Annotated in this window: 181 protein-coding genes and 1 pseudogene (2 of these 182 only partly in view); 124 read left to right on the top strand and 58 right to left on the bottom strand. The window is 66.1% G+C overall.

Translation table 11 applies throughout. The features are described from left to right. Positions 1 to 234, bottom strand: partial view of a homogentisate 1,2-dioxygenase gene (gene hmgA / locus ACEN9H_RS19115; RefSeq protein WP_413671684.1) — the 5' portion only. It extends 1,077 nt beyond the left edge of the window; the window shows 234 of its 1,311 coding nt (coding positions 1–234); the start codon lies at positions 232 to 234; its stop codon lies beyond the left edge, outside the window. A 111-nt stretch (positions 235 to 345) separates the two neighbouring features. Here hmgA and ACEN9H_RS19110 point away from each other — a divergent pair, with 111 nt between their 5' ends. Continuing rightward, the gene (locus ACEN9H_RS19110) at positions 346 to 1,248 is read left to right on the top strand and encodes a LysR family transcriptional regulator (protein ID WP_413671683.1); all 903 of its coding nucleotides are present in this window, start codon (positions 346 to 348) and stop codon (positions 1,246 to 1,248) included. 6 nt (positions 1,249 to 1,254) lie between these two features. Here the strand turns inward: ACEN9H_RS19110 and ACEN9H_RS19105 are convergent, their stop codons facing one another. After that, positions 1,255 to 2,178, bottom strand: coding sequence for a LysR family transcriptional regulator (locus tag ACEN9H_RS19105; protein ID WP_413671682.1), 924 nt, complete (start codon positions 2,176 to 2,178; stop codon positions 1,255 to 1,257). A gap of 95 nt (positions 2,179 to 2,273) precedes the next feature. On the opposite strand from ACEN9H_RS19105, the gene ACEN9H_RS19100 reads away from it, so the two are divergent. From ACEN9H_RS19100 to ACEN9H_RS19090, 3 genes are read left to right on the top strand one after another with little or no spacing between them, the layout of a single operon-like run. Next, the gene (locus tag ACEN9H_RS19100; RefSeq protein WP_413671681.1) at positions 2,274 to 3,236 is read left to right on the top strand and encodes an MBL fold metallo-hydrolase; all 963 of its coding nucleotides are present in this window, start codon (positions 2,274 to 2,276) and stop codon (positions 3,234 to 3,236) included. 14 nt (positions 3,237 to 3,250) lie between these two features. Further along, positions 3,251 to 4,942 carry an FAD-dependent oxidoreductase gene (locus ACEN9H_RS19095; RefSeq protein WP_413671680.1) on the top strand — a complete coding sequence of 564 codons (1,692 nt, stop codon included), beginning with the start codon at positions 3,251 to 3,253 and terminating at the stop codon, positions 4,940 to 4,942. Beyond that, complete coding sequence (locus tag ACEN9H_RS19090) at positions 4,939 to 5,169, top strand: DUF2783 domain-containing protein (protein WP_160408798.1); 231 nt, start codon at positions 4,939 to 4,941, stop codon at positions 5,167 to 5,169. The genes ACEN9H_RS19095 and ACEN9H_RS19090 overlap by 4 nt, the downstream gene beginning before the upstream one ends. 11 nt (positions 5,170 to 5,180) lie before the next feature. Here the strand turns inward: ACEN9H_RS19090 and hpaR are convergent, their stop codons facing one another. Beyond that, positions 5,181 to 5,678 carry a homoprotocatechuate degradation operon regulator HpaR gene (hpaR, locus tag ACEN9H_RS19085; protein WP_160408800.1) on the bottom strand — a complete coding sequence of 166 codons (498 nt, stop codon included), beginning with the start codon at positions 5,676 to 5,678 and terminating at the stop codon, positions 5,181 to 5,183. Positions 5,679 to 5,788: 110 nt separating this feature from the next. Between hpaR and ACEN9H_RS19080 the strand changes: the two genes are divergently transcribed. From ACEN9H_RS19080 to ACEN9H_RS19000, 17 genes are all read left to right on the top strand, one after another. Further along, positions 5,789 to 6,442, top strand: coding sequence for a fumarylacetoacetate hydrolase family protein (locus ACEN9H_RS19080; protein ID WP_413671679.1), 654 nt, complete (start codon positions 5,789 to 5,791; stop codon positions 6,440 to 6,442). After that, positions 6,439 to 7,188 carry a fumarylacetoacetate hydrolase family protein gene (locus ACEN9H_RS19075; protein ID WP_413671678.1) on the top strand — a complete coding sequence of 250 codons (750 nt, stop codon included), beginning with the start codon at positions 6,439 to 6,441 and terminating at the stop codon, positions 7,186 to 7,188. The genes ACEN9H_RS19080 and ACEN9H_RS19075 overlap by 4 nt, the downstream gene beginning before the upstream one ends. 3 nt (positions 7,189 to 7,191) lie before the next feature. Further along, on the top strand, positions 7,192 to 8,655 hold the full coding sequence (hpaE, locus tag ACEN9H_RS19070) for a 5-carboxymethyl-2-hydroxymuconate semialdehyde dehydrogenase (protein ID WP_413671677.1): 1,464 nt from the start codon (positions 7,192 to 7,194) through the stop codon (positions 8,653 to 8,655). 16 nt (positions 8,656 to 8,671) lie between these two features. After that, positions 8,672 to 9,520 carry a 3,4-dihydroxyphenylacetate 2,3-dioxygenase gene (hpaD, locus tag ACEN9H_RS19065; protein ID WP_413671676.1) on the top strand — a complete coding sequence of 283 codons (849 nt, stop codon included), beginning with the start codon at positions 8,672 to 8,674 and terminating at the stop codon, positions 9,518 to 9,520. A 9-nt stretch (positions 9,521 to 9,529) separates the two neighbouring features. Further along, positions 9,530 to 9,925, top strand: a complete 396-nt coding sequence (locus tag ACEN9H_RS19060) for a 5-carboxymethyl-2-hydroxymuconate Delta-isomerase (RefSeq protein ID WP_413671675.1) — start codon at positions 9,530 to 9,532, stop codon at positions 9,923 to 9,925. Between the two features lie 17 nt (positions 9,926 to 9,942). After that, positions 9,943 to 10,746 (top strand): 2-oxo-hept-4-ene-1,7-dioate hydratase, encoded by an 804-nt coding sequence (gene hpaH / locus ACEN9H_RS19055; RefSeq protein WP_413671674.1) that lies wholly within the window; start codon positions 9,943 to 9,945, stop codon positions 10,744 to 10,746. A gap of 9 nt (positions 10,747 to 10,755) precedes the next feature. Continuing rightward, positions 10,756 to 11,550 carry an aldolase/citrate lyase family protein gene (locus tag ACEN9H_RS19050; protein ID WP_413671673.1) on the top strand — a complete coding sequence of 265 codons (795 nt, stop codon included), beginning with the start codon at positions 10,756 to 10,758 and terminating at the stop codon, positions 11,548 to 11,550. Between the two features lie 10 nt (positions 11,551 to 11,560). Further along, complete coding sequence (locus tag ACEN9H_RS19045; protein ID WP_413671672.1) at positions 11,561 to 13,015, top strand: NAD-dependent succinate-semialdehyde dehydrogenase; 1,455 nt, start codon at positions 11,561 to 11,563, stop codon at positions 13,013 to 13,015. 100 nt (positions 13,016 to 13,115) lie between these two features. After that, entirely contained in the window at positions 13,116 to 14,444 is a 1,329-nt protein-coding gene (locus tag ACEN9H_RS19040) for an MFS transporter (RefSeq protein ID WP_413671671.1), read from the top strand. Next, positions 14,441 to 15,439: a porin gene (locus tag ACEN9H_RS19035; protein WP_413671670.1), complete on the top strand. Its 999-nt coding sequence runs from the start codon at positions 14,441 to 14,443 to the stop codon at positions 15,437 to 15,439. The genes ACEN9H_RS19040 and ACEN9H_RS19035 overlap by 4 nt, the downstream gene beginning before the upstream one ends. Before the next feature lie 195 nt (positions 15,440 to 15,634). Continuing rightward, positions 15,635 to 17,260 (top strand): DUF1302 domain-containing protein, encoded by a 1,626-nt coding sequence (locus ACEN9H_RS19030; RefSeq protein ID WP_413671669.1) that lies wholly within the window; start codon positions 15,635 to 15,637, stop codon positions 17,258 to 17,260. A gap of 44 nt (positions 17,261 to 17,304) precedes the next feature. Beyond that, entirely contained in the window at positions 17,305 to 19,662 is a 2,358-nt protein-coding gene (locus ACEN9H_RS19025; protein WP_413675603.1) for an efflux RND transporter permease subunit, read from the top strand. A gap of 13 nt (positions 19,663 to 19,675) precedes the next feature. Continuing rightward, complete coding sequence (locus tag ACEN9H_RS19020; RefSeq protein ID WP_413671668.1) at positions 19,676 to 20,662, top strand: WD40/YVTN/BNR-like repeat-containing protein; 987 nt, start codon at positions 19,676 to 19,678, stop codon at positions 20,660 to 20,662. Next, the gene (locus ACEN9H_RS19015; RefSeq protein WP_413671667.1) at positions 20,659 to 22,083 is read left to right on the top strand and encodes an aldehyde dehydrogenase family protein; all 1,425 of its coding nucleotides are present in this window, start codon (positions 20,659 to 20,661) and stop codon (positions 22,081 to 22,083) included. The genes ACEN9H_RS19020 and ACEN9H_RS19015 overlap by 4 nt, the downstream gene beginning before the upstream one ends. A 205-nt stretch (positions 22,084 to 22,288) precedes the next feature. Further along, complete coding sequence (locus tag ACEN9H_RS19010) at positions 22,289 to 23,308, top strand: helix-turn-helix domain-containing protein (RefSeq protein WP_413671666.1); 1,020 nt, start codon at positions 22,289 to 22,291, stop codon at positions 23,306 to 23,308. Between the two features lie 79 nt (positions 23,309 to 23,387). Next, on the top strand, positions 23,388 to 24,719 hold the full coding sequence (locus ACEN9H_RS19005) for an aspartate aminotransferase family protein (protein ID WP_413671665.1): 1,332 nt from the start codon (positions 23,388 to 23,390) through the stop codon (positions 24,717 to 24,719). Beyond that, positions 24,670 to 25,380 carry a response regulator transcription factor gene (locus ACEN9H_RS19000; RefSeq protein ID WP_413671664.1) on the top strand — a complete coding sequence of 237 codons (711 nt, stop codon included), beginning with the start codon at positions 24,670 to 24,672 and terminating at the stop codon, positions 25,378 to 25,380. Before ACEN9H_RS19005 ends, ACEN9H_RS19000 begins: the two co-directional genes overlap by 50 nt. Here the strand turns inward: ACEN9H_RS19000 and ACEN9H_RS18995 are convergent, their stop codons facing one another. From ACEN9H_RS18995 to ACEN9H_RS18985, 3 genes are read right to left on the bottom strand one after another with little or no spacing between them, the layout of a single operon-like run. Continuing rightward, complete coding sequence (locus ACEN9H_RS18995; protein ID WP_413671663.1) at positions 25,381 to 26,142, bottom strand: SDR family oxidoreductase; 762 nt, start codon at positions 26,140 to 26,142, stop codon at positions 25,381 to 25,383. Continuing rightward, the gene (locus tag ACEN9H_RS18990) at positions 26,139 to 26,951 is read right to left on the bottom strand and encodes an SDR family NAD(P)-dependent oxidoreductase (protein ID WP_413671662.1); all 813 of its coding nucleotides are present in this window, start codon (positions 26,949 to 26,951) and stop codon (positions 26,139 to 26,141) included. The genes ACEN9H_RS18995 and ACEN9H_RS18990 overlap by 4 nt, the downstream gene beginning before the upstream one ends. Positions 26,952 to 26,956: 5 nt before the next feature. Next, a complete protein-coding gene (locus ACEN9H_RS18985) occupies positions 26,957 to 27,754 on the bottom strand; it encodes a MoaF C-terminal domain-containing protein (protein ID WP_413671661.1) in 798 nt (265 codons plus the stop codon). 195 nt (positions 27,755 to 27,949) lie between these two features. Between ACEN9H_RS18985 and ACEN9H_RS18980 the strand changes: the two genes are divergently transcribed. Continuing rightward, entirely contained in the window at positions 27,950 to 29,338 is a 1,389-nt protein-coding gene (locus ACEN9H_RS18980) for a DUF1329 domain-containing protein (protein ID WP_413671660.1), read from the top strand. A gap of 10 nt (positions 29,339 to 29,348) precedes the next feature. After that, positions 29,349 to 30,740 carry an APC family permease gene (locus ACEN9H_RS18975; protein WP_413671659.1) on the top strand — a complete coding sequence of 464 codons (1,392 nt, stop codon included), beginning with the start codon at positions 29,349 to 29,351 and terminating at the stop codon, positions 30,738 to 30,740. A 48-nt stretch (positions 30,741 to 30,788) separates the two neighbouring features. Here ACEN9H_RS18975 and ACEN9H_RS18970 read toward each other — a convergent pair whose 3' ends face one another. From ACEN9H_RS18970 to ACEN9H_RS18945, 6 genes are all read right to left on the bottom strand, one after another. After that, complete coding sequence (locus tag ACEN9H_RS18970) at positions 30,789 to 31,901, bottom strand: class II histone deacetylase (RefSeq protein WP_413671658.1); 1,113 nt, start codon at positions 31,899 to 31,901, stop codon at positions 30,789 to 30,791. Positions 31,902 to 31,923: 22 nt separating this feature from the next. Next, on the bottom strand, positions 31,924 to 33,090 hold the full coding sequence (locus ACEN9H_RS18965; protein ID WP_413671657.1) for an MFS transporter: 1,167 nt from the start codon (positions 33,088 to 33,090) through the stop codon (positions 31,924 to 31,926). A 13-nt stretch (positions 33,091 to 33,103) separates the two neighbouring features. Further along, positions 33,104 to 33,973 carry a transporter gene (locus ACEN9H_RS18960; protein ID WP_413671656.1) on the bottom strand — a complete coding sequence of 290 codons (870 nt, stop codon included), beginning with the start codon at positions 33,971 to 33,973 and terminating at the stop codon, positions 33,104 to 33,106. Between the two features lie 100 nt (positions 33,974 to 34,073). Further along, positions 34,074 to 35,048, bottom strand: coding sequence for a response regulator transcription factor (locus ACEN9H_RS18955; RefSeq protein WP_413671655.1), 975 nt, complete (start codon positions 35,046 to 35,048; stop codon positions 34,074 to 34,076). A 213-nt stretch (positions 35,049 to 35,261) separates the two neighbouring features. After that, positions 35,262 to 35,633 (bottom strand): cupin domain-containing protein, encoded by a 372-nt coding sequence (locus tag ACEN9H_RS18950; RefSeq protein ID WP_413671654.1) that lies wholly within the window; start codon positions 35,631 to 35,633, stop codon positions 35,262 to 35,264. Between the two features lie 18 nt (positions 35,634 to 35,651). Beyond that, the gene (locus tag ACEN9H_RS18945; protein ID WP_413671653.1) at positions 35,652 to 36,950 is read right to left on the bottom strand and encodes an NAD(P)/FAD-dependent oxidoreductase; all 1,299 of its coding nucleotides are present in this window, start codon (positions 36,948 to 36,950) and stop codon (positions 35,652 to 35,654) included. 211 nt (positions 36,951 to 37,161) lie between these two features. On the opposite strand from ACEN9H_RS18945, the gene ACEN9H_RS18940 reads away from it, so the two are divergent. From ACEN9H_RS18940 to ACEN9H_RS18925, 4 genes are all read left to right on the top strand, one after another. Then, on the top strand, positions 37,162 to 39,126 hold the full coding sequence (locus ACEN9H_RS18940; protein ID WP_413671652.1) for a methyl-accepting chemotaxis protein: 1,965 nt from the start codon (positions 37,162 to 37,164) through the stop codon (positions 39,124 to 39,126). Positions 39,127 to 39,240: 114 nt separating this feature from the next. After that, entirely contained in the window at positions 39,241 to 40,590 is a 1,350-nt protein-coding gene (locus tag ACEN9H_RS18935; protein ID WP_413671651.1) for an oligogalacturonate lyase family protein, read from the top strand. Positions 40,591 to 40,792: 202 nt separating this feature from the next. After that, entirely contained in the window at positions 40,793 to 42,079 is a 1,287-nt protein-coding gene (gene dctA, locus ACEN9H_RS18930; RefSeq protein WP_413671650.1) for a C4-dicarboxylate transporter DctA, read from the top strand. Between the two features lie 24 nt (positions 42,080 to 42,103). Then, positions 42,104 to 43,144 carry a porin gene (locus tag ACEN9H_RS18925; RefSeq protein WP_413671649.1) on the top strand — a complete coding sequence of 347 codons (1,041 nt, stop codon included), beginning with the start codon at positions 42,104 to 42,106 and terminating at the stop codon, positions 43,142 to 43,144. Positions 43,145 to 43,156: 12 nt separating this feature from the next. Here the strand turns inward: ACEN9H_RS18925 and ACEN9H_RS18920 are convergent, their stop codons facing one another. Next, complete coding sequence (locus ACEN9H_RS18920; RefSeq protein ID WP_413671648.1) at positions 43,157 to 44,080, bottom strand: LysR substrate-binding domain-containing protein; 924 nt, start codon at positions 44,078 to 44,080, stop codon at positions 43,157 to 43,159. 110 nt (positions 44,081 to 44,190) lie between these two features. Between ACEN9H_RS18920 and ACEN9H_RS18915 the strand changes: the two genes are divergently transcribed. Together ACEN9H_RS18915 and ACEN9H_RS18910 are read left to right on the top strand one after the other, a co-directional pair. Beyond that, positions 44,191 to 45,066, top strand: coding sequence for an amidohydrolase family protein (locus tag ACEN9H_RS18915; protein ID WP_371771152.1), 876 nt, complete (start codon positions 44,191 to 44,193; stop codon positions 45,064 to 45,066). Positions 45,067 to 45,091: 25 nt separating this feature from the next. Then, positions 45,092 to 45,658, top strand: coding sequence for a LysR family transcriptional regulator (locus ACEN9H_RS18910; RefSeq protein ID WP_413671647.1), 567 nt, complete (start codon positions 45,092 to 45,094; stop codon positions 45,656 to 45,658). Positions 45,659 to 45,665: 7 nt separating this feature from the next. On the opposite strand, the gene ACEN9H_RS18905 is transcribed toward ACEN9H_RS18910, so the two are convergent. Then, positions 45,666 to 46,658 (bottom strand): XdhC family protein, encoded by a 993-nt coding sequence (locus ACEN9H_RS18905; RefSeq protein WP_413671646.1) that lies wholly within the window; start codon positions 46,656 to 46,658, stop codon positions 45,666 to 45,668. Positions 46,659 to 46,803: 145 nt separating this feature from the next. Here ACEN9H_RS18905 and ACEN9H_RS18900 point away from each other — a divergent pair, with 145 nt between their 5' ends. From ACEN9H_RS18900 to ACEN9H_RS18875, 6 genes are read left to right on the top strand one after another with little or no spacing between them, the layout of a single operon-like run. Then, positions 46,804 to 47,646, top strand: a complete 843-nt coding sequence (locus ACEN9H_RS18900) for an alpha/beta fold hydrolase (RefSeq protein WP_413671645.1) — start codon at positions 46,804 to 46,806, stop codon at positions 47,644 to 47,646. 3 nt (positions 47,647 to 47,649) lie between these two features. Then, the gene (locus ACEN9H_RS18895; RefSeq protein ID WP_413671644.1) at positions 47,650 to 48,531 is read left to right on the top strand and encodes an FAD binding domain-containing protein; all 882 of its coding nucleotides are present in this window, start codon (positions 47,650 to 47,652) and stop codon (positions 48,529 to 48,531) included. After that, positions 48,528 to 50,837 carry a xanthine dehydrogenase family protein molybdopterin-binding subunit gene (locus tag ACEN9H_RS18890; protein ID WP_413671643.1) on the top strand — a complete coding sequence of 770 codons (2,310 nt, stop codon included), beginning with the start codon at positions 48,528 to 48,530 and terminating at the stop codon, positions 50,835 to 50,837. Before ACEN9H_RS18895 ends, ACEN9H_RS18890 begins: the two co-directional genes overlap by 4 nt. Before the next feature lie 10 nt (positions 50,838 to 50,847). Beyond that, positions 50,848 to 51,336 carry a (2Fe-2S)-binding protein gene (locus ACEN9H_RS18885; protein WP_160408873.1) on the top strand — a complete coding sequence of 163 codons (489 nt, stop codon included), beginning with the start codon at positions 50,848 to 50,850 and terminating at the stop codon, positions 51,334 to 51,336. A 37-nt stretch (positions 51,337 to 51,373) separates the two neighbouring features. Next, the gene (locus ACEN9H_RS18880) at positions 51,374 to 52,726 is read left to right on the top strand and encodes an MFS transporter (RefSeq protein WP_160408875.1); all 1,353 of its coding nucleotides are present in this window, start codon (positions 51,374 to 51,376) and stop codon (positions 52,724 to 52,726) included. Between the two features lie 5 nt (positions 52,727 to 52,731). Then, entirely contained in the window at positions 52,732 to 53,115 is a 384-nt protein-coding gene (locus tag ACEN9H_RS18875) for a RidA family protein (protein WP_413671642.1), read from the top strand. Here ACEN9H_RS18875 and ACEN9H_RS18870 read toward each other — a convergent pair. Further along, positions 53,094 to 54,665: a class I adenylate-forming enzyme family protein gene (locus tag ACEN9H_RS18870; RefSeq protein WP_413671641.1), complete on the bottom strand. Its 1,572-nt coding sequence runs from the start codon at positions 54,663 to 54,665 to the stop codon at positions 53,094 to 53,096. The two genes, ACEN9H_RS18875 and ACEN9H_RS18870, sit on opposite strands and share 22 nt — an antisense overlap. Next, positions 54,641 to 55,582, bottom strand: coding sequence for a transcriptional regulator GcvA (gene gcvA, locus ACEN9H_RS18865; RefSeq protein WP_413671640.1), 942 nt, complete (start codon positions 55,580 to 55,582; stop codon positions 54,641 to 54,643). Before gcvA ends, ACEN9H_RS18870 begins: the two co-directional genes overlap by 25 nt. 204 nt (positions 55,583 to 55,786) lie before the next feature. On the opposite strand from gcvA, the gene ACEN9H_RS18860 reads away from it, so the two are divergent. From ACEN9H_RS18860 to ACEN9H_RS18830, 7 genes are all read left to right on the top strand, one after another. Beyond that, positions 55,787 to 56,992, top strand: coding sequence for an NADP-dependent isocitrate dehydrogenase (locus ACEN9H_RS18860; RefSeq protein ID WP_413671639.1), 1,206 nt, complete (start codon positions 55,787 to 55,789; stop codon positions 56,990 to 56,992). Further along, complete coding sequence (locus ACEN9H_RS18855) at positions 56,989 to 57,411, top strand: PaaI family thioesterase (RefSeq protein WP_413671638.1); 423 nt, start codon at positions 56,989 to 56,991, stop codon at positions 57,409 to 57,411. Before ACEN9H_RS18860 ends, ACEN9H_RS18855 begins: the two co-directional genes overlap by 4 nt. An 89-nt stretch (positions 57,412 to 57,500) precedes the next feature. After that, complete coding sequence (locus ACEN9H_RS18850; protein WP_413671637.1) at positions 57,501 to 58,958, top strand: UbiD family decarboxylase; 1,458 nt, start codon at positions 57,501 to 57,503, stop codon at positions 58,956 to 58,958. 7 nt (positions 58,959 to 58,965) lie between these two features. Continuing rightward, a complete protein-coding gene (locus ACEN9H_RS18845; protein ID WP_413671636.1) occupies positions 58,966 to 59,418 on the top strand; it encodes a CoxG family protein in 453 nt (150 codons plus the stop codon). Further along, positions 59,418 to 60,023 (top strand): UbiX family flavin prenyltransferase, encoded by a 606-nt coding sequence (locus ACEN9H_RS18840; RefSeq protein WP_413675602.1) that lies wholly within the window; start codon positions 59,418 to 59,420, stop codon positions 60,021 to 60,023. The genes ACEN9H_RS18845 and ACEN9H_RS18840 overlap by 1 nt, the downstream gene beginning before the upstream one ends. Positions 60,024 to 60,096: 73 nt before the next feature. Then, entirely contained in the window at positions 60,097 to 61,473 is a 1,377-nt protein-coding gene (locus ACEN9H_RS18835) for an MFS transporter (protein WP_160408889.1), read from the top strand. Between the two features lie 66 nt (positions 61,474 to 61,539). Then, positions 61,540 to 62,574: a porin gene (locus ACEN9H_RS18830; RefSeq protein ID WP_413671635.1), complete on the top strand. Its 1,035-nt coding sequence runs from the start codon at positions 61,540 to 61,542 to the stop codon at positions 62,572 to 62,574. Here ACEN9H_RS18830 and ACEN9H_RS18825 read toward each other — a convergent pair. After that, on the bottom strand, positions 62,571 to 64,175 hold the full coding sequence (locus ACEN9H_RS18825; RefSeq protein ID WP_413671634.1) for a methyl-accepting chemotaxis protein: 1,605 nt from the start codon (positions 64,173 to 64,175) through the stop codon (positions 62,571 to 62,573). The two genes, ACEN9H_RS18830 and ACEN9H_RS18825, sit on opposite strands and share 4 nt — an antisense overlap. A 263-nt stretch (positions 64,176 to 64,438) precedes the next feature. Between ACEN9H_RS18825 and ACEN9H_RS18820 the strand changes: the two are divergent. Beyond that, positions 64,439 to 64,699, top strand: a pseudogene (locus tag ACEN9H_RS18820) (LysR family transcriptional regulator); the annotation flags it as partial. 160 nt (positions 64,700 to 64,859) lie between these two features. Here ACEN9H_RS18820 and ACEN9H_RS18815 read toward each other — a convergent pair. The 3 genes from ACEN9H_RS18815 to ACEN9H_RS18805 are packed head-to-tail and all read right to left on the bottom strand — an operon-like array spanning position 64,860 to position 67,983. Beyond that, positions 64,860 to 66,245, bottom strand: a complete 1,386-nt coding sequence (locus ACEN9H_RS18815; protein WP_413671633.1) for an ATP-binding protein — start codon at positions 66,243 to 66,245, stop codon at positions 64,860 to 64,862. After that, positions 66,221 to 66,883 (bottom strand): response regulator transcription factor, encoded by a 663-nt coding sequence (locus tag ACEN9H_RS18810; protein WP_160408899.1) that lies wholly within the window; start codon positions 66,881 to 66,883, stop codon positions 66,221 to 66,223. The genes ACEN9H_RS18815 and ACEN9H_RS18810 overlap by 25 nt, the downstream gene beginning before the upstream one ends. After that, on the bottom strand, positions 66,880 to 67,983 hold the full coding sequence (locus ACEN9H_RS18805; protein ID WP_413671632.1) for a glutamate-cysteine ligase family protein: 1,104 nt from the start codon (positions 67,981 to 67,983) through the stop codon (positions 66,880 to 66,882). The genes ACEN9H_RS18810 and ACEN9H_RS18805 overlap by 4 nt, the downstream gene beginning before the upstream one ends. 193 nt (positions 67,984 to 68,176) lie before the next feature. On the opposite strand from ACEN9H_RS18805, the gene ACEN9H_RS18800 reads away from it, so the two are divergent. From ACEN9H_RS18800 to ACEN9H_RS18790, 3 genes are all read left to right on the top strand, one after another. Further along, a complete protein-coding gene (locus ACEN9H_RS18800) occupies positions 68,177 to 69,310 on the top strand; it encodes a cyanophycinase (protein ID WP_413671631.1) in 1,134 nt (377 codons plus the stop codon). A gap of 74 nt (positions 69,311 to 69,384) precedes the next feature. Further along, positions 69,385 to 70,236 (top strand): D-alanyl-D-alanine endopeptidase, encoded by an 852-nt coding sequence (gene pbpG / locus ACEN9H_RS18795; RefSeq protein ID WP_413671630.1) that lies wholly within the window; start codon positions 69,385 to 69,387, stop codon positions 70,234 to 70,236. Between the two features lie 132 nt (positions 70,237 to 70,368). After that, a complete protein-coding gene (locus tag ACEN9H_RS18790; RefSeq protein ID WP_413671629.1) occupies positions 70,369 to 71,778 on the top strand; it encodes a DUF389 domain-containing protein in 1,410 nt (469 codons plus the stop codon). Between the two features lie 109 nt (positions 71,779 to 71,887). Here the strand turns inward: ACEN9H_RS18790 and ACEN9H_RS18785 are convergent, their stop codons facing one another. After that, positions 71,888 to 73,117, bottom strand: a complete 1,230-nt coding sequence (locus tag ACEN9H_RS18785; protein ID WP_413671628.1) for a glycoside hydrolase family 27 protein — start codon at positions 73,115 to 73,117, stop codon at positions 71,888 to 71,890. Positions 73,118 to 73,724: 607 nt separating this feature from the next. Here ACEN9H_RS18785 and ACEN9H_RS18780 point away from each other — a divergent pair. Together ACEN9H_RS18780 and ACEN9H_RS18775 are read left to right on the top strand one after the other, a co-directional pair. Then, positions 73,725 to 74,855 carry a substrate-binding domain-containing protein gene (locus ACEN9H_RS18780; RefSeq protein WP_413671627.1) on the top strand — a complete coding sequence of 377 codons (1,131 nt, stop codon included), beginning with the start codon at positions 73,725 to 73,727 and terminating at the stop codon, positions 74,853 to 74,855. Between the two features lie 119 nt (positions 74,856 to 74,974). Beyond that, positions 74,975 to 77,311: a dockerin gene (locus tag ACEN9H_RS18775; RefSeq protein WP_413671626.1), complete on the top strand. Its 2,337-nt coding sequence runs from the start codon at positions 74,975 to 74,977 to the stop codon at positions 77,309 to 77,311. 177 nt (positions 77,312 to 77,488) lie between these two features. Here the strand turns inward: ACEN9H_RS18775 and ACEN9H_RS18770 are convergent, their stop codons facing one another. Next, positions 77,489 to 77,683, bottom strand: a complete 195-nt coding sequence (locus ACEN9H_RS18770) for a hypothetical protein (RefSeq protein ID WP_413671625.1) — start codon at positions 77,681 to 77,683, stop codon at positions 77,489 to 77,491. A gap of 707 nt (positions 77,684 to 78,390) precedes the next feature. On the opposite strand from ACEN9H_RS18770, the gene ACEN9H_RS18765 reads away from it, so the two are divergent. From ACEN9H_RS18765 to ACEN9H_RS18755, 3 genes are all read left to right on the top strand, one after another. Beyond that, positions 78,391 to 79,647, top strand: a complete 1,257-nt coding sequence (locus ACEN9H_RS18765) for a hypothetical protein (RefSeq protein WP_413671624.1) — start codon at positions 78,391 to 78,393, stop codon at positions 79,645 to 79,647. 42 nt (positions 79,648 to 79,689) lie between these two features. Beyond that, positions 79,690 to 82,839, top strand: a complete 3,150-nt coding sequence (locus tag ACEN9H_RS18760) for a TonB-dependent receptor (RefSeq protein ID WP_413671623.1) — start codon at positions 79,690 to 79,692, stop codon at positions 82,837 to 82,839. A gap of 144 nt (positions 82,840 to 82,983) precedes the next feature. After that, complete coding sequence (locus ACEN9H_RS18755; protein ID WP_413671622.1) at positions 82,984 to 84,144, top strand: helix-turn-helix domain-containing protein; 1,161 nt, start codon at positions 82,984 to 82,986, stop codon at positions 84,142 to 84,144. 19 nt (positions 84,145 to 84,163) lie between these two features. Here the strand turns inward: ACEN9H_RS18755 and ACEN9H_RS18750 are convergent, their stop codons facing one another. The 3 genes from ACEN9H_RS18750 to ACEN9H_RS18740 all read right to left on the bottom strand — a co-directional run bounded on the left by ACEN9H_RS18750 (position 84,164) and on the right by ACEN9H_RS18740 (position 89,919). Then, positions 84,164 to 87,253: a family 43 glycosylhydrolase gene (locus ACEN9H_RS18750; protein WP_413671621.1), complete on the bottom strand. Its 3,090-nt coding sequence runs from the start codon at positions 87,251 to 87,253 to the stop codon at positions 84,164 to 84,166. A gap of 40 nt (positions 87,254 to 87,293) precedes the next feature. Then, on the bottom strand, positions 87,294 to 87,839 hold the full coding sequence (locus ACEN9H_RS18745) for a PA14 domain-containing protein (protein WP_413671620.1): 546 nt from the start codon (positions 87,837 to 87,839) through the stop codon (positions 87,294 to 87,296). 544 nt (positions 87,840 to 88,383) lie between these two features. Then, complete coding sequence (locus tag ACEN9H_RS18740) at positions 88,384 to 89,919, bottom strand: alpha-N-arabinofuranosidase (RefSeq protein ID WP_413671619.1); 1,536 nt, start codon at positions 89,917 to 89,919, stop codon at positions 88,384 to 88,386. Positions 89,920 to 90,399: 480 nt separating this feature from the next. Between ACEN9H_RS18740 and ACEN9H_RS18735 the strand changes: the two genes are divergently transcribed. The 8 genes from ACEN9H_RS18735 to ACEN9H_RS18700 all read left to right on the top strand — a co-directional run bounded on the left by ACEN9H_RS18735 (position 90,400) and on the right by ACEN9H_RS18700 (position 100,723). Then, positions 90,400 to 91,686, top strand: coding sequence for a glycoside hydrolase family 5 protein (locus tag ACEN9H_RS18735; RefSeq protein WP_413671618.1), 1,287 nt, complete (start codon positions 90,400 to 90,402; stop codon positions 91,684 to 91,686). 189 nt (positions 91,687 to 91,875) lie between these two features. Further along, a complete protein-coding gene (locus tag ACEN9H_RS18730; RefSeq protein ID WP_413671617.1) occupies positions 91,876 to 93,294 on the top strand; it encodes a nucleoside hydrolase-like domain-containing protein in 1,419 nt (472 codons plus the stop codon). Between the two features lie 216 nt (positions 93,295 to 93,510). Beyond that, positions 93,511 to 94,716, top strand: a complete 1,206-nt coding sequence (locus tag ACEN9H_RS18725) for a helix-turn-helix domain-containing protein (RefSeq protein ID WP_413671616.1) — start codon at positions 93,511 to 93,513, stop codon at positions 94,714 to 94,716. Between the two features lie 529 nt (positions 94,717 to 95,245). Then, positions 95,246 to 96,049 (top strand): DUF1080 domain-containing protein, encoded by an 804-nt coding sequence (locus ACEN9H_RS18720; RefSeq protein WP_413671615.1) that lies wholly within the window; start codon positions 95,246 to 95,248, stop codon positions 96,047 to 96,049. 32 nt (positions 96,050 to 96,081) lie between these two features. Beyond that, positions 96,082 to 96,897 carry an FAD:protein FMN transferase gene (locus ACEN9H_RS18715; protein WP_413671614.1) on the top strand — a complete coding sequence of 272 codons (816 nt, stop codon included), beginning with the start codon at positions 96,082 to 96,084 and terminating at the stop codon, positions 96,895 to 96,897. Continuing rightward, a complete protein-coding gene (locus ACEN9H_RS18710) occupies positions 96,887 to 98,173 on the top strand; it encodes a Gfo/Idh/MocA family protein (RefSeq protein WP_413671613.1) in 1,287 nt (428 codons plus the stop codon). The genes ACEN9H_RS18715 and ACEN9H_RS18710 overlap by 11 nt, the downstream gene beginning before the upstream one ends. 28 nt (positions 98,174 to 98,201) lie before the next feature. Next, entirely contained in the window at positions 98,202 to 99,590 is a 1,389-nt protein-coding gene (locus tag ACEN9H_RS18705; RefSeq protein ID WP_413671612.1) for a Gfo/Idh/MocA family protein, read from the top strand. 188 nt (positions 99,591 to 99,778) lie between these two features. Then, positions 99,779 to 100,723: an IS1595 family transposase gene (locus ACEN9H_RS18700; protein ID WP_413675601.1), complete on the top strand. Its 945-nt coding sequence runs from the start codon at positions 99,779 to 99,781 to the stop codon at positions 100,721 to 100,723. Positions 100,724 to 100,740: 17 nt separating this feature from the next. Here the strand turns inward: ACEN9H_RS18700 and ACEN9H_RS18695 are convergent, their stop codons facing one another. From ACEN9H_RS18695 to ACEN9H_RS18675, 5 genes are all read right to left on the bottom strand, one after another. Further along, entirely contained in the window at positions 100,741 to 102,135 is a 1,395-nt protein-coding gene (locus ACEN9H_RS18695; RefSeq protein WP_413671611.1) for a glycoside hydrolase family 43 protein, read from the bottom strand. Positions 102,136 to 102,166: 31 nt separating this feature from the next. After that, on the bottom strand, positions 102,167 to 105,130 hold the full coding sequence (locus ACEN9H_RS18690; protein ID WP_413671610.1) for a glycosyl hydrolase 115 family protein: 2,964 nt from the start codon (positions 105,128 to 105,130) through the stop codon (positions 102,167 to 102,169). A gap of 151 nt (positions 105,131 to 105,281) precedes the next feature. Continuing rightward, a complete protein-coding gene (locus tag ACEN9H_RS18685) occupies positions 105,282 to 108,218 on the bottom strand; it encodes a TonB-dependent receptor (protein WP_413671609.1) in 2,937 nt (978 codons plus the stop codon). A gap of 127 nt (positions 108,219 to 108,345) precedes the next feature. After that, positions 108,346 to 109,686, bottom strand: a complete 1,341-nt coding sequence (locus tag ACEN9H_RS18680; protein ID WP_413671608.1) for an enolase C-terminal domain-like protein — start codon at positions 109,684 to 109,686, stop codon at positions 108,346 to 108,348. Positions 109,687 to 109,803: 117 nt separating this feature from the next. Next, positions 109,804 to 110,691, bottom strand: a complete 888-nt coding sequence (locus ACEN9H_RS18675; RefSeq protein ID WP_413671607.1) for a LysR family transcriptional regulator — start codon at positions 110,689 to 110,691, stop codon at positions 109,804 to 109,806. Positions 110,692 to 111,106: 415 nt separating this feature from the next. Between ACEN9H_RS18675 and ACEN9H_RS18670 the strand changes: the two genes are divergently transcribed. Continuing rightward, the gene (locus ACEN9H_RS18670) at positions 111,107 to 112,246 is read left to right on the top strand and encodes a LacI family DNA-binding transcriptional regulator (protein WP_413671606.1); all 1,140 of its coding nucleotides are present in this window, start codon (positions 111,107 to 111,109) and stop codon (positions 112,244 to 112,246) included. Here ACEN9H_RS18670 and ACEN9H_RS18665 read toward each other — a convergent pair. From ACEN9H_RS18665 to ACEN9H_RS18655, 3 genes are all read right to left on the bottom strand, one after another. After that, positions 112,243 to 115,383, bottom strand: a complete 3,141-nt coding sequence (locus ACEN9H_RS18665; protein WP_413671605.1) for a TonB-dependent receptor — start codon at positions 115,381 to 115,383, stop codon at positions 112,243 to 112,245. The two genes, ACEN9H_RS18670 and ACEN9H_RS18665, sit on opposite strands and share 4 nt — an antisense overlap. A 450-nt stretch (positions 115,384 to 115,833) precedes the next feature. Further along, the gene (locus ACEN9H_RS18660; protein WP_413671604.1) at positions 115,834 to 116,928 is read right to left on the bottom strand and encodes a porin; all 1,095 of its coding nucleotides are present in this window, start codon (positions 116,926 to 116,928) and stop codon (positions 115,834 to 115,836) included. A gap of 174 nt (positions 116,929 to 117,102) precedes the next feature. Further along, positions 117,103 to 117,915, bottom strand: a complete 813-nt coding sequence (locus ACEN9H_RS18655; protein ID WP_413671603.1) for an EAL domain-containing protein — start codon at positions 117,913 to 117,915, stop codon at positions 117,103 to 117,105. 220 nt (positions 117,916 to 118,135) lie between these two features. Between ACEN9H_RS18655 and ACEN9H_RS18650 the strand changes: the two genes are divergently transcribed. The 10 genes from ACEN9H_RS18650 (at position 118,136) to ACEN9H_RS18605 (ending at position 130,584) form a co-directional block, all read left to right on the top strand. After that, a complete protein-coding gene (locus ACEN9H_RS18650) occupies positions 118,136 to 120,067 on the top strand; it encodes a helix-turn-helix domain-containing protein (RefSeq protein WP_413671602.1) in 1,932 nt (643 codons plus the stop codon). 165 nt (positions 120,068 to 120,232) lie between these two features. Then, positions 120,233 to 121,315 (top strand): SMP-30/gluconolactonase/LRE family protein, encoded by a 1,083-nt coding sequence (locus ACEN9H_RS18645; protein WP_413671601.1) that lies wholly within the window; start codon positions 120,233 to 120,235, stop codon positions 121,313 to 121,315. 57 nt (positions 121,316 to 121,372) lie between these two features. Continuing rightward, on the top strand, positions 121,373 to 121,741 hold the full coding sequence (pcaC, locus tag ACEN9H_RS18640; protein WP_413671600.1) for a 4-carboxymuconolactone decarboxylase: 369 nt from the start codon (positions 121,373 to 121,375) through the stop codon (positions 121,739 to 121,741). A gap of 114 nt (positions 121,742 to 121,855) precedes the next feature. Continuing rightward, positions 121,856 to 123,472: a methyl-accepting chemotaxis protein gene (locus tag ACEN9H_RS18635; protein ID WP_413671599.1), complete on the top strand. Its 1,617-nt coding sequence runs from the start codon at positions 121,856 to 121,858 to the stop codon at positions 123,470 to 123,472. A gap of 277 nt (positions 123,473 to 123,749) precedes the next feature. After that, complete coding sequence (locus ACEN9H_RS18630; RefSeq protein ID WP_413671598.1) at positions 123,750 to 123,965, top strand: hypothetical protein; 216 nt, start codon at positions 123,750 to 123,752, stop codon at positions 123,963 to 123,965. Positions 123,966 to 124,341: 376 nt separating this feature from the next. Continuing rightward, the gene (locus ACEN9H_RS18625; RefSeq protein ID WP_413671597.1) at positions 124,342 to 125,280 is read left to right on the top strand and encodes a 3-keto-5-aminohexanoate cleavage protein; all 939 of its coding nucleotides are present in this window, start codon (positions 124,342 to 124,344) and stop codon (positions 125,278 to 125,280) included. Positions 125,281 to 125,328: 48 nt separating this feature from the next. Continuing rightward, entirely contained in the window at positions 125,329 to 126,657 is a 1,329-nt protein-coding gene (locus tag ACEN9H_RS18620; protein ID WP_413671596.1) for an MFS transporter, read from the top strand. A 63-nt stretch (positions 126,658 to 126,720) separates the two neighbouring features. Next, positions 126,721 to 127,461 carry a 3-oxoacyl-ACP reductase FabG gene (fabG, locus tag ACEN9H_RS18615; RefSeq protein ID WP_413671595.1) on the top strand — a complete coding sequence of 247 codons (741 nt, stop codon included), beginning with the start codon at positions 126,721 to 126,723 and terminating at the stop codon, positions 127,459 to 127,461. Between the two features lie 51 nt (positions 127,462 to 127,512). Beyond that, entirely contained in the window at positions 127,513 to 128,304 is a 792-nt protein-coding gene (locus tag ACEN9H_RS18610) for an SDR family oxidoreductase (protein ID WP_413671594.1), read from the top strand. Between the two features lie 588 nt (positions 128,305 to 128,892). After that, positions 128,893 to 130,584 carry a glycoside hydrolase family 43 protein gene (locus ACEN9H_RS18605; RefSeq protein ID WP_413671593.1) on the top strand — a complete coding sequence of 564 codons (1,692 nt, stop codon included), beginning with the start codon at positions 128,893 to 128,895 and terminating at the stop codon, positions 130,582 to 130,584. A 2-nt stretch (positions 130,585 to 130,586) separates the two neighbouring features. Here ACEN9H_RS18605 and ACEN9H_RS18600 read toward each other — a convergent pair whose 3' ends face one another. Beyond that, positions 130,587 to 132,083, bottom strand: a complete 1,497-nt coding sequence (locus ACEN9H_RS18600; RefSeq protein ID WP_413671592.1) for an MFS transporter — start codon at positions 132,081 to 132,083, stop codon at positions 130,587 to 130,589. Between the two features lie 115 nt (positions 132,084 to 132,198). Here ACEN9H_RS18600 and ACEN9H_RS18595 point away from each other — a divergent pair, with 115 nt between their 5' ends. Beyond that, positions 132,199 to 133,074, top strand: coding sequence for a LysR substrate-binding domain-containing protein (locus ACEN9H_RS18595; RefSeq protein ID WP_413671591.1), 876 nt, complete (start codon positions 132,199 to 132,201; stop codon positions 133,072 to 133,074). An 8-nt stretch (positions 133,075 to 133,082) separates the two neighbouring features. Here ACEN9H_RS18595 and ACEN9H_RS18590 read toward each other — a convergent pair whose 3' ends face one another. After that, positions 133,083 to 134,009 (bottom strand): hypothetical protein, encoded by a 927-nt coding sequence (locus tag ACEN9H_RS18590; RefSeq protein ID WP_413671590.1) that lies wholly within the window; start codon positions 134,007 to 134,009, stop codon positions 133,083 to 133,085. A gap of 183 nt (positions 134,010 to 134,192) precedes the next feature. On the opposite strand from ACEN9H_RS18590, the gene ACEN9H_RS18585 reads away from it, so the two are divergent. Continuing rightward, positions 134,193 to 134,951 carry a sulfite exporter TauE/SafE family protein gene (locus ACEN9H_RS18585; RefSeq protein ID WP_413671589.1) on the top strand — a complete coding sequence of 253 codons (759 nt, stop codon included), beginning with the start codon at positions 134,193 to 134,195 and terminating at the stop codon, positions 134,949 to 134,951. 15 nt (positions 134,952 to 134,966) lie between these two features. Here ACEN9H_RS18585 and ACEN9H_RS18580 read toward each other — a convergent pair whose 3' ends face one another. Further along, a complete protein-coding gene (locus ACEN9H_RS18580; protein ID WP_413671588.1) occupies positions 134,967 to 135,350 on the bottom strand; it encodes a VOC family protein in 384 nt (127 codons plus the stop codon). A gap of 81 nt (positions 135,351 to 135,431) precedes the next feature. Continuing rightward, on the bottom strand, positions 135,432 to 136,610 hold the full coding sequence (locus tag ACEN9H_RS18575) for an MFS transporter (RefSeq protein WP_413671587.1): 1,179 nt from the start codon (positions 136,608 to 136,610) through the stop codon (positions 135,432 to 135,434). A 75-nt stretch (positions 136,611 to 136,685) separates the two neighbouring features. Here ACEN9H_RS18575 and ACEN9H_RS18570 point away from each other — a divergent pair, with 75 nt between their 5' ends. After that, positions 136,686 to 137,579, top strand: a complete 894-nt coding sequence (locus ACEN9H_RS18570; RefSeq protein ID WP_413671586.1) for a LysR substrate-binding domain-containing protein — start codon at positions 136,686 to 136,688, stop codon at positions 137,577 to 137,579. A gap of 18 nt (positions 137,580 to 137,597) precedes the next feature. Here the strand turns inward: ACEN9H_RS18570 and ACEN9H_RS18565 are convergent, their stop codons facing one another. Both ACEN9H_RS18565 and ACEN9H_RS18560 read right to left on the bottom strand, forming a co-directional pair. Continuing rightward, entirely contained in the window at positions 137,598 to 139,004 is a 1,407-nt protein-coding gene (locus ACEN9H_RS18565; RefSeq protein WP_413675600.1) for a diguanylate cyclase, read from the bottom strand. 44 nt (positions 139,005 to 139,048) lie between these two features. After that, positions 139,049 to 140,431, bottom strand: a complete 1,383-nt coding sequence (locus ACEN9H_RS18560) for a hypothetical protein (protein WP_413671585.1) — start codon at positions 140,429 to 140,431, stop codon at positions 139,049 to 139,051. A gap of 177 nt (positions 140,432 to 140,608) precedes the next feature. Between ACEN9H_RS18560 and ACEN9H_RS18555 the strand changes: the two genes are divergently transcribed. The 11 genes from ACEN9H_RS18555 to ACEN9H_RS18505 all read left to right on the top strand — a co-directional run bounded on the left by ACEN9H_RS18555 (position 140,609) and on the right by ACEN9H_RS18505 (position 150,672). Continuing rightward, positions 140,609 to 140,947: a UxaA family hydrolase gene (locus ACEN9H_RS18555; protein WP_413671584.1), complete on the top strand. Its 339-nt coding sequence runs from the start codon at positions 140,609 to 140,611 to the stop codon at positions 140,945 to 140,947. Continuing rightward, positions 140,944 to 142,173: a UxaA family hydrolase gene (locus ACEN9H_RS18550; protein WP_413671583.1), complete on the top strand. Its 1,230-nt coding sequence runs from the start codon at positions 140,944 to 140,946 to the stop codon at positions 142,171 to 142,173. Before ACEN9H_RS18555 ends, ACEN9H_RS18550 begins: the two co-directional genes overlap by 4 nt. A 16-nt stretch (positions 142,174 to 142,189) precedes the next feature. Further along, a complete protein-coding gene (locus ACEN9H_RS18545) occupies positions 142,190 to 143,161 on the top strand; it encodes an aldo/keto reductase (RefSeq protein WP_229412106.1) in 972 nt (323 codons plus the stop codon). Between the two features lie 31 nt (positions 143,162 to 143,192). Then, entirely contained in the window at positions 143,193 to 144,059 is an 867-nt protein-coding gene (locus tag ACEN9H_RS18540) for a fumarylacetoacetate hydrolase family protein (RefSeq protein ID WP_371762732.1), read from the top strand. Positions 144,060 to 144,146: 87 nt separating this feature from the next. After that, positions 144,147 to 145,445, top strand: a complete 1,299-nt coding sequence (gene fucP, locus ACEN9H_RS18535; RefSeq protein WP_413671582.1) for an L-fucose:H+ symporter permease — start codon at positions 144,147 to 144,149, stop codon at positions 145,443 to 145,445. Further along, complete coding sequence (locus tag ACEN9H_RS18530) at positions 145,438 to 146,202, top strand: SDR family NAD(P)-dependent oxidoreductase (protein ID WP_056125746.1); 765 nt, start codon at positions 145,438 to 145,440, stop codon at positions 146,200 to 146,202. The genes fucP and ACEN9H_RS18530 overlap by 8 nt, the downstream gene beginning before the upstream one ends. 9 nt (positions 146,203 to 146,211) lie before the next feature. Further along, positions 146,212 to 147,342: an FMN-dependent L-lactate dehydrogenase LldD gene (gene lldD, locus ACEN9H_RS18525; protein WP_056125748.1), complete on the top strand. Its 1,131-nt coding sequence runs from the start codon at positions 146,212 to 146,214 to the stop codon at positions 147,340 to 147,342. Between the two features lie 129 nt (positions 147,343 to 147,471). Next, complete coding sequence (locus tag ACEN9H_RS18520; protein WP_413675599.1) at positions 147,472 to 148,482, top strand: zinc-binding alcohol dehydrogenase family protein; 1,011 nt, start codon at positions 147,472 to 147,474, stop codon at positions 148,480 to 148,482. 79 nt (positions 148,483 to 148,561) lie between these two features. Next, positions 148,562 to 149,476: a GntR family transcriptional regulator gene (locus ACEN9H_RS18515; RefSeq protein ID WP_413671581.1), complete on the top strand. Its 915-nt coding sequence runs from the start codon at positions 148,562 to 148,564 to the stop codon at positions 149,474 to 149,476. 25 nt (positions 149,477 to 149,501) lie between these two features. Further along, on the top strand, positions 149,502 to 150,332 hold the full coding sequence (locus ACEN9H_RS18510) for an amidohydrolase family protein (protein WP_413671580.1): 831 nt from the start codon (positions 149,502 to 149,504) through the stop codon (positions 150,330 to 150,332). A 10-nt stretch (positions 150,333 to 150,342) separates the two neighbouring features. Then, positions 150,343 to 150,672 (top strand): L-rhamnose mutarotase, encoded by a 330-nt coding sequence (locus ACEN9H_RS18505; protein ID WP_413671579.1) that lies wholly within the window; start codon positions 150,343 to 150,345, stop codon positions 150,670 to 150,672. A 200-nt stretch (positions 150,673 to 150,872) separates the two neighbouring features. On the opposite strand, the gene ACEN9H_RS18500 is transcribed toward ACEN9H_RS18505, so the two are convergent. The 5 genes from ACEN9H_RS18500 to ACEN9H_RS18480 all read right to left on the bottom strand — a co-directional run bounded on the left by ACEN9H_RS18500 (position 150,873) and on the right by ACEN9H_RS18480 (position 157,374). Continuing rightward, entirely contained in the window at positions 150,873 to 152,108 is a 1,236-nt protein-coding gene (locus ACEN9H_RS18500; RefSeq protein ID WP_413671578.1) for an ABC transporter permease, read from the bottom strand. Beyond that, positions 152,105 to 153,310 carry an efflux RND transporter periplasmic adaptor subunit gene (locus ACEN9H_RS18495; RefSeq protein WP_413671577.1) on the bottom strand — a complete coding sequence of 402 codons (1,206 nt, stop codon included), beginning with the start codon at positions 153,308 to 153,310 and terminating at the stop codon, positions 152,105 to 152,107. Before ACEN9H_RS18495 ends, ACEN9H_RS18500 begins: the two co-directional genes overlap by 4 nt. 8 nt (positions 153,311 to 153,318) lie before the next feature. Beyond that, positions 153,319 to 155,223, bottom strand: a complete 1,905-nt coding sequence (locus ACEN9H_RS18490; RefSeq protein WP_413671576.1) for an HlyD family secretion protein — start codon at positions 155,221 to 155,223, stop codon at positions 153,319 to 153,321. Beyond that, the gene (locus ACEN9H_RS18485; RefSeq protein ID WP_056125761.1) at positions 155,220 to 155,888 is read right to left on the bottom strand and encodes an ABC transporter ATP-binding protein; all 669 of its coding nucleotides are present in this window, start codon (positions 155,886 to 155,888) and stop codon (positions 155,220 to 155,222) included. Before ACEN9H_RS18485 ends, ACEN9H_RS18490 begins: the two co-directional genes overlap by 4 nt. 61 nt (positions 155,889 to 155,949) lie before the next feature. Then, on the bottom strand, positions 155,950 to 157,374 hold the full coding sequence (locus tag ACEN9H_RS18480) for a PLP-dependent aminotransferase family protein (protein ID WP_413671575.1): 1,425 nt from the start codon (positions 157,372 to 157,374) through the stop codon (positions 155,950 to 155,952). Between the two features lie 96 nt (positions 157,375 to 157,470). Between ACEN9H_RS18480 and ACEN9H_RS18475 the strand changes: the two genes are divergently transcribed. From ACEN9H_RS18475 to ACEN9H_RS18465, 3 genes are read left to right on the top strand one after another with little or no spacing between them, the layout of a single operon-like run. Beyond that, positions 157,471 to 157,929 (top strand): carboxymuconolactone decarboxylase family protein, encoded by a 459-nt coding sequence (locus ACEN9H_RS18475; RefSeq protein WP_413671574.1) that lies wholly within the window; start codon positions 157,471 to 157,473, stop codon positions 157,927 to 157,929. Positions 157,930 to 157,939: 10 nt separating this feature from the next. Then, complete coding sequence (locus ACEN9H_RS18470) at positions 157,940 to 158,332, top strand: cupin domain-containing protein (protein ID WP_056125767.1); 393 nt, start codon at positions 157,940 to 157,942, stop codon at positions 158,330 to 158,332. Further along, positions 158,329 to 158,946 carry an HD domain-containing protein gene (locus ACEN9H_RS18465; RefSeq protein WP_413671573.1) on the top strand — a complete coding sequence of 206 codons (618 nt, stop codon included), beginning with the start codon at positions 158,329 to 158,331 and terminating at the stop codon, positions 158,944 to 158,946. Before ACEN9H_RS18470 ends, ACEN9H_RS18465 begins: the two co-directional genes overlap by 4 nt. On the opposite strand, the gene ACEN9H_RS18460 is transcribed toward ACEN9H_RS18465, so the two are convergent. The 3 genes from ACEN9H_RS18460 to ACEN9H_RS18450 form a co-directional block, all read right to left on the bottom strand. Then, complete coding sequence (locus ACEN9H_RS18460) at positions 158,885 to 160,057, bottom strand: FAD binding domain-containing protein (protein WP_413671572.1); 1,173 nt, start codon at positions 160,055 to 160,057, stop codon at positions 158,885 to 158,887. The two genes, ACEN9H_RS18465 and ACEN9H_RS18460, sit on opposite strands and share 62 nt — an antisense overlap. Then, positions 160,054 to 161,274, bottom strand: coding sequence for an MFS transporter (locus ACEN9H_RS18455; protein WP_413671571.1), 1,221 nt, complete (start codon positions 161,272 to 161,274; stop codon positions 160,054 to 160,056). The genes ACEN9H_RS18460 and ACEN9H_RS18455 overlap by 4 nt, the downstream gene beginning before the upstream one ends. Positions 161,275 to 161,337: 63 nt before the next feature. After that, positions 161,338 to 162,435: an alkene reductase gene (locus tag ACEN9H_RS18450; RefSeq protein WP_413671570.1), complete on the bottom strand. Its 1,098-nt coding sequence runs from the start codon at positions 162,433 to 162,435 to the stop codon at positions 161,338 to 161,340. A gap of 190 nt (positions 162,436 to 162,625) precedes the next feature. Between ACEN9H_RS18450 and ACEN9H_RS18445 the strand changes: the two genes are divergently transcribed. Then, positions 162,626 to 163,984, top strand: a complete 1,359-nt coding sequence (locus ACEN9H_RS18445; protein WP_413671569.1) for an MFS transporter — start codon at positions 162,626 to 162,628, stop codon at positions 163,982 to 163,984. Position 163,985: 1 nt separating this feature from the next. Here ACEN9H_RS18445 and ACEN9H_RS18440 read toward each other — a convergent pair whose 3' ends face one another. The 5 genes from ACEN9H_RS18440 to ACEN9H_RS18420 are packed head-to-tail and all read right to left on the bottom strand — an operon-like array spanning position 163,986 to position 168,527. Next, positions 163,986 to 164,690: an ABC transporter ATP-binding protein gene (locus ACEN9H_RS18440; protein ID WP_413671568.1), complete on the bottom strand. Its 705-nt coding sequence runs from the start codon at positions 164,688 to 164,690 to the stop codon at positions 163,986 to 163,988. Positions 164,691 to 164,697: 7 nt separating this feature from the next. Then, positions 164,698 to 165,441: an ABC transporter ATP-binding protein gene (locus ACEN9H_RS18435; protein ID WP_056125785.1), complete on the bottom strand. Its 744-nt coding sequence runs from the start codon at positions 165,439 to 165,441 to the stop codon at positions 164,698 to 164,700. Then, on the bottom strand, positions 165,431 to 166,414 hold the full coding sequence (locus ACEN9H_RS18430) for a branched-chain amino acid ABC transporter permease (RefSeq protein ID WP_413671567.1): 984 nt from the start codon (positions 166,412 to 166,414) through the stop codon (positions 165,431 to 165,433). Before ACEN9H_RS18430 ends, ACEN9H_RS18435 begins: the two co-directional genes overlap by 11 nt. Before the next feature lie 10 nt (positions 166,415 to 166,424). Next, complete coding sequence (locus ACEN9H_RS18425) at positions 166,425 to 167,309, bottom strand: branched-chain amino acid ABC transporter permease (RefSeq protein ID WP_413671566.1); 885 nt, start codon at positions 167,307 to 167,309, stop codon at positions 166,425 to 166,427. 15 nt (positions 167,310 to 167,324) lie between these two features. Continuing rightward, on the bottom strand, positions 167,325 to 168,527 hold the full coding sequence (locus tag ACEN9H_RS18420; RefSeq protein WP_056125789.1) for an ABC transporter substrate-binding protein: 1,203 nt from the start codon (positions 168,525 to 168,527) through the stop codon (positions 167,325 to 167,327). Positions 168,528 to 168,667: 140 nt separating this feature from the next. Between ACEN9H_RS18420 and ACEN9H_RS18415 the strand changes: the two genes are divergently transcribed. From ACEN9H_RS18415 to ACEN9H_RS18405, 3 genes are read left to right on the top strand one after another with little or no spacing between them, the layout of a single operon-like run. Next, complete coding sequence (locus ACEN9H_RS18415; RefSeq protein ID WP_413671565.1) at positions 168,668 to 169,117, top strand: VOC family protein; 450 nt, start codon at positions 168,668 to 168,670, stop codon at positions 169,115 to 169,117. Between the two features lie 37 nt (positions 169,118 to 169,154). Further along, positions 169,155 to 170,387 carry an FAD binding domain-containing protein gene (locus ACEN9H_RS18410; protein WP_413671564.1) on the top strand — a complete coding sequence of 411 codons (1,233 nt, stop codon included), beginning with the start codon at positions 169,155 to 169,157 and terminating at the stop codon, positions 170,385 to 170,387. A gap of 54 nt (positions 170,388 to 170,441) precedes the next feature. Further along, complete coding sequence (locus tag ACEN9H_RS18405) at positions 170,442 to 171,134, top strand: TetR/AcrR family transcriptional regulator (RefSeq protein ID WP_056125793.1); 693 nt, start codon at positions 170,442 to 170,444, stop codon at positions 171,132 to 171,134. 37 nt (positions 171,135 to 171,171) lie between these two features. On the opposite strand, the gene ACEN9H_RS18400 is transcribed toward ACEN9H_RS18405, so the two are convergent. Further along, a complete protein-coding gene (locus ACEN9H_RS18400) occupies positions 171,172 to 172,263 on the bottom strand; it encodes an amidohydrolase family protein (protein WP_413671563.1) in 1,092 nt (363 codons plus the stop codon). A 168-nt stretch (positions 172,264 to 172,431) separates the two neighbouring features. Here ACEN9H_RS18400 and ACEN9H_RS18395 point away from each other — a divergent pair, with 168 nt between their 5' ends. From ACEN9H_RS18395 to ACEN9H_RS18375, 5 genes are all read left to right on the top strand, one after another. After that, positions 172,432 to 173,448, top strand: a complete 1,017-nt coding sequence (locus ACEN9H_RS18395) for a porin (protein ID WP_413671562.1) — start codon at positions 172,432 to 172,434, stop codon at positions 173,446 to 173,448. 87 nt (positions 173,449 to 173,535) lie between these two features. Beyond that, complete coding sequence (locus ACEN9H_RS18390) at positions 173,536 to 174,552, top strand: LacI family DNA-binding transcriptional regulator (protein ID WP_413671561.1); 1,017 nt, start codon at positions 173,536 to 173,538, stop codon at positions 174,550 to 174,552. A gap of 123 nt (positions 174,553 to 174,675) precedes the next feature. Next, positions 174,676 to 176,661, top strand: a complete 1,986-nt coding sequence (locus ACEN9H_RS18385) for a heparinase II/III family protein (protein ID WP_413671560.1) — start codon at positions 174,676 to 174,678, stop codon at positions 176,659 to 176,661. Between the two features lie 16 nt (positions 176,662 to 176,677). Beyond that, complete coding sequence (locus tag ACEN9H_RS18380; RefSeq protein ID WP_413671559.1) at positions 176,678 to 177,847, top strand: glycoside hydrolase family 88 protein; 1,170 nt, start codon at positions 176,678 to 176,680, stop codon at positions 177,845 to 177,847. A gap of 357 nt (positions 177,848 to 178,204) precedes the next feature. Beyond that, entirely contained in the window at positions 178,205 to 179,545 is a 1,341-nt protein-coding gene (locus tag ACEN9H_RS18375; RefSeq protein ID WP_413671558.1) for an MFS transporter, read from the top strand. Here ACEN9H_RS18375 and ACEN9H_RS18370 read toward each other — a convergent pair. Then, on the bottom strand, positions 179,484 to 180,563 hold the full coding sequence (locus ACEN9H_RS18370) for a LacI family DNA-binding transcriptional regulator (protein WP_056125803.1): 1,080 nt from the start codon (positions 180,561 to 180,563) through the stop codon (positions 179,484 to 179,486). The two genes, ACEN9H_RS18375 and ACEN9H_RS18370, sit on opposite strands and share 62 nt — an antisense overlap. Before the next feature lie 283 nt (positions 180,564 to 180,846). Here ACEN9H_RS18370 and ACEN9H_RS18365 point away from each other — a divergent pair, with 283 nt between their 5' ends. From ACEN9H_RS18365 to ACEN9H_RS18350, 4 genes are all read left to right on the top strand, one after another. Beyond that, the gene (locus ACEN9H_RS18365; RefSeq protein ID WP_413671557.1) at positions 180,847 to 183,726 is read left to right on the top strand and encodes a TonB-dependent receptor; all 2,880 of its coding nucleotides are present in this window, start codon (positions 180,847 to 180,849) and stop codon (positions 183,724 to 183,726) included. A gap of 20 nt (positions 183,727 to 183,746) precedes the next feature. Further along, a complete protein-coding gene (locus tag ACEN9H_RS18360) occupies positions 183,747 to 186,101 on the top strand; it encodes a beta-galactosidase (protein ID WP_413671556.1) in 2,355 nt (784 codons plus the stop codon). A 16-nt stretch (positions 186,102 to 186,117) separates the two neighbouring features. Continuing rightward, positions 186,118 to 187,371, top strand: coding sequence for a DUF2264 domain-containing protein (locus tag ACEN9H_RS18355; RefSeq protein WP_413671555.1), 1,254 nt, complete (start codon positions 186,118 to 186,120; stop codon positions 187,369 to 187,371). 203 nt (positions 187,372 to 187,574) lie between these two features. Then, on the top strand, positions 187,575 to 190,343 hold the full coding sequence (locus tag ACEN9H_RS18350) for a TonB-dependent receptor (protein ID WP_413671554.1): 2,769 nt from the start codon (positions 187,575 to 187,577) through the stop codon (positions 190,341 to 190,343). Positions 190,344 to 190,409: 66 nt separating this feature from the next. Here the strand turns inward: ACEN9H_RS18350 and ACEN9H_RS18345 are convergent, their stop codons facing one another. Beyond that, complete coding sequence (locus ACEN9H_RS18345) at positions 190,410 to 191,303, bottom strand: alpha/beta hydrolase (RefSeq protein WP_413671553.1); 894 nt, start codon at positions 191,301 to 191,303, stop codon at positions 190,410 to 190,412. 154 nt (positions 191,304 to 191,457) lie between these two features. Here ACEN9H_RS18345 and ACEN9H_RS18340 point away from each other — a divergent pair, with 154 nt between their 5' ends. From ACEN9H_RS18340 to ACEN9H_RS18300, 9 genes are all read left to right on the top strand, one after another. Beyond that, a complete protein-coding gene (locus ACEN9H_RS18340; RefSeq protein WP_413671552.1) occupies positions 191,458 to 193,704 on the top strand; it encodes a glycoside hydrolase family 3 C-terminal domain-containing protein in 2,247 nt (748 codons plus the stop codon). Positions 193,705 to 193,835: 131 nt separating this feature from the next. Beyond that, entirely contained in the window at positions 193,836 to 195,038 is a 1,203-nt protein-coding gene (locus ACEN9H_RS18335) for a helix-turn-helix domain-containing protein (protein ID WP_413671551.1), read from the top strand. 176 nt (positions 195,039 to 195,214) lie between these two features. Continuing rightward, positions 195,215 to 198,265: a TonB-dependent receptor gene (locus ACEN9H_RS18330; protein WP_413671550.1), complete on the top strand. Its 3,051-nt coding sequence runs from the start codon at positions 195,215 to 195,217 to the stop codon at positions 198,263 to 198,265. A gap of 170 nt (positions 198,266 to 198,435) precedes the next feature. Continuing rightward, complete coding sequence (locus ACEN9H_RS18325) at positions 198,436 to 199,953, top strand: tryptophan halogenase family protein (protein WP_413671549.1); 1,518 nt, start codon at positions 198,436 to 198,438, stop codon at positions 199,951 to 199,953. 111 nt (positions 199,954 to 200,064) lie between these two features. After that, positions 200,065 to 201,696 (top strand): alpha-L-fucosidase, encoded by a 1,632-nt coding sequence (locus ACEN9H_RS18320; RefSeq protein WP_413671548.1) that lies wholly within the window; start codon positions 200,065 to 200,067, stop codon positions 201,694 to 201,696. A gap of 2 nt (positions 201,697 to 201,698) precedes the next feature. Beyond that, positions 201,699 to 203,693 (top strand): glycoside hydrolase family 97 protein, encoded by a 1,995-nt coding sequence (locus ACEN9H_RS18315; RefSeq protein WP_413671547.1) that lies wholly within the window; start codon positions 201,699 to 201,701, stop codon positions 203,691 to 203,693. Next, positions 203,690 to 204,469: a hypothetical protein gene (locus ACEN9H_RS18310; protein WP_413671546.1), complete on the top strand. Its 780-nt coding sequence runs from the start codon at positions 203,690 to 203,692 to the stop codon at positions 204,467 to 204,469. Before ACEN9H_RS18315 ends, ACEN9H_RS18310 begins: the two co-directional genes overlap by 4 nt. Continuing rightward, positions 204,439 to 204,585, top strand: a complete 147-nt coding sequence (locus ACEN9H_RS18305) for a DUF5110 domain-containing protein (RefSeq protein ID WP_413671545.1) — start codon at positions 204,439 to 204,441, stop codon at positions 204,583 to 204,585. Before ACEN9H_RS18310 ends, ACEN9H_RS18305 begins: the two co-directional genes overlap by 31 nt. Positions 204,586 to 204,618: 33 nt before the next feature. Continuing rightward, complete coding sequence (locus ACEN9H_RS18300; protein ID WP_413671544.1) at positions 204,619 to 205,542, top strand: alpha/beta hydrolase; 924 nt, start codon at positions 204,619 to 204,621, stop codon at positions 205,540 to 205,542. Between the two features lie 196 nt (positions 205,543 to 205,738). On the opposite strand, the gene ACEN9H_RS18295 is transcribed toward ACEN9H_RS18300, so the two are convergent. Next, a complete protein-coding gene (locus ACEN9H_RS18295) occupies positions 205,739 to 207,853 on the bottom strand; it encodes a beta-galactosidase (RefSeq protein ID WP_413671543.1) in 2,115 nt (704 codons plus the stop codon). Positions 207,854 to 208,168: 315 nt separating this feature from the next. On the opposite strand from ACEN9H_RS18295, the gene ACEN9H_RS18290 reads away from it, so the two are divergent. The 3 genes from ACEN9H_RS18290 to ACEN9H_RS18280 all read left to right on the top strand — a co-directional run bounded on the left by ACEN9H_RS18290 (position 208,169) and on the right by ACEN9H_RS18280 (position 211,919). Continuing rightward, positions 208,169 to 209,371 carry a helix-turn-helix domain-containing protein gene (locus ACEN9H_RS18290; RefSeq protein ID WP_413671542.1) on the top strand — a complete coding sequence of 401 codons (1,203 nt, stop codon included), beginning with the start codon at positions 208,169 to 208,171 and terminating at the stop codon, positions 209,369 to 209,371. 387 nt (positions 209,372 to 209,758) lie between these two features. Further along, complete coding sequence (locus tag ACEN9H_RS18285) at positions 209,759 to 210,949, top strand: XylR family transcriptional regulator (RefSeq protein WP_413671541.1); 1,191 nt, start codon at positions 209,759 to 209,761, stop codon at positions 210,947 to 210,949. 103 nt (positions 210,950 to 211,052) lie between these two features. Beyond that, positions 211,053 to 211,919: a galactose-1-epimerase gene (locus tag ACEN9H_RS18280; protein WP_413671540.1), complete on the top strand. Its 867-nt coding sequence runs from the start codon at positions 211,053 to 211,055 to the stop codon at positions 211,917 to 211,919. A gap of 36 nt (positions 211,920 to 211,955) precedes the next feature. On the opposite strand, the gene icmH is transcribed toward ACEN9H_RS18280, so the two are convergent. Then, positions 211,956 to 212,720 carry a type IVB secretion system protein IcmH/DotU gene (icmH, locus tag ACEN9H_RS18275; RefSeq protein WP_413671539.1) on the bottom strand — a complete coding sequence of 255 codons (765 nt, stop codon included), beginning with the start codon at positions 212,718 to 212,720 and terminating at the stop codon, positions 211,956 to 211,958. A gap of 16 nt (positions 212,721 to 212,736) precedes the next feature. Continuing rightward, positions 212,737 to 214,086: a type VI secretion system baseplate subunit TssK gene (gene tssK, locus ACEN9H_RS18270; RefSeq protein ID WP_371762772.1), complete on the bottom strand. Its 1,350-nt coding sequence runs from the start codon at positions 214,084 to 214,086 to the stop codon at positions 212,737 to 212,739. Between the two features lie 321 nt (positions 214,087 to 214,407). On the opposite strand from tssK, the gene ACEN9H_RS18265 reads away from it, so the two are divergent. The 12 genes from ACEN9H_RS18265 to ACEN9H_RS18210 all read left to right on the top strand — a co-directional run. Beyond that, positions 214,408 to 215,016, top strand: a complete 609-nt coding sequence (locus ACEN9H_RS18265; protein WP_413671538.1) for a hypothetical protein — start codon at positions 214,408 to 214,410, stop codon at positions 215,014 to 215,016. 27 nt (positions 215,017 to 215,043) lie between these two features. Next, the gene (gene tssB / locus ACEN9H_RS18260; RefSeq protein ID WP_056125843.1) at positions 215,044 to 215,547 is read left to right on the top strand and encodes a type VI secretion system contractile sheath small subunit; all 504 of its coding nucleotides are present in this window, start codon (positions 215,044 to 215,046) and stop codon (positions 215,545 to 215,547) included. 2 nt (positions 215,548 to 215,549) lie between these two features. Beyond that, positions 215,550 to 217,037 carry a type VI secretion system contractile sheath large subunit gene (gene tssC / locus ACEN9H_RS18255; protein WP_371762774.1) on the top strand — a complete coding sequence of 496 codons (1,488 nt, stop codon included), beginning with the start codon at positions 215,550 to 215,552 and terminating at the stop codon, positions 217,035 to 217,037. Between the two features lie 50 nt (positions 217,038 to 217,087). Then, positions 217,088 to 217,582, top strand: coding sequence for an Hcp family type VI secretion system effector (locus tag ACEN9H_RS18250; RefSeq protein WP_056125847.1), 495 nt, complete (start codon positions 217,088 to 217,090; stop codon positions 217,580 to 217,582). A 15-nt stretch (positions 217,583 to 217,597) separates the two neighbouring features. Continuing rightward, positions 217,598 to 218,092 (top strand): type VI secretion system baseplate subunit TssE, encoded by a 495-nt coding sequence (gene tssE, locus ACEN9H_RS18245; protein ID WP_413671537.1) that lies wholly within the window; start codon positions 217,598 to 217,600, stop codon positions 218,090 to 218,092. Position 218,093: 1 nt separating this feature from the next. Continuing rightward, a complete protein-coding gene (tssF, locus tag ACEN9H_RS18240; RefSeq protein ID WP_413671536.1) occupies positions 218,094 to 219,935 on the top strand; it encodes a type VI secretion system baseplate subunit TssF in 1,842 nt (613 codons plus the stop codon). Further along, positions 219,899 to 220,981 carry a type VI secretion system baseplate subunit TssG gene (gene tssG / locus ACEN9H_RS18235; RefSeq protein ID WP_413671535.1) on the top strand — a complete coding sequence of 361 codons (1,083 nt, stop codon included), beginning with the start codon at positions 219,899 to 219,901 and terminating at the stop codon, positions 220,979 to 220,981. The genes tssF and tssG overlap by 37 nt, the downstream gene beginning before the upstream one ends. Positions 220,982 to 221,008: 27 nt before the next feature. Then, the gene (tssH, locus tag ACEN9H_RS18230; protein WP_413671534.1) at positions 221,009 to 223,648 is read left to right on the top strand and encodes a type VI secretion system ATPase TssH; all 2,640 of its coding nucleotides are present in this window, start codon (positions 221,009 to 221,011) and stop codon (positions 223,646 to 223,648) included. Positions 223,649 to 223,989: 341 nt separating this feature from the next. Further along, positions 223,990 to 226,938: a TonB-dependent receptor gene (locus tag ACEN9H_RS18225; RefSeq protein ID WP_413671533.1), complete on the top strand. Its 2,949-nt coding sequence runs from the start codon at positions 223,990 to 223,992 to the stop codon at positions 226,936 to 226,938. Between the two features lie 75 nt (positions 226,939 to 227,013). Beyond that, entirely contained in the window at positions 227,014 to 229,353 is a 2,340-nt protein-coding gene (locus ACEN9H_RS18220; RefSeq protein ID WP_413671532.1) for a beta-galactosidase, read from the top strand. Between the two features lie 14 nt (positions 229,354 to 229,367). Further along, complete coding sequence (locus tag ACEN9H_RS18215; RefSeq protein WP_413671531.1) at positions 229,368 to 230,474, top strand: glycoside hydrolase family 43 protein; 1,107 nt, start codon at positions 229,368 to 229,370, stop codon at positions 230,472 to 230,474. Then, on the top strand, positions 230,471 to 230,686 hold the 5' end (the start) of the coding sequence (locus tag ACEN9H_RS18210) for a LacI family DNA-binding transcriptional regulator (RefSeq protein WP_413671530.1). It continues 822 nt past the right edge of the window; only the first 216 of its 1,038 coding nucleotides appear in the window; it begins with the start codon at positions 230,471 to 230,473; its stop codon lies beyond the right edge, outside the window. The genes ACEN9H_RS18215 and ACEN9H_RS18210 overlap by 4 nt, the downstream gene beginning before the upstream one ends.

Raw genomic sequence — 230,686 nt, 5'->3', positions numbered from 1 at the left:
GATCTGTTTGAACGGCTGGTGCATGGCAGCCGGGCGGATGCGGTACAGCCAGCTGCGCTTGTTGGTGGCGCGCGGCGCGGTGAATGCCGTGCCGGACAGCTGCTCGGCATACAGGCCGTACGGTGCGCGTTGCGGGGAATTCTGGTGGGCGGGCAGGGCGCCGGGCAGTGCTTCGGTGGCGAATTCGTTGCCGAAGCCGGACAGATAGCCGGCATGGTCAAGGGTCGAGCTCACGTTGTCTCCTGGGTTGGACGTTGCGTACAGGGACAATGTAGTGCAGCGCTGCGAATTTTACGATATAAATAGAAAAATTATGACTATTTCTAACGTAAATGGGGTGCCCGGATGGAGTTGCGCGAACTGGACCTGAACTTGCTGGTGGTCTTCCATGAAGTGTTCCGCGAGCGCCAGATCTCGGGCGCGGCGCGCAGGCTGAAAGTGACGCAGTCGGCCGTCAGCAATGCGCTGGCACGGCTGCGCCGCAGCGTCGGCGACGAGCTGTTCGTGCGTACGACGGAAGGCATGCAGCCGACGCCGTACGCCGAGCGCATGTCGGAACAGGTGGCGGCCGCGCTGGGCCTGATGGAGCAGGCACTCCGTCCGGAGCAGGCATTCGATCCGGCCACGAGCCGGCGCCGCTTCACGGTGGCGATGACGGACGTGGGCGAGATGTATTTCATGCCGCGCCTGATCGAGGCCTGCGCGCGGGAGGCGCCGCAGGTCGACATCGCGTCGGTCCGCGCCGGTCTCGTCGACCTGCGGACGGACATGGAAGCGGGCCGCGTCGACCTCGCCATCGGCGCGTTCGACGACGCCCCGGCCGTGCTGTACCAGCGCCGCCTGTTCCGCCAGCCCTGCGTGCACCTGTTCCGGCACGGGCATCCGCTGGCGGGGGAGCCCCTCACCATGGAGCGCCTGGGCGGCGTGCGCCACCTTGTCGTGACGTCGATGGAGCGCCCGTACGACGCGATCAACGACGCGCTGGCGCAGGCCGGCATCGACCTGGCGGCCAGCTTCAGCGTGCCGCATTTCGCGGCCGTGCCGTATATCGTGAGCACGACGGATCTCGTCGCGACCGTGCCGCAGAAGCTGGCCGAACGCGCGGCGGGGCCATTCCGGCTGGAGGCGGTGCGATCGCCGCTCGACCTGCCGGCGCTGCAGACGAACATGTTCTGGCACCGGCGCTACAACCAGGACGAGGGCAACCGCTGGCTGCGCACGCTGGTCGCGGCGCATTTCGCCGAGTGACCGCCGTCACTCGGGATGCGTGTCGAACGTCTCCTTGACCAGCCGCCGCAGCCAGGTATTCGCCGCATCGTGCTGGAAGCGCGGATGCCAGTGCTGGCGGATCGCGAACGGCGGCACGGCGACGGGCGTGTCGACCATGCGGATGCTGTTGTAGCCGGCGAACTTGGTCGCCAGTTCGCGCGGTACCGTGGCGATGAGTTGCGGGTTCTGCTCGATGATCATCGGCACCGTGAGGAAGTGCGGCGTCGTGAGGTAGATGCGGCGCGGGCCGGCCAGCTCGTCGACGACGGCGTCGTAGGCGTCCTGGATGCGGCCCGACATCGACACGACGATGTGCTCCATCTCGAAGAACTGTTCGCGCGACAGCACGTCGCCGATCGCGCGGTTGCGCCGGTTCACGATGGTGACGAAGGAACGCGTGAACAGCTGCTGCTGGTACAGCCCTTCCGGCATCGCATGCAGCGACCCGAGTGCAAGGTCCGCTTCGCCGCTTTCGAGGGCCGGCGGCACCTGGTCCATCGGCAGCTGCAGGGTGCGCAAGGTGCAGCCCGGCGCCGCCTCGCGCAGGCGGGAGATCAGCCGGGGCAGGAAGATCAGCTCGCCCATGTCGGTCAGGCACAAGGTGAACGTCCTGCGGGCGACGGCCGCGTCGAAGCCCTCGCGGACGAGCAGCTCGCCCCGCACCGTCCCCATCACGTTCAGGATCGGCTGGCGCAGCTCCAGCGCGCGCGGCGTCGGCTGCATGCCGGTGCCCGTCTTGAGGAACAGCGGATCGCCGAAAAATGCGCGCAGGCGCTTCAACGCATGGCTGACGGCGCTCTGCGACATGTTCAGTTCTTCGGCGGCGCGGCTGACGTTGCCGATGCGGATCAGCGCGTCGAAGACCGGCAGCAAATTGAGGTCCAGGTCCGCGTTATGTATAGAATTCATAGTTGTGATCGATGTAACCCGATTTACAGATAATACGGCAACTCCTACAGTCTGGATACCGACAACAAGCTCGGCATCATCGAGGAGATTGCATCATGGCAGAAAAAAAATTCGCTTCGCAGGCGGACCTGGAAGAGAAGAAGACCAGCTTCATCAAGCTGTCGGACAACGCATATGCCTATACCGCCGAAGGCGATCCGAATTCGGGCGTGATCATCGGCGACGACGGCGTGATGGTGATCGACACCACCGCCACGCCGGTGATGGCCCAGGCCCTCATCAAGCACATCCGCAGCGTCACCGACCTGCCGATCAAGTACGTCGTGCTGACCCACTACCACGCCGTGCGCGTGCTGGGCGCGTCGGCTTATTTCCAGGAAGGCGGCGAGCAGATCATCGCATCGCGCGGTACCTATGAATTGATCGTCGAGCGCGGCGAGCAGGACATGAAATCGGAAATCGAACGCTTCCCGCGCCTGTTCGCGGGTGTCGAGTCCGTGCCGGGCCTGTCGTGGCCGACGATGGTCTTCGAAAAAGAGATGACGATCTTCATGGGCAAGCTGGAAGTGAAGCTCGCGCACATCGGCATGGGCCACACGAAGGGCGACACGATCGCCTGGATCCCGTCGCAGAAGATCTGCTTCTCGGGCGACCTGGTCGAATTCGACGCCGCCGCCTACACGGGCGACGCCCAGCTGGAAGAATGGCCGGCGACGCTGGAAGCGCTGCGCGCGCTGGGCGCCGAGAAGCTGGTGCCGGGCCGCGGCCCCGCGCTGGTCACGCCGCAGGAAGTCAACGCGGGCATCGACTACACCAAGGACTTCGTCACGACCTTGCTGGGCGCCGCCAGGGAAGCCGTGGCCGCGAAGATGACCCTGAAGGAAGCGATGGCGCACACGCGCAGCAGGATGGACCCGAAGTTCGGCCACGTGTTCATCTACGAGCACTGCCTGCCGTTCGACGTGACCCGCGCCTACGACGAGGCCAGCGGCATCAAGCATCCGCGCATCTGGACCGCGGAGCGCGACAAGGACATGTGGCACTCGCTGCAGGCCTGAATCGGGAGCCGGACATGGATATCGATTACCAACGGTGCGTGTTCGACTACGCACCGGCCACCGGCGACGCCGCGCGTCACCCGGTGATCGTCGTCGGCGCCGGCCCGGTCGGGCTGGCCACGGCGATCGACCTCGCGCAGCAGGGCGTCCCCGTCGTGCTGCTGGACGACGACAACAAGCTCTCCGCCGGTTCGCGCGCGATCTGCTTCGCCAAGCGCACCCTCGAGATCTTCGATCGCCTGCAGTGCGGCCAGCGCATGGTCGACAAGGGCGTCAGCTGGAACGTCGGCCGCGTGTTCATGCGCGACGAAGAGGTCTATGAGTTCAACCTGCTGCCGGAGCAGGGCCACCAGCGCCCGGCGTTCATCAACCTGCAGCAGTATTACGTGGAAGGCTACCTGCACGAGCGTGCGCAGGAACTGCCCACCTTGGACCTGCGCTGGCGCAGCAAGGTCGCAGGCCTCGTGCAGCACCCGGACCACGTCGCCCTGACGGTGGAAACGCCGGATGGCGAGTATGTGCTGGAAGGGCAGTACGTGGTCGCGGCCGATGGCGGCAAGAGCGCCGTGCGCCGCCTGCTCGGCCTGGAAAGCCACGGCCGCGTATTCCGCGACCGCTTCCTGATCGCAGACGTCAAGATGACGGCCGACTTCCCGACCGAGCGCTGGTTCTGGTTCGATCCGCCGTTCCATCCGGGCCAGTCGGTGCTGCTGCACCGCCAGCCGGACAACGTCTGGCGCATCGACTTCCAGCTCGGCTGGGACGCCGATCCCGTTGCCGAGACGCAGCCGGAGCGTGTGATCCCTCGCATCCAGGCGCTGCTCGGCAAGGACACGCAGTTCGACCTGGAATGGGTCAGCATCTACACGTTCTGCTGCCTGCGCATGGACGACTTCCGCCACGGCCGCGTGCTGTTCGCGGGCGACTCGGCGCACGGCGTCTCGCCGTTCGGCGCCCGCGGCGCGAACAGCGGCATCCAGGATGCGGACAACCTGGCATGGAAGCTGCGCCTCGTCATCGAAGGCAAGGCGCCGGATGCGCTGCTCGACACGTATGCCCGCGAACGCGAGTACGCAGCCGACGAGAACATCCTGAACTCGACGCGCGCCACCGACTTCATCACGCCCAAGAGCGCGGTGAGCCGGTTGTTCCGCGACGCCGTGCTGCAGCTGTCGAAGGACTATCCGTTCGCCCGCAAGCTGGTCAACAGCGGGCGCCTGTCGATGCCGTCCGTGTATGGCGACACGGCGCTCAACACGCCGGACGGCGATGTGTTCGGGGCAGCGCTGCGTCCCGGTGCGCCCGCGCTCGACGCGCCGGTGCGCGTGCAGGGCGAGGCCGACTGGCTGCTGTGGCAGACGGGGAACGAGTTCACGGGCCTGTATTTCGCCGGCGCCGAGAACGATGCCGAGAAGCTGCGCGAGCTGGAGATGCTGACCGGCGACCGCGTTCCCGTGCAGACGCTCGTGGTGGCGCCGGCCGGCCAGGCGCAGCCCGGCATGCTGGAAGACGTCGAGGGCCTGCTTGCCGCGCGCTACGACGCCCGTCCCGGTACGCTGTACCTGCTGCGTCCCGACCAGCACGTGTGCGCCCGCTGGCGCTATGTCGACGCGGCCGCGGTGCGTGACGCCGTGGCGCGCGCCACAGGCAATGCTGCGGCCCCGCACGCCATTCCAGAAACCGAACGCCAGGTGGAACACGCATGAACGCCCGAACCCGAACGGCCCTGAACGTCGCGCCGAACATCGCCGACCACGACGCTTTCTACGAGATGCTGGTCGATACGCACCAGGACCTGGACGACGAGCAGAGCAAGATGCTCAATGCCCAGCTGATCCTGCTGCTGGCGAACCACGTCGGCGACCTGCAGGTGCTGCGCGAGGCATTCGCGATCGCGCGGCGCAACGTGGCGGCGTCACCTCCGCGGCAATAAGCCGCGCGTCGTCACTTCATCAGCCGCGCGACGTCCTTGTCGACGGCACGCCGGTCCGGCAGTTCCACCTGCCGGACCGCTTTCCGGTCCGCGTCGACGAACCGGTCCAGCACCGAAAACACTTCCGCGATCAATTCCGGCCCGAACGCCTGCTCCAGGTTGCGGTACTGCTGCGTGATCAGCGGGCTCGCCGTGTCGACGATCTTCTCGCCCAGCTTCGTCATGCGCACGGTGACGCGGCGCTGGTCTTCCTCCATGCGCGTGCGCACGATCAGGTCCATGTCCTCCATGCGCGACAGCACGCCGGTCAGGCTCGGACCCAGGATCACGCACGTTTCCGAAATCTCCCGCTGTTCCAGTTCGCCCGCGTCGGCCAGCACGCGCAGGATGCGCCATTGCTGCTCGGTGAGACCGAAGTGCGTGATGATGGGACGGAACTGGCCCAGCAGGACTTCCCTGGCTTTCAGGAACATGTTGGGCAGGTTGCGGTACTCGATTTTCTTGACCATGGCCGTATTGTAGTCGATCGTCCGCGCAACACGTTGTGCGAAAAACCGGTTGACTCGTTAATATCTTAATGATTAACATCTTAATGAATTTTCGCGAAGGAGACAATCTCATGCAATTCATCCGGGACAGCGTCGCGCCCACGGCCACCGTGTATGGCGTGGTGCTGAACGACAGTGCGTCGGTGCGGGCGCTTGGCGACCTCGAGGCCGCGCCTTACAAGGGAGCGCCCAGGGCGCCGGTGTTGTACATCAAGCCGAGGGGCACGCGGGTGGGCGACGGCGCCACCGTACGCCTGCCGTCGGGCGCGACGGAAGTGGAGGTCGGCGCCACGATCGGCCTCGTCATGGGTCGTGCCGCGGCGCGGCTGGCGCCGGCCGACGCGCTGGATCACGTAGCCGGCATCGTGCTGGCGGCCGACCTGAGCCTGCCGCATGCGAGCTACTACCGTCCGGCCATCCGCGAGAAGTGCTTCGACGGCGCACTGCCGGTCGCCGACGTGCTGCCGATGTGCGATCTCGCCGGACTCGAACTGGGCGTCGAGATCGACGGCGCCGTCGTCGACGGCTGGTCGCTGTCGACGCTGCTGCGCGATCCGGCCCGGCTGCTGGCCGACGTGACCGCATTCATGACCCTGCGCGCCGGCGACGTGCTGCTGGTCGGCGTGCGCTACGACGCGCCGCGCGCCGGCATCGGCAGCCGGGTGCGCGTGTCCGCCTCCGGCCTGGGCTCGCTGGCCTTCACGATCGAAGGAGACGCACGATGAAGCACGGACGCATCGCTTTTCAAGGCGCCATCCATGCAGTGACCGAGGCGGAGGGCGGGCGCGTGCGCCTTGCGGATGGCCGCCTGCTCGGCGAGAACGAGGTCGAATGGCTGGCGCCCATCGAGGCCGGCACCGTTTTCGCGCTGGGCCTGAACTATGCCGACCATGCGAAGGAACTGGCGTTCAAGGCCCCGGAGGCGCCGCTCGTGTTCCTGAAGGGGGCGAACGGCATCGTCGGGCATCGCGCGTTCACGCCCAGGCCGCAGGACGCGACCTACATGCACTACGAGTGCGAACTGGCCGTCGTGATCGGCAAGCAGGGCTACCGCGTGCCGAAGGAGCGCGCGTACGACATCGTGCGCGGCTATACGGTCGCCAACGACTACGCGATCCGCGACTACCTGGAGAACTGGTATCGCCCGAACCTGCGCGTGAAGAACCGCGACGCCTGCACGCCGCTGGGACCATGGCTGGTCGACCGCGCCGACGTGCCCGACCCCATGAATTTGACACTGACGACACGCGTCAACGGCGCGATCACGCAGCAGGGAACGACGGCCGACATGATCTTCGATATCCCGACGCTGATCGCCTATCTCTCGTCCTTCATGACCCTGTACCCGGGCGACGTGATCCTCACCGGCACGCCGGAGGGCCTGGCCGACGTCAAGGCCGGCGACGTCGTCGAGACCGGGATCGAAGGCATCGGCACGCTCGTCAACACCATCGTTCAAGCAAAGGAGTAACCCATGACCACCCACGTGCAACACCTGATCGGCGGCCGCCTGGTCGACAGCCGGGATGCGTTCGAGACCATCAATCCCGCGACGGGCGAGGTGCTGGCCACCGTCGCCAGCGCCGGGCAGGCCGAAGTCGATGCGGCCGTCGCCGCCGCGAAAGCCGCCTTTCCCGGCTGGGCCGCGACGCCCGCGAAAGAACGCGGCCGTCTGCTGCGCAGGCTGGGCGACCTGATCGCGGCCGACGTGCCGGCGCTGGCCGAGCTGGAAACACGCGACTGCGGCCAGGTGATCGGCCAGACGAAGAAGGCGCTGATCCCGCGCGCCGCCGACAATTTTCACTATTTCGCGGAACTGGCCCAGCACCAGCATGGCGAGACGTACGACTCGGACACGGGCCACCTGAACTACACGCTGTGGCAACCGGTGGGCGTGTGCGCACTGGTCTCGCCGTGGAACGTACCGTTCATGACCGCCACCTGGAAGACCGCGCCGTGCCTCGCACTGGGCAATACGGCCGTCATGAAAATGTCGGAACTGTCGCCGCTGACCGCGAGCCGCCTCGGCGAACTGGTGCTGGAAGCAGGCATTCCGCCGGGCGTGTTCAACGTCGTGCATGGCTACGGTCACACGGCGGGCGAGCCCCTGATCGCGCATCCGGAAGTGCGCGCGATTTCGTTCACGGGGTCCACGGCGACCGGCAACCGCATCGTCAAGGCGGCCGGCCTGAAGAAATTCTCGATGGAGCTGGGCGGCAAGTCGCCGTTCATCATCTTCGACGACGCCGACTACGAGCGCGCGCTCGACGCGGCGATCTTCATGATCTTCTCGAACAACGGCCAGCGCTGCACGGCGGGTTCGCGCATCCTCGTGCACGACAGGATCTACGACAGGTTCGTCGCCGACTTCGCCGGCCGCGCGGCGCGCCTGAAGGTGGGCGACCCGCTCGACCCGGACACCATCATCGGCCCCTTGATCAGCCGCGCGCACTGGGACAAGGTCACGGGCTACATCGAACTGGGCCGGCGCGAAGGGGCGAACCTCGTCTACGGGGGCGGCACGCCGGACGTGGCGGCCCACCTGAAGGGCGGCAACTGGGTGCAGCCGACCGTGTTCGCGGACGTCGACAACCGGATGCAGATCGCCCAGGACGAGATTTTCGGGCCGGTCCCCTGCATCATCCGCTTCAAGACGGAGGAGGAGGCAGTGCGTATCGCCAACGACACCGTGTACGGCCTGTCGTCCTACCTGTGGACCGAGAACACGGGCCGCGTCATGCGCATGGCCAAGGCCATCGAGGCCGGCATGACGTTCGTGAACAGCCAGAACGTGCGCGACCTGCGCCAGCCGTTCGGTGGCGTCAAGGCGTCCGGTACGGGCCGCGAGGGCAACCACTACAGCTACGAGGTGTTCTGCGAGGCGAAGAACGTCGCGGTCTCGTACGGCAACCACCCGATCCCGCGCTGGGGCGTTTGAATACAAGGAGGAGACTATGGGCAAACTCGCACTCGCGGCCAAGATCACGCACGTGCCGTCGATGTACCTGTCCGAGCAGGACGGCCCGCACAAGGGCTGCCGCCAGGCCGCCATCGACGGGCACCGGGAGATCGCGCGCCGCTGCCGCGCGCTGGGCGTCGACACGATCGTCGTGTTCGACACGCACTGGCTCGTCAACAGCGGCTACCACATCAACTGCGCGCCGCGCTGGGAGGGCATCTACACCAGCAACGAACTGCCGCACTTCATCAAGAACCTGCCGTATGCGTACGACGGCAATCCGCAACTCGGCAAGATGATCGCCGACGCCGCGACGAACGCCGGCGTGCACACCCGCGCGCACGACGACACGAGCCTGGGCCTGGAATATGGCGCGCTGGTGCCGATGCGCTACATGAACGAGGACAAGCGCTTCAGGATCGTGTCGGTATCGGCGCTGTGCATGGCGCACAACCTGCCCGACAGCGTGGCATTCGGGCGTGCCGTGCGGCGCGCGATCGAGGACGTCTACGACGGCACCGTCGCGATCTTCGCCAGCGGTTCGTTGTCGCACCGCTTCGCCCAGAACGGCGTGTCCGAGCAATTCCTGCACAAGGTGTGGGACCCGTTCCTCGAAACGACCGACCGCCACGTCGTCGAGCTGTGGAAGAACGGCGACTGGAAAGCCTTCTGCGGCATGCTGCCCGAGTACGCAACCAAGTGCCATGGCGAAGGCTTCATGCACGACACCGCGATGCTGCTGGGTGCGCTCGGGTGGGACGAGTACGAGGGCAGGGCGGAAATCGTCACGCCTTATTTCGGCTCGTCCGGCACGGGCCAGCTGAACGCCATCCTGCCCGTGTGAGGAGACGCCATGCCACACCTCACGTTCGAGTGCACGGACAACATCTACGACGCCGCCGCGCTGCCCGCGCTGCTGAGGCGGGCCAACGAGGTCCTCATCGCCCAGCACGGCGTTTATCCGACGGGCGGCATCCGCTCGCGTGCGATCCGCCTGACCGACTATTGCGTGGCCGACGGCAGCGCGGACGACGCGTTCGTCCACGCGACGCTGAAGATCGGCAGCGGCCGGTCGCCTGACGCGAAACAGCGGACAGGCGACGCGTTGTTCCGCCTCATGACGGACCACTTCGCCGACTTGTACGCCCTGCGCGGCCTCGCGCTGTCGCTGGAAATCGCCGAGTTCAGCGAAGCCGGGACCTGGAAACAGAACAACATCCACGCGCGCTACAAGACAGCCGGCGCGTGACACAGAAAGAGACCCATATGCTCGACCAAACCACGATCAGGGACGCCGCCTCGCGGCTGCACGAAGCGGAAAAGAGCCGCATCCAGGTGCGCCAGCTCTCGCTTGACCATCCGGCCATCACGATCCCCGACGCCTACGCGATCCAGCGCGAGTGGATCCGGCTGAAACTCGCCGAGGGCCGCCGTGTCGTCGGCCACAAGATCGGCCTCACGTCGCGCGCCATGCAGATGTCGTCGCAGATCGACGAGCCGGACTACGGCACGCTGCTGGACGACATGGTCTTCAAGGATGGCAGCGACATCCCGTGCGAGCGCTTCATCGACCCGATGCTCGAAGTGGAGCTCGCGTTCATCCTCAAGGACCGCCTGGCCGGCGAGCACGTGAGCATGCTGGACGTGCTGTCCGCCACCGATTACGTGATCCCGGCCGTCGAGATCATCGACGCACGCTGCCATCGCATCGATCCCGAGACGAAGCGTCCGCGCAAGGTGATGGACACCATTTCCGACAACGCCGCCAACGTGGGCATCATCATGGGTGGCCGCCCGATCAAGCCGATGGATGTCGACCTGCGCTGGGTCGCGGCGCTGTTGTACCGCAACGGCGTGATCGAGGAAAGTGGCGTCGCGGCGGGCGTGCTGAATCATCCGGCCAACGGCATCGCGTGGCTGGCGAAGAAGTTCGCGCCGTTCGACGTGGCGCTCGAACCTGGGCAGATCATCCTGGCGGGTTCGTTCACCCGTCCCGTCAAGGTGCGCCCGGGCGACACCTTCCACATCGACTACGGCACGCTGGGCGCGATCAGCGCGCGCTTCGTATAAGGAGGCCGCATGGAGATGCCACGCAACGACTTCAAGCGCGCGCTCGCCGCGCGCGAGCCGCAGATCGGCCTGTTCCTCGGGATGGCCGAACCGTATGTCGCCGACCTGGTGGCCGGTACCGGCTTCGACTGGCTGCTGATCGACGGCGAGCACGGTCCCAACGACCTGCGCACGATCGTCGCCCAGCTGCAGGTGCTGGCCGCGTATCCGGTGCGTCCCGTCGTGCGCACCTGCGACCACGATCCGGCCGCCATCAAGCAGCTGCTCGACGCCGGCGCGCAGACGCTGATGGTGCCGATGGTGGAGACGGCCGACCAGGCACGGGCCCTCGTCCGTGCGATGCGCTACCCGCCGCGCGGCATCCGCGGCGTCGGCACGGCGATGGCGCGCGCGGCGCGCTGGAACGGCGTCGCCGATTATGTCGCGCATGCCGACGACGAACAATGCCTGATCGTGCAGATCGAGTCGCGGGCGGCGCTGGACGGCCTGGGCGGCATCCTCGAGGTCGACGGCGTCGATGCCGTGTTCGTGGGGCCGTCGGACCTCGCGGCCTCGCTGGGGCACCTCGGCAATCCCGGTCATCCGGACGTCAAGGCTGCCGTGTCGGGCGCCATCGGCCGGATTGCCGCGGCCGGCAAGGCCGCCGGCGTGTTCTCGGCCGATCCGGCGCTGGCCGCCAGCTACCGCGAGATCGGCGCCAGCTTCATGCTCGTCGGCGTCGACGCGCTGTTGCTGCGCAATGCCGCCGTCGCGCTGGCGGCACGATTCAAAGGCGACGGCGCCAACGCCGGCGCCGCATACTGAAAGGAATTCCATGCTCGAACTGAACGATACGGCGCTGCTGCGCGCGCACTGCCTCATCGGCGGTCAGTGGGTCGACGCCGACGACAGCGCGACCACGGCCGTCACCAACCCGGCCGATGGCGCGACCATCGCCCACGTGCCATGCTGCGGCGCTGCCGAGACCGGGCGCGCGATCGCCGCGGCCGACACCGCGTTCCAGACGTGGCGCGATACCACGGCCGCCGAACGCGCGCACATCCTGCGTCGCTGGCACGACCTCGTGCTGGCCAGCCAGGACGACCTGGCCGCCATCATGACGGCGGAGCAGGGCAAGCCGCTCGCCGAGGCGAAGGGCGAGATCGTCTATGCCGCCGCTTACATCGAATGGTTCGCCGAGGAAGCGCGGCGCGCGTACGGCGAAGTGATCCCGTCGCCGGCGCGCGACCGCCAGCTGGTGGTGACGCGCGAACCGGTCGGCGTGTGCGCCGCCATCACGCCGTGGAACTTCCCGGCCGCGATGGTCACGCGCAAGGTGGCGCCGGCGCTCGCCGCGGGGTGCACGATCGTCCTGAAGCCCGCGCAGCAGACGCCGTTGTCGGCGCTGGCGCTGGCTGACCTGGCCGCGCGCGCGGGTGTGCCGCCCGGCGTGTTCAGCGTCGTGACCGGCAAGGCAAGCGCCATCGGCCGCGTGATGTCGGCGAGCCCGGTCGTGCGCAAGCTGAGTTTCACGGGGTCGACGCCGGTCGGTATTCACCTGATGCGCGAATGCGCCGACACGGTCAAGAAGCTGTCGCTGGAACTGGGCGGCAATGCGCCGTTCATCGTGTTCGACGATGCCGACATCGATGCGGCCGTCGCAGGCGCCATTGCGTCCAAGTACCGCAATGCCGGCCAGACGTGCGTGTGCAGCAACCGTTTTCTCGTCCAGGATGGCATCTACGACCGGTTTGCCGCGAAGCTGGCTGCCGCCGTCGGCTTGCTCAAGGTCGGCCATGGGCGCGACGAGGACGTGACCGTGGGGCCGCTGATCGACGACGGGGCCGTGGCCAAGGTCGAGGAGCTGGTGGGTGACGCGCTCGGCAAGGGCGCGCGCGTGCTGGCCGGCGGCCGCCGTCATACGCTGGGCCGCAACTGGTACGAACCGACCGTGCTGGCCGACGTCACGCAGGCGATGGCGGTGGCGCGGGAGGAGATCTTCGGGCCCGTGGCGCCGCTGTTCCGCTTCAAGGACGAAGCCGAGGCGGTCGCGCTGGCCAACGACACCGAATACGGTCTGGCAGCGTATTTCTACACGACCGACCACGCTCGTGTCTGGCGTGTGTCGCGCCGCCTGGAATACGGCATGGTCGGCGTGAACACGGGGCTGATCTCGACGGAGGTGGCGCCGTTCGGCGGCATGAAATCGTCCGGCATCGGTCGCGAGGGATCGCGCCATGGCCTGGAGGACTACATGGAGCTCAAGTACATCGCGATGGGCGGGCTTTGACGCGCCACTCATGTCGTTCATAACCGGTATGAGCGCCATGAGATTGTCACATATCTCGTGCGCTCCTACGATGCATCCCATAACAATATTGGAGACACGCATGGACAACGCTATCACCCGAGCGAACGGGGTGCCGTCCGCCACCGCGGACGGCACCGACGGCGCCCTCTACCGCAAGATATCCCGCCGCATCATCCCCTTCCTCTTCATCTGCTACGTCGTATCCTTCCTCGACCGCATCAACATCGGCTTCGCCCAGCTCCAGCTGAAGCAGGACCTCGGCTTCACCGACGCCATGTATGGCCTGGGCGCCGGCATCTTCTACATCGGCTACGTGCTGTTCGAAGTGCCCAGCAACCTGCTGCTGGCGAAATACGGCGCGCGCAGGTCGTTCGTGCGCATCATGCTGCTGTGGGGCGCCGCATCCGTCGCCATGATGTTCGTCGCGACCCCGACGCAGTTCTACGTGCTGCGCTTCCTGTTGGGCGTGTTCGAAGCCGGCTTCTTCCCCGGCATCGTGCTGTACCTGACGTACTGGTTCCCACCGCGCCGGCGCGCCTCCGTCATGTCGATCTTCTTCGCCGGCGTGATGGTGGCGGGCGTGCTGGGCGGCCTGCTGTCCGGCTGGATCATGCGCGACATGGCCGGCATCCTCGGCTTGAAAGGATGGCAGTGGATGTTCGTCATCGAAGGTGCGCCGGCGCTGGTGCTGGCCGTCGTCGGCCATTTCTGGCTGCAGGACTATCCGCGCGACGTGCCCTGGCTCAGCACCGCCGAGAAGGCGCGGCTGGCGGCGGACCTGGGCGAGGGCAGTACCGCCGCGGCCGGCGGCCACGCGTCGGCGGCAGGCCTGCGCAGCCCGCGCGTCTATGTGTTCGCCCTCGTCTATTTCGCGATGACGGCCGCGACGCTCACGCTGAATTTCTGGATGCCGCTGATGATCCGCGACTTCGGCGTCAGCGACGTCGTGCAGGTCAGCCTGTACACGGTGATCCCGAACGCGATCGGCGCGGTGGGCCTGCTGTTCATCGCGCGCCGGGCCGACCGCCGGGCGAGTCATCCGCGCTATTTCGCCCTGTGCGCGACGGGCGGCGCCGTCGCGCTGGCGGCCCTGACCACGCACCCGGCCAGCCTCGTGGCTGCGCTGGCCCTGCTGTCGGCGGCGACGGTGTTGCTGTTCGCCGCGCTGCCGATCTTCTGGGCGATCCCGACGACGTATCTGTCGGCCGAGGCGCGCGCCAGCGGCATTGCCGTCATCAGCAGCGTCGGTATCACGAGCGGCATCGTGAGCCCTTGGGCCATCGGCCGCATCAAGACGGCGACCGGCAGCATGGACAATGCGCTCTACATCCTCAGTGCCTTGATCGTGCTGAGCGTGTTCGTATTGCTCGCCGCGGTGCGCAAGCGCGCGCAGGAGACGGCGGCATGAAGCGTTGGTTGGCAAGCTTGCTGGCACCGTTGTGCGTCATGGCCCATGCCCAGGACAACGTCACCGTGTTCGGCGTGCTCGACACCTACCTCGAACACGTGGAGGGGACGACCCGCCTGCAGAGCGGCGGCGTCTCCGGTTCGCGCCTGGGGTTTCGCGGCAGCGAGGACCTGGGCGGCGGCAACCGCGCCATCTTCATGCTGGAATCGGGCATCAACGTCGACGATGGCACGTCGGGGCAGGGCGGCCTGTTGTTCGGGCGCCAGGCCTGGGTGGGCCTCGCGACACGCGCGGGCGACGTCACGCTCGGCCGCCATTATTCGCCCCTGTTCTTCACGCTCGTCACGTATGGCCTCGGCGGCGGCATGGGTTGGGGCAATGCGTCGAACTACTTCACCGACAATTCGGTGCTGCGGGTGAACAACGCGGTCAGCTACGCGTCGCCGTCGTATGCCGGTTTCAAGTTCCGGGCGCTCGCCGGCCTGGGCGAGAACGCGACGCAGCCCGGCGCGAACATCGGCAACATCCACAGCGCGTCGCTGCAGTACGACAGCGGCCCGTTTTCCGCCAATGCGGCCGTCGAGACGCGCAAGACGACGGCCGCGAACACGGACCGCTTTTACGCACTCGGCGCGAGTTATGTCGTCGGCACCGTGAAAGCGAGCGTGCTGGCCCAGGCGCGCCGCGACGATATCGATGCAGCGCGCAACGACGCGCTCGAACTCGGGCTGTCGATCCCGGCCGGGCCGGGGACGTTGCTGCTGGATGCGGGCCGTTTCCGCAACCGCAGCGTGGCCAATGCCGCTGCGACTGCTCTCAGCATCCGTTACGACTACAACCTGTCGAAGCGGTCGATGCTGTATGCCGGCGCGGCGACCATCCGGAACAGCGCACGGTCGCGCTTCGGCATCAACGGCAATACGGGCGCCGCCCTGGCGGTGGCCGCGGGCGACGATCCGCGCTCACTGGTGCTGGGTGTGCGCCACACATTTTGACGACGATTTCCATCGTTCTGTCGACCGGCCGCCCGCGCGGCCGGTTTCGCTTTTGCAGGCGTGCGTCGCAGCCGCTGTGATTTGCCAGTTTTCGATACCGGCCCTCGAAACACCACGTTTAGGATGCATCGTACCCCCGGCGCCCCCGCCGGCATCGACAGCGATTCATCAATTCATAAAAAGACGGGACACAGGATGACAACCACACACACGCGCGCGGCGCTTGCCGTATTCCTTGCCTGGGCCGGCGCGGCCCAGGCGGCAACCTTCCAGTCGGGATCGATTTCCGGTTCCTTCGATTCGACGGTCACGGCCGGCATCGGCATCCGCGCCCAGAAGCAGGCGTGCACCCTGGTCACGGCCGGCGCGTCCGGCGACGGCGCACCGGCCGGCTGCCTCGCGCCGACCAGCGGCCTGGGCGACCAGGGGGACCTGAACTACGACCGCGGCGACGCATTCACCACGTACCTGAAGGGCACGCACGAACTGTTGCTCAAGCTGCCCGACGACTGGAAATTCCTCGGCCGCGTGAGCTGGGTCCGCGACTTCGCGTCGACCCGTACGAACGACACCGTCAGCGCGACGAATCCGCCGGGTGTCGGTCCGCTGACGGATCCGGCGGCGCAAGACCTGCGCTTCAAGGCGCGCCTGCTCGACTTCTGGGTCAGCAAGGAATTCTCGCTCGGCGAGGAACGTGCCCGCGTCCGCGTCGGCAACCAGGTGATCAGCTGGGGCGAAAGCCTGTTCCTGCCGGGCGGGATCAACCAGACGAACGCGCAGGACATCATGCGCCTGTCGCAGCCGGGCACGCAGCTGAAGGAAGTGTTCCTGCCGGCCCCGATTGCCAGCTTCGCCACGGGGCTCGGCCACGGCCTGAACTTCGAGGGCTACGTCCAGACCAACTGGAACGACAATTATTTCCCGCCGACGGGCAGCTACTGGTCGACGGTGAACGGGCTGGGTAAAGGCTACGCGGAGTACGGTTTCGCGCGCCACGAGCCGAAGAACGGCGGCCAGTACGGCGCGTCGCTGCGCTGGCAGCCGGAGGGCACGTCGCTGAACGTCGGTTTCTACGCGATGCGCTACCACGACAAGGCGCCGCAGCTCAGCGTCGGCGACGGGCTTGCATGGGTGTTTCCCGAAGGCCGCACGCTGTACGGCATCAGCGCCAACTTCCCGGTCGGCGACTGGTCGATTGGCACCGAGCTGTCGTACCGTCCGAAGGATGCGGTGGCAATCAATCCGGCGACGAGCGGCTGCAGCTACAACGGCGGCAACTGCTACGTCGACGAGAAGAAGTTCCAGTGGCACGTGACGGGCATGCTGAGCCTGACCCCGAGCGAATACGGCGGCGTCCTCAAGGCGCTGGGCGGGGCCGACACGGCAACGCTCATGGCCGAAGCCGTCGTCGTGCGCTACCCGCACCTGAAATCGATGTACGGCGCGGATCCCGTGGCCGCCGGCCTGTGGGGCTGGGGCCAGGAATTCAACGCCGCGGGTACGCCGGAACCGGTGGGCACGAAGACGTCGTGGGGCTACAACCTCGACTTCAGCTGGGTGTATGACGGCAGCGTCGTGCCGGGCTGGCAGGTGATCCCCGAGATCTACTACTTCCAGGCCGTGAACGGCCGCACGCCGAACACCGCGGGCCTGTTCATGAATGGCGCCAAGTCGGCGAACCTGACGGTGACATTCATGCGCAATCCCGCCACCTGGCAGTTCGCCGTGAACTACGGCCGCTTCTGGGGCGGCGAGCGCGTGTTCGACCAGCCGCTGCGCGACCGCGGCTTCGTCGGCGCCTACGTTTCGCGTAACTTCTGAAGGGGAACGTCATCGTGTCCACGTCACCCAGCGCGGCGGGCCGCCTGCCGCGCCTCCTGAAATCCCTGGAAAACGCCTGCTTCCGCTGGCGCACGCCGTTCCTCGTCTGGCTCGCGCTGTTCACCGCGGCGATGGCGTATTTTGCCGTGCAGCTGCGCATGGAGGCCGGCTTCGAGAAGCAGCTGCCGATCGGCCATGAGTACATCACGACGTTCCAGAAGTACCGCAACGACGTGCTGGGCGCGAACCGCCTGAACGTCGTCGTGAAGTCGCGCCACGGCACGATCTGGACCGCTCCGGGCCTGAAGCGGCTGTTCGACGTGACCCAGGCCGTGACATACCTGCCGGGCATCGACCGGCTGGGCGTGCAGTCGCTGTGGACGCCGAACAGCTTCGTCAACGAGATCACGGAGGAAGGCTTCCGGGCCGACCCCGTGATCGCCGGGACGATCACGCCCGAGCAGCTGACGCCCGAACTGATCGCGGACATCCAGCGTTCCACCAACCAGGGCGGCTTCGTGGGCACGCTGGTCTCGCGCGACCAGACGAGCGCGATGATCATCGCCGAGCTGTCCGAGGTCGACAAGGACGGCAACAAGATCGACTACGTCCAGTACAACCACCTGCTCGAACAGCAGCTGCGCAAGAAGTTCGAGGACAAGGACTTCGAGATCCAGATCATCGGCTTCGCCAAGCAGATCGGCGACATCGCCGACGGCGCCCAGTCCGTGCTGCAGTTCTGCGTCGTCGCGCTGCTGCTGACGGCGCTGGCCGTGTACTGGTACTGCCGCTCCGTGCGCTTCACGCTGCTGCCGATCGTCTGCTCGCTGACGTCCCTCGTCTGGCAGTTCGGCGCCCTGAAGCTGCTGGGCTTCGGCCTCGATCCGCTCGGGGTGCTGGTGCCGTTCCTCGTGTTCGCCATCGGCGTGTCGCACGGGGTCCAGCAGATCAACTTCATCATGCGCGAACTCTCGCACGGCAAGACGACGGAGCAGGCCGCGCGCGCCAGTTTTACCGGCCTCCTGATTCCGGGCGTGCTGGCGCTGGTGACGGCGTTCGTCTCGTTCATCACGCTGATCCTGATCCCGATCCCGATGGTGCGCGAGCTGGCGATCACGGCGTCGCTGGGTGTGTTCTTCAAGATCACGACCAACCTGGCCATGCTGCCGATCGCCGCGTCCTACTTCACGTTCACGAAGGAATACGCGCAGAAGGCCATGCAGCAGCGCGAGAAGCGCTCGAACTGGCTGCGCGCGCTGGCGCGCGTGGCCGAGCCGCGCAACGCGCTGGTCGTGATCCTGGTCACGGCCGGCGTGTTCGGCCTGGCCGCATGGGAGAGCCGCGACCGCGTGATCGGCACCTTGCAGCCGGGCGCGCCCGAGCTGCGTCCGGAAGCGCGGTTCAACCAGGATGCCGTCGCCATCTCGACCGGCTACGACACGGGCCTCGACTGGCTGACCGTGATCTTCGAGGCGCCGCCGGGCTCCTGCGAGAACGTCGCCATCGGCACCTACCAGGACAAGTTCGTGTGGGCGTTGCAGCACACGCCGGGCGTGCTGTCGGTCAGCTCGTACGCGGGCCAGCTGCGCGGCTACAACGAAGGCTATAACGAGGGCAACCCGAAGATGGCCGTCGTGCCCATCGACCCGGCCAACTATGCATCGCTGTCGACCGAGATCGGCCGGGTGCGCGGTTTCATGACGAAGGATTGCAGCATGACGGCCGTGCACCTGTTCCTGGCCGACCACAAGGCGACGACGATCAACCGCGTGATCGCGGCGGTGAAGCAGTTCCGCCAGGCGAACGTGCTGCCGGGCGTGACGATCCGCCTCGCGTCCGGCAATGCCGGCGCACTGGCCGCCGTCAACGAGGAAGTCGAGCACAGCGAACTGCCGATGATGCTGTACGTGTATGCCGCCATCGTGATCCTGGTCGCGGTCGTGTACCGCGACTTCCGCGCCGTGCTGGCGTGCTGCCTGCCGCTGACGGTCGGCACCTTCATCGGCTACTGGTTCATGAAAGTGGAGGGCATCGGCCTGACGGTGGCAACGCTGCCCGTGATGGTGCTGGCGGTCGGCATCGGCGTCGACTACGCGTTCTACATCTACAACCGCCTGCAGCTGCACCTGTCACAGGGGCTGGACATCGTCAAGGCCATCGAGCACTCGATCCTGGAGGTCGGCACGGCGACGATCTTCACGGCGATCACGCTGGCCATCGGCGTCGCCACCTGGGCGTTCTCCGACCTGAAGTTCCAGGCCGATATGGGCAAGCTGCTCGCCTTCATGTTCATGATCAACATGGTGATGGCGATGACGGCGCTGCCCGCATTCGCGGTCTGGCTGGAACGCCTGTTCCCGCGCCGCAAACCGGTGCAGGCGCCCGGTATTCTCGCCCACTGATCCAGGAGCCGACATGAAACGTATGACATTTTCCATCGCGCTCGCGCTGCTGTTCGCGGCCGGGGCGGCCCGCGCGGAAGGCGCGACTGCCCCGGCGCTCAGGCAGCAGCCGGCCGCGGCCAGCGCGTATGCCGGCGAAGCGACCATCCTGGGCGCGACGCATGCCGGCGCCCGCATCGTCGGCGTCGGTGACCATGGCGTCGTGCTCCTGTCCGACGACCACGGCAAGACGTTCCGCCAGGCGCGCACGGTGCCCGTGTCGTCGACGCTCACCGGCGTGTCGTTCGCCGACGCGCAGAACGGCTGGGCGGTCGGCCACTGGGGCGTGATCCTGCACACGGCCGACGGCGGCGAGACCTGGACCGTGCAGCGCAGCGACACGAACGAGGACCGCCCGCTGTTCGCCGTCCACTTCTTCGACGACAAGGAAGGCATCGCCGTGGGCCTGTGGTCGCTGGTGCTGGCGACGCACGACGGCGGCGCTCACTGGGAACCCGTGACCCTGCCGGCGCCGCCGGGCGGCGGCCGCGCCGACCGCAACCTGCTGGCCGCGTTCGCCGATGCGCACGGCACGCTGTTCGTCGCGGCGGAGCGCGGCATGGTGCTGCGCACGAAGGACCGCGGCAAGACCTGGGATTACCTGGACACCGGCTACAAGGGCTCGTTCTGGACGGGCACCGCGCTGCGCGACGGCACGCTGCTCGTCGGCGGCCTGCGCGGCAGCATGTACCGCAGCCTCGACGCGGGCGCGCACTGGCAGGCGGTGGACAGCGGCGCGAAAAGCTCGCTCACGGGCATCGTCCAGACGCGCGACGGCACCGTGGAAGCGGTGGGCCTGGACGGCACGATGCTCGGCAGCGGCGACGCCGGCGCGACGTTCAAGGCGCGCCAGCGGGGCGACCGCCTTTCCCTGACGAGCGTCGTCGCGGACGCCGGACACGTGATCCGGTTTTCCAAGCGGGGCGTAGCGACACAACCGACAACTGGAGACGTGAAATGAAAACCTATTCGATGATCATCGGCGGCAAGGCCGTCGACGCCGGCAAGACGTTCGCCGTCGTCAACCCCGCGTCGGGCGAACCGTTCGCCCACGTGCAGGACGCGGGCCCTGAACACGTGGACGCCGCGGTGGCGGCCGCCCGCGCCGCCTTCCCGGCGTGGAGCGCGCTGCCGGATACGGAACGCAAGGCGCGCCTGCACGCGTTGGGCGGGGCGCTGGAAGCGAACATGCCGGAGCTGATGGAGCTCGTCACGCGCGAAAGCGGCAAGCCGCTGCAAGGCCTGAACAACGTGGGCGCGGGCATGGAGCTGGGCGGCGCCATCGCCTGGACCCACGTCACGGCCGACATCGACCTCGAACCGGAAGTCATCCAGGACAACGAACAGGCGCGCGTGGAAGTGCATCGCAAGGCGCTGGGCGTCGTCGCGTCGATCACGCCGTGGAACTGGCCGCTGATGATCGCGATCTGGCACGTCATCCCCGCGCTGCGGGCGGGGAACACGGTCGTGCTGAAGCCCTCGGAATACACGCCGGTCGCCACCGCGCGCTTCGTCGAGCTGGCGAATGACATCCTGCCGCCGGGCGTCCTGAACGTGGTGACGGGCGGCGGTGCCGCCGGCGCCGCGCTCACCGGCCACCCGGACGTCAACAAGATCGTGTTCACGGGCTCCACGCGCACGGGCAAGCGCATCATGGAGAACGCGGCCGCCACGCTCAAGCGGCTCACGCTGGAACTGGGCGGGAACGATGCCGGCATCGTGCTGCCCGACGTCGACGTCAAGACCGTGGCGCCGAAGCTGTTCGGCGTGGCGTTCCACAACAATGGCCAGACCTGCGCGTGCCTGAAGCGCCTGTACGTGCACGAGAGCCAGTACGACGACATGTGCGCCGAACTGGCGCGGCTGGCGGGCGAGGTGAAGGTGGGCGACGGCCTGGAACCGGGCACGGAGCTCGGGCCCGTGCAGAACCGCGCCCAGCTCGACATCGTGCGCGCGCTGGCCGAGGACGCGCGCGAACATGGCGGCAAGGTGCTCGCCGGCGGCAAGGTGCGGGAAGGGAAGGGCTATTTCTTCGAACCGGCCATCGTCGCGGGCCTGACGAACGGCGCACGCCTCGTCGACGAGGAACAGTTCGGGCCGATCCTGCCGGTCATCAAGTACACCGATGTCGACGAGGCCGTACGCCTGGCGAACGACAATCCGAACGGCCTCGGCGGCTCGGTCTGGTCGAGCGATCCGGCGCGCGCGGTGGACATCGGCAAGCGCCTCGAATGCGGCAGCGTGTGGATCAACGAGCATGGCGCCGTGCAACCGGACGCCCCGTTCGGCGGCGTGAAGCAGTCGGGCATCGGCGTCGAATTCGGCAAGCACGGCCTTGCCGAATTCACCACGATCCAGACCGTCAAGATCATGAAATCCTGAACAGCTGCTGTTCAACATCCCGCCCGCCGGCACGCTTGCGCCGGCGGGCGTTTTGCTTGAGCGTTGCGCGCAAGCGTCATTCCCGGCGCGCGTTTCGTTAAACATTACCATCGAGCGATTCCTGCTGACATGCCTTGCCGGGTTTGATAACATCTTAATGAAATCGGCCACAGAGTCGGTTCATTCACGCTTTCGGAGGAAGACCATGAGCTTCGCGGAACAGCAATTCGGCACGGCGTCGTCCGTGCCCCAGGTCGGCAATGCGGTCAACGCGTGCCGCAAGACCGTCCACACCTCCAATCTCTGGCAGCACGAGCGCGTGCTGACCGGTTGGAACCAGGTGTACGACCAGCTTTCCAAGGGCCGTTTCAACGGCCAGATCACCGAAGCCCTGATCGGCGACGTCCAGCTGTTCGAAGAGAAGACGTCGCAGGCCGTGTTCGAAACGGGACCGGGACGCACCGGCGTGGTGGCCCTCGGCGTGTTCGCGCATCTCGACGGCGAGGCGCGCTGGCGCGGCCACACGGTCGGCATGGACCACGTGACGGCACTCAGCGACCACGCGACGCTGGAACTGAGCACGCCGCCCAACTGCACGATGATGAGCGTCACCGTGCCCGTCTCGATGCTGCCGGTCGAGGACGAGCAGGTAGGGCTGGACGCGACCGAGCTGCTGGCGAATGCCGCCAACCATGTCCATAACCCGGCATTCGCCGCGACCCTGCGCCACCGCCTCAGCATCGCGCTGCTGACGATGACCTACCAGCCGTACCAGCTGGCGCTGACGGAAGCGCGCGACCAACTCGTCAGTGAACTGGTCGGCCTGGTCGACGAATACCTCGGCCTGGCCACCCACGGCGACGGCACGGCGGACGCGAAGAAGGCGCTGCATGTCGTGGCCAAGGCGCGCGAGTATATCGAGGCGAACCCGGACCGCCCGGTGACGGTCCTCGACCTGTGCCAGCGCACGTTCACGTCGCGCCGCACCCTGCAGTACTGCTTCACGCAGGTGATCGGCACGAGCCCGGCGGCCTACCTGAAGATCGTGCGCCTGAACGGCCTGCACCGCGACCTGATGAATTCGCGCGGCGCGAAGACGATCGGCGACATGGCCGCGCGCTGGGGTTTCTGGCATTTGTCGCAACTGTCGGTGGATTACAAGCGCCTGTTCGGCGAACTGCCGTCCGAGACCGTCAAGCGCGTCGGCGGCCGTACGTTCCAGTGACCGTTTTTGCCGGTTTTCGATAACGGGTGGCGCCGGCGTTTCCCTAGACTGGTTTGAAACCAGCAGAAGGGAGACCATCATGTACCAGCCGGCATACCAGTTCTGGCATCCGATGCTGCACCCGAACGAGATGAAGGTGCGCGAACCGGTCCGCATCGTCCGCGGCGAAGGCTGCCACGTGTTCGACGACGCCGGCAACAAGCTCGTGGATGGCATCGCCGGCCTGTGGAACGTGAACGTGGGGCACGGCCGGCCTGAGGTCAAGCGGGCGATTGCCGCCCAGCTCGACGAACTGGAATATTTCCAGATCTTCGACGGCCTCACCCACCCGCGCGCGGAAGAGCTGTCGAACCTTCTCGTCGACATGCTGGCGCCGGAAGACATGAAGCGCGTGTTCTACAGCTCGGGCGGATCGGACGCCGTCGAGACCGCGCTGCGCCTCGCGCGCCAGTACTGGAAAGTCGCCGGCCAGCCCGAGCGCACCAAGTTCATCTCGCTGAAGCAGGGCTACCACGGCACTCACTTCGGTGGCGCCTCGGTCAACGGCAACCACGTGTTCCGGCGCAGCTACGAGCCGCTGCTGCCGGGCTGCTTCCACGTCGAGACGCCGTGGACCTACCGCAATCCGTTCACCGAGGATCCCGATGAGCTGGCGCGCATCTGCGCGGAACTGCTCGAGCGCGAGATCCTGTTCCAGGGACCGGACACCGTCGCCGCCTTCATCGCCGAGCCGGTGCAGGGCGCGGGCGGCGTGATCGTCCCGCCGGCGAGCTACTGGCCCCTCGTGCGCGACGTGTGCGACCGCCATGGCGTGCTGTTCATCGCCGACGAAGTGGTGACGGGCTTCGGCCGCACGGGCGCCATGTTCGGCAGCCGGCTGTGGGGCGTCAAGCCCGACATCGTTTGCCTCGCCAAGGGCATCACGTCGGGCTACTTCCCGCTCGGCGCCACCATGTTCAACGACCGCATCGTCGACGCGTTCGACGGCAACGCCGATTTCGCCGGCGCGATCTTCCACGGCTACACGTATTCCGGCCACCCGGTCGGCTGCGCCGCGGCGCTGGCGAACCTCAAGATCGTGCGCGACGAGAACCTGCCGGCGAACGCCGCACGGATGGGCGACTACCTGCTCGCTGCACTGCAGCCGTTCGTCGACCGTTACGCGGCCGTGGGCGAGGTCCGCGGCAAGGGCCTGATGCTCGCCATCGACCTCGTGGCCGACAAGCGCACGCGCGAACCGCTCGACCCGACGGCCGGCCATGCCGCGCGCGTCGCCGAGATCGCACGCCAGCACGGCGCCATCGTGCGCCCGGTCGGCACCAAGATCATCCTGTCGCCGCCGCTGGTGCTGGAGCAGGAACATGCGGACGTCCTCGTCGCTGCGCTCGACGCCGGGTTCGCCGGTGCGTAACGGATTCGCGGCGCAGTTTGCCGATACTGCGCGCCGCATCGGCCGTGTGGCCAGCCAGCTCGTGCAGGCGCAGGGCTGGGTCGTCTACACGATCGGCGCGGACGGCAACGCGGGCCACGTGTTGTGGGCGGAAGAAGACGCGCGCCGCTGCGCCGCCTATTTTTCCGGCCACCACCGCGACGATCCGCTGGCGCCGCACCGCATCGCCAGCGCGCCGCACGCGATCGGGTGGCTGCGCCAGCGGCTCGACGGGGCCACGGTGCGCTACGAGCAGGACTTCATGCATCCCTACCGGCTCTCCGACGCGCTCGACATGCTGCTGCCCGCCGGCCCGGACGGCCCAAGGCTTGGTGTCAGCCTGTTGCGCGACGCCCCGCATCCCGGGTTTTCGACCGACCAGATGGACGCGCTGGCCGATTTCCATGCGCTCGCCGCGCAGCTGCTTGCCGGGGCCGATCCGCGCGCGCGCCTCGCGGCACGGTGTCCGCAACTGACGCCGCGCGAACTCGACATCGCGCTGGCCGTCGTCGCCGGCATGCCGAACAAGCAGGTGGCGCGCGAGGCGGGCATGGCGCCGTCCACGGTCAAGACCCATCTCGCCCACATCTTCCGCAAGTGCGGCATCGCCAGCCGCGGCGAACTGGCGCGGCTGGCCTACTGACTAACCTTCCGGCAGCAGTGCACCGCCGTCCACGATGATCGTCTGGCCCGTGACGTATGCGGCATGGTCGGACGCCAGGAACAGCATCGCCGCCGCGATGTCGTCCGGCTCGCCCAGCCGGCCCAGCGGAATGCGCGCACGCAGCCGCGCCGCCACGTCGGCCCCGCCCAGGTTGTCCTGCGCCGGCGTGCGGATCATGCCGGGTTCGACGCCGTTGACGGTGACGCCATCGGCCGCCACCTCGAGCGCGGCGGCGCGGATGAAGCCGTTCACGGCGGCCTTCGATGCCGCATAGTGGGCCAGTCCCGGATAGGCGACGCGCGGTCCGGTCACGGACGACGTCACGAGCATCCTGCCGCCGCCCCGTGCGCGCATGCTGGGCAGGGCTGCCTGCAGCAGGCCGAACGCGGCGTGGACGTTGACGGCGAACGTGCGTTCCAGCAGTGCACGGTCGATCCGAGTGAAGTCGGTCAGTGGGAAGTACGCCGCGTTGTGGACGACGATGTCGACGCCGCCGAAACGTTCCCGCGCCGCCGCCACGATGCGCGCCGGGGCATCGTCGAGGGCGAGGTCGCAGCTCACGGCCGCGCCGTCCGGCAGGCTGGCGGCGACCCGCGCGGCGCCGTCGGCATCGCGGTCCGCCACCAGCACGGCCGCGCCATGGGCGGCGAACAGCCGGGCGATGGATTCGCCGATGCCGCTGGCGCCGCCCGTCACGACGGCGGTCTTGCCCGCGAAGTCGATATCCTTGCGCGCGTTCATGCGGCCTCCAGCCGGCTGAAGGCGAGCGTGGGCACGTCCACGATCGTCGCGCCGCCGTCTGCGGCCAGCACGGTCCCGGTGACGATGGCCGCGTCGGACGACGCCAGGAAGGCGCAGGCGCCCGCGATCTCCTCCGGCGTGGCCGGGCGCCGCAGCGGCACGTCGGCGCAGACGAGATCGTAGGCGGCGTCGAGGCCGATGCCGTGCGCTGCCATCAGCGGCGCCATCTCGGCGTCGGCCATCGGCGTGCGCACCCAGCCGGGGCACACGACGTTGGCGCGCACGCCGGCCGGGCCGTAGTCGCGCGCGACCGAACGGGCGAGGCCGATCAGCGCGTGCTTGAACGTCGTGTAGCCGCAGACGTCCGGCCCGGCCGCGAGCGCCGCGATCGACGCGACGAACACGATGTTGCCGCGCGCCTCCTTCAATGCGGGCAGGCATGCGCGCGCGCTGACGAACGCCGTGTTCAGGTTGGCGTCGAACGCCTGGCGCCAATCGGCATCCGGCGTGTCCGCGCACGCGCCTTGGCCGAAACCGCCCGCGTTCGCGACCAGCACGTCGAGCCGGCCATGCCGGGCGAGTACGGTCGCCACGGCGTCGTGCATGGCTGCCGTGTCGCTGGCGTCGCAGGCGAGTGCCATGCCGCCGCAGGCGCGGGCCACGTCGTCGACGCGTTCGCGTCGCCGCCCGAGCACGACGACATGCGCGCCCTCATGCGCCAGCAGGCGTGCGCACGCCTCGCCGATGCCGGTGCCGCCGCCCGTCACCAGCGCGACCTTGCCGGCGAATCGTCCTTGCAGGTTCGCCATGGCCGTCACTCCGCCGGGATCACGGACAACACGCGCGCATGGGCGCCGACGCCGAAGTTGCGCACGGTGGCGAAGTCGTGGCCCTCGTAGCCCATGATCTTGCCGGTCGTCTTCATCGCGCGCAGGTCCACCATCACGATGCCCAGCGTGGGCACGATCTTTTCGCGCCAGATGAACAGGACGAGGTCCGTGTCGATGGCGTAGTAGTGGCAGGCATCGGTATCGCACAGGCCGCGCTCGGAACCCTCGATGCAGCGCCACGTGTAGTAGCCATCGTTCAGGTAGATGTGCTCGTAGCGCTCGTGCGGGCTGTAGATGTATTCGACACGCTTGCCCAGCAGCTCGCCGGTCGGCCGGGGCAGGGCGGCATCCGGTGCGAACGGACGGTCGATGGTGCCGCGCACGATGCGCGCCTTCACGGGCGTCAGTTCCGTGCCTGCGGCGATCCGGTCCAGCAGCGGCACGTGGGCTTCTTCGCGCGTCGGCAGCGTGCCGTCGATCTCGATGTAGCAGCCGCGCTCCAGGTCCAGTACCAGGCTGGTGCCGCCACGGGGCGTATCGGCCATGCGGACGTCGACGAACCAGATGCCGGGGCGCGGGCGGGTGATGCTGCACTGCGCCGTCGCGACGCCGTCGCGGGTGGCGGCGCCGGCGGCAAAGGCGAGCGTCGTACGGCTGCCGTCTTCGCCGTGCAGTTGCAGCGTGCGTCCGTCCAGGCCGGTATCCGGCGGCAGGCAGTGGTTGTCGGGAGCGAAGGCGTCGCCGAGCGCGCCGACGGGAATCCAGGTGGTGGTCGTGGTCATGATGGTCCTCTTTCGGTTGAACATGCCGCCACTTTGCCGGGGAAGGCGCGCGCCGCCCATCCGCCAGATGGCCGATCGAAGATTGCCGAATTTCGATACCGGCGACCATGACCGCCTCGTTACCATCGATTCGAACCTGCCCGAGAGGACGACGACGTCCCGCCCGCAGCCTATTTTCTACACAGGAGAACATCGATGAGGAACCCCCGCACCGCGCGCGCAAGCGCGCTGCTCGCCACCCTGCTGCTCGCGTATGGCGCCGCCGGCGCAGCCGACGACGACGTGAGCCGCCTTGGCAAGGACCTGACCCCGTCGGGCGCGGAAAAGGCCGGCAACAAGGACGGCAGCATTCCCGCCTGGACCGGCAGCGAGGCGCCGGCGTCCGGCTGGGCCTACGGTAAATTCCGCGGCGACTACTGGAAACACAAGGCCGAGAAGCCGCTGTTCTCGATCGACGCGGCCAACGTCGACAAGTACAAGGACAAGCTGACGCCCGGCCAGGTGGCGCTCGTGAAGGGCAACAAGGGCTATCGCATGGACGTCTATCCGACCCACCGCTCCTGCGGCGTGCCGGACTTCGTGGCCGAGAACACGAAGAAGAACGTGGGCGTGGCGAAGATCGGGGCGGACGGCTGGACGCTCGCCGACGCGATCGTCCCCGGCTACCCGTTCCCGTTCCCGAAGACCGGCACGGAAGTCATCTACGACAGCAAGATGCGCTACCGCGGCGTCGGCGTCGAATGGAAGAACAACTTCACGGCCGTCTCGCCGCGCAAGGGTGGCAACGACTGGATCTCGGCCGGTTCCGAACAGACCAACTACTATCCCTGGGGCGCCAAGGGCAGCCGCCATTTCAATACGCTGCCGGACGTGGAGTCCTTCGTCTACTTCGCGTACAACACGCCGACCGCACTGGCCGGGCAGGGCCTCACGATCAAGAACTTCCTGAACAAGCCGGGCACGGAGACGTTCTATTATTTCCCGGGCCAGCGCCGCGTGCGCCGCATGCCGGCCTATGCGTACGACGCGCCGCAGATCGGCTTCGAGAACCAGTACACGCTGGACGAGCCGTTCGTGTTCAACGGCCCGATCGACCGCTTCGACTGGAAGCTGGTCGGCAAGAAGGAACTCTATGTACCGTATAACGCCTTCGGCCTGTACAAGTTCGACGGCGACTTCCACAAGATCGCCCAGAACGACTACGTGAGCAACGATGCGCGCCGCTACGAGCTGCACCGCGTCTACGTCGTCGAGGCGACCGTGAAGAGCGGCACGCGCCACTCGTCGCCGAAGAAAGTTTTCTATGTCGATGAAGACAGCTACAACCTGCTGGCCGCGGAGGATTATGATGGCCAGGGCAAGATGTGGAAAGTGAAGGAAGGCTATACGATTCCCGTGTACGAGACCGGCACCTGCGATGCCACCGCGTTCGCGCAGTACAACCTGCTGGAAGGCCGCTACGTGATCGACGAGCACGCGGCGGGCACCGGCAAGGACATGCGCTGGGTGGTCGAGCCGGACGGCCAGAAGTTCAAGGAATCGTTCTATACCTCGGACAACCTGCGCGCGATCAGCGAGCGCTAGGAAGGTGATCATGGAAACACGGCAGTACAGCCCTCCAGCGGCGAAGACCCTCGGGTTCTTCGCGCTGTTCTCGATCGCCATCGGCGTCATCGTCAGCCAGACGAGCACCGTGTCGCTGCTGCAGGCCGTCGGCATCGGCGGCACCGGCTTCTTCATCGCCTACGGGCTGGCGTTCCTGCTCTCGATCTGCAATGCGCTGAGCTATGCGGAGCTCGCGCTGTCGCTGCCGCAGGCGGGCAGCATCAGCACGTACGCGGAGGTCACGGTCGGCCAGTTCCCGGCCATTCTCGCCGTGTTCGCCGGCTACGTGGTGCCGGCGATCTTCGGCCTGCCGGCGGAGCTGATGCTGTTCGACAGCGTCATCAATCAGCTGTTTCCGGGCCTGATGCCGAACATGGGGTGGGCGCTGTCGCTGCTCGGCATCCTGGTCGTGCTGAACCTCGCCGGCACCGACGTGTTCGCGACGACGCAGCAGATCCTGACGTTCGTGATCGTCTCGTTCTTCCTCGTCGTCGGCCTGTACGTGACTGGCGGCTTCCATGCCGGTGCGCAGCCCGCCGCGCAGGTATGGCAGGGCTTCACGGTGCACACCGCGATCGCGCCGGTGGCCGTGCTGTGCTTCTGGACCCTGATCGGTTGCGAGTACGTGACGCCGATGGTGGAAGAGGCGCGCGATCCGCGCCGCGACCTGCCGCGCGCCATGATCATCGGCCTGACCTGCATCTCGGCGGTGAACCTGCTGTTCGCGTGGGGCACGGCGCACGTGCTGCCGCGCGCCGTGCTGACGGCGTCCGTCACGCCGCACCTGGACGTGGTGTCGGCCGTGTTCGGGCACGCGGGCCGCATCGTGTTCGCCGTCATCGCGCTGACCGCCAGCGCGAGCCTGATCAACGCGGTGCTGGGCGCCGTACCGCGCATGTTGCACGGGATGGCGTTGAACGGCCAGGTGTTCCCGCTGTTCAAGCGCGTGTCGCGCAAGCGCCAGGTGCCGGTGCCGGCGCTGCTGTTCGTCGCCGCCTGCCCGGTCGTGGGCCTCGTGTGGGCGCGCGGCGATGCCAACAACATCCTGCCGCTGACGATCGCGGCGACGATCTGCTGGATGCTCGTCTACCTGCTGGCGCACGTCGTGCTGCTGGTGCTGCGCGCACGCCGTCCCGACCTCGCACGGCCGTTCCGCACGCCGTTCTACCCGCTGCCGCAACTGGCGGCGATGGCCGGCATCGTCTACGTGATCGCCAACAGCTCGCCGGATCCGGCGATGACCCGGTCCATCGTGCTGTACAGCGGCAGCGTGATCGGGGTGTTCGGGCTCGTCGCGGCCATCTGGGTCAAGTGCTTCATGAAGCAACGGTTGTTCGCGGCGGTGCCGGTCACGGTGACGGGTGAAGCCAGGGTTGCATGACCCGACGGTAGCGTGTGAAGAAGGCCGGGCATGCCCGGCCTTCCCTTTTTACAGATCGAGGGCGCGCGCCATGTCGTCGATCAGCGTCCGCTGGAACGCGTGGAACGTCGCGGAAGGCTGCTGGATGCGGAGGAAGTCGAGCATCGGATCCTCGACGCCGGTGCGGATGCCGGACAACTGCTCGACGACGGCATGGCCGCAGAACGGCACGTAGGCTTCCGCGTAGCCGCCCTCGTGCACGATCACGAGCCTGCCTCCGCCATGGCGGCTGGCCACGTCCATCATCGCGGCCGTCATGGCCCGGTACGTCTCGCTGTGCGCCTGCATGCGTGCGAGCGGGTCGACCGCATTCGCATCGAAACCGCTTGCGACGATGATCAGGTCCGGACGGAAGCGGTCCAGTGCCGGCACGACGATCCGGTTCATCGCGTACAGGTATTCCGCATGGCCACCGCCCGGCTGCAGCGGCACGTTCAGGTTGGCCCCCAGGCCCGCGCCGGCGCCACGGTCCGGGAAGCCGCTGTAGCCGGGCGGGAAGCAGCCGTCCTGGTGCAGCGAGATGGTCAGCACGTCCGGGCGTTCGTAGTAGATCGACTGGGTGCCGTTGCCGTGGTGGACGTCCCAGTCGACGACGGCGACGCGCTCGACGCCGTATTTCGCCTTGGCTGCCTCGATGGCGATCGGGATGTTCGCCAGCAGGCAGAAGCCCATCGCCTGGTCGGCGAGGCAGTGGTGGCCGGGCGGGCGCGACAGGGCGTAGGCGTTCGCGTAGTCGCCGGCGAGCACGCCGTCGACGGCGGCCATGGCCAGGCCGGCGGACATCTTCGCGATCTCGTAGCTGCCGGCGCCGAACGGCGCGGTGGCGCCGATCTCGCCGCCGCCGGCGTCGCTGGCGGCCTTGAAGCGTTCGAGGTAGCGCGGGTCGTGCACTCGCAGGAGATCGTCCTCGGTGGCGGGCGCCGCGCCGCGCACGGCCAGTTGCCGCGTCAGGCCGGAGACATCCATCAGGTTCTTGAAGCGGCGCTTGGTTTCCGGGGATTCGGCATGGCCGGCACCGGACGGCGGCTGGACCCAGCCGCCGACGGGCAAGGTCAGCGCGTGCTGGCCGGTCGTGTGCCACAGGCAGAGTTCATCGAAGAAAAAGGCGGTGGATTGCGTCATGGTGGACTCCAGTGAGAAAGAATTACTGCTTGCGGCGCACGAGGACCGCCAGCAGGACGAGGGACAGCATGCCGAGCGCGAAGCCGGTAGCCAGCATGGGAACGAAGCCGCCGGCCTGGATCAGGTGGCCGGCCAGCAGCGGGCCGAGGGCGAGACCGCCGCCGATGACTAGGTTCGCCGCGTTGATCAGCCGGCCGGACCGGTCGGCCGCCGCGAGGCTGGCGAGGATGAAGGGCAGGGCGAACGTCCAGGCGAACTTGAACAGGAACGCGGCAGCGGCATACCGTGCGATGCCGGGCCGGCCGGCCAGCAGGGCGATCGCCGCGAGCATCAGCGCATAGCCGGCCAGCAGCACCGGCATGCGGCTGCCGCGCTGGCCGATCCACGCCGCCAGCGCCGCGCCGGCGATGCCGCACAGGGTGGCGACGGCGAGCACCTGGCCGCTGGCGTCGGCGGGGATGGAGGCCGCCTGGGCGATGGCGCCGATGAAGGTCCAGACGCCGCCGAGGCTCATGTAGAAGCCCAGCAGCGCCGCGATACCGATGACGAGTACCATCCAGCCGCCAGCCTGTGGCGCGCGCGGGCCAGCCGCGGCGGTGTCCGGGCCGCCGGCCGGGAAGCGCCGCGCCAGCGGCAGCGCGGCCGCCATCAGGATCGCCAGCAGCACGTAGAGCGCCGTCAGGCCGTAGTGCGCGAACAGGCCGGGCAGGACGGCCAGGCCGGCGGCGCCCAGCACGAGCTGGCCCATCACCCACAGGCCATACACGCGGTCCGGATTGGGCATGCGCGCAGCCGAGGCAAGGCACAGCACCATCAGCGAGCCGCCGCCCAGCGCGCTGAGGGCGCGCAGGCCGAGCAGCGCGGCATAGGAAGGCGCGGCCGCCGAGGCGAGGTTGGCGCCGATGAAGACGAGCGCCCAGAATGCGGCCGCATGGCGCCAGTCGACCCGGCGCATCCAGGCATACGCCGGCAGCGTCGCCAGGCTCATGGCGCCGAGTTCGGCGGAGAACAGGTTGCCGATCCGCGCGGGATCGAGCTGCAATTGCAGCGCCAGCTGGGCCGCGACGGCGGGCGCCGTCATCAGGATCGCGGGCGCGACGGCGGCAAAGGCGATGATGGCGGCGACGGGGCCGGACAGGGAGCGCGCGGCGCGGCCGGTCACGGCAGGGGCGTTGGTATCGACGAGCATGTCGGTCTCCGTTTCAATAGACGTGGACGTAGCGCAGCAGGAACTGGCTGGTCTGGAAGTGGTTGTCGGCGGCGACGTCGCGCCCGAGCATCGCCAGCACCTGGTTGCTGCGGTCGATCCAGCTGTGCAGTTCCAGTCCCGCCTGCGTATAGCGCTGGCGCGTCCCGGACAGCGCGGCACCGCCGAGTTTCAGTTCCCCGCCGCGGCCGTGGTAGACGCGCAGCGCCGCGTAGGTGGACGGCGTCAGGTCGTACGACGCGAACGCCTGCAGCCGGTACAGCGGCCGTTGCGCCAGCGTCTGCCCGAAGTAAGCCTTGTTGTCGCCGTAGACCTGGGCCTCCAGCGTCCCTTCGAACACCCAGCGCGTACCGATGCCGCGCGTGAGGTTCAGCATTGCGTGGGTCTGCCAGCGGTTCTGGCCCGCCGACGCATCGGGCGCATTCCTGTCGTAGGCGCCGATGGGCACGCCCACCATGACGTTCAGGCCGCTGAACGTGCGCGTGGCGGGATCGTTCAGGAAGAAGAGCGTGGCGCCGACCATCGGGTCGCCCACGCCGCGCTGGCGCTGTTCCGCCGCCGCGCCGGGAGTGCGCACGTGCGTGTCGGATACGGGGACGACGAATTGCGGGGTGCACAGCGTGCCGCAGGCGTCCGTGAACCACACGTGCCGGTAGACGAGGGCATTGACCCGCAGGTCGGTGTCCGGCACCTTGCCGCCGCCTGCACGGTAGCCGTCGGCGCGCACGACGGGCACGTAGACGATGCCGAGGGTCGTGCCGTCCGGGGCGGCGAAGAAGTCGCGGGCGTTGGTGTCGGCGGCGCCGGCATCGGCCCCGGCGAGCGCCAGTACGGCCAGTGTGGGAAGGAAAAGCGTGCGTGTCATCGGTTGTCTCCTGTGGTTGTTGTCATTGTGTACAGACGTGACGGGGCCTCGGGCGAGGCTCGCCTGGATCGGTATTACGGGTATGGGGGACGGCGGGAGGTCAGCCGTTCGGCGGCGCCTCGTGCAACAGGTGGGCGATGCCGGCCTTGCCGCGCACGCCCAGCTTGGCGTAGATGCTGCGCAGGTGGTGGCGCACGGTGTGCGGCGACATGTCCAGCGTGCGCGCGATTTCCTTGTAGGTGAGGCCTTCGCCGAACAGGCGCGCGACGTCGTTCTCGCGCGCGCTCAGTTGTTCCATCGCGTGACGGGTGCGCGCCGTCAAGAGGTACAGGTCGGTGATGCGGCGCACGTCGATCTGCAGGCGCCTGCCTTCGTAGCCGTCCGGGCACGGCGGCACGGGCAGGTGCGGGCCGACCCAGCCGGGCCACTCGGTGCGCAGCAATTCCGCGAACCCGGTTTCCGCGCCATACAGCACGCCCTCGCGATTGCAGACGGCAAGCGCCAGGCGCTGGCCGCCCAGGCTTTCGCGCATCGCCATCAATGTCCGGATCTGGTTCAGCGCGACGGCGGCAGCCAGGTGCGGCATCACGCATTCGAGCAGGCGGCATGCATCCGGCTCGAACGGCGGGGCGCCGGGACGACGGTAGAGGCTCAGGTGGTCGCTGAGCTGCGTGATCGGGTCGATGTGCACGATGCACAGGAATTCGCCGAAGCCGTGCTTTTCGCCGAGCAGGCGCAGCCCTCGCGGCGTGTCCGGCGCCTGCGTGTCGATGACGACGGCATGGCCCGGATTCGCGTGCGAGCGTTGCACGGTGATGTCTTCCGCGCGGATGGCCAGCCAGTCGTCGAGGTAGTCGCGGGGCAGGCCGTACAGGTGGCTGCTCTGCTCGAAGGGGCCTTCCGGTGTCAGGGCGGCGCGGCCCCACCAGGCTTTTTCGAACGGCAGGGCGGCGGTCAGGCAATCGAGGACGGTGTCGTGGAAGCGCTCGATGGGCTCCTCACGGGCCAGCTGGTAGGTTTCCAGCAGCAGGGCGCTCAGGTGCGCAAGACGGGTATCGGCGTTGGACGGGTTCACGGTGTCTCTTGTAGTCGCGGCATGCGCCGTCGTTATGGTATCGGTTCGCGTGGTCCTTCGAGATCATCATCGTACGGTTGCCGGCGCTTGTCCATCGCACAGATGCGGGATGCCGTGCACGCGACGCACGTAAAAAAAGCCCGCCGGTGAGGGCGGGCCGAACACTATTTTCTGGAGGAAGAATAGTGGGGAAGTTTTCGTTGGCGCGGCCGATTACTTGTCGACGACCGCGAAGAAGTGCTTGACGAAGAAGTCGCTCTGGATCTCCCACAGGACTTCGGTGCCCTGCGTGACGAACCAGCTGTCGCCCACGTGGTACGTCACCGACGCGCCGGCGGCGACGTCGGTCAGCTTGACGCTGCCCTGCACGACCGTGGCCTGCTCGTTGAACGGGTAGGTCATGCGGAACGTGCCGTGCGTGACGCCGAAGTAGCCGGCCGATACCGGGTCGGTCGGGCCGCCGAAGGTGCCTGTTGCGAAGGCTTGCACGTCGCCCGCTTCGACGGTGGCGCCGAGGTTGGTGATGGAGCCGATCGGGTGCATGTCCTGCTGGCGCAGCGAGGTGGTGATACGGGTGATGCTCATGTGTGTATATCCTTTCGATTAACGACGACCGGTCCAGTAACCGGAAACTTGGTGCCAGGTCTTGCCGGCGGTGCAGATGAGGGGACGGAACTGGTCCTTGCCGACGACGGTCGCGCGCCGTATGGAGCTGATCAGGTCGTAGCGCGGCGAGCCCTCGGCCATGCCCTCGGCGAGGATCTTGCAGATGATGTGGCTCGGCGTGACGCCGAAGCCCGCGTAAGCCTGCACGTAGAACACGTTCGGCCGGCCCGGCAGGGAACCGATCTGCGGAAACAGGTTCGCGCCGCAGGCCATCGGGCCGCCCCAGGCAAGGTCGATCTTCACGTCGCGCAGGTACGGAAATACCTTCAGCATCAGGCGGCGGTTCCATTCCTTCAGGTCTTTCGGCAGGTGGTCGATCAGCGGCGTGGCCGAGCCGAACAGCAGGCGGTTTTCCTTCGTGACGCGGTAGTAGTCGATGACGGGGCGGATGTCGCTGTACGCGCCCCGGATCGGGCTGATGCGCTCGATCAGTTCGTCCGACAGCGGCTCCGTCATGCACTGGAACGCGTACGTATTGATGGTCGAGCGGTGCAGTTCCGGCTCCATGCGGTTCAGGAAGCTGTCGCAGGCCCATAGCAGCTTATTGGCCGTGACGCTGCCCTTGGCCGTGCGCACCTTGACGCGGTCGCCGTAGATGACTTCCACGGCCGGCGAGTATTCGAAGATCTTCGCGCCGTGGTTCGACAGCGCCAGCGCTTCGCCCAGCAGCAGGTTGAGCGAGTGGACGTGGCCGCCCCCCATGTGCAGCAGGGCGCTGCCGTAGACGTCGGAGCCGATGATGCTCTTCACCTCGGACCCTTCCAGGTAGCGGATCTCGTGGCGCGAGTTCAGCGATTTGAAATCCTTTTCCCAGGCGCGCAGGGTCTTGGCCTGGCGCGCGTTGTAGCCCATGTACCCGTAGCCGTGGCAGAAGTCGGCCATGATGCCGTACTTGTCGATGCGGGCCTGGATGATGTCGGCGCCCTGGTCGCTGATCTCGAAGATCGCGCGCACGCCGTCCTCGCCGACGTCCTTCCTGATCTTGTCGAGGTCGTGGCCGATACCGGCCATGATCTGGCCGCCGTTGCGGCCCGTGCCGCCGAAGCCGAGATAGCGCGCCTCCAGCAGGGCGATGTTCTTGAAACCTTTTTCCGCCAGCTCGAGCGCCGTGTTCACGCCGCTGAAGCCGCCCCCGATGACGACGATGTCGACGTCGATGTCGTCCTCGAGGCTGGGGAAGCTGAGATCGTATTTCTTGGTTGCCGTGTAATAGGTCGCTGTTTCGATATTGATCATGATGCACCTTGTTCGACTGCGGTCGGGCGGCACGCGCCGCCCCGTTGTTGATGCCAGTATCGGCGTGGGGAAGGGCGCACCGTTATCGAAAACTGGCAGACCTGCGCCTCACTGGAGCGCGCAGGCGTCGGCAGCCTTGCCGATTTTCGATACTGCTGCCGTTGTATTGATGCCTAGAATGGCTCACACCCATTCCGCCTCCGACGATCCCATGCCCCGACTCTCCCTGTCCCTGAACGCGCGCATCTGCGCCACCGCCACCGCACTTGTGATCCTGAGCCTGGCCGCCACGGCCACCGTCATCGGCGTGAAAGGCAGCAGGGCGGCGGAGGAGGCGGCCATGCGCCAGGCGCGCACGTCCGCGCACGAAGCCGCGTATGCCCTGGAAAGCCGCCTCGGCGCCAGCCTGGCCGCCGTCGGCAACCTGGCGGCCGGCATGGCGGCAAGCCGCGGTGCAGGCATGGCGCTGACGCGGCCGCAGGTCGGCACCCTCGTCAAGGCCACGCTGCTGGGGTCCGACGATCTCGTCGGCGCTGCCGTCCTGTGGGAACCGAACGCGCTGGACGGCAGGGACGCCGAGTTCGCCGGGAAGAAGCCCGAGTACGACGACACCGGCCGCTACATGCCGTATTTCAGCCGTGGGCCCGGCGGCACGATCAACGTCGAGCCCTCCGTGCCCGACGCCGCCATCGATGTCTACAACGTGCCGCGCGACACCGGACACGCCTATTTCAGCGAGCCTTACCTCTACGCGGTGAACGGACAAAAGGTGCTGATGACTACCCTCGCTGCGCCGATCCTCATCGAGGGGCGCTTCCAGGGCATCGCCAGCGCCGACTTCATGCTGTCGCGCCTGGGCGACATCCTCAAGGGCATCAAGACGATCGACGGCGGCCGCCTGGCGCTCGTCTCGAACGCGGGCACATACGCGAGCCATCCCGCCACGGCGCGCAATGGCGCAAAGGCGGACGATATCCCGGCCGCCGGCCTGGCGAGCGTGCGCGCCGGCCGGTCGTACGAATACCGCGACGCGGCCGGCACTATCCACCTGCTGCAGCCGCTGCGGCTGGGATATGGCGCGGCGCCGTGGGCCGTCAGGCTGTCATTTCCGGAGAGCGTGGCGACGGCTTCCGCGCGCGAACTGGTGCGCCACACCGTGGTCGCGGCGCTGTGGTGCGCGGCCATCGCGGCGGCCGTGCTGGTCGCCGTGCTGCATCGCCTGACGCGGCCGTTGCGCGATCTCGGTGCCGCGATGACGGCGCTGGCCGGCGGCGACGCCGACCTTTCGCGCCGCCTGCCGGTTCGCGGCAACGATGAGCTGGCGACGATCTCCGACGGTTTCAACCGCTTCATCGCGAAGATCCAGGACGTGCTGGCGCAGGTGCGCGGCAGTTCCGGCGACGTCGCCGTCGCGAGCGGCGAGATCCGGCGCGGCAATCTCGACCTGTCGGCCCGTACCGAAAGCCAGGCCAGCGCGCTGGAAGAAACGGCGGCCGCGATCGAGGAATTGACGGGCACTGTCCGGCAGAACGCTGACAATGCGCGCACGGCCGACCAGCTGGCCGCCACGGCCTCCGGCATCGCCGGCCGTGCGGGCGTCGTCGTCGGCCAGGTGGTGGAATCGATGGCCTCGATCGAGGCGTCGTCGCGCAAGATCGTCGACATCATCGCGGTGATCGACGGGATCGCGTTCCAGACGAATATCCTCGCACTGAACGCGGCGGTGGAGGCCGCGCGCGCGGGCGAGCAGGGCCGCGGTTTCGCCGTCGTCGCCGCCGAGGTGCGTACGCTGGCGCAGCGCAGTGCCGCGGCGGCGAAGGAGATCAAGGGCCTGATAGGCGACGCGGCGGCGCAGGTGGGCGTCGGCACGGCGCTTGTCGGCGAGGCCGGCAGGACGATGGGCGACGTCGTGGACAGCGTGCGCCGCGTCACGGCCACGATCGCCGAGATCGCGGCGGCCAGTGCCGAACAGAGCGCGGGCCTCGCCCAGATCAACCAGTCGATCGGGCAGATCGACGGCATCACGCAGCAGAATGCGGCACTTGTCGAGGAAGCGGCGGCGGCGGCGGACAGCCTGCAACGGCAGGCCGACCGGCTTGTTGCACTTGTGGGACAGTTCCGCTCGGATGGCATCCGTGGCGCGCGCACTGCTCTCCAGTTCAGTGCCGGGTCGTAGCGCTGCGAATTCGCGGACTTGAACAAGTCAATCATCACGCTGAGCACTTCCGTCCAGTCAACGGTTTCATAATGAATCTCCAATCTGGTTTTCGTTGCAAACAATGGAGTCTTCATGTTCGGGTCCCGCATTTTTCGCGCAGCCGTGATCGCTGCCGCCTGTATCGGCGCACACGCATTGGCCGATACGCTTCCGTCCACCTGGGTCGACAAGGATACCGGGCACCGCGTCTGGCGCCTGACCCCGGAGCCGGATTCCGCGTCGCTGTACTTCAACTATACGGCGGTGAGCCCGGACGGCAAGTGGATGGTGTATAACGCGCCGGACGGTATCCACGGCCTCGACCTCGTCACACGCAAGACGCGGTTGCTGGTGGCTAACCACGGTGACCGGATGGCGACCCGGACGATCGCTGTCGGACGCAAGTCGAACGTCGTGTTCTTTCTCAGCGATGATCCGGCAACCCATGCGACGTCGGTGAACCAGGTCGACTTCGATACGGGCGTCGTGCGCAAGCTCGTCGACGTACCGGCCGGCTACAAGATCGACAGCATCAATGCCGACGACACGCTCGCGGCCGGCACGTATGAGATAAAGGGCGAGGCGAAGGCACGCCAGGACGCTCCCGGCGGCCCGCTGAACCAGCCGCGCAACAAGGGCGAGATGATGGAGCGGCGGCTCGCCGCGCGCATTCCGCTCGTCCTGTTCACGATCGACCTGAAGAGTGGCAAGGAAACCCGGTTGTTGCGGTCGACGGACTGGATCAATCACCTGCTGTTTTCGCCTACCGATCCGGGCCTGCTGATGTATTGCCACGAAGGCCCATGGCAAAAGGTGGATCGGATATGGACGATCCGGACGGACGGCTCCGCCAACACGCTCATTCACCGCCGTACGATGGCGATGGAAATCGCCGGGCACGAGTTCTGGGGACAGGACGGCAAGACCGTCTGGTACGACTGGCAGTATCCGAAAGGCGCGGCATTCTACGTGGCGGGCTATAACCTGGAGACGGGCCGGCGGACGGCATACCAGCTCGAGCGCAACGATTGGTCGATCCATTTCAACGTATCGAACGACGGCACCCTGTTCGCAGGCGACGGCGGCGACCCTGGCCAGGTGGCGCATGCGCCCGATGGAGAGTGGATCGTGCTGCTCCGGCCGCAGTCAGTGCTCGGGCCGGGCGCGATCAACCAGAAGGACTTCTGGCAGCCCGGCGTGTTCCGGCCGGAGCGGCTCGTCAACATGGCGCATCACAACTACCACCTCGAGCCAAACATCCGGTTCACACCGGATAAGAAAATGGTGGTGTTCCGCACCAACATGTTCGGCCCGACCTATGTGCTCGGCGTCGAGGTCGACAAGACTGCCGCCGGTGCCGCGGACGTCATGTCGACGCCCGATCTGGCACGCCGCTTCAATCCCGTCGCACCGGTCGCCACCGGGGCCGTCGCGGCGAAATGATGACATGACCGCGCCCGCGCATGCCATGCGCGGCGGTCCATGTCGATCAGGCCGGCGCTTTCGCGCGGCCAGTCCGGTCCGCGACGCATGACCGGTATTCGTATTGAACATATCAGCTAGCGCGATATTGTCATTGTTTGTTTTCTGCCCCATGGACAAAATTGGACCTTACACAGCCAATAATATCCAGAGGAGACATGAAATGCTGACAACTACTGCCGGCGCTGTTGTGCCGGTCGCCCGACGCTGGTATCGACAATTGTGGATACAGGTCCTGGTCGCGATGGCGCTCGGCATCCTGCTGGGCCACTTCTTCCCGGGCCTCGGTACGAAGATGCAACCACTGGGCGACGGCTTCATCAAGCTGATCCGCATGCTGATCGCCCCGATCATCTTTTGTACCGTCGTTCTGGGCATCGCGAAAATGGACGACATGTCGCGCGTCGGCCGCGTGGCCTTGAAAGGCCTGCTGTATTTCGAGGTCATGACGACGATCGCACTGGCGGTCGGGCTGATTGTCGTCAACCTGTGGCAGCCGGGCGCGGGCATGAACGTGAACGCGTCCAATCTCGATACGCACTCGATCCAGAACTACGTGGCGCAAGGCCACGAGGCCGGCATCGTACCCTTCATCATGAACATCATCCCCTCCACGATGGTGGGCTCGTTGTCCGAAGGTCATATCTTGCAAGTCCTGCTGGTGTCCGTGCTGCTGGGTTGCGCGCTGGTCCGTGCCGGCGAGGTCGGCAAACCCGTCATCGGGCTGCTCGAAGGGCTGTCGAAAGTCTTCTTCGGCATGGTCGGCATCGTCATGTGGGCGGCGCCGCTGGGCGCGTTCGGCGCGATCGCGTTCACGGTGGGGAAATATGGGGCGTCGGCCCTGCTGTCGCTGGGCAACCTGCTCGTTTGCTTCTACGTGACCTGCCTGATCTTCATTTTCGGCATTCTCGCCCCGATCGCCCGCCTGTGCGGCTTCAGCCTGTTCAAGCTGATGCGCTACCTGCGCGAGGAGATTCTCGTCTGCCTCGCGACGACGTCGTCGGAAAGCGTATTGCCGCGCATGCTGACGAAGATGGAGCAGCTCGGCTGCAAGCCCAGCGTCGTGGGGCTGATCATTCCGACCGGTTATTCGTTCAACCTGGACGGCACCTGCCTGTACCTGGCGAGCGTCACCGTATTCCTCGCCCAGGCGACGAATACGCCGCTGGACCTGACGCAGCAGATCGTCCTGCTCGGCGTACTGCTGCTGACGTCGAAAGGCGCGGCGGGCGTGGCCGGGGCCGCGTTCGTGGTGCTGGCGGCGACCCTGTCGACGGTCGGGTCGATCCCGGTGGCCAGCGTCGCCCTGATCCTCGGTGTGCACCGCCTGCTGTCCGAAGGCATGACCCCGACGAACCTCATCGGTAATGCCGTCGCGACGATCGTCATCTCGAAATGGGAAAAGGCGCTCGACGTCGAGACCATGCACCGCGTGCTGAACCGCGAATAAAACAAATCCAGAGGAGACAAACCCATGTGCAGCCCGCACCGCACGGCCGCAGGCCGGCTCGTTGCCGTCTTATTCGCAAGCGCCGGCCTCGCCGGCACCCTCGACGCCCATGCCGCCGACGGCGTCCAGCTGTATGGCCTCATCGGCAGCTACGTCGGCAGCATGAAGCGCAGCGACAACGTCAACCGGGCGACCGTCGTCGGTTCCGGCGGTCTCACCACGTCGTGGTGGGGCGTGCGCGGCAGCGAGGATCTCGGCGACGGCATGAAAGCCGTGTTCCAGCTGGAACAGTTCTTCCAGCCCGACACGGGAGGCGCGGGCCGCAGCGCCGCCGACCCGACGGGCTTCTCGCGCAGCGCCTGGGTCGGCCTGGCGGGGCGCTTCGGCCAGGTCACGCTGGGTCGGCACACGTCGCCGTACTACGTGTCGATGCAGATGGTGAACCCGTTCGGCGCGTCCGTCGTCTTTTCGCCGCTCGTCGTGCAGAGCTACGTGGCGGCGTTCGGGAACACCGTGATCGGCGACACGGTGTGGAACAACGCGATCCAGTACGTCGCGCCGACCATCGACGGACTCGCTGCCACGCTGATCTATGCGCCTGGCGAGGTCGCGGGGAAGAGCAGCGTGAACAATGCCGGCATCCACGTCCGCTATGTGCGCGACAGGCTCGTCGCGGTCTTCTCGGCGCAGCGCGTGCGCACGGCGGCCGTCGCGCCGTCGACCGAACAGACGGCGTATCTCGCCGGCGTCGCCCACGATGCCGGCTGGGCCAAGCTGTACGCATCGGCGCAGGCGACGGACAACGCCGTCACCAACGTCAGGTCACGCACCTGGCAGCTCGGCACCTCGGTTCCCGTCACGAAGGGCGGATCGATCCTCGCATCGTGGGCCCGGACGACGGTCGACAATCCCGCGGCGCACGTGGGGACGCACGATACCGGCGCCCTCGGGTACGACCACTACCTGTCGCGCCGCACCGACGTGTACGCGACGTACCTGTACGACCACGTCGCCGGCAGGGTGAAGGGCAACAGCGTCGCCGTCGGCATCCGTCACCTGTTCTGAACGAGGCTGGCGCTACCCGAGGTAGGCGTCGATGTGCTTTTGGCGCGCCTCGTAGAGAGGAATGATCTCGCTTTCCAGCATGGCCACGGCGCGCGTGGCCAGGCGCGACAGCGGATGCTGGTTGCTGGTGCCGATGGCCATGCGCCCGAGGATGCCGGGCTCGGTGATGCGCGTGCAGCGGAAGCGCCGCTGGCGCGGATCCGCGAGGATGGCATTCAGCGGCAGCACGGCGTGGCCGTAGCCCTCGTCGATCAGGTCGAGGATCGGCGGAACGGCATCGATCTCGAGTGCGATCTGCAACTGGATGCCCCGTTCGGCGGCGCACATCTCCACGAGGGTGCGGATCGTATGCTGGCGGCCCGGAATGATCAGCGGGTAACGCGGCAGCGCCTTCAACGGGATCGCGGACGGGACGTCGGCGCCGGCCCGGCTGATCAGGAACATCTCTTCCGAAAACAGCGGGCGCTTGTCGACCAGGGGCGTCTCGCCCGTGTCGTACAGGATGGCGGCGTCGATCCGTCCCATCGCCAGCCATTCGCCCAGATAGCTCGACAAACCTTCGGACACCGTGATCTTCGCCTGCGGGAACTGGGCGTGGAAACTGCGCACGAGCGACACCGTCGCGAAGCGCGCCACGCTTGGCGCGAGGCCGATCTTGAAATCCCCGTCGAGTGTGCCCTGCAGGTTCTTCAGGGCATGTTGGGCCGCGTCCACCTGGCGCAGGATGCCCTTGCTGTGTTCGAGCAGTACCTTGCCCGCTTCGGTCAGCACGACGCCGCGTCCGTTGCGGCGCAGGAGATTCTGGCGCAAGTCTACTTCGAGCTGGCGCACGAGCCGGCTCAGCGCGGGCTGGGGGCGGTCGAGGATGGCGGCGGCGCGCGTAAAACTGCTCAGTTCGGCGACGTGCACGAAGGCTTCGAGCTGGTCGAGGTTCATGGGTTCGGATATGCAAAAAGTGCATAGAAGCTAGTTAGGTATTGCCATTGTATGGGTATCAGGCGAGCGGCACAATCGACGGACAGACTCAATCACCAGGAATCACCGACATGAAATCTTGCCTGCCTCCCGATCCCCATCCCGTCCAGCCCACCCACCGGCTGCCGCCTGGTGCCTGCGATGCCCATTGCCATGTGTTCGGGCCGGCCGACCGCTTCCCCTACGCACCGGACCGCACTTACACGCCGCCCGATGCGCCGGTCGAGGCGCTGCGCGCGCTCCATGGCCGCCTCGGGATCTCCCGCGCCGTGATCGTGCACGCAAGCTGCCATGGCACGGACAACGCGGTGACGCTGGATGCGATCCGGTCGAGCAACGGCGCGTACCGTGGCGTGGCCAACGTGCGGGCGGACATCACGGACAATGAACTCGCCGACCTGCACGCGGGCGGCATCCGCGGCATCCGCTTCAATTTCGTCAGGCATCTCGGCGGCGTGCCGGACGTGGCGGTCATCGACACGATGGTGCGCCGGATCGCGCCGCTGGGCTGGCACATCGTGCTGCACTTCGACGCCGAGGACATCCCGCAGCAGCAGGCCATGCTGCGCAAGATCACGGTGCCGTTCGTGATCGACCACATGGGGCGCGTACGCGCGGAGCACGGGCTGGAACAGCGCCCGTTCCAGATGCTGCTGCAACTGATGCGCGAAAACCCGCTGGCCTGGGTCAAGATTTGCGGCGCGGAGCGCGTCTCGGCCGGCAAACGGCCGTTCCACGACGCGATCCCGTTCGCGCGGCAGCTCATCGCGACCGCGCCGGAGCGCCTGCTGTGGGGTACCGACTGGCCGCATCCGAACATCTCGAAGGACATGCCGAACGATGGCGAGCTGGTCGACCTGTTCCACGCGTTCACGGACGACCGGCGCGTCCAGAAGCAGATCCTGGTCGACAACCCCGCGGCGCTGTACGGCTTCGCGCCGCTGTAACCGGACGTCCGGGCGGAGCGTAGCGATGCAGGACGACCTGTTGCGCCAGCTGCACGCGTTCGGCGCGGTAGCGGAGAGCGGCGGCATCCGCCCGTCCAGCCTCGTGCTGGCGCGCTCGCCGGCGACGTCCACCCGCGCGGTCGCGCGCATGGAGCGCATCCTCGCGGTGATGCTGTTCGAGCGGACGGTGGGCGGCATGCGGCTGACGCCGGCCGGCGCCGGCGTGCTGGCGCGGGCCCGCAGGATCCGGGACGAACTGGCCGCCGTCCATGCCCAGGCGCTGGATTCGTGTCAGCGGACCGGTCCCGTCGCCGCGCTGTCGGCGCTGTTCAACGAACGGCGCCTGCAACTGGCCGTGGCGCTCGCGCTGCTGGGGCGGATGCCGGACGTGGCGCACCTGGCCGACGTGTCGCAGCCGGCGGTCAGCCAGGCCATTGCGCGGCTCGAGGCCGACCTGGGGCAGCCGGTCTTCGTGCGCGGCGGCCCGCGCATGGAACCGACCGACATCGGGAGCCGCTGGATCATCCATTTCACCCGCGTGCTGCACGAGCTGCAGCAGCTGCGGCAGTGCGCCGGTGCGTACCGCCCGTGACGCCGGCTCAGGCGGCCGCCAGCGCCTTGCCGCCGGCCACGGACATTTGCGCAGGCAGCGCCACGCCATTCTTCACCGCGACCAGCTCCGCGAGGATCGAGATCGCGATCTCGTACGGGGTCTTGCTGCCGATGTACAGGCCGATCGGGCCGTGCAGCTTCGCGACCTGGTCCCCGGTGAGATCGAACGCGCGCAGGCGTTCGCGCCGCCGCGCGTCGTTGGCGCGCGAGCCGATGGCGCCGACGTAGAACGCGTCCGTCCTGAGTGCCTCCATCAGCGCGAGGTCGTCCAGTTTCGGGTCGTGGGTGAGGGCGATCACGGCGCTGCGGCTGTCCAGCTTCATCTCCAGCACGAGGTCGTCCGGCATCGCGTGCACGACCTCCACGCCCGGCAGGCTCCAGCTCGCGCGGTATTCTTCGCGCGGGTCGCACACGGTCACTTCGTATTCCAGCCCGACGGCGATCTGCGCCAGGAATTGCGACAGCTGGCCGGCGCCGATGATCAGCATACGCAGCAACGGTCCATGCACGGTGGCGAGCGCCCGGTCGTCCATGCGCAGCCGGTCGTCCGGGCGGGCCGGGGCCAGCGTGACGCCGCCCGTCGCCAGGTCGAGCGTGCGCCGCGTCAGCACCCGGCGCCGTGCCAGCGCGTGCAGTTCCGCGATGCGGCTGTGCGGTCCCAGCGGCTCCACGACCAGCTGGATCGTGCCGCCGCAGGGCAGGCCGAAGCGGTGCGCCTCGTCCGCCGAGATGCCGTAGGTGACGACTTCCGGGCGCCTGCGGGTGATGCCGTGCGTGCGCACCGCGGCGATCAGGTCGTCCTCGATGCAGCCGCCCGAGACCGAGCCGACGACCATGCCGTCGGTCCGGATCGCCATCGTGGCGCCTTCCGGCCGCGGACTCGAGCCCCAGGTCCGGACCACGGTCACGTATTCACAGGGCTGGCCCGCCGCCAGCCACGCGTCGCAGGCCTTCAGCACTTCCAGGTCGATGTTGTCCATGGGGCGAGTGTAGCGGCGGGACCGGTCGTGCAAACGATGAAATATTTTCATGCCCGCCATGAGGAATCGTCGTTTGCGGGCGCCGCGGTGCGTCATCAATATGTCCAGCATCACCGACATCGATGACGTCATGGAGAACCCACCAATGAGCAATACACACCCTGCGGGCCCCGCCTTTGCCGCTGCGGGCGACGGGACGCGGATCGCGTACCGCCGCTTCGGCCGGCGCGGCAGCCGGCAGCGCATCCTGCTGTTGCATTCCCTCGCGATGGACGGCCTGTTCTGGGAGCCGGTCGCGGATCGGCTGGCCGGCGAGGCCGACATCGTCGCCGTCGACTGCCGCGGCCACGGCCTGTCCGGCAAGCCTGCCGGCCCGTACCACGCCGCGCAATTCGCCGACGACGTCCGCGCCGTCTGTACGGCGATCGGCTTCGGGCCGGCCGTCGTGGCCGGCGCGTCGATGGGCGGCTGCGTGGCGCTGCAGTTCGCCGCCAGCCATCCCGGATCGACATGTGCGCTCGGCCTGTTCGATACCACGGCCTGGTACGGCCCCACCGCGCCGGCCGACTGGAGGCAGCGGGCCGACAAGGCACGCGCCGAAGGCCTGCGCGCGCTGGTCGGCTTCCAGAGCACGCGCTGGTTCAGCGACGCCTTCCGTGAAGCCCATCCGGACGTGCTCGCGCGCGCGGTCGACACCTTCCTGCGCAACGATGTCGAGGCATTCGCGTCCACGTGCGGGATGCTCGGCGACTTCGACGGCCGCGCGCTGCTGGCGGACATCGCGGTACCGACAGCCATCCTCGTGGGCGAAGACGACTACGCGACGCCGGTCGCGATGGCGCAGGTCCTGCATGGCGGCATCGCCGGCTCGACGCTGGACGTACTGCCCGGCGCCCGCCACCTGACGCCGCTCGAACAGACCGACGCCGTCGCCGACGCGCTGCGCGGCCTGCTGGCCCGCAGCCGGACAACGCAAACACAGGAGTAAGCGATGGCACCCTTCGAACTCGCGCGTCCCGCCTCGCTGCAGGACGCGATTGCGCTCCTCGATCCCGAGGACCCGGACATCCGCCCGGTCGGCGGCGGCACGGCGGTGATGCTGATGATGAAGGCGGGCGTGCTGCGTCCGACGCGGCTCGTCAGCCTGGCCGGCATCGAACCGGAACATGCGCGGCTGGGCGTCGGGGCCGACGGCGCGCTGCGCATCGGCGGCCTCGCGCGCCTGTCGGCGCTTGAGCACTCGGTCGCCGTCAGGGAAGGCTGGCCGATGCTGGCGCGTACCCTGCGCACCCTGTCCAACGTGCGTGTGCGCCACGTGGCCACCGTGGGCGGCAACCTGGCTCACGCCGATCCGCACATGGACCTGCCGCCCGTGCTGTCCGCGCTGGGCGCGCGGGTGACGGTCACGGGGCCGGACGGGACGAGAACCCTGCCGGTCGAGGACCTGTCGACCGGCTACTACGAGACGGTCCTCGCGCGCGACGAACTGGTCACCGCCGTCGACGTCCCGGCGCAGGCCGGCCGCGCCGGCGCCTACATGAAGGTCACGACGCGCGCGGCGCACGACTGGCCGGCGCTGGGCGTGGCCGTCGTGCTCGACCTCGACGGCGAACAGGTCCGCGACGCCCGCGTCTTCGTCGGGGCCGCCACGGACCGGCCGACCCGCCTCGCGGGCGCCGAAGCGCTGCTGCGCGGCGCGGCGGCGCACGACGACGCGGTGCTGAAGCGGGCCGGCGAAGCGGCGGCCGCGGAACTCGACATCGTCGGCGATCCGCACGGCTCCGCCAGCTACAAGAAACACCTGCTATCGGTCTACCTGGGACGCGCCGTCAGGTGCGCGCTCGCGGGCGGGGCCGGAAAGGAACACGCATGAATCGTAACGATACCGCCGCGGCGACGGCACCGGAACGCCAGATCGGGCGCCACCTCGACCGCCTCGAATCGCGCGCCAAGGTGACCGGACGCGCCGAATACATCCACAACCTGGTCTTGCCGGGGATGCTGCACGCGAAGATCTTCCGCAGCACGGTCGCGCACGGCCGCATCGTGGGCATCGACGTCGAGGCCGCGCGCGCCCTCGAGGGCGTGCATGCCGTCTACACGGCCGAGGACATCCTGCGCGTGATCCCGGTGCCATACTACGGCCCGGCGTTCCACGACCAGCCCATCCTCGCGATCGGCAAGGTGCACTACGTCGGCGAACCGGTCGCCGTGGTCCTCGCCAGCGACCCGCACGTGGCCGAGGAGGCGACCCACCTGATCGTCGCCGACTACGAGGAATTGCCGGCCGTGTTCGACGAGGTCGAGGCCGCGAGTTCCGGCGTCCACGTGCACGACACCCTGAAGCCGGCCGGCACGTTCCCCGACCTGAAGCACCTGGCGGGCCGCAGCGGCACGAACGTGGCGCTCGACTTCAAGCTGCGCCGCGGCGACCCGGACGCGGCGTTCGCGGCCGCCGACCATGTGTTCGAACACACGTTCCGCACGCAGCAGGTGATGCACGTGCCGCTCGAGCCGATGGTCTCGGTGGCGGAAGCGGGCGACGGTACGCTGACCATCCACACGGCGTCGCAGAGCCCGTCCTTCGTGCGCATCGAGATCGCGCGCCTGCTGGGCTGGGCCGAGAACCAGGTGCGCGTGCGCACCGCGCTGCTGGGCGGCGGCTTCGGCGCCAAGCTGTACATCAAGCTGGAAGCGCTGGCGGCCGCGCTGGCGCTGCTGGCGCGCCGTCCCGTGCGCGTCGCGCTGACGATGGAAGAGCAGTTCTTCACCATCACCAAGCACGCGACCACGGTGCGCATCAAGACCGCGGTGACGAACGACGGCAGGATCACGGCGCGCAAGTGCGACGTCTACTGGAACGGCGGCGCCTACGCCGACATCGGTCCGCGCGTGACGCAGAAGTCCGGCTTCACGGCGACTGGCCCGTACGAGATCGACAACGTGTCGATCGACTCCTACGCCGTCTACACCAATCTGCCGCCGGCCGGCGCCTTTCGCGGCTTCGGCATCCCGCAGGTGGTGTGGCCGTACGAGAGCCAGGCCGACATCATCGCACGCGCGCTGAAAATCGACCCGGTCGAATTCCGCCGCAAGAACATCCTGCGCGACGGCCGCGAGCACCCGACCGGTACCGTGATGCGCGACGCCGCACTCGAGCTGGTGCTGGACCGCGTCGCCGACCGCCTGTGCTGGAACGAGCCGTTCGACCACGGCAGCGGCACGGTGAAACGCGGGCGCGGCATCGGCATCGGCTTCAAGGCGCTGGTGGCGCCGACGACGTCGGTCGCGATGGTCAGCCTGGGCGGCGACGGCAGCTGCATCGTCTATTCGAGCACGGTCGACATGGGCCAGGCGTCCGACACGGCAATGGCGCTGGTCGCGGGCGAGGTGCTGGGCATCGCCGCCGAACGCATCAAGGTCATCCACCCGGACACGGACGTGACGCCGTACGACATGGCGACGCTCGGTTCGCGCTCCACGTTCCACATGGGCCACGCGGTGCGCCTCGCGGCCGAGGATGCGCTGGCGAAAATGCGCGCGCTGGCGGCCGAGCTGGGCCTGCCGTCCGACGGACGCCTGGACGCCGGCGTCCTGCTGAAGAAGAAGTACGGCATGCCGGCCGGTAACGTGGTGGGCGTCGGGAGCTTCATGCCCGGCTACGTGAAGCCGGATGCCGAGACGGGACAGTCGCCGGACATCACGCCGAACTGGATGGTGGGCGGCTGCGGCGTCGAGGTCGAGGTGGACACCGAGACCGGCCACTTCCGCATCGTCCGCTTCGAGAACGTGGTCGACTGCGGCACGCCGCTCAACCCGAAGGTGGTCGACACTCAGATCTCGGGCGCGGCCATCATGCAGCTGGGTCTCACGATGCTGGAGCGGATGGAGTTCGATGCCACCGGCCAGCTGCGCAATGCCTCGTTCTCCGAATACAAGATCCCGGGCATTCACGACATCCCGCCGGTGATCGGCCGCGAGGTCGTCGACGCGCACCAGGCCAATGGCCCGTTCGGCGCCAAGGGCGTGGGCGAGAGCGCGACGTTCGGCGTCGCCTCCGCCATCGCCGAGGCGATCGAGGACGCGGTGGGCGTGCGCCTGACGGCGCTGCCGCTGACGCCCGAAGCCGTCTACCGCGCCATGTGCGCGGCCCGCAACGAACCCCTGTCCGAGGAATGAAGACATGACCATGAGCGACACCACCATCGAGATCCGCTTCGTGCTGAACGGCGCGCCGGTCCGCACCCGCGTGCAGCCGCACGAGACCCTGCTCGACGTGCTGCGCCGCGACTTCGCGCTGTACGGCGCGCGCGAAAGCTGCGGCCAGGGCCTGTGCGGCTGCTGCACGCTGGACGTCAACGGCGAGACCGTGTCGGGCTGCCTGTACCTCGCGGCCATGGCCGACGGCGCCACGGTCGGCACCATCGAGCAGCTCGATGCGGACGGCACGCTGGATCCGGTGCAGGAAGCCTTCATCGAATGCGGCGCCTTCCAGTGCGGCTTCTGCACCTCCGGCATGATCATGATGAGCCGCGAGCTGCTGCGCCACAATGCCGATCCGTCGGAGTCCGACATCAAGAGCTATTTGTCGGGTAACCTGTGCCGTTGCGCGACTTACCCGGAGGTGGTCTCCGCGGTCAGGCTGGCTGCGTGCAAGCGCCGTAAAGAATCCGCCTGAGCGGGCACCGGCGGATAACGACGACAAGGAGACGAACATGCTCAACCGCGTGCAAGGCGCGGCGCAGGCCGGGGCCGGACAGGTCTGGTACCGCGCGATCGACCGCCAGCAGTGGAAGGCGCTGCTGGCGTCCAACCTCGGCTGGTTCTTCGACGGCTACGAGACCTATGCCATGATCCTGACGATCGGCATGGCCCTGGGCCAGCTGCTCGGGCCGGGAACGCACGCCGGCATCCCGTACTACGCCGGCCTCGTGATCGGCCTGACCCTGCTCGGCTGGGGCATCGGCGGCCTGGTCGGCGGCGTGCTGACCGACTACATCGGCCGCAAGAAGATGATGCTGGTGGCGATCCTCGCCTACTCGATCACGACGGGCCTGTCCGCCTTTTCCTGGGACCTGCCGTCGTTCATCGCGCTGCGCTTCGTCGTCGGCCTGGCGATGGGGTCGGAGTGGGCGACCGGCACCGCGATGACGGCCGAGCTGTGGCCGGACCGCCACCGCGGCAAGGGCGCGGGCCTGATGCAGTGCGGCCTGGGCCTGGGTTTCTTCACCGCGTCGTTCGTGTGGCTGTTCATGAGCCATGCGGGCGAGCACGCGTGGCGCTACATGTACCTGGTCGGCGTGCTGCCGGGCCTCGCCACCTTGTGGATGCGCGCCGGGATCCCCGAGTCGGAACAGTGGGAAAAGGTCGACCGCGAACGCCGCGCCGCGCGCGCGCTGGAGCGCAGCGGCGCCCGGCTCGACGACAGCATGCAGGCCCTGACGCGCTTCACCGCGGTCGACCTGCTCAAGCAGCCGGACCTGCGCCGCCGCACGATCATCGCCGTGCTGATGTCGCTGACGACGACGCTCGGCTGGTGGGGCATCTCGACCTGGGTGCCGCCGTACATCGGCGCCGTGGCCGCGGCGCAGGGCGGGTCGGCCCAGACCTGGGCCAGCCTGGCCGGCATGGTCTACAACGTGGGCGCGATCGCGGGCTACATCGGCCTGGGCTTCCTGGCCGACACCTACGGCCGCAAGCCGGTGACGATGCTGTTCTTCGCCATGGCCTTCATCCTGACGCCCGTGCTGTTCCTGTGGACGCACGCGCTGGGGCTGTTGCTGCTGGTGGCGATCGTGACCGGCTTCTTCAGCCTGGGCCAGTACACGTGGATGCCGACCTGGCTGCCGGAACTGTATCCGACCCGCATCCGCGGCACCGCGATCGCGTTCTGCTTCAATGTGCCGCGCTTCCTCGCCTGGGCCGGCCCGCTGACGGCCGGCACGCTGATCACGAAGTTCGGCGGCTACGGCCACGCGGCCGTCACGGTCGGCTGCATCTACCTGCTCGGCCTCGTGCTGACCCCGTTCCTGCCGGAGACGGTGGGCAAACCCCTTCCCAAGGACTGACCGACATGAAAGCGATCTTCACCACCGAGGGCCCGGCGCCGGCCGGCCATTATTCCCAGGCGATCGAGGCCGGCGGCTTCGTGTTCGTGTCCGGCATGCTGCCCGGTCCGGGCGTGGCGACCGACGGTCCGGACAATTTCGAGCGCCAGGTGCGCGCCGCGCTCGAACACTGCCGGCGCGTGCTCGCCGCGGCGGACTGCGGCCTGGACGCCGTGGTCCAGTGCACGGCCTACATCGTCGGCGTCGAGAACTGGCCGGAATTCAACCGGATCTATGCCGACGTGTTCGGCGATCACCGTCCCGCGCGCGCCGTCGTGCCGGTGCCCGAGCTGCACTACGGCTTCCTCGTCGAACTGCAGATGACGGCCTACAAGTCGCCGGCCGCCTGATCCTCGTCCGCGCCCGCCGTGCGGGCGCTCCACCAGCGGCGCCGCAGCGCGTCGCGCACCAGCTTGCCGCGCGCGTTGCGCGGCAGCGCATCCACGATCGACACCGACTTCGGCTGCTTCTCGCGCGGCAGCCGCGCGGCGCACCACGCGAGCAGCGCGTCGACGTCGATGCCGCGGTGCGCATGCGGCACCACGAAGCAGGCGGGCTCCTCGCCATACACGGGATCCGGCACGCCCAGCGCCGCGGCCTCGGCCACGTCCGGATGCGCCAGCAGCACTTCCTCGATTTCCTGCGGCACGATCTTGACGCCGCCGCGGATGATCAGGTCGTCCGTGCGCCCCAGGATGCACACGAAGCCGTCGTCGTCGCGCATGGCCGCGTCGCGCATCGCGAAGGGCGCGCCGCGGATCGGATCGACGCCGCCGTCCGCGCGCAGCAGGCCAAGGGCCAGCTTGGTGCCGGCGACCACGACCTGGCCGGGCTGGTTGGGCGGACAGGGCTGCCCGTCGGCGTCCAGCACGTCGAACGCGATGCGGCGCACCGGCTGGCCCACGGTGCCGACCTTGCGCGCGCCGGCGCGGTTCGCGCACATCCAGCCCGCCTCGGACGAGCCGTACAGGTTCAGGATCCCGACGCCGTACAGCGCCTCGAAGCGCTCCCATTGCGGACGGGCCAGCGGGGCGCTGCTGCACGTCATCGCGCGCACGCCGGCCAGGGTCGCCGGCGGCAGCGGCGCCTCCAGCAGGATGTTGACGACCGCCGGCACGCCGACGCAGACCGTGATCTTCTCGCGGCGCAGCCAGCCGGGCAGGCTGCGCCGCGAAAAGCGCGGCGCCCCGCCCAGGGTCAGGCCGGCGATCAGGCAGGGCATGAGGCTCAGGATCTGGGCCGAGTACCAGTCGAAGGAACGGTACTCGAGCAGGCGGTCGGCGGCCGTCAGGCCGATCGTGTCGATGGTGTCGAGGCCGTTCTGCCAGTAGCAGCCGTGATCGTACAGCAGCAGCTTGGGTTCGCCGCTGGTGCCGGAGGTGCAGCAGATGCTGGCCAGGTCGCCCGGGCCGTTTTCCGGCAGGCCGGCCGGCGCCGGGCCCGTGGCCAGCGACAGTTCGTCCGGCGCCGCGTCCTCGCCCCAGCGGCCGTGGCGCAGGACCGGAAAGCCAGCGAACGGGGACGCGTCGGCGCCGGCCGGCGCGAGCACCAGCGCGGGCTGCAGGATGGCGGCCACCGAGCGCACGACCCCGGCGCCCGAAAATCCGGGATCGAGCGGGCACACGACGGCGCCCAGGCGCCAGGTCGCGATCCACAGCAGCAGTTTGTCGATGCCGTTGGCGCCCGCCAGCAGCACGCGCGCGCCGGGCGCGAGTCCGTGCGCGCGCAGGCGGCCCGCGATGGCGTCGGCCGCATCGGCCAGTTCGCCGAACGCGATGCCGTGCCGGGTCGCGACGTCGACGAGCGCCTGCCGCTGCGGGTCGCGCCGGGCGTGCGCGCGCAGCAGCGCGCCGATCGACTGGAAGGATGGATCGTTCAGGAGACCTTCTGTTCCGGCCATGGGTGTTCTTGCCGGGGACCGGACCCGAGGCGCGCGAGCGCCCAGTCGCGGAACACTTCGACGCGCTTGAGCTTCGCCTTGCCGGACGGGCTCGTGATGAAGTAGGCGGAGCTCGACGGCACGCGCAGCGCGAACGGTTCGACCAGCCGCCCGCTCGCGAGGTCGGCGTCGACCAGCGGCGTGCGGCCGATGGCCACGCCCATGCCGGCCAGCGCCGCTTCGAGCGACGTCAGCTGCAGGTGGAAGACGGCCTCGCCGTCGAATTCGGCGTGCGCCAGGCCGGCCGCCTCGAGCCAGGCCGGCCAGTCGTCCTGGTACATCGAATAGAAATAGGTGCGCACCTGGCGCATGCGCGCGAGGCCCTCTGCCACCGTCGCGAACGGGCCCGCGCGTTCCAGCAGCGCCGGCGCGCACACGGGGAAGAATGCCTCGCTCTGCAGCCGGTCGGCGCGCATCTCGCCCCAGTGCCCGGAACCGTAGCGGATCGCGACGTCGTAGGCGTTGCGCGTAAAAACGTCGAAGCTGCTGCTGGTGTTGAGGTGGACGGTGATGTCCGGATGGGCTTCCTGGAATTCCGGCAGCGCCGGAATCAGGCATTTCACCGCGTACGTGGGCAGGCAGGCGATCGTGAGGACGACCTTCGTTTCGCGCTTGCGCGTGCGGTCGGTCGCGGCCGAGAGCAGGCTGATCGCCTCGTGCACCGAGCGCAGGTACTCGCTCCCCGCCGGCGTCAGCGCGAGGATGTTGCGGCGCCGGACGAACAGCTTGGTGTCCAGGCGTTCCTCGAGCGTGCGGATCTGGTGGCTGATCGCCGTCTGCGTCAGGTGCAGCTCCTGGGCCGCCTTGGTGAAGCTGAGGTGACGGGACGCCGCATCGAATGCAAGCAAACTCTGCAATGAAGGGATATTCGGTCTCATCCTCGCAACTCAAACATGACTGCCAAAGGCGTTTTCATTATACCCGCGTTACTTTGAAGCAGTTTGCACTGGCAATAGGCAATCTGGAAACGAATTTTTTTCATGCCGTCCATTCGAAAACGTCGTTTGCCGGCGCGCGCGGGGCGCGGGCAAGCTGTCCGCAGGGCTCGCATGCCGCGCGCCCGTCAACGGACAGGATGCGGGATGGCGAAGGTGAGGGTGGAACGGCCGCTGGTCGAGATGGAAGGCGACGAGATGGCGCAGGTGATGTGGGCTTGGGTACGCGACCGGCTGGTGCTGCCCTTCGTGGACGTCGGGCTCGTGCGCTTCGACTTGTCGATCGGTCACCGTGCGCGTACGGACGACCGCGTCACGCTCGACGCGGCATCCGCGGCGCGGCGGCACGGCGTGTCGCTGAAGTGCTCGACCATCACACCGGACCGTACCCGCCAGCGCGAACTGGGCCTGGCGCGGGCGCTGCCGTCGCCGAACGGCACCTTGCGCGCGGCGCTCGACGGCGTGATCTTCCGCGAGCCCGTCATCTGCCGCAACGTGGCGCGCCTCGTGCCGCACTGGGCGCAGCCGGTCGTGATCGCGCGCCATGCGTTCGGCGAGCAGTACCGCGCGCAGGAACTGGCGGTGCCGGGGCCGGGCACGGTGCGCCTCGTGTTCGACGGCGCGGACGGCAGCGAGTCGCGCGACCTGTACCGCTTCGACGGCCCGGGCGTGGCGCTCGCGCTGTTCAATATCGACGCTTCGATCCGCGGGTTCGCGCGCGCCTGCTTCCATTACGGCCTGCAGCGCCGCATGCCCGTGTATTTCTCGCACAAGGCGACGGTGCTGAAACAGTACGACGGCCGCTTCGTCGACCTGTTCGCCGAGGAATTCGAAGCGTTCGCGCCGGCGTTCGCCGAAGCGGGTCTCGTGTACGCGCCGCGCCTGATCGACGACATGGCCGCGTTCAGCGTGAAGAGCGGCGGCGGCTACCTGTGGGCGTGCAAGAACTACGACGGCGACGTCCAGGCCGACTACATGGCGCAAGGCTACGGCTCGCCGGGCCTGATGACGTCCGTGCTGATGTCGCCCGATGGCCGGCTGGTGCAGACCGAGACCGCGCACGGCACCGTGCGCCGCCATTACGACCGCTGGCGCGCCGGCGCGCCGGTGCTGGCCAATCCGCTCGCCACCATCCATGCGTGGAGCCGCGCGCTGTGGCACCGCGCGCGCCTGGACGGCACGCCGGACGTCGCGCACTTCGCCGAGACCCTGGAACGGGCGGCGGCGGACCTGGTGGACGAGGGCGTGCTGACGCCCGACCTGGCGCCGCTGGCGGCCACGCGCCGCGCGCCGGTGGACACGGCCGGCTTCATCGACGCGGTGGCGGCGCGGCTGGCGGGGGCGCTGCGATGAACGGCGCGGCATACGGGCCGGGCACGCCGATGTTCGAACCCGGGAATCCCTTCCTCGACCTGCTGGGCGCGCGCCGCACCGGGTGGCGCGACGGCTTCGCGCAGTTCGAAGTCGACATCGTCCCCGCGCTGCTGAACCGCCAGGGCGTGCTGCACGGCGGCGTGATCGCCACCCTGCTCGACGCGGCCTGCGGCTACGCGGGCCTGTACGCGCCGGACCACGCGCAGCCGCTGCACGGGCTGACGCTGTCGCTGACGTGCAGCTTCCTCGACCGCGGCAAGGGCGAACGCATCGCGGCGCGCGGCTGGATCGAGCGGCGCGGCGGCGGCATCTATTTTTCGCGCGGCGAGTTGTGGGTGGACGAGCGCACCCTCGTCGCCACCGCGCAGGGCACCTTCAAATACACGCGGCCGGCATGAAGGATTCTCATGCCAGGCATGAACCACCATCGTTTGCGCCGCCGCCGCGGCCGGCGCAATCTACAGGCTCAACAATCAAGGAGATGGATGTGACGAACAAGACACCCGACGCGCTCGACCTGCGTCCCTGGATCGAGGAAGTGCGCGCGCTGGGCGAGCTGGTCGAGGTCGACGGCGCCGACTGGAACCTCGAACTGGGCGCGATCAGCGAATTGAACGTGAAGCGCGCCCGCCCGCCGGCGCTGCTGTTCGACCGGATCCCCGGCTACGCCGACGGCTTCCGGGTCATGACGTGCAGCACCAGCAGCCCCGCGCGCCTGTCGTCGATCCTGCGCCTCGGTCACCACGACACCCACGCGGGCCTCGTGCAGGCGCTGCGCGGCAAGCCGCGCCAGTGGCAGACCCAGGCCGCGGACTACGAGCCCGTGGACGTCGGCACCGGTCCGGTGTTCGAGAACGTGGCGAGCGGCGCCGACGTCGACGTCGAAGCCTTCCCGGCGCCGCTGTGGCACGAGAAGGACGGCGGCCGCTACATCGGCACCGGCTGCATGGTCGTGACGCGCGATCTCGATTCGGACTGGGTCAACGTCGGCACCTACCGCGTCATGATCCACGACCGCAACCACGTGGGCCTCGACATGATTCCAGGCAAGCACGGCGCGATCCAGTACGACAAGCACATGAAGGCCGGCAAGCCGTTCCCCGTCGCGATCGTGATCGGCTGCGATCCGCTCGGCTACCTGATTTCCGGCATCGAGGTGCCGTTCGGGATGTGCGAACTGAATTACATCGGCGCGATCCTGCAGCGTCCCGTGTCGGTGGTGAAGGGCCAGCTGACCGGCCTGCCGATCCCGAGCGGCGCGGAGATCGTACTCGAAGGCTGGGCCCATCCGGGCGACGAGCGCATCGAAGGCCCGTTCGGCGAATTCCACGGCTACTACCCGGGCAAGCCCGCGACCGCGCCGGTGGTCACGATCGAGCGCGTCTACTACCGCGACAATCCGATCATCATGGGCAGCCCGCCGGCCAAGCCGCCCAACGATTATTCGTACTCGAAGGCCGTGATGCGCTCGGCGCTGCTGATCGACGCGCTGCAGGCGGCCGGCGTGCCCGACGTCGCCGGCGTGTGGGCCCACGAGATCGGCGGCGCGCGCATGTTCAACGTCGTATCGATCCGCCAGCGCTACGCCGGCCACGCGCGCCAGGCCGGCCACATCCTCAACCAGTGCGGCGTGGGCGCCTACATGTCGCGCTACACGATCGTGGTCGACGACGACATCGATCCGTCGAACATGCAGGAAGTGATGTGGGCAGTGGCCACGCGTTCCGATCCGGAGCTGGACATCGACATCATCAAGCGCGGCATGGGCTCGAAGAACGACCCGATGTCGATCGCGTACCCGTACAAGGCGCCGTTCAACTCGAAGGCGATCATCGACGCCTGCCGCCCCTACGATTTCATCGACGAATTCCCGGAAGTGGCGGAAGCGAGCAAGGAACTGCAGCAGGCCACGCTGGCCAAGTGGCACCACATCCTCGACAAGTGAGAACGACATGGAACTGACCGACGAAATCATCCTGCCGCTGCCGCGCGACACCGTATGGGCGGCCCTGAACGATCCGCGCATCCTGCAGGCCGCCGTGCCCGGCTGCGAAACGTTCGACCCCGACGGCGACGACAGCTACAAGGTGGTCCTGGCCGCCAGCGTGGGCCCCATCAAGGCGCGCTTCGCCGGCCGCATGACCTTGCGCGACCGGCGCCCGCCCGACGGCTATGCGCTGAGCTTCGAGGGCAGCGGCGGCGCCGCCGGCAATGCCAAGGGCAGCGCCGACGTGCAGCTGTACGTGGAAGGCGACGGCACGCGCCTCGTCTACCGCTCGGAAGCCCAGGTGGCGGGACGCCTGGCCCAGGTGGGCGCGCGCCTGATCGACGGCGTGGCGCGCAAGATGGCCGCCGCCTTCTTCAAGCGCTTCACCGACGCGCTGCTGAACGAGCAGGCCGCATGATGGGGGCGGCCGGCGAGGCGCGCCGCCGCATCGTGGTCGGCATCAGCGGGGCATCCGGCGCCGTGTACGGCGTGCGCCTGTTGCACCTGCTGCGCCGGGCCGGCGTCGAATCGCACCTGGTCGTGAGCCGCTCGGCGCAGGTGACGCTGGCGCAGGAACTCGACATGGGACTCGATGACCTGCGGCCGCTGGCGGACGCGTTCTACCCGAACGCCGACATCGGCGCCGCCATCTCGAGCGGCTCGTTCCGCGTCGACGGCATGGTGATCGCGCCGTGCTCGATCAAGACGCTGTCCGAGGTGGCGACAGGCTGCACCGGTTCGCTGCTGTCGCGCGCGGCGGACGTGATGCTGAAGGAGCGCCGGCGCCTCGTGATGATGGTGCGCGAGACGCCGCTGCACGCCGGCCATATCCGCAGCCTGGCCACGGTGACCGACGCGGGCGCGATCGTGTATCCGCCCGTGCCCGCGTTCTACGCCAGGCCGGCCACCATCGAGGAGATGGTCGACCATACATTGGGCCGCGTGCTCGACCTGTTCGGCATCGAGACCGGCGCCGTGAAGCGCTGGGAAGGCATCGCCGAGGCCATGCGCACGCCCGACTGAAAGCGGTACCGGCTCGCCGCGCCGAACCATCGCGGCGCAACGACAAGACAGACATTAACCGGAGGAGAGCAGCATGCAGGATAGTTTGCAGGGCAACACACGCCTGGTCGAAGACAGGACGGAGGCGGACGATCTGTTGCGCCGGATCGAGAGCGTACCGTTCTCGGGCTGGCACGCGCGGGCCCGGGTCATCGTCGGCAGCGCGACGTTCTTCGATGCGTTCGACGCGCTGGCGCTGGCGTTCGTGCTGCCGGTGCTGATTTCGATCTGGCACATCGCGCCGGTGCAGATCGGCATCCTGATCGGCGCGAGCTACGTGGGCCAGCTGATCGGCGCGCTGTACTTCGGCTGGCTGGCCGAGCGCATCGGCAGGATCAGGAGCGCCACCTGGGCCATCGCCATCATGTCGGTGATGAGCCTCGGGTGCGCGCTCAGCGGCAACTTCAACGTGCTGCTGGTGTGCCGCTTCATCCAGGGCATCGGCGTCGGCGGCGAGATGCCGGTGGCCGCCACCTACATCAACGAGCTGTCGAACGCCCACGGGCGCGGCAAGTACTTCATGTTGTACGAGATGATCTTCCCGGTGGGCCTGATGGCGGCGGGGCAGCTGGGCGCCGTGCTGGTGCCGTCGGTGGGCTGGGAGACGATGTTCTACGTCGGCGCGGTGCCGGGCCTGGTGGTCGCATGGCTGGTGGCGCGCCTGCCGGAATCGCCGCGCTGGCTGATTTCCCGGGGCCGCCTGGCCGAGGCCGAGGCCGTGGTGCGCGCCATGGAAGCGAGCACGCCGCGCCGCAACCCGCCGCGCACCGCCGCGACCAGGCCGGCGCCGGCCGGCCAGCGCCGCCTGGGCGAGCTGCTGTCCCCGTTCTACCGCAAGCGCACGCTGATCGTATGGGTGCTGTGGGCGGCGGCCTTCTTCGTGTCGAACAGCCTGAACAACTGGCTGCCGACGCTGTACAAGACCGTGTACCACCTGCCGCTGAAAGATGCGCTGCGCGCCGCATCGTACACGAACATCGCCCAGGTCGTGCTGCTGCTGGGCTGCGCCTTCGTGATCGACCGCATCGGGCGGCGCAACTGGACCGTCACCGCGTTCTGCGCCGGCGCCGTCATGCTGGCCGGGCTGGGCTTCTATGGCGCGCACAGCGTCGACAGCGTGATGGTGTTCGCCACGCTGAGCTACGGCGTCATCGGCTCGACGGCCGCCGTGCTCTACCTGTACACGCCCGAGGTGTATCCGACCCGGATGCGCGCGGCCGGCACCGGCATCGCGACGTCCTGGCTGCGCCTCGCGTCGGCGGTCGGCCCGTCGCTGGTCGGCATGCTGGTGCATTCCGGTGGCGTCAACGCCGTGTTCCTGCTGTTCGCCGGCGTCAGCGTGGTCGGCGCCGTTGCCGCCCTCGGCATGATCGAGACGCGCGGCCGCAGCCTCGAAGAGATCGCGCCCTAGGCGCCGCAGTATCCCCAACAGCGCCCCGCAGTGGGCGCGATGACCATACCAAAAGGAGACACGAGCATGAGAACTCGACGCATCGTCACGTCCATGGCCGCCGCCATGGCGCTGGCGCCCTGGTGCACGCAGGTGCAGGCGCAATCCACGTCGGTCCAGTTTTATGGATTGATCGGCAGTTATGTCGGCACCACCAAGGTGAGCGGGGCGCCATCGTCGACCACCGTGGTCAACGGCGGCGGCCTGACGACCTCCTTCTTCGGCTTCCGGGGCGAGGAAAACCTGGGAGGCGGCACCAGCGCCTTCTTCACGCTGGAAAGCTTCTTCCAGCCCGACAGCGGCATGTACGGCCGCACCCCGGTCGATCCGCTGTTCTCGCGCAATGCCTTCGTCGGGCTGAAGGGCCGGTACGGCAAGATCAGCATCGGGCGCCACATGACGCCCACCTACATCAGCATGCAGGCGGTGAATCCGTTCGGCGGCTCGGTGCAGTTCTCGCCGCTCGTCGTGCAGAGCTACATCCCGGCGTTCAACAACGCCGTGCTGGGCGACAGCGTGTGGAACAACACCGTCCAGTACAGCACCCCGTCGTTCGGCGGCCTGGTGGGCACGCTCGACTACGCGCCGGGCGAAACGGCCAGCCGCTCCGGCGTCGCCAACACCGGTGTGCACCTGCGCTACGACGCCGGGCCGCTGACGGCGGTGGCGTCGGGGCAGCGGGTCCGCCTGCTGTCGACCGCGACGGTGCCCGTGCTGACCGAGCAAAAGGCATGGCTGGCCGGTTTCGCCTACGATTTCCTGGCCGTGAAGGTGTACGCCGCGGCCGTGGGGACCGAGACGTACGGCACACCGACCTCGACCCGCACCTGGTCGCTCGGCGCGACCATGCCGCTGGGGCGGGGATACCGGCTCATCACCGCGTACGCCCACACCGACCGCGACACGCCGAAGCTGGCCAGCACCGACCGCCGGACCGGCACCTTGTGCCTGGACTATTCGCTGTCCAAGCGCACCGACCTGTTCCTGGCGGCGATGAACGACAAGCGCAGCGGGGCCGGTTCCGGCACCTCGACCGCGCTCGGGATACGTCACACGTTCTAGGCGGCCTGGTAGCCGAGGCGCGCGCGGGCGGAGGTGGGCGCCGGCGCGGCCCTGGCATCGAGGTGGAACAGGCTGACCACTTCGGCCAGCCTGTCGGCCTGGTCGCGCAGCGCGGTGGCGGCCGCCGCCGATTCCTCGACGAGGGCGGCATTGTGCTGCGTGGACGAATCCATGTCGGCGATGGCTTTGTTGACCTGTTCGATGCCGGTGCTCTGCTCGCCGCTGGCGCTGGCGATCTCGGCCACGATGTCGCTCACCTTGCGGATGCTGTCGACCACTTCGCTCATCGTCATGCCGGCCTGGTCGACCAGCTTCGTGCCGTCCTCGACCTTGCTGACGGAATCGACGATCAGCGCCTTGATCTCTTTCGCCGCGGCGGCCGAGCGCTGGGCCAGCGTGCGCACCTCGCCCGCCACGACGGCGAAGCCGCGGCCCTGTTCGCCGGCGCGCGCCGCTTCGACGGCCGCGTTCAGCGCGAGGATGTTGGTCTGGAACGCGATGCCGTCGATGACCGAAATGATGTCGACGATCTTCTTGGACGAATCGTTGATCGCGCCCATGGTCTGCACGACCTGGTCGACGACGGCGCCGCCCTGCGTGGCGATTTCCGACGCGGCGATCGACAGCTGGCTCGCCTGGCGCGCATTGTCCGCGTTCTGGCGCACGGTGCCCGTCAGTTCCTCGACCGTGCTGGCCGTCGTGCCGAGCGAGCCGGCCTGCTGTTCGGTGCGCGAGGACAGGTCCATGTTGCCCGCCGAGATTTCGGCCGATGCCGTCGCGATGGTATCGGTGCCGCTGCGCACCTGGCTGACGATGCCCACGAGGCTGTCGTTCATGTGGCGCAGGGCGCGCAGCAGGGCGCCCGTCTCGCACGTGCCGCTCGCGTCGATGTGCTGGGTGAGGTCGCCGCCGGCCACTTTCTCGGCCACGTCGACGGCCTGGCGGATCGGGTGGACGATCGTATTGGCCAGCAGCCACGCGCAGACGGCGCCGAACAGCAGGGCGGCACCGGCCACCGCGCCGATCAGGCGCTCGCTGTCACGGTTGGCGTCGTCGATGCCCTTGGCGATGGCGTCGATGCGGTCCTGCTGCATCTTGAGCAGTTCCGCCTGCCGGGCTTCATACGTCACCGACAGCGGCATGAATTCCTCGTTGAGGACGCGGAGGGCGCCGTCGACATCGCCGTCGGCGCGCGCCTTGACGGCCTTTTCCTTGGCGACCGTATAGGCCTTGCGTATGTCGACGATGCTCTTGAACAGCGTGCGTTCCGTGTCGCCTTCCAGCAGCGGTTCGATCTGCTTGATCAACGCGTTGCCGCGCGCGGCCGTCTGGACGGTGTCGGCCTTGAAGAACTCGACCAGGCTGGGGTCCGAGCTTTTCACGACCGCGGCCGTGCGGCGGATCGCGCCGAACGTCTGCGTATGCCAGTCCGCGATCATGCGCTCCTTGGCCAGCGGAACGGTCATCAGCGCGTGCGTCGCGTCGGCGATCGCATGCATGCGCCAGATGGCGGTCGCGGCGATGACGAGGGTCAGGCCCAGCACGAGGGCGAACCCCGCGGCCAGGCGCTTCGCAATGTTGAGGTTGGCGAAAATGCGCATCGGTTTGTCTCTCTTGAAATGTTGTCGTTTTCTCTGAGGCGGCGCCGCACACGATGGTCCGTCTGCTGCGGATTTTCCGTATGGACGACTATTTATAGTTGCTTTACGGCAGCGACATCAACCAGATTCGCGGTTATTTTCACGAACCGTTGTCGGCGGGTGACAGCGTTCGCGTTTGGCGAACGGGCGTTGCGAACGTGGTTATCCTGGTCCGACCGGCCGGCGTTCCTGGCCACGCCTTCCCGCGCAGTGCGCATGACAACTTGAACAATATTCTGAGACGGCTGGACCTGACGACGCTCCAGCTTTTCCTGGCGATCCGGTAAGAAGGGGCGCTGACCCACGCGCGGCGCATCCTGCTCAGCGTCGACAAGATCGGGGAGGAACTCGCCGAGCATGCCCAGGGGCTGCGCGGCTACGTGCGCATGGTCGCCAACCTGTCGGCCATCGTGGCGTTTTTGCCGGAAGACCTGCGCGCCTTCCTCGCGCAGCACGAACAGATCAGGCTCGACCTGGACGCACGACGTGTTCCTCGCCATCGGCCGGCCGCTCGGCCTGACCGCCGTGGAGATCGACAAGCCGTGGGCGGTGCGCGAACTGCGCATGCGTCGGGCGCCAGTCGTGGCGCCATCTATCGCCATGTTCAGGACAAGCATGCATCGTATGAGGCGCTCGCCGAGCGGATCATGGCGAAGGCATGGCACGTCGAGGACCCGCCTGGCCATGCACACCGGCGGGGAAGACGACGCGGACCCGCAGTCCCCGCTCGCCGTCCGGCCGGTCGAGCAGGGAGATGGTCGCACCGATCCGGTCGACGATCGACGCCGTGATCGCGAGTCCCAGGCCCGAACCGATCTCGCCGCTGCCGAGCACGCGGTAGAACGGATCGAACACGCGCTCGCGCTCGGCGGGGACGATGCCCGGTCCCGTGTCGTCGACGTCGAGCACGATGCGGTCGCTCGCGGCGGTCACGCCGATGTCGACGCGTCCGCCTTCCGGCGTGTAGCGTATCGCATTGTCGACGAGATTCTTGACGAGGATCCGGATGTCCATGGCGCGCCCCGTAACCGACGCATCGGCATCGCCCACCATCCCGAGATCGATCGCCTTGGCCTCCGCCAGCGGCACGAGGTCCTCGAAGGCTTCCTGGATCGCCTTCTGCAACGGTACCTGCGTCAATGGCTCGCCGCCGCCCTCCTGGGCGCGTGCCAGCGTCAGCAACTGGTCGAGCAGGATGCGCGTGCGTGCCAGGCCTGCCGACAGGGTATCGAGCCGGGCGCGCGCCTCGCGCGGCATCTCGGTCGCCGCCAGGCGCTCCGCCTGCAGCGACATGGCCGTCATCGGCGAACGCAGTTCATGCGCCGCGTCCGCGATGAAGCGCCGCTGCAGCGCCAGTGCGCGCGCGGTGCGGGCGATCAGCTTGTTGATCTCGCTGACGAAGGGCCACACCTCGGACGGGAGCGGCGTCCTGTCCAGTTCGCGCAAGTCGTGGCCGCGGCGCTTGCCGAGCTGTACGGCCAGCCTTTGCAGGGGCAGGAACATCGTACGCACCAGCAGCGCCGTCAGCAGGATGAGGACCGGACCGAGGAACAGGATGGGCATCACGGTGCGCAGGGCGCTCGAGCGGGCCGCGGCGTCGCGGACCGCCGTCTGCTGCGCGACGGCGACGCGTACACCTTTCAGGTTGGTGCGGACGAAGACGCGCCATGTTTCGTCGCCGATGGCAACCGTCTGCAATCCGTCGGGCAGGGACGGGCCGAAACGCGGGGGCCTTTCCGGTTCGGGAATGCGGGTGCCGGGCGCGTCGATGAAACGCACGATCAGGCGCGCGTCGAAATCGACGTCGCCGACCTTTTCGCGCGCCATCGGCGATGTCGGCACGGCGTCCAGTCTGCTGATGAGGTAGCCGACCTGGCGCAGCTGCGTGTCCTGGCCGCGGTGCGCCTCGGCGGTGGCGGCCATGTAGGAATAGAGGCCGGCGCCGACGGCGCCGACCAGGATGGCCGCCGAGATCCACAGCGACAGCCTGAAGCGCAACGACGCCGTCAACGGCCCTTCGCGACCATCCATCCGACGCCCCGGACGTTCTTGATGATGTCGCTGCCCAGCTTCTTGCGGATCGAATGGATCAGGAACTCGATCGCGTTGCTCTCGATCTCTTCGTTCCAGCCGTAGACCCTGTGTTCGAGTTCCAGGCGGGAGAGGATGGCCCCTGGCCGTACGAGCAGGGCCTGCAGCAGCGGGAATTCGCGTGCCGTCAGGCGCACGGTCGTCGTGCCGGCGCGCGCCTCGTGGGTCGCGGGATCGAGTTCGACGATGCCGTTGCCCAGCACGGTGCTGCCCGTACCCTCGGCGCGGCGGCTCAGCGCGCGCATGCGCGCCAGCAGTTCGTTCATCGCGAATGGCTTGACGAGATAGTCGTCCGCGCCGCCGTCGAGGCCCGCCACGCGGTCTTCCGTCGCTTCCCGCGCCGTCAGCAGCAGCACCGGCACGCCGTTGTGCGCCGCGCGGATGCGGCGCAGCACGTCCATGCCGTCCATGCGGGGCAGGTTCAGGTCCAGCAGGACCAGCGCGTACTCATGCACCAGCAGCGCCGTCAGCGCGGCTTCGCCGTCGCATACCCAGTCGGCCGCGTAGCTCGCGTCGCGCAGCGCATGTTGCACGACGGTGCCGATCATGGGATCGTCTTCCACCAGCAATACTCTCATTGTTCCACTTTCCATCCGGGCAGCACCGGGCTGTCGAACATCGCGCTCGCCAGCCGCGCCAGGTCGTCCGGCCGGGCGCCGGCGGCCATGTGCGCGGTCAGCCAGCCTGCCTGTCCACCATTATGCAGCAGCTCATCGATCAAGACGCACGCGGCCGGGAAGTCCGGATCGTCCGAGCGTGCCGCCAGGCGGGCGAGGTCGTTTCGCACCACGTGGGCGATGCTGTGTTTCTTCCGCGTGCACGGGTCGATCCACTCGCCCAGCACGCCCCGCCGCGTGGCGTTGAAGCGGTTCCATGGATACACGTCGGCGGCCCGCCGGCAGGGCCAGCTGCCGGGGCGTTCCGCGACTTCGACGCACAACTCGCGCGCGTAGCAGGCGAGGGCAGCGGCATAGGCCGGATGCAAGGGCGCGTCGAGCGCGCAAAGCTCGACCGCCCCGTGTCCGGGATCCGGACGGACGTCCCAGTCGACGTCCTCGACGCGCGCGGCGAGGCCGTATTCCGCGAGGCGCGCGACATGCTGCACGACGTCCTGCCAGCTGCGCAGCGCGGGCGGCATGATGCCGCTGCCCTGGAACGTCGCGGCCACGTTGTTGCGTGCGCTGCAAAAGCCCGAGTCCTGCCCGCGCCAGTACGGCGAGCTTGCGGACAGCGCGATGAACAGTGGCGCGCGCTGGTTCAGCCAGGCGCCGATGCGCACCGCCTCGTCGGCGCCCGGCGCACCGATCTGGACGTGCATGCCGAAGCCCGCGGCATGGTTGCGTTGCCGGCCGCCCGTCCGGACCGGATGGGAGCCGCCGCCCGCGACCGCGGCCCCGGCCGAGCGGGCGGCCCGCCGCACGCGGCACCGCATGTCTTCGAGCGCGTCCGCCAGCGCGCAGTAGCCGTCCAGCGCCGAGGTGGCCACGTCGAGTGTCGCCGCGTCGCTTTCCGGGGTGGCCGCCCAGGCCGCGTCCTGCCCGCCCAGCCGGAACGCGATGGCGGGGGCCGCGGGATGCAGATCGTACGTCTCGTGGTCGAGCACCATCCACTCGAGTCCGATCCTCATGCTGCCCGGCCGCGCGGCGGCGAAGCGCTGCGGCGGGATCCATCCAACCATGTTCGACTTCCTTCCCCGATCGCGTGACGAGCGCAAGGATAGGGGGCCTCACTTAGCGAATACTTAGCCCGCGGCGCAGTCGAATCACGCACCCTGCGGCAGCGGTATGGAGGCATACTGATGGCGCTGCCGGTAACCGTGACCTGGCGTAAACATGACCCAACGCACCCGATCCGATCCTCGTCGATTCGCCATGCTTCTGGTGGGCTTTCTGCTGTTCATGTGGTCAGGTGCCGTACACGCGGACGGCGACGATTTCCGCTATGTCGCAATCGGCGAGCCGCAGGCCAGTATCGCGTTGCCGGTGCGTCATCCCGAGACAAGCATCGTCCTGATGGGCGGTGGCCAGGACGTCGACCAGGCCTTTCGCTGGATGATACGCAGGGCGGGGATCAAGCCGGGCACAGGCGGGCGCTTCGTCGTGCTGCGGGCCAGCGGGGCCGATGGTTACAATCCGTATATCTACTACAGCGGTCCCGGCAACAAGACAAGCGAACAGGCGGAACCTTACTGGGTAGGCGGAGCGGCATTGGGCCTGAGCTCGGTCGAGACCCTTGTCGTTCCCAGCAGGGCCGCCGCCGACGATCCATTCGTCAACGCCGTCGTGCGCCGCGCCGACGCCATCTTCATCGCAGGGGGCGACCAGAGCCGGTATATCCGCTTCTGGAAAGGAACCGCGCTCGAGCGCAGCCTGAACGCCTTGCTGAACCGGAACATACCGATCGGCGGCACGAGCGCCGGCCTCGCCATCCTGGGCGAATATGCGTTCGCCGCGTTGCAGGGCACGATCGATTCCGCGGCGGCGCTGTCCAACCCGTTCGATCCGCGTATCACGCTCGACCCCGACCCGGCCGACCCCGGCAAGAGCTTCCTGGTCCCCGAGCCGATGATGGGCGTGCTGACGGACTCCCACTTCGTCCGTCGCAAGCGGATGGGGCGCCTGATCGCCTTCCTGTCGCGCCTGGGTGGCGGGGAGGGCACCGGCTGCTTGGGCAAGTTGTCGGCGGCGCAAAAGAACCTGGCCGGCGTACGGGGCATCGGCGTCAGCGAACAGGCGGCCCTGCTCATCGAAAGTACGCCGGACAAGCACGACTATATCGCCCGCAGGGTCAAGAATCCGTGGAGCGACGCCGAGGGCGCCGTGTATTTCGTGCGTCCGCTGGCGCCGCCGATCGAATGCGAACCCGGCGTGCCGCTGTCGATCGACCGGGTCGAGATCAGGAAGCTCGCGGATTCCCGGACCGTGTTCAATCTGACCGACTGGTCCGGCGTGGACGCCTATACGGTCAGCATCGATCACGGTCACTTCGACATGCCGCCTTACTGATTTCCTGACGCTAAGAGTTTGCTAAGTCGGCCTGCCTACCATGGCCGGGTTCACCCAACTGCCGATCCGGCGATATGAAAATCCTTGCCTCTCTCTTGCTGGCGCTGGCGTGCCTGTCAGTGCCGTTCCACTCCGCCCAGGCGCGCCACGCCCGCGCCGCCAAGGTGGCCAGGATGGTGGCGCTGAAGTCCAGTGCCGTCCTCATCCTCGATCCGAAGACGAAGGCGGTCCTGTACGGGAAGAATGCGCGGGCCGTGATGCCCATCGCGTCGCTGACCAAGCTCATGACGGCCCTGGTCGTGCTGGAAGCGAGGCAGGACATGGCGGAAATGTTGAAGGTGACGGATGCGGACGTCGACCGTCTCAAATACTCGTCGTCGCGGCTGCGCGTCGGCACGCGCCTGTCGCGCGCGGCCATGCTGCACATTGCGCTGATGAGTTCGGAAAACCGCGCGGCGTCGGCCCTCGGACGGCACTACCCGGGCGGAACGAAGGCATTCGTCGCGGCCATGAACGCGAAAGCGCGGGCGCTGGGCATGCGGCGTACGCGCTACGTGGAGCCGACCGGCCTGTCGAGCGCCAACGTCTCCACGCCGGAAGACCTGGCCCGGCTCGTCGTTGCCGCCGAACGCCATGCGCTCATACGGCGTTATTCGACGGACCGGCAGTTCACGATCCGCCAGGGCCCGGAGCGTACCGTCTACCACAACACGAACCGGCTGACCGCCAGCCGGCGCTGGAAGATCCGGCTGCAGAAGACAGGCTATATCTCGGAGGCGGGCCGGTGCATGGTCCTGCACGCCACCGTCGCGGGCCGGCCGACGGTCATGGTGTTCCTCGACGCGCAGGGAAAATTTTCCCGTGCGGCCGACGCCAACCGGGTGCGTGTATGGCTGGCCAGAAACCGGCTCGCGGCGCGCGGCTGAGTCCGCACTTGCCGCGATTGTAACCAGGGCGGCAATCGTGCAACGATTTGATGCTTCGCCGCAAGAAATGTTTGGACAAATGCGACGCGTGGGCGAAAATTCTCCGGTTATCCTCCGTCGTCCACCGATTTCATGAACGCACCCGACACCCAACCCCCGCCGCCATCGCTGCGCGCCGCCATCGCCCACCGTTTCAGCCTCCACGACGACAAGGCGGACGACGCCGAGATCGACCGCGCCATCCGTGCCGGCGTGGAGCTGCAGGGCGCGACCCTGTGGATCCTGATGCTGGCGATCCTGATTGCGTCCGTCGGCCTGAACACCAACTCGACCGCCGTGATCATCGGCGCCATGCTGGTGTCGCCGTTGATGGGGCCGATCGTCGGATTCGGCTACGGGATCGGCATCCTCGATTTCGCGCTGATCCGCCGCGCGCTCGCCAACCTCGGCATCGCCGCCACGATCAGCCTGGGGACGTCGACACTGTATTTCCTCGTCACGCCGCTGGCCGAAGCGCAGTCGGAACTGCTGGCGCGGACGACACCCTCGCTGTGGGATGTCCTGATCGCGCTGGCGGGCGGCCTGGCCGGCATCATCGGGCAGACGCGACGCGAAAAATCGAACGTGATCCCCGGCGTGGCCATCGCGACGGCGCTGATGCCGCCGTTGTGCACGGCCGGCTACGGCCTTGCCAACGCGAACTGGTCGGTGTTCGGCGGCGCCTTCTACCTGTTCTCGATCAACTGCGTGTTCATCGCATTCGCGGCCGTGATCGTCATCGACTTCCTTCGTCTGCCGCACCGGAAATTCATCGACCCGGTGAAGGAGCGCCGCGTCAAGCGAGCATTGCTTGCGGTCGTCCTGCTCACCGCGCTGCCAAGCATCTGGCTGGCGGCGCGTCTCGTCGACAACGAGGTCTTCGGCAGCCGCGCGCGCGAGTTCGTGCGCAAGGAGTTCAACGCGGCGACGGTGCACGTGCTCGAGACCCGCGTCGCGCCCGGCACGCACGACATCGAAGTCACCCTGATCGGCACGCCGCTGGCCAGGACGGCGATCAAGGCCATCGAACAGAGACTGGCATCCGCCGGCCTGGCGAACGCGCGCCTGTTCGTGCACCAGGGCGAGGTGCCGCACGTCGAAAGCCAGAAGATCGACGTCGGCAGCCTGAAGGCCGACATCCTGGCCGACATCGTGCGCAACAACCAGGACGCGCTGCAGGACAAGGATGCCACGATCGAGGCCTTGCGCCGCCAGGTGACGGCCCAGCAGGGATGGGTGGCGCAGGCCGGCGCGGTAACGCGCGAGTTCGAGGCGCAGTATCCGCAATGCGGCGACGTCCTCGTGGGCAAGGCCGCGCAGGATGGCGCGGATGCCACGGCGCCGGTACCGTTCCTCAGCGCGACCTGCCGGCGCATGCCGCGCGCCGACGAGGTCAAGCGGATCAACGCGTGGCTGAAGGTCCGCAGCGGCATGTCCGACGCCAGAGTGGTTCTTGTCGCCGGACGACCGCAGACGGTACGACCCCCCGCGCCGGGTCCATGATGGAACCTGGGCGGCGTCGGCTCATGCGTCAGGTGCCCGTGCGTCGGACGCCAGCACCTTGTCCTGCAGGTCCGGCGCATCCGCCCGGCGCGGGCTCCGCTTCCACGCCCTATGGTTTCGCAGGGCCCGTCAAGAGCAGCATCAGCACGCTGTGCGGCGCCAGCCGCGCTTCCAGTTTGGCGCTGGTGTCGCCCGTCTTCTTGCTCCACAGGTCGGACCAGCGGTAGACGGTCTGCTTGAAATCGGCTGACCGGTTGTTCAGGTCGTCGATCAGGACTTGCTTCTTCCAGTCGTGGTGAACGTCGGCAGGCTGGTTGGAGCGGTTCAGGAACATCAGTGCCCACTGGCCGCCGTCGAGCGGCTTGGCATAGACTTCCAGCGGACCGTCGGCAAGGACGCGCAGCGCCTGCACACCCAGCTTGTCCTGGTTCACCGCGATCACGCCGCGGTTGGTCAGGATGCGGCGGGTCGACTCGGACATGGAGCGCAGGTCGTTGCCCAGGATGAGGGGCGAGGCCATCATGGCCCAGATCGACAGATGGGCGCGGTCTTCATCCTCGCTCATGCCGTTGCCCACTTCGAGCATGTCCATATCGTTCCAGTGGCCGGGCCCTGCGAACTTGCGCAGGCCTGCTTGCTTGTCGAGGATGCGCAGCACGCCCAGGCCGGTCGAGAGGCCGGGACTGAATTCGCAGTCGAAGCAATTATAGATATCGGGTGTGGTGCGCCACGAATGGCCGACCTGGCCGGCCCACTCCCAGGGCTTGCTCATGCCCCATTCGCACAAGCTGAAGAGCATCGGACGGCCCGCCTTGGCGATCGCGTCGCGCATCGTGGTGTAGGCCGCTTCAGCGTTCATGCTCGGGGTGTTGCACCAATCGTACTTGACGTAATCGATGTCCCAGCTGGCATAGGTCCGCGCATCCTGATACTCGTGGCCGCGGCTGCCGGGACGGCCGCCGCAGGTGGTCGCGCCGGCGTCCGAGTAGATGCCCAGCTTGAGTCCCTTGCCATGTACATAGTCCGCCAGCGCCTTCATGCCGGATGGGAAGCGCTTGGGGTCGGGCTGTATATTGCCGTCGGCGTCACGCTGGCCTTGCCAGCAATCGTCGATGTTCACGTACTGGAAGCCGGCGTCCTTCAAGCCCTGCTTGACCATGGCGTCGGCGGTCTCGCGGATCAGGCGCTCGTCGATTTCGCAGGCGAATTTGTTCCAGCTGTTCCAGCCCATTTGCGGGGTGCTGGCCAGGCCCTCGGCCTTTTGAGCCCAGCAAGTGCCGTAGGCGGCGGCACCCAGCAGGACGCCTAACACGAGCTGCGCCGTGCGTTTGGTGTTCATCTTGATTCCTATCATTATGCGGATGTTTGAAAGTTTGCGTTCGTATGGGCGGCCAGCACGCTTGCCGTGACCGCCGCGACGGCAGGGTCGGGCATTGGCCGCCTATTTTGTGTCCGGGGCCGTGGGCGGTAGCGGAACCTGGCCTGGGCCTGAAGCATAGGCAATCCGTCGTGGACAACGATATCGGCGGCAATCGAATTTCTAGCAATCCGCAGAAATTGCAAGCAATCTTAACCACAGTGAAAATTGGTCGAGGCAGCTGGATCCCGGCAGCCGTAGCAGGAACAGCCCGCCGATAGCGCTCCGCCGGAACCACGCGCCTGAACACTGCGGCTGAACCGCTGCCATCCAGGACCGCGCGAGGCGCGGTCATCCCACCCCTGCCAGTCTCCATGGCGCCGGCCGCCACGGCCGATTTCTACTGTGGCCGACATCGCTTGCAATTTCTGCGGTTTGCAAGAAATTCGCTTGACAGCGATATCGGTGCCCGTGCGGACCGGCCTATGTTTCACACACGGGCCCGATTCCGCGACCGTCTTCCGTTCGCCATGGTGCCCGAACCCGGCACCCAGCCGATGCTGGGAATCGGCCCGCTGAGGTTTCGGAAATGTTTTCCAAACACACAAATAAAATGGACACGAAGAAAGTACAGCGGATCGCACTGTTATTCAACGCGAACAAGATATTCGATTACGAAGTCATTGCCGGCATTGCCGCCTATTTTGGAAGTACGGGGGCGGCCTGGGATATCTTCCTTGAAGAAGATTTCCGATTGCGCCTTGCGGGCATCGAGCACTGGCAGGGCGACGGCGTTATCGCCAACTTTGACGATCCAGCCGTGGCAGAAGCGTTGTCGCGCTGTAGCGTACCGGTGGTCGCAATTGGCGGTTCCTATGCCGACCCGTCCAATTACCCGGCCGGTGTGCCCTACGTCGCGACCGACAATATCAAGCTGATCGAACTGGCACATCAGCATCTGATCGATGTCGGCCTGCAGCGTTTCGCCATGTTCAGCGTTCCCGCCACCGCGGAAAACCGCTGGGCGCAGGAGCGCGAGAATGCCTTCCGCAGCCTGATGCAGGGCGACCGCCTTGAAGCGGAGATATTCCGCGGCTGCGAAACCAGCGTCCATTCGTGGGACGAGGCGGTCCTGGGGCAGATTGACTGGTTGCGCCGCCTGCCCAAACCGGTTGGCATCATCGCCGTCACGGACGCGCGTGCACGCCAGCTCATACAGGCCTGCATTATCGCCAACATCGAAGTGCCGGAACAGGTGGCGATCATCGGCATCGACAACGACCCGCTGGTGCGCAGGCTCACCCGCATACCGCTCAGTTCCGTGATCCAGGGCGCGCAGGATATCGGGCGCGCGGCCGCCCGTCTAATGGGGCAGATGCTGCACGGGGTGTGCCCGCCGCAGACGCCGATCGTGGTGCCGCCGGCCGGCATCAACGTGCACGCATCCAGCCAGTACCAGCTGATCAAGCATCCGAACGTGATGCGCGCGCGCCACTTCATCCGCCAGTATGCGTGCCAGGGCATCAGGACCAAACAGGTGGCCCAATACGTGGGCGTGTCGCGCTCTACGCTCGACGCCGTGTTTCGCCAGGAGCTGGGATGCAGCGTGCGCGACGTGATCCTGAGCTTCAGGCTCAGTGCCGCCCGGGCCGGCCTGGATAGCGGGGATTGCAGCAAGGCCGACGTGGCGCTGAACAGCGGCGTTACGTCTATCCAGTAAGTGCGTTGAACCAGGCGTTTTTTGAAGCTGACTTCCGCAACGATTGTGGCGCCGGCCAGCGTGGCGGAGCTACGTTCGCTACCGGAAAACGTCAAGCCTATCCTATTTGAGGAGACAATATGTTTCGGAAGCATAATTTCATCGTCCCGACGCTGGTCGCGGCGCTTCTCGCCGGTTGCAGCGGGGGCAGCACGACCCCCGGCGCGTCCGGCACCGCGCCGGCCCTCGCCGCCACCACCGGCTCGGCCACCAGTTATGCGAGCGTGAAGTGGGCCGGTGGCGGCTACGTCACCGGTCTCGTCTACCATCCGACGACCGCGGGCCTCATGTACGCACGCACCGACATCGGCGGCGCCTACCGCTGGAATGATTCAAACGGGTCGTGGACGCCCATCACCGACGGCATCGGTTTCAGCGGGGGCGAGAGCGAGTTTCACGGCGTCGAAAGCATTGCCCTCGATCCGGCCAACGACCAGCTCGTCTATCTGGTCACCGGCGTGTATACGAAAGACGGCGGCGGCAACCCGATCAACGGCCGTATCTATGCCTCCAGCAACCGCGGCCTCACCTGGACGCACTACGACCTGCCTTTCCCGGTGGGTGGCAATGAAGGCGGCCGGGCCATCGGCGAACGCCTGAAGCTCGATCCCACCAATCCGTCGACGATGTTCTACGCCTCGCGCACGGCCGGCCTGTGGAAAAGCACGAACTCGGGTCAGACGTGGACCCAGACGGGTCTGTCGAGCACCGTGCTCACGGGCGCCCAGATCCAGGCGATCGGCGCCGTGAAGGGCGTCGAGCAGATCATGTTCGACAACTCGAACGTGGGTGGCGGCCAGACGACCTGGATCATGTATGCCGCCGTCGCGCCGGACTACGGCCAGGTGGCGGGCCTGACCTCGATCCTGTACAAGTCCGTCAACGGCGGCTTTTCGTGGACGCCGGTGTCGGTCCCGTCGAACGTGTCCGGTTACTACGTCCCGCACATGGTGCGTGCCAGCGACGGCATGTACTATGTGGTATTCAACCAGAACGCCGGCGAGGGCGCCGGCGGTCCCGGCTACCTCTACAAGTTCGGTGGCGTGGCCGGCAATGAGTCCTGGACCCAGCTCTCCAGCATCACGACCGGCGGCGGCTACGGCGGTGTGTCCGTGTACGGCACCGGCTCGACGGCCCGTATCGCGCTGGCCGTGACCGGAACCTGGAGCGCCGCCGGTCCTGTCGTCCAGCTGTCCGACAACGGCGGCAGCACCTGGCGCGAAATCGCGGGCGGCATGCTGCATTACGGCGGACAGTTCTGGGGCTGGATCGACGACGTCGAGATCGATCCAGTCAACCGCGACCACATCATGCACGTCACCGGCGGCGGCGTCTGGGAAACCTGGAACGCGTCGTCGGCCACGCCGAGCTGGGACTTCCCGAACAACAACCTCGAGGAGACCGCCACCCTGGCCATCGTCACGCCGCCGGCCGGCGCGCCATACAAGTTCGTCAACAGCGCAGGCGACATCGGGACATGGGTCCAGACCGACCTCGCGACGACGCCGACCAGGGGCCCTCTCGCCGATTGGAACAATGGCAACTACGCGGACGTGCTGTGGTCTGATCCGAATTACATCGTCGGTGCCGGCCTCAACAACGCAACGCAACCAAAAAGCGTCTTCGGCTTCTGGTCCGGCGACGCCGGCAACTCGTGGTCGAACTTCGCGACCCTGCCTGCGGGCGCGGCAGCGAACGATTCCGACAACGGGAGTATCGTGACCACGTCGCGCAACAACGTGATCTGGGCGCCGTCCGGCTCGGTGCCATCCTATACCACGAACAATGGCGCGAGCTGGACCGCGACCAACCTGCCGGCGCCGGCAAACCCCGGCGGCTGGGCTAACGGCTATCGCCTGGTCGTCGACCGGAAGAATCCGAACAAGGTCTATGCGTACGATTCGGGGGGCGCATTCTGGGGGCCGGCGGGCAAGGTCTACGTCTCGACCGATGGCGGCCACAACTTCACGCTGAGCCAGGGCTCGGTGTCGGCGAACCTGTATCACAACGCCTTTGATCTCACGTCGATGGTGGTCAACCCGAACGTCGAGGGTGACCTCTGGCTGGCCGACGGCAACGCCGTGTACCACTCGACCAATTCGGGGTCGACCTGGACCAGGCTGAACGGCTTCGCGACGGTCGGCGACGACGGCGCGCGGGGCCAACTGCATGGCGCCAGCGTGATCGCCCTGGGCAAGGCACAGGCGGGCAGCCCGTACTCGGCCGCGATCTACGTCGTGGGTACGATGAATGGCGTATGGGGCTTGTACCACTCCGACGATGGTGGTGCGACCTGGGCGCGCTTCAACGATGATGCGCACCAGTACGGCGGCATCGGCGCGATGGCGGGCGACTGGAACACCTACGGGCGCGTGTACTTCAGTGGCGCCGGCCGCGGTCTGATCTACACCAACTGAGTCATACGTCCCAGACGCCGCCAATGACCGCTGCGGCACCGCAAACGTGCCGCAGCGGTCTTTCGATCTGAACCGCAGCTTGCAACCGGAGCGCCGGTGTCGTCTGGCCGCGTGCATCGAGTCCCTTTGCCATCTTGCACCTGATGAAGTCGCTACCGGGTCGAGCATGGCCCCGGCTTATGCTGGCCGGTCCAGTCCCTCCAGATCGTCCCCCTCGCGCGCATGCTTGCGTGGCAGCTTTTCGACCAGCGGCAGGCAATGTATTTCTTCGAGCCGGGCATCCCGGGCAGGCAGGTGGTCGGCGCTCCAGTCCACCGCATCCACGCGATATTTCTTCAATGCAACAAAGTCGATGCGGGGCGCGCCGGTCATCCGCTCCCTGGTTCCACGAGCGGCCTGTGGCGTGGCAGCCAATTCTTCCGGCCCGCTTGCCTGACCGACGCCACCCGTCACGTCCGATTTTTACTCTAGCTGACATTCCTTGCAATTTCTGCGGAGTGCAAGAAATTCGATTACCGGCGATATCGTTGCCCATGAGGGACGGCCTATGCTTCACACATGGGTTGGGCTCCGCAACCGCCTCCCGGCCGCCGACGATCCTGGGCTTCACACATGTCCGCTCTCCTCCGTGGCGGGTTTCCGCAGCGGTTTTATGGGGCAGCTTTGGCTGCCCCTTTTTTCGGAGCCGCCCAGTACGCGGGTAATTGTTTCAAATATATAAAGATCAAGATATGTCGATACAGCGCCATCGAAGCGCCTGGTTGACCGGTATCGATAATAAAAGCAGGGAGACAAGACGTGCACCTCAGGCTCATTGCATGCAGCAGCAACCGGTCCGCAAACCTTTCGCCGTCCCGGCGTACATCATGGCGCGCTGTTTTTTTTCGCGTTTTTGAAAACGATTTCATAACGCCGGCGACGCTCTGCCAGTCCGTACATCCTTGACCAGTACCGACCTCCCTGCCGCGAATGTCGAGCGAAGCGGGCAGGGAGCAATCTTTTCTTGTCATCGGCGCAGCCGGTGCCGAGCAACTTCAGCAAACAAAAAAGAAAGGAAGATTCCAATGAGGAGACAAACCATGAGATTCCAGCTGACGGCAGTCGGACTGGCCTGCGGCATGTTGTTGGCCGGCTGCAGCGGCGGCGGCGGTTCGAGCGACGGCGCGAAGGCGCAATCCATTTCGTTCCCATTCGTGGGCGGACCGACGCTCGCCGCGCCGCCCGAGGTCGCGACCGTCCAGCTGACGGCGACGGCGAGCGGCGGTGGCGAGGTGACCTTCACGTCGAATACGCCGGATATCTGCACCGTCAACGGCGCTACGCTGTCGCTGATCAAAGCGGGCGAGTGCTCGGTGACCGCAAACCAGGCGGGTGGCAACGGCTACACCCCCGCCTCGGAAAACCAGATTTTCGGCATCCCCAAACGGTCGCAGACGGTAATCTTCCGCAATCCAGGGGCGCTGCCGCTGGATTCGACGCCGGTTCCGCTGGTCGCCACGACCAGTATTGCGGGCAAAGCCGTTACCTTTACGTCCAGCACGCCCACGGTCTGCACGGTCAGCGGCAATACGATGACCAAGGTCGACAACGGGCTGTGCAACATCACGGCGCAGGTCGTCGATGATATCTATGCCCCCGGCACGGTTGTCCGGAGCATCCCGATCGGCACCGCGCAAGCGGATGCGCTGACGTTCCTGAGCGGCTACAAGAGCACCGACCAGACCAATGAGTCGGGCAGCATCGAGACCTACGCCGGCAGCAGCGCGGACGGTTGGTGGTGTGCCACGAACTGGTGCGGCCGCACCGTGCCCACCGACGGCAGCAGCTTCACCTGGTACTACAACATCCAGCCGGATTCCGGCAATGGACTGGGTGGCTACATGGGCGTCAAGCTGCTCGCGGGTGGCCTGGCGAAGCTCGTCGAGAACGGCGACACGCCCGCTGGCGCACGGATCGATGCCCAGACGGCCCTGAAGTTCAAGCTCGCGCAGAACCCTGAATGGTTCGGCAACGGCAACAACGGGGTCGATATCAACCTGTACCTCGGCCACTTCGCCGTCAAGGACGGCAAGGCCTGCAACGTGAAGCTGCACGCGACGGTAATGCCGACCGCTGCAGCCGCCACCAGCTACAGCGTCGATCTCAAGGACAAGTTCGCGATTGCGGAATCGTGCGGCCTGACGGGACTCGACCTCTGGACCGAGTTGCAGGATTACCCGATCGCGCAGGTCGAATTCTCCGCAGTGAGCGCGAACGCCTCGATGGCGACCGCGGGTACGGACAAGCTGACCTACTCGACCCAACTCACGCTGACCGGCCCCATCACCTTCCAATGACCGCGGACGGCGACCAAGGTATTTAATAAAAGGATATAAATAATGACGAGAATTGAGACGAAGATCGTGAGGAAACCGATCAAGATGACCGCGCTGTCGTTGGCGGTGGCGCAGGCCGCACTGGCCTGGGGCGGCGCGGCGCATGCGCAAACGGCGCCGGCCGGCGACCCGCCTACGCAGACGGTGGTCGTGAGCGGCCAGCGCGCCGCCATGCAGTCGGCGCAAAAACTCAAGCAGAACGCCGAGGAAGTCGTCGATGCCGTCGTTGCGGAAGAAGCGGGCAAACTGCCGGACAAGTCGATCACCGAAGTGCTGCAGCGCGTCGCGGGCGTGACGATCGACCGCAACCGTTCGCGCGGCGACCCGGAACACTTCTCGGTCGAAGGCTCGGGCATTTCGGTGCGTGGCCTGACCTGGGGTTCGTCCACGCTGAACGGCCGCGAATCGTTCTCGGCCGGCTATCCGGGCCGTGAGCTGAGCTGGGGCGACATCCCGCCGGAACTCATGTCCGCAGTGGTCGTGCACAAGAATCCGCCCGCCGAGCTGGTCGAAGGCGGCGTCAGCGGTCAGGTGGATCTGCGTACCGCGCTGCCATTCGACTACAAGGACGGCAAGGTCGCCCTGTCGGTGAACGGCAACTATAATGCCCTGGGCAGCAAGAAGTCGCCGGGCCTGTCGGCCCTGGTGTCGAAGCGGTGGAATACCCGCACCGGGCAATGGGGCGCGTTGATCGACCTGTCTGCCAACCGCACCAATTCCCACAACGATACGGTTCAGGTGGATGCGTATTTCCCACGCACCGACATCGTTGACAGCCAGACCGTCTGGATCCCGAAGTCCGCGTCTTTCCGCACCAACACGAGCCAGGTCGACCGTGCAGGTGTCTATGGCGCGCTGCAGTGGAAGAACAACGGCATGGAATCGGCACTGACGTACTTCCATACCGGTTACAGGTCGGCCAACACCGAGAACGCCACGTTTACGGCCGTCGAGTCGCCGTACCTGGTCAAGCCGCTCGATCCGGTTTTCAACCAGAACGGCATCTTGCAGAAAGGCCTCTACACTTACCCGATCGGCGGCGTGGGCGCGAACAGCTTCGCGGCCGGTGGCCTGGGTTACCAGTCCGACACCGGCTTCGACACCAGCAAATCGCAGACGCGCGAGATCGCCTGGAACTTCAAGTGGAACATCAACGACCGCTGGGCCATCCAGAGCGACTTGCAGTGGGTGCATGCGACGAACAGCGGCGAGGGCAACGTCATGACCTTGGGCACGTTCGTGCCGAACCTGGGCATCGACTTGTCGGGCAGTCTGCCGAAGGTGACGTTCGACGACAATGACCGCGCCTTCCTGGCGAATCGCGACAACTACTACATGAGCTTCATGATGCCGTCGATGACCAAGGCCAGGGGCGACCTGTATGCCTGGAAGACGGACGCGCGTTTCCACTTCGACGACGACGTGCTGCGCGACCTGCGCTTTGGCGTGCGCCTCACCAAGCGTACGGCGGTCCGCTCCGACGCCTCCGGTGGCATCGGCGGCTGGAAGAGCATTGCCGAGCCATGGTCCGTCAACGCGACGAAAGTGCCGGGCACTCTGCCTCTGCTCGCGGACAAGGGCTGGCAAGCACGCCCCAACGTCAGTTACTTCAGCGATCCGCGCTACGGCAACCTGGTGCAGACGTCCTCGTATACGTTCCCGACTTTCTTCAATGGCAAGATTCCCCAGGTGCCAACGATGGTCGTTCCGGACCCGGCCTTCGTCCGGAACCTGGCCAATAATGCGAAACTCATCCCGGCCCTGCAGATGCAGTGCCAGGACGGCAACGCATACTATGGCACCAACAATGATTGCTCGACCGCGGATGGCGGCTGGAAACCGCTGGCCTACAACGACGACCCGGCCCAGACCAGCAGCCAGCAGGAACGCACCGAAGCCGCCTACGGCCAACTGCGTTTCGGCTTCGACAACTTGCGCTTCCCCGTCGAGGGCAACCTCGGCGTGCGTGTGATCCACACGCGCAGCGAGTCCCACGGCTTCACGATCTTCAATCCGACGTATGGCTCGAACGCGTCGGAGGTGATCCCGCGCTTCGCCGCGATCAAGGACCCGGTGAATGCGTCGCAGCAGTACGTCGACGTGCTGCCCAGCCTGAACCTGAAGGCCGACCTGACGGACAAGCTGCAAACCCGTTTCGCGTTCGCCAAGTCGATGTACCGTCCGCCGTTCGACAACCTGAACGAGTACATCAACCTGAACCAGAACATCACGTCGGGCACCGGCGCCGAGGCGGGCACCATCAAGAGCATCAGCTACACGGGCAACGACCGGGGTAACGCCAAGCTGAAGCCGGTCCGTTCCAACAACTTCGACTGGACGCTCGAATGGTATCCGGGCAACGGTTCGTCGCTGACCATGGCCGTGTTCCGCAAGAATGTGCGTGACATCATCTTGAACACGGCATTCACCAGGACCTACAAGAGCCTGGCGGGCAACGACCAGGCGTTCCTGATCACGGGGCCGGACAACGTCGCCAAGGGTTCGGTGACGGGCCTGGAACTGGCGGGCCAGACCTACTTCAACAATGTGCCGGGGCTGGACCGCATACTGCCGGACTGGGCCAAGGGCTTCGGCATCTCGGCGAACTACACGTACATCGACAGCAAGCAGGACCTGTACCATCCGTTCACCCAGAAGTATTGCCCGGCGAACGGATCGTTCAACAACAGCTCGCTGAGCCTGTACGGCTGCGACACCAACGGCCTGCCGTTCACGTCGTTGCCGATCCTGTACCTGTCGAAGAACGCGTACAACCTCATGTTCCTGTATGACCGCGGTCCGCTGTCGGCGCGTCTGGCCTATAGCTGGCGCAGCCGCTTCCTGCAGGGCGTGGGTGCGAACGGCACGGGCGGTGACAATGCCACGAGTGCCGATCCGGACCGCGCCGCCGCGAACGGCGGCACGGCGCCGACGGATGTGGGCTACGGCCTGCCGACCTGGCAGGAAGCGACGGGCCAGCTGGACTTTGGCGTGGACTACAGGTTCAACGAGCACATCTCGGGCAACTTCTCGGCGAGCAACCTGACGGACATGGTCGTGCGCCAGACGCAGCAGCAAGGCATCGGCAACATGCCCCGCGCCTGGTTCGAGCCGGGCCGCAGCTTCCGCCTGAGCCTGCGTTACACGTACTAAAGGAAAAGGCGGCCCCGCCTGCGGGGCCGCCCCTGCCTCTGCGTCGACAAGCCGGGCCCGGTGCGGACCGGCTTTATTCGCTGGTATGCGGCTTGACCGCCAGGCCACCGGTTCGCCACTGTCGGGCCTGCCACCTTCATTGACATGCACCCGCTATATTCAAAAGCATTGGTCCGGCTGGTCCTGCTTCTCGGCATCAGTACACTGACCGGGTATGTTTGCGTCAGCCGCAGCCATCACCGCGTCCCGTTGTTTGGGCAGGCAGATTTTTCCTGGCAGTTGCGAACACACAAAGGCAACGACGCGACAACCAGCCTGGATGCGCGAGTCGATGCCGCGCGCCTGATCATGGAGTTCGTCCTGTCAGGCAGCAGCTCCAGACCCTATGTAGCGAGCGGCCTGCTCTTCAGAGACAGCAACGGCAAACCGGCATTGCTCGACTGGTCCAGATTCGACAAGATCAGTGTCGAGGCACGCTGCCTCCCCGCCGGTACCATCCGGATCAGCCTGGCCACCTTCGATGACAAGCTGTCCAGAGTGGATGATCTGATGACCTACCGTTCGCCGTCGGCATACATTAACTGCGATCAGGACGGGGCGCATGCCGAACTCGATCTGGCGCATTTGACTGTTCCGCAATGGTGGGTCGACTCGAACAAGCTCAACCCATCCGACCTGGGCTACTCGCTGGCCAAGGTTGCGCAGATCGAAGTGGGCACCAGCACCGCCAGCGGCGTCGGCGTCCCGTCGCGTATCGAAATCGCGAACATCGAATTGCACGAGCGGAAATATGGCTACCTGTATTTTCTCGCCGCATTCCTGACGGTCGCCTGGGCTGGTTTCGGGTTCTGGTTCGTCAGGCAGTACGCCGTGGTGTTGGCCAATGACCTTCATGCGCGGATGCAGAAGGACGTGCCGCCGGTGGCGTACCAGCAGCTGGCGCTGGAGACACACCGGGAAAAAGGCAAATCCGCCATTCTGCGATTGCTGGCGACGCGTTATGCGGATCCGGGACTGGATCTGGAGACCGTAGTGGCGGAAACCGGTGTCAACCGCAATAAGGTCAACGACATATTAAAGGCGGAAACAGGCTACACCTTCATCGGTTACGTGAACAAGCTCAGATTGACCGAAGCAGCGCGCCTGCTGGTGGAAAACACCGGTGCCAGTATTGCAGAAATTGCCTATTCGGTCGGCTACAGAAACTCCTCGTATTTCATCAAGCTCTTCAAGCAAGAATACCAATGCACCCCGAAGGCATTCCGGGATGCATGCAAAAAGGACGCGCGCGAGCCGGCCCGATAAGGCCTTCCGCTGGCTGCGGTCAGCGGGAGACCCCGCTTTGACCGATCCGGTAGTAGTCGAAGTCGACGCGGCCGCCGGCGGTCTGCGTCGAATAATAGAAGAGCGCGTAGCGGTAACCCATGAAGTGCGGGAAGGTATAGGTAAGGCGCGAGGGACGCCCGATCGGGGTCCAGGATTTGCCGTCGAGGCTGTAGGAGAAGCGGGCGACTTCAGGCGCCCCCGGTATGCCATAGGTCTTGGCGCCATTCTCGTCTACGCCGAAACGGGCATCGTCAGGCGCGGACTGGAATTCGCATTCGACCTTGAGGTGAACGGTTTTGCCGGAAAGGGGAATGGAGGCGACCTCCTCGGGCTGGCCGGAGTCGGCGCTCACCATGACGAGCGACCTGGCGCCGGCGCTCATCTTTACGCCGACAAAACCGTATTTTTTCTGAAAGGCGGCAAGGCCGGTCCAGTCGCCGTCTTTCATGCCGCTCACGTCGATGCTGGTGGTGGCGTAACTGTCAGGGCCAAAGGTGCGCTGGGTGAGGGTATTCCTCGCCTCAGGCAGGCTGGAATCGACCCGGCTGGTGACGAAGCTCAGGTAGCCGGGGCGCTTGGTGAGCGACCAGTTACGCGGCTCGGGATTGTGATTCCATTGCCAGGCGAGTGGCAGGGCGGGGGCGCCGGGCGAGCGGTCGAATTCGTCGGAGGCGACGATACCGGACGCGCCCGAGCGGCCCTGTCGGCCGGCGGGGATGTCGAGCGTCATGGGCACTTCGCCGTCCTGGCCGAGCACGGGCCAGCCGTCCTTCCAGGTCACGGGCACGAGGTAGGGAACGCGACCGACGGCGCCGTTGTCCTTGAAAAGATAGGCATACCATTTGCCTTCCGGGGTGTCGATGAGGCCGCCCTGGGCGATACCGCGATCATCGAGCGCGATGCGGCCCTCGTAGGGACCGTCGATCTTGTCGGCGCGGTGGACGATGACGGTGCGTGCCCAGCGGGTCTTGGGCGAGGCGATGTTGAAGAGGTAGTAGCGGCCGTTGATCTTGGAGAGCTGCGAGCCCTCGGCTTTGAGTCCGCCCTGGTCGGCGCCGAAGAGGGCATTGGCGTTTTCGATGATGACCTTGTTGACGCCGCCGGGCTTGAAGCCAGTGAGATCGGGTTTCAGCTCCCTGAGCGAGATGCGGCCGCCCCCGAACACCATGTAGACACGACCGTCGTCGTCGAAAAACAGGCTGTGGTCACCCAGCGCGGGCTCGAAACTCGTTTCTTTCCACGGGCCGCGCTCCGGATTGCGCGTGGCGTAGATATGGGTGCGTCCTCCAGCGGTGGCGGAGAACGTCGAGGCATAGAACATGCCGTCGTGGTAACGCAGGCTGCTGGCCCAGGAGCCCTCACCGTAGGCGTTCTTGCCGTTTTCGAGGCGGAAGGCTTCGTTGTCGGCCAGGGTGTCATAAGCGTACGAGGCCATGCTCCAGTTGACCAGGTCCGTCGACTTCATGATCGGCAGGCCCGGGCTCATGTGCATCGTCGTGCTGCTCATGTAGTAGGTTTTGCCGACCCGGATGACTGCGATGTCCGGGACGTCGGCCCAGATCACGGGATTATGGGCACGATCCGCCTTTGCCGCCGGGCCGGGCCGGGGCGCGCCGGAGTCGCGGTCCGCCGGCAGGTCGTGGTGCGCGAATTGCCAGTAATCGAACTTGAAGAGTTCTTCGCCGGCCGCACCGCGGAACACGAAGAAGACATCCTGGACGCCGGAGGCGCCGGAGACCCGGACCGACTGCGGCTTCCATTGGCCGCCGGTTCCCGAGACCGGCAGCGTGCCGATCAGCTGGCCGTCGAGCTTGCCCAAACGAATCTCGATCTTCGCCCCGGAGGCCTGTTTCGGCTTGGCCGTGCTGGAGAGGCTGGCCATGAAGGCGCGCGCGCCGGGCGCGCCGAAATCGACATTGCGCACCTGGATGTAGGCCCCGTCGTGGATGTCGCGCACATTCTGGCCGCCGGCGCTGCTGGGTTCGATTTTGACACCGGACGACCACGCAATGGTCTCGGCTTCGACGCGCTTGTAGGGATCGAGGGTGGCGACCGGTGCCGGGCCTTCCCTGGTCGGTTGCACCAGCGGGACCGAGCCGTCCGGGTTGAACTTCAACTCATCGACGGCCACGGAACGCTTGAAACCGTCGCCTCCCGGAAGCGCGGCATTGTGGTAGAAGAGGTAGGTCTTGCCCTTGAAATCGACCACGCCCGGGTGGTTGGTGAACGCACTTTGCGGGGTCATGACGACGCCGCCGTAGGTCCACGGGCCTTCCGGTGTGGGGCCGGTGGCGTAGGCGAGATGCTCGGGGATGGGACCACCTGCAAAAAACAGGTAAGAGAGATTCTTGCGCTGATAGAGCCAGGGACCTTCTTCGTAGGACGTGCCGCGCAAGGCGCGCTTCGGAAGCGTCGTGCCTTGCGTGTCCGGAGGATTGCGCTCGCCCAGCGCCTTGACGGTCATCGGATGGCGAATGATGCCATTCTCCCCGACGCTCGTGTCGTAGGAAATCATGTCCTTGTTCAGCTTCACCGACCACAGATTCGGATTGCCCCAGGCGAGATAGGCCTGGCCGTCGTCGTCGATGTAGACGGTCGGATCGATGCTGTCGTACAGGCCGCCGGCGTGGCCGGCGATCAGTGGTTTCTTGATGGGATCGGTGTACGGGCCGAGGGGATTGTCGGCCACCAGCACGCCGATGCCCCGGCCTTGCACCGGGGCGTAGAGATACCATTTGCCATCCCTCTCGATCACCTGGGGCGCCCACGCGCCATTATCAAAACCGTCCCAGCCGGAAATCTCCTTGGCGGCCCAGGCGAAATCCCGCAGGGAGGCGATCGCGCCATGCTGGGTCCAGTTCACCATGTCCGTCGTCGTGGCGAGCACCCAGTCCTTCATGTTGAAGTTGTTTTTTTCGCCGACATCCTGGTCGTGGCTGGAAAACAGGTAGAGCGTGCCCTGATGGACCATGGGTGCCGGATCGGCCGTATACATCGTTTGAATAATCGGGTTGTGCGCGAATGACGCCGCGGGCAGCGCAGCCAGTACGGACAAGAGAACGAGAGCGGGGCAGTGTGTCTTTTTCATGAATGTCGGAAGTGAGGTGTGGAACGTGGCGCGGCCTGGATTACTCCTTCGGGCGGATCGGCGGCAACGTGCCGGCCGGCGGCCGCCCTATCAGGCTGCGCGGCAAATAGCTGTATTCGGCCGCGCCGGGCTTTTTCCACGCAAGCATCAGCGCAAGATCCGGGCCCGGGCCCTGGAAGTAGCGCAGGCGGAAATTGTGCAAGCCTTTCTCCAGCTTGATCCTGGTCGCCACGGGTGTCGGGGCGTGGATGCCGTCGTTGTCGATCACGTTTTCATCGTCGATGCTGAGAACGGCACCATCGTCGGCCAGCAGCATCAGCTCCCAGGTGCCGGTTTCGGCAATATTGACGGTAAAGCGAATATCCAGGCCGAACCATTCGATCGTCGAGCCCATACCGGGAAAGCCTTCGCGGAAGGAGCGCGGTACGATATCGAGTTGGGCCAGGCAAACGCGCTTGATCGGCTTACGCCCGCGCATGTCGAACACCGATTGGTTGCCGGCAGCGAGGCGATATACGTCGGCGACCATATGCCGATCCGACGCTTCGGCGCATTCCTCGAACAGCTTGGGAGGCGCGTTGGCCACGACCTCCTTCGCGGGCGGGGCCGGGGCGGGGGCGCGGCCGGCGCCGGGGCCGGAGCAGGCGCCGGCGCGGGAGCCGGCGCGGGAACCGGAGCCGGAGCCCGGACAGCGTCGGGCACGACGTCGGGCACTGGGAGCGGCGGCGGGACGAGAAGGGGCGGCGGCGCGGGGGTGGGTGGGGCGATATTGGCGGGCGCAGGTTCGGGAATTTTTTCTTCCGGTACTTTCTCTTCGATCAGGGCCGTTTCCAGGGCGCGCGGCGGTGGAGGCGCGGGACGGCGCGCGGGCGACAGCAGCATGGCGATCAGCAAGGCAAGATGGATGAGCAGCACGACACCCAACGCGTAGCGCCGTTTCTCGGGCCGCAACGACGGCTGCCCTTCAGTTGCGGGCGGGGGCAAACTGGATTCCGGTGTTGAAGGCATACGTTTCCGAATACAAGGTCGATTGATTGACGTTTGACGCCCTTGCGGCGTCCGTTGCGGGAGCGGCGAGCTGCCGCCGCTCCTGTTCGGGATGGGCGACCATGCCCTTGTGCGCGCGGCGTCTACTCCTCCAGCGCGACCACCATCACGGCCTTTGCGGGCACCTTGATCGATAGTTTGCCGCCCGCGGCACGCGCGCTGAACGCTGCCGGCTTGATGACCTGCGGATTCTGGAACGTGTTGTGCGCATCCATCGCGGCCGAGGTCAGTACCTTGCCGGCCGCAGCATTTACCTTCGCGCCGGCGACGTCGACGGCGACATCGACCGCCTTGTGCGGATCGGTGTTGACCAGTGCCAGATACACCTTGCCGTCCTTGGCAAGCGACGCCGATGCGCTCACCCCCGGAATGCTCGTTGCGCCCAGGGTGTAGCTCGTGTTGTCCTTGATTGCCAGCGGCAGCGACCTGGCATCCTGGAACGGCACATACATCTGGAACGTGTAGTAGGTCGGGGTCAGGACCATCTTCTCCTTGTCAGTCAGGATCATCGCCTGCAGGACATTGACCATTTGGGCGATCGTGGTCATGGGGACCCGCTCCGCGTGAGCATGGAAGATGTGGAAGTTGAGCGCCGCCACGAGCGCGTCGCGCAGGGAATTCTGCTGGTACAAGGCGCTTCTGGCACCCGCTTCGTCATACCAGGTGCCCCACTCGTCGATCATCAGCCCGATCTTCTTCTCGGGATCGTGCTTGTCCAGTACGGCCACGTGATCCTTGATAAGCTGATCCATTTTCAAGGTATTGGCGAGGGTCGAGATCCACTCGTCTTCCTTGAAGCCGAGGTCCTTGCCCTTGCCCTCCCAGGTGGTGCCCGCGATGGTGTACTGGTGGACGCTGATGCCCGCCGTTCGGCCCTTCAGTTCCTTGCTCAGGACGTCGGTCCAGGCGGTGTCGAAACCACTGCCGCCGCTGGCAATCATCTTCGGTCTCGAATTTCCGGGCGCCCTCAGGAAATTCTCGTAATTACTGTACAGGTTCGCGTAGTAGTCGGGCTTCAGGTTGCCGCCGCAGCCCCACAACTCATTGCCGATACCGAAGTAGGCGACTTTGAACGGCTTTGCATGCCCGTTCCGGGCGCGCAGCCTGGCCAGGGGCGAGCCGCCGTCCGCCGTCATGTACTCGACCCAATCGGCCATCTCCTGCACGCTGCCGGTACCGACGTTGCCGTTGATGTAGGCGTCGGCGCCCAGCATGTCGATCAGGTCGAAGAATTCATGGGTGCCGACGGCGTTGATCTCCTCCACGCGCCCACCGCTGATGTTGCTCGGGCGCTTGTCCTGCGGACCGACGCCATCGCGCCAATGGTAGGTGTCGGCGAAGCAGCCGCCCGGCCAGCGCACCAGCGGCACATGCAACGCCTTGAGCGCGCCGACGACGTCATTGCGCCAGCCACGGGTGTTGGGGATGTTCGACTTCGTGCCGACCCACATGCCTCCGTAGATGCCAGTGCCGAGCTGCTCGGCGAACTGGCCGTAGACGTTCTTGCTGATGACAGGGCCGGGTCGACTGGCGTCGATGCTGATGCTGACTTGGTTGGCGGCAAAAGCCGGTGCCGCGATCAGGCCGAGAACGGCGAGGCTATGTTTGATGATGTTCACTCAGTGGTATCCATGAAAGTCGTATGTTTTTTGGCGCGTCGATGCATCAGTGGTGAAGAAGGCCGCCATGACGCATGCGTCCACTGGCACCACAGCTGGCGCGCCGGTCCAGCAAACCGGCGAAGTCTATCCCAGGGGTTCGGGAAGAGTAAGGACCGAAATTACGCTAGCGGTGAAGACATTTACAAGGTGCAGAAAATCGCATTGATACTGCACTTCCTTGCATTCGCCCCGCGGCGGCGACGGCTTGCGCGGGCACGCGACGTCGACAGCGTCCTGTTATCGGACTTGCGCAGCATGACGATCCGCTTGCTCAAGCCGTAGCTGTAAATCCCCAAGTTGTGCAATTTTTCGCTTATTGCTAGCAATTTCGGGGGAAGCGATAACGGCCGTGGCGCGGACCTCGGTATGTTGGCGCTTGGCCGGAAAAATATTCGAGGCCAACGGGTAATTTTGTCAGCATGAATATTCGAGGTTATTTTGAAGCTCAGCCGTCTACTGATATTAGTTGGAATCCTGTCATTCAACGTTGGCTGTGGCGGTGGCGCGGCCAGCACGAAGCCTGCGGCGTCGGCGCCAACGACGCCAACCGCAACGACGCCAGCGCCAACCACGCCAGCCCAGCCGACGCCGGTCCCGACAACGCCGGCTCCAACAACGCCGGCCGCGGGTCTCTATCCCGACTACAACCAGAATCCGATCGCGCCCGATGCTGCCGGCATGGGCAGCACCGCTGTCCAGCTTGCCAGCAAGATTCGCTTGGGGCTAAATATTGGCAACACGATGGAGGCGACCGGCGGAGAAACCGCCTGGGGCAATCCCCCGGTCACCGAGGCGCTGATCAAGGCGGCCAAGGCGGACGGATTCAACGCCATCCGGCTCCCGGTTGCCTGGGACCAGTACGCCAACCAACAGACCGGCAAGATCGACCAGGCCTGGATGGACCGCGTCAAGCAAGTCGTCAAATATTGCGTCGACAACCAGATGTATGTGCTCCTGAACATCCATTGGGATGGCGGTTGGCTCGAAAGAAACGTTCAGCCCGACAAGCAAGTGGCCGTCAACGAGAAACAAAAGGCGTTCTGGACCCAGATTGCCACGCAAATGCGCGACTTCGACGAGCATTTGATATTTGCCGGCGCCAACGAGCCGGCTGTCGATACGCCCAACCAGATGCCGGTGCTCATGTCCTACCACCAGACCTTCATCGATGCGGTGCGCGCCACGGGCGGCAGGAATGCCTACCGTGTCCTGGTGGTGCAGGGACCGGCCGTGGACATCGATAAATCAGCGACGATGTGGACCACCATGCCGACCGACACTGTCAGCAATAAGCTGATGTATGAGGTACATTTCTACCCGTGGCAATTTACTTTAATGGAAAAAGATGAATGGTGGGGCCATGCATTCTATTACTGGGGCAAGGACAATCATTCGACCACGGACACCGCCCACAATGCCGACCAGATGGAAGAGGCTTATGTCGATGAGCAGTTCTCGAAGGTCAGGCAGCAGTTTGTCGACAAGGGCATTCCGGTCGTGCTCGGCGAGTATGCCGCTATGCTCCGCACCAATCTGACGGGCGATGCACTGGCCCTGCATAAGAAGTCGCGCGTCTACTATATCAACTACGTCACCAGGTCGGCAGCGGCCCATGGCTTGTTACCGTTCTATTGGGATGTGGGCGGCCTGATCGATCGGGGCCGCAATAACGCAGTCCTCGACCCGGACCTGCTCGATGCGCTGGTGAAGGGCGCAAACCGGTAAGCTGCCACACGCACATCCGCATGACGTGAGTGGCTGGTAGCGGATGCGGTGCGGCTCGGCGCGTTCTTCGCCGGGCCGTTTCGTTTGGGCGGGTTCGGTTCCGGTCCTGCACACAGCCCGGCCAGCGAGACAGGCCCCGATTCAATACAGAGCAATACAGAGATGATGCGATTACTTTCAATGACAGCGATGCTGACGGCCTTCCTGGTTTGCGTGCCTGCCCTTGGCGCGGCCGAACCCGGACAACGCCTGATTGTCCTCACCGATATCGAGGCCGATCCCGATGACAGCCAGTCGCTCGTACGCTTGCTTCTATACGCGAACCAGATCGATATCGAAGGGATCGTCGCCACGACCTCCACGCATCAGAAGTCGCGCATTGCCCCGGAATCCATCCATGCGATCGTCGACGCCTATGGCCGGGTACAACCCAACTTGTTGAAGCACGAACCGGGGTTTCCGAAAGCGCAGGCACTCAACGCCGTGGTGCGCGCCGGCTCGCAAGTCTACGGCATGCAAGGTGTCGGCGACGGCAAGGACTCGCCGGGGTCGGACGCCATCATCAAGGCCTTGGAGAAAAATGATACGCGTCCCCTCTGGGTTGCGGTCTGGGGCGGTGCCAATACGCTTGCTCAAGCGTTGTATCGGATCAGACACGACAAGCCACCGGAGGAGGTCGGTCGCCTGGTGAAGAAGTTGCGCGTCTACACGATCTCTGATCAGGACGATTCCGGTTTCTGGATACGCAGCCAGTTTCCCGATCTGTTTTATATCGTCAGCCCCGGCGGGTATGGCAATGGCACCTGGACCGGGATGCACGCGACCGAGCCTGGCTTCGACAGCACGGAAGTGAGCAACGACTGGATCGCCGCGCATATTCAACAGGGTCATGGTCCGCTGGGTGCGGTGTATCCGGATGTTTCTTTTGGCGTCGAGGGCGATACGCCATCCTTTCTGTCCTTGATACCGAACGGCCTGAACGCACCCGAGCATCCGGACTGGGGCGGCTGGGGTGGACGCTACGAGTTCTATACGCCTGCGTTGAAAGATACCGATCCGGAAGGCTTTACCGGCAACGTCCCTGTATTCCAAGAGCCGCATGCCATCTGGACCAACGCAGTGGATAGTTACAGGCCGATGGTCCACAGCGAATTCGGCCGCGCCGTGCGCCCCCACGACAAGGTCTCCACCGGGTACCGGACCACCATCTGGCGCTGGCGCAAAGACTTCCAGAACGATTTCGCAGCTCGAATGGAGTGGACCACCAAGCCCTACAAGGAGGCGAATCATCCGCCAGTCGTAAAGCTGACGCCGGGCGATCGGCTGACCGTCAAATCCGGCGAGGGCTTCATGCTGAGCGCGGCCGGCAGTTCCGATCCCGATGGAGACAGCTTGAGCTACCTGTGGTTTCAGTATCCCGAAGCGGGCAGCTACAGGCAGGAGATCAAGCTGGGGTATGCGGAAAACCATCATACCGTTTGGGGCCAGGCGCCCGTGGTCAGCAAGACGGAGACCGCCCACTTCATCGTCAAGGTGATCGACAAGGGCAGTCCGGCGCTGACGCGTTACGGACGCGTTATCGTTACATTCGTGCCGTCCGCGCCCTGACCGCCAGCCTGCACCTCGACGGCGCGGGCGCCGCGCAGGCGCCCAGGCAGGCATCGCCAACGCCGTCCACTGGGGCGACAGGAAGACTTGCGGCCTGTTGGCGTGAGCACGGTCCGCTGCAAAAATAGCTGGGACTGTCCATATACCGCCTGTTATGATGCCGGGATCGTAGCCGTCGACACCTGCGGCGCCGAGACAGTTCAGGCCCCTACCTATATGCAAGAGTTCTATAAGAAGGCGCTGCTGGCGCTGATTGTCCTGCTTCTCGTGGACGCGCTGGTGGCGGTGGTTTTTGTTTATCGGACCTATCCGACTCAAACGCTGTTGCCGGTGCAAAATGGCAACTCCCGCTGGCATTACGGAACATATTCCGATGTGGCGACTGGCGGAGCGTCGTCGGTGCGCTTGCACGACATGTCGCGCGACCGGCTGCGGTTCGACTTCAAGCTCAAGGATGCGGCCGCGTATCCTTTTGCCGCCGCCGACCTGACCTTCAGGGACGACAAAGGGCGGCCGATTCTCCAGGATTGGTCGAGGTTCCGTACCATCACCTTCGTTGCCAAATGTGCGCCGGCCACGTCGGTGACGTTCGAGATGTCCACCTTCGACGAAAAAATCTCCAAGCCAGGCCAGTTCGAGACTTACCGTCCACCTAGAACCTATTTTTCGTGTAATGAACAGGGCATGCCGGTGACGCTCGACCTGGCCCGGCTGCTGGTGCCCGAGTGGTGGTTTCCTGCGATGAAGCTGGACCTGGCGCGTCAGGGCTATGAACTGGACAAGGTCGCGAAAATCCTGTTTGGCACCAGCATGGCCACGCCACGCAATGTCGACGGGTATATCGAGATCAGCGAACTGACATTGCATGGCCGGGATTACCGCTACCTGGCCGCGCTGGCGGTCATTGTCCTGGGTGGCTGGGTGGCATTTGGTGTGTGGTTTTTCCTGGCGCATTCGCGCGCGCTGTTGGCCAGCGTGGATACAAAAATGAAGACCAATTTGCCCCTGGTCGCCTATCGCCAGCTAACCCTGGAACCGTACAAGGACAAGGAAAAAGCCTCGGTCTTGCGGTATATCGCCAGCACTTATACCGACCCCAAACTGGATCTCGAAGCCGTGGCGACAGGGACCGGCGCGAACCGCTACAAAATCAATGAAGTGCTGAAATCCGAACTTGGCATGACCTTCACCGCTTACGTGAATAAACTGCGGCTGACTGAGGCATCCAGGCTGCTGACTCAGAAAAGCAGCGCCGCCGTGTCGGAAATCGCGTATTTGGTCGGCTACTCGAATGTTCCATATTTCAACAAGCTGTTCAAGGAAGAATTCGGCTGTACGCCGAAGTCATTCCGGATGCTGGCCGCCCAGCAGCCGGAGCAGGAACAGCCTGCCGACAATGCCGGGGCAGAAACACCCGTCTGAACCGCTCCCTCCCGAGCACGCAGTTCGGCCGGAGCGTTCCGGCCGCGCAGCCTGATCCTGCGCACACTTTTTCTTGTATCAAGTCGAGCAAGTGCATGTCAGCGTGATAATTGTCACGGTCAGCCCGGCCTGCCCGAGGTCCAGCAGACGGGATGGCGACCAGGCCGATCATGCCTGCCACGTGATTGATCAGCAGGCCGCTGGTGCTGTTTGCGGACGCGGTAATTCCCGGCAGCCGAATTCGACTCATTTGTCATTTAAAGGTCATCACCAATACCTTTTTTGAACCAATCGATATACACAAAACATTGGTTCTAACTATTTTATTGAAATAGAGTGAATGAATGAGTGCCGGTCAGCATCGTGGTGCATTAACTCGGGATTACATCGAATCCTTGGTATTGACAAATGCGCCCGTGGATAGCGTCTTGTCATTTGTTCCGTTATCCGGGTAGGGAATCGATTGCGGGTTTCCACATGTTGTGCTCGCGCCCCTGTTGTTCAGCGTTTCGTACACATGGAGACTGTAATGCCTCGCTACCGAATGTTCGCGGCCATTCTCGCCGCCACGATGTTTTCCGCCTCGCCTTTCGCTCGGGCGCAACCCGGGCCATGTGCTGCCGCCAGGGCGACCATGGCGCTGACGCCCCAGCAAAAAGCGGAAGGCTGGACCGTTTTATGGGACGGCACCTCCACCGACGCCTGGCGCAGCGTGAAATCGGACAGGTTCCCGGAACATGGATGGCGGACCTGCGACGGCCTGCTCACGATGGCGGGGAAAGGTGGCGAGGAATCGCGCGGCGGCGGCGACATCATCACCCGCAAGCGCTATGCCGATTTCGAGCTCACGCTGGACGCGCGGCTCACGCCCGGCGCGAACAGCGGGGTCAAGATCTTCACCCAGCCGAATCTGGCGCCGATCGACAAAGTGACGGGCAAGCCGGCCGCGGTGGGTTCGGCGATCGGCCTCGAGTTCCAGTTGCTGGACGATGAGCGTCATCCCGACGCCAAATTGGGACGCAACGGCAACCGGACCATCGGTTCGCTGTACGACCTCATTCCGGCCGCAAAGGACAAGGCCCCTGCGCCGATCGGCCAATGGAATCACGTGCGGATACTGTCGCAAGGGAAGACCGTCACGTTCTGGCTGAACGGCAGGAAGACCGTGGAATTCGAGCGCGGCTCGGCCGCCTTTCGCGAAGCCGTCGCGGCCAGCAAGTTTCGCGACATCCCCGGGTTCGGCGAATGGGCCGACGGGCACATCCTCCTGCAGGATCACGGCGACGAAGTTGCGTTCCGCAATGTCCTGATCCGCGACCTCCACGGCAAATAAGCGACCCGATGTTTCACCGGACCTTCGCGTCGATGAACACTCGGCTGAGCATGGTCTTGCCGTCCACGGCAGACCAGGCCGGCGCACGGCTTGCGGACGAGGTGCAGCGACTGCTGCGCGAACAGGAATCGATCATGAGCCGCTTCTCGCCCGATGGCGACCTGGCGGTGCTCAATCGGCACGCCGCCCGTGGGGCCGTCCGGGTGAACGATGCCTTGTGGACGGTCCTGGACGCCTGCATGCGGCATCACCGCCTGACGGGGGGCGCATTCGACATCGCCCAGGGCGCAGGCCGTCCCGGCCATGGCATGCACCACCTGGACATGGATCCCGATGGCCATACCGTACGCTACACCGAGCCGGGGTTGCAACTCGACCTGGGCGGTATCGGCAAGGGAATCGCCCTCGACCTGATCAGGCAGTTCCTGCTCGATCGGCACGTCGAACAGGCCTTTCTCAGTTTCGGGGAAAGTTCGGTGGCCGTGATCGGCAGCCATCCCGCGGGCGTCTGCTGGCAGGTCGGCGTCGAGCACATGTTCGAACCCGGGACGTCGTTGCACCGGTTCGACTTGTGCGACGGTGCGCTGTCCACGTCGGGCAATCGTCCTGGCGAAACCCACATCATCGATCCGGCGAATGGCCAGGCGGTGACCGGCTGCAGGACCGTGTCCGTCGCCTGCCAGGGCGCCGCGGACGCCGAGGCGTTGTCGACCGCCCTGTTCGTGCTGCCGGCAGCGCGCCGTGCGGAGGTGCTGCGCCGCTACCGGGACGCGCAGGCCGTGGCGTTCGACTATGGCCTGGCGGGTGGGGCCTGGCGCGTAGAAAAGGAATGGCGATATGAGCAGTAATCCTCTTGACGACATTCGCCACGAGGCGCAGGAGCGGCGGCGTTTCCTGGCGCGCGTGGCGGGCGTGGTGGCAAGCTCTTCGTTGCTGAGCGGACTGCCGTGGATGGCGCCGCTGCGCGCCCAGCCGGCAGGCGATGCGGCCTCGGACCGGGTGCGCATCGGGGTGATCGGCACCGGGTCGCGCGGCAGCCTGCTGTTGCAATACCTGTTGCGCACCCCGGGCGTCGAAGTCGCGGCATTGTGCGACGACTATTCGCCGCACCTGGCCGAGGCCATGGCGGCGGCAGGCGGCAAGCCGAAGGCGTTCAGCGATTACCGCAAGCTGCTGGCGATGCCGGGGATCGACGGCGTGGTGATTGCCACGCCGCTGCATCAGCATGCGCCGATCTGCCTCGCCGCGTTCGCGGCCGACAAGCACGTGTTTTGCGAAAAGAGCCTGGCGCTCACGGTCGATGAATGCAAGGCGATCGCGCGGGCGGCGAGCGCCAGTCCGCGGGTGTTCCAGGTCGGTCACCAGCGGCTGTTCAGCGCCACCTTCCTGCACGCGCACGAACTGGTGCGCGCCGGGCACATCGGGCCGATCACCCAGATCCGCGCCAGCTGGCACCGCAACAACGACTGGCGCCGTCCGGTGCCTGACCCGCGCCTGGAGCGCAAGCTGAACTGGCGGCTGTACCGCGCCACCTCGGGCGGCCTGCTGACGGAGCTGGCGTCGCATCACCTGCAGGTCGCCAACTGGTATCTCGACGCCGCGCCGCTGTCCTGTGTCGGCTACGGCAGCGTCAATCACTGGAAGGACGGGCGCGACGTGTACGACAACGTCAACGTGCTGTTCCGCTACCGCGACGGCGTCACCCTGGTCTACGACGCGCTCACCAGCAACCGTCACCACGGGCTGGAAATCCAGATCATGGGACCCAGGGGCACGATCGAAGGCGAGAGCGGCAAGTTTTACACGGAGGAGCCACCTCCTGCGCCCGCCGTCGCGGCACTCGTCAGGCAAATCGAGGAGGGCAGGGCCGCAACGGTCGCTATCGGTGCGCCGAGCTGGAAGCCGGAAGCGAAGTCCGGCGAAGTCGGGCAATCACTGCGGCACGAACTGGGCGGCGGCGACGGCACCGAGCTGTCGATGGCCGCCTTCGCCAACGCGATCCGCCTGGGCCAGCGGATGCCGCACATGATCGAGCACGCCTACCGTTCCGGGATCGCCGCGCTGATGGGACAGGCGGCAATGGACGAGGGCCGCGAGATCGCCTGGCCCGGCAGCTATCAATAACGACAACCGACTACTACAAGGAGACACCATGTCGCAGCCGCTTTTCTCTACCCGTCGCCGTACGATCGTCAAGGGCGCCCTGGCCGCGATGGCCACGCCGATGCTGGCACAGGCGAAGGCATCCAATGGCAAAGTCAACCTGGCCTGCGTCGGTATCGGCAATCGCGCAGCCCAGGTCATCAAGGCGCTGCACGCGACGGGGCTCGCGAACGTCGTGGCCTTGTGCGACGTCGACATGGGCGCGCCGCATACCGTCGAGATCCTCAACATGTTCCCCAACGTGCCGCGCTTCCAGGATTTTCGCCGCATGTTCGACAGGATGGGCAAGGAATTCGAGGCGGTCAGCGTCGGCACGCCCGATTTCTCGCATTTTCCGATCGCGATGCTCGCCATGTCGCAGGGAAAACATGTCTATTGCGAGAAACCGATGGGGCAAAGCTTCCGCGAAATCGACATGATGATGGCGGCCGAGCGCAAGTACAAGGTGGCTGCCCAGATGGGCAACCAGGGCCATTCGGAGGCCAATTATTTCCAGTTCAAGTCGTGGGTCGACGCCGGCATCATCAAGAACGTGCGCACTATCACGGCGTTCATGAACAATCCGCGCCGCTGGCACGGCATGGCGGTGTCCGGCTACCTGCCGCGGCAACCGGTACCGGAAACGCTGGACTGGGACGTCTGGACCGCGACCGGTCCTTACCATGATTTCAATCGCGGCTACGTCAACGGCGACTGGCGCTCCTGGTTCGACTACGGCAACGGCGCGCTGGGCGACTGGGGCGCGCATATCTTCGATACCGCGCACGAGTTCCTGCAGCTTGGCCTGCCGACCGAAGTCGAAGCCGTGCGGCTGGAAGGGCACAGCCCCTTCATCTTCCCGCAGGCGTCGACGCTGGCGTTCCGGTTCCCGCAACGCGGTGCGCTGCCGCCGCTGGAACTGACCTGGTACGACGGCGTGAACAATCTGCCGCCGCTGCCGAAGAACTTCGGGGCCGGCGTCGTCGATCCGAGCGTGCCGCCGCCATCGAAAGGCAGCGCCACCGGCGCCGTGCTTCCGCCCGGGAAGGTTATCTACGGCGACGGCCTGACCTTCAAGGGCGGTTCGCACGGTTCGGAGCTTCAGATCCTCGGCGACGCCGCGCGGGATATCGCGCTGCCTGCCGTGCCGAAGAGCCCGTCTAACCACTTCGCCAATTTCCTGAAGGCCTGCATGGGCGAGGAAACCTGCCGCTCGCGCTTCGCCGTCGCCGGGCCGCTGTGCCAGACGATGGGGCTCGGCGTGATCGCCCAGCGGGTCAACGCCAGGCTCGTCTTCGATCCTGCGACGAAACAGATCACCAACCACAAGCTGGCAAACGCGCTATTGGCCGGCATGCCGCCGCGCAAGGAGTGGGAACAGTATTACAAGCTGGTCTAGCAATACGCACGCCGTATCGCCGCTTTCTTGTCCAGGCAAGCAAGCGTGCAGTGCCCAGGCAATGCAATCTTGCCTGGGCATCGAGGCCTATTCGAATGGCTGTGTTCGCGCTATTTATGTGAACTGAAATTCGTTGTGGAGGTCATACGTATCGCCGAGTTAACTCATGAGGAGTGACGATGCGCGGCCTGACGTTCGACGAATTGTTCGCCCTGCTGTTGGCGGTGCAGTTGTCCCCAGACGACTTGGCTCGGCTACGGGAATGGATTGCCGGCATCGTGGATCCGGCCGAGTGCATTGCCCTGATCGAGCAGGCGGCGGCGGGCCGGCCGTGTCCGCACTGCCGCTGCGCCCGCAAGCACCGCTGCGGCCAGGCCAGCGGACTGCAGCGCTTTCGCTGTCTCGGCTGCGGGCACAGCCACAACGCACTGACCGGTACGCCGCTAGCAAGGCTGCGCAAGAAGGAGCTCTGGCTGCCGTACCTGCAATGCGTGCTCGAATCGCGCACGGTGCGCGATGCCGCGCAAGTCGTCGGGGTGCATCGCACGACCAGCTTCCGGTGGCGCCACCGGTTCGTGCCCGGAGTCATGCGCGACCGGCCGGCGACATTGTCGGCCATCGTCGAGGCCGACGAAACCTACCGGCTGGAGTCGCAGAAGGGTGCGCGCAACCTGACGCGGCCACCCCGAAAACGTGGCGGCGTTGCCAAGCGGCGCGGTATCAACCGGGAACACGATTGCCTGCTCGTCGCGCGCGACCGCAGTGGCCGGACGCTCGATTTTCATACGGGGCGCGGCCAGGTGACGGTGGGGCAATTGCATGAGTGCCTCAAACCCGTGCTGCAAGACGACGCCCTCTTGATCACCGACGGCGCCATCGTCTATCAGCATTTCGCGGAGCAGGCTGGCATCACGCACGAAGCGGTGAACGTGAAATCCGGCGTTCGGGCGCGTGGCGCGATCCATGTGCAGAACGTGAACAGCTGGCACAGCCGGTTCAAAAGCTGGCTGGTGCGGTTCCGCGGCGTGGCGAGCCGCTACCTGATCCATTACTCGGGCTGGCAGCGCGTGCTGGACGATCGTCGGCTCACGAAGCCGGCTCATCTGCTGTCTGCCGCGGTCCAGCTCGGCTAGACGAGCGGGTTACCGAACTACCGCGAACACAGCCATTCGAATTGCCAGTAATCGACGTTGAAGCCGACACGGCGTCCGTTGGCATTGAAGACGAGGTACACATCCTGCACGCCGGCGACACCGGATGCCGGCACGGCCAGTTCCTGCCATGTGTCCGGGCCGCCGGTGGCGGGCACGTCCACGCTTGCGACCAGCGTGCCCTGTGGCGATCCGGCCCGGACGTCGATGTGGCCCCCCGGGCTGGCGCTGGCCACGCTCGCCTTGAACGTGCGCGGCCCGCGCGCGCCGAAATCGACCCCGGCCACTTTCACGTAAGCGCGCGGGCCGACCGGGTACACGACCATCCCGCCACGCGGATTCTTCGCCGTCCTGACCCCGGCCACCCAGTCGAAAGGACGGTCCCAATCCCGCTTCACCCGGGATTCCCATGCGATGGTTTCGGCTTCGACCCGCTGATAGGGAGACAGAGGCTGGATCTGTTTGACGCCTGTCGTGTTCCAGAATGGCTGCGTCGGGATCGTGCCGTCCGGCCGATAACTGAAGTCGGTGACCGAGACGGAGCGCCGCTCCCGGTGCAACGGCGTTTCCGCGAAGTTCAGCCGGTAACTGAAACCGAACACGTAGGACTTGCCCTTGAAATCGACGATGCCGGGATGGTTGCCCGTCGACTCGGTGGTCGGATCCATGATCTGGCCCTTGTATTCCCAGGGACCGGTCGGCGTGTCGCTCATCGCGTAGCCGATGCCTTCCGAACAGCACGTGGAGGCATAGGCCAGGTAGTACTTGCCGTTCCGCTTGTAGACCCACGGGCCTTCCTGATAGTTTTTGGGTTTCGCATCGATCCGTTCGATCTTGCCCGAGTAGGAGGTCATGTCCTTGTTGAGCCTGACATACCAGAGGTTCGGATTTCCCCAGTACAGGTAGGCTTGCCCATCGTCGTCGATCAGCACGGTCGGATCGAAATAGCCTTCACCCCGATCGATCAGCGGACGCCCTAGCGGATCCTTGAACGGACCCAGCGGGCTGTCGGCGACCGCCACGCCGATCACGTTGCGGGGCGAGCCGCTGACCGTGACCGGCGCGTACAGGTAGAACTTGCCGTTGCGTTCGACGACTTGCGGCGCCCAGGCATCGTTGTCCTGGTTGGCCCAGGCGAAGACCGAGAGATCGGCGACCGTCCCGCGATCGGTCCAGTTGACCATGTCTTTCGACGTGTACAACTTCCAGTCGCGCATCTTGAAACCTTGCGCATCGTCCTCGTCGTGCGAGGTGTAGAGATATACCGTGTCGCCGTGCACCAGTGGCGCTGGATCCGCCGTGAAATTGGTCTGGATAATCGGGTTCTCGGCATACGTCGGGAGGCAGGCCCCCCAGCACACGGCGACGGCGACGGCAAGGTAACGCAGGTTCATGTCAGGTCCTCATCGGTGGGTGATGAATTGCTCAGTGCGCAGGCGGATTGCGTGGGGTCGACGGCGGCCCGAAATAACTGTCGGGCAGGGCGCTATCGTACAGGACGATTTTCTGCACGACGATCGTCGGGTCGACCATGATGATCTTCAGGTCGTATTTGCCGGGACCGGGCACCTTCACAGTGAAGCGCATGGTACGTGCATTCTCGGACGTATTTTTGTAGTGATATTTTCCAAGGAACGTCTGGTCCGCTCGCGTCGTCGGTGTGAAGACCCGAGCGACCTGCGGCGTGTCGTCGTCGATGGCAACGGCGACGGCCAGCTCGCGTCCCGGATAATTGTCCAGCGTGGGCGCCGTCACCAGATCGACCTGCCAGGTGCCGGCCGACGCAAAATAGACCGGGTATTCGAGACGCGGCGAGTCGGCAAATGGTGCGGTACGCGCCGTGACCGGAAACACGGTCATCGCGCCCGGGCCTCGTCCATAGTCGGGCAACCACTCCCAGCGGGCATATTTGCCAGGGATGTTGCGCACGGCGTCCTGGGCATCGAACGCGATGGGGCCGGTCTGGCCGCCGAACGCGCCGGCCGCCGCCCTGGTCTCGTCGCCGACGGCGATGGTCGCGTACGACCGCACGATGACGCGCTGGTTGCCTTCGCTGACCGTGATTTGCCCCAGTTGTGCAGACCCGACCGGAACGCGGGTCCAGTCGATATCGACCCAGATGCGCTGGTCGTTGCTCCCGTCGGGCGCGGGCGCCTGCGACAGCTTGACCCATGGTTTGTCGGCGTCGACGGTGAAGCGCGGCGGGCGCCCGTCTTTCGAGAACACGTCGATATACGAGCGCTGCTTGTTGATGGAATCGAAGGAGGGCAGGGTCGGCGTGTTCTCGCCGCCCGGCCAGGCCTGGTCGGAACCGTCGATGGCGACACCGAATTCACCTGCGGCGCCGGCAGGGACGGAGGCGGTCGCCGGCATGACGTTTTCGGGTGGGGAACGCCAGTCGCGGTAGCCGATGTGCGTCTGGTCCATCATGTGATTCCATTTGCCGCCCGCCACCTGCGTGTTATAAAAATCCGACAGGTCCTGGTCGCGCTTGAACAGGGCGCGGACGCGCTCGGCCTGCATGTTCGCGGCGTAGCGTCCTTGTTTGGCGTACAGATGGTTGCGGCCTGCTGCAATCTGAAGATCGATGTAATTCGACAGCGCCAGGACAGGGTGCAGCACGAGTTCGTAATACGCGTCCTGCTGGTCCGCGGGAATCGAGGTTTTCAGCTGCGTGGCGCGTTTCGCCAGCGCGTTCCAGGCTTCGGACACCCGTTCGGCCTCGCGGTAATTGACCAGGCTGAACGTATCGGGCCGCACCAGTTCCGGCTTGCGCCAGGCATTGTATTTCGCGTACTTCGCGACCAGGTCGGCGATTTCCGCGGCATGCTGCGGCCCGAATTCGCGTTCGGCCCAGCGTTGCGTCCAGCCGGCGATGTCGTCCTTGCCCATGCCTTTGGGGTTCCACGCAAGCCGGAGGAAGAACTCGATCGGCACCTCGAGCGGCTTGAGGTCGCCGACGTTGGCGATCCAGATCTGGTTCGCACCATACTCATGGGCGAGATTCATTTGCTCCCAGATCTTGGGCAGCGGATTGCTGTTGAGCCACTTGTACGAGAACGGGCCGCCGTTCATGTCCATGTGGAAGTAGATGCCCGAACCGCCGCTGCGCTTGCGCTCCGCCGGGGTCGGGAGGCGGCGCAGGTTGCCGACGTTGTCGTCGGTGAAGAGGAGGGTGACGTTGTCGGGCACCTTGAGCCCCGCGTCGTAATACTTCTGGACCTCGGTGAACAGCGCCCACAGCTGAGGCACCTGGCGCTGGTCGACGCCCATTTCTTCGGTGAGGATCTGCTGCTGGTCGTGGATGATTTTCTCGATGAGCTTCTTGTTGGCGTCGAGGCCGCCCGCATCCGGCATCGCCGTATCGCCGTCGCCGCGCATGCCCATCGTCACGATGCTTTCGTAGGCCTTGTTGCGCCGGATGCCGTCGCGGAAGAAGCGCTTCAGGCCGTCTTCGTTCGTCGCATAGTTCCACTCGCCATTGCCATAGTCGCGGCGGTGCGCAAGCCATTCGTGGTGGGAGCGCACCATGGGTTCGTGGTGGCTCGTGCCCATCACGATGCCGTAGGCGTCGGCAAGCCGGGGATTGTCCGGATCGTCCTCGTTGAAGGCATTCGTCCACATGGCGGGCCACAGGTAATTGGCGCGCAGGCGCAGCAGCAGTTCGAACATATGCGTGTACATTTTCGAATTCCCGCCGCCAAATTTTTCGCGCGACCACTTGCCCAGCGCCGGCTCCTCGTCATTGATGAAGATGCCGCGGTATTTCACGGCCGGCGGGCCCTGGACCCAGGCGCCCGCGCGCACGAACAGCGCGCTGGCCTTCTTCGCGGGGACGTCGGCCCACCAGTACCACGGGGAGACACCGATTTGTTCCGAGATCTCGTAAATGCCGTAGATCGTCCCCCGTTTGTCGCTGCCGGCAATGACGAGCGCGCGTTCGACGCCGGGCATGGGATTCGCGACGTTGGCGATCACGAAGGATTCCCACTTGCCGCGTATCGCTTTCACATCGAGTTTGCCGGCACTGACCAATGCATCGACGAGCGCGCTGTGGCCCAGCGTCCCGATGATGACGGCGGTGCGTGTATTGGCGGCCGAGGTCGACAGGGCCGGCTTCGTGCCCGTGACCTTGTCGATGTCGCCTTGCAGGTCGGTGGCCGCACGCATGACGCCCCAGTGGTCCGCCTTGTCCACGTACAGCGGGGCGGCATTGCCGTCACTCACGAGCAGGATACTGTTTGCGCTCGGGGTTGCAGAAACGAGCTGGACGCCGAGACCGAGACTCGGCGCCGCGAAGGCCCACGGCGTCCCCAGCGACATGACAAGAACGAAGGCGATTTGCCAGAACGTGGCAAACCGCCGCTTGAATACGAACATGTTTTGCATGATTCCCTCTATCAAAAACACTGATGCATCGTTCGCACATTGAAAAAAATCGCTCCGCGTGAGCAGAGCGATCAAACTCCCGAGAGCCAGGAGGGAGCAATGCACGGTCTTGTCGCGGTGGTACTGCCAGGCCACCGCGACGGCATGGTGATCAGAACTTCATGCGCAATCCGACGGCCAGCGTACGTCCCGGCTTGTAGCTGGTGAACGTCGCGTTCGGGTACTGGAAGTAGGCACGGCGGGTCGTGTTCGTCAGGTTCACGACGTCGAGCGTCAGCGTGGGATAGTTGTCACGGTCCATGATTTCCGCCAGGTCGACCTGCGACGAGAAGTCGAGCTGTTTGAAATCATCGCCGAACAAGGCGGCGTTCGTGATGCCGTTCTGGTTCGGGCCGGAATTCTGGCTGCCCTGCGAATACGTGTGCGACAGGCGTGCCAGCAAACCATGGTTTTCGTAGTAGACCTGGAAGTTGTTGCTCTTCTTCGGCACACCCAGTGCGACGAAGCCGGCCGAGCCTTCACCGCTCGCCTTCTGGTTGATCATGGTGAGCGTTTCCGAGAAACCGAAACCGCGCCACGGGAGCAGCTTGTCGAGCGGCTGCACCCAGCCCAGCTCGAGTCCTTGCACCTTCAGCAGGCCCGACGCGTTGCGCTGCGACGTCGTGACGATCGTCGCGGCGTTCTGGCCGCCGCGCGCATCGAGCGAGCCCTGCTGGGTCGGCGTCAGGTTGTTGTACGTGATGCCGTAGGCGGCCAGGGCGCTGAACGGCACCGTCACGTTCTGGTTCAACGTGAAGCCATTCAGGTTTTTCTGGAAGACCGTGGCCGACAGATAGCCTTCGCGCCCCATGTAGTATTCGACGCCGACATCGAAGTTATCCGAGATGTACGGTTTCAGATCCGGGCTGCCCAGCGTCGCGGTATCGGCCGACGGCGACGAGAAGTTGATGCCGGGGCGCAGCGCATCCGGGTTCGCACGGGTCATGCTGCGCGATACCGACGCGCGCAGCACGAGGTTCTTCGCGAGGTCGTACGCCAGGCTGGCCGAGGGCAGCGTATTGTTGTAGGTCTTGTCGATATAGACCCACTGGCTGATGTTCGGGAACGGCGTGCTCCCCGCCGGCAGGGTCGCGTTGCGCGGGTCCACCGTGGAGTTGTAGGCGCCGACATTCTGCTTGGTACGCACGTAGCGCACACCCGCGTCGTAACGCAGCGAACGCTCGAACACGGGCACCGTACCGTCGACCTGGAGGAACAGGCCGGTGGTCTTTTCGTCGATATAACCCGTGCTGGCGCCCGTGTTGGAGGAGCCCGCGACGGGCGCGGACTGCAGCAGTGCATCGTAACCGGTGGCGGCCGCAAAGCGGTTGAAGTCGACCGACAGCAGGTTGTCCGGACCCTGGACCAGGTAGTTGGCAATGCCCAGGCCGAGCGAACCGGGGCCCTGGCAATTGGCCGAGTTGGCGCAGACCAGGTTTTGCCATGCCGTCGTGTTGTCGCGTGCGGTAATGCGGCGCATGATGTCGTCATATGCGAAGCCGCCCTTGATGCTGAACGCCTTGTCGCCCCACGTCAGGGACGACCGCACGCCTTGCGTCTTGGTCATGCGCTCTTCGGCATTGATGCTGACGCGGCCGCCTTGCGAGGTATTGAGAACCCAACTGGCCGGATCATAGGTGTCGACGTTGCTGGTAATGCTCGGGAGCGCGCCGTTCTGATAATCGATGGTCGTGCCCGAATTCTGTGCCGTGACGGGACCGACGGTGGGCGACTGGCGCGTGAAGGTCGAGCGCGTGTAGTTCACCTGGCCGTCCATCTTCAGTTTGTCGGACAGGTTCCACTCGAAGCCGGGGTTCACGCCGATCAGGCGCACACGTTCGTTATAGGGACGATACTCGAGGAAGTACTGGGCATTGGCGAACGTGCCGCTCTCCACCACGCAGCCATTGGCGCAGTCGCCACCCGACACTTTCATGTTGAGCGGAATGACGGCGCCGTTGCGGCCGACCCAGGAGGTGTCCGTGCGCTCCAGCGTATTGTGTTTTTCGCTGAACATCGAGTCGACATAGAAGTGCAGGCTGTCGCTCGGGCGGTATTCGCCGGAAAGGACGGCGGTGATCTTGCCCTTGTCGCCGTACTCGGCCATGCTGCGTCCCAGGCGCGGAATCAGGGCGTTATCGATTTGCTGGATGGTCAGGCCTGGGTTATGGGCGAGCAGGAACGCCTGGTCGATGGGGGCGCCCGGCGTCAATCCGTTACCCGCATTGGACGGTACGGTGGCCGGAATCGTGAAGTTGCCGCCGCCGGTATTGTTGCGCGTCGAGCTGTTGTTTTGTGCGGCCGAGAGATTCGGGTTCGTGTAGCCGATGGTCTCGTAGCCCGTCGTATGGACCTTGGTGCTGCCCCAGGCAATGCCACCCAGCAGGCCCCAGGTGTTGTTCCAGGTGCGGCTCGATACCAGCGAACCCCGGTTGCCCCATTTACCCGCCACCTGGCTGCGCGTGCCGACGACGTTGAACGAATTGAAGTCGCCCTTGTGGTCGAACGGGCGCGCGCTGCGCATGTCGACGACGCCGGCAGCGCCGCCTTCGAGCATCGACGCCGTCGGGCTCTTGCTGACAGTGAGCTTGGTGAACAGGTCCGTCGGCAGCAGGTCGAGGTCGACCTCACGGTTCGAACTCTGGGCGTCGGTCGTGCCGGTCGACGCAACGGCGACGGGCGCGCCGTTCAACAGCACTTTCGTGAAGCTCGTGCCGAGACCGCGGATCTGGACGTTGACGCCTTCGCCCGTGATTTCACGCGTTACCTGGACGCCCGGGATGCGATTCAGCGATTCGGCGATATTCGTGTCGGGGAACTTGCCGATGTCTTCGGCGAAGATGGAGTCCTGGAAGCCGGTGGCTTCGCGCTTGTCGCGCGCGGAGGAGGCCAGCGAGGCGCGGTAACCCGTCACGGTCACCGTCTGGGGCGCCGTCGGCGCCGCTTCCTGGGCATAGGCGGTGGACACCATGCTTGCCAGGATGGTGAGTTGCAGGATGCGGGTGCCCGTATGGGCGTTGTGTCGTGAACGATTCTTGCTGCTGTTCATAGAGTCTCCAAAGTTTATTTTTATGAACGAATAAAAAATACAAATGCTGGCGGCGACGCGTGATAACGCAACCGTTCGATTCGCGGCATGCGGAACGTGGGTTGAGGATCGCCGGCGCTTGCTGGAATCAACGCAACATGCAGGGGCGCTTGTTATCGAATTTCCAGCCGGGGATCAGGAATTGCATTGCGGCCGCATCGTCGCGGACTCCCGTCCCCAGGTTCTTGTAATCCTGATGGGCTTTTTCAAGCTCGACCATATCGATGTCGATGCCGAGCCCCGGTTTTTGCGGCAGCCGTACCGCGCCTCCCTCGATCTTCAGGGGTGTCTTCGTCAGGCGTTGGCCGTCCTGCCAGATCCAGTGTGTGTCGATCGCGGTGACCTTGCCAGGGGCGGCTGCGCCCACATGGGTGAACATCGCGAGCGAAATATCGAAATGATTGTTCGAGTGCGATCCCCAGGTCAGTCCGAACATCTGGCATAACTGGGCGACACGAACGGATCCCTGCATCGTCCAGAAATGGGGATCCGCCAGCGGGATATCGACGGACTGCAGCTGGATCGAATGCGCCATCTGGCGGAAATCGGTCGCGATCATGTTGGTCGCGGTCGGCAGACCCGTCGCGCGCCGGAATTCCGCCATGACTTCACGTCCCGAAAAGCCGTTCTCGGCGCCGCACGGATCCTCGGCATAGGCGAGCACGTTGCCCTGGTCGCGGCAGACCCGGATGGCCTCGCTCAGCGACCAGGCCCCGTTCGGGTCGAGCGTGACGCGGGCATCTGGAAACCGTTCATGCAAGGCGATCGCGGCGTCCATCTCTTCGTTGGCGGAAAACACACCGCCCTTGAGCTTGAAATCATTGAAGCCATAGCGGGCATGGGCCGCCTCTGCAAGCTTCACGACTGCGTCGGGGGTCAGGGCCGGCTGGTTACGCAGACGCAGCCAGGCATCCTCGCCATCGGGCTCCGAGCGGTAACCCAGCGTTGTCCGGTCACGGTCGCCGATGTAGAACAGGTAGCCGAGCATGTCGACGGCGTCACGTTGGATGCCTTCCCCGAGCAGGGCGGCCACCGGAACCCCCATGAATTGGCCCAGCAAATCCAATAGCGCCGATTCGACGCCCGTTACCGCATGGATGGCCGTGCGCAGATCATAGGTCTGCGTGCCCCTGCCGCCGGCATCGCGGTCCGCGAATGCTGCCCGCATCGCGCCCAGCACGCTGTTGTACTCGCCAAGCGATTTGCCGACCACGAGCGGGCGCGCATCGTCGATCGTGCGGCGGATGTTCTCACCGCCCGGTACCTCCCCGAGGCCCGTATTGCCGCTACTGTCGGTCAGGATGATGACGTTCCGTGTGAACCAGGGGCCATGGGCGCCGCTCAGGTTCAGCAACATACTGTCCTTGCCGGCAACAGGTACGACGCGCAGATCGGTTACGACGGGAGCATTCTTGACGGCACTATTCATGAGTAAGCTGGAAGTTTTCGATAACGTTGACAAGCTGAAACGATCTTATACTTCTAACTTATTCTGTCCAAATCAATCAATGACTTGATTGATCCACTAATTGAATGGTGGCCGCGGCTATTCATCCTCTCCAAACGATGGCAAGACTTCTTCCAGAAAAAGACCGAGTGCGGGATTGTCGTTGTCCCGCCGCCAGACGCCGATCGTTTCGACAGGCTCCGTTTGTATCCGAAGAAAAGCAACGTTATTGAATTGCAGGCTCGTTGCGCTTTCGGCGATCAATGCGGCGCCAAGTCCGGCTCGCACGAGCGCCAGCATCGTGTGGACCTGGCCGACATGCTCGACGATGTCCGGAATCACGCCTGCTTTTTGAAAGCGGGCGTTGAGCATGTGATAAAACGGCCTGGCTTCCTGTGGTGAATACATGACGAAAGGTTTTCCGTGAATGCAATCGAGGGTCGGCTCTTTTGGCCATTCATCAATGGTTTCCGCAGGCACGGCCAACATGAGAGGTTCGCTGAGCAGCACCTTGCTTTCAAGTTCGTTATTCAAAAGGTGAGGGCGCATCAGGCCAATGTCCAATTGTCTGGCATTCAACGCTTCGACCTGGCTTGTACTGACCAGTTCTTTGAGCGAAAGCGCAATGCCGGGACGGAAACTCCGTAATCGGCGTACCACTTCAGGAAGCAGGCTATATCCGGAAGCGGAAGTGAATCCGATCGTCAGCGCCCCTTGCTCGCCCTTTGCGACACGACGCGCTTTAAGAGAGGCCTGCTCCGAGAAGCGCAAAATCTGCGTTGCCTCGGGTAAAAACGCCTTTCCGGCGGCGGTAAGGCGTACTACTCTGCTATTTCGTTCGAGAAGTTGCGCGCCAACGTGGTGTTCCAAAAGCCTGATTTGGCGACTGAGGGGAGGTTGAGTCATATTCAACCTTTCCGCGGCACGGCTGAAATGTAATTCCTCGGCCACGGCAACGAAGCAACGGAGCTGACTTAATTCGAACATCGATTTATTCCTTAAATCATGAGTCAGCCGACATGAAGATTGGCAAGCTTGTCTATTTTGGTTCCTCCAAGAAAGGCCTGCCGTACGCGGGCACGGTGTACCGGTTGGCGTATTAAAAAAAACAGATCGGGCCAGGGGGAATACCGTTTGGTCCGATCATAATTAGGGTAGTGCAGTTATCAATACTAATCCATGCATTTATTGTATTGTGAAATACAATAATGGTATTTTTTGTGCAGATTTTCTGCAAGGTACTGCGCCGATCCCGACCCGTCCATTGAGCAGTCCGATACGGGATTTCACTCCATTCATTCGTTGTATCGACAAGAATACGATTTGAATCAGGTTATTCGGTGCGTTGCTGTAATATGGTTTGGTAACTCAGTTTCTCGTCTCCTCTCGCCCGGAATCGGGTATGAATGCCCTGTTCGCTGAAAGGCAGACAGGGCATTTTTTTGACATATCGTTGCTTGTGGTAGCGCGCAGAGCCCCACGAAACGTCCCTGGGTTCGAAACCATGAAGAAATATCGGATCGACGATACGTGCCGAAGTTTTGAACGCGGCGGAATTCCCACGCTTGCCGACGTCGCGAGATTCGCTGGCGTCTCTGTCATGAGCGTATGGAGAACCATGAACGGGGAGTCGGCAGTGAGTGAGCGTACGCGGCGCAAGGTCGCCGCTGCGCTTGAGGCACTGCACTACGCGCCGAATGATCAGGCGCGCATTCTGGCCGGTTCCAGAACTGTCCGGATCGGTGTCGTTCACAACCAGGATTCCCGTTTCCTGAGCGAATTTCTGCTGAATCTCCTTGATCAATCTGTCGTCAATAATGTGAATCTGGTCGTCACCAAAGACATACGGGTCGACGGAATGATCTTCTTGCCATCACCCTACACGGAAGATATGGTAACAAGTGCCTTCCGCGAATTGGACATTCCAACCGTAGTGGTTGGCTCCGCATTTACCGACGAGCATGTCAGCGCCGTTTATGGCGACGATCGCGAGGCGGCATACAAAATGACAAGCCACTTGATTCGTCTCGGCCATCATCGTATCGGCTTCATTTCCGGCGCCAGGGATAATATTGTCGGCTTACGTCGCCTGGAAGGATATCGTCTTGCCATCAGCGAAAACGGGGCGGATGTGTCGGATCATCTGGTTGTGTCCGGCGACTTCACTTACCGATCAGGCCTGGATGCGGCGCAACGATTACTCGATTTATCGGAACGTCCAACGGCGATTTTCGCGAGCAGCGACAACATGGCTGCTGCGGCAGTCGCGGTCGCGTTTCGTCGCGGCTTGAATGTCCCCAGCGATTTGACTGTTACGGGTTTTGGCAACACCACGATCGCCACATCGAACTGGCCCGAACTGACGACGCTAGCATATCCAATTGCCGACATGGCGGGCCTGGCGATACATGCGCTTCTTCGGCACGTGCGGGCGGTGCGCGAGGGACGGGCTCCGGGTGTAGAGCGATCCAGTATGAGCCTTGACATCGTGCGGAGACAGTCGGACGCCGCCCCGCGACTGCGGGGCGGTAGAACGTGTTAGAAGGTACTACGCAGTGACAGCGTATAGCTGCGGCCAGGGATATTCTGGTTGAACACGGCGCCGTTGAATTGCGTGTAGGTCTGGCTGATCGCGTTGTTCACGTTCCATACACTCAACGTCAGGTCGGTGTTGTAACCGAAACCAAATACCTTCTGCAGGTTCATGCCCGCGGACAAGTCCACTTGTTGGCGCCCCGTACTGTAGGCATAGGCGCCTCCCGGTACCGTCAGGCCGGTGTTGACGTTGACGACGGTCGATGCCTGGTACTGGCGCGTCACGCGCATGTTCACACCGTTACGTTCGTAATACACGGTCAGGTTGTTGGTGCGTGGCGGCACACCAGAGACGGGCGGCGCATTCGGGGTCTCGTCTTTCTGTTTGGTGTAGGTAAAGTTACCGGTAAAGCCGAAGCCTTTCACCGGCAACATATCCAGTGCCTGCTGCCAGGTGAGCTCGAGACCCCGAATCTTCAGCTTCGTTGCGATGTTGTAGGGCTCGGTGATCTCGACCAGATGCTTGTCCGGACCACCGCTCGCATCGACGGATTGCTGTTGCGCTGCCGTCAGGCCGACCGTGCCATAGATCTGGTTCAGCTGGGCGAGCGAGTACTGCACGATATGCGTACCGGGACGGTCCACGATGTCCTTCGCAAACGCGCCCAAGGCAACATAGGAGTCGCGCGACATATAGTATTCCAGACCCAGATCCAGGTTATTGGCCTGGAACGGTTTGAGATCCGGATTGGTGATGCTGCCCTGGCGCGCCCCCTGGTCGCCGATGGAGAGCCTGGTCTGGCGCAGGTCGGCGGGATTCGCCCGCGTCATCGATTTCGACGCCGCAATCCGGGCAATCATCTTCGGCGTGATGTTATAGGCGAGCGTCGCCGACGGCAGCAGGTTGTGGTAAGTCACGGTTTCGTACGACCAGGTTGCAACGGATGGATAGAGGCCGCCGTTTTGCAGCGTCGCGTTGCGAGGATCGGCAGTGGCCGCGAGGTCGCCGATCGTTTGTCTCGTACGGGCATAGCGGACGCCGGCGTTGAAGCGCAGGGTACGGCCATACACGTTCAGTCGGCCATTCGTTTCGGCATAGGCGCCACCCACCGCTTCACGGATGTAGCCGCCACTGCCGCTAAAGAAGCCCTTGTAAATATTGTCGCGGAAATATTGGTAATTGGTGTCTTTGGCGAACTTGTTCCAGTCCAGGGTGATGAAACCATGGTCCGTCGGCTGCAGGTAATTTGCCAGTGCACCATTCGGGACGAGAGAGCCGAGGTACGCCAGCGGCGTGGTCTGGCCGGCTGAGGAGCCCGTACCGTAGCCCGGATACGCGGTGGCGGCATTCGTCATCGGCCCAGGGGCATACCGTCCGTCGCAACCGGGGTTCTGGATCTGGGTGTTGGGACCGAAGAACGTATAGTTGAGGTTGTTGCCGCAAGTAACGTTGGCCCACGCATCGGCGACCGTATAGCTGCGGTAACGCCGCTCGATATCGTCATACGTGCCGCCGACCTTGATACTGAAGTCGTCGTCACCCCATTTGACGTTCAGGCGCGTGCCGCGGGTCGAATTGCTGCGTTCGTACAAATCCATGACCAGGCCCGACATGCCCTGGCCGGCCTGGTACCAGCCGAAGTTGCTTGGGTCGTTGGGATTCAGGTTGCCCGTGAACGTAGGCGGCTGACCCGGTGTGGTGTTGTCGTAGGTAATGACGGACGGTGCGGCCATCGTCGCAACCTTAACCTGCGGCATGTCACGGGAAAACTTGCTCAGCGTGTAGTTGAATGCGCCGTCGATCGTCCACTTGTCGCTCGGGCGCCATTCGAAGCCGGGGTTAAGGCTACGGAACTTGGTCTTGTCGATATCCGGACGGTATTCCAGTCCCCAGAACGTGTTGGCCAGGGTCGCTTTCGTAATGACGCAGCCGATCGTGCAATCGCTGCGGTCGAATTCCATGCCGATGGGGATAGGCGTGTTTGCGCGGGTACCCACGTTCATTGCCTGCCATTCCATCTCATTCCGCTTCTGCGCGAACACCGTGTCGAAGTAAAGGTTCCAGTCTTCGTTCGGCTGCCATTGAACGCTGATCACTTCGCCCGCGCGGCGGCGTTGGCCTTCGAATACCTGGTGCCGGCCCAGGCGGCCCATCAGTCCATTGTCGATCTGCTGGATGGTCGCACCCGGGTTGAGCGCCAATAACATCGCCCGGTCGATCGTCGCGCCAGGGACGAGGACCGAACGGGCGTAATCCGGCAACAGGTTCAAAGGCAGGCCTGCCGGTACCTTGTCCGGTGTCGATTGCGATCCGCCCCCCGTGCTGTTCGGATTGTCCGAGGCATTGGCCTGGAACGATTTCAACTGGAGATTCCGCATGTCGACCGTGTCAAATGCGTCGGTACGGTACTTGGTCATGCCCCAGGCCACGCCGCCCAGGATCCCGAATTTGCCGAACCTGCTGGTGTTCCACGTATTGCTGATCAGGGCCGAACCCGTCGTACCCGGCTTCTTGTCCCTGTCGCGGTAGTTGCCGCTGAGCGTAAAGGCCGACCGGAAGCCGGCTTTATCGAATGGCCGGACGCTGCGCATGTCCACGGTGCCGGCGATGCCGCCCTCGATGACGCTGGCTTGCTGGCTCTTGTACACCGTCGCGCTGCGGAACAGCTCCGACGGAAGAAAGTCCATGTCGACTTCGCGGTTGGCGCTGATATTGCCGCCCCAGCTGCCCGCCGACGCGGACGCCATCGGCGCACCGTTCAGCAGCACCCGGGTAAAGGCCGGGCCCATGCCGCGGATCGAGACGTTCATGCCCTCGCCATCGATCGACGCCCGCGTGACCGTCACACCGGGTACGCGCGACAACGCGTCTGCGATGTTCGGATCGGGGAACTTGCCCATGTCTTCCGAAAACACGGTATCGCTCAGGCCGATGTTTTCGCGCTTTTCGTTCGCGGACAGGGCCAGCGAACTGCGATAACCCGTCACGGTGACTTTCTCGACATTCTCCTTGCCGGCGGTTTTATCCGATTCGGACGCGGATTGTGCGTAGGCGTTTGAAATGAGTGCCGCCAGCATCGTGAGCGTAAAAACGCTGGATCCGGCTCGACGGCGGGAATGGCATGGTGTCTTATGGTTTTTCAAGCTTATCTCCGTTTATTGAATATTTTTTTGTTCCGGCGGAATAGAGCGTGTTCGCGCCGGCGCCATATAACGGTATCTTTTCGCTTTAATAAAATGCCAATCCTAATTTTGATTCAGTCAATACAATATTTGAATCTGCAGGCGTTACGCCCTGTAAGGACGCGAGGAGGGCGCTCGCTATCAAAAAATGTTGTGCGCTAACATGCAACACTCGTCATTGCGATTTGTCAGCGAATTCCCACACTCTCACAGGTGATGATCTCGAATCAATACATATATTGAATCGCACGGATACCAATCGTAGATAGATCTGTGCGTTCTGATCCGGGATGATTGTTAGCTTTCGGGGGCAATGTTATAGAGTGTTTGAGATTGGATGCACCCAGGCACACTGATTTGAGGCGATATCCTCGCCTCGGCCCAGCGTGTTGAATCGGCAGCGGATCTAAATCAAAAGTTATGACGGATGCCGATTTCCCCGCCAGTGCTTCTTCCGCCCGCGACGGTATTCGACGAAAAAGATCCGATATCTTCGATATTCAATCGCCCTTGTCCGTGGTTGCTCAACCGTGCGATTGCCGCGTAAAGCGCCGTGCGTTTGGAAAGGTTGTGTACATAGCCTGCTGCAAAACCATGTGCTCCGTACACGCCTGCAGACTTTGCGGCATTGTCTGAACGCGATGTCACAGCGGAAATCCAGGCATGGTCGTTCTGCACTGGAATTACCGCGGCAATACTTGCCCGCGATTCGCGCAGATTGACAAATTTGTCGGTATCGGCCCACAACATCACCTTCACGACCTTGAAGTCGTAGCTCATGCCTGCATTGGCCTGGGTCCACTTTCCTGTCGACGATATAGCGCGGGTATTCGACGTGATATCGGTTTGCGCGAGCGCGCCGGCGATCTCGAACGGACCGCCTGCATACCCCAGCCGGCCACTCACGGAGCGGCCGATCGTGGTGCCGCACACTGTATTGCCATTGCAGCCATTTCCACCTTCGCCTGCGGACACCTGGAAGGATCCATACATGCCGCCAAGTCCACCCGGCGTCGAATAGGTGATCGCATTCGTAGTCCAGTAGTAGTTCGGTACCAGCCCCTGGTTGAGCAGATTGGAATAGTGCGACACATTGCCCACGCCAAGGTTGTAAGTCGGGTCGAACGAGTACATGTTCACGTAGTTCGGCGACCAGTCGCGACCGAGATGCACTTCGCCGAAGCTGCCGTTCAGTCCGACCCAGGCACTCCGGTTAAAGAATGGCACACCGAATGCACCGGTCGCAGATTGCCCGGTGTCCGGTGCAAATGCGCCTTCGAGGAGGAAGATTGCGTTCATGCCGCCGCCCAGGTCTTCCGTGCCGCGGACGCCGAACAGTGATGGAGAATTACCGAACGTACCCACCGAAGTGGCCGAGCCGCTTCCAGAATATTGAATGTGGCGAATCGCAACATCGACTGCGCCGAAAAACGTGGTCGACGATTCCGCAAAAGCGGGTGCAACGCACAAACCGAACAAGGCCATCCCCATGAATTTCTTTTTCATTATTGTCTCCCAAAATATGTTGGTTTAATTATCTGCAATGTGGATTCGCGATTTCCACGAATATTGAACGCGCATGCCTCCGAAAGAAAATGAGGGTGCAATCAGGCACCCGAGATGCCTGGCAAAATGAACAATGTGTAATCGGGATGAATTGGCCGGCAACAAACAGGGCCTTCAGGCTGCGATCTGCAGTGCCTCGTTGCGAACTTTCCGGCGCTCGACGTTTCTCATGGCAGCATCGATATTTCTCATTGCGGCGCTAAAATAAAATCCCTGGCCGATGTTGCAACCGAGGCTCAGAACAAAATCAAGCTGCTTCTTCGTTTCAATTCCTTCGGCGACAGTGCTCAAGTGCATTTTTCTGGCTAACTGCACAATGGTCTCCAGAATTCCGGTGAGTTTTCCGTCTTCGGCAATCCCGGCGATGAAGATGCGATCGATCTTCAACTCAGTAAAAGGCAGCTTGCTCAGCAATTTCAGAGAGGAGTAACCAGTGCCGAAATCGTCGATCGAAATGCGAAAGCCTCTATCGCGCAAGATGCTGAGCGACGCCAGGACTGAGGAAAAATTTTCTGGAAAGCTGGTCTCGGTAACTTCAATGGTGATTCGATCAAACGGTATGCCGTGCTCGTCCACGACTGAACAAATGCGGCTCGCGAAACGGGGGTGTTGCAAGGTGGCCGACGAAAAGTTCATGGCCATTCCCACCCCATCCATGAGCTTGTTGTTGCGGGCACTGAGCAGCGATTGCCGAAAGACGCTATCGGTAAATTCGTCGATCAAACCCGCCTGTTCAATCAGGCTCATGAATTGTCCGGGTGGCAGAATGCCCAGGTCAGGATGGATCCATCGGGCCAGGATCTCCACGCAGGATGCAGTGCCGGTAACAAGGTCGATCTTTGGCTGGAAGAAAGGGATGAATTCATTACGGCGAATTGCCCTGGCCATGTCATCCCTGGACCATTTGGGTTTCCGCTGGTTTTCCATGATGTCTCCTGTACGACTGACGCATGCTTGTTGGATGCTAGTGTCCCCAAATCGCCTTTGAAAAACTATGTGCAACTGAACACATTCAATGGGCTGGAAGTGTGCAGATATGACATGGCTGGTCGCAGTGGGATAAACTAAAGTCCACGCGACTACGGTGCCAGCGGTTGGCGGGCACCATTCGGACTACGCTTCCCTAAGGTTTCTCTTAAATATGAAAATGTCCCCGGACCTCGCTACCGAACTGATAACGTTGCTGCACCGCAATGCGCCGGTCGAGGAATTTTCGGCACACCTCGCGCGTGCGGAGGCCTTGGGCAAAGAAGACGAAGGGGATGCCGGATCGATTGAAGTTGCCCGGATGGCATTGGCGGTCAAGAACCGGTTCGACCTGCACCAGTTAAGCGAGCAAGGCATGCTGGCGATGTTCGAATCGGCCAAGGATCTGACCAGCCGTCTCGACGTGGGAAGCCTGCTGGGCGCCATCGTCACTCGTGCGAGGAACCTGCTCGGTTCGCATGTCGCCTGGCTCACTGTGTATGACGCCGACAAGGACGAGTTCCAGGTATTGGCGTCGGACGGCGCGATTTCGTTCAATACGACGACAATGAAAGTCAGCCGGCGGCTGGGCATTGCCAGCGTGGTGATGTCGACGCGTCTGCCTTTTTATACGCCCAACTATTTGCTCGACAAGCGCTTCCCGCACGATCCGGTGATCGACGACACCTTTCGCGACGAGGGGATCGCGGGACTGGCCGGCGTGCCGCTTCTGTTCGATGAAAAAGTCCTCGGCCTGCTGTTTATCGCCGACCGCTACGACCGCACTTACACGGCCCTGAACATTGCCATCCTCAGCACGCTCGCCACGCATGCGGCGGTGGCAATCAACAATGCGCGGGCATTCAAGCAGGCCAACGAAGCGTTCCAGCGCGCGGACCAGGCACGCGCCGAACTCGAGCACCATGTGCGTGAGATCCAGAATGCCGCCGAAGCGCACGAGCAATTGACGTCGTCGCTGGCGAAAGGGGCATCGCTGGACACGTTATCGGGGACGATCGCCCAGCTTCTCAATGGCGGCGTCGTGGTGCTGAATGAGGCATTCCAGGTCATCAGCCATGCCGCAGCGCCCGGCTATGACGGCAAGCTGGCAAGTACCTACACGCCGCACGGCGCCATCAGCGCGGACATCACGAATGCCATACGCAATAGCCGGCAAGGCGGTCGTTCGGTCGTTGCGTATGAAGGCGATGGCGAATTGTGCCGCGCGATCGCCGTTATCGGCGGAAATGACCTGCTCGGTGCAGTGCTCCTGTTTCGCAAAGAGGACCTCGGCGAGATACGGGTGCGTACCTTCGAACGCAGTTCGAGCATCATCGGGATCGTGCTGCTGTCGCAGGAACGCATGGAGGCCGGCAAAAGCCGTGGTGTGTCGACGCTGGTGCGTTCGCTGACGTCAGGCAGTCACCGCGATGACATGGCCTCGACCTGGGAGCTGGCGAAGCGGTTCGGGCTCGACTTGTCGCAACCCGTGTCGTTGATACTCGTGGAGACGGAAGGCTTGAGACCGGACTCGCTGGCGCGGCGTTTGCGCGCCGGCTCGGCCCTTTCCGAACTCGTACTGGATGAGATCGATGGCACGCTGGCGTTGATCGTATCGACAACGAAAGTACAGCACACATTGACTGAATTCACAGCCATTGCCAAACGTGAATTCGTCGACAGCTTCAGCGGCATTCTCTCGCGGCCCATCCTGTCGCCCGCGGAAATCCCGGCGTCCTGCACGGTAATGCGGCGCGGACTGGCGGTGCTGCGACGGCTGGGCGTGAAGAACCAGATCCTCGATCAAAACGAGCTGGCGCTGTACTCGGTGATTTTCGAAACCCATGACGAGACCAGTTTGAAGGCCTTTCTCCAGAAGACGATCGGCCCGCTGATTGCCTACGACGAAAAGCGCAATACGCAACTGGCAGAGACCCTGCTGTGCTACATGGACAGCAACCAGAACGCCAGGACGACCGCGACGCGCATGGACATCCATGTGAATACTGTCCGACAGCGCTTGAGCAGTATCGAGGAGATGCTCGGCTACTGGGGCAATCCCACGCGCGCGCTTGAAATCCACGTTGCCTTGCGGCTGTGGCGGCTCACCTGAAAAGTAACTCTATGCCATAAGAATCACGTATTTATGGCTCATCCGCACATTGTTCCGTCTCCGGTCGCCTCACATACTGTCTGTGCACGGACTGCCAACGCATCATGGCTTCCGTCCACGGGAAAACGCCAAGAGTGAGACTCACCCACCTGAAGGAGACAATACATGGACCAGGGACATCGAAGCAAAAACGAATTACTTACACCGGCGTCGTCGGGTCGTCGCGCGTGTCTGACCCGGCTTGTCGGGTCGTTGGGCGCCCTCGTGGCGCTTGATAGCGTCGCCGGCACCAAGGCCCCGGATCGCGGGCTTGCTTATACTCCGGATATCCGAGGTCCTTTCCCGATCCCGCAGAACGAGCGCGGGCTGCATACCATCACGGCAACCCCATACTTCAAGGTATCGGACAAGGGGCTGCAACTGGAAGGTGCGTCGTTTGACCGGAAAGGCAACCTCCTCTTTGTCGACGTGTTTGGCGGTACGATTTTTCGCCTGACCCCCGACAAGGTTCTCAGCACCGTGCTGCCACCGAATTCCCTTGGTTCAGCCGGCATTGCCATTCACAAGGATGAGAGGATCTTCGTCTCGGGCCTCGGGAACTTCGTGGATACCGGGAGCATTTTCTGGTTGAATCCGGACGGCTCCGGCCTGACAACCATCGTTCCCGCGAGCGCAGGCTACCTGCCGGACGACCTGGTGTTCGATAAAAACGGCGGCTTTTATTTCACCGACTTCCGGGGCAGTTCGGACAATCCTGTCGGCGGCGTGCATTACGTCTCGCCGGATTTCAAGACGATCACGCCCATACTGAGCCACATGGCGATTGCAAATGGCGTTTGCCTGAGCCCTGACGGAAGCGTCCTCTGGGCCACCGAACTGAGTGCGGGGCGCCTTCATAAAGTCGAGTTGAGCGGACCTACCACGATCGCTCCATTCGGCACGGCGGTACCTTACTATTTCAGCGGTTTTGCGCCCGACTCGATGCGTTCGGACAGTGACGGCAATATCTACGTCGCGATGTATTCGCAGGGACGCGTCCTTGTATTCAATCCGAACGGTATCGCCATTGGCCAGATCCTCCTGCCCAAGCGGGAGACAGGCCACAACATGAGGTCGACCAGCATCGGATTCGTGCCTGGGACGAATGACGTTTTAATCCTTACCAACGACGGTAAAGGTGGCGAGGGGTCATGGATTTTCCATGCGAAGGGCTTTGCAAAAGGCACGAGACTGTATTCCCATCAATAGGACACTGGAGACCAGGCTGAGCATCCTTCGGGTAACTCGTTCGGGTAAGGCAACCTCATGGATCAACAGTATGAGAATGGCTTGCAGGTGCGCGAAGAAGTCATGGGCAAGTCATTTGTGGACGCCGCGCTGTCCAATGCAACCGACTTCACGACGCCGTTGCAGGAATTCATTACTCGGAATGCCTGGGGAACCGTGTGGTGCCGCACCGGGCTCGATAGGAAGACACGAAGCCTGGTCACCGTTGCCATGCTGATTGCGCTCGGGCGCACACATGAACTGAAAGGTCATGTGCGTGGCGCCCTCAATAACGGCGTCACGGCAGAGGAAATACGGGAAGTCCTGCTGCATGCAGCCATCTATTGCGGCGTCCCCATTGCTGCAGATGGTTTTCGCACAGCGGCGGAAATCATCGAGTCAATTTGACGAATACGTTCCGTGCAACTGAAATGCCTCAACGATCTGCAATCGGGTGATCGAGGACGTGTGTACTCCGACCCTACGTCGCCCGGCGATGCAGCTAAATGACGGGTCACTATCATGAAAATTACATTTCGCCAAAAACTCTTCCTTCCTCTATTTCTCAGCTGGATCTGCTTGCTGGCCGGGTTCAGCGTGAATATCTTTCAGAGCCACACGTTGCGTCTCGAGGAACGCAAGATCCAGTTGTCCAATGCCGGCGAGATCGCCGCGTCCATCGCCAAGGAGTACGCAGCCCTCGCCGCCGCGGGCACACTACCTCTCGACGAGGCGAAAAAGGAGGCGCTGGCCCGGATTCGCGCGCTGCGCTACGGCGCCAGTGGCTACATCGTCAGCTACAACGACAACGTCGTGCTGATGCACCCGATTAAGCCGGAATTGAATGGGACGCCGGTCGGACAGAACGTCGATCCGGAAGGGCGCAAGCCGTACGTGGACGGCATTGCCGCCGCGAAGGTGAACGGCGCCGGGTTCATCAGATACGTTTGGGTCAAGCCGGGCTCGCAGAAACCGGAACCCAAGCTGACGTATATCCAGGGGTATCAACCGTGGGGCTGGTACTTCTTGACCGGTCTTTACGTCGACGACCTCGAGCGTGCGTTCGACGCCCAGCTGGTCAGTGCGGCCGCCTGGCTGGTCGTGATCGGCGCGCTGCTCACGGCGCTGGTGTGGATGGTAGTGCGCAGCGTCGAGCGCTCGATCGGCGGCAATCCGGAAGATGCCGTCGCCGTGGCGCAGCGCATCGCGGCCGGCGACCTCGGCATGGAGGTTCCCGTGCGCGTCGGCGACAAGGCGAGCCTGATGGCAGCGATGAAGCGCATGCGCGACGCCCTGGCCGGCATCGTCGCCGACGTGCGCTCGGGGACGGACCTGATCGCCACGGCATCGCGCGAGATCGCCAGCGGCAACCTGGATCTTTCCAGCCGCACGGAAGAACAGGCCAGCTCGCTCGAAGAGACGGCCGCGTCGATGGAGGAATTGACGTCGACCGTGAAGAACAGCGCCGAGAATGCGCGCGAAGCGAGCCGGCTGGCCGATTCCGCCGCCGAGGTGGCGGGCCGCGGCGGCGCCGTCGTCGCGCGCGTGGTCGATACGATGGCGTCGATCAACGAATCGTCGGGCAAGATCGTCGACATCATCGGCGTCATCGACGGCATCGCGTTCCAGACGAATATCCTCGCGCTGAATGCCGCGGTCGAGGCGGCTAGAGCCGGCGAGCAGGGCCGGGGCTTTGCCGTCGTGGCGAGCGAAGTGCGCAACCTGGCCCAGCGTTCCGCCACGGCCGCCAGGGAAATCAAGGCCCTGATCGGCGATTCCGTCGCGCGCGTGGACGACGGCGCGAAGCTCGTGGAGGAGGCGGGCGCGACGATGCAGGAGATCGTCGCGAGCGTGAACAAGGTCAGCACGATGATCGGCGCGATCAGCAGCGCCACGCGGGAGCAGGGCGACGGTATCGAGCACATCAACCAGGCCATCGCCCAGATGGACCAGGTGACCCAGCAGAATGCATCGCTTGTCGAGGAAGCGGCGGCGGCGTCCGAAGCGATGCACGAACAGGCCGCGAAGCTGGCCGAGGTGGTGAGCGTGTTCCGCATGGCCGCGGCAACTGCGCCGGGGCACCGGTCCGCTATCGCGCCGGTGGCGCGTGCGCGCGCCACCCGATCGTTGCCTGCGTAACCTTTCTCGCAACGTGTTCCAGGATAGACGCGCAGTGGCTCGTCTCCTGGTCGCGCTGCGCACGACCTTTCCCGTTTTTCCCGGGCTATTTGTGGCGAGAACTGCAATGAGTCGGCTCGCAATCTTGATATGCACCGCCTGGACCAGCAATGTCATAACCGCACACTTTGAACCCATTGAATGTGTGCAGTCATACATAGTTTTCCAGGAGCGTTTTGAGGACACTAGCATTATCAGCAACCGGAGACAGCCGCTAGGCGGCAAGAGGTGAACCAGCATGATCAGCGACGTGGACATCAGGGATTGGCAACAGTCGGAGCGGGAGGTGGACGGGAGCACTCCTGCCTGCGGATGGTTGTTGGCCGCGGCGCCGTGCCTGCTGGCGGCAGTGGCAAACGATTACATATGGTCGCGTTATTCCGTGGTCGCCCGGGTCATGGGCGAACAGGGCATGGGCGCGCAAGGCAAGCAGCAAAACGCGCCCGTCATCTGAATCATCAATCCACTCGATCATGGACGACGTCAATCAATCACCCAAGGAGCGGATACGGCAATGGATGCAGGATCGTCAACGCCAGCCGTCTCCGCTCCCGCCGCTGGAAAAGATCAGATCGGAACTGTGGCATGCCGTGCCGTCGGTTTGTGAAGAAAGAGCTGAAGTCGTTGAGCAAGGCAACTTGACGTAAGCCGGCTAACTATTGTTGGTCCATAACCCGGGAGCTCCGCGCAGGCGGGCTTCTTTATCAGAAACCAGAGACACGCCGCGTACATCCCATTCGTTTCCCGGGAGGGGTTCCTATTGCCTCGTTCTCGAGAGACGTGTGTGCTGCCGGCATCGAGAACGCCATCCACATGGCAGGAAAATATTCATGAGCAAGCCGACCAGAAAAGTCATCATCTCCTGCGCCATCACCGGTGCCACGCACGTTCCGTCCATGTCGGAATACCTGCCGATTACCCCTGAGGAAATTCGCGACAGCGCCATTGATGCCGCATCGGCGGGCGCGGCAATCATCCACCTGCATGCCCGTGATCCGCAGGACGGTCGTCCGACGCCCGCACCCGCTGTGTTCGAACAATTTGTGCCGGAAATCGCACGGCGCACGAATGCGGTGATCAACATCACCACCGGGGGCAGTACGCGCATGACGCTAGATGAGCGCCTGGCCTACCCGCGTCTCGCCAAGCCGGAAATGTGCTCTTTGAACATGGGCACAATGAATTTCTCCATTCATCCAATCGCCTCGAAAATCACCTCCTGGCGCTACGACTGGGAGCAGGACTTCGTGCTGGGCATGGAGGGCACGATCTTCAAGAACAGTTTCGACGACATCAAACGTATCCTGCAGGAGCTGGGCCAGCATGGCACGCGCTTCGAATTCGAGTGCTATGACGTCGGCCATCTCTACAACCTGGCCTATTTCGTGGAACAGGGATTGGTGAAGGCGCCGTTCTTCATCCAGGCCGCCTTCGGCATCCTTGGGGGACTCGGCCCCGATCCGGAAAACATGACGATCATGCGCAACACGGCGGACCGGCTCTTTGGCCGGGAGAATTATCAGTTCTCCGTATTGGGCGCGGGGCGCCACCAGATGGCGCTGGTAACGATGGCCGCGATCATGGGCGGAAACGTGCGGGTGGGGTTGGAGGACAGCGTCTACCTGAGCAAGGGCACCAAGGCCGAGACCAACGCCCAGCAGGTCGGCAAGATCAAGCGGATTCTCGAGGAACTGTCATTCGAGATCGCCACGCCCGACGAGGCGCGGGAGATGTTGGGCCTGAAGGGTAATGCCGGCCTGTATTCCTGAGCCTGCTCGGACAGCGCAGAATAAAACCAGCATATCCAAGGAGACATCATGAACCAGATTCCAAGCCTTCCCAACGAATTGCATCGACGAGCCACGAGGAAGGCGTTCCTGAAACTGATTCCGCTCATGTGCGCGATCTATTTCATGTCCTTTCTGGACCGCACCAATGTCGCGCTCGCGAAAGTGCACCTGGCAGCGGACGTCGGTATCAGTGCAGCTGCCTACGGCCTGGGCGCCGGCATCTTCTTCCTCGGCTACGCCCTGTTGGAGGTGCCGAGCAACCTCCTGGCGCATCGTATCGGCCCGCGCCGCTGGATTGCGCGGATCGCCGTATCGTGGGGCATCCTGTCCGTCGGCATGATGTTCGTCGCCGGCGAGCGGTCGTTCTACATCATGCGTGTCTTGCTGGGTATCGCGGAGGCCGGCCTGTTCCCCGCGTTGATGTACATGGTGACGCTGTGGTTCGGGACGGCTGACAGGCCAGTCGCCATCGGGTGGATCTACACCGCGCCAGCGCTGGCACTGCTCCTGGGAAATCCGATCGGTGGTGCGTTGCTGCAGCTGGATGGCCATGGCGACCTGCATGGCTGGCAGTGGATGTTCCTGGTCGAAGGCATCCCGAGCATCCTGTTGGGCATCGTGCTGTATTTCAAGATGCCGGATCGCCCAAGCGAAGCTGCCTGGCTGAACAAGGATGAATCGGCCGCGCTGGAGAACCAGGCGCTGGCCGACGTGCCGCAACATGCCGAGTATTTCTCCAGCGACTGGGTGGCGGCGATCAAACGTCCGACGACGATCCTCATCGGCCTGATCTACTTCCTGAACCAGGTCGCCTTCGTTGGCTTGTACTTCTTTGCCCCGGCAATGATCAGCCAGATGAAGTTCGATTCTCCCCTTGTGGTCGGGTTGTTGTCCGCGAGCGTCGGCCTGGGCTTCCTGCTCGGCGTACTGGTACTGCCGCGTATTCATCGCCGCGTCGCCAGCGATGCGCGCTATCTGGGCGCGTTGGGTTTCGGACTGGTCCTTGGTGCAGCCGCCTTCATCCTGACTGCCAGCCTGGTGGGCAAGGTGCTGCTGCTCGCCGTGACCGCATTCTTTGCCGGCGGCGTCCTTCCGTCCTATTGGAGCATCGCGATGAAGCGTTTGAGCGGAATCCAGGCTGCGGCCGGACTCGCCTTCATCAACACGGTCGGCTTGCTGGGCGGTTTCGCCGGCCCCTATCTGTTCGGTATGGCGGAGTCGGCGACGGGACGAAGTGAATCCGGCTTCCTGGTGATCTTGGTCGCCGCCATCCTGGGGCTGCTGCTGGTGCCACTGTTGGCCATCGCGTTCGCCAAGGAGTCCGGCGTGGCGGTCGGATTGGAGGCTCGTGCTTGAGCCATTGAAAGCGGGAGCGTCGCCATTCGGCAGCCTCCCGATGATTGAACATTGAGGAATACGATGAAACTACTTGACAACGTCGCCATCATCACCGGAGCCGCGCAGGGTATCGGCAAGGCGACTGCCCTGAAATTCGCACGGGAAGGCGCGACTGTTATCGCGTGCGACCTGGATGCGGCTGGCGTTGCCGCCGTGGCTGCGGAATGCCGCGCCGGTGGGAGTACGGCGGAGGGGTACGCGGTCGACGTGACCTCGCGCGACGACATCGAAACGCTCGTCAGATTCGTGTGCAAGAAATACGGACGGATCGATACCTTGGTCAATAATGCCGGTATTACCCGCGACGCGCGCCTGCAAAAGATGACGGAGCAGCAGTTCGACGACGTCATCGACGTCAACCTGCGGGCCGTTTTTTTCTTGTCGCAGGCAGTGGCGGACTGCATGGCTGCCATAGGGAAGGGCGTGATTCTCAACGCGAGCTCCATCGTTGGCATCTACGGCAACTTTGGTCAAACCAATTATTCAGCGGCAAAGTTCGGCGTCATTGGTTTCACGAAGACATGGAGCCGCGAGTTGGGCCCCAAGGGCGTCCGTGTCAATGCGATCGCCCCTGGTTTTGTAGAGACGCCGATGATCGCCACGGTGCCCGACGAGGTCCTGGACAAGATGCGCAGCCAGGTTCCTCTGCGGCGCCTGGGCCGGCCGGAAGAAGTGGCCAATCTGTACGCATTCCTGGCGTCCGACGAAGCCAGTTATATCAACGGCGCCGTGATCGAGGTCTCCGGCGGACTCGTCATCTAGTCGTTTCATGCGGCCTGGCGATCCAGGCGTTCTTCGAACAACCGTACAGCCATGAAGACTTTTCAACTCTTACAACCCCAAGCGGGACTGCGGGTATTCATCTCGGGCGCGGCTGCCGGCATCGGCGCTGCCGTTGCCGAAGCATTTCTTGAAGCGGGGGCCGCCGTTTTCGTGTGTGACGTCGACCTTGTGGCCCTGCAATCGATGCAGGCACGACATCCCGACTGTTTCACCGGTTTGGCCAACGTCGCCAGGGCGGACGAGGTCGAGCACGTCATCGCGCAAGCGCTGGAGAAGCTTGGCGGCATCGATGTCCTGATCAACAATGCCGGCATCGCCGGCCCTACCGCGGCGGTCGAAGACATCGCCACCGGGGATTGGGAAAGAACGATCGACACCAACTTGAACAGCCAATTCTATTTCCTGAAGCACGCCGTCCCGGCACTCAAGCAATCTTCCGATAACGCGAGCATCATCGCCATCTCGTCGGTAGCCGGCAGGCTCGGCTACCCCTATCGTACGCCGTATGCCTCGACGAAATGGGCCATCATGGGGTTGATGAAATCGCTCGCGATGGAGCTGGGGCCGGTGGGAATCCGCGTCAATACCATCCTGCCCGGTGTCGTCGAAGGCCCCCGCATGGAGGGCGTGATCGCGGCGCGGGCACAGGCACTTGGCGTCACCGCCGACGAGATGCGAAACGAGTACTTGAAGAAGATCTCGTTACGCCGCATGGTGACGGCGCAGGACGTTGCGGCGATGGCGCTGTTCCTCGCTTCACCGGCCGCGGCGCACATCACGGGGCAGTCGATCAGTGTCGACGGCAACGTCGAGTACCTGTGACCGGCTTTGGTCGACTTCCGCGCCGGCGTCGTACATCAGAAACGCGTACTGAGGCGGAGCCGAACGATCGACTGGAGCATATTGCTTGAACCGCTGCCTGGGCCCATGTTCCCGTTGATCCGTGCAGTGCTGCCGTGGCTGGCACGCTGGTGCACGGCCGCAACGTACAGCATGGTGCGTTGCGGCAACGCGTAGTGAACAGTCGTCGAGACTTGATGGGCATGTGCGCTCTCGAGTTTCTCGTTGCCCTTCATGTAGAGGTCAGCGGCACCCGCGCTCCACGCCACCGGTAGAGGCCAGAGCGCGCCGGACTCGATCGAGCAGATTCCCGCCCCGTTCTGCGCATTGCGCACGCTTGTGAAGGAAGCGGCGGCTGCCGCGGACAGCCTGCAGCAGCAGGTCGATCGACTCGTGGCGCTGGTAGGGCAGTTCGGTACGGATGGCGCCCGGGTACCCGATCGATACCGTTCATGTATTAATCGATCCAAACAAAGCATTGGTTTTGGATAATTAGTTGACATAGAGTGGCCCCCACGCAAGAACCGGAACAGCGCACCAGGCTGGTCCACCATCGGGAGCTCGATCCACATGAAAAAATATTCCGCACGGGCCATGTTCCTCCTGGGCGCACTGGCCCTGGGTGCCGCCTCTTCCATGGCGCCGGCAGTTGCAGCAGACGCGCCCGTCGCGCGCTTCGAGCGTTTTTCCTACCAGGGCCGGGCCCAGGAAAACGTCCAACCGCGTGCCGGCGAGTTCGTCAACCCGATCCTGAGCGGCTATTACCCCGACCCGTCGATCACGCGTGTGGGCGACGATTATTACCTGGTGAATTCCTCGTTCACGAATTTCCCGGGACTGCCCGTCTTCCGCTCCAAGGATCTCGTCAACTGGACGCAGGTCGGCAACGCGCTCGACCGCCCCGGCCAGGTCGATTTCACCGGCGTGCGCGCGTCGCAGGGCATTTATGCTCCGGACATCTCTTACCACGACGGCACGTTCTACATCGTCACCACGTGTTCGAGCTGCCCGGGCGGCACGGGGAACTTCGTCATCACGGCGAAGGATCCGGCCGGTCCGTGGTCGCAGCCGGTCACGATCCGGGGCTTGCAAGGCATCGATCCATCCCTCGTCTGGGATGACGGCAAGCTCTATGTCGTGTACAACAATGCCCCGGAAGGCCAGCCGCGCTACGACGGCCATCGGGCGATCTGGCTCGCGGAGCTGGATCCGCGCACGCTGCAGTTCGCCGGCAAGCCGAAGGTCCTCGTCGACGGCGGCGTGGCGCCCGACAAGCGGCCGATCTGGATCGAGGGGCCACACATCTTCAAGAAGGACGGCCACTACTACCTCATCTGTGCCGAAGGCGGAACGGCCGACAACCACTCCGAAGTCGTGCTCCGGTCCGACGCCGTCACGGGGCCCTATGCGCCGGGGCCCGTCAATCCGATCCTGACGCAGCGCGACCTGGATCCGAAACGTCCGCATCCCGTCACCACGGCCGGCCACGCCGATTTCGTCCAGACGCAGAACGGGCAATGGTGGGCCGTCTTCCTGGCGACGCGGCCTTATCCGGGCAATTTCTTTAACATCGGGCGCGAAACCTTCATGCTGCCGGTCGACTGGAAAGATGGCTGGCCGCTGATCCTCGAGCAGGGCAAGACGGTACCGTATGCCGTCGCGAAGCCCGCCTTGCCGGCGCAACCGCCCGCGCCGGTGCCCACCAGCGGCAACTTCGCGTACGTGGACGAATTCGACGGCCCGCTGTCCTCGGCATGGATCGGCATCCGCATTCCGCGTGCGCCGCTGTACACCGTCGAACGCGGCGCACTGGCGCTGCGTGCCGGCGCGCCGCTGGGCGACCTGCGCGCCGTGCCCGCCTTCGTCGGCCGGCGCCAGCAGCACCACGTCGCCACCGTATCGACCGTCGTCGACTTCGTGCCGCAACACGATGGCGACCGTGCGGGCCTCGTCGCCATGCAGAACGACGACAACCACGTGTTCCTCGGCCTGACGCGCAGCGCCGGCAAGAACGTGGTGGCCCTGTACAAGACGGAGGGCGGCAAGGAGACGCTGGTCGCCAGCAAGCCGGTCGCGTCCAAACGGGTCGAACTCGTCATGGACATGAACGGCGGCGACGCCAACTACCGCTACCGCGACGGGGATACGACGACGACCCTGGCCGACAAGCTCGATATCCGCTTCCTGTCGACGCAGAAGGCGGGCGGATTCGTGGGCGTGGTGGTCGGTCCTTACGCGGCCGCAAGCGGGCGCCGGGACTGACGTCAGCGCGGCGTCGGCGCGCGCATGCAGCGCACGACGACCGCGCTCGCCAGCGCCGCCGCGGCCCCGGCCGCCAGGAAGCCATGCGCAAACCCGGATTCGACACTGCGCCGCAGCAGCCCGGCCAGCCCGGCCGGCAGGGCCCCCGCGTCGCCCGCGATCACCCGTTCGACCAGGTCCGGTGCGATCGTCACGCCGGCTTGCGACACGCCGGCCAGCAGGGCCGCGCGCGTGCCGCTCGCCAGCACGGCGCCGATGCCGGCGAAGCCCAGCAGGATGCCGCAGAAGCGTGACGTGGTGCTGATGCCGGAGGCCATGCCGGCCCGTTCCGGCGGGACGGTGCCCATGATCGCCTTCTGCGTCTCGCCGTTCAGCAGGCCCCCGCCCGCGCCGAGGATCGCCATGCCGATACCGTCCAGCAGCCGGTTGCCCGGCATCTGCGCCGCCCACATCATGACGAGGTTCCCGGCCGCGACGACCATCAAGCCGAGCGTGAGGATCCGGTAGCCCGGCATGAACGCGGCCAGGCGCCGTCCGGCCATCGGCAGCAGCAGCATCGCGAGGGCGAAGGGGAGCATGCCGACGCCGGCTTCCAGCGCCGTGGCGCCGCGCGCATTCTGCAGGTAGAGCGGCAGCAGGGAGGCCATCACCTGGGCGCAGGACGCATAGGCCAGCATGGCCGCGACGGCGCCGACGAACCGCCGCTGCGCGAACAGGGACAGGTCGAGCATCGGCGCGCGGACCCGGCGCTCGGTGGCGAGGAACAGCGCGAACAGGGCCAGCGCGGCCGCGGCGCGCGCCAGCACGGCCAGGCTGGTCCAGCCCTCGGCGGGGCCGGAGATCAGGGTCCACGTGAAGGCGAACATGGCCGCCGCGAACAGGACGATGCCCGGCACGTCGAGCGTCCGCTGCGCTGCGCCGCGCGACTCCGGCACGTGGCGCAGGACGGCGAGCGCCAGCCCGGCGCACACGGGCAGGTTGACGAAAAACGCCCAGCGCCAGCCGAGCCAGCGGCTGATGACGCCGCCGATCAGCGGCGAACACACCATCGTCAGGCCCATGATCGTGCCCCAGAATGCCCATACGCGGGCGCGCTCCCGCTCGCCGTGGAACGCATGGCCGATCACGGCCAGCGACGGCGCCAGCAGGAAGGCCGCGCCGACGCCCTGGGCGGCGCGGGCGAGGTAGAGCGTCCGCGCGCCGGGGGCGGCGCCGCACGCGAGGGAGGCCGCGGCGAAGATGGCGAGGCCCAGCAGCAGCACGCGCTTGCGCCCGGCCCGGTCAGCGATGGCGCCAGCGGGCAGGAGCAGGGCCGCGAAGCACAGCAGGTAGGCGCTGACGACCCATTCGATGTCGGCGAACGTCGCGGCCAGCTCGCGCGCGATGGTCGGCAGGACGATCCCGACCACGTTCGTGTCGAGGACCGTGACGGCGCAGCCCAGCGAGGCCGTCAGCAGCAGGGGCATCGACGAGGGGCGTGGCGGGGAATCGGCGGGCATCGCGGGGGCTCCTGAGGTCGGTGAAAACTGCATTACACCGCAGCCGGTAATTTCGTTCATTAACGGCAAAACGTGAAATAATTCGGTTTCATCGAATACTCATGCCTGGAGACGGATGGAGCTGCGACATTTCCGCTATTTCGTGGCGGTGGCCGAAGAATTGCATTTCGCGCGCGCCGCCGAACGGCTGGGCATCGCCCCGTCCACGCTGACCGTGCAGATCCAGGAAATCGAGCGGACGCTGCAGGCGCGGCTGCTGCAGCGGACCAAGCGCAGCGTGGGCCTGACCGCGGCCGGCGAGCTGTTCCTCGAGCAGGCGCGCGCCAGCCTGCTGCGGTTCGACCAGGCCGTCGGTGTCGGCCGCCGCGCCGGTCGCGGCGAGCTCGGCAGGATCGTGATCGGCTACGTGGGCTCCGCCGCCCTGGCCGGCATTCTGCAACGGCAGATGCGGCGCTTTCGCACCGAGTGGCCCGATGTCCAGCTGCAGGCGAACGAACAGCCGATGGGGCGGCTGCCGGGCCTCGTCGCGGAGGGCCACGTCGATATCGGCTTCGTGCGCCTGCCGATGGCGCTCCCGGACGAATTGCGCGTGCACGTCCTGCAGCGCAACCGCTTCTGCATCGCGCTGCCGGCCAGCCACCGCCTGGCCGGCGCCGCCGCGGTCGATGCGCAGGCGCTGGAGGACGACGATTTCGTCGTGCCCGAACAGGACCTCGGTACGCGCGAAGTGGGACGGCGCGGGCGCTTCGAGCCGCGCATCGTCTCGGCGCCGGGCAATCTGCTGACGGTGCTGACTGAGGTATCCTTGCGCAAGGGCGTCGCGGTCGTCCCCGACGTGGTGGCCACGACGCTGGTGCTGCCCGACGTGGTCTACAAGCCGCTGGCCGGCGAACCCGTCACGTCGGAACTGGCCGCCATTTTCCGCCGCAGCGAAGGAGCGCCTGCCGTGAAGAACCTGATCCGGCAGCTGGTGGCGGCGCTGCCGGCATGACCATCAACCTATTCTGCCGTGGTGTCGGGCGGCGTAATCGAACCCTGGATCTTGAACGATTTCGTATCGGCTTTTTCGGCCGGCTTGTCGCTCGGCTCTCCAGACGATATCAGTTGGACGCCATTGCGGCCCGCTCTCGCATCGGCGAGCGACAGCGGAGCGAATGATGTCGGAAGCGCGTCGGGGGCCGCGGTCTCGGAGTGCAGCACATAAACCTTCTGGCTGGGTGTGAGCGTGACGATCACGCTTATCAGGACTTCCGCCTTCTTCTTGTTCCGCAATTCCTTGACGAATGCAGCGTCGGCAGGCGTGGTATTGACCTTCCATTGCGAGATGAGTTTCTCTTTTATTGGAAGCAGTCCGAGCAGCGTCGATCCCGTGTTGTCGGTGATCGAGTTCGTCGCCTCGGTGAGCGTGCCATCCGCATTGAACTTGAAGGTGGCACTGCCGGAACCTAACAGTGGAATGACGTTCTTGATGTAGTGCGCTTTTCTGTCCACGCGCATCTCGGTTTTTACCGTATTGGCGACCACTTCGTCGCACGGGATGACGGGGTCGAGCTTCTCGAGCCGGCTGGTCCTGCTCGCGATGGCCAGGCGCGTTCCTTCCAGTGTCGTTTCCTTCTGTACCTCGTCGACGATCTCCCGTACGGCCTTTTTCAGGCGATCGCGGTCGACGCAGTGAACGAGAACGTCGCCATCGGGCGGATAGTCGAGCGTCGATCTGGGGTTGTCGTTGAGTGCAATGGAGAACCGGATCTTCCAGTCCGTTTCCACGCGCGTCGTCTCCTGCACCTGCACGGGCTTCTTGATGTAGAACGGAATGCCCGTGATGGCATTGTTCTCCTGTGGGCCATCGTACACACGAACGCCCGAACATCCTGACGCGCCGGCGACGACAGCGACAGCGCACGCGATGCGAAACAGCCTGGTCATGGAATTGCCTCCGATGTCGATCAATTCGAATTAACAAAAGAATATGATCAATCTCAAGCTTTTGGTCGGAGTGTCGGGCAGTTAATACATAGCTAACAAAATAAGGCTTGACAGATTGCCACGTCCACAGCCCAGCCAGCCGAGGTGGTATCGTGCACGTCCCGCAACCACACGAACGTCGCCATGCTGATCGCCGACCCCTTGTTCTATGCCGTCGCCGTGCCGGCCGTCCTGTTGACCGGCATCTCGAAAGGAGGCTTCGGCGGCGTGCTGGGCGGCGTGGGCGTGCCGCTGATGGCGCTGGCGATTTCGCCGGTCCAGGCGGCCGCGATCCTGCTGCCGGTGCTGTGCCTGATGGATCTCGTCGGCCTGGGCGCCTATTTCGGCAAGTGGGACAAGCCGACGCTGCGCATCATGCTGCCCGGCGCCCTGCTCGGTATCGTCGCGGGCTTCCTCACGTTCGGCATGCTGGGCGAGGACGTCATCCGCATCCTGATCGGGGGCATCGCGGTGGCCTTCACCGTCAACAACGTGCTGGGCCTGGCCGCGCACCAGCGCCAGGCCGGCCCCTCGGTGGCGAAAGGCACATTCTGGTCCGCGGTCTCGGGCCTGACCAGCTTCCTCGCCCATGCCGGCGGACCGCCCGCCATGGTCTACCTGCTGCCGCAGCGGATGGACAAGGTGCGCTACGTCGCCACCATCAGCGTGTTCTTCGCGGTCGTCAACGCGGTCAAGCTGATCCCGTACGCATGGCTGGGCCAGCTGTCGCTCGACAACCTCGGCACCAGCTTCGTCCTGGCGCCGCTCGTGCCGCTGGGCGTGAAGCTGGGCATCTGGCTGCAGGGCCGGATCAACCTCGTGTGGTTCTACCGGATTTCGCAGGCCTGCCTGCTCGTGACCGGACTCCAGCTGGTCTGGCAGGGCGGGGCGCATTACCTGTAGCTGCGCGGGCCGGGATCAGGTCTCGTACAGCTCCAGCGGCAGGCCGTCCGGGTCGGCGAAGAAGGTAAAGCGCCTGCCCGTGAATTCGTCCGTGCGTACCGGTTCCACGGCGACGCCGTGCGCTTCGAGATGCTGCTTGCAGGCCTCCAGGTCAGCGACCGCGAACGCGAGGTGCCGCAGGCCGCACGCTTCCGGATACGACGGGCGTGCGGGCGCATTCGGGAACGAGAACAACTCGACCTGCGAGCCGTCCGGCAGCGCCAGGTCCAGCTTCCAGGAGTCGCGTTGCGCGCGGTAGTTTTCGGCGACGATGCGCAAGCCCAGCACCTCCACGTAGAAGTGTCGGGATCGTGCGTAGTCCGCGCAGATGATCGCGGCGTGGTGGATGCGGGTGAACATGGCGGTAGCGGTCCAGGGTGACGGTTCGCTATCGTAACAGCCCGGCGCCATCCGCCCGGCCGGGGCAGGGGAGGCGGATCGTCACGCCGGCGCCAGCGTCTGCCCGACCGGTTCCAGCCGGCGCAGGCGCAGCGCGATCAGCACGGCGGCGCCCAGCAGCACGCCCAGCAGCGCCACGACGCCGCCCCAGCCGCCGTGTTCCCACAGCACGCCGCACAGCCAGCCCACGAGGCTGGAGCCGAGATAATAGAAGCACAGGTACAGCGCGGAGGCGAGCGCCTGCTGCGTGCGGGCGCGCCGGCCCACCCAGCTGCTGGCGATCGAGTGCGACGCGAAGAAGCCGAACGTGAACACCGCCATGCCGGCCACGATGACGGCGACGTTGTGGGCCATGGTCAGCAGCAGGCCCGCCAGCATCGTGCCCATCACGGTCCACAGCACGTGGCGCCGGCCCAGGCGGTCGGCGCGGCGGCCGGCCCAGACAGAACTGAAGATGCCCAGCAAGTACAGCAGCGAGATCCCGCCGACCACGCTCTGGCGCAGCCCGAACGGGGCGCCCAGCAGCCGGAAGCCGATCACGTTGTACACGCTCACGAAGCAGCCCATCAGCAGGAACGACAGGGCGAACAGCCAGGGCAGGCCGGCGTCGCCGAAGTGGCCGCGCAGGCCGTGCAGCAGCGCCGGCACGCCGCCCGACGACGGCCGGAAGTTGCGCGACGCCGGCAGGCTGCGCCAGAATTCCCACGCCGCCAGCAGGCCCGCGACGCCCATCACGGCGAACGCGGCGCGCCACGACACGAAGTCGGACAGCACGGCCGCCAGCACCCGGCCGACCATGCCGCCGAACGCGTTGCCGCTGATGTAAAGGCCCATCGACACGCCGAGCGACGCCGGCTCGATTTCCTCGCTCAGGTAAGCCATCGCGACGGCAGGCATGCCGCCCAGTGCGAAGCCGAGCAGAGTGCGCGCCGCCAGCAGCTGCGGATACGTGCGCGCGCTCGCGGCCAGCACCGTCATCAGCGCGGCCACGACGAGCGCCACGACCATCATGGTCTTGCGGCCCAGCCGGTCGGAGAGGACGGACGAGAACAGCAGCGACACGGCCAGCGCGCCCGTCGAGAGCGACAGCGACAGGCTGCTTTGCGCGGGCGTGAGCCCGAAATCGTGCGCCAGCAGGGGCATCAGCGGCTGCACGCAATACAGCAGGGCGAAGCAGGAAAAGCCGCCGAAGAACAGGGCGCGGTTGGTTCGATTGGTCATGGGGCCATCGTAGGATTGCGGGATACGACTGTCCAATATATATTTGTGGCGTTACTTATCGTTTGAAAATATAAGATGGAACTCAGGCACCTGCGTTACTTCGTGGCCGTGGCGGAGGAGCTGAGCTTTACGCGCGCGGCCGAGCGGCTGCACATCGGCCAGCCGCCGCTGAGCCAGCAGATCCAGGCGCTGGAGCACGAGATCGGCGCGCGGCTGTTCGAGCGCAACCGGCGGCGCGTGCTGCTGACGGAAGCGGGGCGGCTGTTCCTCGCCGACGCGCGGCGCATGCTGGCACTGTCCGAACAGGCCAAGGAGACCGCGCGCCGCGCGCACCTGGGCGAAGCGGGCGAGCTGCGCGTCGGGTTCACGTTTTCCACGCCGTTCACGCCGCTGTTCGCGCGCGTCGTGCGGCGCTACCGCCAGCAGTATCCGGGCGTGCGGCTGACGTTCGTCGAGATTCCCACGCAGCCGCAGCTCGCGAAGATCGAGGCGCGCGAACTGGACGTGGGCTTCGTGCGGCCGGGCCCCATGCCGCTGCCGCGCGCGGTCGCGCTGACGATGCTGCGCCAGGATCCGCTGCTGCTCGTGCTGCCGGCCGACGCGCCGCTGGCGCGGAAAAAGCACATCGCGGTGAAGGACCTGGCCGACCAGGCGTTCGTCGTCTTCCCCGAAAAAACGGGCACCGGCATCTACCACCAGATATTCGACCTGTGCCGCGCCGCGGGTTTCACGCCGCACATCGCGATGGAGGCAGGCGAGCCGTCGACGATCATCGGCCTCGTCGCCGCCGGCTGCGGTATTTCCGTGCTGCCCAGCTCATTCGAAGGGATCCACATGGAAGGCGTCGTCTACCGGCCGCTCGCCGACCCGGACGCCACCACGGCGATGCTGCTCGCGCGCCATGCCGAGGGCGGCGGCCCGCTCGTCGATGCGTTCGTCGCGCTGGCCCAGGCCGCGGCCGAAGCCTAGTCGGGCGGCCGCGGCGGATCAATCCGCGTAGCTGATGCGGTCGCGGCCCGCGTGTTTCGACCGGTACAGCGCCTCGTCGGCACGGCCGAGCAGGGCGACCGGATCGGGCGGGGTGCCGGGCGTAAAGGCGACGACGCCGAAGCTGGCGGTGACGGCCAGCGTGTTGCCGTCGCCGATGTCGACGGGTTCGCCGCGCACGACGGCGCGCAGGGCGTCGATGCGGGACGTGTCGGCCGGCAGGTTCAGGCCGGGCAGGACCACGACGAATTCCTCGCCGCCGTAGCGGCCCACCGCGTCGTAGGGCCGCACGGCCGCGCGCAGGCGGCGCGCCGTTTCGACCAGCACCGCGTCGCCCGCCAGGTGGCCGTGCGTATCGTTGACGCGCTTGAAGTAATCGAGGTCCAGCAGCACGAGCGCGAAGCCTGCGCCCGAGCGCGCGCATTTTTCGATTTCGCGCTCGACGATGTCCATCATCGCGACCCGGTTCCAGCACTGGGTCAGCCCGTCCTTCAGCGCGCGCAGGCGCATTTCCTCGCGTGACTGTTCCAGCTCGTGCGTACGCTCGCGCACCAGCGCCGTGAGCTTATCTTCGCGCGCCCGGTGCGCGCGCAGGCGCAGGCGGTGGAGCGCGACGAATGCGCCCGCGACGCCGAGGGCGCACAGCACGTAGAACGGGACGCTGCGCCACCATGGCGGGGCGATCGTGAACGCCAGTTCCACCGGCGCCGACTGCTCGCCGGTGGCGTTGTCGACGGCGGCGACCTGGAAGCGGTACCGGCCGCCCGGCAGCGCCGCGTAACGCACTTCCGGCTGCACCGTGTCGTTCCACTCGTCGTCGACGCCGAGCAGGCGGAAACGATAGTGCCAGCTCCGGCCCTGGTCGAACTGCAGGTGGGCCAGGCGGAACACGATCTGGTCCGCCCGCCAGGGCAACGGCGCGTCGCCCACCGGCAGTGGACCGTTGCCGCGCAGCGCCTCTTCGATCACGGGCTGGCGCAGCGCCGACGCGAACAGGCGTTCCGGATGAAGCACGTGCGACAGGCCGTTGCTGGTGATGAGCCAGATCGAACCGTCCCGGTCTTCGTACGTGCCGCGGCCGTTCGAATCGTTCCATGCCAGGCCCTGCGTCTGGTCCAGCGTGCGCCAGTGCCTGCCGTTCCATACCGCGAAGCCCACGTCCAGCGCGACCCAGAGCCAGCCGCGGCTGTCTTCGCGGGCGTTCAGGATATACCGGTCGCGCAACACCGGCGCATCGATCCGCGTCGCGTGGCCGCCGTGCTGCAGCCGCCACACGCCGTCGTGCGTAGTCGCGATCAGGTTGCCGTCGCGCGCGCAGACCAGGCTGAGGATTTCGGCACCGCCCAGCGCCGCGTCGTACGACCGGGTCTCCCAGTCCCGTCCGTCGAAACGCCTGACGTCGCTCATCCCGGCAAACCACAGATGGCCGCGCCCGTCGGTACAGCCGTCGGTCACCGCATCGGTGGCCGGTTCGTTACCGACGGCGGGGAGGGGCGCCGTCGCGGGGAAGACCTGCATGCCCGCTTCCGTGGCCATCCAGACGCGGCCGCCGTCCGCCAGCACCTGGTTGATCGGCGGCCGCCGCGCGACCAGCGCGGTCCTGCCGTCCTCCTGCGTGCGCCGGAGCAGGGCGCCGCCGTAGGTGCCCGCCCACAGGTGGCCGTCCGCGTCGAACGCCATGCTGCCCCATTCCTGCGTCGCGTACGCGGGCTGGGGGGGTCGGTGCGGAAGCGGCGTTCGCCGGGCACCTGCCAGGCATGGCCGGAGCGCGTGCCGACGTGCAGGATGCCGCGAGGGTCGCGCAGCACCGAGATCACGACGTCGTTGGGCAAGCCCTGCGACCTGGTCCAGTTTTCGAGGTTCCCGTAGCCGAGTAGTTGCACGAGGCCGCGGCCCAGCGTGCCCAGCCAGATGCCGCGTTCGCGGTCCTGCAGGATCGCGGTGACGCCGCCGCCGACGTCCAGGCCGTTCTGGCGGCCGAAGAGCTGCCACCGGCCGTCCTGCCAGCGCAGCAGCCCGTCGTCGGCGTTCGTCAGCACCCGGCCATCCGCGTCCAGGCGCATCTCCGTGATGAGCTGGCGCTTGCGGATCTCGGCCGGCGTCCGCTCCTGGAAGCGCGCGGCGCCCGCCGGCAGCACGAAGACGTGCGTCGCGCTGCGCACCCAGAGCGTGCCCTCGCCATCACGCAGGATGCTGCTCCAGGCATCCGCGGGCAATCCGTCCTTGCCGTCCCGGACGGTCACGCGGCCGCGGTCGACGCTGCACAGGGCCGTGCCGCAACCCATCCACAGGGCGCCATCCGCGTCGGCGTGGATGCTCAGGATCGTTGCCAGTCCGGGGTGGGCGCGGATCCGTTCGGGCGTAAAGTAGGCGCGGACGTCGCCGCGTGCCGTGATCTCCACGAGCCGGTCGCGCGCCACCACCAGCACACGGCCGTCCGCCGTCGCGGCGATGGGCTGGCCCGGCCAGACCTCGATCGGCTTGCCGTCGAACCGGACGGAATGGAACCGCCCGCCGTCGAACCGGTATAGATTCTCGTATGTCCCGGCCCATATGCCCGTCGCGCGGCCGTCGACCAGCGCCGTCACGATCTTGTCGGGAAAGCCCTGCGCCGGACCGTAGCGGCGGAAGCCGGTGCCATTGAAACGGAACAGGCCGTTCTGCGTGCCGATCCATACATAGCCGGCGGCATCCTGGGACGCCACCGTGACGGACAGGTTGCCGAGGCCCTCGGCCTGGCCGTAGGCCTTCAGCGGCAGATGTTGTGCCGGCGCGCGCGCGCACAGGAACGCGAGCGCCAGGGCCGCAAGACGAAGGAGCAGCGTGGGATGCATGACGGGAAAATGACTGAGCTGAAGGCTTGGAATTGCGTAAGAGTAACATTTATTGCGCGTACATACTCACGTTTCCCGGGTCCTCGGGTGTTGCAGTGCAGCAGAGCAAATAGTCGTATGTTTTGAATTTATAGAATACAATTATGCTGTTACTTAAGTCAGCCGCAAAGGATCGTCATGTCCAGCACCACCCCAGCGCAGGCGGGCAGCCTGCTGCTCATGTCGCGCGAGGATAACTGCCTCATCGCGCGCGTCGACCTCAAGGCCGGCGCCACGGTCGTCATCGACGGCCGCGAGATCGCGCTCCCGGGCGACGTCCGCCTCGGCCACAAGGTCGCGCGGCACGACCTGGCCCCGGGCGACAAGGTGCTGCGCTACGGCGCCATCATCGGTACGGCCACGGTGCCCGTCGCCATCGGCGCGCACATCCACACCCACAACCTGGAAAGCGACTACATCCCGACCTTCACGCTCGACCAGGACGGCCATCATTTCATCGGAAGCAAAGCACCATGACCACCTCCACCGACATCACCCTGGCCGCCCTGGCCGGTTATCCGCGCGCGGACGGGCGCAAGGGCATCCGCAACGTCGTCGTCGTCGCCTATCTCGTGGAATGCGCGCACCACGTCGCGCGGCTGATCGTGAATGCGTTCCCCGGCCAGCCCGTGCACCTGATCGGCTTCCCCGGCTGCTACCCGAACGAATACGCCGACACGATCATGCGCCGCGTGCTGACGCACCCGAACGTGGGTGCCGCGCTGCTCGTGTCGCTCGGCTGCGAGAGCTTCGACAAGAACGGTGTCGCGCAAGCCGTCGCCGACAGCGGCCGGCCCGTCCACACGGTCACGATCCAGGACGTCGGCGGCACGCGCTCCGGCGTGAAAAGCGGCGTCGAATGGGTGCAATGGGCCGTCGACGACCTGGCGCGCCAGGAGCGCGTGCCGATGCGCCTCGACGAACTGGTCGTGGCGACGATCTGCGGCGGTTCCGACAGCACGAGCGGCATCACGGCCAATCCGGCCGTCGGCGCGGCGTTCGACCGGTTGATCGCCGCGGGCAGCGCCTGCGTGTTCGAGGAGACCGGTGAACTGGTCGGCTGCGAATTCCACATGAAGCGCCGCGCCGTCACGCCGGAACTGGGCGACGAGATCGTCAGGACGGTCGAGAAGGCGTCGCGCTACTACACGATCATGGGCCACGGCAGTTTCGCGCCGGGCAACGCGGACGGCGGGCTGACGACGCTGGAAGAAAAGTCGCTGGGCGCCTACGCGAAAAGCGGCGCGTCGCCGATCAGCGGGATCATCAAGCCGGGCGACCAGCCGCCCACCGGCGGGCTGTACCTGCTGGACGTGGTGCCGGACGGCGAACCGCGCTTCGGCTTCCCAAACATCTCGGACAATGCCGAGATCGTGGAATTGATCGCGTGCGGTGCGCACGTCACGCTGTTTACGACGGGCCGCGGGTCCGTGGTCGGCTCGGCCATTTCTCCCGTCATCAAGGTGTGTGCGAACCCGGCGACGTATGAACGGCTGGTGGACGACATGGACGTCAACGCGGGCCGCATCCTCACGGGCCATGCGAGCATCGAGGAAGTCGGCGGCGAAATCGTCGACCTCGTCGCCCGCGTGGCGAACGGCGAGTGCACGAAATCGGAAGACCTGGGCCACCAGGAATTCATCCTCACGTACAAGCAGTTCGAGCCGATCGGGCCGCGCTGCCTGCCCTTGAAGGCAGCTTGATATGAGGCAGCCTGAGATGAACGTCACGCGACTGGGACTCGGCTGCGCGCAACTCGGCGGGCTGTTCGACCCGATGGCGGAAGCGGACGCGTACGCGCTCGTCGACGCCGCCTGGGACCTGGGCATCCGCTATTTCGACACGGCGCCGTACTACGGATTTACCCTGTCCGAACACCGCCTGGGCGCGGCGCTGCGATCGCGGCCGCGCGGCGAGTACGTGATCAGCACCAAGGTCGGCCGCCTGATGTGGCCCGATCCGGGCGTGCAGCCGGGCGAATGCGGGTGGGCGGCGCCGCTGCCGTTCCGGCCGCACTACGACTATACGCACGACGGCATCATGCGCTCGCACGATGACAGCCTTCAGCGCCTCGGCCTGGACCGCGTCGACATATTGTACGTGCACGACATCGGCCGCGTCACCCACGGCGAACGCCATGCGCACTACTGGAAGCAGCTGACCGAGGGCGGCGGCTTCCGCGCGCTGGCGCAGCTGCGCGACGAGGGCGCGATCAAGGGCTTCGGCCTCGGCGTCAACGAGTGGGAAGTGATCGCCGACGCCATGGACGTGTGCGCGCTCGACTGCGTGCTGCTGGCCGGGCGCTACACCCTGCTGGAACAGGCGTCGCTCGCGCCGCTGATGGACCGCTGCGCGCGGGAGGGGACGCGCGTCGTGATCGGCGGGCCGTTCAACTCCGGCATCCTGGCGGGCACGAACAAATTCAATTACGAGGACGCCCCGGCGGCCGTCGTGGAGCGGGTGCGCGCCATCGCCGCCGTCTGCCGCGACTTCGACGTGCCGTTGCCGTCCGCCGCGCTGCAATTCCCGATGGCCCACCCGGCCGTCGTGTCGTGCATCCCCGGCGCCCAGAACATCGATCAGCTGCGCCGCAACGCGCACTGGTTTTCCCAGCCGCTGCCGGCCGGCCTGTGGACCGCGCTGAAGGATGCCGGCCTGCTGGACCCGGCCGCGCCCGTCCCGGCGGCTTGATCTTTCAATATCACCGTAACAAAGGAATACCATGAAACTGCTGCGATTCGGCCCGAAGGGCGCCGAGAAACCTGGCCTGATGGACGCCGACGGCGTGATCCGCGACCTGTCCGGCGTGCTGCCCGACCTGACCTCGGCCCAGCTGGCCGCCGGTGCGATCGCCCGCCTGTCGGACGTCGACCCGAGCCGCCTGCCCGTCGTCGAACAGCCGGTCCGCTACGCACCCGTCGTCGCCGACATCGGCAAGCTGATTTGCGTGGGCCTGAACTATTCGGACCATGCGGCCGAATCGGGCATGGCCGTGCCGGCGGAACCCGTGCTGTTCACGAAGGCGACCAGTTCGATCATCGGCTGCAACGACCCCGTCGTGCTGCCGCGCGGTTCCGTCAAGAGCGACTGGGAAGTGGAACTCGGTGTCGTCATCGGCAAGCGCGCGCGCTACGTCGACGAAGCGAACGCCCTCGACTACGTGGCCGGCTACTGCGTCGTGAACGACCTGTCCGAACGCGAATACCAGCTGGAGCGGGGCGGCCAGTGGGACAAGGGCAAGGGCTGCGACACGTTCGGCCCCGTCGGCCCGTGGCTCGTGACGACCGACGAAGTACCGGATCCGCAGAACCTGGACATGTGGCTGGAAGTGAACGGCAAGCGCTACCAGACGGGCAATACCCGCACGATGGTGTTCACCGTCGCGCACCTGGTCAGCTACATCAGCCGTTTCATGACCCTGCAGCCGGGCGACGTGATCAGCACCGGCACCCCGCCGGGCGTGGGCCTCGGCCAGAAGCCGGATCCGGTCTACCTGGAACCGGGCGACCGCATGCGCCTCGGGATCGAAGGCCTGGGCGAGCAGGAACAGACCGTCCACGCCTGGAACGAGGCGCTGATCGACGGCTGATCGTTTGTAAGTGGTTTGTAATAAAAACAAGGCGCTCGAGCGCCCACACGGCAGGCGCACAAGCGCCGACATGGAGACTTTGCAGACATGACGGACCCCTCGACGCGGCAGTACCGGTTTTCCCTCGTGATGATCACCACACTGTTTTTCATGTGGGGGTTCGTCCATAATCTCGACCCGATCCTGATCCCGCACCTGCGGCGGTCGTTCAGCCTGACCGTGCTGGAGTCGGCGCTGGTGGATTCGGCCGTGTTCATCGCCTATTTCGTGATGGCGCTGCCGGCGGGCCTCCTGATCCGCCGCGCGGGCTACAAGGCGGCGATCATCTGCGGCCTGCTGCTGTTCGCCACCGGTTCGCTGATGTTCATCCCGGCCGCGAACACGCAGCAATACATCGTGTTCCTGGCCGCGCTGTTCACCATCGCGTGCGGCCTGACGATCCTGGAGACGGCCGCCAATCCGTACGTGACCCTGCTGGGCCGGCCGGACCGCGCGGCCCAGCGCATCAACCTCGCGCAGTCGTTCAACGGTCTCGCAGCCACGCTGGCGCCGATCATCGGCGCGCGCCTGATCCTCGTGCATGGCGCCGACGACGCGCAGCTCGCGGCGATGCCGGAAGCGGCGCGCCAGGCGGCACTGGCGGCGGAAGCGGCCAGCGTGAAGGGGCCGTACATGATGCTGGGGCTCGTCATCCTCGCCATCGCCGTCGTGTTCTGGTTCCTGAAGCTGCCGGAAGTCGGCGGCCGGTCGGACAATGCGCCGGCCAAGAGTTCGCTCGGCGAGGCGCTGGCCGTGCCGTCGATCCGCCGCGGCGCGATCGCCCAGTTCTTCTACGTGGGCGCGCAGGTGTGCGTGTTCAGCTTCTTCATCCTGTACGCCACGCGGTCGGCGGGCGTGTCGGCCGTGACTGCGGCGGACTACCTCGGATGGGGCTGCGGCATGGCGTTCATGGTCGGCCGCTTCGTCGGCACGGGCCTGATGCGCGTCGTGGCGCCGGCGCGGCTGCTGTGGATGTACGCGCTGGCGTGCACGGTGCTCGCGGCGGTGGCGATGGTCGCGACCGGCGTCGCCAGCCTGGCCGCGGTGATCGGCATCGCGTTCTTCATGTCGATCATGTTCCCCACCATTTTCTCGCTGGGCCTGCAGGGCGCCGGCCACCACGCCGACATGGGCAGCGGCCTGATCATCATGGCCATCGTGGGCGGCGCGCTGCTGCCGCTGCTGTTCGGCTTCGTCAGCGACGTGACGCACAACGTGCAGTACGGCTATGCGGTGCCGCTGCTGTGCTTCGTCGTCATCGCCTGGTTCGCGCGCGCCTCGCTGCGGCAGGCCAGCCGCGAAGCCCGCGTCACGCCATCTTCCATGGGAGTCACGAAACGTGTTTGAATTGAACGACAAGAGGGCCGTCATCACGGGCGGCGGCAGCGGCATCGGCAAGGCGATCGCCCATCTGTTCGCGCGCCAGGGGGCGCATGTCCATGTGGTCGACCTGAGCGACGCCGCCTGCCTGCAGGTGGTGCGCGAAATCCGCGAGGAGGCCGGCCGCGTCACCTCGCACGCCTGCGACGTGTCGCGCCAGGCCGACGTGGAAGCGCTGATGGCCGCGATCGGCCCGTTCGACATCCTCGTCAACAACGCCGGCATCGCCCACATCGGCAAGGCCGACACGACGAGCGAAGAAGACTTCGACCGCGTCATGAGCGTGAACGTCAAGGGCGTCTACAACTGTCTGCACGCCGCGATCCCGCAACTGCGCGCGAACGGCGGCGGTGTCATCGTCAATATGGCGTCGGTGGCGGGCTCGGTCGGCATCAAGGAGCGCTTCGCGTACTCCACGGCGAAGGGCGCCGTGATGGCGATGACCCTGTCGGTCGCGAAAGACTACCTGCAGGATGGCATCCGCTGCAATTCGATCTCGCCGGGCCGCGTGCACACGCCGTTCGTGGACGGCTTCCTCGCGCGGAATTATCCGGGCCGGGAAGCGGAGATGTTCGAGCAGCTGTCGAAGACGCAACCCATCGGCCGCATGGGCAGGCCGGACGAAGTGGCCGCGCTCGCGCTATACTTGTGCAGCAACGAAGCTGCCTTCATCACGGGAACCGATTATCCGATCGACGGCGGCTTCATCACCCTGAACACGTAAAGCCGTCCGATGATCATTTCTTCCGCCACCGACTATCGCGAGGCGGCGCGCCGCCGCTTGCCGCCGTTCCTGTTCCACTACCTCGACGGCGGCTCCGGCACCGAGTCGACGTTGCGTCACAACGTGGACGATCTGCAGGCCGTGAGCCTGCGCCAGCGCGTGCTGAAGGGATCGGAAACGCTGGACCTGTCGACCGAGTGGTTCGGCGTGAAGCGCGGCCTGCCGCTGGCGCTGGCCCCGATCGGGCTCGCCGGCATGTATGCGCGCCGCGGCGAGGTGCAGGCGGCCCGCGTGGCGGCGGAACGCAATATCCCGTTCATCCAGTCCACCGTCTCGGTGTGCCCGCTGGCCGAGGTGGCGGCGCAATCGTCGCAGCCGCTGTGGTGCCAGCTGTACGTCCTGAAGGACCGCGGCTTCATGCGCGACTACCTGCGCCGCGCGCGCGAGCTGAACATCGACACGCTCGTGTTCACCGTCGACATGCCGGTGCCGGGCGCGCGCTACCGCGACGCCCATTCCGGCATGAGCGGCCGCCACGGCCCGCTGCGCCGCGTGCTGCAGGCGATGCTGCATCCGCGCTGGGCGTTCGACGTCGGGCTGTTCGGCCGGCCGCACGACCTGGGCAACATCTCCGCGTACCGCGGCCACGCGACGGGCCTCGCGGACTATATCGGCTGGCTGGCCGCCAACTTCGATCCGGGCATCAGCTGGAGCGACCTGCAGTGGATCCGCGACGAATGGCAGGGCCCCATGGTCATCAAGGGCATCCTCGACGCCGGCGACGCGCGCGACGCGAAGGCGTTCGGCGCGGACGGGATCGTCGTCTCGAACCACGGGGGGCGCCAGCTGGACGGTGCGCTGTCCACGGCGAAGGCGCTGCCGTCCATCGCGGCGGCAGTGAAGGGCGACCTGACGATCTTCGCCGACTCCGGCGTGCGCACGGGCCTGGACGTCGTCCGCCTGCTGGCGCTGGGCGCGGACGGCGTCCTGATCGGACGCGCCTTCATCTACGCGCTCGCGACGGGCGGCGCGGCCGGCGTGCGCAACCTGCTCGCCATCCTCGAAAAAGACATCCGCACCAGCATGGTCCTGACGGGCGTGCAATCCGTGCGCGACATCGGGCCGGACTGCCTGGCCTGACCTTCTGCGCCGGCGCGGCCGCGCCGGCTATTCAATTTCATACCCGCGAATGGTGGTTTTCGATTGCTTTACGACTATAAATGTTTTAAATTTATAGAATACAAAACGAAAGGCAACGACATGAGTCAGATGAAGTGCGTGGTATGCGAATCCCCCGGCGACCTGCAGCTGGGTTTCAAGCCTGTGCCGGAGGCCGGTCCGGGCGAGGTGCTGCTGCGCGTACGCCGCATCGGCGTGTGCGGCACGGATATGCACATCTTCCGCGGCACGCAGCCGTTCCTCGCGTATCCGCGCGTGATGGGGCATGAACTGTCCGGCGAAGTGGTGATGGCGCCCGGAGACTCCGGCTTCGCGCCGGGCGACGAGGTGCTCGTGATGCCGTACCTGTCGTGCGGCGACTGCGTCGCCTGCCGCAAGGGCAAGACGAACTGCTGCACGCGGATCCAGGTGCTGGGCGTGCACCGTGACGGCGGGTTGGCCGAATATCTTGCCGTCCCGGCGCAGTTCGTCCTCAGGACGGAAGGCATTTCGCTCGACGATGCCGCGATGGTGGAATTCCTTGCCATCGGCTTGCACGCGGTACGCCGCGGCGCCGTCGCGGCGGGCCAGCGCGTGCTCGTCGTCGGGGCGGGGCCGATCGGCGTGGCCGTCGCGCTGTTCGCGGCGCTGAATGGCGCACAGGTGACGGTGCTGGACGCGCGCGACGACCGCCTCGGCTTCTGCCGCGACGTATTGAAGGTCGCGCACACGGTGACGGCGGGCGAGAGCGACGTCGAGGCGCTGCGCGCCATCACGGGCGGCGACTTCTTCGACGCCGTGTTCGACGCCACCGGCAACATCAAGGCGATGGAGCGGGGCCTGGATTTCGTCGCGCACGGCGGCACGTACGTGCTCGTGTCGATCGTGCCGGAACGGATCTCGTTCGCCGATCCGGAATTCCACAAGCGCGAGACGACCCTGCTCGGCAGCCGCAACGCGACCGTGGACGATTTCCGCGAGGTGCTCGCGGCGATGAAGGCGGGCCTGGTGCCGACGCGGGCGATGAACACGCACCGCGCCACGCTGGACGAGTTCATCGACACGCTGCCGCGCTGGATGGATCCGGCCAGCGGCGTGATCAAGGCCATCGTCGAGGTTTGAACGATGCCGCTTCCCAGCGCGGCAGCGAGTTCCGGTAGAATGGGGGATTGTCAACCCGGCCTTCTCGACTCCGGACTTCATGGCCCGACCTCCAACCATCTTCAAGCGCAGCGCGAACCTGCTGCTGCAATACATCGCCGACCACGTGGGGGTCGGCGAAGCGCTGCCGACCGAGCAGCACATGGCCGAACTGGGCGAGGGCAGCCGCACGGCGATCCGCAGCGCGCTGGCGCACTTCCACGAGTGCGGCCTGATCAGCGACCTGAAGGAACGCCGGCTGCTGCGCAAGCCCGTCCGCACGGACTACTTCGACCTGGACGAGCTGCGCACGGGCGCGGACCGCATCCGCGAAGTGCTGATGGAGCGCATCTATCACAGCGACCTGCCGCCCGGCGCCGAGTTCTCGGAGACGGAACTGGCGCGCGCGGCCGGCACGAGCACGATCAGCGTGCGCGAATTCCTGATCGGCTTCTCGCACTCGGGCCTGATCGAAAAGAAGCCGCGCGGCGGCTGGCGCCTGTGCGCGTTCGACCGCTCGTTCGCGATGGAGCTGGCGGACGTGCGCCAGATGTTCGAGTTCGCCGCGATCGACCGCTTCGCCGCGCTGCCGCCGGATTCGCCGGCCTTCGCGGAGCTGCAGCAACTGATCGCGCGGCACGAGCAGCTGGGCTCCGTCATGCCGACGCACCACAAGGATTTTCCTGCGCTCGACCGCGATTTCCACGCGTTCCTGATGGGGCAACTGGACAACCGCTTCGCGCAGGGCTTCTTCGATCTCGTGTCGCTCGTGTTCCACTACCACTACCAGTGGGACAAGTCGCAGGAAATGGTGCGCAACGAGTACGCGGTGCACGAGCACCTGGACATCCTGCGGGCGCTGGCGCGGCGCGACGTCGCGGGCGCGCGCGAGGCGATGCGTGTCCACCTGAGTTCCGCACGCAGCACCTTGCTGCAATCGATCCGAGTCAGAGAAATGAAGGCGCACCCGGGCTGACGCTCCCGCGGGCGCGGGAGGGAGCATGATGCTTGTCGACGCCCATCAACACTTCTGGCGGCTGGCCGACCGCGACGGCGCGTGGCCGCCGCCGGATCTCGCCGCCATCTACCGCGATTTCTTCCCGGCCGACCTGGCCCCGGCGCTCGCGCAGCACGGCGTCGTGCGGACGGTGCTCGTGCAGTCGATGCCCGACGAGGACGACACGCGCTTCATGCTCGGCCTGGCCCATGCTCACCCGTTCATCGGCGGCGTGGTCGGCTGGGTGGACCTGAAGGCGCCCGACGCGCCGGCGCGCATCGCCGCGCTCGCGGCCGACCCGCTGCTCAAGGGCTTGCGGCCCATGCTGCAGGATCTCGCCGACGACGACTGGATCGCCGATCCCGCGCTGGCGCCCGCCGTCGACGCCATGCTGCGCCATGGCCTGGGTTTCGACGCGCTGGTCCTGCCGCGCCATCTGCCCGCGCTGCTCGCGTTCGCGCAGCGGCATCCGGACCTGCCCATCGTGATCGACCACGGCGCCAAGCCGTTGATCGCCGCGGGCGTGCTGGAGCCGTGGCGCACCGACATCGCACGCCTGGCCGCGCTGCCGCAGGTAAGCTGCAAGCTGTCCGGACTCGTCACCGAAGCGGGCGCGGACTGGGACGCCGACCGCCTGCGGCCGTACGTCGACCACCTGCTCGCGTGCTTCGGGCCGCGCCGCCTGATCTGGGGCAGCGACTGGCCGGTGCTGAACCTGGCGGCCGATTATGCGCGCTGGCTCGCCGCCTGCGCGTCCCTGCTGGAGGGACTGTCCGGTGCCGACCGGCTTGCCGTGTTCGGGCTGAATGCCCTGCGTTTCTACCGTATCGATTGAGGAGCTCTACATGCAAAGAATGGGAATGGTCATCGGCGTCAAGCCGGAAAAGATCGCCGAATACAAAGCGCTGCACGCCGCCGTGTGGCCGCAGGTGCTGGCCCGCCTCCTCGAGGCCAACGTGCGCAACTACACGATCTTCCTGCGCGAGCCGGAAAACCTGTTGTTCGGCTATTGGGAATACCACGGCACCGATTTCGAGGCCGACATGGCGCATATCGCGGCCGATCCGGAAACGCAGCGCTGGTGGACCTTCTGCAGCCCGTGCCAGGCGCCGCTGCCCAGCCGGGCCGAAGGCGAGCACTGGGCGATGATGGAGCCCGTGTTCCACATGGACTGACGTCCGCCGCCGGTCGCATCCCCTGCGGCCGGCGTACCACCTTTTCCGCCGTTCTTCCTCCGCCGCGCAATGCGGCATCCGCATCCGTTCGATCCACGCATCGATACGACCCGGATGCATAAGGCAGAGATTCTCCAGCGCCGGCGTCGTTGCATCCGATGACAAACCGTGTCCCCGACGGCGGCGCCGCGAAGTGACCGTCAACCGTCGCTGCGCAGCGCGGCGATCGGGTCGAGCGCCGCCGCCTGGCGCGCGGGGTAGACGCCGAACCCGAGCCCGACCGCCACGCACGCCAGCACCGCGAGCAGCAGGCTCACCGGCGACCACGCCACCGACCATCCGGCCAGCGCGGCGATGCTGTACGCGGCCACGGCGCCCAGCACGAGGCCGAGCACGGCGCCACTGACGGCGATCACGAGCGCCTCGGCCAGGAATTGTTCCACCACGTCGCGGCGGCGCGCGCCCAGTGCGCGCTTCAGGCCCACTTCGCGCCGGCGCTCCAGCACGTTGGCCAGCATGATGTTCATGATGCCGATGCCGCCCACGAGCAGCGACACGGCCGCGATCGAACTCATGACGATCGTGAAGATGCGCTGCGTCTGCTGGTTCTGGCGGTACAGGCCCATGGGCACGATGAGGTTCGTGTCGTCGACGCCGCCATGGCGCTGGTGGATGATCGCCTGCAGCACGCGCGCCGCGTCGTCCGGCGCGACCTGGCCGTCCAGGCGCACGCTGATGCCGTCCACCTCGTCCTCGATGCGGCGGAAGCCGAAGCGCGCGCGGGCCGTTTCCCACGGCACGAACAGGCGCTCGTCGTCCAGGCCCAGCTTGACGCCTTCGAACTCCGCCTTGCTGGGCGTGCGGTCGGCCAGCACGCCCACCACCTGCAGCCACACGTGGTTGACCTTGACGCGCTGGCCGACGGCCGGATCCGCGCCGAACAGTGTGTGCGCGAGGCGCGCGCCCAGCACGCAGACCGGGGCCAGCGTCGCGCCGTCGGAAGGCTGCAGCCAGCGTCCGGCCTTGAGCTGCAGGCCGCCATGGTCCGCATACGCCGGCGACACGGCGAACGCGCGCCCGCTCACGACGCGGTCAGCGACGATCAGCTGGTCGACCTTGATCTCCTTTTTCAGCGCCACCGACCGTGCGCCGGGCACGACCGACAGCGCCGCCGCGGCATCGGCCGCGGACAGGCCCAGCGAGCGGGTGCGGATGTCCTTCAACTGTTCGTCGGTGTTGCCCTTGCTCTCGACGATGACGTTGTTCAGACCCAGTTCCGCGACGAGGCGCAGCGCCTCGCGTTTGCTGCCTTCGCCCACGGCCAGCATGGCGACGATGGCGCCCACGCCGAAGATCATGCCCAGCAGGGTGAGGCCGGTGCGCAGTTTGCGGCGTTTCAGTTCGGCGACGGCTTCGAGCAGCAGTGCACGGTTCATGACTTGTCGGCTTTCGGAGGAAGGAGCACTATCTGCGCGCCGGACGCGAGACCGCTCCTGATTTCGCTGCGCACCGGGCCGCGCCGGCCCAGTTCGACCTTGTGCTTCACGGCGCGGCCAGCGTCGGCCGTGTACACCGCGTAGGCGGCGCCGTCCTGCACGAGCGCGATGTTCGGCACCGTCAGCGCCGCCGCCTGCGTCACGAGGTGCACCGTGCCGTGCAGCGCCTGGCCGGGCTTCAGTCCCAGTTTGCGCGCCGTGTCGGTGCCGATGGCGGCGTCGAAGTCGCTGTACTTGACAGGCGACTCGGGCGAGATGACGCTGGCGCTGCTGCCGACGCGCGTCACGGTCAGGTCCAGTTCTGTGCCCGTGCCGGCCAGGCGCACGCGCACGGGCAGGCCCGGCTTGAGTCCGTAGGCCTGGCCCTCGGCCACGCTGAAGTGGGCGACGAGCTTGTCGAGGTCGGGCAGGGCGCCGAACGGCTCGCCCGCCATCTGGTTGGCGCCGACCTGCGGCTTGGCGCCGTCCCAGCGCGCGGCCAGCAGGAACACGCCGTCGTGCGGCGCCACCAGTTCCAGCGCGTCCAGGCTCCTGCGCTGCTGTGCCGCGTTCTGCGCCACGCTGTCGCGCTGCGAGTGGAGCACGGCGTCCTGCGCGGCGGCGCGGGCCTGCGCCTGGCTGCCTTTCCAGTCAAGGTAGGTGCGCTTCTTGGTGAGGAAACCGACGTCGGCCAGCGCATCGAGGATCGTGTTGCGGGCGAAGACGGACAGGTCGACGCCCGCATAGCGGCGCGCGAGGCCCAGGTCGTCCTCGAGCTTCGCGCGGTCGCCGGCCAGCACGCCTTTCTCGACGGCCGCATTCTGGCGATTCGCTTCCTCGGCCAGCGCCTTGCGCAGCAGTTCGAGGTCGGCCTGCGACAGGTCCGCGCGCGCCTGCGGGGCGTCGAAGCGGGCCACGACCTGGCCTTTCGTGACGGTGCTGCCGTCCGCGACCATATCCACCAGCACGCGGCTCGACCAGCCGCTGCCCGGCACCGTCAGCGGCGTGTTGGCGGCAGCCTGGATCTCGCCGTCCGCTTCCAGCGTTTCGGTCCACGCGCGCGGCGCCAGCGTTTCGACGGGGCCGCCGGCCGGCGCCGACGCGCCGCCGCAACCGGACAGCAGGGTCGCCAGTACGGCGACGAAGGTAGACAGGCGTGGCATGGGAAATCTCATGGTCGGATGGCCGCGACGCGGCGGTCGACGCCCGGCAGCAGTTCCACCTGGACGGCGGCGCCGGGCTTCAAGTCTTTCGCGGGCGCGTCGAATTCCAGCTCGACGTCGCGGATGACGACCGCCTGCGCCGCCGATTTGCTGTGGAAGGCGCGTCCCAGGCCCGTCACGTGCGCGGCCAGTGTCTGCCGCGTACCGGCCACGACGACGCGCGCCGCCTGGCCCTTCCGCACGCCGGCCGCCTGCGCTTCCGGGACGCGGGCGTTGACGCCCAACTGGTCCGGATCGGCCAGGGTCGCGACCGACAGGCCTACCCAGACCTGGCTGCCGATGGCGAACTTCTCGCCGTTGAAGCCGATGCGGTGCAGAACCAGGCCCCGCCGCGGCGCCAGGACGGTCAACGCCGCCTGGCCCTTGACGAGGGAGGCGATCTTGGCCCGCAACTGCGCCGCGTCCGACTGCAGGCCGGCGCGCTCGGCCTGGCGCGCGCGCCGCTGCGCCTCGTACTGGGCCTGCGCCAGCGTCGCCAGCTGCGCTTTTTCGGCGCGGTCGATCACGAGCTTGTCGTAGTCGACGCGGCGGATGAGTTCCTTCGGCATGGTCGCCTTGCGTGCGGCCTTCTCGGCATTGCTCTGTGCCTCGGCCTGCGCCAGCACGCCGGCGCGGTCGGCCTCGGCCTGGTCCAGCTGCAGCTTGTCCAGCGCCCGCTCGCGTTCCTTCAGCGTGCCTTGCAGCGAGATCAGCTGGTTCATCACATCGGTGGATTCGAACACGGCGATGGGCTGTCCGGCCTGCACCATCGTGCCTTCCGGCGCGAGGAACGCCAGCTTGTAGCTCCAGACATGCGGGATGGTCGGCGGCGACACCGGCATGGTCCGGCGCGACGCGATCTCGCCTTCGATCGCCAGCGCGGCGGGGGCTGCGGCCTTCGCCTGGCGGACGCCCGCGGCCGCGGCGCCGGGCGCCAGCGGCTCCACCTGCACGCTCATCCCCGCGACGAGCGGCAGGCCATGGTCGTCGGGCAGGGCGATCCGGGCCCGGAAATAGCGGCCAATGCCCCAGCGCGGCCGCGCTTCCGGCGCGCTCGTGATCGCGGCCAGCTTCCCGGTCACGACGACGCCCGGCAGCGCGTCGAAGCGCAGGGCGACGGCCTGGCCGTCGCGCAGATAAGGGCGGTCCGCTTCCAGCACCCAGGCCGTGACGACCATGTGGCCGTCGCCGAGCACCGTGCCGGCCGCGTTGCCCGGCCAGGCCGTGGAGCCTTCGTCCATGCGCTCGCCGTTGAAGGGGCTGTAGCCGTGGACGACGACGCCGTCGCGCGTGGCGCGCACTTCCGACTGCGCCACCTGGGCGAGCTGGAACGCCTCGTTGATCTGCAGTTTCTTCACTTCGAGCGCGCCGTCCTCCTTGCGGCGGGCGACGGCCGCGCGGGCGTTCTTCAGGTTGTCCTGCTTGATCGCGAGGTCGCGCGTGGCCTGGCCCAGCGCCGCCTGGTAGCGGTCGTAGTCGAGCGCCATGATCTGCTGCTTCGGCAGCGCCGCGTCGACCCTGGCCTTGGCAAGCAGCGCCTGGGCGTTGACCAGCGCCTTCTCCGCCTCGATGGCCGCGACTTCCAGCGTGGCCGTTTCGCTGTCCGCCTTCGCGCGGGCGCGTTCGCGGTCCATCCGGAGCTGGTCGATATTGGTCGTGCTGGCGGAGTCGATCCGCAGCACGATGTCGCCCTTCCTGACCTGCGTGCCCTCGGCGAGGAAGCTGCGCACCACGATCGGCGACGCGTTCGACGGCGGCACGAAGATCGTCTGCGAATCCAGCGCTTCCACTTCGCCAGTGATCAGGACCGGGCGGGTGTCCGCGGCCGTGGCGGCGATGGCGACGAAGGCCAGGAGCGGGACCAGGCGCTTCATGGCTGGCCCGCGACGCGGCCGTCGCGCAGGTGGATGGTGCGCTGGGCGCTGGCGGCGATCGCGGGATCGTGCGTGACCATCACGAGCGTCTGGCCGCCCGCGTGCAGTTCGCGCAGCAGGGCCATCACGTCGGCCGCGCTGCTGGAATCGAGGTTGCCGGTCGGTTCGTCCGCGAGCAGCAGGTCCGGTTCGTTCAGCAGCGCGCGCGCGATGGCGGCCCGCTGCAGCTGGCCGCCGGAGAGCTGGCCCGGCAGGTGGTCGAGACGCCGGCCCAGGCCGATGCGCTCGAGCAGGGCGCGGGCCCGGTCGGCCGCCTGCGGGTCGGGCTGGCGCGCATAGCGCTGCGGCAGCAGCACGTTTTCCAGCACGGTCAGGCGCGGCAGCAGGTGGAAGGACTGGAACACGAAGCCGATGCGGCGGTTGCGCACGTCGGATGCGGCGTCGTCGTCGAGGGCGCTGATCTCGTCCTGCGCGAGGCGGTAGCGGCCGCTGTCCGGGCGATCCAGCCCGCCCAGCACGTTCAGCAGGGTCGACTTGCCGGAGCCGGACGGCCCCATCACGGCGACGAATTCGCCGCGCGCCACGTGCAGGTCGATGCCGTCCAGGGCGTGGATATCGCTGCCGCCCAGGCGGTAGGTCTTGCGGATCGCACTCAGTTCTATCATGCCGAAAAGTATTTCTTAAGGCACAACAGTTTGTCAATTGTCAAATACGTCAACGGGTAGATTATTTTGGCATGACGGCAAGTTCCGCCAGCCGGCGGCAATCGGCCACGAGTCGGCGCGCGTCGACATTGGTCACGCCCAGCAGCAGGCCGGGCGTGGCGGGCGTATGCGCATACCAGGGCGACAGCGGCACGGGCGCGAGGCCGGCCCGCAGGGCGCGCGCGGCCACGTCGACGTCGGACGCGGCCGTGCGCAGGCGCGTGACGACGGCCATGCCGGCCGTCGCCTGCACCTCCAGCACGTCGGCGGCCTCCTTGCGCAGGCAGCGCAACAAGGCTTCGCGCCGCGCCGCATACAGACGTTTCATGCGGCGCAGGTGGCGCAGGTAGTGGCCCTCCCGCAGGAAGTCCGCGACGGCGCGCTGGGTCGTCGCGCCGGGCGCCGGCGCGAGGCATGCCGCGACGTCGCCGAAGCGGCGCGCCAGGTCGGCCGGCACGACGAGGAAGCCGAGGCGCAGCGCGGGGCTGATCGTCTTGCTGAACGTCCCGATGTGCAGCACGCGGCCGCCCTCGTCGAGCGACGCGAGCGCCGGCGCCGCGCGGCCTTCCAGCTGCAGCTCGCTGAGGTAATCGTCCTCGACGATCCAGGCGCCGTTGTGGCGCGCCCAGTCAAGCAGGGCGCGGCGGCGCGCGAGCGACATCGTCATGCCGAGCGGCGCCTGCTGGCCCGGCGTCACGACGGCGAGCCGCGCGTCCGGGGCCATGCGGACGCCGGCAGCGACGTCCAGGCCCTCGGCGTCGACGGGGACGGCCGTCACCTTCGTGCCCGCGAGCGACAGGGCGGTGCGCGTCAGCGGAAAACCGGGGTCTTCGAACCATGCGCCCTGGCCTTCCAGCGCGAGCGTGCGCACGACGAGCCCCAGCGCGCCGGCGAAGCCCGCCGTGATCAACACCTGCGACGGGTTGCAGCGGATGCCGCGCGCGATGCCCAGATAGGCCGCGACTTCGCGCCGCAGATCCGGATCGCCGCGCGGATCCGGGTAGCCGACGGGGCTGGCCGCCGTGTGCCGCGCCGCGCGCACCATCACGCGCGCCCACAGTTTGTAGGGGAACGCGTCTTGCGCCGGGACGCCCATCTGGAACGGCAGCGGCGTCGCGCCGAAGGTCGGGAACAGCTCGGGGATCGGCGACGTATCGGGCAAGTGCGCGGGCGTATGGCCGGCGACGCCGGGCGTGGCCGGCCGCCCGTTGACGCGGGTGCCGGCCGCCCCGAAGCTCGTCGCGAGCTGCTCGTCGACGAGGCGTTCGTACGCGATGCGCACGGTGCCGCGCGACACGCCCAGCTGGGCCGCGAGGTCGCGCCACGACGGCAGCTTCGCATCGGCTGGAATCTGCCCCGATTCGATGCCGGCGCGGATGGCCGCGTAGATCTGCGTGGCGAGGGGTGTTTTTTTGGCCCGGTCGAGGCCGATGGACAGCGTGGTCATGGCCGATGGTACATTAAAAATGATCAAACTTGGCACTGTTTTTTGGCCACCAATCGGCGCATCATGTCTTCATCCAGTTCAACCAGGAGAATCAAAATGACGCAACGCATGGATTACAACGCGGCCACCCCGGCCGGCATGAAGGCGCTCGGCGGCGTGTACGGCCACATCATGGGCTGCGGCCTGCCGAAGGTGCTCGTCGACCTCGTCTACCTGCGCGTCTCGCAGATCAACGGCTGCGCCTACTGCATCGACATGCATTCGCGCGACCTGCTGAAGGAAGGCGTCAACGTCGAGAAGCTCGTGCTGGTGCCGGCGTGGCGCGAAGCGGGCAGCCTGTTCGACACGACGGAGCGCGCGGCCCTCGCATGGGCCGAGACGGTGACGCAGGTGGCCGAGACGGGCGTGCCGGATGCGGACTATGCGGCCGCCGCGGCCGTGTTCAGCCAGCAGCAGCTGGCCGACCTGACCATCGCCATCGGCCTGATGAATGCGTACAACCGCATGGCGATCAGCTTCCGCGCGCAGCCGGCCGCCGTGACGGCCGCGCGCTGAGGAGGCGGCGATGAAAGCCACGATCGCTTTGTGTCTGGCGCTGCTGGCCGGCGCGGCCGGTGCCCACGAAACCGTAAAACCTCTGTTCCACCGCGCGCTGCCGAACGTGCCCGGCAAGGCGCTGGTGGCGGTGGAGGTGTCGTTCGCGCCCGGCGCGGAGGCGGCGCCCCACACGCATCCGAAATCGTCGTTCATCTACGCGCAGGTGCTGTCCGGCGAGATCGTCAGCGCCGTCGACGATGCGGCGCCGAAGGTCTACCGTACGGGCGAGTTCTGGTACGAGGATCCCGGCGCCCGCCACCAGGTGACGCGCAACGCCAGCAAGGACAAGCCGGCCACGCTGCTCGCCGTGTTCGTGCTGGACGAGGGGGAGCAGAAGCTCGTGCTCCCGGCCGCGAAATGAACGGCTTGCCCGACAGCCCGCTTGCGCGCGAGATCACGCAGTACGTGCGCGACACCGCGAGCGACATGCTGTTCCAGCACTCGGCCCGCGTGTATTGGTGGGGCGCGCTGCTGGGCGACACGCTCGGCCTCGCGTTCGACCCCGAGCTGCTGTATGCCGCCGCCATGTTCCACGACATCGGCATCACGCCGCATTACCACGGCAGCCGGCAGCGCTTCGAGGTCGACGGCGCGAACGCGGCGCGCGATTTCCTGCGGGGCCACGGCATCGATGAACACAGCGCCGAACGGGTCTGGCTCGCGATCGCGCTGCACACGACGCCCGGCATTCCCGAGCACATGCATCCGGAAATCCGCCTCGTGCAGGCCGGCGCCGGCATGGACATGGTGGGTCGCGGCATGGACGCCATTCCGGCGGTGGAGCGGGACAGGGTGCTCGCCGCGCACCCGCGCGGCCACGGCTTCGCGCACGCCGTCATCGACACGTTCTACGAAGGGCTGAAACACCGTCCCGAGACGACGTTCGGCACCTTCAACGACGACTTCCTCGCCTTTAAAGATCCGGCGTTCCAGCGGGGGAACCTGTGTAGCCTGCTGCTCGCCGCACACCCATGATGCCGTCGCCCATGCGCCGGCCCCAGTCGACCAGATTGCGGCCGGCGCGCAGCTGCAGGCCTTCCCAGTCCTTCAGGCGCGCTTCGATGGGCTGGTCGGTGCGCTGCAGGGCCTGGGCGAGCGCCAGCGCATTGGCCGCCGCCTTGGCCGCGCCGCCGGCCGTGTGCGGGCGCGGCACGAAGGCGGCGTCGCCCAGCAGCAGCACGCGGCCGAACACCATGCGCGGCACCGCGAGGTCGAGGATCGCCTGCACGAACGGTTCCTTCGTCTTCTGCACGAGCGCGTTGAACTGCGGTGCGAGCAGTTCGCGGGCGTCGGCACGCAGCACGGCCGCCCGGGCATCCGGCAGCGCGCCCGGCGGCAGCGAGAACGTGTGCGTGCGGCCGGTGCGGTCGGTCAGCAGCGCGGGCAGGCCGTCTTGCGGCACCTTGCGATACCACACCCAGTTCCAGCGCCGCTGGCCCGGTGCCGTGGACCCGTCCTCGCCGGGCACGAGGTACTCCAGCAGCATCTGCTCGCCTTCGTCGTGCTGGAATGCGAACACGCCGTCCAGCACCGCGCGGCTGGCCGCATCGAGCTCGCCTTCCGGCACGAGGCCGCGCCAGGCGACGTAGCCCGAGTAGTGCGGCGCCACGTCCGGCAGCATCAGCGAACGGACCGTCGAGCGTGCGCCGTCCGCGCCGATCAGCAGGTCGCCCGTCTCCACGCGGCCGCTGGCGAACACCGCGCGCACCTGGCCGCCCGCCTGCTCGATGCGTTCCAGCGTCTCGCCCGGATGGATGCAGGCGTCGGGCAGCGCGCGCCGCATCGTCCCGTGCAGCATGTTCCACGACGTCTGCGTCTGCGGCTGATGGTCGCGCCGCACGACGTCGCCCGCGCGGTCGAGGTAGATGCGGTCGCGCGACGCCACGCCCAGCGCGCCGGCGGGCCGGATGCCCGCGAAGTGGAAGGCGTGCAGCACGTCCGGCTGCAGCACGATGCCGCCGCCGCGGCTGTCGAGCGCGTGGGGCGAGCGCTCGAACACGTCGACTCTCCAGCCGATGGTTTTCAACGTGTTCGCTGCCAGCAGCCCGCCGAGCGAGCCGCCGATGACCAGGGCGCGCGGGCTCACGATGCGGTCGCGCCGGTGGTCGCGCGGCGGCCGGCCAGTTCGCCGAACCACACGAGCAGCGCGGCGGCGGGGAAGGCCATGCCGGCCAGCAGGGCGGCGTGCCAGCCGTGGTGGGCATAGACCCAGGCGCCGGCCGCGGAGCCGAGCGCGCCGCCGGCGAAGAACAGCGCGAAATATATGCCGTTCAAACGGCTGCGCACTTCGGCGCCGAGCGCGAAGATGGCGCGCTGGCCCAGCACGAGGTTGGCGGCGACGGCCATGTCCAGCACGATCGAGGCGGCGACGAGGATGCCCAGCGCCAGCGTGCGCGATTCCGGCTGGTAGAGCGGCAGCGCGAAGCCGACGATGCCGAGGACGAGCGCGGCGGCCGTCGCCATCAGGGTATGGCCCGCGTCGGCGAGGCGTCCCGCCACCGGCGATGCGACGGCGCCCGCCATGCCCACGAGGGCGAAGATCGCGATGCCCGTTTGCGACAGGTGGAATTGCGGGCCTTCCAGCATCAGCGGCGTGACGGTCCAGAACAGGCTGAACGATCCGAACAGGCCGGCGTGGTAGGCGGCGCGGCGGCGCAGCACGGGCGTCGCCGCGAGCAGGTGCCACAACGATCCGATCAGGCGGCCGTACGACAGGCTGTGCACGGGCACACGCTGCGGCAGTTTCGCGCGCAGGACGAAGGCGAGGACGAACACCGCGACGGCGGCGCCGCCGAACACGGCGTGCCAGCTGGCGTGGTCCGCGATCAGGCTCGCGGCCGGACGGGCCAGCATGATCCCCAGCAGCAGGCCGCTGACGACCTTGCCGACGGCCTGGCCGCGCGTTGTTTCGTGCGACAAATGCGCCGCGAACGGCACGAGGATCTGCGCGGCGACGGAGCCGAGGCCGATGCCCAGCGACGCGACGAGGAACATCCACGCGTTCGTGCTGAACGCGGCGGTGGCCAGCGCCGCGGCCGTGGCGAGGAGGGCGGAGAACACGAGCTTGCGGTTCTCGAGCAGGTCGCCCAGCGGGACGATGAACAGCAGGCCGAGGGCGTAGCCGACCTGCGTCAGGGTGACGATCAGGCCGGCCGCTTCCGGCGACAGGCCGGTCGCCGCGCTGATCGGACCGACCAGCGTCTGGGCGTAATACAGGTTGGCGACGATCAGGCCGGCGGAGGTGGCCAGCAGGCGGATCATGCCCGGCGCGATGTCGGGTGCGTGTTTGGCAGGGGTGTGCATGAAGACTCCTTGAGATGTGTGCGAATCTACGCCCGCCGTGGCGCGGGCGCGACTTTCTTTCGGTCAGGCGGCCAGCGGTTCGTAGTCGAGATAACCATGGACGCCGCCGCCGTAGAACGTGAACGGGTCGGGCGTGTTGTACGGGCCGCCGCGGCGGATGCGGTCGACGAGGTCGGGGTTGGCGATGAAGCTGCGGCCGAACGAGGCCAGGTCGGCCATGCCGGATGCGATCAGCGCGTCCGCGGCGGCGGGATCGAGGCCTCCATTGGCGATGATCGCGCCGCCGAAGTTCGGGCGCAGCACGGCGAGGATGCGGTCCATGTCCGGCGCGCCGGCCCACGCGTTCGAATCCGCGGCGTGGAGGTATCCGATGCCGGCCTCGCCCAGCATCCGGGCGACGTAGGCGTACGTCTCTTCCGTGGCCGGGTCGGTGGCGTTGTTGTAGGCGGCGAACGGCGACAGCCGCACGCCGATGCGGCCGGCCGGCACTTCGTCCAGCACGGCGCGCAGCACGAGTTCGAGGAAGCGCGCGCGGTTGGCGAGCGAACCGCCGAAAGCGTCGTCGCGGCGGTTCGTGTGCGGCGACAGGAACTGGTGCGGCAGGTAGCCGTTGGCGGCGTGGAGTTCGATGCCGTCGATCCCGGCGCGCATGGCGTTGCGGGCGGCGACGCGGAATTCGTCGACGGCCGCGTGGATGTCCTGCACGGTCATGGCGCGGGACGGCGACGCCGCGATGCGCGTATAAAAGCCGTTTTCCAGCGCGGCGTACGGTTGCAGCAGGTGCAGGTCGTCGTTGACGGCGGACGGCGCCAGCGGCGCGCGGCCGTCCAGCAGCGCGTACGAACTCACGCGGCCGCTGTGCCACAGCTGCGCGAACAGGCGGCCGCCCGCCGTGTGCACGGCGTCCATCACGCGGCGCCAGCCGGCCACCTGCGCGTCGTCGTGCAGACCCGGCGCCAGTTCGAACGCGGCGGAGTGGCGCGACACATTGGTCGCTTCGCTGACTATCAGGCCGGCCGCTGCGCGCTGCGCATAATAGGCGGCGTTGGCGGCGGTCGGGACGCCGTCGGCGCCGGAGCGGGCACGCGTGACGGGGGCCATCGCGATGCGGTTCGACAGCGTCAGGTCGCCGAGGCGGGTGGGTGCGAGCAGGTGGGACATATAAGACTCCGTTGACAAGGTGGCCTCACTGTAGCGGCGCGAGGCCGCGGCGATAATCCGGCGGCGGCCGGCAACACCTTTGCGCAAACCGCAACGGCGTTCGTTGATCGCACATAAGGTTGACTATCGAACGCCGCATTGTTAAGCTGGATCGACACGGCGGACAACAGCCGGCACCATGGAGACCGTCATGACCCATCAGGACCTCGACGTCCAGGCATTCATCAACCGCCATCCCTTCTCGCCGTACCAGTGGCTCGTGTTCGCCATGTGCTTCTTCATCGTCCTGCTGGACGGGTTCGACACCGCCGCCATCGGCTTCATCGCGCCGTCGCTGCTGAAGGAGTGGGGCATCGCCAAGCCGGCGCTGGCGCCCGTGCTGTCCGCCGCGCTGTTCGGGCTCGCGGCCGGCGCGCTCGCCGCCGGCCCGCTGGCGGACCGCCTGGGGCGCCGCATCGTGCTGCTCGCGGCCGTCCTCGTGTTCGGCGCGGCGTGCGGCGCGTCGGCATTCGCCACCAACCTCGACACCCTGACCGTGCTGCGCTTCGTCACCGGCATCGGCCTGGGCGCGGCGATGCCCAATGCCGTCACCCTGGTCAGCGAATTCTGTCCGGACCGGCGCCGCGCCGTCATCACGAACGCGATGTTCTGCGGCTTTCCGCTGGGCGCCGCATGCGGCGGCTTCCTCGCCGCGTGGATGATCCCGCAGTGGGGCTGGCGCAGCGTGCTGGCGCTGGGCGGCATCGCGCCGTTCGTCCTGTTGCTCGTGATGGCGCTCAGCTTGCCTGAATCCGTGCGCCACATGGTCGCGCGCGGCGCGCCGGCGGAGCGGATCCGCGCCGTGCTGCGCCGCATCCATGCCTCGGGCGCCGACGCCACGCGCTACGTGCTGGCGGAGCAGGGCGCGCGGACCGGCGGCGGCTTCACGGTGCTGTTCGCGCGCTCGTACGCCGTCGGCACCCTCATGCTGTGGCTCGCGTACTTCATGGGCCTCGTGATCTTTTATGCGCTGATCAACTGGATGCCGATCCTGTTCAAGGAGGCCGGCCTGCCCGCGCAGACGGCCACGCTGATCGCCGCGCTGTTCCCGCTGGGCGGCGTGGGCGCCATCCTGTTCGGCTGGCTGATGGACCGCTACGACGCCAACCGCATCATCGCCATCGGCTTCGGGTTGACGGCGCTGGCCGTCTTCCTGATCGGCCAGGTGGCGGGCAACGTGGGCCTGATGACAGTCACCGTGTTCGGCGCCGGCGCGCTGATGAACACGGCGCAGTCGTCGCTGCCCGCGCTGGCGGCCGCGTACTATCCGACGCAGGGGCGCGCGACCGGCGTCGCGTGGATGCTGGGGATCGGCCGCTTCGGCGGCATCGCCGGCTCGTTCCTCGTGGCGGAGCTGGCGCGGCGCCAGCTGCCGTTCGGCCAGGTGTTCACGGTGGTGGCCGCGGCGGCCCTCGTGTCGATGGCGGCGCTGCTCGTGAAGCTGGCGGCCGACCGCAACCGGCCGGCCGCCGGCGGCCCGGCATTGCGTGCGCGGGTGGACCTGCACTGAGTCACACCGCGCAATAGCGTTCCTGGATGGCGGGATCGGCCAGCATCGCATCGGCCCGTTCGCTGTAGACGATGGCGCCCTGGTCGAGGATGTAGGCGCGGTCGGAAATGCCCAGCGCCGTCTCGACGCTCTGTTCCACCAGCAGGATCGTCGTCCCCTCGCGCTTGAGTGCCAGGAACAGTTCGAACATTTCGTCGACGAGCACCGGCATGATGCCTTCCGACGGCTCGTCGAGCAGGATCATGTCCGGCCCGGCCGCCGTGGCGCGGGCGATGGCGAGCATCTGCTGCTCGCCGCCGGACATGGTCACGGCTTCCTGGCCCAGCCTTTCCTTCAGGCGCGGGAAGGTCGCGGCGATCCGTTCGATGATCGCGCGTTCGTCCTTCGCCTTCCCGGAAGCGATGATCCCGAGGCGGAGGTTCTCGAGCACGGTCATGCCGGGCACGATGCGCCGTTCTTCCGGCACGTAGGCCAGCCCGTGGCGGTAGCGCGCGTGGGCGGGGAGCCCCAGCAGGTCCGCGCCCTTGAAGGACACGGTGCCGGCCGTCTTCTTCAGCAGGCCCATGACGCTCTTGAGCAGCGTCGTCTTGCCGGCGCCGTTGCGTCCGAGGAGCGAGACGACCTCGCCGCGGTCCACGTGCAGGCTGACGTCCTGCAGGATGTGGCTGGTGCCGTACCAGGCGTTCAGTTTATCGATCTTGAGCATGATGTCCTCAGTGTTTTCCCAGGTAGACGCGGCGCACCTCGTCGTTGGCGCGGATGTCGGCGGGCGTGCCGGCGGCGAGCAGTTCGCCGTGGTGCAGCACGACGATGCGGTCGCTGATGCCCATCACCATCTTCATCTTGTGCTCCACGAGCACGAGGGTGCGCTCGCTGGCGAGCCGTTCGATCAGCGCCATCATCGTGCGCGTCTCTTCCGGACTCATGCCCGCGGTGGGTTCGTCCATCAGCAGCAGCTTCGGGTCGGCCGCGAGGGCGATGGCGATCTCCAGCGCGCGCTGCTGCCCGTGCGCCAGCTCGCGCGCCGGGCGCGCCGCGTGCTGGGCGATGCCGACGAGCTGCAGCAGGTCGCGTGCGCGCGGCTCCAGGCCGAGGGCGTCGCGACGGCCCCAGAAGTTCAGGCGCGCGACGCCGGCCTGCAGCGCGACGCGGACGTTTTCCAGCGCGGTGAACGCGGGGAACACGTTCGTGATCTGGAACGACTTGGCCACGCCGACCCGCGCGTAATGGTGCTGGCGCAGGCGCGACACGTCGACCCCGTCGAACACGACGCGGCCGGACGACGGCGCGAAACTGCCCGACAGGAGATTGAAGAACGTGCTCTTGCCGGCGCCGTTCGGGCCGATGATCGAGGTGAGCTTGCCCCGTTCGAATTCGACGGAGACGTCGTTCAGCGCCGTGAACTTGCCGAAGCGGCGGGTCAGGCGTTCGGTACGGAGGATGATGTCAGCGGCCATGGGTCTTCTCCAGGATCGTGCCCCATACGCCTTTCGGGAAGAACAGCACGAAGAACATGAAAATCGCGCCGGCATACAGTTGCCAGTGCTCGGTCCACAGCGAGAACACGTCCTGGATCAGCAGGAACAGCGCCGCGCCCACGAACGGGCCGAAGAACGTCCCCATGCCACCCAGCAGGCAGATCATGACGACGAGGCCCGACGTCTCGTAGTGCAGGCTCTCGATGGCGACGCTGGACAGGTGGATCGCGGCGAGCGCGCCCGCGAGACCGCACAGGGCGCCGGACAGCACGAAGGCCATCAGCTTCGTGTGCTCGACGTTGAAGCCGCACGCACGGGTGCGCGCCTCGTTTTCCCGGATCGCCTCGACGGCACCGCCGAACGGCGACGCCAGCACGCGCGAGACGGCGAGCAGCGCCGCCGCCACGACGGCGAGGAACGCCAGGTATTTCGCCGTCGGGTCGAGCAGGTCGACGGTCAGGCCGGGCAGATGGACCTGCGCCACGTTCACGCCGCGCAAACCGTTTTCGCCGCCCGACAGCGGGAACTGGTAGACGAGGAAGTAGACGCACTGCGCCAGCGCGAGGGTGACCATGGCGAAGTAGATGCCGCGCGTGCGGATCGCGAGCAATCCCATCGCCAGCGCCAGCACGCCGGCGACGAGCACGGCGGCGGGCAGCGCGGCCCACCACGGCGCTCCGGCCTGGGCGATCAGGATGCCGGCCGCGTACGCGCCGACGCCGAAGAACGCGGCGTGGCCGAACGACAGCATGCCCATGTAGCCGAACACCAGGTTGAACCCGACCCCGTACAGGCCGTAGATCAGGATGTTCGTCGCCACCGACTGGTTCGGGATCAGCCAGGGCAGGGCCAGCAGCACGAGGACGCTGGCCAGCACGCGGTGCGTGCGGATGTGCGCGAACGTCCGGCGCGGCGCCGCCACGTCGTACAGCGCATCGGAATGTGCATTCATGATTCCTCCCTCAATTCATCAGGCCCGCGCGGCCGAACAGGCCTTGCGGACGGACCAGCAGCACGAGCGCCATGATGACGAACATCGACACCTTGGCCGCTTCGGGCACGAACAGCACGGCCAGGCTCTCGACGACGCCGACGAGGATGCCGGCCACGATGGCGCCCACGAGCGATCCCATGCCGCCCACGACCGTCACGACGAAGGCGACGGTCAGCACCGAGCCGCCCATCTCGGGACTGATGCCCTGCATGGGCGCGGCGAGGAAGCCGGCGAGGCCGGCGACGCCCGTGCCGAGGCCGAACACGATCAGCCAGACCCGCGCCACGTCGATGCCGAGGATGCGCACGATCTGCGGGTCGCGCGCCCCGGCCCGCACGATCAGGCCGAACGAGGTTTTTTCGATGAACAGCCACAGTCCGGCCAGCACGAGGACCGTCACGCCGATCACGAACAGGCGGTACAGCGGGAATTCCCCGACGAGGATGTCGGCCGAACCCTGCAGCAGTTCCGGCGTGTCGACGGGCAGGCCCTGCTTGCCGAATGCGATGCGCACGGCTTCGACCATCACGTAGGCGAGGCCGAATGTGAGCAGCAGCGGATAGTCGATGCCGCGTCCGTACAACGGCCGGATCAGCGTGCGCTCGACCGCCATGCCGAATGCGGCGACGACGAGGGGCACGAGCACGAGGCAGAGCCAGAAATTGGGCACGACCTGGTACAGCGCGTAGCCGGCATAGGCGCCGACCATGAAGAATGCGCCGTGGGCGAAGTTCACGACGGTGAGCATGCCGAAGATCAGCGACAGGCCGACCGCGAGCAGGACGTAGACCGCGCCGAGCGCCAGTCCGGTGAACAGCTGGAGCGCGACCAGCTGTGGTGTGATGCCATCCATGACGACCTCCGCGGTTTATTTGAAGCCCAGTTCCGCGCAGCTGCGCAGCGCGTCGGCCGACGCGGGAGCGACCTGCAGCACGGAGAAGATGTCGGGCGAGCCCTGCGGCGCCGCCTTCGACTGGATCACGAGCACCGACTGCATCGACTGGTGATCGCACGCGCGGTAGGACTGCGGCCCCTTGTAGGTGTCGTAGCGCAGCGCCGCGAGCGCGTCGACCACCTTCTCGGTGTCGCTCGTGCCGGCCGCCTTCACGGCCTGCAGCAGCGACCGGACGGCGGAATAGGCCATCGAGCCGTAGTCCGACGGCACGGCGCCGTTGTAGGCGCGGCGGTAGCGGTCGTTCAGCGCGCGCGCCGACGGCGTCGTCGACTCGATCGCCCAGTAGTAGGAGCTGCCGCCCACGACGCCGTCGTACACGCGCGCACCTGCGGCGACGCGCGACGTGTACGTGAGCACCGGCGTCACGAACTTCGTGCGGCCTTTGAGGCCGAACTCGCCGGCCTGCTTGATCGAGATCTGGTTGTCCCGTCCGAAGTTGTTGAAGACGACGACGTCGGGGCGCAATGCCATCAGGCGCGGCAGGTAGGGCGAGTAATCGGTGGCGCCGAGCGGATGGCGGATCTCGCCCACGACCGTCGCGCCGACTTCCTTCGCCACGCGGGTGAAGCCGCGTGTCATCTCCTGGCCGTACGCGTAGTCCGCCGTCAGGAAGGCGATCCGCATGCCCTTCCTGAACGCATAGCGGCCGACGGCCTGCGTCGTCATGTGCGGGTTCAGCGATTCGTGGAACGTGTAGCGCGAAAAGTCGGCCGCCTCGTTGATCGCATCCGACTGGCTGATCGAGATGTACGGCACCTTGCGCTGCCTGGTCACATTGTTCACGGCGAGCTGTGTCGCCGCCGACAGGCTGCCCACGATGAAGTCGACGTGGTCCTTCTCGATCAGCTCGAGCGCGCGCGTCGCGGCTTCCGCCGGGTTGAGCTTGTCGTCGCGCACGAGCAGCTCGGCCTTGCGCCCGGCCAGGCCGCCGGCGTCGTTGAATTCGCGGATGGCCAGTTCGGCATTGCGCACCTGGTCCTGGGCCTCGGCGCCGTAGGGCCCCGTGAGGGGCACCGGCAATCCGATCCTGATCGGGCCCGTCTGCGCGCCTGCGGGGGCGCACCAGGCGGCGAGGGCGATGCACGCGGCACCGGCAAGCGTGGTGGTTCGGTTCATGATGTCTCCGTTTTTAAGTGATCGTGCGATCAATAATCGGATCTTAGTCTTGGCGTGTCAACAGAATTCGCTAAAAAATTGGCTTGCTAATGATCGATTGATCACCTATATTTCGATCATTCGACACGAAGGAGGAGACGATGGGCATACGTAAACTGGGTCATTATTCGATCCGCACCGGCGACCTGGAAGCGTCGCGCCGCTTCTACACGGAAGTGCTCGGCATGAAGGAGGGTTTCCGTCCTCCCTTCAGGTTTCCTGGCATCTGGCTGTACCTGGGCGGCGACGAGGGCGACTTTGGCGTCGTCCACATCATCGGCATCGACCGCGACGATCCGCAGGCACTGAAGGACTACCTGGGCGACAAGGAGGAGGCGGCATTGACCGGCAGCGGCGCCGTCGACCATGTCGCCTTCCTCGCGACGGACCTGGCGGGCATGCGCGCGCGGCTCGCCGCGCGTGGCGCGCCGTTCACGGAGCGCACCGTGCCGTCGCTCGGGCTGTACCAGCTGTTCGTCGCGGATCCCAGCGGCGTGACGGTGGAACTGAATTATCCGCACGACGAAGCGCACGCACTCGGGCTGGCCTGACGCCCGCCCATCCGATACAACGACAAAGGAGATGATCATGACGAAGGGAACCGTGGCCGTTATCGGCGGCTCGCTGGGCGGGCTGTTCGCGGCCAACCTGCTGCTGCGCGCGGGCTGGGAGGTCAATGTGTATGAACGGGTGAGCGAGGAGCTGGCGGAACGCGGCGCCGGCGTCGTCACCCATCCGGAACTGTTCGACGTCCTCGCGGCGCTCGGCATCGACGACGCGGACATCGGTGTCGAGGTCGCGTCGCGCCTGACGCTGGATCGGGACGGCGGCGTGGTCGGAGAGCACGCGCATCCCCAGGTCCTCACGGCGTGGGGGCGGCTGTATGCGCTGCTGCGCGCGGCCCTGCCGGACGCCTGCTACCACAGCGGCAGGCACCTCGTCGGCGTCGACCAGGACGAACACGGCGTGACGGCCAGCTTCGCCGACGGGACGCGCGCGACGGCCGACCTGCTGGTCGCGGCCGACGGCATCCGCTCGTCCGTGCGCCAGCTGCTGGCGCCGGACGTCCAGCCGAGGTACGCCGGCTACGTGGCGTGGCGCGGCCTCGTCGACGAGAGCGCCCTCAGCGCGGAAACGCACGCGCGCCTGTTCGGCCACTTCGGCTTCTGCCTGCCGCCGCGCGAACAGATGCTGGGCTATCCCGTGGCCGGCGCGGGCAACGCGATGGAGCCGGGACGGCGGCGCTACAACTTCGTGTGGTACCGCCCCGCCGACGAGGCCGAGGTGCTGCGCCTGTCGACGGACGACGCGGGCCGCGTGTACGAAAAGGGGATTCCGCCGCCGCTGATCGCCGGGTCGGTGCTGCGCGAGATCCGTGCCGTCGCCGGACAGTCGCTGGCGCCGCAATTCGCGGAAGTCGTCGCCCGCACCGCCCAGCCGTTCTTCCAGCCGATCTACGACCTCGAATCGCCGCGGCTCGCGTTCGGGCGGGTGGCGCTGCTGGGCGACGCCGCGTTCGTCGCGCGGCCCCATTGCGGCATGGGCGTGACCAAGGCGGCGGGCGACGCCCAGGCGCTGGCGGACTGGCTGGCGCGGCTGCCGGTCGGGCCCGCGCTGGAAGCCTATTCGCGCGAGCGCGCCGTGTACGGCATGCGCATCGTCGCCCACGCGCGCCATCTCGGCGCCTACATGCAGGCGCAACTGGCCACCGAGCACGAGATGCGAATGGCGGAGCGCTACCGCACCCCGGACGCCGTCATGCGCGAGACGGCGGTGCCGCCCCGTTTCGACGAGGCCGGCGCGCATGCGGCTGCCGGCTAAGTTGTCAAACGATAACCGAGCCCCTATACTCGATCCACACGGAAAAGGGCCAGCATGAGTTCGAGTATCGAGAAGAAGACGCGCGCGAAACAGGCGGCCGGCGCGGCGGCCGCCCCGGAAGGCACGCGCCGCCTCGCGCGCGAGGACCGCGAGCAGCTGATCGTGCAGAAGGCGATCAAGTACTTCGCCACGTACGGCTTCGGAGCCAGCACGCGCGACCTGGCGAAGGAAATCGGTGTCTCGCAACCGCTGCTGTACCGCTACTTCCCGAACAAGGAGGCGCTGGCCGACCGCGTGTTCCAGGAGGTCTATTTGTCGCGCTGGAATCCGGACTGGGAAGACATCCTCAGGGACCGCGCGCGGCCGCTGGCGGACCGCCTGCTCGAGTTCTACCAGCAGTACGGCCGCGTGATCCTGAAGAGTGACTGGATCCGCATCTTCATCTTTGCCGGCCTCACGCGCGAAGGCATCAACAACCGCTACCTGGCGCGCCTGCGCGAGCGGATCTTCGACGTGATCCTCGCCGAGCTGCGGCGCCAGTACAAGATCGCCGATCCGACGCCGCAGCAGTACGAGGACGAGATCGAATTCATCTGGGGCCTGCACGCGGCGATCTTCTACGTCGGCGTGCGCAAATGGGTCTACGGGTTGCAGGTGCCGAAGGACCTCGACCGCCTGATCGACCAGCACGTCCATGCCTTCCTCGACAGCGCGCCCGCCGTGCTGAAACGCATCCGCAAGGCCTAGGCGGCATGCGCGGGCGGCCGCCCGCGCATTCGATCCGTTATGCGAGTCCCAGCAGGCGGCGCGCGTTGCCGCCCAGGATCGCGGCCTTGTCCGTGTCCGTCAGGCCCGGCGTGGCCAGCACGTGGTCGACGGGCTTGTCGGACCATGGAAACGGATGGTCGGACCCGAGCACGACCTGCGACGCGCCGACCTGGCGCACGAGATTGCCCAGCGCTTCCGGCGTGAACACGAGGCTGTCGAAGTACAGCTGGTTCACGTACTCGCCCGGCTTCTTCTTGAGCGCCGGTCCGTGCGAACACGCGCCGGGGTTGACGAAGCAGCCGTGGTCCATGCGCGCGGCCGACGCGGCGACATAGCCGCCGCCATGCGCGGCGCAGATCTTCAGCGCGGGAAACTTGTCGAGCACCCCTTCGAAGATCAGGTGCTGCAGGGCGATCGTCGTCTCCAGCGGATACCCGATCACGTTCGCCATCCACCCATTGCCTTCGAAGCGCTTGGCCAGTTCCGGCACACCCGTCGGGTGGACGAAGAGGGCGGCGCCCAGTTCTTCCGCCTTCGCCCACACGGGATGGAAGCGCGGGTCGGCGAACTCGGCGCCGGCCACGCTGCCGCCGATCGCGGCACCGCGCAACCCGAGCTTGCGCACGGCGTATTCCAGTTCGCGTACGGCCAGGTCGGGATGCTGGAGCGACAGCGACGCGAACGCGGCGAAGCGGTCGGGCCGGGCCGCGCACAGTTCCGCCAGCTTTTCGTTCTGCAGGCGGACGACCCGCGCCGACGTGTTGCGTTCCTGCGTGTACCAGAACGGGTTAATGCTCAACACCTCCATGTCGACGCCCTGCGCATCCATCGCCGCGATCCGTTCGTCGACCACGATCACGCATTCGCGGCCGCCCTTCATGGTCTGCGGATACAGCGCGTACACGTCCATGCCCATCAGCGCGAGCGCGGCCGGGATCACGCAGTGCGCGTGCACGTCGATCGTGCGGGGCGCGCCCACTGGGCGTCCGGGCGCGCGTTGCGCCGGCGCCACGGCCGCGCGCGCGGCGCCCAGCACGCCGCAGCCGGTGAGCAGGATGCCGCCGATCGTGCCCGCGCCTTGTCCGAGAAACTGTCTTCGATTCGTCATTGTTGTCTCCATTAGTGATAGATCGATCATCAACTGTTCTTTGATTTGCCCCTCGGTTTCGCATTCCTGCAACGCTTAAGGCGATTTTTCGCGCCGGGTGCGCCGCAGGTATACAAAACTAAGTGATCGAACGATAATCTAAATACACATCAATGACAAGGAGACGGTATGAAACGGATTGGCAAGGCGGCGGTTCTGGCGGTGGCGGCCGTGCTCGCGCGCGGCGCGTGCGCGCAGTCGGCGGTGCAGGTGTACGGGGTGCTCGACGTGTGGGCCGGGCGCTCGGAAACGAGCGCCGGCGGGCCTGCGACCACGATGGTCGGCAACGGCGGCATGCAGACGTCGTTCTGGGGCCTGGGCGGCAGCGAGGACCTGGGCGGGATGAAGGCGATCTACGCGATCGAAGGCTACCTGCAGGTCGACACCGGCGCGGCCGGGCGCACGCCCACGGACGCGATGTTTGCGCGGAACGCCTTCGTGGGCCTGCAGGGCGCCGCGGGCGAGATCCGGCTCGGGCGCATCCTGAACCCGCTGTTCGTCGCGACGGCGCAGGCGAATCCGTTCGGCGGCTCGATCCGCCTGGCACCGCTGCTGGCCCAGATCTGGTCCGTGCCGATGGGACGCGCCGTGGCGGGCGACACGAGCTGGGACAACGTCGTGGCGTACACCACGCCATCCATGGGCGGCGTGAAGACGACCGTGATGGCCGGCCTCGGCGAAACGAGAGCCGGTACGTCGACGAACAACCTGAACGCCACGCTGACGTACGGCGCCGGTCCGGTGGCGGCCACCGTCAGCGTGCAGCGCGTGCGGGTCGGACCCGGCCTCGCGCAGATCGGCCGCTCGGAACAGAAGACGTATTTCGCCGGCGGCAGCTACGACCTGGGCGGCATGAAGTTGTACGCGTCCTGGGACAAGGCGGACGCCAGCGCGCCCGACCTGGCGGCGAGAACGTGGCAGGCGGGTGCGGCGCTGCCCGCGGGCCGCGGCAACGTCCTCGCATCGTGGGCGCGCACGACGACCCGTTCGCCGGGGTTGCCCGCCGGCCGGCGCGCCACGGGCGCGGCGGGCTACGACTGGCTCCTGTCGCGGCGCACCGACCTGTACGCGGTGGCGCAGACCGACAGGCTCGCCGGAGCCGACCGGGCACGAACGTATGCATTCGGCGTGCGCCACCGGTTCTGAGCGGCGCCCGCGCCGTCTTGCCTATTCAGAACGATTTAGGTAACGTGGCAGGCGTGCGACCTTGGCGGCGCGGGAAATGGGATCGGAATGCAGAAGACAAGTACGTTGACGGAAGTGGCCGAGGAGGCGGGTGTATCGCTGATCACGGCGTCGCGCGCGCTGCGCGGCGTGGGGCGGGTGGCGAAGGAGACGCGCGAACGCGTGCTCGCGGCGGCAGCGAAGCTGGACTATACGCCGGACATGCTCGCGCAGAAGATGCGGGGCGGGAACTCGGGCCTCGTCGGCGTGTTCGTCAACGGCTTCCGCTCGCTCGTGATGCACGAGCTGCTCAGCGCCATCAACGACGAGGCGCGCCGGCTCGGCTTCGACCTCATCGTCTTCAACGCCGACCATTTCGACGATGCGCGCCGCGCCGGCACGGCCGAGATGCTGCGCAAGCTGTGCGACGGCCTGCTCCTGCTGCTGCCGGACGCGAACGACGGCCTGCTTGACAAGCTGGAACGCGCGCACGCACCGTGCGTGCTGGTGAGCTTCGCGGCGCGCCCGATCGACCTGCCCGTCGTCCTCGGCTCCAACCGTATGGCAGCGAAGAGCGCCGTCGAGCACCTGCTCGGGCTGGGCCACCGCCGCATCGCCTTCATCGCCGGCACGTCGTTCACGGGCCAGAGCGAGGAACGCCAGCGCGGCTACGAGGATGCGCTGCGCGCGGCCGGCATCGCGATCGAGCCGGTTTATCTGCGCCAGGGCGATTTCAACGACGCCAGCGGTTTTACCGAGACGCAGGCGCTTCTTGAACTGCCGACACCGCCCACCGCGATCTTCGCCGCCAACGACGCGATGGCGTTCGGCGCCATGGACGCCATTTCCGACGCTGGGCTGAAGGTGCCGGACGATCTATCCGTCGTCGGCTTCGACGACGTGATCCGCGCGGCCGTCGTCTTCCCCAAGCTCACCACCGTGCGCCAGCCGCTGAACGAGATCGCCGTGCGGGCCGTCGCGGAACTGGTCGACGCCATGCGCAACGGCCGGGCCGAGGGCTTCCGCATCGAGCTGCCGGCCCGCCTCGTCATCCGCGATTCCACGGGGCCTGCACCGAAGGGCTGACGGCCCCGATGGCATCGTTACCACCCCAGCGCGCTCTCTGAATCGACCACCAGGTTGAGCGAAACCCTATTGTCTTTTGCGAACGTGAGTGGTAACGTTGTCACAACTCATCAGGGAGACGACATGAACCGAAGGAATGCGCTGACCCGCGGACTGGGTGCGCTGGCGCTGCTGGGCACGCCCGGCCTGCGCGCGGCGGCCGGACCGGCGGGAGAGCAGGGCGGCGCGGCCCCGGCGCCGCGCGTGCCCAAGCGCTACCTGCGTGCCGTCGTCGACGAGGCCTTGCTGCGCCGCCGCCTGCCGCCGCCCGGGGCGTGGCATCCGTATCCGCGGGCGGGCGATCGCGCCGCGTGGGCGCAGGTGCCGGCCGACGTGGCCGCGGCGCTGATCGCCCGCGCCGACGCCTGGCTGGGCACCGAGTGGCCGCAACTGCCGGCCAGCCTGTTCCTGGAATTCGCGGAAACCGGCAACCGCACGCATTATGAACAACGCTATTTCGAGCGCCGCAGCCGCCTGGCGGGCCTCGTGCTGGCCGAATGCGTGCAGGGGCAGGGCCGCTACCTGCACGCGATCGCGGACGGCGTCTGGCACGTGTGCGAGGAAACCTTCTGGGGCCTGCCGGCCCACAGCGGCATGCAGAAGCGCGGCGTCGGCCTGCCCGATGCGGACGAACCCGTGATCGACCTGTTCGCGGCGGAGACGGGCGTCACGCTGGCCTATGTCCATGAACTCGTGGGCGAGCAGTTGCGCGCGGTGTCGCCGCTGCTCCCCTTGCGCATCGCGGCGGAGGTGAAGCGCCGCATCCTCGATCCGGGTTTCACGCGCGACGACTTCAAGTGGATGGGCCTGAAGGACAAGAAGGAACCGCTGAACAACTGGACGTCGTGGATCGCGTCCAGCTGGCTGGAGGCGAACCTGTTGCTGGAGCCGGATCCGGCGCGCCGCATCGCGGCCACGTTGAAGATCTGCCGCTGCCTGGACGGCTTCCTGGAAGACTATTCGGACGACGGCGCGTGCGAGGAGGGCCCCGGTTACTGGACACTGTCCGCCGGTCCCTACCTCGACAGCCTGATGGCGCTGGACTCCGCGACCGGCGGGGCGGTGAACCTGGCGGCCGACCCGTTCGTGCGCCGCATGGGCCATTACGTGCTGGACGTGCACGTGGCGGGCGACTGGTACGTGAACTATGGCGATGCGCACGCGAAGGTACACCATTCGCCGCCGCTGCTGCACCGCTTCGGCCGCGCCACGGGGGACGCCGACCTGGCCGCGTTCGGTGCGTTCCGTGCGCCCGCGCGCGGCATCGCGTTGTCCGACCAGGGGCGGCTCGCGCGCGACGTGGCCGACGTGCTGGAGGTCGCACGCATGCGTTCGACCCAAGGCCGCGACGCCCTGCAGCGCGCGTCCTGGTATCCCGCCCTCGGCCTGATGACGGCGCGCGCGCAGGGCGGCTCGGCGCAGGGATTCTTCGTGGCCGCGCAGGCGGCGTCGAACGCGCGCAGCCACGGCCACCACGATTCCGGCAGCTTCATCGTGTTCCACGACGGCCAGCCGGTGTTCGTGGACCCCGGCGTCGAAGCCTATACGGCGAAGACGTTCAGCAAGGACCGGTACACCATCTGGACCATGCAGTCGGGCTGGCACAACCTGCCGCTCGTGGGTGGCCGGATGCAGGTCGGGCGGGATGCGCGCGACCGCGCGAGCCGGGTGCGCGTCGACGATATGGGCATGACGATGGACCTGGCAAGCGCGTACGGCCCCGAGGCGGGCATCAGGACGTGGGAGCGGCGCATCGCGCTCGACCGCGCCGCCGGCACGGTGAACCTGCGCGAGACGTTCGCGCTGGCCCGTCCCGCGCCCGTGGCCCTCGTCTTCGTCACACCGCGCAAGCCCGATGCGGCGCAGGCGGGCGTCGTGGCGTTGCCCGTGGCAGGGGGCCGGACGGTGCACCTGAAGTTCGATCCGCGCGCGCTGCGTGCCGACGTCGAACGCCTGGCGCTGGACGACGCGGGCCTGAAGCATGAATGGGGCGACGCGCTGTACCGTATCCGGCTGGCGTCCGCGCAGCCGCTCGGCAGCGGCGACTTGAACGTAGCGATAGCGACTTGACACCTGAAGGATTCACATGAAGAAGCGAACGATGGCGGCCATCCTGGCGAGCGGCATGGTCCTGCTGGCCGGTTGCGCGGACATGGCGAGTAATCGCGCGGCCGTTCCCGCGCAGGAGGCGCGCACTTCGATCCCGACGCGGGCCGAAGCGCTCGCCGTCATCGACAAGGTGAACGGCTACTGGCAGCGCACGACGCCGCCGACGGAATGGTCGTTCTGGAACGTGGCCGTCTACCACACGGGCAACCTGGCGGCCTACGAGGTCACGCGCAACGAAGCGTACCGCCAGTATTCCGAACGGTGGGCCGAGTACAACGGCTGGAAGGGCGCCAAGTCCGACAACAAGGCCGAGTGGAAGCTCACGTACGGCGAGACGGATGACCACGTGCTGTTCGGCGACTGGCAGGTCTGCTTCCAGAGCTATATCGACCTGTATCGCCTCGGCCCGCAGGACCCGCGCCGCGTCGCCCGTGCGCGCGAGGTGATGGGCCACGAGATCGGCACGGACCGCGTCGACTACTGGTGGTGGGCGGACGGCCTGTACATGGTCATGCCCGTGATGACGAAGATGTACCACCTGACGGGCGACCGGCGCTATCTCGACAAGATGGTCGCGTATTTCGAGTACGCGAACAGCCTGATGTACGACCCCGAGACGCATTTGTACTACCGCGACGCGCGCTACGTCTACCCGCAGCACCAGAGCGTGAACGGCAAGAAGGACTTCTGGGCGCGCGGCGACGGCTGGGTGTTCGCCGCGCTGGCCAAGGTGCTCGCGGACCTGCCGCGCGACGATCCGTACCGCCCGATGTTCGAGGAGCGCTTCCGCGCGATGGCGCAGACGCTGAAAGGTGTCCAGGCGCCGGAGGGTTACTGGACGCGCAGCCTGCTCGACCCGGCTCACGCGCCGGGCCCGGAAACGAGCGGCACCGCGTTCTTCACCTACGGCATGCTGTGGGGTATCAACAACGGTCTGCTGGACCGCGGCACGTACCTGCCGGTGGCGGCGAAGGGCTGGGACTACCTGACCCGCACCGCGATCCAGGCCGACGGCAAGGTCGGCTACGTACAGCCGATCGGCGACCGCGCGATTCCCGGCCAGGTGGTGGACCGCAACTCGACGGCGCATTTCGGCGTGGGCGCGGTGCTGCTGGTCGCGTCCGAAATGGCGAAACTGACCCACTGATTTCTCTCCTTCGCGGGCCACCGTGCCCGTGTTCAGCCTGCCCAGGGATGGCAGGCTTTTTTTTGGTCAATTCCCCCAATTCGGGGTCAGAGCACATTTCTTTCCAAATTCGGGGTCAGAGCACATTTTCGATCAATTTCCGGCACTGCAATAAATTTGGCGGCGACCTGACCGGCGCCTGCGTGGCGCCGCGCCGGTCTATTCAGCAGATTGCAAAAATGTTGCTGTCAGGACCGTGAGCGAAAAAGCGCTCTGACCCCGAATTTCGACCGAAATGTGCTCTGACCCCGAATTAAAAGCTTGCGCTTTTTTTAAGCTGCGGCGATGCTTTAGCTCTTGTTAGTGGGAAACGCGTCCATGTTGGAAGACAAAAGCGCCCACGCCGTCGGTACGTTGCGTTATACGACGGCGGGCCTCGCCATCGTCATGTTCTGGCTGCTGTTCGGCGAGTTCGCCATCGCTTTCCGCGACCGCTCGGCCATCCCGGGCGTCATGGAACTGCTGCGCCAGCACCACGCCAGCGATACGATGATCGCCGTGCTCGTGTCCGCGCTGCCGGCGCTGCTGGGCGCCGTGCTCGTCCCCATCGTGGGCTTCCGCTCCGACCGTTTCCGCAGCCGCTGGGGCAGGCGGCTGCCGTTCCTGATGGGGATCACGCCCGTCGCCGCGCTCGTGCTGATCGCGCTCGGCAACTGCGCCACGTTCGGCCGCGTCACCGACCAGTTGCTCGGGACGCTGTCGCCCGGCGTGGATGCGTGCGTGCTCGCGTGGTTCTGCCTGTTCTGGACCGTGTTCGAAGGCATCGCGCTCGTCACGCTCGCGCTGTACGCGGGGCTCGTCAACGACATCGTGCCGCGCCCCGTGCTCGGACGTTTCTACGCGGCGTTTCGCATCGTCAGCCTCGTCGCCGGCATCCTGTTCAACCTGTGGTTCTTCCGCCTGACCGAACACCACCTGCGCGAAGTCTTCCTCGGCATCGGCCTGTTCTTCGGCGTCGCCGTCATGCTCATGTGCCTGCGCCTCAAGGAGGGAGAGTATGGCCCGCCGTCGGTGGATGGCCAGGATGCCGTGACGTGGCGCGCGATGGGCCGCGCGTACTGGCGCGAATGCCTGTCGGACCGCTACTTCCTGCTCGTGTTCTTCGCCCTGACGGCGTCCGAGCTGACGTTCATGCCGTTCAATACGTTCTCGCAGCTGTACGCGGAATCGATCGGCATGGACAAGGCCACCCTCGGCCGCCTGCTCGCCCTGTCGTACACCTTGTCGATCGGGCTGTCGTCCGTGATCGGCTGGCTCGTCGACCGCTACAGCGCCGCGAGCGTGACGGTGTGGGCCATGGGTCTGTACCTGTGCGTGGGCGCCGGCGGCTTCCTCGCGGTGCACGACCTGCAGAGCTTCGCGGTCGTCTACGTGCTGCACGCGGTCGTGGCGGGCACGTATTACACGGCGTCCGCCTCGCTGCCGATGGTGCTGTTCCCGCGCGCCCGCTTCCTGCAGTTCGACGGCGCCAAGCGCTTCCTGTTCTCCACGTCCAACATCGTGCTGAGCTTCCTGCTCGGTCCCCTGCTCGACGCGACGGGCCACTTCTACGGCCTGACCCTGCTCGTCGGCGGCCTGCTGGCGGGGACCAGCCTGGTCATGTTCCGGACACTGGCACGCGCCGCGCGCGGGCGGGTCGGCGCGGCGTCGTCGGCATAGACGCCGCCTGCGGCGCCGGTCCCGTCGAATCGCGCACGGTGAGCCTGGCGGGAAAGGCGATGCGCGCGGGGCCCGTCATCTGGCCCGCGATCATGCCCACCACTTCGCGCACGGCATAGGCGGCGATCGTATCGAACGGCTGGTGCATCGTCGTCAGCTTCGGGAACACGCAGCTGGCGGTCGGGATGTCGTCGAAGCCGATCACGGAGATGTCGTGCGGGACCTTCAGGCCGCGGCTGTTGATGGCGTCGATGGCGCCGAACGCCATCTCGTCGTTCGCGGCGAAGATGGCGGTCGGCGGGACGGGGAGGGCGAGCAGCTGTTCCGTCGCGGCATAGCCGCCCGGCTGCACGAACGCGCCGTTGACGACGAGCGCCGGGTCGGCCGCGATGCCGGCCGCCTGCAGCGCATCGACGTAGCCCCGTTCGCGCTCGGCGCTCTGCCCTGTGCCCGGATTGCCGGCGATATAGGCGATGCGGCGGTGGCCCAGCTCCAGCAGGTGGTTCACGGCCACGCGCGCGCCGAGGCGGTTTTCCGCCGCCACGACGGGCACCGCGAGGGGACGCGCATCGAAGCAGATCACGACGCTGGCCACCTGCTGGCGCTCGATGGCGTCCAGGAAGCGGTCGTCCGCACCGGGCATCACGACCATCAATCCGTCGCACAGCTTGCCCAGCAGGTCGCACGTCGCCATGCGGTCCGGGCTGTCGAAGCGTTCCGCGTTGAACAGCAGCAGGTCGTAGCCCTGGGCGCGCGCGTGCGTGCTCAACGCGCGGATGATCTCGTGCAGCACGACCGGGCCGTAATTGTTGACGAACACACCGAGCAGCCGGCTGCGGTCCCCGCGCATGCGGCGCGCCAGCGGATCGGGCGTGTAATGCAATTGGGCGGCTGCGGCCATGATGCGCTCGCGCGTCTCGGCCGACACATAACCTGCGCCGCGGATCGCGCGCGATGCCGTGATCGGGGCCACGCCCGCGAGCCGGGCGACTTCACTGAGTTTGCTGACTTTACGCATGGATCGAAGTCTGACGGAAAAATGAGACAACGTACATCACAAAATTCGTCAAAGGTATGACCGTTTGGCATGGCTGTCGTGGTTGCGCGACACAAAATCCGTCAAAACGACGCGGTATATCGTTTAAAAACAATGACTTGTTCGATGATTTGATTCGTGGGCGCACTATTGCTCTTTAATAATCGCTTGTGGTAACGTGACCACCAGCCGGCGTAAAGACCACCGTTAGTCGTGCCCCAGACCGGCACCCATGTTCCAATAACGACACAAGAATGGAGACAAGATGAACAAGAAGTTGCTCGCCACCCTGCTGCCGGTGGCGCTGGCCGCCGCCTATGGGAACCAGGCCCTGGCACAGGATGCGTCCGCGCCGGCCGCACCCACGACCGTTCCGACCGCCGAGCCGGCACCGCCGCCGGCCGACGCGCCCGCCGCGACCACCGTCGTCGTGACGGGCTTCCGTTCCAGCCTGCAGAAGGCGCTGAACCTGAAACAGCAGGCCATCGGCGTGCGCGATTCGATCGTCGCCGAGGACATCGGTAAATTCCCCGAGGCGAACGTGGCCGAGTCGCTGCAGCGCGTGCCCGGCGTGATCCTGAACCGCGACGAAAGCTCGGCGGAAGGCCAGCGCATCTCGATCCGCGGCCTGCCGACCGAATACACGGTGACCACGCTGAACGGCGCGCCCGTGAACACGACGTCGACCAGCACCATCGGCAGCGCGGCGCGCGGCTTCAACTACGACGTGTTCGCATCCGAACTGTTCGGCCGCGTCGACTTCTACAAATCCCCGCTGGCCGAACTGCCGGAAGGCGGCATGGGCGGCGTCGTCGACCTGCAGACGCCGCGCCCGTTCGACAATCCGAAGCGCACCGTCCGCTACGGCGTGTCGGCCGCCTACAACACGATGTCGGAGAAGACCGATCCGAACCTGTTCGCGCTGTATTCGAACACGTGGGGCAACTGGGGCTTCCTCGCCGGCGCCTCGCACTCGAAGGCCGTCAACAACCGCTCCGGCTTCGAGGCCACGGGCGGCTACAACAGCTCGCGTCGCGGCAGCGCATCGCCCGTGCTGGGCAACTTCGCGCTGCAGCTGGACTACGACGATCCGCGCGCGAACCTGTCCGGCTATACCCGCGACCAGGTCGACAACGCGCTGCTGCCCCGTATCTACCGCTTCTACGGCTCGCAGAACCGCCGCACGCGCGACGGCCTCGTGACGTCGCTGCAGTACAAGGAAGGCGGCCTGAATATCAGCCTGGACGGCCTCGCCTCGCAACTGAAGAACAGCCGCGACGAACTGTATTACGGCATCCTGATCCGCAACAGCAAGACGACGAACCGCGACGCGCCGGCCGGCCAGTCGGGCCACAACGGCCTCGTGCCGCTGGACGTGCACATCGACCCGGCGTCGAACCTGTTGACGGGCACCTTCGGCAATACGTCGTACAGCAGCGGCGTGACGTACGGCGAGGACAAGACGAAATTCGGCTACCTCGCCCTGAACGGCCGCTGGGAAGTGAAGAAGGGCACCGTGCTGACCGGCCAGCTGTCCGCGAACAACAGCGACGCGAAGAGCTACCAGGACACGCTGTCGGGCCAGATCTTCGGCGTCGATTCCACCATCGACTACGGTTCGGACCACGTGTACCCGTCGATGTCGTCGAACGTCGACTACACGAACCCCGCCAACTTCACGGGCTTCGACATCAACACCGGCTGGACGCGCGAGACGGACAAGGGGCGCCAGGCGCGCCTCGTGCTGGACCAGGACTACGACCTGTGGGGCGGCTGGACGGGCCACTTCAAGGGCGGCCTCGTGTACGTCGACACGACGAAGACGATCGAGAAGCGCAACGGCACGACCGCCATGGTGGCCAAGCTGAAATCGTTCGGCGACGCGGGCCTGCGCAGCAACATGGTGTCGGCCCTGCCGATCTCGAACCTGGACATGGGCGACGGCTGGCCGCATCAATTCGGCACGTTCACGCGCAGCTACACGTATTCCACGTACGACCCGCTGGCCTACAACACGCCTGCCGCCTTCACGCCGGCGCAAAGCTTCGGCGCGGAAGAGAAGGTCACCACCGGCTTCGTGCAGTCCGATTTCAAGGGCGAAGTGCTCTCGCGAGAACTTCGCATCAACGCCGGCGTGCGCTGGGCGCAGACGAAGCTGGGCATCGACAACTACAAGAAGTCCGGCACGGGCGGCGCCTACCTGCCGAACCAGGAACACGGCAAGTACACGAACGTGCTGCCGGCCGTCAGCGCCGCGTACGACCTGACGGAAGACCTGATCTGGCGCGCGTCGTACGGCAAGACGATCAGCCGCGCGTCGCTGTCGATCATCGCCGCGCAGACCGTCATCCCGAACCCGTTCGACAACACGGCCACCGCGGGCAATCCGAACCTGAAGCCGCAGCAGTCGAAGAACCTCGACACGAGCCTGGAGTGGTACTTCAAGCCGGGCAGCCTGCTGTCGGCAGCATACTTCAAGAAGGAGCTGACCGACGCCACCGTGTCGAGCACGACGCAGACCACGTTCGGCGCACTGGGCCTGCCGGATACGGCGCTGGGCGCGATCTTCCAGGACAAGAACGGCCACGTCGATCCGAACCTGCCGATGACGTTGCGCACCTACGGCAATGCCGGCCAGCAGACGTTGAAAGGCTACGAGCTCGCGTACCAGCAGGACTTCAACTTCCTGCCCGATCCGTTCAAGGGCCTGGGCGCGCTGGCCAGCTACACGCACATCGACCCGTTCAACAGCCAGAAGTGGATCACGAACGCGGGCAAGGAAATCGAAGTCAACTCGGTGCCGAAGTACGCGTACAGCTTCACGACCTACTACGAGCGCGGCCCCCTGGCGATGCGCCTGTCGTACAACTACAAGGGCCGTTCGCTGCACGGCGACAATCCGAAGAACAACGGCGACGACCTGATTCGCTGGCGCGCCGCCCGCGGTTACCTCGACGGCACCATCAGCTACAAGCTGACCGAGAACCTGGAACTGCGTCTCGACGCGCTGAACCTGACCAACACGCTGTCGTACGATTACTTCGAGGATGCGACGGGCCAGTACGGCGACGGCCACCGCACCCGCATGGACTATGCGAAGTATGACGGCCGCACCATCAAGTTCGGCCTGCGCGGCAAGCTCTAATTTTTACGATCGACGACCACATGACCATCAGTTTCCAACGCCGCCGCCTGCTGCAGGGCGCGGCCCTGCTGCCCGCTTTGCTACCGCTTACGGGCACCCTGCACGCGGCGGCCTCCCGGCGCTTCGCGATCGGCGACCACGACTTCCTGCTGGACGGGAAGCCGATCCAGATCCGCTGCGGCGAAATGCACTTCGCCCGCGTGCCGCGCGAGTACTGGGCGCACCGCCTGAAGACCATCAAGGCGATGGGCCTCAATACAGTGTGCGCCTACCTGTTCTGGAATTACCACGAATGGAGAGAGGGCCGCTACGACTGGGCCGCCCAGCGCGACGCCGCGGAGTTCTGCCGGCTCGCGCAGCAGGAAGGCCTGTGGGTGATCCTGCGTCCCGGTCCGTACGCCTGTGCGGAGTGGGAGATGGGCGGCCTGCCGTGGTGGCTGCTGAAGCACGACGGCGACGCGTTCCTGCGCACCCGTGACGAGGCCTATCTGGCGCCGGCGCGGCGCTGGCTGCAGGAAGTGGGGCGCGTGCTCGGCCCGCAGCAGGTCACGCACGGCGGTCCGATCCTGATGGTGCAGGTCGAGAACGAGTACGGCTTCTACGGCGACGACGTGGGCTATCTGCGCGTGCTGCGCCAGGCCTTGCTGGATGCGGGCTTCGACGTGCCGCTGTTCCAGTGCAATCCGACGAATGCCGTGGCGCGTACGCACATTCCGGAACTGTTCTCGGTGGCGAACTTCGGCAGCGACCCGGCCGCCGGCTTCAAGGCGCTGGACGCCGTGCAGAAGGGCCCGCGCATGTGCGGCGAGTACTACTCCGGCTGGTTCGACACGTGGGGATCGCCGCACCGCCGCGGCGGCGTGGAAGGGGCGACGAAGGACATCGCCGCGATGCTGAAGGCGAACGGTTCGTTCAGCCTGTACATGGCGCACGGCGGCACGACGTTCGGCCTGTGGGGCGGCTGCGACCGCCCGTTCCGGCCCGATACGACGAGTTATGACTACGATGCGCCGATCAGCGAGGCGGGCTGGATCGGCGAAAAGTTCGACGCATACCGTACGGCGATGACGCCGTTCCTGGCGCCGGGTGAAAAGCTCCCGGAGCCGCCGCCGCGCATGGCGACGATGACGATTTCCCCGTTCGCGCTGGCCGAATCCGTGCCCGTGAAGTCCGCGCTGCCGGCGCGCGTCATCAAGGACGTCTCGCCGCGGCCGATCGAGCAGTACGACATCAGCCGCGGCCTCGTCTCGTATCGCGTGACCCTGCCGGCCGGCCCCGCGGGCGTCGTGGAAGTGGCCCGTGCGCGCGACCTCGCGTGGGTGACGCTCGACGGCAAGCAGCTCGGCACGTTCGACACGCGCTACCGCCGCTACAAGGTCGACGTACCCGCGCGCGGCAAGCCCGCCGTGCTCGAGATCCTGCTGTACACGATCGCGCGTGTGAACTTCGGCCCCGAGGTCCATGACCGCAAGGGCATTCATGGTCCTGTCACGTTCACGCCGAAAGGCGGCAGTGCGCAGCCGCTGGAACACTGGGAAATCCGCGCGCTCGATTTCGACGCGGACGGCGTGCTGCCGAAGCTGGCGTTCAGGAAGGGCCGCGGCAAGGGCGGCGCGTTCTACCGCGGCGGCTTCGATGCGGCGCGCACCGACGACACGTTCCTGGACATGTCGGCGTGGGGCCAGGGCGTCGTCTGGATCAACGGCCGCTGCCTCGGCAGGTTCTGGAGCATCGGCCCCACGCAGACGATGTACCTGCCGGGACCGTGGATCCGCAAGGGCCGCAACGAGGTCGTGGTACTCGACCTGACGGGGCCGCGCGGGCAGGGCACGCTGACGATCGCGGGTCTCACGACGCCGATCCTCGACCAGCTGCACCGCGAACGCGATTTCCCGCGTCCACCCGGCACCGCGCGCGTGCAGCTGGATGGCGTCAAACCGGCGCACGAAGGCGAATTCGCGCCCGGCTCGCAGACGCAGGACGTGCGCTTTGCCGCGGCCGTGAAAGGCCGCCAGTTCTGCCTGGAGTCGCTCGACGCCTTCGACGGCAAGCCGTTCGCGGCCGTGGCGGAGCTGGCCCTGCTGGACAAGGACGGCAAGACGCTGGACCAGTCCAACTGGACCATCGCCTGGGTCGACAGCGAGGAAGCGACGAAGGAAGATGGCGGCGCGCTGAATGCCATCAACGGCCAGAACAGCGACTACTGGATCACGGCCGACAAGGCCGCGTACCCGCACCGCCTCGTGATCGACCTGGGACGCAGGATGGACGTGGCCGGCCTGCGCTACGTACCGCGCCAGGGACCGGACGGCACGCCGGGACGCATCCGCCACTTCCGCGCCTACGTGGGCGACACCCTGGTGGTGGACAAATAATCAACGAAGGAGACGCATGAAACGACGACACTTCATGGGCAGCTTCGCGGCCGCCGCCGGTGCGATGGGGTTGAAGGGCGCCGACGCGGCCACGCCGGCGCCACGCGCGGGGAACGACCGCGAGTGGATGCTGAACCTGCTGCGCCGGATGGCCGAGCCGGTCCTGGAAGCGATGGCGAAGGGCGAGCTGAAAAAGCGCTTCGCGCTGGAGCTGAGCCCCACGTGGGACGGCCGCAGCCCGCAGGTCGCGTACCTGGAATGCTTCGGCCGGCTCATCGCGGGCATCGCGCCGTGGCTGGCGCTGCCCGACGACGCGACGCCGGAAGGCCGCCTGCGCGCGCGCCTGCGCCAGCTCGCGCTGCAGTCGTACGCGCACGCGGTCGATCCGAGCAGCCCGGACTACCTGTCCTGGCGTGAGCATGGCCAGGCGCTGGTCGACTCGTCCTATTTCACGAACGCGCTGCTGCGTGCGCCGAAAGCGCTGTGGGATCCGCTCGACGCCACGACGAAGCAGCGCATCGTCACCGAGATCAAGGGCCTGCGCCGCGTGGAGCCGCCGTACATCAACTGGATGCTGTTCGCTGCGATGAACGAGGCGTTCCTGCTGTCGGTGGGCGAGCAGGCGGACCCGATGCGCACGAACGTCGCGATCCGCAAGGTGAACGAGTGGTACGTGGGCGACGGCTGGATCAAGGATGGCGAGACGTTCCACTTCGATTACTACAACTCGTACGTGATGTACCCGATGCTGGTCGAGATCCTCGAGGTGCTGGAGCGGCACAACGCGCCGTTCTGGAACGGCAAGCCGGCGGACCTGCGGGTCCAGGCCATGAAGCGGATGCAGCGCTACGGCGAGCACCTGGAGCGCTTTATTTCGCCGACGGGCACGTATCCGCCGATCGGGCGCTCGCTCACGTACCGCACGGCCGTGTTCCAGCCGCTCGCGCTGCTGGCCTGGCGCAAGCAGCTGCCGGCCAGCCTGCCGGAAGGGCAGGTCAGGGCGGCCATGCAGGCGGTGCACGAGGCCGTGTGGTCGGACCCGACGAATTTCACCAAAGACGGCTACCTGACCCTCGGCTTCGTCGGCCACCACCCGGAGCTGGCCGACATCTATTCGAACAACGGCAGCATGTACATCGCCTCCGAAAGCCTGCTCGCGCTGGGCTTGCCGGCGACGGACGCCTACTGGACGAGCCCCGCCCAGGACTGGACGCAGAAAAAGGCCTTTGCAGGCCGCGCGTTCCCGAAGGATTACGCGGTCAACTACTGAATCACATGCAGTGCGAATCGTCTTATACGTTTTTGGCATGCCAGAGCGTAAAGAAGCCATAGTGGTAACGATCGCACTGCTCCGTACAATAAAACCAGCGGGCGTACAGACACCCCTTTTTGCGTCGTGACGTGACAACGTTGTCGCCGCCGCCCCGGAGAAAACAACCACATATTCGAATAACGGAGATTGGAGACAAGAACATGATCAAGAACCGGATCAGCAAGACCGTACTCGCGACGGTCATCGCCGAACTGTGCATCACCGGCTATGCCGGCGCGCAGACGACGGCCGCACAGCCCGCGGGCGGCGAAGTGCAGCAGGTGGTCGTCAGCGGCATCCGCGCGTCACTCAGCTCGTCGCTGATGACGAAGCGGCTGCAGGACGGCGTCGTCGATGCCGTGTCGGCCGAGGATGCCGGCAAGTTCCCCGACACGAACATCGCCGAATCGCTGCAGCGCGTGACGGGCGTGCAGATCCAGCGCAACAACGGCGAGGGCCGCTACATCTCCGTGCGCGGCCTGGGCCCGGAATTCAACAACGTCCTGATCAACGGCCGCACGATGACGAGCGATACGGGCGGCCGCGAATTCTCGTTCGACGTGCTGTCGTCCGACCTGATCTCCAAGGCCATCGTGTACAAGACGTCGCAGGCGTTCCTGCCCGAAGGCGGCATCGGTTCGACGGTCGACATCCAGACGGCGCGCCCGCTGTCCGGCAAGGTCGGCAGCTCGACCGTCGTCAACGTGTCGGATTCGTGGGACTCGAATTCGCGCAAGAACACGCCGAACCTCAGCGCCCTGTACTCGTACGCGAACGCGGAAAAGAACTTCGGCGTGGCCGGCTCGCTGTCGTACACGGACCGCGCCTCGCGCCAGTACAAGGCCCTCAACGACGCCTGGAACCTGCTGGACGTGAAGACTATCAACGGCAACCTGAATTCCAAAGGGCTCACGGCCGCGGACGTCACGACGAAGAAGCTGCTCATGCCGCAAAGCTACGGCTTCCAGAACGAGGACGAAAGCCGCAAGCGCCTCGTCGCCAACACGACGGTGCAATACAATCCGTCGCGCGACTGGAAGATCACGGCCGACGCCCTGTATTCGCGCCTTAACCAGCGTAACAAGGTGATCGCCATCAGCGACTGGATGAATCCGACCCAGCTGAACGTGAAAGCCGACGCGAACGGCCAGGTGACGGGTTTCGACCGTCCGGGCTCGAACTTCGTCGCCAACAACCCGGGCCTGGCCGCCGCGGGCATCCTGACCGAGGCGAACTCGAACGACATGATCGTCAAGGGCGGCGACCGCCTGTCGACCACGCTGGCCTACGGCCTGAATTCGAAGTGGAACCTGTCGCCGGACTGGAAACTGGAGGCCGACCTGTCGTCGTCGCGCACGGCGATCGGCTATCCCGACCTGTGGATCGTGGCCGGCATGGTGCCGAAGAACGGCGACGTGCTGACGTTCGGCTCGACGCCGACGGTGACCTTCGGCGACGGTATCGCAGATCCGTCGGCCGTGCGCGCGCACGCCGTCGGCAACACCATCGCCTCGAACCACGACGACCTGCACGAAGGGCGCCTGAACGCGTCCTGGAGCACGGACATGGGCTGGTTCAAGGGCCTGCAGATGGGTACCGCGTACTCGCAGCGCAAGGTCGAGCACATCCAGTGGAGCTCCGATTCGTGGAACGCGTTCTCCGGCTACCACGTGTCGCTGCCGTCGTCGCTGTTCACCGTGACGCCGCTGGGCAATCCGTTCGGCAGCGGCGGCGGCGTGCCGGCGAACTTCCTGAGCTTCGATCCGTACGACTACATGGCTTACCTGAACCAGCCGTCGCTGATCCCGCAATCGAACGACCCGGCCCATTACGCCGACAAGTCGGTCTTCCCGAACGGCCCGATGGCGATCGACTACACGAAGCCGTCGCTGTGGGCCGTGCGCGAGAAGGTGGCGAACGCGTTCGTCCAGTCGAGGTGGGAAGGCGAGGGCTGGTCCGGTGACCTGGGCCTGCGCTACATGCGCGTGAAGTCGCAGTCCTCGGGCACCAGCCGTATCCTGCTGTCGGCCGTGCAAAGCCCGAACGACACGACCTATATCCAGAACTGGGGCCCGATGCAGACGAATTCGGTCGACAACAGCTACAACGCGTGGCTGCCGTCCGCCAACCTCAAATTCGACCTCACGTCCGACATGCTGCTGCGCTTCGGCGCGTCGAAGACGCTGACCCGTCCGACGCTGAACCAGATGGGCGTCAGCAATTCGTATGGCGGCCGTACCGGCTATGTCACGAGCGGCGGCGGCAACCCGTACCTGAAGCCGATGCGTTCGAATAACTTCGACGTCTCGTACGAATGGTACCTGTCGAAGACGAACTACGTCAGCGCCGCCCTGTTCACGAAGAAGGTGTCGGACTTCCTGGAGACGTCGCTGCAGGACACGAAGCTGCCCCAGTATCCGAACGAGATCGTGCACGACACCCGTGTCCGCAACGGCCAGAAGGGCACGATCAAGGGCGCGGAACTGGCCGGCCAGTTTGCGTTCGACAAGATCCACCCGCTGCTGGAAGGCTTCGGCGTGACGGCGAACTACACCTACGTGGATGCGGAAGCGAACCGCGATACTTCCGAGGGTCCCGTGGCCTGCGGTTATCCGGGCCTGTCGCGCCAGTCGTACAACGCGTCGCTGTTCTTCGAGAACAGCAAGTTCCAGGCACGGGCCAGCTATAACTGGCGCAATCACTTCTCCATCGATTGCGGCGGCGGCAGCACCTTGCCGCGCAACCGCGCCGCCTACGGCCAGACCGATGCGAGCCTGCGCTACAACCTGACCCAGCAACTGTCGCTGTACCTGGACGCCATCAACCTGACGAACGCCAAGGTGCACGAGTACGCCAACAACGACAGCCAGTTCCTCACGCTGGAAAACGACGGCCGCCGCATCAACCTTGGCCTGCGGATGCAGTTCTAAGCAGTCGTGGTCGGAGTCTGGCGCCGCACGGCGGCGACGCTCCGACCCCGAATGCCGATGCGCCGGTTATTGGATCAGCCTGCGGTCGCGCAGCCACTCCTCGGCGCGCTTCGGCCACAGCGAGAAGTCGCCGTGGCCGGCGCCCATGCCGGCGCCGTGGCCGCCGCGCTCGAACAGGTGCATCTCGGCCGGCACGTGGGCGCGGGTGAGGGCCTGGAAGAACAGGATGCTGTTCTCGACCGGCACGGCGCCGTCGTCCTGCGCGTGGACGAGGAACACGGGCGGGGTCTGCTCGGTAACGCGGGTCTCCACCGACATCGCCTTCACCTGTTCCGGCGTCGGATGGGCGCCGAGCAGGGCGTAGCGCGAGCCTTCGTGCGCGAACGGCGGCATCAGGGTGATCACCGGGTACACCAGCAGCGCGAAGTCGGGGCGCGCGCTGACGGCATCCAGCGCGGCGCCCGTGCGGCCCGCCGGGTCGTCGAACAGCGTGGCCGCGCTGGCGGCGAGGTGGCCGCCGGCCGAGCTGCCCATCACGCCGACATGGTCGGGCGCCACGCCGTAGTCGGCGGCATGCGCGCGCACGGTGCGCAGCGCGCGCAGCACGTCCTGCAGCGGCGCCGGGTGGCCGTAGTCCGCCAGCCGGTACTTCAGCACGAAGGCGGCGACGCCGAGGCTGGACAACCATTGCGCGTACTGCTTGCCTTCATGGTCGGCCGCCAGGAACTGGTAGCTGCCGCCCGGGCAGATGATGACCGCGGTCTTCGCGGCGTGGCCCGCGGCGGCGGGGTAATACGTCAGCGACGGCTGCGAGACGTTGCTGATGAAGGTCCCGTCGATCTTTTCCGGGCCGGGATTCGCTTTCGCGTTCGGCACGCCCTCCGGCCAGAGCGGAATCACGGCCGTCTGCGCCTGGGCGCCGGCGGCGAGGAAAAACAGGGACAACAAAAGTTTGCGCATGGAAAACCCCTTGAAATAAAAGGGATTGTCGTCAGGGGCGCGCGCACGGCGCAATTATGAAAATGGCGGATGGCGGCAATGATTTCTGCCGATGCTGCGATTTCCTGTGCCGTTCCGGCTACCATCTCCTCTTTTTTTGCAAGAGGAGCTGCACGTGGACCGTCTCGCCACCATCAGGAACAGGATCGCACTGCTGTGCGCCACCGCCGTCTGCTGCGGCAGCGCGCTCGCCGCCGAGCCATGGATGAATGCGAAGCTTCCGGCGGACGAGCGGGCCGCCCTCGTGCTGCGCGAGATGACGCAGGACGAAAAACTGAAGCTCGTCTTCGGCTACTTTGGCATGCACAACGATGGCAAGAAGATGAAGCGTCCGGCGCCGTCGCACGACCAGTCGGCGGGTTTCATCTACGGCGTGCCGCGCCTGGGCATCCCGCACCTGTGGGAAACGGACGCCGGCCTCGGCGTGGCCAGCCAGGCCGGCCCGAACGTGCGCCCGGCGACGGCGCTGCCGTCCGGCCTGAACACGGCTGCCACGTGGGACGTCGGCACCGCCTATGCGGGCGGTGCGATGATCGGCGCGGAAGCGCGCGCCTATGGCTTCAACGTGCTGCTGGCGGGCGGCGTCAACCTGATGCGCGATCCGCGCAACGGGCGCAATTTCGAGTATGGCGGCGAGGACCCGCTGCTGGCCGGCCGCATGGTCGGCGCGCAGATCCGGGGCATCCAGTCCAACCACGTCGTCTCCACGCTGAAACACTTCGCGCTGAACGACCAGGAGGCGGGCCGTACGACGCTGAACGTCCTGATCTCCGAGCAGGCCGCGGTGACGTCCGACCTGCTGGCGCTGCAGATCGCGAACGAGGAGGGCAATCCCGGCGCCGTGATGTGTGCCTATAACCGCGTCAACGGCGCCTACTCGTGCGAGAACCGGTGGCTGCTGACCGAGGTGCTGAAGGGCGACTGGGGCTTCAAGGGCTGGGTGATGTCGGACTGGGGCGCCGTCCACAGCACGGTGCCGGCGGCGAACGCCGGCCTGGACCAGCAGTCCGGCATGCCGTTCGACCTGGCCGACTACTTCGGCGCGCCGCTGAAGGAAGCCGTCGCGAACGGCTGGGTGCCGCAGGCGCGCCTGGACGACATGGCGCGCCGCATCCTGCGCACGATGTTCGACCACGGCGTCGTCGACCACCCCGTGGCGCCGGCCCCGGAGACGATCGACTTCAAGGCGCATGCGGCCGTGTCGGTCAAGGATGCGCAGGAAGGCATGGTCCTGCTGAAGAATGCCGCGCGCGCGCTGCCCCTGGCCCCGGCCGTGAAGCGGATCGCCGTCATCGGCGGCCACGCGGACAAGGGCGTGCTGGCGGGCGGCGGCTCGTCGCTGGTGTACCCGGCCGGCGGCAATGCGGTGCCGGGCATCGCGCCGACGACCTGGCCCGGTCCCGTCATGTATTACCCGTCGGCGCCGCTGGAGGCGATCCGCCGGCGCGCGCCCGGCGCGACGGTCAAGTATGCCGACGGCGCCGACCGCGCCGCGGCGGCCGCGCTGGCGCGCGAGGCCGACGTCGTCGTCGTGTTCGCGACGCAGTGGACGGGCGAGGGCGTGGACGCGCCCGACCTGTCCCTGCCGGCCGGCCAGGACGACCTGATCGCGGCCGTGGCGGCGGCCAATCCGCAGACGGTGGTCGTGCTGGAGACGGGCGGTCCCGTCGTGATGCCGTGGCTGTCGAACGTGGCCGCGGTGCTGGAAGCGTGGTATCCCGGCACCAGCGGCGGCGAGGCCATCGCGGGCATCCTGTTCGGCGAGGCCAACCCGTCCGGCCACCTGCCGGCCACGTTCCCGGCATCGACGGCGCAACTGCCGCGTCCCGTGCTGGACGGTTATCTTGACGGGAACGAACGCCGCTTCGACGTCGATTACCACGAAGGCGCGGCCGTCGGCTACAAATGGTTCGACCTGAAGGGCCTGAAGCCGCTGTTCCCGTTCGGGCACGGCCTGTCCTACACCGACTTCACGCTGTCCGGCCTGAAGGCGGCGGCCAGGGACGGCATCGTGACCGCGTCGTTCACCGTCGCGAACACGGGCAAGCGGGCGGGCAAGGAAGTGGCGCAAGTCTATGTGGCGCCCGTCGGCGCGCGCTGGGAGGCGCCGAAGCGCCTCGGCGGCTTCGCGAAGGTGGACGTGCAGCCCGGCGCCGCCGCGCAGGCGTCCGTGACCATCGATCCGCGCCTGCTGGCCGTCTACGATGCCCCCACGAAGCGGTGGAACGTGGCAGCCGGCGACTACCGGGTCATCCTCGCGGCCAGCGCGGCGGACGACAAGGCGCAGGAGACGACGGTGCGCCTGGAAGCGGCGTCGTACGACGTCCACGGCAAGCCCCTGCGCGCCCGCGCGGCGCCCTGACGGGTGAGCGTCGCCCCGTTGTGTAACTGCAACGCGGCGACGAAACTGCGATCCGGCGTGGGTGGGCTGTTATGATTCCAGCGACGTCCCCACGAGAGGTGACGGCCGGAGACAATCACCCACCATGCCATATGCAAGAGTTTTATAAGAAGGCGTTGTACGCGTTCGTGCTGATCGTGCTCGCGGACGCGCTGCTGGCGATCGTGCTCGTCGACCGCAGCTATTTGTCGCGGCAGCTGCTGCCCGCGCAGGAGGGCGGCGACGCGGACGCGCTCCGCTGGCGCGTCGGCATCACCGCGAAGCAGTGGTACCCGCCGATCGTCGAGGTCGACGACAAGGCCCCCGACAAGCTGCGCTACACCCTGAACCTGCCGGCGGGCGATCCGGATCCGAACGCGTCCGCGGACCTGCTGGCAAGCGACGCCAAGGGCGCGCCCCTGCAGGCCGACCTGTCGAAATACAGCACCATCTCGTTCGTCGCGAAATGCGCGCCCGCCAATTCGCTGATGTTCATCGTCTCGAACTTCGACGAGCACGTGTCGCAGCGCGGGAATTACCTGACTTATCCGCCCGCCACGACCTATTTCTCATGCAACGAGGCGGGCGTGCCGGTGACGCTCGACCTGACGCGGCTGACGATTCCCCCATGGTGGTTCGACGCGGTGCATCGCGACCTGTCGCGCCAGGATTACCTGCTCGACCGCGTGGAACGCATGGTGTTCGGCGCGACGCCGCAGAGTCCGCGCGGCGTGCCGGCCCGCGTCGAGATCAGCTGGATCACGCTGCGCGGCCGCGACTACCGCTACCTGGACTGGCTGGCGGGCCTCGTGACGGCGGGCTGGATCGCGTTCGGCGTGTGGTTCTTCCGCAGCCACGCGCGCGCGATGCTCGCGAGCGTGGACACGCAGCTCAAGAAGGACCTGCCGCTCGTCGCCTACCGCCAGCTGACGCTGGAGCCTTACCGCGACAAGGAAAAGGCGGCGGTGCTGAAGTTCATCGCGACGAATTACACGAATCCGGAACTGGACCTCGAAGGCGTCGTCGCCGCCACGGGGACGAACCGCACCAAGGTCAACGACGTGCTGAAATCGGAACTCGGCATGACGTTCACCAGCTACCTGAACAAGCTGCGCCTGACCGAGGCGGCACGGCTGCTCACCGAGAAAAACGAGACGACCGTCGCCGAGATCGCGTACTCGGTCGGGTATGCCAACGTCTCGTATTTCAACAAGCTGTTCAAGGAAGAGTACGGGTGCACCCCGAAGGCCTTCCGCACGCTGGCGGACCAGCAGGACCCGCCCGCCGATCCTGTGCAGGAAACCGCAGCGCCATGAGTCAAGTCGTTGCGCAGGCCATACACATCGCAATTTTCATGTGCCGCGCTGGTGATTTTCACAATTGTTCCACTGGTTGCTCCTGATCAAAATCGTTGCACCGCCATTAAGCGGTACACGCCGTCTTTCGGCATTCCGATAAGAACGGCGCACAAAAACGCAGAGGAGAATACCAAGTGAAGCAGTTTCAAAGAACCGCCATCGCGACCGGAGCAGCGCAGTTCGTGCTGATGGCCAGCGGGGCCATGTTCGCGCACGGCGCGTACGCGGCCGACGCCGTGAAGCAGGACGAGGCGACCACCGTCGTCGTCGTGGGCCAGCGCGCCGCGCTGGAATCGGCCGCCGCCCGGAAGCGAACGGCGGACGAGATCATCGACTCCGTCGTCGCCGACGACATCGGCAAACTGCCGGACAAGTCGGTGACCGAAGTCCTGCAGCGCATGCCGGGCGTGACCATCGACCGCATCCTGGGCCGGGCCGATCCGCTGCAAGGCGTGGGCGAGGACAATCGCTTCGCCGCCGAAGGCAGCGGCGTGTCGATCCGCGGCCTCAGCTACGTGCGCTCGGAATTGAACGGACGCGACTCGTTCTCCGCGAACGGCGGCCGTGCACTGAGCTTCGAGGATGTGCCGCCCGAGCTGCTGGCGGGCATCGACGTGTACAAGAACCCGTCCGCCGAGCGGATCGAAGGCGCCATCGGCGGCCTGGTCGACCTGCGTACCGCGATGCCGTTCGACTTCAAGGGGTTCAAGGGCGGGGTGACGGCGGAAGCCACGCGCTCGCAGCAGCGCGGCACCACCGCGCCGGCGTTTTCCGGCATGCTGTCGAACCGCTGGAACACCAGCCTGGGCCAGGTCGGTGCGTTGATCGACGTGTCGCGTTCGAAGGTCGCCACGCGCAGCAACGGCATGGGTGTCGGCCACTACTTCCCCCGCATCGACGCCGTGGTGGGCGACACGAGCGGCCAGGAGCGCTGGGTTCCCCCGGGCGTCAACTGGAACACGGGCGACTACGATCGCACCCGCGAGGGCGTCTACGGCGCGCTGCAGTGGAAAAAGGGCGACTGGGTCTCCGGCCTGACCTACTTCAGGACGAAATACAAGCTGGCGACGGCGGAGAACCAGCAGTTCATGCAGGTGAATCCGCGTAACGTCATGGTCTCCGACGCCACGTTCGACAGCCACGGCGCGCTGTTGACCGGCACGCTGACCGATCCGCAGGACAAGGGCCTGTTGATCGGCTCCAATGCGCGCAGCGTGGGCCGCGAATCCGCGACGACCGACATTGCATGGAACACGAAATGGAAGGCGTCGGATCAATTGTCCTTCGACCTGGACCTGCAGCACACCCGGTCGACCACGGAAGGCTGGGACAACCTGGTGGCGCTGAATGCCTACATGGCGAAGCAGGTCGTGGACCTGAGGGGCGACATCCCGCAGGTCACCTTCGACGCGTCGGACCGGGCTTTCCTGTCGGACGTCGCCAACTACAACTGGGACTCCACGCAGCAGCACCGGGACGTGGCCTTCGCCACGCAGAACGCGCTGAAACTGGACGGCAAGTACACGTTCGATCATCCGATTCTCCAGGACCTGCGTTTCGGCTTCCGCCAGACCGAGCGTAATTCGCTCACGCAGGCGAATACGCCCAACAGCCAATGGACCGGGCTCGGCGCCTCGTGGGCGGTCGGGCCTGCAACGTGGCAGCCGCTGAGCTCGATGATCTCCCTGGGCGATCCGCGCTTCAACAAATTCAATACCACGCAGCCGTTCCGTGGCTTCTTCAACGGCAAGACGTCGGTGCCGCCGCTCGTGGTGCCGACGCAGGGGTTGACCGGTAGCGGCTCGCCGCCGCCCGGCTTCTTCACGCTGCACGAATTCGTGCAGGCGGTCTGCAAACCCGACCATTTGACCGACGATATCTGCAACTGGAAGCCCGCTCCGTTCGGCGACCCAATCGCCCGCAACAAGCAGGGCGAGCGCACGCAGTCCATCTATGGCCAGCTTCGTTTCGGCTTCGATGACCTGCGCTTCCCGGTGGACGGCAACGTGGGCGTGCGCGTCGTGCGCACGAAGGAAATGGCGGAAGGTTACACGCTGCTCGACGCGACCAAGCCGGAGGATGCCGCGTCCGGTGTGCCCATGTTCGCAGCGATGTCGAACAAGCAGAATTTCGACAACACGTATACGAATACCTTGCCGACGCTGAACCTGAGGATGAAGGCCAGTGACGAGCTGCAGTTCCGCTTCGCGGCGTCGCAAGGCATGTCGCGGCCCGATTTCTACAAGATGCAGGCCTATACGACGCTGAGCGTGTCGCCCAAGCGCGACCCGGATCCGACGGACCCGAACAAACAGATCCTCCGGACGATCGACTACACCGGCAGCGCCAACGGCAACACGCAGCTCAAACCGACCAGGTCGAACAATCTCGACCTGACGGCGGAATACTACTTCGGCAAGGGCAACTCGCTCACGCTGGCGCTGTTCAACAAGAAGCTCAAGGACATCGTCATCGACAGGACGACGGTCGTTCCGATCAAGGACGTGACCGGCCAGTCGCACGACTTCCTCCTCACTTCGCCGGTCAACGGGGCACGCGGTCGCGTCAGCGGTCTGGAGCTCGGTTACCAGCAGTATTTCGACATGTTGCCTGGCCTGTTGTCCGGCTTCGGTGTGTCGGCCAACTACACCTACATCAACAGCAAACTCGACGTGGGCTTGCCGGGGAACCGTACATGGTGCACGCCGACCACGCCCGAGACGACGATCATCGGCGCGCTGGGCGGGTGCGACACCGACGGCCGCTACCTGAGCGGCGACCTGCCTGTGATGGGCCTGTCGAAAAACGCGTACAACCTGGCACTGCTGTACGACAAGGGACCGGTGTCGGCGCGCCTGGCGTACAGCTGGCGCTCGGCCGCGATGACGGCGATTCACACGTGGGGTACGTACGACACCAGCGGCATCTCGATGAATCCGGACGACCCGAAATTCAACCAGGGCTATTCGGCGAACTACGTGCTGCCGGCGTGGGCCGGCGCCTACGGACAGCTCGACATGGGCATCCAGTTCAAGGCCACCGATAACCTGACCGTGAACTTCGACGCGTCGAACCTCACCGACGCGCTCTACAAGTCGTACAACCAGCAGGGCATCGGCATGAAACTGTACGGCGTGAACTACACCGGACGTCGTTTCACGGTGTCGGCGCGCTACGCGTTCTAAGACGTCGCGAGGCGCTTGCCTCCTGCGGTTCGCAGTCGCGACCGCGGGAGGCGTCGCCGCAAGCCAGCCGCCTTCTTGGCGGCCTTTTTTTTGCCGGCGGCCCGGGGCGGATGAGGTACACTTTCCGACCGTGCGCCGGCGGTTTTTGCGTTTCTGTACTGGAGAACACCATGTCCGACAAGGCCATCCGTAAAATCGTCATCGTGGGCGGCGGCACCGCCGGCTGGATGACCGCCGCGCCGCTGGCGCTCAAGCTGGGCGCGTCGTGCGAGATCGTCCTCGTCGAGTCGCCGGAGATCGGCACCGTCGGCGTCGGCGAATCGACGCTGCCGACGATCCGCTACTTCAACCACGCGCTCGGTATCGACGGCACCGACTTCGTGCGGCGCACGAAGGCCACGTTCAAGCTGGGCATCGACTTTTGCGACTGGGGTCATCTCGGCAACCGGTTCTTCCACGGCTTCAGCGATTTCGGCCCGACGATCGAGAACCGCCCGGCCTTCATGTACTGGCTGCGCCTCGCGCGCGACAACCCGGACATGCCGTCGTACGAGGAATGGTCGATCTCGACGGCGATGGCCCACGAGAACAAGTTCGTGCCGCCGCATGGCGACCAGCCCGGCCCCACCAATGCGTATTCGTACGGCTTCCAGTTCGACGCGGGCCTGTATGCCCTGTACTTGCGCGAGTACGCGATGGCGCGGGGCGTGCAGCGCGTCGAGGGCACGGTCGGCCACGTCGAGCAGCACCCGGAGACGGGCTTCATCACGGCGCTGCAACTGAAGGACGGCCGCCGCATCGACGGCGACCTGTTCGTCGACTGCACGGGGTTCCGCGGCCTGCTGATCGAGGGCGTGTACCAGTCAGGCTACGAGGACTGGAGCGCCATGCTGCCCTGTAACAGCGCCCAGGCCGTGCCCAGCGCGCTGGCCGACCAGCTCACGCCGTACACGCGCGCGACGGCGAAGCCGGCCGGGTGGCAGTGGCGCATCCCGCTGCAGCACCGCAACGGCAACGGCCACGTGTACTGCAACGCGTTCATGTCGGACGAGGAGGCGGGACGCGTGCTGCTGGACGGCCTGGACACCGAGGCGCTGGATACGCCGCGCCAGCTGCGCTTCACGACGGGCCGGCGGCGCAAGTCGTGGGTCAAGAACTGCGTGGCGGTGGGCCTGTCGAGCGGCTTCCTGGAACCGCTCGAATCGACCAGCATCAACATCATCGAACTGGCGGTCGGCTGGCTGATCCAGTATTTCCCGGACCGCGACTGCAATCCGGAACTGGCCGACGAATTCAACCGCCTCGTCGCGCAGCGCTACGAATTCGTGCGCGACTTCATCGTCCTGCACTACAAGCTGACCAACCGCACCGATTCCGAATTCTGGCGCTATTGCGCCGATATGCCGATCCCCGACACGCTGCAGCACCAGATCGACCTGTTCCGCAGCGCGGGCCGCATCACCATCTACGACCGCGAAGGCTTCCAGGCCGATTCGTACGCGGCTATCCTGCTGGGCCACGGCATCCGCCCCGAGCGGACCGACCCCCTGATCGACCGCATGGACCAGGCGCGCCTGCTGGATCACTTCCGCAAGGTGCACGCGACGATCCGGCAGGTGGCCGGCGCGATGCCGGGCCACGCCGCGCTCGTGGCGCAAATCACGGGCGAACCCATACGAAAATCGTAATGGCTTCTGGCAGATTTGATAATTGCGGGCGTCCGGGGCCACGGGCACCATCCCGTGGATAGTCGAAGAGCCGCCCCTCGAGCGGCCGTCACCCACCTTGGAAAGAAACCGATGAAACGACGTGAACTCTTGCAGCATATGGCGGCCGCCATCCCGGCGCTCGCCGTGTCCCCGTATGCCGGCGCCGCCGGCGCCCGCGTGCCGATGGCCACCGGTCCGTTCGAACCGACCTGGCCCTCGCTGTCGAAATACGAAACCCCGGACTGGTTCCGCAACGCGAAGTTCGGCATCTGGGCGCACTGGGGCCCGCAATGCGAGCCGGAACACGGCGACTGGTACGCGCGCGGCATGTACGAGGAGGGCAGCGACCACTATAAATACCACGTCGCGAAATACGGTCACCCGTCGAAGTTCGGCTTCAAGGACGTGATCCATCGGTGGAAGGCGCAGCGCTGGAATCCGGACGAACTCGTGGGACTGTACAAAAAGGCGGGCGCCAGGTACTTCGTCGCACTGGCGAACCACCACGACAACTTCGACCTGTACAAGAGCCGCTACCAGCCGGAGTGGAATTCGACGAAGCTGGGCCCGGGCAAGGACCTGATCGGCGGCTGGCGCGACGCCGCACGCAAGCACGGCCTGCGCTTCGGCGTGTCCGTGCACGCGGCCCACGCATGGAACTGGTACGAGACGGCGCAGGGCGCGGACAAGACTGGCCCGCTGGCCGGCGTGCCGTACGACGGCCGCCTGAAGAAGGCCGACGGCAAGGGCCAGTGGTGGAACGGGCTCGATCCGCAGGCGCTGTACGCGCAGAACCACCCGCTCAGCAAGGATGGCGGCAGCACCGACCAGCGCTGGGCATGGGGCGGCGGCGTGCTCCCGCCGGACAAGGCGTATGCGGACAAGCTGTACAACCGCACCGTCGACCTGCTCGACAACTACGACCCGGATCTCGTGTATTACGACGACACCGTGCTGCCCCTGTATCCGGTCAGCGACATCGGCATGCGCCTGGCCGCGCACATGTACAACCGCAGCGCCGCGAAGCACGGCAAGGTGCAAGCCGTCGTCAACGGCAAGATCCTCGACGAGGTGCAGCGCAAGTCGATGGTGTGGGACATCGAGCGCGGCCAGAGCCCGCGCATCGAACCGCTGCCGTGGCAGACCTGCACCTGCATCGGCAGCTGGCACTATGACCGCCGCATCTACGACAACAAGGCGTACAAGAGCGCACAGACGGTCGTGCACACGCTGATCGACATCGTCAGCAAGAACGGCAACCTGCTGCTGTCCGTGCCCGTGCGCGGCGACGGCACGATCGACGAGCAGGAACGCGGCATCGTCGAGGAAATCGGGCGCTGGATGGCCGTCAACGGCGAAGGCATCTACGATTCGCGCCCGTGGGCGCTGTACGGCGAAGGACCGGTGGCGGAGGCGGCCGCGGCGCCGATGTCCGGCCCCGGCTTCAACGAAGGCAAGGGCAAGCCGTTCTCCGGCGCCGACATCCGCTTCACGGCCGGCAAGGGCGCCGTGTACGCGTTCGTGATGGGCTGGCCGGACAACGGCACCGTGACCATCAAGTCGATGCGCGCGGGCGGCGAACACCTGAAGCAGGCCGTGTCCCGCGTCGAACTGGTCGGCGGCGGCGCGCTCGCGTTCCGCCAGACGCCGGAAGGCCTGCAGGTCACGCTCCCGCAGGCGAAGCCCGCACTCCCGTATGCAATCGCGTTGAAAGTGGCTTGAGCATGAAACGCGTACACCTGATCCCGGCGCTCGTCGCCGTTGCCGCGGCCCTGCCGGCGCACTCCGCCGCGCCGTACACGGTCGTCTCGCCCGACCACCGCACCCGCATCGAACTCACCGCCGCCGACGGCAAGCTGGAATACACGGTCATCCGCGACGGCGTCACGGTGATCGCACAATCGCCCCTCGGCCTGAGCACGACCGCGGGCGCGCTGGACGGCACCACCCTGCGCGTCACCGGCGTCGAGAACAAGACCGTCGACGAGACGTGGCGCCCGGTCGCCGGCAAGGCATCCAGCGTCGCGGACCGCTACAGCCAGGTCGAGCTGCAACTGGCCGGCAAGGACAAGCCGGTCAAGGTCAACCTCGTCGCCCGCGCCTACGACGACGGCGTCGCGTTCCGCTACGTGCTGCCGCGCCAGCAGGTGGCCGACCTGGGCATCAACGGCGAGGCCACGCGCTTCGACTTCCCGGCCGACTACCGCTGCTGGGGTTTCAATCCGGGCCGCTTCGACAGCTCGCATGAGGGCGAATTCGATCCCGTGCCGGCATCGACGATCCGGCCGCACCACACGTTCGACGCACCGCTCGTGTGCAAGACGGGCAACAGGAAGACCACGTTCGCCATCGCCGAAGCGGACAAGCGCGGCTATGCCGGCGCGTATTATTCCGGCCGCGGCGACGGCGGACTGGGCGTCGCGGTCGTGCTGGCGCCGCATTACGACGGCGATGTGCAGGTGCACGGTCCGGCCGTGCGCACGACGCTGGCCGACGCGCCGCTGTCCACGCCGTGGCGCGTGGTGATGGTGGCGGACACGCCGGGCGGCCTGACGCAATCCAGCCTGATCGCGACGCTGGGCAGCCCGTCGACGATCGCGGACACCAGCTGGATCAAACCGGGCAAGGCATCGTGGGACTGGTGGAACGGCTGGGCCGTCGACATGCCGGGCGCGGGCGTCAACACCGCGACCTATAAAGCCTATACCGACTTCGCGGCCAGCCTGGGCCTCGACTACATCCTGATCGACGAAGGCTGGTACGAAGGCAGTTCCGAACAACCGCTGCCATCCAATCCCCTGAAGCCGGTCCCCGCGATGGACATGCAGGCCATCATCAAGTACGCGAAGCAGAAGAACATCGGCGTGTGGGTCTGGCTGCAGTGGAAGCAGCTCGACCGCCAGATGGACGACGCGTTCGCGCTGTACGAATCGTGGGGCATCAAGGGCGTCAAGGTCGACTTCATGGACCGCACCGACCAGGACATGGTGGACTTCTACCACAAGATCCTGTCGAAGGCCGCGAAGCACCACCTGATGGTCGACCTGCACGGCGCGTATCCGCCGGACGGCCTCACGCGCACCTATCCGAACTACATGACGCAGGAAGGCGTGATGGGCGCCGAGTACAACAAGTGGAGCGCACGCGTCACGGCGACCCACAACGTGACCCTGCCGTTCACGCGCATGATCCTCGGTCCGATCGACTACACGCCGGGCGGCTTCCGCTCGATCGCGGCGAAGGACTTCATGGGCCAGCGCCGCAACGTCAAGCCGTTCGTGCAGACGACGCGCGGCCAGGCCGTCGCGATGTACGTCGTGTACGATTCGCCGTTCGGCATGGTGGCGGACAGCCCGGACGCCTACCGCAACGCGGACGGCTCCTGGGCCGACGGCGCGACGTTCATCGGCGCCGTGCCGACCACGTGGGACGAGACGCGCGTGCTGGACGGCGACATCGGCCAGTACATCGTGACCGCCCGCCGCAAGGGCAGCACGTGGTACATCGGCGCGATGACGAACGAATCTGCACGCACGGTCGACGTGCCACTGGACTTCCTGGCGCCGGGCGCGAATTATTCGGCCGCGATCCTGGAAGACGGCAAGGACCGCAACCACCTCGCTGCGCGCACCACCCGCGTGACGGGCAAGAGCCGGTTGAAGCTCAAGCTCGCCGGTTCCGGCGGTGCCGTGGTCACGCTGACACAAGCGGCACAATGATGCGGCGGCCGCTGCGGGCCGCGCTGGCGGCGTGCGTGCTGCTGCTGTGCCGGGACGCCGCGTTCGCGGCGATCCGGGACGTGCGCGAGTCCGGCAGCGGCATCGAATACCGGGTGGACGACACCCGCGTGAAGGTCGATTTCGTCACCGACCGCATCGTGCACGTCACGGCGACGCGCAACGGAGACTGGTCGACGTCCGCCCACCTCATGCGGGCGCCGGTCGCCGGCCGGCCGGGGGCGATCGCGGCCAGCGACGAGGGCGGCGCCCGCATCCTGCGTTCGGCGCAGGTGGGCGTCGCCGTGGACCGGACGACGGGCGCGCTCGCGTTCCGCAACGCGGCCGGCGCGGTGCTGCTGCGCGAGGACGATGCGGCGCCCCGTGCGTTCGAGCGGGTGGCCGTGTTCAAGTCGACGCCCGATCCCGCCACGGTGTCCACCGTCAGGACGGTCGACGGCGACCGGCAGGTGGCCACCAAATACGTGCAATCGAAGGACCGCGACGCCTGGAAAGCGACGGCGGGGTTCCGCCTGGGCGACGACGAAGCGCTGTACGGCCTGGGTTTCGACGAGACGGCGGACCTGAACCTGCGCGGCAAGACGAAGCGCCTGTACCAGCACAACCTGCGCATCGCTATTCCGTTCGTCGTGTCGACGCGCGGCTACGGCGTGCTGTTCGACACGTACAGCGCCATGACGTTCGCGAGCGTTGGGGCTATGAGCGCGGCGAATACGCGCTCACCGGCATGCACTGGGACGACGCGGCACGCAAGCTGACGATCGCGCAGCGCCGCGGCGGGTTCCCCGGCATGAAGGCGCGGCGCCGGTTCCAGGTCGTCATCGTCGGCCGGCAGGGCAAGGCGGCCGATCTCGTGTACGATGGCGGGCCGTGACAATCCAACAATAATCCATTCAGGAACCGAGACATGAAGATTCAGTTTGCCGCCGCCCTGGCGGTCGCCCTGCTGTGCACCGCCGCCCAGGCGCAGGACACCGACGTCAACGCCAAGGTCAGCGCAGAAACGGCGCGCGCCAACTTCGCGCGCACTATCGTCCTTGCAGCGGACGACGTGCGCGCGTTCGCGCCGCCGCCCGCCGGATTCGCGGATGCGCAGCCGGGCCGCGCGCAAGGGAAGGTGGAGACGTTCACGTACGCGTCCAGCGTCACCAACAAGCGCCGCACGGCGAACGTCTGGCTGCCGCCCGGTTACGACAGGTCGCACCGCTACCCGGTGCTGTACCTGTTGCACGGCATCGGCGGCAACCAGGACGAGTGGCGCGGCTATGTGCGCGCGCAGGACGTCCTCGACAACCTCGCGGCCGCCGGCAAGATCGTGCCGATGATCGTCGTGATGCCGAACGGCCGTGCGCTGGCGGACGACCGCTCGCCGCCGGAGAACAAGGTGTTCACGCCGGAAAACGCGGCCGGCTTCGCGCGCTTCGAGCGCGACCTGCTGGATTCGCTGATTCCCGCCGTCGACGCCGCGTATCCGACCTTGAAGGACAGCGCGCACCGGGCGATCGGCGGCCTGTCGATGGGCGGCGGGCAGGCGCTGAATTTCGGCCTGGGGCATCCGGAAGCGTTCAACTGGGTGGCGGGTTTCTCGCCGGCGCCGAACACGGAAGCGCCCGCGAAGCTGGCGGGCGAGGCGGCACAGGCGAAGGGCAAGCTGAAACTGGTGTATCTGTCGTGCGGCAACCGCGACGGCCTGATCAACGTCGCGCAGGGCGTGCACCGCCAGTTGCGCGAGCAGGGCGTCGCCCACGTGTGGAACGTGGACGGGTATGGGCATGACCGGGACAGCTGGGCGGAAAACCTGTATCACTACGCCCAGCTGCTCTTCCGTTAAGGAGCGTCGTAAAACCTGCTGCGCGTTGCACTGTTGCCCTGCGATGCTCGCTGTACTACTCGTACAGCTGCGCTTCTCGGACAACATTGCTGCCGCTCGCGACGGTTTTCCGAGGCTCCTTTTCAGTTAAGGAGCGTCGTAAAACCTGCTGCGCGTTGCACTGTTGCCGCTCGCGACGGTTTTCCGAGGCTCCTTTTCAGTTCTCTTCGACGATCGCGAGATCCCACGGCGCCAGCGTGACGGCCTCGTCGCCCTTGACGGCGCGGGACGTCAGCAGGTCAGTGCCGGTCTTGTGGCGGTACGTGAACGTCGCGGGATTGCCCGAGTAGTTGAAGTAATACCGGATCGTCTTGCCGAACCGGTTCACGCCCGTGCGCGCCTGGATGTGCGACGGCAGTTGCTGGTCCGGTCCGATCAGGCCCTTCTCCTGCAGCACCGATTGCAGCACGGCCTTCTGCAGCTTGTCCGACAAATACGTGCCCTCGTAGACGGCCTTGCCCGCGCCGAACTGGTTCGCCGTGATGGCCGGCCAGCGCCCGAAGAACGGGTGGTCGTACCAGGCGAGCGCCTTCGCCGTATCCAGCTGCAGGAATTCGGCCCAGTGGCGCACCTTGTTGTCGTCGCCGGCCTGGAACGGGTCGCCCTTCAGCGCGAGCGGCTGCGCGAGGTTCGAGAATTCCTGGTAGTGGAAGCCGAGCACCTGGCGCAGCGGGCCCGGGGCCATCGTCCAGCGCACCGCGGCGTTCTCGTTCGCGAAGCCGCTCTTGAAGCCCATCACGACGTGGCCGCCCTTGCGCACGAACTCGGCGATCCGCTGCAGCAGCGCGTCGTCCGCGATGTACAGCGACGGCACGACCAGGACCTTGTACGCGGACAGGTCGGCCGTGTCCGGGAACACGAAGTCGGTGCCGACGTTCAGGTCGTACAGCGCGCGGTGGATCTGGCGCACTTCCGAGCCGTAGTCGGCGTTGCTGCCCGCCGAGCCCCATTGCGACTGCTTCGCGAACGGCATGTCGTTGATCGCATTGAGCGAATCGCGGCTCCACAGGATCGCAACGTCGTTGCGGATGCGCAGGTCGACGAGGCGCTGGCCGATCTTCTGCAGTTCCTTGCCGGTGCGGCTCATTTCCGCGTAGGCGCGGTTCGGCTCGAGGTCGTGCGAGAGGACGCCTTTCCAGTACGTCTCCTGGTTCGCGTGGATCGACGCCCAGTGCCAGTATTCGACCATGTTGGCGCCGTTGGACAAATGCGTGTAGACGTCCTGGCGGAACTGGCCGTCGTACGGCGGGTACTGGAACGAGGAGCTCCAGTCGGTCGTCTGCGCGTTCGTTTCCGTGACGAGGAAGTTGCCGCGCTTGAGCGAGCGCGTGAAGTCGCCGTCGAGCTTCTGGGCGGCGCCGTTGTACTGGTCCTGCGTGCCCCAGTGGTAGATGTTCACGCCGGCGACGTCGAGCTTCTGCGCGACGGCGCTTTCGTTGACGTCGCCGTGCAGCGAGCCGGCGAAATCGTGCGTGACGAACTGGCGCGGGCCCGCGCATTCGCGCACGAGCTGCGCCTGCCAGTGCAGGAAGTCCGTCACGCGCATCTGGCTCCAGCGCGACCATTCCAGCTTGTAGCCCGTGCTCTGGGCGCCGTCCGGCCGGGGCAGGTCGGTCCACGAATGCAGATCCTGGCCCCAGTAGTTCAGGAACCAGGCGCGGCTGAGGTTTTCCGGCGTGCCGAATTTCTTTTCCAGGTAGTGCTGGAAGCGGATGAAGACGTCGTCGTTGGCGGCGCCGTAGCTGCCCGTCTCGTTGTCGACCTGCCAGCCGATGACGTTCGGGTTGTCCTTGTAATGCGCGGCGATGCGGCGGATCAGGCGCTCCGCGTAGAAGCGGTAGGCGGGGGCGTCCGTGTTCATGTTCTGGCGCATGCCGTACGTGTTCTTCGCGCCGTTGAACTTGGTCGCCAGGATTTCCGGATGCTGGCGCGCCATCCACGCGGGGATCGAATAGGTGGGCGTGCCCATGATGACCTTGATGCCGGCCTTGCCCATCGCGTCGACGACGCGGTCCATCCACGCCGTCTCGAAGCGGCCGTCCTCCGGCTCCCACAGGCTCCATGTCGATTCGCCCAGGCGCACGACGTTGAAGCCGGCCGCCTTGATCATCTGGACGTCCTTGTCCAGCCGCTCGTAGGGCATGTATTCGTGATAGTACGCCGCGCCGTACAGGACGGTCGGGAGGTCCGGCTGGGCCGCCGCCGCGGGGGCGCACGCGGCGCTCGCGAGTGCGCACGCCAGCGCGAGTGGGAGGAGTCTCCGAGGGAACATTCGTAGCCTTTCTTATGGATACAGGTCTGGATAATCATGCATTCTGACGTGTCGGGACAGGATCGGGCAATTACGAAATTCGCTTCCTGCCATACGATTTGTCGCAGGCGTCGATGCTGGGCAATTTCGTATGGCGTGCTGGCGTTTTTCACAATTGCGGCGGCGCGTCATGGCTTCCACAATAGCTGGGTAGTCTCCTACCGCCTGGCATGGTAGGTTTTACGGGGCGGCCCTGGGCCGCCCCTTTTTTTGCCATCGTATTGACCGGGCTGTTATGATCGGAGCGATCGAAGATCACTCAACGGCCGTACGACAATGCAAGAGTTTTACAAGAAGGCGCTGCTCTTTCTGATCGCACTGCTGGTCGTGGATGCGCTGCTTGCGGCCTTGTTCATTTTCATGAGCCAGCCGACCTATGCCTTGTCGCCCGTGCTCAGGGACGGCGTCCGCTGGGACCCCGTCGCCGTGTCCGACAAGGAGTTGGGCGGCACCTCGGCAGTCAGTCTGCGCAGTGCGGGACCCGGGGCGGTATCGTTCGACTACCGGCTCACGCACGGTGGCAAGTATCCGTTTGCCGGCACGCGGTTCATGGCCAAGGATGCGAAGGGCAACCTGGCCACGGTCGACCTGCGGGGATACGAGACCATCACGTTCACGGCGCGCTGCTCGCCCGCCTATCCGATGTTGCTGGGCATGACCGTGTTCGACGACAAGGTCTCGGTCCCGGGCCAGTACATCACCTACCGGTCGCCCGGTACGTTCTTTCCTTGTAACGAGCAGGGGGTGCCCGTGTCCATCGACATCCGGCGGCTGACCGTCCCCGACTGGTGGCTGTCGATGATGAAGCTGCCGCTGGCGTCCAAGGATTACAAGCTCGACAAGGTGGTGCAGTTTTCTTTCGGTTCGAGTTCGCAAACGCCATTCGACCGCGATGCGCACGTCGAAATCAGCAATATCAAATTGCACAGGCAGGATTACCGGTATATCGTCGCGCTCGCCGTGATTCTCGGGACGGGCTGGATTATGTTCGGCATCTGGTTTTTCCGGACCCACACGCGCACCCTGGCGGCCAGCCTGAATTCCAGGTTGAAAAAGGATTTACCGCTGGTCGCTTATCGCCAATTAACCGTGCAACCCTATCGGGACGAGGAAATGGCGACGGTCCTTAAATTCATTGCGACGAATTACACGAATCCTGAACTGGACCTGGAAGGCGTGGTGGCCGGCACCGGCGCCAACCGGAATAAAGTGAATGACCTGCTGAAAACGGAACTCGGCATGACGTTCACCGGTTATGTGAATAAATTACGGCTGACCGAAGCGGCGCGCCTGCTCACGGAAAAAAGCACCGCGACCGTGGCGGAAATCGCTTATTCGGTCGGCTATGGCAACGTGTCGTATTTCAACCGTTTGTTCAAGGAAGAGTACGGTTGCACGCCGAAGGCATTCCGGACGCTGGCACCCGACCAGCCGTCCTTCGACGCCGAGCCGCGGCCAAAAAAGGTGGGAAACGGCTGATCCAGCCTTCCACTCCCTGCAAAACTGATCGTACTTTTTGCACGGTGAAAGAAATCCACTTGCTGACGTTATAGGCGCCCCGGGGTGGGATCCTATTCTTGAGCTGAAGGGGCGCCGCCACCGGCACCCCGGCCAAGCTACGAGGAACCATCCCATGACTGCGCATGTCCCGTGCCCAACCCATTCCAGCCGCGCGCTCGCAACGAGCGCATTGTCCCGGCGCCTGGAAAACATGATCCATTGTTTGCCCCGATGCGCCGGGCATGGTGCTGCCTGATCTCCTTGTTGCTGCGTTATCTGTTTACCGAGCTGTTTACTAAACATGCCATACCGGGCCCGTTTGGCCCGGAAACAAAATAAAAATAGTTTCACAGGGAGACGACAACAGTGAAAACGACGAAAGCCTATCGGATAGCACTGCTATTCAACGGAAACAAAACCTTCGATCGCGAAGTGATTGCCGGAATTGCCGGCCATTTGGGCGGTACGCGCGTGGCCTGGGATTTATTTCTGGAAGAGGATTTCCGGCTGCGCCTGAATGGAATGGATCGCTGGCAGGGCGATGGCGTCATCGCCGATTTCGACGACCCGGCCGTCGTCCGGGCATTATCCGGCTGCACGGTGCCGGTGGTCGGCGTCGGCGGTTCCTATGGGAACGAGGACGCGTATCCGCCCGGCGTGCCGTATGTCGCGACCGACAATTTCAAGCTCGTCAAGCTGGCGCGCGACCACCTGATCGACGTCGGCCTGCAGCGCTTTGCCATGTTCAGCCTGCCCGAAGCGCAGGAAAGCCGCTGGGCGCAGGAACGCGAGTGCGCGTTCCGCACCCTGATGGCCGACGACCGGATGGAAGCGGAGATCTTCCGCGGCTGCGAGACCAGCGCGGCGTCGTGGGACGCGGCGGTGCAAGGCCAGATCGACTGGCTGCGCAGCCTGCCCAAGCCGGTGGGCGTCATCGCCGTCACGGACGCGCGCGCGCGCCAGCTGCTGCAGGCCTGCGCGATCGCCGGCATCTCGGTGCCGGAGCAGGTGGCGCTGATCGGCATCGACAACGACCCCCTCGTGCGCATGCTGACCCGCATCCCGCTCAGTTCCGTGATCCAGGGCGCGCACGAGATGGGCCGCACGGCGGCGCACCTGCTGGAGCAGATGCTGCACGGCGTGCGCCTGTCGAACACGCGCATCCTCGTGCCGCCGGCCGGCATCAACGTCCTCGCGTCGAGCCGCTTCCAGGCCGTCAAGCATCCGCACGTGATGCGGGCCTGCCACTACATCCGCCAGTACGCGTGCCAGGGCATCAAGACGCACCAGGTGGCGGAGTACGTCGGCGTGTCGCGCTCCTCGCTGGAAGTCTATTTCCGCCAGGAGCTGGGCTGCAGCGTGCACGACATGATCCTCAAGTCGAAGCTGGAAGCGGCCAAGGCGGGCCTGGAAAGCGGCGAACGCAGCATCGCGGACGTGGCGCTGGGCTGCGGGTTCACGTCCACGCAGTACATGCACCTCGTGTTCAAGCGCGAACTCGGGTGTACGCCGCGCGCTTGGCGCGACCGGGCGCTGGGCGAACGCACCGCCGCGTAGCATCGGCGAGAATCGTTCGGCCCGCTGGTGATTTTCGCAATTGAAACACAACGCGCGGGCCCGGAGAATGGCTTCCTATCGGAACTCGGGAAGCCAGACTGCAATGACGATCCACCTCATTCCGGGCGCCCCGGCCGTGTCGGCCGGCGAACGCTCGTTCATGCTCGAGAACGCGGCCGGCATGACCGTGACGATCGCCGAACGGGGCGCGCAATTGCGTGCCTGGGTCGCGCCGGACCGTTACGGCCGCATGGCCGATGTCGTGCAGCCGGACGTCGACGGCATCCCATCCGGCGGCCGCGCCGCGCGCTGGGAGGGGCGGCAGGCGAACGGCGTCGTGTCGCTGGCGCTCACCGCGGGCGGCGACGGGGCGGGGATGCTCGTGCATTACCGCCTGGACGACGACGGCGCCCTGTCGATCGAGTACCAGGCCGTGGCCGGCGTGCCGATCCCGCTCGCGTCGCTAGCGCATCCTTCCTTCAATCTCTCCGGCAGCCTGGCCGACGTGGGCGACCACATGGTGCAGATCGACGCCGACTATTTCGAGGAAACGGGGTCCGCCGGCACGCCCGCCGGCGTGGCCGCAGTGGGCGGGACGGCCTTCGACTTCCGCCAGGCCGCCGCCATCGGCCCGCGCCTGCACTGGACCGACACCCAGCTGCAGCGGGCTGGCGGCTTCGATCACTGCTTCTGCGTCCGCAACCACTTCGCCGGCGGCCAGGGTCAGCTGCGCGAAGTGGCCCGCGTGTTCGACCCGGCCTCCGGGCGCCGCCTGCAGCTCCACACGACCGAGGCGGCCGTGCGGTTCAGCAGCGGCGCAGGCGTCGCGGGCCAGCCGCGCCTGGACGCGTTCCGCGTCGAAGCCCACGCGCGGCCCGGCCTCATGAGCGCAGCGTGGCCGCGCGTGATGCTGCATCCGGGGCAGGTGTACCGGCAGACGACGGTCTACCGGTTGTCGTTGCAGGCATGATGTTGCGTAGGGCGGGCACCCGTGCCCGCGCGAACGTCACGGCAGCGTGATCGTGAGATTCGCCGCCCGCGGCGCCATCTTGACGACGTCGCTGTACGCATTCATGCGCGCCTCGCTCGTGTGCCCGAGCGACGTGCGCAGTCCCACGTAGCCCAGCACGCAGATCAGGCCGAACACCGAGTACAGCACCCACAGCGGCAGGTCGCTGCGCAGCTTGTGGCGGATCTGGTCGGGACGTTCCGCGTGCGGCGCGAAGCCGCCGCGCTTTCCCTTCATGTGCGCGATCTCGTCGCCCAGGCGCGACGTCAGGTAGTTCAGTTTTTCCGTCCCCTCCAGGATGTAGCGGCCCTGGAAGCCGAGCAGGAGGCACATGTGGAAGACTTCGAGCGCTTCCACGTGGGCGCTGCCGCGCGCGCGCAGCTGTTCCAGGCGCTCGAAGAAGTGTTCGCCCGCGAGCTGGTCGCCGAACAGCTGCAGCTGCAGCGGGCGGCGTTCCCACGCGTCGCGGATCGTGAAGTGCGAGCGCAGGATGATCTCGTCGACCGCGGCGCAGAACGCGTATTTCGCGGCGTCGACGTCGTCCGGCGACGCGTTGTGCTTGCGCGCGTTGCGGCCGAAGTCGTCGAGGAATTGCGTCATCTTGCGCGCGAACGCGGCGTCGTCCTGCGGGCCGTTGCCGTTCTTGAGCATGAACAGGGCATAGAAGCCGTCGTACATCAGGTCCAGCAGCGTCTGCGGCGCCGCCGGCGCGGACGCCGGGGTGCCGGCGGCCATGAGGGAAGGTGCGGTTGCGGTGGTCATGGAAGGTCTCTCGGGTTCAGGAGGTCACGGCGACGAGGTCGGGCTTCACGTCCGCCATGCTGCCGGGGACGTAGATCGAGATCGACTGCGCCTGCAGCATGCGCTCGTACATCTGGCCTTTCGCCTCGATGGCGAAGTAGACGGCGTCCGGCCGCACCGGCACGGCGGCCGGCACCTGCGGCGCGTGCACGAGCCGCACGCCGGGCATCGCGGACAGCACGAATTTTTCCACGTCGTCCGGCGCGCCGATCTTCAGCCGCAGCGGCACCACGTCCACCAGTTCGCTGGCCGGCAGGTCGCCGGACACGGCCAGGTAGAACGTGGTCTTGTCGTCGATTTTTTCCGAGTCCAGCATGCCGTGCCAGTACGACGGCTTCACTTCGCGCAGCGCGATGGCGAAGTAGCGCGACGAGATCACGGTGTCGAGCAGTTCGCGGATGATCTGGTGCAGCGTCGCGAACGCGGGGCCGGGGTCGGCGTGCTGGTACGGCGGCAGGTCGGCCAGGGTCCAGCTCTTCGAAAACGTCATCAGGCTGCCCGCCAGCGACAGCAGTTGTTCGTACAGCCGCTCCGGATGCAGCGCCGGATTGTGGAAGTAGTGCGACAGGCTCGCGCACGCCGTGCTGGCCGTGTGCAGCAGCCAGAACGACGACATGTCGCCCGAGCGGAACTCGATCACGTGCCGGCTCGGTTCGCGGTGGTGGCCGTACAGCGCACTGACCTTCGCCTGCAGCGCATCGACCAGCCGGCGCAGCTGAAGGAACAGCAGAGGCGCGCTCCTGATCGTCAGGCTGGGCGGCACGAACGAGCCATCCAGCTCGAAGCCGCCGGTGGCCGCGCGGCGCAGGCGCAGCACGGGCACGTGCACGTACGCGTCCAGCGGCTCGCCGTCCGACACGAGGCGCACCGTCTTGCGCAGATACGTCAGCTGCGCGCTCGCGGCCTGCGTGTACAGGTCCGGCGTGTCGCGGTCCAGCTGCGCGAAGCGCGCGGTGTGCGCGCCGTCGCCGTCGGTCCGGTGGCCGCTGAAGTTCGCGCCGTACGGCTTGAAGCCGGGCAGGGCGGCGTGCCACGTCACGGTCTGCACGGATTGCGGCAGCTGGCTCAGGTCGACGGCGTCCGGCAGATCGTCGCCGCCGGGCGCGGAATACAGCTCGCCGTCGGGAAAACGCACCGACAGTTCGAGCAGGCGCAGCGCGTCGTTGGCCAGCGCGTCGCGGTCGACCTGGACCGCGACGACGCCCCAGGCATACGGATGCAGCAGGCCCGCCGTGCGGTGCAGCCGATCCTCATGGTACCGGTCCTGTTGCTGGAAATGCTGGGGGCGGAGGAACAGTCCTTCGCCCCATAAGATTTTGCCGCTCATGCGTTGGTTATCCCCTGGCGCTGCTGAAAATGAAAATGGCAGAACAGTAACATTTCTTACGGAAACGTAGCGCACGATTATGACACAAATTTTCTTTGTGATAATTCGTGATATTTCTTTGGCATAACGTGAGATGCCGTCAGGTTATAAGGCAAATCATTGGGAAATAGTGGAAATTGGTGAGCATTTCACTCGTCAGAGACCCGCGTACGATTGTAAATAAAATTGAGGTTGATCAATAAAACAATTCTGATACTATAAAAAAAGTTTTACAAAGTTAATACCAAGGCATCACTTAGTTCACCCTTTGCGAGGACCCGCATGACCCCTGCATTTCCCGTTGGCCGCTTGAGCCGTTTCGTTGGCGCCGCCGCCTGCGCCATCCTTCTTTCCGCTTGCGCGACGACGAAGCCGGAGCTGGCCGAGAAGCCGCCCGCGCCCACGATGGACGAGCTGCTCGCCAAGGCCACCGAGGCCAGCACCGCCGGCCGCAAGGAAGACGCGGTCACGCTGTGGAAGGAGGCGGCCGCCGCCTACCCGGCCGACAAGGCGCCGTGGTCCAGCATCGCCCAGACCCGCTACGACGCCGGCCAGTACGGGGAAGCGATCGTCAGCGCCCAGGAAGTGCTGGTGCGCGATCCGAACGACCGCCTGGCCAACAGCATCATCGCCATCAGCGGCCTGCGCCTGTCGACGCGTGCGCTGGCCGACCTGAGCCGCCAGAACAACCTGTCCGGCTCGATCAAGACCGAGTCGCAGGACCTGGCCAAGCTGCTGCGCGAGAGCCTGGGCGAGCAGGTCCTCGTGCCGGCGCCGGTGCAGGCCACGCCGCCGGCGAAAGCCGTCGCGAAGGGCCGCGCCAGGTCGAAGGCGAAACAGGCGGTCGCCGCCGGCGCGTCCGGTGCCGATCCGTTCGGCGCACTGAAATAACGTCCGAAACAACCACAGGGGAATCCCATGTCCAGAAATTCCAGCGTGCAGAAAAAACTGCAGAAAATCCGCCCGCCGCGCGTGCAAATGACGTACGACGTCGAGATCGGCGATGCGATCGAGAACAAGGAGCTGCCGCTGGTCGTCGGCGTCGTCGGCGATTTCGGCGGCAACTCCGAAGTCCCGCAAAAGCGCCTGAAGGAGCGCAGCTTCGTCGGCATCGACCGCGACAACTTCGACGAAGTCATGAAGGGCGTCGAACCCCGCGCCACGTACCGCGTGAACAACGAACTCACGGGCGAGGGCGGCCAGTTCGCCGTCGACCTCACGTTCCGCTCGATGGACGACTTCCGTCCCGAGTCGGTCGTGAACCAGGTCGAGCCGCTGAAGAAGCTGCTCGAGGCCCGCACGAAGCTGGCCGACCTGCGCAACAAGCTGGCCGGCAACGACAAGCTCGAAGACCTGCTCAACGACGTGTTGAACAGCACCGAAACCCTGGCCAAGCTGGGCCAGCCGACGACGAAAGAGTGATCATGTCCGCACTCCAGAACGCGGCCCTCGCGGCCGACACTCCCCTCGCAGCCGAGGCCGACCTGCTCGACCAGATCGTCGAGCAGAGCAAGGTGGCGAAATCCAGCGCCGAGCATGCGCGCGCCCGCGACCTGATCGCGGAACTGGTCAACCAGGTCATGGACGGCACGGTCGTCGTGTCCGACAACCTGGCCGCCACCATCGACGCCCGCGTGGCGGAGCTGGACCGCCTGATCTCCGCGCAGCTGTCGGCCGTGATGCACGCGCCGGAATTCCAGAAGCTGGAGTCCAGCTGGACGGGCCTGAACTACCTCGTCAACAACACGGCGACGGGTCCGAACCTGAAGGTCAAGATGCTCAACGCGACCAAGCGCGAGCTGGTGAAGGACTTCCAGAGCGCCATCGAGTTCGACCAGAGCACCATGTTCCGCAAGGTCTACGAAGAAGAATTCGGCACCTTCGGCGGCGCGCCGTTCGGGGCGCTGCTGGGCGACTTCGAGATCACGCGCCAGCCGGAAGACATGTATTTCATCGAGCAGATGTCGCACGTGGCGGCCGCCGCGCACGCGCCGTTCATCTCGGCCGCGTCGCCCGAGCTGTTCGGCCTCGAAAGCTATTCCGACCTCGGCAAGCCGCGCGACCTGTCGAAGATTTTCGACACCGTCGAATACGCGAAGTGGAAGGCGTTCCGCGAATCGGAAGACGCGCGCTACGTGGGTCTCACCTTGCCGCGCTTCCTCGGCCGCCTGCCGTACAACCCGGCCGACGGCGCCACCACCGAAGGCTTCAACTACGTCGAGGACGTGGACGGCACCGACCACCACAAATACCTGTGGTGCAACGCGGCCTACGCGTTCGGCACCAAGCTGACGGGCGCGTTCGAGGACTACGGCTGGTGCGCGGCGATCCGCGGCGTGGAAGGCGGCGGCCTCGTGGAAAACCTGCCGACGCACACGTTCAAGACGGACGAAGGCGAGATCGCGCTGAAATGCCCGACCGAGATCGCCATCACCGACCGCCGCGAGAAAGAGCTGTCGGACCTCGGCTTCATCTCGCTCGTGCACTGCAAGAACACGGACTACGCGGCCTTCTTCGGCGCGCAGTCGGCGCAGAAGGCGCGCAAGTACGCGAGCGACGCCGCCAACGCGAACGCCGTGCTGTCGGCCCAGCTGCAATACATCTTCGCCGTCTCGCGCATCGCCCACTACATGAAGGCCATGATGCGCGACAAGATCGGCAGCTTCGCCGCCGCGGCCAACGTCGAGGACTTCCTGAACCGCTGGCTCACGCAGTACGTCCTGCTGGACGACAACGCGAGCCAGGAGCAGAAGGCGCAGTTCCCGCTGCGCGAAGCGAGCGTGCAGGTGCAGGAAGTGCCGGGCCGTCCGGGTGTCTACCGTGCCGTCTCGTTCCTGCGTCCGCACTTCCAGCTCGACGAACTGTCCGTGTCGCTGCGCCTCGTCGCGGAACTGCCGGCATCGGCCACCTGATCAACTTTGTAGTCCCCCCGTATCAACTGAACTGAAAGGAAAAACACAACATGGCAATCGACGTCTACCTGCAAATCGACGGCATCAAAGGCGAGTCCGCCGACACTGCACACAAGGACTGGATCGAAGTCAAGAGCGTCCAGTGGGAAGTCCTGCAACCGAAATCGGCCACCGCGTCGACCGGCGGCGGCCACACCGCCGAGCGCACCGAGCACAAGGACATCGTCGTCTCGAAGCTGGCCGACCTGGCCACCCCGATCCTGCTGCAGACCTGCTCGTCGGGCAAGACCATCCCGAAAGCGAAGTTCGAGTTCCTGCGCGCCGACGGCCAGGGCGAGCGCGTCAAGTACTTCGAGATCGAACTGGAGAACGTCCTGATCTCCAGCGTGTCGCCGTCCGTCGAGCAGGGCAACATCCTGACCGAAGACGTGTCGATCAAGTACTCCAAGGTGAAATGGAAGTACACCCAGCAGAAGGTCAACGGCGGCACGGGCGGTAACACGTCGGGCGGCTGGGACCTGTCGGCCAACAAGATCGCGGCCTGATAGCGCGCCGGCACGATGTCCGCCAAAGGATTCATGCCGGGCCTGTTCGATCGCCTGATCGACCGTCCTGGCCAGGCCCAGACGGGCACCGTGCCGCGCGTCTCGCTCGAGGAAATCAAGGATTCGGTGGCGCGCGACCTGGAGGCGCTGCTGAATACCCGCGCCGTGATGCCGGAAGATGCATTCCGGCGCTTTCCCGAATGCGCGCGGTCCATCGTCGCGTACGGCCTGCACGATTTCGCGGGCCTGTCGCTGTCGAGCACCGACGACCGCGCCTTCATCTGCCGCAGCCTGGAAGCGGCGATCGCGCGCCATGAACCGCGCCTGCGCAACGTGCAGGCCAGGCTCGAACTGCGCGACGATGCCGTCAACCGCCTGAATTTTTCGATCACCGCGCTGATGGTCGTGAGCGCGGCGCACGAGCCGGTCAACTTCGACGCCGTGCTGCAGCCCTCCAGCCAGCATTACACCATCAGCAAGGCCCGCCGTGCGGCGGCGCCGGGAGCCTGAGTTGGACCAGTTATTACCGTATTACGAGCAGGAGCTCGGTTTCCTGCGCCGCCATTCGCGCGAATTCTCCGAGCGCTACCCCAGGATCGCCGGCAAGCTGCTCATCGGCGGCGAAGTGTGCGAAGACCCGCACATCGAACGCATGATCGAATCGTTCGCGCTGCTGAATTCCCGCATCGCCAAGCGCCTCGACGACGACTACCCCGAATTCACCGAAGCGCTGCTCGACGTCCTGTACCCGCACTACCTGCGCCCGTTCCCGTCCTGCTCGATCGCGCGCATGGATTTCGGCGGCGCCGCCGCGCAGCCCGGCGCCGCCGGCGAGATCCCGCGCGGCACGCAGCTCGCGACGCGCCCCGTGCGCGGCGCGCCGTGCACGTTCCGCACCGCATACCCCGTGACGGTGGCGCCGCTGGACCTGGCGCGCGCCCGCTTCGACGCCATCCTCGACGCGCCCGACGCCGTGCGCCCGCCGCCGCAGGCGACATCGAAGCTGTCGATCACCTTGGCCGCCACGGGCGCGAATCCGATCGCGGGCCTGAAGCTGGCGAGCCTGCGCGTGTTCATCGACGGCGAACCGTCGTTCTGCGCCGCACTGCGCGACGCGCTGTTCATGCGCGGCGTGTGCGCGTACGCGGAGGCCGACGGCAACGGGCGCTGGGTCCCGCTGGCCAGGATTCCGCTGCAGCCGGCCGGCTTCGGCGACGACCAGTCGCTGATCGATTTCCCGGCCCGCTCGCACACGGCGTACCGCCTGCTCACCGAATATTTCTGCTTTCCCGAGAAGTTCAACTTCTTCGACATCGACCTGGCCGCATTGACGGCCGCGCTGCCGGCGGGGACGCGCACCATCACCTTGCACCTGGCGTTGAGCGGCCTGCGCGCCGATTCGAACGCGGCCCGCATGCTCGGCACCCTGTCCGCCACGAACCTGCTGCTGGGCTGCACGCCGGTCGTGAACCTGTTCCGCCAGCGCGGGGAACCGATCCGCCTGACGCACACGACGGCCAGCTATCCGGTGCTGGCGGACGCGCGCCGCGCCTTCGCGTTCGAGGTGCAATCGATCGACAGCGTGCGCCTCGTGCGCCAGACGCCGCAGGGCGAATCCATCGTGGAATTCCGGCCGTTCTATTCGCTGCGTCACGGCCAGATGCCCGACAAGAGCGGCCATTACTGGATCATGCGGCGCGACCCGCTGCTGGCCGAACGCAGCCCCGGCTACGAAACCCAGATCTCCCTCGTCGACATCGATTTCGACCCGGCCGAGGTGGAGACGGACACGCTGAGCATCGAGCTCACGTGCACCAACCGCGACCTGCCCGCGCTGCTGTCGTACGGCGTGCGCGGCGGCGACCTGTTCATCGAGGGCGGATCGACGGTGCAGTCGATCAGCTTCCTGCGCAAGCCCACGCCGTCGTACCGCTTCGAGCGCGGACGCGGCGCGCACTGGCGCCTGATCTCGCACCTGTCGCTGAATCACCTGTCGCTGTCGGGCGGCGGCATCGCCGCGTTTCGCGAGATGCTCACCCTGTACGACCTGCCGCGCTCACCGTCGACGCAGCGCCAGATCGGCGGCATCCTCGCCGTCGAGCACCGGCCCGCGACCGCCTGGCTGCCGGGGAATCCGTTCGCCTGCATGGTGCGCGGCATCGAGGTGCGGTTGACGATCGACGAGGAAGCCTTCGTCGGCAGCGGCGTCGACGCGTTCGCCCACATCGTCGAACGCTTCCTCGGCCTGTACGTGCACGCCAACAGCTTCACGCAACTCGTGATCATTTCCAACAAGACCGGAGGAGAGCTGCTGCGATGCACGCCCCGAAGCGGCGATTTGAGCCTGCTGTAATCGAGCGGCTGTTCGCGCAGCCGTACCGCTTCCAGTATTTCCAGGCCGTGCGCATGATCGAGCTGTGGCTGCGCAAGCGCGGCATGGCGGAAGAGGGCGCGCTGGCGAACTTCCTGCGGTTTACCAATTCGACCTCGCTCGCCTTCCCGGCCAGCGAGATCGAGGCGCTGCATGCGGAACCGCGCACGGTCGCGCCGAACAGCGCCGCCCTGGCCGCCGCGCTGCAGTCGCAGGAGCTGAGGTATGTGCGCCTGACGCCCACGTTCATGGGCCTGCTGGGTTCGAGCGGCGCCTTGCCCGCCCATTACACGGAGCGGGTGGCCGCGCAGCAGATCGCCGAACGGGACGACGGCCCGCGCGCCTTCCTCGACACGTTCTCGACCCGCACGCTGGCCCTGTTCTACGAGGCGTGGCGCAAGTACCGGCTGGAGCTGAAATACGGCGGCCGCAAGGACGGCTTCCTGCCGCTGCTGCTGTCGCTGGCGGGCATGGGCCACACGGCGCTGCGGCGGCGCCTGTCCGACCATGGCGACGGCGTGCTGGATGAAACCGTCGCCTACTTCGCCACCGCGATGCGCCAGCGGCCCGCGTCCAGCGTGCAGATCGCGCGCGTGTTGTCCGAGTACTTTGGCCAGCCCGTGCGCGCCGAACAGTTCATCGGCCGCTGGTACGACGTGCCGGCCACGCAGCAGACGGCGCTGGGCCTCGGCAACGCCACGCTGGGCGGCGGCGCCATGGCCGGCACGCGCGTGTGGCAGCGCGACCTGCGCCTGCGCCTCGTCATCGGCCCGCTGGACCTGCCGTCCTACGAAGCCTTCCTGCCGGGCGGCCGCGCGGCGCGCGCGCTGGGCAACATGGTGACCATGTTCACGGGGCTGTCGCTCGAATACGAAGTGCAGCTCGTGCTGCGCGCGGACGAGGTGCGGGGCAGCACGCTGTCCGGCACGCGGACCACGGGCGGCCGCCTGGGCTGGGATGGCTTCCTCGTCGACGGCCCCCAAATACAAGACCGCGCCGACGTGCGCTATGAGATTCACGCAAACTGAGACATGCCAACTGAAAGAGGACACGCGATGAGCATCAACCTGAAAACCCTGATCGGCAAACTGGACGACACCTGCCGCGCGGCCGCCACGCGGGCGGCCGGCCTGTGCGTGTCGCTGGGACAGTACGAGGTCGACATCGAGCACCTGCTCCTCGCGCTGCTGGAACAGCCGGCCTGCGACGTGGCCGTCATCGCGCGGCGGTGCGGCGTGTCGATCGAGCGGCTGGAAGCGGACCTGCAGGCGGAAGTGGCCGGCTTCAGGAGCGGCAACACGCGCACGCCCGTGTTCTCGGAGCGCCTGCCGAAGCTGTTCGAACACGCGTGGCTCATCGCATCGCTCGACCTGCGCGCGGGCCAGCAGGCCGGCATCCGCAGCGGCCATCTGCTGCAGGCGCTCCTGAGTTCTCCCGAGCTGTCGCAGCTGGCCCACCGCGTGTCGCCGCAGTTCGCGCAATTCGACCTGGACCGGATAAAACACCATTTCGACGACGTGACGGCCGGCTCCGACGAAGCACCGGCCGTCGCCGCGGCGCCCGTGCAGGGCGAGGGCGGCGACCCCGTGGGCGAGCTGCAGCGCCAGGGACCGTCGAAGACGCCCGCGCTGGACCAGTTCACGACGAACCTCACGCAGCGCGCGCGCGACGGCAAGGTCGACCCGGTGATCGGCCGCGACGCGGAAATCCGCCAGCTCGTCGACATCCTCATGCGCCGCCGCCAGAACAACCCGATCCTGACGGGCGAGGCGGGCGTCGGCAAGACGGCCGTGGTGGAAGGTCTCGCACTGCGCGTCGCGACGGGCGACGTGCCGGAGGTGTTGCGCGGCGTGGAAATCCACGTGCTGGACCTGGGCCTGCTGCAGGCCGGCGCCAGCGTGAAAGGCGAGTTCGAGAACCGCCTGAAGAACACCATCGACGAAGTGAAAAAGAGCCCGCACCCGATCATCCTGTTCATCGACGAGGCGCACACGATGATCGGCGCGGGCGGCCAGGCGGGCCAGAACGATGCGGCGAATTTGCTGAAGCCCGCGCTGGCACGGGGCGAACTGCGCACCATCGCGGCCACCACGTGGAGCGAGTACAAGAAATATTTCGAGAAGGATCCCGCGCTGGCGCGCCGGTTCCAGGTCGTGAAGGTCGAGGAGCCGAGCGAGGAACTGGCGTGCGCGATGCTGCGCGGGATGGCGCCGCTGATGGAGAAGCATTTCAATGTCCGCATCCACGACGAGGCCATCACGGAAGCCGTGCGCCTGTCGCACCGCTACATCAGCGGCCGCCAGCTGCCGGACAAGGCCATCGGCGTGCTGGACACGGCGTGCGCGAAAGTGGCGCTGGGCCGCGACGCGGCGCCGGCCCGCATCGAAGACCTCACGCGCCAGCTGGAGCGCCTCGATGCCGAACGCGCGGCGCTTGAGCGCGAGCAGGCGGCGGGCGAGGGCGCGCACGATGCGCGGCTGGGCGAACTGTCCGCGGCGCGCGCTGGCGCCGAAGACGAACTGGCCACGTTGCGGGCGCGCTGGGAACGCGAGCGCGATCTCGTGGGCCGCATCCGTGACATGCGCGTAGGCGACATGCGCGTAGGCGAGGCTGCCGACGCGCGCGGCCTGCGCGACGAACTGAAGGCCGTGCAGGACGAGACGCCGCTCGTGCCGCTGCAGGTGGATGGCCACGTGGTGGCCGGCATCGTCGCCGGCTGGACCGGCATCCCGCTCGGCAAGATGGTCAAGGACGAGATCCGCACGGTGCTGAATTTGCAGGGCCTGCTGGAGCAGCGCGTGCTGGGCCAGTCGCATGCGATCGACGCGGTCGCGCAGCGCGTACGCACGGCGCGCGCGAACCTCGACGATCCGAACAAGCCGCAGGGCGTATTCCTGTTCGTGGGCCCGTCCGGCGTCGGCAAGACCGAGACGGCGCTGGCGCTGGCCGACGTGCTGTACGGCGGCGAACGCAAGCTCGTCACCATCAACATGAGCGAATACCAGGAAGCGCACAGCGTCTCGGGCCTGAAAGGCTCGCCGCCGGGCTACGTGGGCTATGGCGAGGGCGGCGTGCTGACGGAGGCCGTGCGCCGCAACCCGTACAGCGTCGTGCTGCTCGACGAAGTGGAAAAGGCCCACCCGGACGTGCTGGAGCTGTTCTTCCAGGTGTTCGACAAGGGCGTGCTGGACGATGCGGAAGGCCGCGAAGTCGATTTCCGCAACACGCTCATCATCCTCACGTCGAACGTCGCGTCGAGCACCCTGATGCAGGCCTGCCTGAACAAGGATCCGCAGGACGTGCCGTCGGCCGAGGAGCTGGAAGCGCTGATCCGCCCGGCGCTCGTCAAGCAGTTCAAGCCGGCGTTCCTGGGCCGCCTGAAAGTCGTGCCGTTCTATCCGATCCCGGACGACGTGCTGGCGGACATCATCGAACTCAAGCTTGGACGCATCGGCCGGCGCGTGGCCGCCAACCACAAGGCGGCGTTCGCGTACGACGAATCGCTCGTGGATGCGGTGCTGGCCCGCTGCACGGAAGTCGATTCCGGCGCGCGCAACGTTGACAACATCCTCAACGGTACCTTGCTGCCGCAGATTGCCGAGGCCGTGCTGGCGCGCATGGCGGAAGGGGCCGCGATCGAGCGCATCGCGGTGGGCGCCGACGGGAACGGCGATTTCACGTACGCGATCGCGTAACGAGGAGGGGCGGGCCGAGATATCGATATCGATATCGATAACAAACGGAGGGTGATCGGTGCCGTGATGCGCCGCACCAAATTTCGTCTCTCTCGGCCCGTGTTAGCGATAACGCCCGTACCTAGCGTATCTTCTTCGCATCATTGGTGAAAATCGTAACGCCGATTGGTTGCTTTCGTAACTCGGCGTACTCCTATAATCCACTCGCATTGTTATCGATATCTACAACGGCAGCCGGCTTCAAGGCGTGTCGCAAAACCAACGAAACAATAAAACAACGAGTCCCAACGGATTAATTGGAGGAGAAGAAGATGCACCAGAAATATCATATCAGCCCCCGCATGACCCTCGTCGCGCTCGCCCTGTCCCAGGCCTTTGCCGCGCAGGCGATGGCACAGGTGGCGCCGGTCGACGCGAACACGGTCGTCGTGACGGGCATCCGTGCCAGTGCGCAGTCGTCGGTGGCCACCAAGAAGAACACGATGGAAATCGTGGACTCGATCTCCGCCGAAGACATCGGCAAGCTGCCCGATGCGAACGTCGCCGAGACGATGACCCGGGTTCCGGGCGTGACGGGCTACCGCTACGGTGGTGAAGCCGCCTCTCCCGCTGGCAACGGCTCTGGCCTGACGATCCGCGGCTTGTCCGGCTTGACCTCCGCCCAGCTCAACGGCCGCTCCTATTTCACCGCCGGCAGCCGCGAATTCAACATCGAAGATGCGATTCCCGGGATGATTGCCGGGGTGGACGTCTACAAGAACCCGTCGGCCGAACACGTCGAAGGCGGGATCGGCGGCCTGGTCAATATCCGCACGCGCAAATCCAGCGATTTCAAAAAATTTACCGCGCAATTCAATGCCGGCGTCAACTACAACGACCTGGAAAAGAAATACGACCCGGACCTGTTCGGCCTGGTAGCCAACCGCTTCAATCTCGGGGGCGGTTCGAGCTTTGGCGTGTTGGCGGGCGTCGCGTATCAAAGGACCGCCGGGCGTTCGGACAGCATGCTTGCCAACCGCGGGCCGGACCTGCGCCGCATCGTGCGCGCCGACAGCGCCGAGTATGCCAAGTTGGCCGCGGCCAACACCAGCAACAACCCGGCCTTGCCACTGTCGAGCTATGTCGGTAAATCCGATGTCAGCTTCCTGGCGCCGGTCGCGACCCTGCCGGTGAAGGGCAATGTGGGCCCGAACATGCCAGACCCGACCGGTTTGACTGCGGACGAGATGAGCAACATCATCACCACGCCCGGCGTGTTCACCAACCTGTTCCAGGAGTCGATCCATCGCCAACGCAAGGGGCTGAACCTGGCGGCGGACTACGTTGTCGATAACACCCTGCGCTTCTACACCGAAGCCAACTCGACCGAGTACCTGTACCATCAGAAATATCGTTTCATCTGGATCGACCAGGGCGTCAACGGCGGTAGCGGCAACGTGCGCAACCTGCAGACGGCACCGTTCGCCTTGACCGAAGGCCTGGCCAACCGGAACCTTAACGGCGGCAGCGATGACGTGCTGAGCACCAAGCGCTTCCAGTCGGGTACCTTCCTGAACACCCAGTTGCGTAATTGGGGCGGCGACGAGCATTCTCCCTACAAGACCTGGAACGTCGCGGGCGGCGCCGAATGGCGACCCACCCCGGCCCTGTCGCTCAAGGCCGACCTCTCCTACCTGAAGGCAACCCGCACGCAGGACAACCGCCGCGTCGAGTTTGCTGGAGCGGCAGGCACCGCCTGGGACGTCAACCGCGTGGCCGATGGCGAACCGCAGCAACTCGGCATCAGCGGTCCGAGCGTGTCCGATCCATCGAATTTCGTGTTCAATTGGTATAACAACGCCCCCAATCAGTCCTGGAACGATAAAGGGAAGGCCGCCGTCCTGAGCGGTGCTTTCACCCCTGAAGACGGGTTCATCTCGCGGCTGTCGTTCGGCGTGCGTTACGCTTCCCAGGAGGACCAGTACAGGAACTTCGGTTTCGGTCGCCCCCTCACCACCGATGGCAAGCCCCTCGCGGCAGACCGTTCGAATGCGATCCCGGTGAGCGGCAAGGCTGGCAACACTGTGCTGGGTCCCACTGACTGGATGCAGGGCAAGACCGGGTTCACGAGCCCGTATGTGGTCTACAACCCGGATCTCCTGCTGGGCAACCAGGTGCGCGATCAGTTCCCGAGCGCCAACATTCCGGCGGAAGGCAGCTGGGCGGAGGCCCTCGATCAGCGCCGCGGCTACAAGGAAAGCACCACTGCGGGATGGCTGAGCGCCGACTTCAACGCGCTGGACGAGCGCATCAAGGGTAACGTGGGCGTGCGCGTGGTGCGCACCGATCTCACGGCGTACACGAATCTCCTGGACCCCACCACCGCACCCCCGACGCTGTCGACGCAGACCAAATCGAACAGCTACACCAACGTGCTGCCGACCCTGAACGTCAGCTATGACATTATGAAGGACTTCCTGGTGCGTTTCGGCTATGGTCGCGGGATCACCCGCCCTGACCCGGGCCTGATCAATCCCAACATCGATCGGGGCAACGCAGGCATCGGTGTGCTCAAACTGGGCAATCCGAACCTGCGTCCGCAGGTGGCCGACAGTTTCGACGTGTCGTTCGAGCGCTATTTCAACGCCACGAACTATACGTCGGTCGCCCTGTTCAGAAAGAACATCGACGGCTTCTTCAACGCCGTGAACAGCTGCCAGTCGGTCCCCTTCACGCCGGCCTATACGGGCGCCACGCTCAATGGCTGTGACGCCGGCAAATGGAATGTGTCGCAGCAGGTCAACGCAGACAAGGGTTGGGTCAAGGGTGTCGAAGTGGCGGGCCAGTGGTTCTTCGATTCGAGCGCGGGCTGGCTGGATCACTTTGGCGTGTCCGGTTCGTACACCTACCTCGACTCCGCCAACCCGGTCAACATTGGCACCGTGACGGAACCGCACGTGATCACCACGCAGCAGCCCGCCCTGTCGAAGAACAGCTACAGCATCTCGGGCCTGTATGAGGACAACAAGCTGTCGGCCCGCCTGGTCTACACCTGGCGTTCGTCCAACTCGCCGTGGGGCTTCGGGGCGTCTCCCATGGCCAACACCTACACGCCAGCGTACGGCATTCTGGACGGGTCGCTCAACTACGCCGTGGACGACCACATGTCGCTGTCGTTCAACGCGAGGAACATTACCAACAAAGCGCCTCTCCGCTTCTCCGGCGAAGCCCTGACTTACGAGACTGGCCGCGATTCCCAGCACTTCATCAACGGCCGCGGCTTCGGCCTCAGCATGCGCTACAAGTTCTGATCCCGGCAAGCACCGGCACGGACGACCGCACTGCGCGGCCGGCTGTGCCGGTTTTTTTCTTTGGATACCGACCACATGACCATCAGTTTCCAGCGCCGCCGCCTGCTGCAGGGCGCGGCCCTGCTGCCGTTTACGGGCACCCTCCACGCGGCCGCCTCGCACCGCTTCGCGATCGGCGAACACGACTTCCTGCTGGACGGGAAGCCGATCCAGATCCGCTGCGGCGAAATGCACTTCGCCCGCGTGCCGCGCGAGTACTGGGCGCACCGCCTGAAGACCATCAAGGCGATGGGCCTCAATACAGTGTGCGCCTACCTGTTCTGGAATTACCACGAATGGAGAGAGGGTCGCTACGACTGGGCCGCCCAGCGCGACGCCGCGGAGTTCTGCCGGCTCGCGCAGCAGGAAGGCCTGTGGGTGATCCTGCGTCCCGGTCCGTACGCCTGTGCGGAGTGGGAGATGGGCGGCCTGCCGTGGTGGCTGCTGAAGCACGACGGCGACGCGTTCCTGCGCACGCGTGACGAGCCCTATCTGGCGCCGGCGCGGCGCTGGCTGAAGGAAGTGGGGCGCGTGCTCGGGCCGCAGCAGGTCACGCACGGCGGTCCGATCCTGATGGTGCAGGTCGAGAACGAGTACGGCTTCTACGGCGACGACGTGGGCTATCTGCGCGTGCTGCGCCAGGCCTTGCTGGATGCGGGCTTCGACGTCCCGCTGTTCCAGTGCAATCCGACGAATGCCGTGGCGCGTACGCACATTCCGGAACTGTTCTCGGTGGCGAACTTCGGCAGCGACCCGGCCGCCGGCTTCAAGGCGCTGGACGCCGTGCAGAAGGGCCCGCGCATGTGCGGCGAGTACTACTCCGGCTGGTTCGATACCTGGGGATCGCCGCACCGCCGCGGCGGCGTGGAAGGGGCGACGAAGGACATCGCCGCGATGCTGAAGGCGAACGGGTCGTTCAGCCTGTACATGGCGCACGGCGGCACGACGTTCGGCCTGTGGGGCGGCTGCGACCGTCCGTTCCGGCCCGATACGACGAGCTATGACTACGATGCGCCGATCAGCGAGGCGGGCTGGATCGGCGAGAAGTTCGACGCGTACCGCGCGGCGATGACGCCGTTCCTGGCGCCGGGTGAAAAGCTCCCGGAGCCGCCGCCGCGCATGGCGACGATGACGATTTCCCCGTTCGCGCTGGCCGAATCCGTGCCCGTGAAGTCCGCGCTGCCGGCGCGCGTCATCAAGGACGTCTCGCCGCGGCCGATCGAGCAGTACGACATCAGCCGCGGCCTCGTCTCGTATCGCGTGACCCTGCCGGCCGGCCCCGCGGGCGTCGTGGAAGTGGCCCGCGCGCGCGACCTCGCGTGGGTGACGCTCGACGGCAAGCAGATCGGCACGTTCGACACGCGCTACCGCCGCTACAAGGTCGACGTGCCCGCGCGCAGCAAGCCGGCGACGCTGGACATCCTGCTGTACACGATCGCGCGTGTGAACTTCGGCCCCGAGGTCCATGACCGCAAGGGCATTCATGGTCCGGTCACGTTCACGCCGAAAGGCGGCAGTGCGCAGCCGCTGGAACACTGGGAAATCCGCGCGCTCGATTTCGACGCGGACGGCGTGCTGCCGAAGCTGGCGTTCAGGAAGGGCCGCGGCAAGGGCGGCGCGTTCTACCGCGGCGGCTTCGATGCGGCGCGCACGGAGGACACGTTCCTCGACATGTCCGCGTGGGGCCAGGGCGTCGTCTGGATCAACGGCCGCTGCCTCGGCAGGTTCTGGAGCATCGGCCCCACGCAGACGATGTACCTGCCGGGACCGTGGATCCGCAAGGGCCGCAACGAGGTCGTCGTGCTGGACCTGACGGGGCCGCGCGGGCAGGGCACGCCGACGATCGCGGGACGTACGACCCCGATCCTCGACCAGCTGCACCGCGAGCGCGACCTGCCGCGTCCACCGAGCACGGTCCGGCTGCAGCTGGACGGCGTGAAGCCGGCGCACGAAGGCGAATTCGCGCCGGGCTCGCAGACGCAGGACGTGCGCTTTGCCGCTTCGGTGAAAGGCCGCCAGTTCTGCCTGGAGTCGCTCGACGCCTTCGACGGCAAGCCGTTCGCGGCCGTGGCGGAGCTGTCGCTGCTGGGCAAGGACGGCAAGACGCTGGACCAGTCCAACTGGACCATCGCCTGGGTCGACAGCGAGGAAGCGACGAAGGAAGACGGCGGCGCGCTGAATGCCATCAACGGCCAGAACAGCGACTACTGGATTACGGCCGACAAGGCCGCGTACCCGCACCGCCTCGTGATCGACCTGGGGCGGCAGATGGACGTGGCCGGGCTGCGCTATGTGCCGCGCCAGGGGCCGGACGGCACCGCGGGACGCATCCGCGGCTTCCGCGCGTACGTGGGCGATACCCTGGTGGCGGAATAATCAAGGAGACGTCAATGAGAACATTCCTGGCAGCGGCGGTACTGATCATCGCGGCCCATGCGCAGGCGGACGGCGTGTTCCGCCCCGGCGCGCTTTGGCCGGATGACAAGGGCGTGCACATCAACGCGCACGGCGGCGGCATCCTGGAACACGACGGCGTGTATTACTGGTTCGGCGAGCACAAGGTCGCCGGCACGGCCGGCAACCGCGCGCAGGTCGGCGTGCACGTGTACAGCTCGCGCAACCTGACCGACTGGAAGGACGAAGGGATCGCGTTGGCGGTCACCGACGACCCGGCGAGCGACATCGTGCGCGATGCGATCATCGAGCGGCCCAAGGTGATCCGCAATCCGAAGACCGGCAAGTTCGTGATGTGGTTCCACCTGGAGCTGAAGGGCAAGCGCTATGACGCGGCGCGCTCGGGCGTGGCCGTCGCGGACAAGGTGACGGGACCGTACGTCTACCAGGGTTCGTTCCGTCCCGACGCGGGCGCGTGGCCGGTCGACGTCAAGCCCGAGGACAAGAATGCCGCCACGTCCTTCCTCGCGCGCGACCACGCGGGCGGGCAGATGGCGCGCGACATGACCCTGTTCGTGGACGATGACGGCAAGGCCTGGCAGTTCTACGCATCGGAGGAAAACCACACGATGCACGTGTCGCGCCTGACGGACGACTACCTGCGTTCGGCGGGGCAGTATGCGCGCGTGAAGCAGAACGGCGACGACGAGGCGCCTGCCGTCTTCAAGCACGGCGGCAAATACTACCTCGTGACGTCGGGCCTGACGGGCTGGGCGCCGAACGCGGCCAAGTCGTACGTCGCGGACGACCCGCTAGGTCCGTGGACGGCGCTCGGCAACCCCGTGCGCGGCACGCCGGAACAGCAGAAGATCACGTTCGGCGGCCAGTCGACCTACGCGCTCACCCTGCAGCGCAACGGCTGCACGCGGCACATCCTGATGCTCGACGTGTGGCGCAAGGAGAATGCGATCGACGGGCGCTACTTGTGGCTGCCCATCGAATGGGAAGGCGGCAAGCCGGTGGTGCGCTGGCGCGACCAGTGGACGCTGGCGGAGATGGACAAGCTGCCCTGCGATGGGCCCGGCGCGACGGAGGCCAAGTGAAGACGGCGCACCGCGAAGCTGGCGGCGCGACGGTATGGGACGTGGCGCGGAAGGCCGGCGTCTCCGCGATGACGGTCTCGCGCGTCATCAACGGCAACACGAGCGTCAGCGTCAAGAACCGGGAAAAGGTCATGCGGGCAATCGGCGAACTCAATTACGAGGTCAACGTGGCGGCGCGCGCCGCGCGTATCGGCACGCTGCGCGTCGGCCTG

It is taken from the genome of Massilia cellulosiltytica, assembly GCF_047325105.1.
GTDB lineage: Bacteria > Pseudomonadota > Gammaproteobacteria > Burkholderiales > Burkholderiaceae_D > Telluria > Telluria orientalis.
This window is presented reverse-complemented; position numbering and strand designations above follow the sequence as displayed.

Bases quoted from the DNA above. Each gene is read 5' to 3' on its own strand.
- ACEN9H_RS19110 (WP_413671683.1), top strand. From the start codon at position 346: ATGGAGTTGCGCGAACTGGACCTGAACTTGCTGGTGGTCTTCCATGAA.
- ACEN9H_RS19105 (WP_413671682.1), bottom strand. From the start codon at position 2,178: ATGAATTCTATACATAACGCGGACCTGGACCTCAATTTGCTGCCGGTC.
- ACEN9H_RS19100 (WP_413671681.1), top strand. From the start codon at position 2,274: ATGGCAGAAAAAAAATTCGCTTCGCAGGCGGACCTGGAAGAGAAGAAG.
- ACEN9H_RS19095 (WP_413671680.1), top strand. From the start codon at position 3,251: ATGGATATCGATTACCAACGGTGCGTGTTCGACTACGCACCGGCCACC.
- ACEN9H_RS19090 (WP_160408798.1), top strand. From the start codon at position 4,939: ATGAACGCCCGAACCCGAACGGCCCTGAACGTCGCGCCGAACATCGCC.
- hpaR (WP_160408800.1), bottom strand. From the start codon at position 5,678: ATGGTCAAGAAAATCGAGTACCGCAACCTGCCCAACATGTTCCTGAAA.
- ACEN9H_RS19080 (WP_413671679.1), top strand. From the start codon at position 5,789: ATGCAATTCATCCGGGACAGCGTCGCGCCCACGGCCACCGTGTATGGC.
- ACEN9H_RS19075 (WP_413671678.1), top strand. From the start codon at position 6,439: ATGAAGCACGGACGCATCGCTTTTCAAGGCGCCATCCATGCAGTGACC.
- hpaE (WP_413671677.1), top strand. From the start codon at position 7,192: ATGACCACCCACGTGCAACACCTGATCGGCGGCCGCCTGGTCGACAGC.
- hpaD (WP_413671676.1), top strand. From the start codon at position 8,672: ATGGGCAAACTCGCACTCGCGGCCAAGATCACGCACGTGCCGTCGATG.
- ACEN9H_RS19060 (WP_413671675.1), top strand. From the start codon at position 9,530: ATGCCACACCTCACGTTCGAGTGCACGGACAACATCTACGACGCCGCC.
- hpaH (WP_413671674.1), top strand. From the start codon at position 9,943: ATGCTCGACCAAACCACGATCAGGGACGCCGCCTCGCGGCTGCACGAA.
- ACEN9H_RS19050 (WP_413671673.1), top strand. From the start codon at position 10,756: ATGGAGATGCCACGCAACGACTTCAAGCGCGCGCTCGCCGCGCGCGAG.
- ACEN9H_RS19045 (WP_413671672.1), top strand. From the start codon at position 11,561: ATGCTCGAACTGAACGATACGGCGCTGCTGCGCGCGCACTGCCTCATC.
- ACEN9H_RS19040 (WP_413671671.1), top strand. From the start codon at position 13,116: ATGGACAACGCTATCACCCGAGCGAACGGGGTGCCGTCCGCCACCGCG.
- ACEN9H_RS19035 (WP_413671670.1), top strand. From the start codon at position 14,441: ATGAAGCGTTGGTTGGCAAGCTTGCTGGCACCGTTGTGCGTCATGGCC.
- ACEN9H_RS19030 (WP_413671669.1), top strand. From the start codon at position 15,635: ATGACAACCACACACACGCGCGCGGCGCTTGCCGTATTCCTTGCCTGG.
- ACEN9H_RS19020 (WP_413671668.1), top strand. From the start codon at position 19,676: ATGAAACGTATGACATTTTCCATCGCGCTCGCGCTGCTGTTCGCGGCC.
- ACEN9H_RS19015 (WP_413671667.1), top strand. From the start codon at position 20,659: ATGAAAACCTATTCGATGATCATCGGCGGCAAGGCCGTCGACGCCGGC.
- ACEN9H_RS19010 (WP_413671666.1), top strand. From the start codon at position 22,289: ATGAGCTTCGCGGAACAGCAATTCGGCACGGCGTCGTCCGTGCCCCAG.
- ACEN9H_RS19005 (WP_413671665.1), top strand. From the start codon at position 23,388: ATGTACCAGCCGGCATACCAGTTCTGGCATCCGATGCTGCACCCGAAC.
- ACEN9H_RS19000 (WP_413671664.1), top strand. From the start codon at position 24,670: ATGCGGACGTCCTCGTCGCTGCGCTCGACGCCGGGTTCGCCGGTGCGT.
- ACEN9H_RS18995 (WP_413671663.1), bottom strand. From the start codon at position 26,142: ATGAACGCGCGCAAGGATATCGACTTCGCGGGCAAGACCGCCGTCGTG.
- ACEN9H_RS18990 (WP_413671662.1), bottom strand. From the start codon at position 26,951: ATGGCGAACCTGCAAGGACGATTCGCCGGCAAGGTCGCGCTGGTGACG.
- ACEN9H_RS18985 (WP_413671661.1), bottom strand. From the start codon at position 27,754: ATGACCACGACCACCACCTGGATTCCCGTCGGCGCGCTCGGCGACGCC.
- ACEN9H_RS18980 (WP_413671660.1), top strand. From the start codon at position 27,950: ATGAGGAACCCCCGCACCGCGCGCGCAAGCGCGCTGCTCGCCACCCTG.
- ACEN9H_RS18975 (WP_413671659.1), top strand. From the start codon at position 29,349: ATGGAAACACGGCAGTACAGCCCTCCAGCGGCGAAGACCCTCGGGTTC.
- ACEN9H_RS18970 (WP_413671658.1), bottom strand. From the start codon at position 31,901: ATGACGCAATCCACCGCCTTTTTCTTCGATGAACTCTGCCTGTGGCAC.
- ACEN9H_RS18965 (WP_413671657.1), bottom strand. From the start codon at position 33,090: ATGCTCGTCGATACCAACGCCCCTGCCGTGACCGGCCGCGCCGCGCGC.
- ACEN9H_RS18960 (WP_413671656.1), bottom strand. From the start codon at position 33,973: ATGACACGCACGCTTTTCCTTCCCACACTGGCCGTACTGGCGCTCGCC.
- ACEN9H_RS18950 (WP_413671654.1), bottom strand. From the start codon at position 35,633: ATGAGCATCACCCGTATCACCACCTCGCTGCGCCAGCAGGACATGCAC.
- ACEN9H_RS18945 (WP_413671653.1), bottom strand. From the start codon at position 36,950: ATGATCAATATCGAAACAGCGACCTATTACACGGCAACCAAGAAATAC.
- ACEN9H_RS18940 (WP_413671652.1), top strand. From the start codon at position 37,162: ATGCCCCGACTCTCCCTGTCCCTGAACGCGCGCATCTGCGCCACCGCC.
- ACEN9H_RS18935 (WP_413671651.1), top strand. From the start codon at position 39,241: ATGTTCGGGTCCCGCATTTTTCGCGCAGCCGTGATCGCTGCCGCCTGT.
- dctA (WP_413671650.1), top strand. From the start codon at position 40,793: ATGCTGACAACTACTGCCGGCGCTGTTGTGCCGGTCGCCCGACGCTGG.
- ACEN9H_RS18925 (WP_413671649.1), top strand. From the start codon at position 42,104: ATGTGCAGCCCGCACCGCACGGCCGCAGGCCGGCTCGTTGCCGTCTTA.
- ACEN9H_RS18920 (WP_413671648.1), bottom strand. From the start codon at position 44,080: ATGAACCTCGACCAGCTCGAAGCCTTCGTGCACGTCGCCGAACTGAGC.
- ACEN9H_RS18915 (WP_371771152.1), top strand. From the start codon at position 44,191: ATGAAATCTTGCCTGCCTCCCGATCCCCATCCCGTCCAGCCCACCCAC.
- ACEN9H_RS18910 (WP_413671647.1), top strand. From the start codon at position 45,092: ATGCAGGACGACCTGTTGCGCCAGCTGCACGCGTTCGGCGCGGTAGCG.
- ACEN9H_RS18905 (WP_413671646.1), bottom strand. From the start codon at position 46,658: ATGGACAACATCGACCTGGAAGTGCTGAAGGCCTGCGACGCGTGGCTG.
- ACEN9H_RS18900 (WP_413671645.1), top strand. From the start codon at position 46,804: ATGAGCAATACACACCCTGCGGGCCCCGCCTTTGCCGCTGCGGGCGAC.
- ACEN9H_RS18895 (WP_413671644.1), top strand. From the start codon at position 47,650: ATGGCACCCTTCGAACTCGCGCGTCCCGCCTCGCTGCAGGACGCGATT.
- ACEN9H_RS18890 (WP_413671643.1), top strand. From the start codon at position 48,528: ATGAATCGTAACGATACCGCCGCGGCGACGGCACCGGAACGCCAGATC.
- ACEN9H_RS18885 (WP_160408873.1), top strand. From the start codon at position 50,848: ATGAGCGACACCACCATCGAGATCCGCTTCGTGCTGAACGGCGCGCCG.
- ACEN9H_RS18880 (WP_160408875.1), top strand. From the start codon at position 51,374: ATGCTCAACCGCGTGCAAGGCGCGGCGCAGGCCGGGGCCGGACAGGTC.
- ACEN9H_RS18875 (WP_413671642.1), top strand. From the start codon at position 52,732: ATGAAAGCGATCTTCACCACCGAGGGCCCGGCGCCGGCCGGCCATTAT.
- ACEN9H_RS18870 (WP_413671641.1), bottom strand. From the start codon at position 54,665: ATGGCCGGAACAGAAGGTCTCCTGAACGATCCATCCTTCCAGTCGATC.
- gcvA (WP_413671640.1), bottom strand. From the start codon at position 55,582: ATGAGACCGAATATCCCTTCATTGCAGAGTTTGCTTGCATTCGATGCG.
- ACEN9H_RS18860 (WP_413671639.1), top strand. From the start codon at position 55,787: ATGGCGAAGGTGAGGGTGGAACGGCCGCTGGTCGAGATGGAAGGCGAC.
- ACEN9H_RS18855 (WP_413671638.1), top strand. From the start codon at position 56,989: ATGAACGGCGCGGCATACGGGCCGGGCACGCCGATGTTCGAACCCGGG.
- ACEN9H_RS18845 (WP_413671636.1), top strand. From the start codon at position 58,966: ATGGAACTGACCGACGAAATCATCCTGCCGCTGCCGCGCGACACCGTA.
- ACEN9H_RS18840 (WP_413675602.1), top strand. From the start codon at position 59,418: ATGGGGGCGGCCGGCGAGGCGCGCCGCCGCATCGTGGTCGGCATCAGC.
- ACEN9H_RS18835 (WP_160408889.1), top strand. From the start codon at position 60,097: ATGCAGGATAGTTTGCAGGGCAACACACGCCTGGTCGAAGACAGGACG.
- ACEN9H_RS18830 (WP_413671635.1), top strand. From the start codon at position 61,540: ATGAGAACTCGACGCATCGTCACGTCCATGGCCGCCGCCATGGCGCTG.
- ACEN9H_RS18825 (WP_413671634.1), bottom strand. From the start codon at position 64,175: ATGCGCATTTTCGCCAACCTCAACATTGCGAAGCGCCTGGCCGCGGGG.
- ACEN9H_RS18815 (WP_413671633.1), bottom strand. From the start codon at position 66,245: ATGGATGGTCGCGAAGGGCCGTTGACGGCGTCGTTGCGCTTCAGGCTG.
- ACEN9H_RS18810 (WP_160408899.1), bottom strand. From the start codon at position 66,883: ATGAGAGTATTGCTGGTGGAAGACGATCCCATGATCGGCACCGTCGTG.
- ACEN9H_RS18805 (WP_413671632.1), bottom strand. From the start codon at position 67,983: ATGGTTGGATGGATCCCGCCGCAGCGCTTCGCCGCCGCGCGGCCGGGC.
- ACEN9H_RS18800 (WP_413671631.1), top strand. From the start codon at position 68,177: ATGCTTCTGGTGGGCTTTCTGCTGTTCATGTGGTCAGGTGCCGTACAC.
- pbpG (WP_413671630.1), top strand. From the start codon at position 69,385: ATGAAAATCCTTGCCTCTCTCTTGCTGGCGCTGGCGTGCCTGTCAGTG.
- ACEN9H_RS18790 (WP_413671629.1), top strand. From the start codon at position 70,369: ATGAACGCACCCGACACCCAACCCCCGCCGCCATCGCTGCGCGCCGCC.
- ACEN9H_RS18785 (WP_413671628.1), bottom strand. From the start codon at position 73,117: ATGAACACCAAACGCACGGCGCAGCTCGTGTTAGGCGTCCTGCTGGGT.
- ACEN9H_RS18780 (WP_413671627.1), top strand. From the start codon at position 73,725: ATGTTTTCCAAACACACAAATAAAATGGACACGAAGAAAGTACAGCGG.
- ACEN9H_RS18775 (WP_413671626.1), top strand. From the start codon at position 74,975: ATGTTTCGGAAGCATAATTTCATCGTCCCGACGCTGGTCGCGGCGCTT.
- ACEN9H_RS18770 (WP_413671625.1), bottom strand. From the start codon at position 77,683: ATGACCGGCGCGCCCCGCATCGACTTTGTTGCATTGAAGAAATATCGC.
- ACEN9H_RS18765 (WP_413671624.1), top strand. From the start codon at position 78,391: ATGAGATTCCAGCTGACGGCAGTCGGACTGGCCTGCGGCATGTTGTTG.
- ACEN9H_RS18760 (WP_413671623.1), top strand. From the start codon at position 79,690: ATGACGAGAATTGAGACGAAGATCGTGAGGAAACCGATCAAGATGACC.
- ACEN9H_RS18755 (WP_413671622.1), top strand. From the start codon at position 82,984: ATGCACCCGCTATATTCAAAAGCATTGGTCCGGCTGGTCCTGCTTCTC.
- ACEN9H_RS18750 (WP_413671621.1), bottom strand. From the start codon at position 87,253: ATGAAAAAGACACACTGCCCCGCTCTCGTTCTCTTGTCCGTACTGGCT.
- ACEN9H_RS18730 (WP_413671617.1), top strand. From the start codon at position 91,876: ATGCTGACGGCCTTCCTGGTTTGCGTGCCTGCCCTTGGCGCGGCCGAA.
- ACEN9H_RS18725 (WP_413671616.1), top strand. From the start codon at position 93,511: ATGCAAGAGTTCTATAAGAAGGCGCTGCTGGCGCTGATTGTCCTGCTT.
- ACEN9H_RS18720 (WP_413671615.1), top strand. From the start codon at position 95,246: ATGCCTCGCTACCGAATGTTCGCGGCCATTCTCGCCGCCACGATGTTT.
- ACEN9H_RS18715 (WP_413671614.1), top strand. From the start codon at position 96,082: ATGAACACTCGGCTGAGCATGGTCTTGCCGTCCACGGCAGACCAGGCC.
- ACEN9H_RS18710 (WP_413671613.1), top strand. From the start codon at position 96,887: ATGAGCAGTAATCCTCTTGACGACATTCGCCACGAGGCGCAGGAGCGG.
- ACEN9H_RS18705 (WP_413671612.1), top strand. From the start codon at position 98,202: ATGTCGCAGCCGCTTTTCTCTACCCGTCGCCGTACGATCGTCAAGGGC.
- ACEN9H_RS18695 (WP_413671611.1), bottom strand. From the start codon at position 102,135: ATGAACCTGCGTTACCTTGCCGTCGCCGTCGCCGTGTGCTGGGGGGCC.
- ACEN9H_RS18690 (WP_413671610.1), bottom strand. From the start codon at position 105,130: ATGCAAAACATGTTCGTATTCAAGCGGCGGTTTGCCACGTTCTGGCAA.
- ACEN9H_RS18685 (WP_413671609.1), bottom strand. From the start codon at position 108,218: ATGAACAGCAGCAAGAATCGTTCACGACACAACGCCCATACGGGCACC.
- ACEN9H_RS18680 (WP_413671608.1), bottom strand. From the start codon at position 109,686: ATGAATAGTGCCGTCAAGAATGCTCCCGTCGTAACCGATCTGCGCGTC.
- ACEN9H_RS18675 (WP_413671607.1), bottom strand. From the start codon at position 110,691: ATGTTCGAATTAAGTCAGCTCCGTTGCTTCGTTGCCGTGGCCGAGGAA.
- ACEN9H_RS18670 (WP_413671606.1), top strand. From the start codon at position 111,107: ATGAATGCCCTGTTCGCTGAAAGGCAGACAGGGCATTTTTTTGACATA.
- ACEN9H_RS18660 (WP_413671604.1), bottom strand. From the start codon at position 116,928: ATGAAAAAGAAATTCATGGGGATGGCCTTGTTCGGTTTGTGCGTTGCA.
- ACEN9H_RS18655 (WP_413671603.1), bottom strand. From the start codon at position 117,915: ATGGAAAACCAGCGGAAACCCAAATGGTCCAGGGATGACATGGCCAGG.
- ACEN9H_RS18650 (WP_413671602.1), top strand. From the start codon at position 118,136: ATGTCCCCGGACCTCGCTACCGAACTGATAACGTTGCTGCACCGCAAT.
- ACEN9H_RS18645 (WP_413671601.1), top strand. From the start codon at position 120,233: ATGGACCAGGGACATCGAAGCAAAAACGAATTACTTACACCGGCGTCG.
- pcaC (WP_413671600.1), top strand. From the start codon at position 121,373: ATGGATCAACAGTATGAGAATGGCTTGCAGGTGCGCGAAGAAGTCATG.
- ACEN9H_RS18635 (WP_413671599.1), top strand. From the start codon at position 121,856: ATGAAAATTACATTTCGCCAAAAACTCTTCCTTCCTCTATTTCTCAGC.
- ACEN9H_RS18630 (WP_413671598.1), top strand. From the start codon at position 123,750: ATGATCAGCGACGTGGACATCAGGGATTGGCAACAGTCGGAGCGGGAG.
- ACEN9H_RS18625 (WP_413671597.1), top strand. From the start codon at position 124,342: ATGAGCAAGCCGACCAGAAAAGTCATCATCTCCTGCGCCATCACCGGT.
- ACEN9H_RS18620 (WP_413671596.1), top strand. From the start codon at position 125,329: ATGAACCAGATTCCAAGCCTTCCCAACGAATTGCATCGACGAGCCACG.
- fabG (WP_413671595.1), top strand. From the start codon at position 126,721: ATGAAACTACTTGACAACGTCGCCATCATCACCGGAGCCGCGCAGGGT.
- ACEN9H_RS18610 (WP_413671594.1), top strand. From the start codon at position 127,513: ATGAAGACTTTTCAACTCTTACAACCCCAAGCGGGACTGCGGGTATTC.
- ACEN9H_RS18605 (WP_413671593.1), top strand. From the start codon at position 128,893: ATGAAAAAATATTCCGCACGGGCCATGTTCCTCCTGGGCGCACTGGCC.
- ACEN9H_RS18600 (WP_413671592.1), bottom strand. From the start codon at position 132,083: ATGCCCGCCGATTCCCCGCCACGCCCCTCGTCGATGCCCCTGCTGCTG.
- ACEN9H_RS18595 (WP_413671591.1), top strand. From the start codon at position 132,199: ATGGAGCTGCGACATTTCCGCTATTTCGTGGCGGTGGCCGAAGAATTG.
- ACEN9H_RS18590 (WP_413671590.1), bottom strand. From the start codon at position 134,009: ATGACCAGGCTGTTTCGCATCGCGTGCGCTGTCGCTGTCGTCGCCGGC.
- ACEN9H_RS18585 (WP_413671589.1), top strand. From the start codon at position 134,193: ATGCTGATCGCCGACCCCTTGTTCTATGCCGTCGCCGTGCCGGCCGTC.
- ACEN9H_RS18580 (WP_413671588.1), bottom strand. From the start codon at position 135,350: ATGTTCACCCGCATCCACCACGCCGCGATCATCTGCGCGGACTACGCA.
- ACEN9H_RS18575 (WP_413671587.1), bottom strand. From the start codon at position 136,610: ATGACCAATCGAACCAACCGCGCCCTGTTCTTCGGCGGCTTTTCCTGC.
- ACEN9H_RS18570 (WP_413671586.1), top strand. From the start codon at position 136,686: ATGGAACTCAGGCACCTGCGTTACTTCGTGGCCGTGGCGGAGGAGCTG.
- ACEN9H_RS18565 (WP_413675600.1), bottom strand. From the start codon at position 139,004: ATGAGCGACGTCAGGCGTTTCGACGGACGGGACTGGGAGACCCGGTCG.
- ACEN9H_RS18560 (WP_413671585.1), bottom strand. From the start codon at position 140,431: ATGCATCCCACGCTGCTCCTTCGTCTTGCGGCCCTGGCGCTCGCGTTC.
- ACEN9H_RS18555 (WP_413671584.1), top strand. From the start codon at position 140,609: ATGTCCAGCACCACCCCAGCGCAGGCGGGCAGCCTGCTGCTCATGTCG.
- ACEN9H_RS18550 (WP_413671583.1), top strand. From the start codon at position 140,944: ATGACCACCTCCACCGACATCACCCTGGCCGCCCTGGCCGGTTATCCG.
- ACEN9H_RS18545 (WP_229412106.1), top strand. From the start codon at position 142,190: ATGAACGTCACGCGACTGGGACTCGGCTGCGCGCAACTCGGCGGGCTG.
- ACEN9H_RS18540 (WP_371762732.1), top strand. From the start codon at position 143,193: ATGAAACTGCTGCGATTCGGCCCGAAGGGCGCCGAGAAACCTGGCCTG.
- fucP (WP_413671582.1), top strand. From the start codon at position 144,147: ATGACGGACCCCTCGACGCGGCAGTACCGGTTTTCCCTCGTGATGATC.
- lldD (WP_056125748.1), top strand. From the start codon at position 146,212: ATGATCATTTCTTCCGCCACCGACTATCGCGAGGCGGCGCGCCGCCGC.
- ACEN9H_RS18520 (WP_413675599.1), top strand. From the start codon at position 147,472: ATGAAGTGCGTGGTATGCGAATCCCCCGGCGACCTGCAGCTGGGTTTC.
- ACEN9H_RS18515 (WP_413671581.1), top strand. From the start codon at position 148,562: ATGGCCCGACCTCCAACCATCTTCAAGCGCAGCGCGAACCTGCTGCTG.
- ACEN9H_RS18510 (WP_413671580.1), top strand. From the start codon at position 149,502: ATGATGCTTGTCGACGCCCATCAACACTTCTGGCGGCTGGCCGACCGC.
- ACEN9H_RS18505 (WP_413671579.1), top strand. From the start codon at position 150,343: ATGCAAAGAATGGGAATGGTCATCGGCGTCAAGCCGGAAAAGATCGCC.
- ACEN9H_RS18500 (WP_413671578.1), bottom strand. From the start codon at position 152,108: ATGAACCGTGCACTGCTGCTCGAAGCCGTCGCCGAACTGAAACGCCGC.
- ACEN9H_RS18495 (WP_413671577.1), bottom strand. From the start codon at position 153,310: ATGCCACGCCTGTCTACCTTCGTCGCCGTACTGGCGACCCTGCTGTCC.
- ACEN9H_RS18490 (WP_413671576.1), bottom strand. From the start codon at position 155,223: ATGAAGCGCCTGGTCCCGCTCCTGGCCTTCGTCGCCATCGCCGCCACG.
- ACEN9H_RS18485 (WP_056125761.1), bottom strand. From the start codon at position 155,888: ATGATAGAACTGAGTGCGATCCGCAAGACCTACCGCCTGGGCGGCAGC.
- ACEN9H_RS18480 (WP_413671575.1), bottom strand. From the start codon at position 157,374: ATGACCACGCTGTCCATCGGCCTCGACCGGGCCAAAAAAACACCCCTC.
- ACEN9H_RS18475 (WP_413671574.1), top strand. From the start codon at position 157,471: ATGACGCAACGCATGGATTACAACGCGGCCACCCCGGCCGGCATGAAG.
- ACEN9H_RS18470 (WP_056125767.1), top strand. From the start codon at position 157,940: ATGAAAGCCACGATCGCTTTGTGTCTGGCGCTGCTGGCCGGCGCGGCC.
- ACEN9H_RS18465 (WP_413671573.1), top strand. From the start codon at position 158,329: ATGAACGGCTTGCCCGACAGCCCGCTTGCGCGCGAGATCACGCAGTAC.
- ACEN9H_RS18455 (WP_413671571.1), bottom strand. From the start codon at position 161,274: ATGCACACCCCTGCCAAACACGCACCCGACATCGCGCCGGGCATGATC.
- ACEN9H_RS18450 (WP_413671570.1), bottom strand. From the start codon at position 162,435: ATGTCCCACCTGCTCGCACCCACCCGCCTCGGCGACCTGACGCTGTCG.
- ACEN9H_RS18445 (WP_413671569.1), top strand. From the start codon at position 162,626: ATGACCCATCAGGACCTCGACGTCCAGGCATTCATCAACCGCCATCCC.
- ACEN9H_RS18440 (WP_413671568.1), bottom strand. From the start codon at position 164,690: ATGCTCAAGATCGATAAACTGAACGCCTGGTACGGCACCAGCCACATC.
- ACEN9H_RS18435 (WP_056125785.1), bottom strand. From the start codon at position 165,441: ATGGCCGCTGACATCATCCTCCGTACCGAACGCCTGACCCGCCGCTTC.
- ACEN9H_RS18430 (WP_413671567.1), bottom strand. From the start codon at position 166,414: ATGAATGCACATTCCGATGCGCTGTACGACGTGGCGGCGCCGCGCCGG.
- ACEN9H_RS18425 (WP_413671566.1), bottom strand. From the start codon at position 167,309: ATGGATGGCATCACACCACAGCTGGTCGCGCTCCAGCTGTTCACCGGA.
- ACEN9H_RS18420 (WP_056125789.1), bottom strand. From the start codon at position 168,527: ATGAACCGAACCACCACGCTTGCCGGTGCCGCGTGCATCGCCCTCGCC.
- ACEN9H_RS18415 (WP_413671565.1), top strand. From the start codon at position 168,668: ATGGGCATACGTAAACTGGGTCATTATTCGATCCGCACCGGCGACCTG.
- ACEN9H_RS18410 (WP_413671564.1), top strand. From the start codon at position 169,155: ATGACGAAGGGAACCGTGGCCGTTATCGGCGGCTCGCTGGGCGGGCTG.
- ACEN9H_RS18405 (WP_056125793.1), top strand. From the start codon at position 170,442: ATGAGTTCGAGTATCGAGAAGAAGACGCGCGCGAAACAGGCGGCCGGC.
- ACEN9H_RS18400 (WP_413671563.1), bottom strand. From the start codon at position 172,263: ATGACGAATCGAAGACAGTTTCTCGGACAAGGCGCGGGCACGATCGGC.
- ACEN9H_RS18395 (WP_413671562.1), top strand. From the start codon at position 172,432: ATGAAACGGATTGGCAAGGCGGCGGTTCTGGCGGTGGCGGCCGTGCTC.
- ACEN9H_RS18390 (WP_413671561.1), top strand. From the start codon at position 173,536: ATGCAGAAGACAAGTACGTTGACGGAAGTGGCCGAGGAGGCGGGTGTA.
- ACEN9H_RS18385 (WP_413671560.1), top strand. From the start codon at position 174,676: ATGAACCGAAGGAATGCGCTGACCCGCGGACTGGGTGCGCTGGCGCTG.
- ACEN9H_RS18380 (WP_413671559.1), top strand. From the start codon at position 176,678: ATGAAGAAGCGAACGATGGCGGCCATCCTGGCGAGCGGCATGGTCCTG.
- ACEN9H_RS18375 (WP_413671558.1), top strand. From the start codon at position 178,205: ATGTTGGAAGACAAAAGCGCCCACGCCGTCGGTACGTTGCGTTATACG.
- ACEN9H_RS18370 (WP_056125803.1), bottom strand. From the start codon at position 180,563: ATGCGTAAAGTCAGCAAACTCAGTGAAGTCGCCCGGCTCGCGGGCGTG.
- ACEN9H_RS18365 (WP_413671557.1), top strand. From the start codon at position 180,847: ATGAACAAGAAGTTGCTCGCCACCCTGCTGCCGGTGGCGCTGGCCGCC.
- ACEN9H_RS18360 (WP_413671556.1), top strand. From the start codon at position 183,747: ATGACCATCAGTTTCCAACGCCGCCGCCTGCTGCAGGGCGCGGCCCTG.
- ACEN9H_RS18355 (WP_413671555.1), top strand. From the start codon at position 186,118: ATGAAACGACGACACTTCATGGGCAGCTTCGCGGCCGCCGCCGGTGCG.
- ACEN9H_RS18350 (WP_413671554.1), top strand. From the start codon at position 187,575: ATGATCAAGAACCGGATCAGCAAGACCGTACTCGCGACGGTCATCGCC.
- ACEN9H_RS18345 (WP_413671553.1), bottom strand. From the start codon at position 191,303: ATGCGCAAACTTTTGTTGTCCCTGTTTTTCCTCGCCGCCGGCGCCCAG.
- ACEN9H_RS18335 (WP_413671551.1), top strand. From the start codon at position 193,836: ATGCAAGAGTTTTATAAGAAGGCGTTGTACGCGTTCGTGCTGATCGTG.
- ACEN9H_RS18325 (WP_413671549.1), top strand. From the start codon at position 198,436: ATGTCCGACAAGGCCATCCGTAAAATCGTCATCGTGGGCGGCGGCACC.
- ACEN9H_RS18320 (WP_413671548.1), top strand. From the start codon at position 200,065: ATGAAACGACGTGAACTCTTGCAGCATATGGCGGCCGCCATCCCGGCG.
- ACEN9H_RS18315 (WP_413671547.1), top strand. From the start codon at position 201,699: ATGAAACGCGTACACCTGATCCCGGCGCTCGTCGCCGTTGCCGCGGCC.
- ACEN9H_RS18310 (WP_413671546.1), top strand. From the start codon at position 203,690: ATGATGCGGCGGCCGCTGCGGGCCGCGCTGGCGGCGTGCGTGCTGCTG.
- ACEN9H_RS18305 (WP_413671545.1), top strand. From the start codon at position 204,439: ATGCACTGGGACGACGCGGCACGCAAGCTGACGATCGCGCAGCGCCGC.
- ACEN9H_RS18300 (WP_413671544.1), top strand. From the start codon at position 204,619: ATGAAGATTCAGTTTGCCGCCGCCCTGGCGGTCGCCCTGCTGTGCACC.
- ACEN9H_RS18295 (WP_413671543.1), bottom strand. From the start codon at position 207,853: ATGTTCCCTCGGAGACTCCTCCCACTCGCGCTGGCGTGCGCACTCGCG.
- ACEN9H_RS18290 (WP_413671542.1), top strand. From the start codon at position 208,169: ATGCAAGAGTTTTACAAGAAGGCGCTGCTCTTTCTGATCGCACTGCTG.
- ACEN9H_RS18280 (WP_413671540.1), top strand. From the start codon at position 211,053: ATGACGATCCACCTCATTCCGGGCGCCCCGGCCGTGTCGGCCGGCGAA.
- icmH (WP_413671539.1), bottom strand. From the start codon at position 212,720: ATGACCACCGCAACCGCACCTTCCCTCATGGCCGCCGGCACCCCGGCG.
- tssK (WP_371762772.1), bottom strand. From the start codon at position 214,086: ATGAGCGGCAAAATCTTATGGGGCGAAGGACTGTTCCTCCGCCCCCAG.
- ACEN9H_RS18265 (WP_413671538.1), top strand. From the start codon at position 214,408: ATGACCCCTGCATTTCCCGTTGGCCGCTTGAGCCGTTTCGTTGGCGCC.
- tssB (WP_056125843.1), top strand. From the start codon at position 215,044: ATGTCCAGAAATTCCAGCGTGCAGAAAAAACTGCAGAAAATCCGCCCG.
- tssC (WP_371762774.1), top strand. From the start codon at position 215,550: ATGTCCGCACTCCAGAACGCGGCCCTCGCGGCCGACACTCCCCTCGCA.
- ACEN9H_RS18250 (WP_056125847.1), top strand. From the start codon at position 217,088: ATGGCAATCGACGTCTACCTGCAAATCGACGGCATCAAAGGCGAGTCC.
- tssE (WP_413671537.1), top strand. From the start codon at position 217,598: ATGTCCGCCAAAGGATTCATGCCGGGCCTGTTCGATCGCCTGATCGAC.
- tssG (WP_413671535.1), top strand. From the start codon at position 219,899: ATGCACGCCCCGAAGCGGCGATTTGAGCCTGCTGTAATCGAGCGGCTG.
- tssH (WP_413671534.1), top strand. From the start codon at position 221,009: ATGAGCATCAACCTGAAAACCCTGATCGGCAAACTGGACGACACCTGC.
- ACEN9H_RS18225 (WP_413671533.1), top strand. From the start codon at position 223,990: ATGACCCTCGTCGCGCTCGCCCTGTCCCAGGCCTTTGCCGCGCAGGCG.
- ACEN9H_RS18220 (WP_413671532.1), top strand. From the start codon at position 227,014: ATGACCATCAGTTTCCAGCGCCGCCGCCTGCTGCAGGGCGCGGCCCTG.
- ACEN9H_RS18215 (WP_413671531.1), top strand. From the start codon at position 229,368: ATGAGAACATTCCTGGCAGCGGCGGTACTGATCATCGCGGCCCATGCG.